Genomic DNA, 230686 nt, shown 5'->3' with positions numbered 1-230686 from the left:
CGCGCCGAAGCTCGATCGCGCGTCGGGGCTCGCTGGCCTCGGCGCATTGCGTGAAGCGTTAAAGGGTGACGCCGAGCGGCGCGAGCGCGAACAGGCGGCGGCGAAAGCGGCGCAGCGCGAAGCGGCCGCCGACGCTAATCTGTTCCGCCGCGAGATCGGCGAAGTCGCGCCGCTCGCGAGTGCACCGCGTGCGACGCTCACGCGCAATCCCCCGCCGCCGCTGCCGGTGCAGACGCTGCTCGACGAGGAAGCGGTGCTGCACGAAGCGATCTCCGACGAGTTCGATCCCGAGGTGCTGCTCGAAACCGACGAAACGCTGTCGTATTGCCGCCCCGGCGTGAGCCGCGACGTCGTGCGCAAGTTGCGGCGTGGCGACTGGATCGTGCAGGCGCAGATCGACCTGCACGGCATGCGGCGCGAGGAAGCACGCGAGGCGCTCGCCGAATTCATCCGCGAATCGGTGAAGCGCGGCATGCGCTGCGTGCGCGTGATCCACGGCAAGGGTCTGGGGTCGATCGGCAAGGAGCCCGTGCTGAAGGGCAAGGTGCGCGCGTGGCTCGTGCAGAAATCCGAGGTGATCGCGTTCTGTCAGGCCCGCCCGCATGATGGCGGCGCCGGCGCGGTCGTCGTGCTGTTGCAGCCGGGGGCGTTGCCGGCACATGGGGCAAACGTGAAGGACTGAGGTCGATTTCCGGGGCCGTCGTTCGTCGTTGCGTAGACGGCCAGCCTGGCCGTCGCGCGGTGGCCATCGGTGTCACGGCGCACTGTGCAACCGTCAAAGGTGATCGCAATGCCTCTGAAGCTTTATGCCCACCCGTTCTCGTCCTATTGCCAGAAGGCCCTGACCGCGCTGTACGAAAACGGCACGCCGTTCGAGATGCGCCTGCTCGCGCACGACGACCCGCAGGTCATGGCCGAATTCGCCGCGCTGTGGCCGATCAAGCGCTACCCCGTGCTCGTCGACGGCGAGCGCACGGTGGTCGAGGCGAGCATCATCATCGAATATCTGGGCCAGCACTATCCGGGGCCCGTCACGCTGTTGCCCGCCGATCCGCGCGCCGCGCTTGAAGTACGCAGCATGGACCGCTTCTTCGACAACTACATTTCGACGCCGCAGCAAAAGATCGTCTTCGATAGACTGCGCGCCGAAGCCGAGCGCGACACGCGCGGCGTCGCCGATGCGCGCGCGCTGCTCGACACCTCGTATGCATGGCTCGACCGACACATGGCCGGGCGCGAATGGGCCGCCGGCGACAGCTTCAGCCTCGCCGACTGCGGCGCCGCGCCGTTCCTCTTCTACGCCGACTGGACGCATCCCATCGACCCCGCGTTCGAACACGTGCGCGCGTACCGGCGGCGGCTGCTCGCGCGGCCGTCGTTCGCACGCGCGGTCGACGAAGCGCGGCCGTACCGGCCGCTGTTTCCGCTGGGCGCGCCGGACCGGGATTGAGCCACGAGCGGCGGTGGCTGGCGCTCTCAGGCAGACAACCCGGATTCCTGGCTGTAGACTTTCTGTCGTATTGCAAGCCCGCCTCGCCCTCCTTTCGGCTCACCACCCACAAGGCACACGATGGACCGTTTCGAAGCGATGGAGATCTTCACGCGTGTGGTTGAAGCGAACAGCTTCACCAAGGTTTCGGAATCGCTCGATCTGCCACGTGCGAAGGTCAGCCGCACGATCCAGGCGCTCGAGGAGCACGTCGGCGTGCGGCTCCTGAACCGCTCGACGCGCCAGGTCAGCGTCACCGAAGACGGCGCGTCGTTTTACGAGCGCTGCGTGCGCATTCTCGCCGACGTCGCCGATGCGGAGTCGTCGCTATCGAACAAACGCGAGAACCCGGCCGGCACGATACGCGTCGACACCTCCGGCACGCTCGCACGCTCGCTGCTGCTGCCCGCGCTCGACGACTTCTACGCCCAATACCCCGCGATCGACGTGCGTCTTGGTCTCGCGGATCGCAACATCGATCTGATTCAGGACGCCGTCGATTGCGTGATCCGGATGGGCACGCCGGAGGAATCCAGCCTCGTCGCGAGGCGCATCGGTCTTGCGCGCATCGTGACGTGCGCGTCGCCGGCGTATCTGAAGAAATACGGCACGCCAACCACGCTCGCCGAACTCGCCAATCATCGCGCCGTCAACTACGTGTCCGCACGCACCGGCAGGACCTTCCCGTTCGAATACGAGGTGGACGGCGAAATCGAGCGCGTAGCCATGAATAGCACGCTCGCGGTCAACGACGGCTCGGTGTACATCGGCGCGGCCGTGCTCGGACACGGCATCATCCAGCCGTCGCGATTCATGGTTGCGCATCTGATCGAGCAAGGGGCGCTCACGGAGATCCTCGGCAACTACACGAGCCCCGGCACGCCGCTGTCGATCCTGTATGCGCATCGCCGCAATCTGAGCTCGCGGCTGCGCGCGTTCATCGATTGGGTCAGCGAGCTCGCGCGCAATAATCCGGACTTGCGTTTGCCCGATACGGCGTAACGGCTGCAAAAAACAAAAACCCCATGCGCAACTCGACGCATGGGGCCTTTCTGAAGCGACGGCTTTAACGCTTACGCAATCCGCTCTTCATTCGCCGGATCGAACAGCACTGCTTTCGACGTATCGAACAGCAGCGTCGTATTCATCATCGGTTGCGGGTTCGACGCCGGATGCACACGGCTCACCACGCGCTTGCCGTTGATCTGCGCGAACACCAGCGTGTCCGGACCGGTCGGCTCGATCACGTCGACCTTCACTTCGACCGGCTGCAGCTTCGAGTCGTCTCCGTGCGCGCCGCGCTTGTCGGTGATGCGCTCCGGCCGCAGACCGAGAACCACGTTATTGCCGATGTGCGAGCGCACCTTCGCCGAATCGAACGGCAGCACCAGCACCTTGCGCGCGACGCCCGTATCGAGCTCGATGCCGACGCCCGAGCCCTGCTCGACCAGCTTGCCTTCGATGAAGTTCATCGGCGGCGCACCGATAAAGCCCGCGACGAACAGGTTCGACGGCGAGTCGTAGATTTCCTGCGGCGCGCCGAACTGCTGCACGATGCCGTCCTTCATCACCGCGATGCGGTCCCCGAGCGTCATCGCTTCGATCTGGTCGTGCGTCACGTAGACGATCGTCGTGCCGAGGCGCTGATGCAGCAGCTTGATTTCCGAACGCATCTCGATACGCAGCTTCGCGTCGAGGTTCGACAGCGGCTCGTCGAACAGGAACATCACCGGATCGCGCGCGAGCGCGCGGCCCATTGCGACGCGCTGACGCTGGCCGCCCGACAGCTGACCCGGCTTGCGGTCGAGCAGATGCTTGATCTGCAGCGTGTTCGAGACGCGCTCGACGATCTGCGTCTGCTCCTGCTTGGGCACCTTGCGGATGTTCAGGCCGAACGAGATGTTGTCGCGCACCGTCATCGACGGATAAAGCGCGTACGACTGGAACACCATCGCGATGTCGCGATCTTTCGGCGACAGGTTGTTGACCGTCTTGCCGTCGATCTGGATCTCGCCCTTGGTCACGGTTTCGAGACCGGCAATCATGTTGAGCAGCGTCGACTTACCGCAGCCCGAGCCGCCGACCAGAATCAGGAACTGGCCGTCTTCGATGTCGATGTTGACACCCTTCAGAACCGGCACCCCGTTCGGGTAGGTCTTGTACACGTCACGGATGGAAAGGCTTGCCATGCTGTGAATCCTCTTGTCTCTGGTACTGCTTGAAAACGTCTTTTCGGGTGACGGCGGCACGAGTTCCATGAACCGCCGTCGCTCTCGGATGGTTTAGCCCTTCACCGCGCCCGCGGTCAGGCCGCGCACGAAGTAACGTCCGGCGATGATGTAGACGAGCAGCGTCGGCAGCGCCGCGATGATCGCGCCGGCCATGTCCACGTTGTATTCCTTCACGCCGGTCGAGGTGTTCACGAGGTTGTTCAGGGCCACGGTGATCGGCATCGAATCGACGCCGGAGAACACGATACCGAACAGGAAGTCGTTCCAGATCTGCGTGAATTGCCAGATCAGACACACCATGAAGATCGGCAGCGACACCGGCAGCAGGATCTTCGTGAAGATCGTGAAGAAACCCGCGCCGTCGATACGCGCGGCCTTCACGAGTTCAGCCGGCACGCTCACGTAGAAGTTGCGGAAGAACATCGTCGTGAACGCGATACCGTAGATCACGTGCACGAGCACGAGGCCGGCCACCGTGTTCGAGAGACCCAGGATACCTTCGAGGCGCGCCATCGGCAGCAGGATCGCCTGGAACGGGATGAAGCAGCCGACCAGCAGCATCGTGAAGATCGGATCGGCGCCGCGGAAACGCCAGTGCGTGAGCACGTAGCCGTTGAACGCGCCGATGATCGACGAGATCAGCACGGCCGGAATCACCATGCGCACCGAGTTCATGAAGAACGGCTGCATGCCGTCGCAGCGCACGCCGGTACACGCGCCGCTCCATGCCTTGATCCACGGCGCGAAGCTCCAGCTCGTCGGCGGCGTCAGCAGGTTGCCGGTGCGCAGCTGGTCGATGTCCTTGAACGACGTCGACAGCATCACGTACAGCGGAAACAGGAAGTACAGGGCGAACAGGACCAGGGCCGCGTAAATGACGGCACGGCTAATCGTCATCTTAGGCTGCATTGCGCGTGCTCCTCGATTCCATATACATCAGCGGCACGAGCACGGCCACGACGGTGGCGAGCATCATGATCGACGATGCCGCGCCGACGCCGAGCTGCCCGCGATTGAACGAAAACGTGTACATGAAGATGGCCGGCAGCGACGACGAGGTGCCCGGACCGCCCGCGGTCAGCGCGACGACCAGGTCGAACGTCTTGATGGTGATGTGGCAAAGGATCAGCAGCACGGAGAAGAATACCGGCCGCATGCTCGGAATCACGATCTTGCGGTAGATGGTCGGCAGGTTCGCGCCGTCCATTTGCGCGGCCTTGAAGATTTCGCTGTCGACGCCGCGCAAACCGGCGAGGAACAGCGCCATGACGAAACCGGTGGATTGCCAGACCGCAGCGATCACGATACAGAAGATCGCCCTGTCCGGGTCGCCGAGCCAGTTGAACGAGAAGCTCGTCCAGCCCCAGTCGTGAAACACCTTTTCGATGCCGATGCTCGGCGTCAGAATCCATTGCCACGCGGTGCCGGTCACGATGAACGACAGCGCCATCGGATACAGGAACACGGCGCGCAGCGCGCCTTCGTTGCGGATCTGCTGATCGAGCAGGATCGCGAGCAGCAGTCCCAGCCCGATGCAGATACCGATGAACGGGATGCCGAACCAGCCGAGATTCGCGGCCGACGTCCAGAACACGTCGTTCTGGAACAGCTCGCGATAGCGGTCGAGACCCGCGAACTCCCAACGAGGCATCAGCCGCGAAGTAGACAGCGACAGATAGCCGGTGATGGCAATAAAGCCATACACGAAGATAAGGCTGATGACGACGCTGGGTGCGAGCACCAGCTTCGGAATATAGCGATCGGCAAGGGCCGCCATGGGCGACGTGCGGCGGGTAACGGTGGCCGTTTTCCCGTTTCCGCTGATGGAAGCAGTCACTACTCGACTCCTGCTGAAACTGTACCGTCCGGCTTCCCGTGCGCGCTTGGCGCCCGACCGCGACGGCCTGGGTGTGACTCCATGAAACCGGGGTGAGCCGCGTGGCGCCGGACACCGCTGCGAACCAAAGCAGTTCGTGGTCCGGCCCAACACGACCCGAAGGAAGCGCCCGGTGCTTCAGATGCAGGCCGCCGGGCGCAACACTTCTTTTTACGCTTACTTGGTCTTCGCTGCCTTCGCGAGAGCCTGAACCGCGGTCTTCGAATCTTCCTGCGAGTTCATGAACTTCGTGACGACGTCGGAGATCGCGCCTGCAGCGGCATCCGGCTGAGCCATGCCGTGAGCGAGCGACGGCACATAACCGCCGGCCTTGATCGCGATCTGCTCATCCGCGTACGACTTCTTCGCACAGTCGTCGAACTTGTCCATCGACACGCCGAGACGCACCGGGATCGAGCCCTTGTACAGGCTGAACTGCTCCTGGAAGTCCGGCGACATGATCGTCTTCGCGAGCGCGAGCTGGCCCGGCGTCGCGGCCTTCTGGCCCTTCTGCTGGAAGAACACGAACGAGTCGACGTTGAACGTGTAGGCCTTGTCCGTTTGCGGCACCACGGCGCAGATGTAGTCCGTGCCCGACTTCTTGCCGGCGTTGGTGAATTCACCCTTAGCCCAGTCGCCCATGAACTGCATGCCGGCCTTGCCGTTGATGACCATGGCCGTGGCGAGGTTCCAGTCACGGCCCGTGCGGCCCGCGTCGAAGTAGCCCTGGATCTTGCGGACCGTGTCGAACACCTGAACCATCTTCTCCGAGGTCAGCGTCTTCTCGTCGAGGTCGACGAGCGCCTTCCTGTAGAAGTCCGCGCCTTCCGACAGCACGACGTCTTCCCACAGCGTCAGGTCCTGCCACGGCTGGCCGCCCATCGCGATCGGCTGGATGCCCGCGGCCTTCATCTTGTCGGCCACCGCGAAGAACTCAGCCCACGTGGTCGGCACCTTGCCGCCTGCCTTGTCCAGCGCTGCCTTGTTGATGTACAGCCAGTTCACGCGATGCACCGAGAACGGCGCGCCGACGTAGTGGCCGTCCGCTTGCATGATCTTGTCGATTTGCGGCGGCAGGTTCTTCTTCCAGTCGCCCGCGACCGGGTCGATCGGCACCAGCACGCCCTGCGAAGCCCAGTCCTGGATGAGCGGACCCTTGATCTGCGCGGCGCTCGGTGCGTTGCCCGAGATCACCTGCGTCTTCAGCGCCGTCATGGCAGCCGCGCCAGCGCCGCCCGCAACCGCGAAGTCCTTCCACGTGTAACCCTGCTTCGTCATGTCGTCCTTGAGGACGCCGACGGCCTTGGATTCGCCGCCCGAAGTCCACCAGTGCAGCACTTCGACCGACTCGGCGGCCTGTACGGCCGACACGCCACACATCAGACCCGCAGCGCACAGAGCGCCCATGATCGCGCGAAATTTCATTGCTTATCTCCTCCAGACACCTGAACAAAAAACGAATGGCCCCTGATGTCGCCAGGGTGCTGTGGTTGGTTCAAACAGGCAAAACACTGGGCGATCGAGCACGGTCGGGCGCATGCGCGAGGGCATGTGCCGGCGGACCGATGTCCGGCCGCTGGACGCTCAAGAGGTGAGTGGTTCGGGATGCAACTGACTGTCTCCTCTTTTCATTTTTGCCTGCCCGCATCGCGCGGCAGACTCGAGGTACCTCGTACACCAATCCGACTCCAGCCCGACGTCGGCCACGGGCAACGACCCCGCAAGCCCGTCGACTCCCCGGCTTTCCGTAAGGTCCGCCGGCACCCTGCTGGAACGTACCGGAAGGCGTTGTCCATTAACGTGCCAGGAACGCCCGCCGATTCGCAAAGCGTGCATTCAGCCTCCACCGCGCACGCTTTTTTCATCGAATTAACGCTACCTCTTGATTTGGATTGTAGTTAAACTACAATTCAGTGTCAAAAAATATTTTATCGGACTACGGTCGCTCTCCCGGGTCGCTGCGCGTGCAGGGTCCGATCAGCGCGGCGGCCTTTCAGGACATCGACGGAGACTCATGCAAACCGATTCAAGCTTCACCTTCGTTCTCTTCGGCGGAACCGGCGACCTGTCGATGCGCAAGATCCTGCCCGCGCTGTTCGAAGCGCACCGCGCGGGCGGCATGCTCGCCGAGCGCGGCAAGATCGTCGCGGTGGCGCGGCATATCGCGGATCGCGGCGAGTACCTGCAGTGGGTCGACGAGCACGTCAAGCCGCACGTGTCGAAGAACGGTGTCGAAGAAGCCGCATGGACGAGCTTCCTCGCACGCATCGAGTTCGTGAAGATCGACCTCGGCAATCCGGACGACTTCGCGCAGCTGCGCGACGCGCTTCAGGATCTGCCCGGCATCCGCGTGTTCTATCTGGCGACGGGTCCGTCGCTGTTCGTGCCGATCTGCCGTGCGCTCGCCGCCGTAGGCCTGAACGACAACGCGCGCATCGTGCTCGAGAAGCCGCTCGGCTACGACCTGAAGTCGTCGAATGCCATCAATGACGCGGTCGGTGAAATCTTCGCGGAAGAGCAGATCTACCGGATCGACCATTACCTCGGCAAGGAGCCGGTGCAGAACCTGCTCGCGCTGCGTTTCGGCAATGCGCTGTTCGAGCCGTTGTGGCGCCGCGAGTGGGTCGAGAGCATCCAGATCACGATCGCCGAGGAGCTCGGTGTCGAAGCGCGCGGCGATTTCTACGACAATACCGGCGCGCTGCGCGACATGGTGCAGAACCACCTGCTACAGTTGCTGTCGATCGTCGCGATGGAACCGCCCCACTCGATGGATTCCGACTCGGTGCGCGACGAAAAGCTGCGCGTGCTACGCGCACTCAAACCGATCGATCCTCAGGAAATCGGCAAGGTCGCGGTGCGCGGCCAGTATCATTCGGGCGTGATCCGCGGCAACGCGGTGCCGGCCTACGCGACCGAGCACGGCGTGAAGCCGGATAGCCTGACCGAGACCTTCGTCGCGCTGAAGGTCGAGATCGAGAACTGGCGCTGGGCCGGCGTGCCGTTTTTCCTGCGCACGGGCAAGCGGCTCGCCGATCGCGTCGCCGAAATCGTCGTGAACTTTCGTGCGGTGCCGCATTCGGCGCTCGGCGCATCGGCGCTGCGCGCGGGCGCGAATCGCCTCGTGATCCGTCTGCAGCCGAACGAGACGATTCGTCTGTACTGTCTCGCGAAGCAGCCCGGCGAGGGCATGAACCTCGCGAGCGTGTACCTCGATCTTGCGTTCGACCGGTTCTTCCGCGAAGGCCAGATGGAGGCGTATCAGCGGCTGCTGCTCGACGTGATCCACGGGCGCCTCGCGCTGTTCGTGCGGCGCGACGAACAGGAAGCCGCATGGCGCTGGGTCGAGCCCATCCTGAACGAATGGAAGGCATCGGCCAAGCTGCCCAAGCCGTACGCGGCGGGCACGTGGGGACCGGCCGCGGCGAGCGCGATGCTCGCGCAGCATGGCACCTGCTGGTTCGAAGAAGAGAATTGAATTTGAAGAGTTGACGGACGGCGCCGTGCGCGATGAACATTCCAGCGCGCGCCGCCACCGGCAGACCTAACAAGAAAGCAGCACGGAGGAGAAGTGATCGAGCTTCACGTTTTCGACGACCAGCGCGCCCAATCAGACGCGCTGGCGAAAGCGGTGGGCGACGCGTTACATGCGACGCTTGCCGCACCGGCGGCCACCACCGGCACGTCGACGCCGCCCGCGCGCCCAGCCATGCTAGCCGTGTCCGGCGGCAGCAGCCCGCGTCCGTTCCTGCAAACGCTGTCGACGCAAAGGTTCGACTGGCCCCGCATCGCGATCACGCTGGTCGACGACCGCTGGGTGCCGGAGACCGATAGCGCGAGCAACGCCCAGCTCGCCCGCGCCACGTTGCTGCAGAACGCCGCGAAAGATGCGACCTTCTGGCCGCTCGTCGACACCGCGCAGGATCTGCACTCGCACGTCGCCGCGCTGAACGCCGACGCGCGCTTTGCCGCGGCGCCCGATGTCGCGGTGCTGGGCATGGGCGAGGACGGCCACACCGCTTCGATCTTCGCCGACGCGCCTGAATGGGATCACGCGATTACCACGACCGAGCGCTTCGTCGCCGTGCATCCGGGCGCCGCGCCGCACGCGCGCGTGAGCTGGTCGCTGTCCGCGCTGAAGGACGTGAAGCACCTGTTTCTGCTGATCGCAGGACCGCGCAAGATGGACGTGCTCAACGCCGCGTCCGCTGCGCTACAAAAAAATGCCATCTCGCAGTTGGCAAACGACAAGGGAGTGAGACTCGATGTCTACTGGTGTGCAAACTAAAGCTGTGCCGGGCGCGGACCAGCACGCCGATGGACCGAGGCTGCTGGCCGACATCGGCGGCACCAATGCGCGCTTCGCGCTCGAGACGGGCCCCGGCGAGATCGGCTCGGTGCAGGTCTACCCTTGCGAGGACTACCCGGGCGTCGCCGACGTCATCAAGAAGTATCTGAAGGACATGAAGATCGGCCGCGTCAATCACGCGGCAATCGCCATTGCGAACCCGGTCGACGGCGACCAGGTCAGCATGACCAATCACGACTGGACCTTTTCGATCGAAGCGACGCGCCGCGCGCTCGGCTTCGACACGCTGCTCGTCGTCAACGACTTCACCGCGCTCGCGATGGCGCTGCCCGGCCTCACCGACGCGCAGCGCGTGCAGGTGGGCGGCGGCCAACGCCGGCCGAACAGCGTGATCGGCCTGCTCGGGCCCGGCACCGGCATGGGCGTGTCGGGCCTGATCCCCGCCGACGACCGCTGGATCGCGCTCGGCAGCGAAGGCGGCCACGCCACGTTTGCACCCGCCGACGAGCGTGAAGACATCGTGTTGCACTACGCGCGCAAGAAGTGGTCGCACGTGTCGTTCGAACGGGTGGCCGCGGGTCCGGGTATCGAGGTGATCTATCGCGCACTCGCGGGCCGCGACAAGAAGCGCGTGGCAGCCAGCGTCGACACGGCCGAGGTCGTCAAGCGCGCGCTCGCTGGCGAGCCGCTCGCGGCCGAATCGGTCGACGTGTTCTGCGGCATTCTCGGCACCTTCGCCGGCAATATTGCGGTGACGCTCGGCGCGCTCGGCGGCATCTATATCGGCGGCGGCGTCGTGCCGCGTCTCGGCGAGTTCTTCGCGCGCTCGTCGTTCCGCAAGCGCTTCGAGGCGAAGGGCCGCTTCGAGGCGTATCTGCAGAACGTGCCGACTTATGTGATTACCGCCGAATATCCGGCGTTCCTCGGCGTGTCGGCGATTCTTGCCGAGCAGCTATCAAATCGCGCGGGCGGCAGCTCGTCGGCGGTGTTCGAGCGGATTCGCCAGATGCGCGACGCGCTGACGCCGGCCGAGCGCCGCGTCGCCGATCTCGCGCTCAATCATCCGCGCTCGATCATCAACGATCCGATCGTCGACATCGCGCGCAAGGCCGACGTCAGTCAGCCGACCGTGATCCGCTTCTGCCGCTCGCTCGGCTGCCAGGGGCTGTCGGATTTCAAGCTGAAGCTCGCGACCGGTTTGACCGGCACGATTCCGGTCAGCCACAGCCAGGTTCATCTCGGCGACACCGCGACCGACTTCGGCGCGAAGGTGCTCGACAACACCGTGTCGGCGATCCTGCAGTTGCGCGAGCATCTGAACTTCGAACACGTGGAACGCGCAATCGACTTGCTGAACGGCGCGCGGCGCATCGAGTTCTACGGGCTCGGCAATTCGAACATCGTCGCGCAGGACGCGCACTACAAGTTCTTCCGCTTCGGCATCCCAACGATCGCCTACGGCGATCTGTACATGCAGGCGGCGTCGGCGGCGCTGCTCGGCAAGGGCGACGTGATCGTGGCGGTGTCGAAGTCGGGGCGCGCGCCCGAGCTGCTGCGCGTGCTAGACGTCGCGATGCAGGCCGGCGCGCAGGTGATCGCGATCACTTCGAGCAACACGCCGCTCGCGAAACGCGCGACCGTCGCGCTGGAAACCGATCACATCGAGATTCGCGAGTCGCAGCTGTCGATGATCTCGCGCATCCTGCATCTCGTGATGATCGACATTCTCGCGGTCGGCGTGGCGATTCGCCGCGCGGTGCCAAGCGACGAAGTCGCCGAGACGGTCGAGAAAGCGCGCGAAGGCGCCGAGGATGACGCCACGGCCGTGCTCGACTGGCTGAGTCACGGAGCGGCTTCGTCGGCGCGCGACTGAGGCTGGGTTCGCGGCCGCGCTGAGCCGCTTGCGGTGAACGAACCCGCGGCGTGTGCATCGTCCCCGATGCGCACGCCGCGGGTTTCTCTGTTTGGGGGACACGAAAAGCGATCGATAATAGGCGCTCTATCGCCTGATCCAGACCGCGTTCCCATGATCATCCGCCCGCATGTCCACTGGTTCCGCATGCTGCTCGCGTGGCACGGTTCGGTGCTGCCGCAGTTGCTGCCGCGCCTCTCGCTGATCTTCCTCATTTCGATCATTGCGCTCGCCGCGCACGATCACCTGCTGCCCGTCAGCCTGAACCTGAACACGATCGCGCCGTTCTCGCTGGTCGGCATCGCGCTCGCGGTGTTTCTCGGCTTTCGCAACAACGCGAGCTACGACCGCTGGTGGGAAGCGCGCAAGCTGTGGGGGCAGTTGCTCAATGAGTCGCGCTCGCTGACGCGCCAGGTGCTGACGCTGCCCTCGCGCGAGTTGCCCAAAGAAGATGCCGCCGCGTTTCTGGCGGTACTGGGCGCGCTACCGCATGCGCTGCGTCATCAGTTGCGCAGGAGCGATCCGCGCGACGACCTTGCCGCGCGGCTACCCGGCGCACTGTTCGAACGTGTGATGGCATCGCGCTACAAGCCGGCCGCGCTGATGCTGTGCCTCGGCGAATGGGTGCAGCGCGCGGCACGCGCGGGGGCGATCGATCCGATGGCGGTGCTCGCGTTCGACCACAATCTGAGCGGACTGTCGGATGTGATCGGCGGCTGCGAGCGCATCGCATCGACGCCGCTGCCGTTCGCGTATTCGGTGCTGATCCACCGCACCGTGTACTTCTTCTGCGCGTCGCTGCCGTTCGGACTCGTCAATAGCATCGGCATTTTCACGCCGGTTTTCGCGGTGTTCGTCGCTTACACGTTCATGGCGCACGAAGCGATCGCGTCGCAGCTCGAAGAACCATTCGGCACCGACGAGAACGACCTTGCGCTCAACACGATGTCCGCGATGATCGAGGATGCGATCCGCGATCTGCGCGGCGAGCCGGCGCTCGAGCCGCCGCAGCCGCGCGGCGATCGCTATCAGCTGGATTGAATGCGCGCGCGATTGCGCCCGTCGGCGGCCGTCAGTGATTGCCGACCGTTTCGGATAGCCGCTTGATGGTCGCGACACGCGCGCCGATGATGTCGATGCGACCACGCTCGTCGATGAGCGGTGTCGATGCCGTCAGATATGCGCTCCACGCGCGTTGCGCATGCACGAGCGTGGGCCGCGACGGCGCCGGCATTTTCGAATCGAGCACACGGTAGTAACGGTTCAGATCGAACATCGCGTGTTCGCAGCGCGCATCGGCATTGCACGCGCGCGGCCGGCGCGGCGCCGGGCCGCTCGCATTGGCGAGCGCGCCGCGCAGTACAAGCGCGCGGTCACGCACCGGCTGCAACTGCATGTCGGCTTCGGCGAGCACGTACATCGAGCCTTGGGTCGTCGCGAAGACCGCGGCGAGCAACTGCTTCTCGGCATCGCGCGACGCGAGCCAGCTCGACTGGCTCTTTTGCCACGGCCCGCGCCGCGCGGGCGGCAGTTTCGCGAGCAACTGCTGGTACGCGCTATCAACCGCGGCCATCCAGCCCATGCGCGCATTGTCCATGCACTGCACCTGCCCCGTCGTCGTCGACATGTCGGCGCGCGCGAGACAGGCGCGCATCGACGCGTCGATCGGATCGGCGGCGGCCACCTCGGCATGCGCCGCCGGACTCACGGCGCCGCCGAGCACCACGGTGCCGGCCGCCAGCGCGAAGACCAGCACGCCGGCGCCGCGCCGCCAACGCCCGATAGCGTGCAAGCCCGGCAGAAACTTCACCCGCAGCATCGTCAAATACGCACGCAATCGACGAAGTATTCGATGCGTCCGTTGACCATTTCGCCGACGAGCCCGTGGATGTCCGTATGGAAGCCCGGGAAACGCTCGTTGAACTCGCGCGCGAACCGCAGATAGTTGACGATGGTCTTGTTGAAACGCTCGCCCGGAATCAGCAGCGGAATACCCGGCGGATACGGCGTCAACAGGATCGACGTGACGCGGCCTTCGAGCTCGTCGATCGGTACCCGGTCGATCTCGCGATGCGCGAGCTTCGCAAACGCGTCGGACGGCTTCATCGCCGGCTCCATGCTCGACAGGTACATCTCGGTCGTCAGACGCGCGATGTCGTTCGCACGATATACGCTGTGGATCTGCTGGCACAGATCGCGCAAACCGACCCGCTCGTACATCGGATGATGCTGAACGAACTCGGGCAGCACGCGCCACAGCGGCTGGTTGTTGTCGTAGTCGTCCTTGAACTGCTGCAGCTCGGTCACCATCGAGTTCCAGCGGCCCTTCGTGATGCCGATCGTGAACATGATGAAGAACGAGTACAGCCCCGTCTTCTCGACGATGATGCCGTGCTCGGCCAGGTACTTCGTGACGATCGCGGCCGGAATGCCGGTTTCGCCGAAGCCGCCATCCATGTCGAGACCCGGCGTGACGATCGTCGCCTTGATCGGGTCGAGCATGTTGAAGCCTTCGGCGAGCGGGCCGAAGCCGTGCCATGCGTCGTCAGGACGCAGCATCCAGTCCTCGCGCGAGCCGATGCCTTCCTCGGCGAACTGGTCGGGGCCCCACACCTTGAAGAACCAGTCGTCGCCATATTCGGTGTCGACCTTGGTCATCGCGCGGCGGAAGTCGAGTGCTTCAGCGATCGACTCCTCGACGAGCGCGGTGCCGCCCGGCGCTTCCATCATCGCCGCGGCCACGTCGCACGACGCGATGATCGCGTACTGCGGGCTCGTCGACGTATGCATCAGATACGCCTCGTTGAAGCGGTGCTTGTCGAAGCGGCTGTTCTTCGAATCCTGCACAACGATCTGCGACGCCTGCGAGATGCCGGCGAGCAGCTTATGCGTGGAGTGCGTCGCGTACACCATCGCGCCGATGCGCGGACGGCCCGCGCCGATCGCGTGCATGTCCTGATAGAACTCGTGGAATTCGGCATGCGGCAGCCACGCTTCGTCGAAGTGCAGCGTGTCGAGCCACTCGCCCAACATCTCCTTGATCATCTCGACGTTGTAGATGACGCCGTCGTACGTGCTTTGCGTGATCGTCAGAATGCGCGGCTTCAGGCTCGGGTTCTTCGCGAGCGCTTCGCGGGCGAACGGGTTCGCCTCGATCTTCTTGCGGATGTTTTCCGGCTCGAACTCGCTGCGCGGAATCGGGCCGATGATGCCGAAGTTGTTGCGAGTCGGCGTCAGGAACACGGGAATCGCGCCGGTCATCGTGATCGCGTGCAGGATCGACTTGTGGCAGTTGCGGTCGACCAGCACGATGTCGCCGGGCGCGACCGTGCCGTGCCAGACGATCTTGTTCGACGTCGAGGTGCCGTTGGTCACGAAGAACACGTGGTCGGCGCTGAAGATGCGCGCGGCGTTGCGCTCCGAGGCCGCAACCGGACCCGTGTGGTCGAGCAGCTGGCCGAGTTCGTCGACCGCGTTGCAAACGTCGGCGCGCAGCATGTTCTCGCCGAAGAACTGGTGGAACATCTGGCCGAGCGGGCTCTTCAGGAACGCGACGCCGCCGGAGTGACCCGGGCAGTGCCACGAGTACGAACCCTCTTCCGCGTACTGCACGAGCTCCTTGAAGAACGGCGGCGCCAGCGAGTCGAGATACACCTTCGCCTCGCGGATGATATGGCGTGCGACGAACTCCGGCGTGTCCTCGAACATGTGGATGAAGCCGTGCAGCTCGCGCAGGATGTCGTTGGGCAGATGGCGCGAGGTGCGCGTCTCGCCGTACAGGAAGATCGGAATATCGGCGTTGCGGCGGCGCACTTCGGTCACGAACGCGCGCAGCGCGACGATCGCGGCGGCGAGTTCGGGCGTCTCGCCTTCGACGACCACGTTTTCGACGTACGGCAGCAGCTCGTCGTCGTCAATCGAGAGGATGAAGCACGACGCGCGGCTCGACTGCTGAGCGAACGACGTCAGATCGCCGTAGCTCGTCAACCCGAGCACTTCCGCGCCTTCTTTCTCGATGGCTTCGGCTAAAGCCCGGATGCCGGAACCCGAGATGTTCTCGGAGCGGAAATCTTCGTCGATGATGACGACGGGAAAACGGAACTTCATGGGCGATTCTCCAAAAAGAAAACGACCGCTGCGTTACGTAAAAATCGCAGCGGTCACCCGAATAACTGGTGGGTCAAGACGCTGCCGACGTCACGTTTTCGGCAACGTGACGCCGTGCTGACCTTGATATTTGCCGCCGCGATCCGCGTACGACGTTTCACAGATCTCGTCGCTTTCGAAAAACAGCACCTGGGCGACGCCTTCGTTCGCGTAAATTTTCGCAGGCAAAGGTGTCGTATTCGAGAACTCGAGCGTGACGTGGCCTTCCCATTCCGGCTCGAACGGCGTCACGTTGACGATGATCCCGCAGCGCGCGTACGTCGATTTACCGAGACACACGGTCAGCACGCTGCGCGGAATGCGAAAGTATTCGACCGTGCGCGCAAGCGCGAATGAGTTCGGCGGAATGATGCAGACGTCGCCCTTGAAATCGACAAACGACTTCTCGTCGAAGTTCTTCGGATCGACGATCGTCGAGTTGATGTTGGTGAAGATCTTGAATTCGTCGGCGCAGCGGATGTCGTAGCCGTAGCTCGACGTTCCGAAGCTGACAATCTTCCGGCCGTCTTCGGAGACGCGAACCTGATCGGGCGCAAACGGCTCGATCATCTTGTGCGACTCGGCCATGCGCCGGATCCACTTGTCAGATTTGATGGTCATAGGTGAACGCTGCTCGACGTGAATATCAGGTGTGACGAAAGATAGATGAAAACGGCCGGTCGGCGCGCCGGCGCCCGGCGCCCAGCCGGCGAAGGCCGCTTATTTTACGCGATCACGGAAATGCTGCCGCCAATGGCGCGGAGCGCGCCCGGCGAGGGGTGTCCGCCGACTGGCGCGACGCCGTGGCGCGGGGTGCCACGCAGCGGTGGCCTCGCGGCCGAAGCGCGCTCGCCGCTCACTGCTGGCGAATCACGCCGCAGGCGATCGCCGTGCCCGCGCCATGCTGCGGGTACGCGTACGGGTCGGTCGCGTCGCGGTGCAGCAGCACCGCGCGCTGCAACACCGAGCGGATGCCGTCGAGCGACACGTCCGGCGCGACGATGAAGCCGGTGGCCACGCCGTTCGCGTCCGCATGGATGTTGCCGAGATCGCCCTCGACGCGCGCGCCTGCCTTGAGCCGCTCTGCAGCCGGCGAAAACACCGGACCGGCGCTGGAGCCGTCGGCGGCATTGCAGTCGCCGCGCTCGTGCACCTGCAGCGCGTGATCGCTATTAGGCGGCAAGCCCGTGAGATTGTAGGTGACCTGCACGCCGTCCGAGCGCTCGATAAAGGTCACGAGGCCGTGCACCTGATTGCCCACAGTGGGCAGCAATTGCGCGTCTGCGCGCTTTTCCTGTGGTCTCAGGAATATGCCACAGCCGCTCAACAGCACACAGCCGGCAGTTAGGACGATGAACGCATGCACCACGTGCCCGTCGATTCGTTTTCCCATGCGATCCTCTTGCCGGCCTGGCGGCCGCCCCTGCGGCCGCCAGGCCGGACTCTTGAAGTCGACATGATACCCCGAGAGCACGTGAAAATAGGGGCTGAGATCGCGTCTAATCCCTTGCCAGAACGGCCGCTCAGGTGTTCTGCACGACGATGTTCGGAAACTTCGAGCTCATGTCGCGCGCCCGCTCGGCGATATGCACCGCGATCTTGCGCGCGATCGTGCGATAGATCTCCGCGATGCGCCCGTTCGGGTCCGCAACGACCGTCGGGTTGCCCGAATCGGCCTGTTCACGAATCGTGATGTCGAGCGGCAGGCTGCCCAGCACGTCGACGCCATATTCCTTGCCCATCCGCTCGCCGCCGCCGGCGCCGAAGATGTGCTCCTCGTGGCCGCAATTCGAGCAGATGTGCAGGCCCATGTTCTCGACGATGCCGAGGATCGGAATGCCGACCTTCTCGAACATCTTGAGGCCCTTCTTCGCGTCGAGCAGCGCGATGTCCTGCGGCGTCGTGACGATCACCGCGCCCGTGACCGGCACGCGCTGGGCGAGCGTCAGCTGGATGTCGCCCGTGCCGGGCGGCATGTCGACGATCAGGTAGTCGAGCTCGTGCCAATTGGTCTGGCGCAGCAGCTGCTCGAGCGCCGAGGTCGCCATCGGGCCGCGCCACACCATCGGGTTGTCTGCCTCGATCAGGAAGCCGATCGAGTTGGCCTGCACGCCGTGGCCGGTCATCGGGTTCATCGATTTCTCGTCGGGCGATTCGGGCCGGCCCTCGATGCCGAGCATGGTCGGCAACGACGGGCCGTAGATGTCGGCGTCGAGAATGCCGACCGACGCGCCCTCGCTCGCCAGCGCCAGCGCGAGATTCACCGCGGTTGTGCTCTTGCCGACGCCGCCCTTGCCCGAGGCAACCGCGACGATGTTCTTCACGCCGGGCAGCAACTTCACGCCGCGCTGCACGGTGTGGGCGGCGATCTGCTGCGAAACCTCGACACGCACGTTCGCGACACCGGGCACCTGGCGCAGCGCGTCGGTGAACTGCTGGCGAATCGCGTCGAACTGGCTTTTCGCCGGGTAGCCGAGCGTCACCTGAAGGCTGACCGCGTCGCCCTCCACAACCACGTTGCGGATGTTCTTCGCGGCCGCGTACGGTGCGCCGGTGTTGGGGTCAGCGACGACCGCGATGGCGGTGTCGACCAATGCCCGATCGATACTCATTGATACTCCGTGGGGAAGAGGTGCGGCGCGGCGAGATGGACGGATCGGCCACGCGGCGGAATTGCAAGAAATTGTTATGCAGGATTGCGCAAATCGGACGTGCCGGGCACCCTTCGGGGCACGCGGGAAGCCGTAGGGTCGCATACCTAGGTGTTTCAGGCGTTATTGTAGTGTCTGACGGCAGACGGTGCCCGAAGACCCTTCTTCGCTGTAGGACCGCGCGGAGCAAGGCGCAGGAGTGCTCACCGAGCATTCTGGGTGGTCGCTGCATTGTCGTCACGTTCGCTGCATAGACTGATCGCTACCCGCTGATTTATTCGGACTAGAAAGGAAACGAAGATGAATGCAAAAATCATGACTCGCATCGCCGTATTCACCGTTGCCGGCTCGCTGGTGGCGGGTTGCGCAACCCAACAGGGCACCAATACGGCAGTCGGTACCGGCGTGGGCGCCGGCACCGGCGCGGCAATCGGCGCGATCTTCGGCGGCGGCAAGGGCGCGGCGATCGGCGCGGCCACCGGCGCGGTGGTCGGCGGTGTCACCGGCTATAACTGGGACAATATTCGCAACCGCATGTCGGGCGCGACCAAGGGCACCGGCACGCAGATCACCGAGCAGCCGGACGGCTCGCTCAAGATGAACATCCCAAGCTCGGTCACGTTCGACACCAGCAGCTACGCGATCAAGCCGTCGTTCGCACCGGTGCTCGACCAGCTCGCGCAAACGTTGCAGCAGAATCCGGAGGTCGTCGTTTCCGTCGTAGGGCACACGGACAGCACCGGCTCGCTGCAATACAACCAGACGCTGTCGGTCAACCGCGCGGAAAGCGTGACCGGCTATCTGACGCAACGCGGCATCGCGCCGCAGCGCCTGTCGGCCACCGGCATGGGCCCGAACCAGCCGATCGCCGACAACAACACCGAAGCCGGCCGTGCGGCGAACCGCCGCGTCGAAATCTACCTGCGCGCCACCGCCCAGCACGCGACGCAATAAGGGCAAGTCCCGAGCAGAAGGCGCCGCCGGCCTATTCAGCCGCAAACGCCAGGCCGGCGTCCGGAACAGGCCGTCGGATCGGTTTGCCGACGGAACGAAAAAAATTTCGAACTCCGCGGAAAATCCGTGGTCTCTCTTTACGGTACGTGGCTGGCGAAGCCGTCACGTCACCATTCTCCTCTTGTCGTTGTTGCTCCGGGGTTTATCGACCCCGGTTTTTTTTTGCCCGCACGGTTTTGCACGCCGCTTCGGGCAGCGTCGCGGTTCGCCACCGCAGCCTCCCCGCCGCCCGTCCAGCCCGCCACGCCCGGCCCGCGTGAGGCGTACGCCCTGCTAAAATCATCGTTTCGTCCCACCGCAGGCACCCCCGATCCTTATGTCAGCACCCGCCACCGATCTCCCAGCAGGCGCGCCGTCCGGCCGCCGCCAGATTCTCGTCACGTCGGCCCTTCCGTATGCGAACGGGCAGATTCATATCGGCCATCTGGTCGAATATATCCAGACGGACATCTGGGTCCGGGCGCTGCGAATGCACGGCCACGAGGTCTACTACGTCGGCGCCGACGACACGCACGGCACGCCGGTCATGCTGCGCGCGGAAAAAGAAGGCCTGACGCCGAAACAGCTGATCGATCGCGTGTGGCTGGAACACAAGCGCGACTTCGACAGCTTCGGCATTTCGTTCGACAACTACTACTCGACCGATTCCGACGAAAACCGAGTGCTCAGCGAAAACGTCTACCTCGCGTTGAAGGAGGCGGGGCTGATCGACGCGCGCGAGATCGAACAGGCGTATGACCCGGTCAAGGAAATGTTCCTGCCGGACCGCTTCATCAAGGGCGAATGCCCGAAATGTGGCGCGAAAGATCAATACGGCGACAGCTGCGAAGTCTGCGGCTCGACCTACCTGCCCACCGAACTCGTCAATCCGTACTCGGTCGTCTCGGGAGCAACCCCGATTCGCAAGACTTCGACGCACTACTTCTTCCGCCTGTCCGATCCGCGTTGCGAGAACTTCCTGCGCGCCTGGGTCGGCGGCCTCGCGCAGCCCGAAGCGACCAACAAGATGCGCGAGTGGCTCGGCGACGCCGGCGAAGCCAGGCTCGCCGACTGGGACATCTCGCGCGACGCGCCGTACTTCGGTTTCGAGATTCCTGGGGCGCCCGGCAAGTATTTCTACGTGTGGCTCGACGCGCCGGTCGGCTATTACGCGAGCTTCAAAAACCTCGCCGAAAAGCGCGGCCTCGACTTCGACGCGTGGGTCCGCAAGGGTTCGACCACCGAGCAGTACCACTTCATCGGCAAGGACATCCTGTATTTCCACACGCTGTTCTGGCCCGCGATGCTCGAGTTCTCGGGCCATCGCACGCCGACCAACGTTTTCGCGCACGGCTTCCTGACCGTCGACGGCGCGAAGATGTCGAAGTCGCGCGGCACCTTCATCACCGCGCAAAGCGTGATCGACACCGGCCTGAACCCGGAATGGCTGCGCTACTACTTCGCCGCCAAGCTGAACAGCACGATGGAAGACCTCGACCTGAACCTCGACGACTTCCAGGCGCGCGTGAACAGCGATCTGGTCGGCAAGTACGTGAACATCGCGAGCCGCGCGGCCGGCTTCCTGATCAAGCGCTTCGACGGCCGCGTGCAGGACAGCGCGATGCATCATCCGCTGCTCGGCACGCTGCGCGCCGCTATTCCCCAGATCGCCGCGCACTACGAGGCGCGCGAGTACAGCCGCGCGCTGCGTCAGACCATGGAGCTCGCCGACTCGGTCAACGCCTACGTCGATAGCGCGAAGCCGTGGGATCAGGCGAAAGACCCCGCCAACGCGGTCGCGCTGCACGAGACCTGCAGCGTCAGCATCGAGGCGTTCCGTCTGCTGTCGCTCGCACTGAAGCCGGTGCTGCCGAAGCTCGCCGAAGCGGTCGAGGCTTTCCTCGGCATCGAGCCGCTCGTGTGGGCCGACGCCACCGTGCCCCTCAGCTCGGCGCGCCCGATCAACGCGTACAAGCATCTGATGACGCGCGTCGATCCGAAGCAGATCGAAGCGCTGCTCGCGGCCAATCGCGACTCGCTGCAGGCCACGCCGGAAGCCGCCGCGGCGGACGCGAAAGGTGCCGCGAAGGCAACCGCAAAGGCCCACGCAAAAGCGGCCGCCGCGGCGGAAAAGGATGACACGTCCGGCATCATCTCGATCGACGACTTCGCAAAGGTCGATCTGCGCATCGCGAAGATCGTCGACTGCAAGGCGGTGGAAGGCTCGGACAAGCTGCTGCAACTGACGCTCGACGTCGGCGAAGAGACCACCCGCAATGTGTTCTCGGGCATCAAGTCCGCGTATCAGCCGGAGCAGCTGATCGGCAAGCTCACCGTGATGGTGGCGAACCTCGCACCGCGCAAGATGAAGTTCGGCATGTCCGAGGGGATGGTGCTGGCCGCGTCGGCGGCGGACGAGAAGGCCGAACCGGGCCTCTACGTGCTCGAGCCACATAGCGGCGCGAAGCCCGGCATGCGCGTGAAGTGACGCGCGGCGCTGGCGGCCGACTCGCCCCACCTCGCCGCAAACAGGCATGAGAAAACGGCACGCTTCCCGAAGCGTGCCGTTTTTTTTACGCCGTCTGCATCACCACGCGATCCGATCGAAGCGCCGCGTGTAGAGCACGTCCGCACCATAGAACGTGCCGCCATACACGACCAGCGACCAGTACCGTGACAGATTGATCGTCGCCTTGATCGCGTTGCTCGCCGATTGCAGCCCCTGCTCGTAGCCGATCACGAGCCACTCGTTGATCGCCTTCGACACCATCACGACTTGCGGATCGGTCAGGCCGACGTCGCTGCGGCCGATCGAAAACTCGTCGAGCCCGACGGTCTGCGCGATCCGCTTGCCCGTCGCGCTGCCGAGCAGCGCGAGGGCCGTCGTCATCGTGCTCTGCTGGCCGAGGTTATTGCCCTGGTCGGTGCCGTGACCGAACAGCAGCCAGGACAGCTTTTCGTTGTCCGGCGCGCTCGGTTCCGACACGAGCCGCGCGACCGGCGCCTGCAGCGTGCCCGTCACCTGCACGCCCGCCTCGATCTGCTGGTTGCGGCGCATCGCGAGAATGTTGATGCCCGGATTCGTGACCGGACCGTTGAACGTGAAGAAACCATTCTCGATCGCGAGCTTGCGGCCGAACGCGGTGTAGGTCGAACCCGGCGTGACGCGCACGTTGCCGACCGCGCGCAGCGGTGTGTTCGGCGCGCTCGTCGCGGTGATCGTGCCAGCGAGACCGAGATCGGCGCCCTGCCCGCGGAAGCGGAAGTTGTTGCCGAGGTCGATCTCGATGTTGGCGCGCGGCGCGAACGGGCTCGCTGGCCGCTGTTCGCCTTCAGTCGGCCGCGGTCGGCCGCCCGAGCGGGTGCCGTCCGGGCGGATGATCACGACGTCGTCGCCGAGACTCGGCGCCGCCTGCTCGGGCATATCGAACAGCGCGCTGTCGACCACGAACCTGCCGTTGATCTCAGGGCCGCGCTCCACGCCGCCGTTCGTGATGTTGGCGCTGCCCGACAGCGACAGATGGCGGTCCGGCGACGCGAACACATCGAGCTTGTCCGCGACGATGCTCGCGGTCAGATCGGGCTCCGAACTGTCGAGGCGCACGCGGCCGGTCGCGCGCAGCGTGCCGCTCGCCCCGTGGAACTCGACCTGCTGGAGGTCCACCATATTCTGCGACAGCGCGATGCGCACGACGCCGTCCTTCAGTTGCACGCCCTGGCTCACGACCGTAGCGGACAGATCATCGCCGGTCAGCGAGCCGGTCACGTTCGGCTTCGCGACCGTGCCGCCGAGCGCGAGCTTCAGCGCAAGATGCCCGTCGAGCAGATAGCTCGGGCCGAGCAGGCCGCCCGTCGTGCGCAGCGACGGCACGTTCGCGTTCACGTTGCCCGACAGCGCGCTTTGCGGATCGACGCTCAGCATGCCGTCGCGCATCACGAGCAGCGTGTGCGCATCGGCATCGATCACGCCGACGCGGCTCGCCTGCGCGTGCACGGTCGCGTCGAGCCGGTTGCCGCCGGAGAATTCGGCGCGCGCGCGGATGGCGCCGATCCCCATCGACGCGAGCCCGCGGCCGATCTCGACCGTCACGTCGCCGCTGCGCCGCCGCAGCTCGATATGGCCGCTCGCCGTCGCGCCGAGCGAAAAGTCCCAGTCGCCGTCGAATACGAGGTCGGTGCGCACGACAGGCGACTCGCCAGTGATCTGTCGTCGCAGCTCCTGCAAGTGCGCGAGCGACACGTCGGTGAGGCTGCCGGCCGACTGGATGCGGCCGCGATCGAACGCGAACGACTTCAGGGTCAGCACCGAGCCTTCGATCGTCAGGCGCGTCGCGCCGAGCGTCAGGTGCCCTGGCCCGGCGCTGAGCGCGAGCGGCGATTCAAGATTGAGCGCCGGCGTGCCGCGATTCTGCAGACGCGTGACGGTGCCGTCCCAGCGCGTGCCGTCGCGCGTGTCGGTCAGCTTGCCGTTGGCGGCGAGCGTCAGATCCAGCGGACGGTCCTGCAGCTTGCCGGTCGCGGCGGCTTCGAGCGTATGGTGCGCGCGCGTGCCGGACAGGCGGGCGCTCAGCGTGCTCAGATCGACGCCGCCCGCGCTGACATCTCGCGCGTCGGTCGTGAACGCGAGCGCGCCGTTCGCGCCGTCGCGCAACTCGGCATGGCCTTGCGCGTGACCGATGCGGTTACTCGCGAACACGACGCTGTCCGCCTTGTAGTTCAGCGTGACGTTCGGATGCGCGAACGAGCCGGTGACGTCGCCGTCGGCTTCGACCGCGCCGGCGAGACCGAAGCCGAGCCGATCGAGCTGCGGGGCGTCGATGCCAAAGCGCAGCCGGTCGCCAGCCGCACCGAAGCTGCCTTGCAGATTCACCTGGTTGCCCGCCACCGAAAGATTCGCGTGGCTCGGCAGGATTCGCGAGCCGGCTAGCTGGATCGTGCCGCCGCCCGTGAGCGGCAGATCGTCGTAGACGCTCGGGCCGAGCGTGAATTCGGCGCGCGTCGTGAAGACCGGGGCGAGCACGCCGGCCGCCGCGAGCGTGGCGGTCACGCGCGCCTCGATCCTGCGCGCGGGTGCCGCCGCGGGCTTCGCGCGCTGCGCGCCGCTCGCGGCGGGCGCACCGGACGGGGTGGCCGGTGCACGCGCGGGCATCTGTGAAGTCAGCGACAGCGGGTCGAAATCGGTCAGCTGCGCCTTCAGGCTGTAGGTCGAGTTCGCGTCGTGCTTCAGCGCGCCCGACAGATCGATGCGGCCGCGGCCCGACGTAACGCGCACGTCATTGAAGCTGATGCGCGCCGGGTCGAACGTGATCTTGCCCTGCGCGCGCAGCGCGGCGGCGGGGTCGGCGAGATCGAGCGTCAGGGTCTGGATGTCGTCGTTCAGGCGGACCCCGATCGGGCCGGACAGTTGCGTCGGCCGCACGGTCGCCTGCAGCGCGTTCAGGTCGAGCCGCGCGACCTTCAGATCGAACTGGCCGTGCCGGCCGCTCAGCGTACCGCCACCGGTGAGCGTCGCGTTGCGCACGAGCCGCACGTTCAGGTTCGAGACGCTCTGCGCGCGGGCGTCCAGGCGCACGTCGGCGTTCGCATCGATCAGCGGCAGCAGTTTCTGGTCGATCGCGCCGGGTTTCGCGTTGACGATCGAGACGTGGCCCGCGACGGCAAAGCCTGCGGCGGGTTTGGCCGGCTCGTGGTGGGCGCCGAAGCCGTGGTGCGGGTGGCTGGCGGCGGAAGGTTCGGCCGCGCTGGTCGCGCCGGGAGCCGCCGCGCCCTGCTCCACCGGCTGCAACTCAGCACGCACGGCCAGATCGGCGAGCGGCGCGCCGGGCGCGAAAGCCTGCGGATTTACGTGGTCGAAGCTCAGCGTCGCGCGTTGCAGCGGCACGGGGGCGAACGGCGCCGCCTCGACCCGCGCGTGGCCGGCGAGCTTCATGCTGCTCGCATCGAGTTCGGCGACCAGCTGTTCGAGCGTGCCGCTCAGGTGGCCTGCCACCTGCACCGCTTCGTCGTTGACCTTGCCCGAATAGCCGACCTCGCCGGTGAGCGGAAACGGCCGCACGCCATCGAGTTTCGCCGCTGCCGTCAGCGCCCCGAACGGCGTATCGAGCCGATCGACGGCCGCCTCGTGATGACGCCCGTCGCTGCGTCCATGGAACGCAAAACGCGACAGCTCCGTCGTCGACGCGCCCTGGTGCAGCAGCAGTCGCTCGACCTGCACGTCGCGGATCTCCAGCTGCATCGGCAGTTGCAGATCCTGCGGCAGCTTCAGCGGCTCGCTGCTGCTCGACGACGGGCCGATTCGCGCCTCGATCGTGCCGACGTGCAGATAGTCGATCGTGAAACGCCACGGCTCGCGCGCGAGCGCCCAGCTGCCCGCGACGCTGTCGATACGGATGTCGGTGCCGCTGCCGTCGAGGCTGCGCCAGCGCACGTCGCGCAGTTGGACGCCGCGCGCGAGCGTGCCGCCGTCGAGCGTGCCGGCGAGCCGGCCGCCGAGCAGATTCACTGCCGCGTGCCACGCGTATGCGGTGCCGCGCTCGGTCGTCAGCGCGCCGTACAGCAGCCCGAGCGCGAGCGCCGCGAGCAGCACCAGCATGGTCAGCGTGCCCGCGACCGCTTTCAGCAGCAGCCAGCCCCAACGCCGCTTCGGCGGCGGCGTGTCGGGCGGCGGCTGCCCGTCCGGCGGCTCAGGCGGCGTGGGGCCGGCTGGCTGCGCGGAGGGCGGGTCGGTGACGTCGGTGGTCATGCGTGAATGCGGTGGCGTATAAGGTGGCGAAAGAGTTAGCTGAATGTTGTCAAAACGTCAGAACGCGATGCCGAGCGTGATATACGGCCGCACGCTGTTATTGCGAATCCCGTAAGCGAGATCGAGATTGACCGGGCCAACCGGGCTGCGCCAGCGCGCGCCGACGCCGACGCCCGGAAAGAAGACTTTTTCGCCCCAGGTATCTGTCGCGGTGCCGATGTCGAAGAACGTGGCCATGCCCCAGTTGTGCGAGAACCAGTGCTGGTATTCGACTGCGCTCGTCACCAGGTATTTGGTCGGCAGGATCGAGCCGGCGACGTCGTTGCCGATGCTCTGGAAGCCGTAGCCGCGCACCGAGTTCGAACCGCCCGCGCGGAACAGCAGCGACGCCGGAATGCCGCTCGAGCTGCCGCTCGTGAATACGCCGCCGAGCTCGGCGCGGATCAGCACGATGTCGTCGACGCCGATCGGGAAATACTGCTGGCCGCGCGCGTAGCCGCGGATGAACGACTGGTCGGCGAGCACTCCCTTGACCGCGAAGCCGGCCTCGACGTGGATCAGGTTGCCGCGGCGCGGGAACAGCGGGTCGTCGGTGTCGCGCCGCGTCCACGACCATCCCGGCACCAGCGCGTGCGCGCGGGTCGGCGGAGCCGCGTTCTGGTCGAGCTGGTCGTCGTAGAACAACAGCGAGTAGCTGTAGTCGAGAAACTGCGACGTGCGCGAGCGCTGCACGCCGCCGCGGATGCTGTAGATGCGCGTGTCGGAGACGTCGGTGGTCGTGTACGACGCAAGCACGCTATTGGTCCACCCGTGCTGACCCGGCGGCATCGACAGCTGGACCTGCCCGTATTGCTGCGTCTGGTCGGCGCGTCCCTCGACGGTGAACGGCCACGCCGCGCCGAACGTGTTCAGATACGTGTAGCCGCCCTGCACGAGCGGGCCGTTGTCGGTCGAATAGCCGACGCCGCCGCGGAAGCTGTGATACGGAAACTCCGACACTTTCACGTGCACCGGCGTGTTGAGTGGCTTGGTCGGGTCGTTGTCGAGGTCGATGGCGACGCTCGCGAAGTACGGCGTGTTCTGCAATTGCCGCTGCAGCTCGGCGACGGTGCGGGTGTCGTAGATGTCGCCCGGCGAGATCGGATTGACGTTATGGACGATGCGCTCCGGATAGCGCTTCGTGCCCTGCACGTCGAGTTCGCCCATCGTGAAGGTCGGCCCGCTGTCATAGATCACCGATAACTTCGCCGTGTGCGTGCGCGGATCGATCAGCGCCTCGGAATGGTAGATCTTCGCGGCGAGGTAGCGGCGCGATTGCAGTTCGCGCAACGACGCGTTCTTCGCGTCGTCCCAGCCGCCTTGCGAGAACGGCTGGCCCTCGTGCAGCGAGAACGCGAAGCGCGTGGCGTTTTCGCGCGACGGGTCCTCGGTCAGCACCGCGCCGCGAAATGACAGATCGACCGACGTGACTTTGGTCTGCGGGCCCGGCTCGACGCGCACGGTGACCTGCCGCACGTCGGCGACGGTGCGCACGTCGGTGCTGACGAGCGGCGCGAAATAGCCCTGCGTCGCGGCGAGATCGCGCACCTGTTGCGGCGTCGCGGTGATCAGGAACGAAAACTGGTCCTCGGTGACGTCGGGGCGCTTCGCGAAACGCGAGATATCGAGGTGCTGTTCGAGCAACCTGCGCAGCGCGCGCGGCTCGGCGACCACCTCGACCTTGTAGCTCGGCGCCGTGCGCGCCGCGTGGGTCTCGCCCGCGGCCAGCAGCATCAGAAGGACGAGGCCGAAGGCGAAGGACACGCGCAGCCAGCGCCGCGCGAGCGCCGCGCGCTCACGCGCGGGCACGCTCGCCTGGCCGGTCTGGCCGCGCCACGCACGCGGCCTGTCGATCGTACCTCCCGCCAAACAGGACCTCCGGCCTCAGTGGGTGAATTCTCGTACCCCGCCGCACTGCGCGATCGAGGCATGCTATTTGACCACAATGCGACCCTCACCGGCCTCTCTCGTGCCCCCCGGCCGGGCTCCGCGCTCCATCTGACAAATAGGTGGCACACGGCGTTTTTCGACCGCGCGCGGCGCATGCGGTAAAATCGCGGACGACGGCACCCTCCTTGCGGCGCCGCTCAGCGGCCAGACCAAGAGCCGCCACCCTACCCACCACGGACGTCGAGCCATGTATCAATCGGACATCACCCAGTTCCTGAACCAGCTCAAGCAACAGAAGCCCAATCTGGAGGCCGAGCAACGCAAAGGCCGCGCGCTGCTGTGGGACAAACAGCCGATCGATCTGGAAGAGCGCGCCGAGCAGAAGGCCTCGCGCGTGGAACAGACGCCTTACTCGTACTACCAGAACTTCTGAGCGCCCCAGTCACGCCGACGATGAGTCACGCTGACGAGGCACACGGCCCGGTTCACGGCCCAGCGCCGGCACCCGCCGACACCGCGCTCGCCACGCCCGCCACCGATTCGACGCCCGACACGGTCGACGGCGTCGCTTTCGCGCGTCTGTACGGCGAGCCGCTGTTCAAGCTGCCGAACGACCTGTACATCCCGCCGGACGCGCTCGAGGTGTTCCTCGAGACCTTCGAGGGGCCGCTCGACCTGCTGCTGTATCTGATCCGCAAGCAGAACTTCAACGTGCTCGACATCCCAATGGCGGATGTCACAACGCAATATCTCGGCTACGTCGAGCAACTGCGCAAGACCAATCTCGAACTCGCGTCCGAGTACCTGCTGATGGCCGCGATGCTGATCGAGATCAAATCGCGCATGCTGCTGCCGGTCAAGAAGGCCGACACCGGCGAGGAAGCCGAAGACCCGCGCGCCGAACTGGTGCGCCGCCTGCTCGAATACGAGCAGATGAAGCTCGCCGCGCAGCGCATCGACCAGTTGCCCCAGCTCGGACGCGACTTCCTGCGCGCCGAGGTCTACATCGAGCAGAGCATCACCCCGCGTTTCCCGGACGTGAACAGTGAAGACCTGCGCGCCGCGTGGGCCGACGTGATCAAGCGCGCAAAGCTGGTCCAGCATCACAAGATTTCGCGCGAAGAACTGTCGGTGCGCGAACACATGAGCCTGATCCTGCGGCAGTTGCAGAACGCGCGCTTCATCGAGTTTTCCGATCTGTTCGACACGAGCCGTGGCGTGCCGGTCGTGGTCGTGAACTTCATCGCCGTGCTCGAACTATGCCGTGAATCGCTCGTCGAAATCACGCAGGCCGAGCCGTTCGCGCCGATTTACGTGCGGCTGGCGTATCTGCCAGCCTGAGTGAGCGTCGCGTGAGGTCCGCGCGTCGGCCGCACTGCGGGAAACTCGCGAAAAACCGTCACTGCAAAGCCTGGCGGGCGTCAGCGGGTGATCCGCGGCGAGTGCGCGGTGCGCCGCTCTGGAGCGCGGCCGCGTTTCGGTGCACCCGCTGCGCAAATCCACTACAATCCGCGCTCCGAACCCGTCATTACCGGTAAGGCAGCGGCCCGCGCGATTTCGCCAGGTCTTGCGCCAACCGGATCGCGCGCCGCGCGAGCCATTCCCTGTCCGATCATGAAAGTCATCAGCTCGATCCATGAATTGCGCGACCAGTTGCGCGGCCAGAATCGCACGGCCTTTGTGCCGACGATGGGCAACCTGCACGAAGGCCATCTGTCGCTGATGCGCCTCGCGCGCCAGCACGGTGACCCGGTGGTGGCGAGCATCTTCGTCAACCGGCTGCAGTTCGGCCCGAACGAGGATTTCGACAAATATCCGCGCACGCTCGAAGCCGACATCGAAAAGCTGCAAAAAGAAAATGTCTACGTGCTGTTCGCGCCGACGGAAAAGGATCTGTATCCGGAGCCGCAGGAATACCGGGTGCATCCGCCGCACAATATTGGCGACATTCTCGAGGGCGAGTTCCGTCCGGGTTTCTTCCACGGCGTCTGTACCGTGGTGATGAAGCTGATGTCGTGCGTGCAGCCGCGCGTCGCGGTGTTCGGCAAGAAGGATTACCAGCAGCTGATGATCATGCGCCAGATGTGCCACCAGTTCGCGCTGCAGACCGACATCGTCGCCGCCGAAACAGTGCGCGATACCGACGGCCTCGCGCTCAGCTCGCGCAATCGCTATCTGTCGGACGCCGAGCGCGCCGAGGCGCCGATGCTGGCCGCTGAGCTCAATCGCGTGCGCGATGCGGTGCTCGCGGGCGAGCGCGACTTCGCGAAGCTCGAACAGGCGGCGAAGGCGACGCTCGCGGCGCGCGGCTGGAATCCCGACTACATCGCGATCCGCAAGCGCTCGAACCTGATCGCTCCGGGCGCGCAGGACGCCAACGCACCGCTCGTCGTGCTGGCCGCCGCGAAGCTCGGCGCGACCCGGCTCATCGACAACCTCGAAATCTGACGCCGCAACTCTCGGCGCCACAGTCGTCACACAGGATTGGTCATGCAACGCAACATGCTGAAGTCGAAGATTCACCGCGTCGCGGTCACGCACTGCGAGCTCCACTACGAGGGCTCTTGCGCGATCGACGAAGACCTGCTCGAAGCAGCGAACATCGTTGAAAACGAGCGCATCGACATCTGGAACATCAACAACGGCGAGCGCTTCTCGACCTACGCGATCAAGGGCGAGCGCGGCAGCGGGATGATTTCGCTGAACGGCTCGGCCGCGCGGCGCGCGCAGCTCGGCGACCTGGTCATCATCGCGGCGTTCGCGGTGGTCGACGAGGCGGAGCTGAAGGCGGGCTGGAAGCCGGACCTCGTGTTCGTCGATGAAAACAACAAGATCAAGGGCAGCCGCGATCACGTGCCCACCCAGGCCTGGAGCTGAGCGGGGCTCAGCTTGTCGCCTGATTGATGGCGGGTAGGTAGCCTGCTCCCGCCTCAGTTCTTCCCTACCGCGCCGTTCGTCCACTCGACGATCGGCTGCCATTGCTCCAGATCCTTTTCCACACGGCTTTTCGCGACGTCCCACAGCGTCAGGCCGTGCGCCGCGAGCTGCACGTAGTTCTGCGTGTCGCGCAGAAAGCCGAGCACCGGCAGCTTCAGCCCCTCGACGAAGCGATGCAGCTGCTCGGCCGAGCGGGTGCGCGCATCGACGCGCATGCCGACCACGCCGATTTCGATCGTGCCCTTCCTGACCGCCTTTTCCTTTGCGAGCCGCTCGAGAAAATCCTGGGTCGCGAGAATATCGAACATCGACGGCTGCAGCGGCACGATCACCTTGTCGGCGAGATCGAGCGCGATGCTCATGCGATTACCGTGCAGGCCGGCCGGCGTGTCGATGACCGCGTGCTCGAGCCCCTTCGGCGGCTTGCCCGGCGTGTCGGGATTGACTTCCCAAGTTTCGATCGGCGGCAGCGTCGCGGGCCGTAATTCGAGCCACGCGTGCGCGGAGTGCTGCTTGTCGAGGTCGGCCAGCGCGACCCATTCGCCCTCCGCGGCGAAATAGCCGGCCAGATTGGTCGATAGCGTGCTCTTGCCCACGCCGCCCTTCGGATTCGCCACCACGATCACCGACATGAAATCTCCCGGAAAGAAGGCTGGACGCCGCCAGCCGGTTTGCCGCGCTATTGCTTTGCACCCGCCGATCCGTTGTGACCGGCGCCGGTGGACTCCAACCGCTGTCGTTCGAAGTCGGGTTCCAGGTACACCCACCGGTCCAGCCGTTGATAATATCGACAAATCCAGCGCGGCCGAAACCCCCGCATCGCGAATCGGCCGCTGCAACCCGCCGTTTTTTTCGACAAGGACCTGAATCACATGAGTAAACTGCGCCCGGAATACACCGTCGAACGCCTGCAGGAGCGCCAGAAGGGCAAGCTTCCGGACCTGCTGGGCCTGCGCGTGCTGACCGTGGACCAGGGCACGCTGACCGCCGAATTGACCGTGCGCGAGGAACTGCTCGCACCGAACGGCTTCCTGCATGCGGCCACCGTGATCGGCCTCGCCGACACCGCGTGCGGCTATGCATGCATCGCGCATCTGCCGGAAAACGCGCGCAACTTCACGACGATCGAGCTGAAGAGCAACTTCCTCGGCACCGCGACCGAGGGCACGATCCGCGCGGTCGCAAAGGCCGTGCACCTCGGGCGCAGCACGCAGGTCTGGGACGCAACGGTCACAGCTCCAGACGGCAAGGCGATCGCGCTGTTCCGTTGCACGCAGATGGTGTTGTACTAAGCGCACCGCCCGCGGCGCAATTGCGTTCAACCCGATGAGCAGGACCGCCGCAAAGCGTCACCCCACCGCCGCGAACAGCCTGTGTATATCGACGTGCCCGGCGAGCGTATCGGCCAGTCGCTCCAGCGACGCCTCGCGCAACGCCGGATAGTCGACCGCCTCGGCATCGCTCAAGCCCGCCCACGCGAGCAGCGCCGCGCAGGCGGCCGGCGTGTCGAACAGTCCATGCACGTAGGTCGCGAGAATCTGGCCATCGGCGGACAACGCGCCGTCGGGACGCCCACAGTCCGCGCTCCCGTCGCCCTCGGCGGCACGGTCGAGCCGCAGCGCCGGCGTGTCCAATGCCGGCCCGCGCGTTTCGCCCATATGGATCTCGTAGCCGGCGACGTCCGGCGCGCCGGGCAGCGCGAGGCGCCCGGTCACGTTCTTCAGCGTCTTGTCGCGCGTGAGCACGGTCGCATAATCGAGCCAGCCGAAGCCCGCGAAGGTGCCCGGCGCGCCCTCGACGCCATGCGGATCCGCAATTTCGCGGCCGAGCATCTGCATGCCGCCGCATATGCCGATCACGCGGCCGCCGTAGCGCAGATGTCCAGCGAGCACGTCGCCCCAACCCTGCGCGCGCAGAAAGGCGAGGTCGGCCGGCACGTTCTTCGAACCCGGCAGGATGATCAGGTCGGCGGCCGGTGGCGGGGTACCCGCGCGCACATAGTGAAAATCGACCTGCGGATGCGCGCGCAATGCGTCGAAATCGGTGTGATTGCTGATGTGCGGCAGCACCGGCACAACGACGCGCAGCAGACGCTGGGCCGCGCCGCTCGCCGCCGAGCGCAACTCGGGCGGCAGCATGTCCTCGGCGTCGAGTGTCAGGCCGTGCAGATACGGCACGACGCCGAGCACCGGCTTGCCGGTCTTCGCCTCGAGCCAGTCGAGTCCAGGCTGCAGCAGGCCGATGTCGCCGCGAAAGCGGTTGATGATGAAGCCGCGCACCCGCGCCTGCTCGCTGCCGGACAAACACGCGAGGGTGCCCGTCAGGTGCGCGAACACACCGCCGCGATCGATGTCGGCCACCAGCACGACCGGGCAATCGACCGCCTCCGCGAAACCCATGTTCGCGATGTCGCGCTCGCGCAGATTGATCTCGGCCGGACTGCCCGCGCCTTCGACGAAAATCGTGTCGTACGCCGCGCGCAGCCGCGCGTAGGACTCCAGCACGGCCTCGAACGCAACAGGCTTGTAGTCGTGATACGCGCGCGCGTCGAGATTCATGCGCGCCTTGCCGTGGATGATCACCTGCGCGCCGCGATCGCTGGTCGGCTTCAGCAGCACCGGGTTCAGGTCGGTGTGCGCGTCGATGCCCGCGGCCACCGCCTGCAATGCCTGGGCACGGCCGATCTCGCCGCCGTCGACGGTCACCGCGCTGTTCAACGCCATGTTCTGCGGCTTGAACGGCGCGACCCGCGCACCCGCGCGCCGCGCGAGACGGCACAGGCCAGCGACCAGCGTGCTCTTGCCCGCATCGGACGTGGTGCCCTGGATCATCAGCGTACCGCGGGGCACGGGCAAGGCGTCGGGGGGAGTCGGCGTTCGGGTCACGGGAAGGCGGTCGGATAGGTAAAAGCGGCGATATCTGAAAGCCGCGTGCGCGGCACATGCGGCGCGTGGCTTGCGGCTGCGCAATCGAGCGGCATTATCCCACCGCGCCGGTACAATCACACGATGACTCCCCGCGACCTCACCTTCGTCCTCGGCGGCGCCCGCTCGGGCAAGAGCGCGCACGCCGAGCGGCTCGCCAGCGACAGCGCCCTCCCCGTCACTTACATCGCCACCGCCCGCGTCACCGACGACGCCGAATTCACCGCGCGCATCGCGCATCACCGCGAGCGGCGGCCCGCGCATTGGGGGCTCGTCGAAGCCGACGACGATCTCGCGGGCGCGCTCGCGCGACACGACGCGCCGGGCCAGTGTCTGCTGATCGACTGCCTGACGCTGTGGCTCGCGAACCTGCTGTGTCCCGCCCACGGCGCCGCACCGCCGCTGCCGCACTACTACGCGCAGGCCGCGGCGCTCGAAGCGGCGCTCGCCGGCGCGCGCGGCAAGATCATCGTCGTCAGCAACGAGATCGGCCTCGGCGTCGTGCCGCTCGGCGAAGCCACGCGGCTTTACGTCGACGAACTCGGGCGCCTCAATCAGCGCGTTGCCGCGTTGAGCAGCGAGGCCACGCTGATGGTCGCGGGTCTGCCTGTCGCGCTGAAAAGCGCGAGCCGTGCGTGATGCCGCCGCTGACGATGCCGCTGATCGCGGCGCTCGCGACCGCGGGCGTCGCCGTCGATCGCTGGTTCGGTGAGCCGGGCCGCGCGCATCCGCTCGTCGGCTTCGGCAACTGGGCTGCGCGCATCGAGGCGCGCTTGAACCACGACCGGCGTCTACGGCTCAAAGGCCTGTTCGCGTGGGCGCTCGCGGTGTTGCCGCCGGTGTTGATCGCGTGGGGGCTCGTCGCCGTGTTGCCGTTTTTCGCGGCCTGCGCGCTGCACGTCGCGCTGCTGTGGTTCGCGCTCGGCGCGCGCAGCCTGCGCGATCACATCGCGCCGATCGCGCGGGCGCTCGGCCAACACGATCTCGCCACCGCGCGTCAGTTGACCGCGCAGATCGTCTCGCGCGACACCGCGCAGTCCGACGAGGCCGCGCTCGCGCGCGCAGCGGTCGAATCGGCACTCGAAAACGGCAACGACGCGATCTTCGGCACGCTGTTCTGGTTCGCGCTCGCGGGCGGGCCGGGCGCGCTCGGCTTTCGCCTCGCCAACACGCTCGACGCGATGTGGGGTTATCGCACGCCGCGCTATCTGCGCTTCGGCTGGGCCGCCGCGCGCATCGACGACGCGCTGAACTGGATTCCCGCGCGCCTGACCGCTATGAGTTATGCGCTGCTCGGCGACACCCTGACCGCGTGGCGCTGCTGGCGCGAGCAGGCGCCGCGCTGGGACAGCCCGAACGCGGGCCCGGTGATGGCGGCCGGCGCCGGCAGCCTGAACGTGCTGATCGGCGGAGCGGCGGTGTATCACGGCACGCTCGAACAGCGGCCGACACTAGGCTTCGGGCATCCCGCCGAAGCGCGTCATGTGGGCGCCGCGTTGATGCTGGTCGAGCGCACGGTGATTCTCTGGCTGGCCGTGCTGATCGTGCTGGCATTGTTGAGCGTGCCGGTTCATGGCTGAGCGCCACGACGCGCGTAGGGATGAGCGTATGACCGACCGGATACAGGTTCGCGATAACGCCGCAAGCGGCCCGATCGCGCACGGCGGCAACCTGCACGAAGCGGCGACGCGCTATGCCATTCCGTACGCGCAGTGGCTCGATCTGTCGACCGGCATCAATCCGCACGGCTATCCGGTGCCGCCGCTCCCCGCCGACGCCTGGCGCCGTCTGCCCGACGAGGGCGACGGCTTCGCCGAACGCGCCGCGCGCTACTACGGCGCGCCCGATGCCGCGCACGTGCTGCCGGTCGCTGGCAGCCAGGCGGCGATTCGCGCGCTGCCCCTGCTGCTGCCGCCCGCGACGGTCGGCATCGCGCCGCTCACCTACGGCGAGTACGCGCCCTCGTTCGCGCGTGCCGGACACGAGGTCGCGCCCCTCGACGTGCAGCTCGACACGCTGCCCGTCACGCTCACGCATGTCGCGATCGCCAATCCCAACAATCCGACCGCCGCGCATATCGACGCCGCCAGGCTGCTGCACTGGCACGCGCAACTGCGCGAGCGCGGCGGTACGCTGCTCGTCGACGAAGCGTTCGCCGATACCCTGCCGGCCGCGCGGGTCGCGTCGCTGGCGGCGCATACGCATCTGGACGGGCTCGTTGTGTTGCGCTCGCCGGGCAAGTTTTTCGGGCTGGCGGGGGTGCGCGCGGGTTTCGTGCTGGGCGCGCCGGCCTTGCTCGCCGCGCTGCGCGACAGGTTGGGCGCGTGGACCGTCAGTGGTCCCGCGCGTCATGCAGTGAGCGCCGCGCTCGCCGATACCGAGTGGCAAACCCGGATGCGTGAGAGGCTCATCAGCGAGAGCGCGCGGCTTGCCGCGCTATTGCATGCGCACGGTTTCGCGACACGCGGCACGCCGCTGTTCGCGTGGACCGACGACGCGCGCGCTGCCGCGTTGCACGAAGCGCTCGCGCAGCGTGGCGTGTGGACCCGGCTTTTTCCGCCATCGCTCGATGTGCCGTCGGCCAGCGTGCGCTTCGGGCTGCCGGGTGATGAAGCCGAGTGGATCCGCTTCGAACAGCAGCTGCAACAGGCGGTTCGCGCGATCGACGCCGCGCGCACGCGCTAACGCACGGTTCTTCACATCCAATCCGCTCAACGCTTGCCGACCCGCCCTCGCCCGATGATCCGCTTTGCCACGCCCGCGCGCCGCTTCATCCTCTGGTTCGGCGCCGCATCGCTCGCTCTGCACTCGCTAAGCGGATTCGCCGCGATCACCGTCACCGATGACAGCGGCGCGAGCGTCACGCTCGCCGCGCCCGCGCAGCGCGTGATCAGCCTCGCGCCGCATGTCACCGAATTGCTGTACGCCGCGGGCGGCGGCCCGAAGATGGTCGGCGCGGTGTCGTACAGCGACTATCCGCCCGAAGCGAAGCAACTCCCGCGGGTCGGCGACAACAAGGCGCTCGACCTCGAACGCATCGTTGCGCTGAAACCCGATCTGATCGTGGTGTGGCGGCATGGCAATGCACAGCGCCAGCTCGATCGCTTGCGCGAGCTTCACGTGCCGCTCTTTTTCAGCGAGCCGCGCCGCCTCGACGACGTCGCCGTGTCGCTGACGAGACTCGGCCGGCTGCTCGGCACGTCGGCGAGCGCGGACGCGGCGGCGGCCGCCTATCGCGACGACATCACCCGTCTACGCGCGCAGTACGCGAGCCGTCCATCCGTCAGCGTGTTTTACCAGGTATGGGACCGGCCGCTGATGACGCTCAACGGCGAGCACATGATCAGCGACGCGATCGCGCTGTGCGGCGGCCGCAACGTGTTCGCGGGCTTGCAGCCGCTCGTGCCGACGGTCTCGACCGAAGCGGTGCTCGCCGCGAATCCGGAAGCGATCGTCACCGCCGCGCCCGGTGCGACGCGGCCCGACACGACGCTGCCGCAACTCGATACGTGGCGCGCGTGGCCGGGTCTCGCGGCAGTCGCCAACAACAACCTGTTTGCAATCGACGGCGATCTGATCAACCGCCCCGCGCCGCGCATCGCGCAAGGCGCGCGGCAACTGTGCGAAGACCTCGAACTCGCGCGTTCGCGCAGAAAGCAGCCCGCGCCGTAACATCCAGTGTCTCGCGCGCAAAGAAACGATCAGTTCTCCGTATGACCCGACTGATCACGCGTTCCATCGCACGAGTGACCACTGCAATGTTTCGTCGTTACGCCGCAACCAGACGATCCCCGTCATATCGAGCGACCACTGCAGGCAACGCGCGAGCGGCACCTCCAGCACCCATGACGCGATTGCGCGCATCACGCCCGCGTGCGTGACCACATATGCGGGCGACAGCTCGCGCGTCTGCGCGAATGCATCGAACCACGCTCGCACCCGCGCGACGAATTGCGCGACGCTCTCGCCGCCATGCGCGCGCGCATGTTCGAAATTGGCGGCCCAGTCGTCGAGCAACGCGCGATCGATCGCATCCCAGCGCTGCGCTTCCCAGGCACCGAAATCCATCTCCTTCAGACGCTCGTCGTGGCTGACCACGCAGCCGAAGTCGTTCGCGATCTCGGCCGCGAGCGCGGCGCAACGCGTGAGCGGACTCGTGATCAGCACACGCGGCGCCGGCACCTGCAAGTTCGCGAACTTCACCGCCAACGCATTCGACGATACCTCGGCGCTCTCCGCCAACGCGACATCACTATGGCCGTAACAGACACCCGCCTCGAGAGCGACAGCGGGATGTCGAATCAGGACGATATCCATGCAAGCCCCACCAGATAGATGCTCAATTCGAAGATCTGTTGCGCGAAGCCGAGGCAGTCACCGGTATAGCCGCCAATGCGTCTGACGAAATAACGGCCGATCGCGAAGCGCAGCGCGAACAGCACGACACACGTGAGCGCGGCGAAACGCCAGTCGGGCGCGCCGGGGCCGTTCGGCCACAGCAGCCACGGCAGCCCGAACAGCGCGGCGCACAGCAGCGCCTGCCCGCTCAGACGCTGCGCGACCGGCCGGGCCTTGCCTGCGGCGCGCACGTAATCGAGCGTGGCCAGGTAGCTGATCGCGCAGGCACGGCTCGCGCCATGCGCGGCAATCATCAGACTTGCGGCGCGCAGCGGCGGCAACGCCGCGAGCGTTTGCCACTTGATCGCCAGGGCGATCACGAGCGCGATGGCGCCGAAGGCACCGATGCGCGAGTCGTGCATGATGCGCAGCGCATCATCGCGGGTATATGCGCCACCGAACGCATCGATGCAATCGGCAAGACCGTCCTCGTGAAATGCGCCCGTCACGATGAGCGATGCGGCCATCGACAGCAACACCGCGACGCCTGGCGGCAACACGCGCAGCGCGGCCAGATAGACGAGCGCGCTGAAGCCGCCCACCAACACGCCGACGAGCGGAAAATAGCGCGCCGCCGCGTTCAGGTAATGCGGCTCGAAGCCGACCCAGCGCGGCACCGGCACGCGCGTGAAGTAACCGAGCGCGGTGAAGAAGTAGCGCAGTTCCGCGAGCGGGTTCATCGACGTGGCGGGTGCGCGTTCACAGCGATACGGGCCGGGGTTCGCATTCTCGCGAAGCGTGTGCTCATGTGCATCACGCTTCGCGATCCGCGACGCCCGCCGAATCGAAGCTCGCCATCTCGTTGACGAAAGCCACCGCCGCGCGCAGCAGCGGCACCGCGAGCGCGGCGCCCGTACCCTCGCCGAGCCGCATGTCGAGCGACAGCAGCGGCTGCGCACCGAAATGATCGAGCATGCGCCGATGCCCCGCCTCGTTCGACGCATGCGCGAACACACAGTACTCACGCACCTCGGGCGAGAACGCATCGGCGACCAGCAGCGCGGACGTCGCGATGAAGCCATCGACGAGGATCGTCATGCGCGCTTCGGCGGCCGCCAGATACGCGCCCGCCATCATCGCGATCTCGAAGCCGCCAAAGGTCGCGAGTACGTCGAGCGGCGCGCGTGCGTCGGCATGGCGTGCGAGCGCCGACGCGAGCACGTTGCGCTTCCTCGCGAGCCCGGCGTCGTCGAGACCGGTGCCGCGGCCGACGCAGTCGTCGATCGGCACGCCGCACAGGCGGCTCATCAGGCACGCGGCCGCCGACGTGTTCGCGATGCCCATCTCGCCGAAGCCGATCACGTTCGTGCCGAGCGCCGCGTGATGACGCACGCGCGCAGCGCCCGCCTGCATGGCGGCGAGCGCTTCGGCATGCGTCATTGCGGCTTCGTGCGCGAAGTTGCGCGTGCCGCCTCCGACCGGAATGTCGACGAGCCCGTCAGTCGACGGCAGGGGCGTCGCGATACCCGCGTTGACCACTTCGAGTTCGAGACCCGCGACGCGGCTCAGCGCGTTGATCGCCGCTCCGCCTGCGAGGAAGTTCGCGACCATCTGTGCGGTCACTGATTGCGGATATGGGCTCACGCCTTCGGCGGCGATGCCGTGATCGCCCGCGAAAACGATCATCGCGGGACGCTCGACGGTAGGACGCGTGGTGTGCTGGATCAAACCCATCTGCAGCGCGAGGGTTTCGAGCCGGCCGAGGCTGCCGGGCGGTTTAGTGCGCGTATCGATGATCCGTTGCAGTTCGGCTCGCAGAGTTTGATCGAGCGGAGCGACCGCGGGCAAACCGGCCGGGAGTGGGAAGCGAGTCATAGGTGTGATCGAAACAGGAAATAAGAGTCAATAATCAGCCTGACTATATGTCATGACCGGCAGGCGATTCGTGACGCGGGCGCGGCGCGGGAATCAGCGCCTCGTGCTCGCCATCGCGAATCAGGATCAGCGGATAGCCGAACGCGCGGCTCGTCAGCGCGGGCGTCAGCACCTCGCGCGCCGGACCCGCATACGCGCCGCCCGCGCCGTCGAGCAGCAATGCGTGCGTCGCGAAGCGGCGCGCGAGATTCAGATCGTGACATGAGAACAGCACACTACGGCGTGGTTCGCGCGTCCATGCCGTGAGTGCTTCGAGGCAGTCGATCTGATGATGCAGGTCGAGATGGGACAACGGTTCGTCGAGCAACAACAGCGGCGCGTCCTGGCACAGCACGGCCGCGAGCGCGACGCGCTGACGCTCGCCGCCCGATAGCGACAGCACGTCGCGCGCGGCGAAGTCCGCGAGACCGAGTCGTTCGAGCGCCGCTTGCGCGGCCGCGCGATCCTCGTCACGCTCCCAGCCCCAGCCGCCCAGATGCGGGAAGCGGTTCAGCAGCACGATGTCGAGCACACTCGCGCTGAACGCATCGGCCGCGCTTTGCGGCATCAGCGCGCGACGCCGTGCGAGCGGGAGCGGTTGCCAGTCGGCCACGCGCGCGCCATCGAGTTCGACATGGCCCGAGGCCGGCTGCAACAGGCCTGCCAGCGTCGACAGCAAGGTCGTCTTGCCCGCGCCGTTCGGCCCGGCGATACACCAGATTTCGCCCGCGTAGAACGTGTGCGTGAACGCGTCGAGCAAGGTGCGCGCACCGGCGCGCAACGTCAGGCGTTGCGCGCTCAGCACGGAAGAGGTGGCGCTGTCGTGGGCTCGCATCATCGGCGGCGCCTGAGCAGCATCCATAGAAAGACCGGCACGCCGACCAGCGACGTAATCACGCCGACCGGCAATTGCGCGGGCGCGATCGCGGTACGCGCGATCAGATCCGCGCCCATCACTGCGACACCGCCGCCGAGCGCGGCCGCCGGCAGCAGCATGCGCTGATCGTTGCCGAACGCGAGCCGTAGCACGTGCGGCACGACGAGACCGACGAAGCCGATCGTGCCCGCGGTCGTCACCGCCGCGGCCGCGGCGAGCGAGGCAACCAGATACACGCGCAAACGCAGCGGCATCACCGCGACGCCTAATGCCTGTGCGGCCGCGTCGCCACGCAGCAGCACGTTCAGACGTGGTGCGGCCGGCACGATCGCGAGCAACACGAGCGCGAGCGCGATCAGCGCGGTCCACGGTAGCGCCCCGCCGTTGAGGTCGCCGGTGAGCCAGAACAACATGCCGCGCAGACGGCTGTCGGGCGCGAGATTGAGCAGCAGCGTGATCAACGCGCCCCACCCCGCCGCGATCACCACGCCGGTCAACAGCAAACGCGGCGATGTGTCCTGCGGCTCGCCGCGCCATAGTTCGCGACGCGCAAGACCGAGCACCAGCAGGATCGACACGAGCGCACCCGCGAACGCGCTCGCATCGACGATCCACCATGCGCCGCCCGCGATCATCGCGACGAGCGCAAAGCTTGCCGCGCCGCCCGACACGCCGAGCACATACGGCTCGGCCAGCGGATTGCGCAGCAGCACCTGCAGCAGCGCGCCGGCGAGCGCGAGCAACGCGCCGCACGCGAAGCCCGCGAGCGCGCGCGGCAAGCGCAACGTACGTACGATTTCGCCGGCGAGATCGTCGGTGCCCGCGCCGCCAAACGTGTGCGCAGGCACGAGCGCCGCCAGCACGCGCGATGGCGCGAGCGGCACGCTGCCGAGCACGAGGGACGCGCCGAGCACCGCTACGGCGACGAGCGCGAGCCCGAGCCAGATCGCCGCTGCGCGTTTCGCGTTCATCGGGCGCGGCGTCTCTATCGCGACAGGGGACAGCATGGGACGACATTCCTTTGGATAGCGTGCGCGGCCTGCATTCTCGCAGGCCGACGCGTCACGAGGCGCCCCTTTGTTTAACGTTTTCGTGGGGGGACGTCCCTTATGTCTGGCCGGTATCCGGGCTACGACACGTCAATCCCGCCTTCCCACGCGTGACGCGCAGTGGCACACTCGCATGTTGAACTTCGAACCTGCGACCAGGACCGACCTGCATGAGCACAGCACATGCCCTCGCTTACCGTTGCGGAGCAGCACAGGTTCGCGCATCTGTTTTGGTACCGCGCGCCCTGCTTCCCGTTTAACTGCCCGCACCGACAAGCGCGCGGGCACCAGAGTGCGGGAAGTTTAGGAGCGGCCTCGCGGGGCGTCAAGAAAGGTCAGGCGGTACGCAATCCGTTCTGTTGAATGCAGATTATTGTCCGATAGATGTCCGGTTTTTTATCTTATGGTCGACAACATGAGACGGAGCGAACGCGTACGAAGCGATGCTGTTACGTCTCGAAACGAGACAATTGTCGGAACCTGTAATATTCCGCGCTAAAATGCGATGTCTTTAGAGGACGCAGCACATGCTCACCGAACTCGAATCACTCTCCCAGAATATCGGCAAGCTGATTGCGATCAGCCAGCGCCACCACGAAGCGCGGCTCGCGCTCGAAGAGCAACTCGCGCAAACGCGTGCCGAAGTAGAAGCAACGCACGCGGAGCTCGCGCAATTGCGCGAAGAGCGCAATGCACTGCAGGCGGAACGCGACGCTCTGTCCGCCAAGATCGACGACGCTCAGGTGCGCCTGAATGCGATTCTCGAGAAATTGCCGCGCGCACGCGCGAGCAGCGAACCGGATAACCAGCTCGATCTGCTCGAGTCCGCCCAGCCCGAACACGAGGAAGCGGAAAGCGACGTAAGCCGCCACGGAGAAAACGCATGACCACCAAGCAGATCGAAGTATCGATTCTCGACGTACCTTATCGTCTCGCCTGCTCGCCGGAAACGGAAGGCGCGCTGCTCGAAGCGGTCGCGCGCGTCGACGCCGAGATGAAGAAGATCCGCAGCGGCAGCAACATGCGCGGCACGGATCGCATTGCCGTGATGGCTGCACTGTCACTGGCATCGGAACTGCTTAAGCTGCAAAGCAGCGTGCGACACGGAGAAGCATTTCCCGCTGAAGAAATCCGGCGTACAATGCAGCAAATGAACGAACAGCTAGGTACTGTGATTCAACAGTACAGCTTGCAGTAAGCAGTAGCAGGCCGGTGTCGAACCGGTCGCGTGTTCAAAGGTTGGTGTGTTGTAGCTTTACTAGTTTGCTTCCCTGCCTGGTTCGCCAAGGTCATATATTCCTTGAACCAATGCCATGTGCACGGTTGCGGAAATTTGTAGCACGGGCGTGCGCGTCACTCTGTCTGATGTACCCGAAGTGTTGCTAACTGCGACCAATTCTGAACCCTCGGTTCAGGATGCCGGCCTAGCGGCTAAGGCGGGGACCTTATCTGGAACGGCACCGGACTTCGGTTCGGTGCCGTTTTTTCTTTGGCAGCCGTTTTTCGTTTGAGGGCCTTTTTCAAGGGCTTTTCTGCACGCGCCTGCCCCTCCCGTGCCTCGTTCAACCTCACACGCTCACTCTGATTCATGCGCTACTGGCTGATGAAGTCCGAACCGGACGAGGCAAGCATCGACGATCTCGCCAACGCACCGCATCGCACCTTGCCGTGGACCGGCGTGCGCAACTATCAGGCGCGCAACTTCATGCGCGACGTGATGCAGATCGGCGACGGCGTGCTCTTCTATCATTCGAGCTGTCCGGAGCCCGGCATTGCGGGCATCGCGGAAGTGTCGTCGACCGCTTATCCAGACCCGACCCAGTTCGATAAGAAGAGTCCGTACTACGACGCGAAGTCGTCGCCGGAAACGCCGCGCTGGTTACTCGTCGACGTCGTGTTCAAAAAGAAAATTCCGCTGATTTCGCTTGCTGCCTTGCGCGAGCATGCCGAGTTGGAGGATATGCGCGTGCTAGCCAAAGGCAACCGTCTGTCAATCACGCCCGTGACGGAAGCCGAATGGCGCTTCATCACTAAACAGCTGGTTTAACGGCGAACGCGCGGCGCGGCACATGTCGTGAGCGCGCTCAGGCCATCATTTCCGGTGCGGCGGCGATGCGCTAATTGGGGAACCAAGCCTCGGTCACGCGCGCCTAATCGGTTGCCGAAACGCGATCGCTCGGCCTAACTGCTCGACGGCATCCATACCCTTTCGCCAGCGCATCTGTCAAACATCGCGTCAGCGCGCGGCGCGCGCGTCGAACGTGCACCACCTGTTCAAACAAGGAGTCCAGCCATGACGAAAAAAACCGCACGGGCCCTCGCACTCGCGTTCGCCTTTGGCGCGCCTGTCGCACTTGCACTGAACCCGGTTCTCGCTCGCGCGCAAAGCATGATGCCGCAGCCTGCGGGCGTGCTGTCGCTGAATGCGCAGGCGAGCGCGGAAGTCCCGCAGGACGAAGTCGAAATCACGCTGTTTTACGAGCAGGAAGCGAGCGAGCCGTCGTCGCTGACGTCGACACTGAACGAACGCGCCGATGCGGCGTTGCAGAAAGCGCGCGGCGTCGCCGGCGTGACGGCACGCTCGGGCGCGTTCTCGATCTTCCCATCGACCGACCGCGACGGACGCATCTCGACGTGGCGCGGCCGTACGGAAGTCGTGCTCGAATCGCGCGACTTCGCGGCTGCATCGAAGCTTGCCGGACAAATGGCATCGATCATGCAAGTCGGCAACGTACGCTTCTCGCTGTCACCGGAAGCGCAGCGCGCCGCGGAACAAAGGCTCAGCGGCGAAGCGATCAAGTCGTTTCGCGAGCAGGCCGCGTCGTCCTCGCAGGCATTCGGCTTTAGCGGCTATTCGATCCGCGAGGTCAACGTGAGTCACAGCGGCGTGATGCCGCGTCCGATGATGATGATGAGCGCGCGCGCGATGGGTGCCGACGCCAAGGGCGCGCCGATGCCAATCGAAGGCGGCACGTCGACCGTGACGGTCAACGTGTCGGGGTCGGTGCAGATGAAGTGATGCGCAAGCGCAAATAGAAACGCCACGGCATCCCACGATGCCGTGGCGTTTTTTTATGCAGCGCTTGCTGCGCTACCCGAGCGTGCGTGGCTCAGTTCGCACCAACCGCCTGCGCCGGCTCGCGACGCCCCCGGCGATACGCCCACACCATCAGGCCGATGCCCGCGAGGATCATCGGCAGCGACAGCCACTGGCCCATTGACAGCCCCATCGCCAGCAGGCCCAGGAAATCGTCCGGCTCGCGCGCGAATTCGACCGTGAAGCGTGCGAGGCCGTAGCCGATCAGGAACATCGCGGAAATCGCGCCGAGCGGCTTCGGCTTGCGCGAGAAGAAGATCAGCACGAAGAACAGCGCCACGCCTTCGAGCGCGATTTCGTACAGTTCCGACGGATGCCGCGGCAGCATGTGATATTGCGCGAACACTTCGTTCAGATGCCATTGCGCGGCCAGTTGCGGATGCGCGGTGAGCCACGCGGCGTCGTCGGGTGCGGCGCCCGGGAACAGCATCGCCCACGGCGCGGACGGATCGGTCACGCGACCCCACAGCTCGCCGTTGATAAAGTTGCCGAGACGCCCGGCCGCGAGGCCCGTGGGCACCATCGGCGCGACGAAGTCGGTGACTTGCAGCCACGAGCGCTTGCGCTGATACGCGAACAGGATCATCGCGAGCGTCACGCCGAGAAAGCCGCCGTGAAACGACATGCCGCCCTCCCACACCTTGACGATGTCGAGCGGATGCGCGAAATAGAAGCTCGCCTTGTAGAACAGCACATAGCCGAGCCGTCCGCCGAGGATCGTGCCCAGCACGCCGTAGAACAGCATGTCGTCGATATCCTTCGCGGTCCAGCCTTGCGCGGCGACATACGGCAGACGCAGCCGCAGCCGTGCGACGACGATCGCCGCGACGAACGCCACGAGGTACATCAGGCCATACCAGCGCACGGCGAGCGGCCCTAGATGAATGGCGACCGGGTCGAAATTGGGGTGAATGAGCATCGTGTAATTATGGGCAGTTCAGGTTCGGAAGCAGTTTTTACAGGGAATCAGAAGCGCGATCTATACACGCGACGCGACGCTCGCCGCATGCGCGCGCACGATATCGATAAAGCCCGCCAGCACCGGACTGACTTCGTCGGTACGCCAGACGAGGCCGGTCTCGATCGCGGGCACCGACTCCGACAGGGGCCGGTAGACGACACCCGTGCGGCGCAGGTTACGCAACGATTGCGGCACCAGTGCGACGCCCATGCCGGCCGACACGAGACTGACGATGGTCTGCATCTGGATCGCCTCCTGGCCGATCCGCGGCGCGAGGCCCGCGACGCCGTAGCAATCCATAATGATGTCATAAAAGCCTGGCGCGAGACGTCTTGGGAAGATCACGAGCGGCGCATCGGCGAGATCGCGCAGGCTGACGGGGGTGTCGAGCCATTCGGCGGCGGGGCTGTCGCAGGTGTTCACGCCGCCCTGCACCCGCTGAGCCATTTCCGTCGACATCGCGATCACGAGCGGCTCGCGCGCGATCGGCAACCACGATAGTTGCGCCGCGTGCCGCGACGGCAGCGGCGCGATCACGAGACCCGCGTCGATACGCCCGGCCACCAGCTCCTCGACCTGCACGTCGCTGGTCGCCTCGGTCAACTCGAGCCGCACGCGCGGATGCCGCACGCCGAAATCGCGCAGCAGGAGCGGCAGCAGGCCGTAATCCGCGGTCGACACGAACGCCAGCGACAGCACGCCCGCCTCGCCGCGCGCGAGGCTCTGCGCAAGCGGCCTCAGCCCTTCGGCGGCCGCGAGCAGCCGCTGCACCTCGGGCAGCAGATCGGCGCCGACCGCCGTCAGCTCGACCGAGCGCTTGGTGCGCGCGAACAGCTCGACGCCAAGCGTCTCCTCCAACGCGCGGATGGCCTGCGACAGCGGCGGCTGCGTCATCGACAGACGCGCGGCCGCGCGCCCGAAGTGCTTCTCCTCGGCGACGGTGACAAAGTAGCGCAACTGGCGCAGGTCGGGGATCGTTGGCAGCATGATTAATACATTTTACGACCTGAACAGCGCGGAATAATACACGCGACACACTCCAGGCAAAACCGCCTGTTCGCGAGGCGCGACGGCACTACACTGAACGAATGCGCGCACAAGCCGCAGCGCGCATCCGTCAGAACCGACAGACCGGGAGATCCCCATGGCCTACAACCGTCGTTCGAAGAACATCACGCAAGGCATCGCGCGTTCACCGAATCGCTCGATGTACTACGCGCTCGGCTACCAGAAGGAGGATTTCGACAAACCCATGATCGGCGTCGCCAACGGCCACTCGACGATCACGCCGTGCAACGCCGGTCTGCAGCGTCTAGCCGACGCGGCCGTCACCGCGATCAAGCGCGCCGACGCGAACCCGCAGACCTTCGGCACGCCGACGATCTCGGACGGGATGTCGATGGGCACCGAGGGCATGAAGTACTCGCTCGTGTCGCGCGAAGTGATCGCCGACTGCATCGAGACCTGCGTGCAGGGTCAATGGATGGACGGGGTGGTCGTGATCGGCGGCTGCGACAAGAACATGCCGGGCGGCATGATCGGCCTCGCGCGCATGAACGTGCCGGGCATCTACGTGTACGGCGGCACGATCCGTCCGGGCAACTGGAAGGGCACCGATCTGACGATCGTGTCGTCGTTCGAAGCGGTCGGCGAATTCACGGCCGGCCGCATGTCGCAGGAGGACTTCGAGGGTATCGAGAAGAACGCGTGTCCGTCGACCGGTTCGTGCGGCGGCATGTACACGGCCAACACGATGAGCTCGTCGTTCGAGGCGCTCGGCATGTCGCTGCTGTATTCGTCGACGATGGCGAACCCCGATCAGGAGAAGGTCGACTCGGCCGCGGAGTCGGCGCGCGTGCTCGTCGAAGCGGTCAAGAAGGATCTGAAGCCGCGCGACATCATCACGAAGCGGTCGATCGAAAACGCGGTCGCCGTGATCATGGCGACCGGCGGCTCGACCAACGCGGTGCTCCACTATCTGGCGATCGCGCACGCGGCCGAGGTCGAATGGACGATCGAGGACTTCGAGCGCATGCGCAAGAAAGTGCCGGTGATCTGCAACCTGAAGCCGTCGGGCCAGTATGTCGCCACCGATCTGCACAAGGCGGGCGGCATCCCGCAGGTGCTGAAGATCCTGCTCGACGCCGGGCTTCTGCACGGCGATTGCATCACGATCACCGGCAGAACGATCGCCGAGGAACTGAAAGACGTGCCCGGCAAACCGCGCAGCGACCAGCAGGTGATCTTCCCGATCGACAAGGCGCTCTACGCGGAGGGCCATCTTGCGATTCTGAAGGGCAATCTCGCCGAACACGGTGCGGTCGCCAAGATCTCGGGGCTGAAGAACCCGGTCATCACGGGCCCGGCCCGCGTGTTCGACGACGAGCAGAGCGCGCTCGAAGCGATCCTCGCCGACAGGATCGTCGCCGGCGACGTCGTCGTGCTGCGCTACCTGGGCCCGAAGGGCGGCCCCGGCATGCCGGAGATGCTCGCGCCGACCTCGGCGATCATCGGCAAGGGACTCGGCGAATCGGTCGGGCTCATCACCGACGGCCGCTTCTCGGGCGGCACCTGGGGTATGGTGGTCGGACACGTCGCGCCGGAAGCGTTCGTCGGTGGCACGATCGCGCTCGTGCAGGAAGGCGATTCGATCACGATCGACGCGCACCGGCTGCTGCTGCAACTGAACATCGACGACGCCGAGCTGCAGCGCCGCCGCGCCGTGTGGCAGGCTCCGAAGCCGCGCTACACACGCGGCGTGATGGCGAAGTATTTCGCGCTCGCGCAGCCGGCGAATCGGGGGGCGGTGACGGGCTGATCACGGTCACAGTGGCAAACCCGCCGCCACGCTACGCAGAAACGCAAAGGGGCGCCCGGAAAACCGTGCGCCCCTTTGCTCTTATAATGCGTGCACCACGAGCCGGGCATCTGCACTGGCGGAGACCATAATGAAATCGATGTCGTACGCAGCCGTAGCAGCCATTGTTGCGCTCGCCGCCACATTGAGCGCAGCCAGTCCCGCCGCCCATGCCGAAGCAGCCGGCCTCGCGCTTGCACAGCAGAAGAACTGCATGAGCTGCCACTCGGTCACGCGCCCGTTCATGGGACCCTCGCTGCACGATGTCGCAGCCCGCTATGCAGGACGTGAGGACGCCGCGACCTACCTGAAGCACAAGATCCTCGATGGCAGCACCGGCGTATGGGGAACCGTGCCGATGCCGGCGAACACTCAGCTCACGCCGGATCAGGCGGCCACGCTGGCGGCCTGGGTGTTGACGCTCAAATAACGGACGTCTTGTGTCGCCGATGAAGGCCGCGCCTCGCGCCATCAACGTGAGCGCCGCGCGACCTCTTCTTCCACCGCTTCACGCACCCAGTCTGTCATCTCGGCTTCGAGCGTTTGCGCGACTTCGCGCGTGATCTGACTCACGAGCAGACTCGTGTGTTGCTGCACCGCATCGCGGCAGCGCGCCTCGATGATGCCGCGCCCCTCTCCCGTCAGAAAACGCTGGAAACGTCCGTGCAGACGTTGGGCGATCGCATCGGCATCGAGTGCGGGCTCGGCGGGAGCGGCTTCGTGCGTGCCTTCATGACCGAGATCCGGCGGCACCGTCGCGCCGGCTTCGAGCGGTATGAAGGGCTCGGTACGGTCGAACACACCGGGCGAGACTTCCATTTCTTCATGCCCGCCCTCATGCCCATGTCGCGGGTGAATGCCGTGATGCGGACGCGTGTACCTTCTCGCGTGCGTGTGATCGGCCACGTGCGCCCGATAAAGCCCGGTCTGCGCGACAGGCTCATACCCGGCCGCCTGCGCGGGCTCAGGCGTCAACGTCGGTTCGGTCTGATGCGCGGGCGGCGGCACGACCGCGGGCTCCGTATGGAAAGCGGGCTCGCGCGGCGCCGCGGGTGCGGGCTCGGCGCCTGGCTGGGGGGCGGGCGCGGCGGCATCGCCCGATGCCTCGCGCGCGCGGCCCGGCACGAGGATCTCGTTCAGGACCGGAATTGAATCATCTTGGGGGTCGGACACGTGCGCTCTCCGTGTTTGAGTCGAAGCCAGGGCAGGCAGTGTGCGCGTGGCGTTCCCCGATCGCCGTCGACCGTCGTCGGCCCCGACGCGCAGCGAAACGAAGCTAGCCGCCCTGCTTGTAGTTGGTCAAAGGATAGCCGCGATCGCGATAGAAGCGATAGCGCTCGCGGCCCGCAGCGAGTTCCTCGGGTGCGTTACCGACCACTTCGAGCAATCTTTCGAAGCGCGCGAACTGCGCCGGCACCGTCGCGCCGAGATTGAGCAGCACCTGATGATGCGGCACGTCGTCGAGATTCGTGGCCAGCACGACAGGCGTGTCGGCCGCAAGCGACGTGCCCGCCATGCAGTGCGGCACGAACTCGAGCGGCGCGAAGGTCCACAGCATTTCGTCGAAGGCGCGCAGGCGCGCGGGCTCGGCCAGCACCACGAGCGGCTGGCCCGCCAGATACGCCTTGCGCGCGAGGCGGCATGCATACGACAGCGAATCGCCGACGTTCGAGTGAAAGTCGATTTTCGTCATCGGCCGCTCCGCCACGCTTGCCGCGCGCGGTGCGCGCGCTTACTGCACTGCGTCATTGCCCGGCGCGATCGATCAGGAACTGCGTGAGCAGCGGCACCGGACGGCCGGTCGCGCCCTTCGCCGCGCCGCTCTTCCACGCGGTGCCCGCGATGTCGAGATGCGCCCACGGGTACGAATCCGTGAAGCGCGACAGGAAGCACGCGGCCGTCACGCTGCCCGCGGGACGTCCGCCGATGTTCGCGACGTCCGCGAAGTTAGACTTCAGCTGATCCTGGTACTCGTCGTCGAGCGGCAGGCGCCATGCCGGGTCGGCAGCTTCACGCGACGCGTCGAGCAGCTCGCCCGCGAGCGCGTCGTCCTTCGAGAACAGGCCGCTGTTGTGGTGGCCGAGCGCGATGATGCAGGCGCCCGTCAGCGTGGCGATGTCGATCACCGCCGCCGGCTTGAAGCGCTCGGCGTAGGTCAAAGCGTCGCACAGGATGAGGCGGCCCTCGGCGTCGGTGTTCAGCACCTCGATCGTGATGCCCTTCATGCTGGTGACGATGTCGCCCGGCTTGGTGGCCGTGCCCGACGGCATGTTCTCGACGGCCGGGATGATGCCGACCACGTTGATCTTCAGGCCCATCTCGGCGACCGCGCGCAGCGTGCCGAGCACCGAGCCCGCGCCGCACATGTCGTACTTCATTTCGTCCATGCTCTCGCCCGGCTTCAGCGAGATGCCGCCCGTGTCGAACGTGACGCCCTTGCCGACCAGCACGACCGGCGCGGCCTTCGCGGCGCCGCCCTGGTACTGCAGCACGATGAACTGCGCCGGTTCGACCGCGCCCGCCGTGACCGACAGGTACGAGCCCATCTTCAGCGCTTCGCACTGCTTCTCGCCGAGCACCTCGACCTTCAGCTTCCAGTCTTTCGCGAGCTTCTTCGCGGTGTTCGCGAGATAGGTCGGCGTGCAGACGTTGCTCGGCAGATTGCCGAGCTCGCGCGTCAGGTCCATGCCGTTCGCAAGCGCGGCACCCTGCTTCGCGGCCAGCCTGGCGACCTTCTCGTCGCCGCTGTTGACGCTGAACACGATGCGCTTGAGCGCGCGCGGCGTGTTGTCCGGCTTGCTCTTCATCTCCGTGAAGCGGTACGTCAGCTCGCGCAGCGCGAGGATCGCGGCGCGTACGCACCAGTCGGCCGTGCGCTCGAGCACCGGCAGTTGTGCGAGCGTGAACGTGACCTGCACGACCTTCGTGCCGAGCAGCGCGCGCCAGGCGGCGCGGACCGCCTCGCCGTAAGCTTTCTGGCTGAAAGCGTCCTGTTTGCCGAGCCCGACTAGCAGCACGCGCGACGCGCCGATGCCCTGGACTTCATGCAGGAACAGCGTGGTGCCGGCTTTGCCGTCCATGTCGCCCGCCTTGATGATGCGCGTGAGCAGGCCCTTGGTGGCCGTGTCGATCTCCAGTGCGGCGCCCGACAGCGTTTGCGACTCGAACACGCCGATCACGATGCAGTCGGATTTTCCGGTCAGGAAACCGTTCGTCGAGCCTTTGGTCCAATCACAGGCTTTTATGCTAAAGTCCATCGCGCTTGTCCTCGGATAAAATCTGGGCTTAGGATGAAAGCCGCAATTATCCGCTATTTTTCCCGCGGCGGCTGCACCGGAGGCGTGACGGGACCGAACCCCCGCGTCACCGTGAGCGCCCCCTCTCGTCATCAATAATGATCTTCGAACGCTCCCTCCAGCGCGAACTCGCGTACACGGCTGGCGCCGTGTTCATGGTTCTCCTCACGCTCGTGCTGACGACGATGATGATCCGCATCGTCGGCTTCGCGGCATCGGGTGAGATCGATCCGCGCGACGTGCTGGTCCTGATCGGCCTCACCGTGATCGGCTACCTGGCCATCATGCTCGTCGCGACCCTGTTCGTGTCGATCCTGTTCGTGCTCACGCGCTGGTACAAGGACTCCGAGATGGTCGTGTGGCTGTCCTCGGGCGTGAGCCTCACGCAATTCATCAAGCCGATCGGCATTTTCGCCACGCCGATCATCATCCTGATCATGTTCTTCGTGTTCGTCGGCTGGCCGTGGTCGAACCAGCAGAGCAAGCTGATCCGCGCGCGCTTCCAGCAGCGCGACGAAGTCTCGCTGCTCGCGCCGGGGCAGTTCCGCGAATCGCCGACCACCCATCGCGTGTTCTTCATCGAGAAGATGTCGCCCGACCAGGGGCATGTCGAGAACGTGTTCGTGACGAGCACCGAAGGCGGCAAGGTCAACGTCGTCGTGTCGAAGAACGGCCACATCGAGACCCACAAGAACGGCGACCGCTTCGTCGTGCTGGAAAATGGCCGCCGCTACGACGGCGAGCCGGGCCACCCCGATTTCCGCATCATGGAGTTCGAGCGCTACGGCGTGAAGATCCAGAGCCAGCCGGTCGTCAATACGCCGACCACCACCGGCCTGCCGACGCTCACGCTGCTGCGCAATCCGACCAACGAGAACCTCGCCGAATTCGCGTGGCGCGCCGGTCTTCCGCTGATCGCGATCAACCTGATGCTGCTCGCGATTCCGCTCGCGCACCAGAATCCGCGGCGCAGCCGCACGATCAACCTCGTGATGGCCGTGCTGATCTACCTCACCTATTCGAATCTGCTGAACGTCGTGCAGGCGTGGATCGAGCAGGGCAAGATGTCGTTCGGCGTCGGGCTCGTGATCCTGCACGTGATCGTGCTCGGGATCGTCGCGTTCATCTTCTGGTTGCGCGTGCGCAACCGGCCGCTATTTACGCGTGCCATGTTCAGCCGTTCGCAGGGAGCCTGACCGATGCGCATTTATGAAAGGTATTTCGCGCGTCAGATTTATCTCACGTTCGTTTTCATCCTGTTCGCGTTTTCAGGTCTGTTCTTCTTTTTCGACCTGATCAATGAACTGAACTCGGTCGGCCACGGCAACTACAAATTCCAGTACGCGGTGCTGCGCGTCGCGCTGCAAACGCCGTCGCGTTTCTACGAAATCATTCCGGTGGCGGCGCTGATCAGCGCGATCTACGTGTTCGCGCAGATGGCAGCGAACTCCGAGTACACGATCTTCCGCGTGTCAGGCCTCGCGACGAACCAGTCGCTGCGCTCGCTGCTGAAGATCGGCATCCCGCTCGTGATCGTCACGTATCTGATCGGCGAAGTGGTCGGCCCGTACACGGATCAGCTGTCCGAGCGCGTGCGGCTCGAGGCGCTCGGCTCATCGGTGTCGACCAACTTCCAGTCGGGCGTGTGGGTCAAGGACACGCTGACCTCGCGCGCCGACGGCGAGCAGGTCACGCGCTTCGTCAACGTCGGCGAACTGAGGCCCGACGCGACGATCAGCAACGTGCGCATCTACGAGTTCGATTCGAAGTTCCGCCTGTCGAACGTGCGCATCGCGCAGAGCGGCCGCTATCAGCCGCCGGGCCACTGGCTGCTGACCGGCGTGACCGACACGCAACTGCTCGACGTGACTCCCGCTCCCGGCACCCCGGCCGATGCGCTCAATCCCGTGTATCGCGCGAACCAGGTCACGCTGCCCGAGTATTCGCTGCGCTCCGAGCTGACGCCGCAGATTCTGTCGGTGCTGCTGGTGTCACCGGACCGGATGTCGATGTTCAATCTGTTCCGCTATATCCAGCATCTGACCGAGAATCATCAGGACACGCAGCGCTATGAAATCGCGCTGTGGCGCAAGGTGCTCTATCCGTTCGCGGTGTTCGTGATGCTGGTGCTGTCGCTGCCGTTCGCGTATCTGCATACGCGCGCGGGCGTGGTCGGCGTGAAGGTGTTCGGCGGCATCATGCTCGGCATGAGCTTCCAGCTGTTCAACACGCTGTTCTCGCATATCGGCACGCTCAATACGTGGCCCGCGCCGTTGACGGCGGCGACGCCGGGGCTCGTGTACCTGGTGCTCGGGCTCGTCGGGTTGAAGTGGGTCGACCGGCACTGACGCCAGTGCTTTGAGGGGCATCGTCAGGAGCTGACGCGATGGCTATGCACGGACTGATTCTATTTGGCCACGGCGCGCGCGATGCGCGCTGGCGGGAGCCGTTCGAGCGGCTCGCCGACAAGCTGCGCGCCGCACGCGCGGCGACGGGCGACGCTCAGGCGGTCTCACTCGCGTTTCTCGAACTGATGGAACCCAACCTGCCGACGGCCGTCGCGCAACTCGTCACGCAAGGTTGCGATGCGATTACCGTGGTGCCGGTGTTCTTCGGGCAAGGCGGACATATCCGCAAGGACTTGCCCGCGATCGTCGATCAATGCCGCGCCGCGCATCCCGGTGTCGAGATTCGCTGCGCGGTGGCAGTGGGTGAGGATGATTCAGTGCTGGATGCGCTCGCGCAGTATTGCTTGCGGCAAGTCTGATTTTTGTCGTTTCCTTGCCCGGGTTCGCCGCTCTCAGGCCGCGACCCGCATCCCGTTCGCCGAGTGTTCCGCCTCCTCGACTTGCCGCGCCGCGAACGCCTCCCCGATCATCAGTAAACTCGGCTGTGACGCATCGACCCAGCGCTGCGCTGCGCCCGCCGCAAGATCTTCCAGCGTCAGCGTCAGCATCCGTTCGCGCGGCGTGCTGCACGCCTCGACGATCGCAACGGGCATGCTCGCGGGCTTGCCGGCATCGATCATTTGCCGCGCGATCTCGACGCCGCTATCGCGGCCCATGTAGAACACGAGTGAATCGGCATTGACCTGTTCGCGGATCTCGTCGGAGCCCGGCGCGCGGCTGAACGTCGCAAGCGCGACGCTACGCGACACGCCGCGCAGCGTCAGCGAGCGCTTTAGCGTGGCCGCGCTCGCCAGCGCGGCGGTGATGCCCGGCACGACTTCATACTCGATGCCAGCGGCTTCCAGCGCGCGCATCTCTTCGTCGGCGCGGCCGAACAGCATCGGATCGCCGCCCTTCAAACGCACGACCACGTCGTGCTCCAAAGCCGCATCGACGATCTGCTTGTTGATGAACTGCTGGGCCGTCGACAACTGGCCGCAGCGCTTGCCGACCGCAATGCGCTTCGCGCGCGCGGGCGCGTAGTCGAGCATCGCCGGCTCGATCAGCGCGTCGTGCAGCACGACGTCGGCGGCGCCGAGCAGCCGCGCGCCGCGTACCGTAATCAGGTCCGCGGCACCCGGTCCCGCGCCGATCAGATAAACCTTGCCCATTTGCATCAACCTGTTGCTCTGCTCAGGCGGAAAACGCGCGGATCATGCCGGCCGCGACGGTGTGGTTCGTCGCCTCGTCGATCAGCACGAACGCGCCCGTGCCCTGATGCGAGTCGTACGCGTCGCACACGAGCGGCTTCTGCAACGTCAGCGCGACACGACCGATGTCGTTCATCGCCAGTTCCTTGCGATCGGTCGCCTGCGACAGCGTATGCACGTCGAGCACTTCCTTGATCGCGCCGATCTTCGCGAACACCGTGCTGGTGGTCTGCTTCAGCAGATACTTGCGCTGCGTCGACAGCGGCGTGTCGTCGAACCAGCACAGATCCGCTTCAAGCTTCTTCGCAGGTTCCGGCGCCGCTTCGCGCAGCACGAAGGTGTCGCCGCGCGACACGTCGACGTCTTCCGCGAGACGTATCGTCACCGTCTGACCGGCAAACGCGCGGTCCACCTGGGCGGTGCCGCCGACCACCGGCGCGATGATCTCGGCGACGGTCGCCTCGCGATGGGCCGGCAGCACGACGATCGTGTCGCCGAGCTTCACTTCGCCCGATTCCACACGGCCCATGTAGCCGCGGAAATCGTCGGCCTGGCTGCCGTCCTGGCGCGCGACCCACTGCACCGGGAAGCGCAGCGCCTCGCCGCTCGCGGTTTCGACCGGCAGCGCTTCGAGCACGTCGAGCAGCGGCTCGCCCGCGTACCACGGCATGCGCTCGCTGGCCGTGACGATGTTGTCGCCCTTCAGCGCCGACACCGGCACGAAGCGCACGTCCTGCAGACCGAGGTGACGCGCGAGCTCGACATACGCGTCGCGGATTTCGTTGAAGCGCGCTTCGCTGTAGTCGACGAGGTCCATCTTGTTGATCGCGACGATCACATGCTGCAGACCGAGCAGCTTGACGATCGCGCTATGACGCTTGGTTTGCGGCAGCAGTTGTGCAACGCCGTTCTCGAACGTCACGCGCGTCGCGTCAACGAGAATGATCGCCGCATGCGCGGTCGATGCACCCGTCACCATGTTGCGCGTGTACTGCTCGTGGCCCGGCGTATCGGCGATGATGAACTTGCGCTTGGCGGTCGCGAAGTAGCGGTACGCGACGTCGATCGTGATGCCCTGCTCGCGCTCGGCTTCGAGGCCGTCGGTCAGCAGCGACAGATCGATTTCGTCGCCGACGGTGCGCTTGTTCTTCGCGCGCGACAGCGCCGAGAGCTGGTCGGAAAGCACGGCCTTGCTGTCGTACAACAGACGGCCGATCAGCGTGCTCTTGCCGTCGTCGACGCTGCCCGCGGTGATGAAACGCAGCACGCCGAGGTCTTCGGGTTGGTGAATACTGCTCATGATTGCATGTCCCTTGTCTCGTGTGCCTGCTTAGAAATAACCTTGCTTCTTGCGCTGCTCCATCGCCGCCTCGGACACCTGATCGTCCATCCGCGTCGCACCGCGTTCCGTGATTTCGGTGACGGCCGTTTCGGCGATGATCTTCTCGACGTCGTCCGCGTCGCTTTCGACCGGGCACGTGCAGCTGATGTCGCCGACCGTGCGGAAACGCACGAGCGCCTGTTCGCTCGTCTCGCCTTCGCGCATCGGCGTGAGCGGCGTAACCGGCACGAGCAGGCCATTGCGGCGCACGATCTCGCGCTGGTGCGCATAGTAGATCGACGGCAGTTCGAGCTGTTCACGCGCGATGTACTGCCACACGTCGAGTTCGGTCCAGTTCGAGATCGGGAACACGCGCATGTGCTCGCCGTTGTGCAGACGCGCGTTGTAGATGCTCCACAGTTCCGGGCGCTGCGCCTTCGGGTCCCATTGGCCGAACTCGTCGCGGAACGAGAAGATGCGCTCTTTCGCGCGGGCCTTTTCTTCGTCGCGACGCGCGCCGCCGATCATCGCGGTGTAGCCGTATTGCTCGATCGTCTCCAGCAGCGTGACCGCTTGCGCGGCATTGCGCGAATCCGTTTCGCGGCGCAGACGCACGGTGCCGCGCTTGATCGAATCCTCGACATGCCCGACCACCAGTTGCGCGCCGATCTCTTGCGCGCGACGATCGCGGAAGTCGATCACTTCGTCGTAGTTATGGCCGGTGTCGATATGCACGAGCGGGAACGGCAGCTGCGTCTTGCGGTTTGCGCCGAGGCCGAACGCCTTCAGTGCGAGCGCGAGCACCACGACGGAATCCTTGCCGCCCGAAAACAGCAGTGCTGGCTTGCTGCACTCGGCGACCAGTTCGCGCAGGATGTGAATCGACTCGGCTTCGAGCCAATCGAGGTGATCCATCCGGCTGACCGTGTTGGCAAGCGGAGCGTTGACAGCGGAATCGAGCGTGGTGCTCATATCGGGTCCTTCGTTGATTCGCCCGGCAAGTGCGGGTGCACGGGCGGAAGTATTCAGATCGTTATCGGCGGCGGTCGACCGCGGCCTCGGTGCGCGGCGCTCAGGCCGACGCATTTTCGCTGCGCTCGACCGCTATCGGGGTGATCGCCGTGATATGCAAGCCGCATTCTTTCGTATCGCGCGACTCCCACCACCAGCGCCCCGCCCGGCTGTCCTCGCCGGGGCGGATCGCACGCGTACACGGCTCGCAGCCGATGCTCGGATAACCGCGCGCATGCAGCGGATTGACCGGCACGTCGAACGCCTTAAGATAATCCCAGACTTCGGCTTCGGTCCAGTCCGCGAGCGGGTTGAACTTGGCGATGCCGCGCGCGCCGTCGTGCTCTTCCTCGTGCAGTTCGGCACGCGTCACCGACTGCTCGCGACGCTGCCCGGTCACCCAGGCGCTGACATCCGCGAGCGCGCGATTGAGCGGCTCGACCTTGCGGATCTCGCAGCAGCGCTTACGCAGCTCGACGCTTTCATAGAATGCGTTCAGGCCGTGCTCACTCACATACTGTTCGACCGCGGCTGCCTGCGGATGAAACTGCTCGATGTCGTAGCCGTAGCGCTCCTTCACGCGGTCGAGCATGCCGAGCGTTTCAGCATGCAGACGGCCCGTGTTCAGCGAGAAGATGCCGATCTTCACGCTGCGCGACAGGATCGCGTGCGTGAGCAGCATGTCTTCGGCCGCGAGGCTGCTCGCGAGCTTCACATTCGCGTGGCGCGTGGCGATCGAATCGAGCAGCGCATCAAGACGCTCGACCTTCGCCGCAAGCTCCGGGCTCAACGATTGCGCGGTGCTCATGCCGGAACCTTGTCGGCGCCAGCCTGCGCCGCGCGGCGGCGAAACAGCGGCGATGGGTTATCGACGGCGCCCTGGTATTGCACGCTGAACTCGTCGAACGCCTTCAGCGCGTCGTTGATGTCCTTGTCGGCGCGCAGTGCGTAGGCGTCGAACCCGCAGCGGAACATGAAGTTGATCTGGTCGCGCAGCACGTCGCCGATCGCGCGCAGCTCGCCCTTGTAGCCATAGCGCTCACGCAGCAGACGGCCGATGCTGAAGCCGCGGCCGTCGCGGAACACCGGGAAGTCCACGGCGATCAGCGCAAGCTTGTCGAAGTCACCGACGATATCCGCCGGTTCGCTATCCGGCGCGAGCCACACGCCAATCTCTGCCGCGCCGCGCGCGGCGACGAGCGCGTCGCGCTCGGCTTGCCACAGCGCCAGCGGCACGATCACCTTGCCGGCCGGCAGTTCGCTCACCGCCGGCAAAGCGCCGTCTTCCGCGGGGCGCACGACGCTCCAGTCGTCGTTGACGATCTCGCGGTTCTTGATGATAGAAGCCATCTGTTCAGTATCCTTTTCGCGGTTACGCGTGAGCCGGTTGACGCGCGGCGTACACGCGCTCCTTGAACGGCGTGATGCCGATGCGGTTGTACGTATCGATGAAACGCTCGCCTTCCTGGCGGTTTTCCACGAACGTATCGATCACCTTCGACATCACATCCGGCATTTCCTCGGCCGAGAACGACGGGCCGATCACGCGGCCAAGGTGAGCGCCGGTCGCGCCCGTGCCCTGCTCGCCGCCGAGCGTCACCTGGTACCACTCCGAGCCGTCCTTGTCGACGCCCAGAATGCCGATGTTGCCGACGTGATGATGACCGCACGCGTTGATGCAGCCCGAGATGTTCAGCGACACGTCGCCGAGGTCGTACACGTAGTCGAGATCGTTGAAGCGTTCCTGGATCGCGAGCGCGATCGGAATCGACTTCGCGTTCGCGAGCGAGCAGAAGTCGCCGCCCGGGCACGAGATGATGTCGGTCAACAAGCCGATGTTCGGCGTCGCGAAGCCTTGCGCCTTGGCCTTTTCCCACAGCGCGAACAGGTCGCGCTTCTTCACGTCGGCGAGAATCAGGTTCTGTTCGTGCGACACGCGGACCTTGCCGAACGAATACTCGTCGGCCCAGTCGGCGACGGCGTCCATCTGCACGTCGGTCGCGTCGCCCGGCGCGACCGTGGTCGGCTTCAGCGACAGCGTGACCGACGCGTAGCCCGCGACCTTGTGCGGACGCACGTTACGCTCGACCCAGCGTGCGAATGCGCGATTTTCCAGCAGATGCTTTTCGAACGACGTATCGGTGTCCGGCAGCTTGTCGTAAGCGGGCGGCGCGAAGTACTGCGCCACGCGATCCACTTCGGCCTGCGTGAGAGTCGACGGGCCATCCTTCAGGTGCTGCCACTCTTCTTCAACCTGCGCGGAGAACTTCTCCGGCGACAGCGCCTTCACCAGAATCTTGATACGCGCCTTGTACATGTTGTCGCGGCGGCCGTAGCGGTTGTACACACGCAGCACGGCTTCGCAGTAGGTCAGCAGATGCTGCCACGGCAGATCGCGGCGGATGATCGCGCCGACGATCGGCGTACGTCCCAGACCGCCGCCCGCCAGAATGTCGACCACCAGTTCGCCCTGCGCGTTCTTCTTCAGATACACGCCCATGTCGTGGATCTGCACGGCCGCGCGATCTTCCTTCGAGCCCGACACGGCGATCTTGAACTTGCGCGGCAGCCACGCGAATTCCGGGTGGAACGTCGACCATTGACGCAGGATTTCGGCCCATGCGCGCGGATCGACCACTTCGTCGGGCGCGACGCCGGCGAATTGATCCGCCGTGATGTTGCGGATGCAGTTGCCCGAGGTCTGAATGCCGTGCATCTGCACGGCGGCGAGCTTGCGCAGGATTTCCGGCGTTTCTTCGAGCTTGATCCAGTTGTACTGGATGTTCGAGCGCGTCGAGAAATGGCCGTAGCCGCGGTCGTGTTCGCGCGCGATCTGCGCGAGCACGCGCATCTGGTCGCTGCGCAGGTTGCCGTACGGAATCGCGATGCGGTGCATGTACGCGTGGCGCTGGTAGTACAGGCCGTTCTGCAGACGCAGCGGACGGAACTCCTCTTCGCTCAATTCGCCCGACAAGCGGCGGCGAACCTGATCGGCGTACTGCGCGACCCGTTCATCGACGATGGTCTGGTCGTACTGATCGTATTGGTACATTCGGGGACCCCAATTTTTTTCGAAACTTGCGTGTCACGCGGCGGTCCGGCGTCCCGGTTTCCGCCGCGGCTCGAATATCCGCGTTTGTCGGCTATCGCAAGCGAGCGGTTAGACCCACCGCTCATTTGCTTATAACAAATACAGATATCCATATTGAAAAAGATGGACAGATCGTAATAAACTCGCCTTATATTTCAAACGACTAAAAAATTCTTTTTATATGCGGGGAGGTTATATATGAACCTGCACCAATTCCGCTTCGTTCGCGAGGCTGTGCGCCAGAATTTCAACCTCACCGAAGCCGCCAAGGCACTGTTTACAAGCCAGCCGGGCGTCTCGAAGGCGATCATCGAGCTGGAGGACGAGCTCGGCGTCGAAATCTTCACCCGCCACGGCAAGCGCGTGCGCTCGCTGACCGAGCCGGGCCGCATCATATTGCAATCGATCGAAAAAATCCTGCAGGAAGTGGAAAGCCTGAAGCGGGTCGGCAAGGACTACGCGGCGCAGGATCAGGGCAACCTGACGATCGCCGCGACCCACACGCAGGCGCGCTACTCGCTGCCCGCGGCGATCGCCGAGTTCAAGAAGCGCTTCCCGAAGGTCCACCTTTCGATTCTGCAAGGCAGCCCGACCCAGGTCGCCGAAATGGTGCTGCACGACCAGGCCGACCTCGCGATCGCGACCGAAGCGATCTCTAACTACAAGGACCTGGTGTCGCTGCCCTGCTTCCAGTGGCACCACGTCGCGGTGATGCAGCCGGATCATCCGCTGCTCGAGCGCAAGCTGCTGTCGCTCGACGATCTGACCCAGTACCCGCTGATCACCTACGACAACGCGTTCGCCGGCCGCACCAAAATCAACGAGGCGTTCCGCCTGCGCGGAGTGCATCCGGACATCGTGCTCGAGGCGATCGACGCCGACGTGATCAAAACCTACGTCGAACTGGGCCTCGGCGTCGGCATCATGGCCGACATCGCGTTCAACGCCGAGCGCGACCGCCATTTGCGCGCGATGCCGGTCGGCCATCTGTTCGGCAGCAACGTGACACGGGTCGCGCTGAAACAGGGCGCATATCTGCGCAGCTACGTGTACACGCTCGTCGAGCTGCTGTCGCCGAGCCTGAACCGCAAGCTGATCGAGCAGGCGCTGAAGGGTGAACACGAAACCTACGAACTTTGAACGGCACCTGAACCGCTTCTCGCCACGGAGACCTTCCGATGAAGTCGCATAACAATAAGCTACGAAACACGCGGCGCGCCCTCACGACCGCGATCGGCGCGCTCTTCGTCGCCAGCGCCGCGCACGCCGACCTGAAGGTCGGCATCGATCTGTCGAACACCGGTCCTGCCGCCGTGATCGGCATCACGAGCAAGAATGCGATGCTGATGTGGCCGCAGGCGATCGCCGGCCAGAAAGCCGACTACCTCTTCCTCGACGACGCGTCCGACCCCGGCAACGCCGTGCGCAACATCCGCAAGTTGATCAACGAGGACCACGTCGACGTGATCGTCGGCCCAAACATCACGCCGGCTGCGATGGCCGCGCTCGATCCGGTCGCCGAAAGCCAGACGCCGATGATTACGCTGATCGGCTCGGCAAGCGTCGTCGAGCCGCAGGAAGGCAAGAAGATCTGGGCCTACAAGATGGCGCAGACCGATAGCGCGATGGCCGACGTGATGACGCGCTACATGTCCAACCATAACGTGAAGACGGTCGGCTTCATCGGTTTCGCGGATGGCTACGGCGAAAGCTGGCTCAACGAGTTCAGCAGGTTCGCGGCGCTGCGCCATATCCAGCTCGTCGCGACCGAGCGCTACAACCGCACCGACGCGAGCGTGACCGGCCAGATCCTGAAGCTGATGGCCGCGAAGCCCGACGCGATCCTGATCGCGGGCGCGGGCACGCCGACGGTGCTGCCGCAGCGCACGCTGATCGAGCGCGGTTACAAGGGGCCGATCTATCAGACGCACGGCATCGCGACGCCGGAGTTCATCAAGCTCGGCGGCAAGGACGTGGAAGGCACGCTGTTCCCGACCCAACCAGTCGTCGTCGCGCGCACGCTGCCGGCCGATCATCCGTCGAAGAAGGCGGCGCTCGCGTTCGTCGACGCGTACGAGGCGAAGTACGGCCCGGGCAGCGTGACGCAGTTCGCGGGCGATGCGGCCGGCGTGTCTCCGCGCCTGCAGGATGCCGTTGCACGCGCGTTGAAGACCGCGCAGCCGGGCACGCCGGCGTTTCGCGTCGCGTTGCGCGACGAGCTCGAGCACGCGCATGAGCTGGTGGTGCCGAACGGGGTCGTCAATACGAGCCCGAAGGATCACGTCGGCCTCGATCAGCGGGCAAGCGTGATGGGCACCATCAAGGATGGCAAGTTCGTTTATCTGAGCCAGTAATTCTGGCATCGGCACCTCATCCGCGCCAGCGAACGCCTACACTGCAGTGGTCCGCTTCACCGTGGAGGCATGATGACCACCGCTTCGATTTCAGGGAACGCCCGCACCGGCATCGTCACCGTTGCCAGCGCTCATTCGGGCGACGCGACCGCCGGGCGTCTTCAAACATTACTTCTGGAGCGAGGGCTGACGCTTTTCGCGTGCATCGATTTCAGCGGCGACGCCGAGCGCGCGGGACTTGTGATGCCGTTCAGCCGACTCGTGATCTTCGGCAATCCCAAAGCCGGTACACCGTTGATGCAACTCGCGCCGACGGCCGCGCTCGATCTGCCTCTCAAGGTGCTCGTCTGGGAGGACGCGAACGGCCGCGCGTGGCTATCGTTCAACTCGACCGACTATCTTCGTCAGCGGCATGGTCTGCCGGACGATCTGATGAAGCCGGTGAGCGGTGTGGCCGCCCTCGTGGAGGCGGCCGCGCGGTAACACGCTGCCCCGCGCCTGAACACCGTCGAAATCTTTGCCGTCCCCCGACTCAGGTATGCTGGGCCCTTTGCAATCGCTTCCGTTCAAGGGGAGACCATGCGGCGCGTTGTATTCAATCAGAAAGGTGGCGTGGGCAAATCGACCATTGTCTGCAACCTGGCGGCCATCAGCGCGAGCGAAGGGCTGCGCACGCTGGTGATCGACCTCGATGCCCAGGCGAATTCGACCCAGTACCTGCTCGGCCCGCAGGCACGCGAGGTCAACCCCACCGCCGCCGGCTTCTTCGAAACTGCGCTCGACTTCAGCTTCAAACCCGTCGAAGCCACCTCGTTCATCCATCCGACACGCTTCGAGAATCTCGACCTGATGCCCGCGCATCCCGACCTCGACACGCTGCACGGCAAACTCGAATCGCGCTACAAGATCTACAAGCTGCGCGACGCCCTGAACGAACTCGACATGTATGACGCGATCTACATCGACACCCCGCCCGCGCTGAACTTCTACACGCGCTCCGCGCTGATCGCCGTCGAGCGTTGCCTGATTCCGTTCGACTGCGACGACTTTTCGCGCCGCGCGCTTTACACGCTGCTCGAAAACGTGAAGGAGATCCAGCAGGATCACAACGATGCGCTGGAGGTGGAAGGCATCGTCATCAACCAGTTCCAGCCTCGCGCGAGCCTGCCGCAGAAGCTCGTCGACGAACTGATCGCCGAAGGGTTGCCGGTGCTCGGGTCGCGGTTGTCGTCGTCCGTGAAGATCCGCGAGTCGCATCAGCTAGCGACACCCGTCATTCATCTCGATCCGGGACACAAGCTTGCGCAGGAGTATCGGGCGTTGCATCGGGAGCTGAGCGACGAGGCGTGAGCAGCGTCGGTCCCCCACCGCGCAACGCCACCAAAATTGTTAAAGTAGTGCTCTCATCAACCCGCAGCCGGCAGTTCCCATCATGCGCACCACCCGAGCCATCCACGCCGTCGAGCGCCTGAAAACGCGCACCGGCAACCCGCGCTTTGCCGCGATCAGTCTGTCCGGTGGCCTGTTCTATCTGGTCGACAAATCGAGCGGGGTCGACAAGAAGGTGTCCGACCCGCTGACGCTCGACGACTTCGTCAAATTCGTCGACGCCTACGGCCCGCAGAAACCGCGCAAGGCCAGCAAGCTGGATATCGCGTTCGAAGCGCAGATCAAGAAAAGCAAGGGCGGCTGACGCTTCGGCAGCTTCGCCGACTTTGCGCTTGATTTCAACGCTTCACGCCCCTTCGATCTCGACCCACCGCCCATCCGCCGCACTGCTTTTCAGCACCGCTTCGATAAACCGCAAACCGTCGACGCCATCGTCCACGGTCGTCAACAACAGACTCTCCGCCGGCGGCGCGCGACCATCGTTTAACGCATCGATCTGCAACGCCGCGTCCTTGTACAACTGCGCGAACGCTTCCAGATAGCCTTCAGGATGCCCGGCCGGCACGCGCGTCGCATGCGCGGCAATCGGACTTGCCACACGCCCGCGCGTCAAGCGCTCCGCAGCACCGCCCAACGGCGTGAACCACAAGACGTTCGGCTCTTCCTGATCGAACGCGAGCCCCGCCTTCGTGCCATACACGCGCAAGCGCAGCGCGTTCTCCGCGCCGCTCGCCACCTGACTCGCCCACAACATGCCGCGCGCGCCGTTCGCATAACGCAGCATCGCCTGCACGTGATCGTCGATGCGGCGCCCCGGCACGAACGTGTGCAACTCCGCCGACAGCGCCCGCGGCATCATCCCCGTCACGAAAGCGGCCAGCTGATACGCATGCGTGCCGATATCGCCGAGGCACCCGGCCGGCCCCGCCAACGCCGGATCGGTACGCCATCCCGCCTGCTTGTTCGCGCCGCCTGTTTCGACCGGCTCCGCAAGCCAGTCCTGCGCGTACTCGACCTGCACGACGCGTAGCTCGCCCAACTCGCCCCGTTCGACCAGCTCGCGCGCGTGCCTTACAAGCGGGTAGCCAGAATACGTATGCGTCAACGCAAAGAGCCGCTTCTTCGACCGCGCGAGCCGGGCGAGCGCTTCCCCTTCCGTGAGCGAAACCGCGAGCGGCTTGTCGCAGATCACGTGAATGCCCGCTTCGAGAAACGCCGTCGCGACCGGCGCATGGAGATGATTCGGCGTGACGATCGCGACCGCATCGATGCCGTCGCCGCACGCGGCCTCGGCACGCGCCATCTCGCGCCAGTCCGCGTAGCTGCGCGCGATGCCCGCTTCGACGGCGCTCGCCCGCGCGCGCTCGGGATCGGACGACAACGCGCCCGCCACCAGTTCGAAACGATCGTCGAGCCGCGCGGCGATCCGGTGTACCGCGCCGATGAACGCGCCCTGCCCGCCGCCGACCATGCCCAGTCTGAGCCGTCTTCGCTGCATCGATTGCGCTCCCATGAGTTGCGCCGTCTATCGCTGTACGTCGTTCAGATACCCAGCACGCTCTTCAGTTGCGCGGCATCGACTCCACTGCCCGCGAAGTCATCGAACGCATGCTCGGCCACGCAAATGATGTGACGCCGGATGAACTCGGCGCCTTCGCGCGCGCCGTCGTGCGGATGCTTCAGCGCACATTCCCATTCGAGCACGGCCCAGCCCGGAAAATCGAACTGCGCCATCTTCGAGAAGATCGCGCCGAAGTCGATCTGCCCATCGCCGAGCGAGCGAAAGCGCCCCGCGCGTTCAACCCAGCCGCTATAGCCGCCGTACACGCCCTGCTTGCCGGTCGGCCGAAACTCCGCGTCCTTCACATGAAACGCCTTGATGCGGTCGTGATAGATATCAATGAACGCGAGATAGTCGAGCTGCTGCAGCACGAAATGGCTCGGGTCGTACAGGATGTTCGCACGCGGATGCTGTTTGACCGCCGCGAGAAAGCGCTCGAACGTCACGCCGTCGTGCAGGTCTTCGCCCGGATGCAGTTCGTAGCAGATGTCGACGCCGGCCGCGTCGAACGCATCGAGAATCGGCGTCCAGCGGCGCGCGAGTTCGTCGAACGCGGCTTCGACGAGACCGGCCGGCCGCTGCGGCCACGGGTACAGATACGGCCACGCGAGCGCCCCCGAAAACGACACGTGCGTGCCCAGGCCCAGACGACGCGACGCCTGCGCCGCGAGCTTCATCTGCTCGATGGCCCAGCCGGTGCGCGCCGCCGGATTGCCGCGCACGTGCGGCGCGGCGAAGCCGTCGAATAGCGTGTCGTAAGCCGGATGCACGGCGACCAGTTGCCCCTGCAGATGCGTCGATAGTTCGGTGATCGCGACGCCCGCGTTGTCGGCGGTCTCGCGCAGTTCGTCGCAATACGCGTCGCTCGCGGCCGCTTTCTCGAGATCGATCAGGCGCGGGTCGCACGGTACCTGGATGCCCTTGAAACCGAGACCCGCGGCCCAGCCCGCGAGATGCGCGAGGTTGTCGAACGGCACGTCGTCGCCCATGAACTGCGCGAGAAAAATCGCCGGCCCTTTGATGGTTTTCATCGTACGTTCCTCGAACTGTGCGCGCGGGCCGCGCCCGCGCGCTAGACGATGCACACGGCGCCGCTCAGAACGGCGAGTCCGGGAAATAGAACTGCTGCGCGTTCTCCTTCGTGATCAGCACCGACGGAATGATCGTCGTGGGCGGCAGCTTGTCGCCTTTGAGCCGCGCTTCGGCCGTCAGCTTGATCGCGTCATAGATGAATTTCGGCGAGTACGACACGTCGGCCCTGATCATCGGCGCGCCGTCCATCACGTTCTTCACCATGCCCTTCGAGCCCGCGCCGCCGAACACGATCTTGATGTCATTGCGCTTGGCCTGATCGATCGCCTTCAGCACGCCGACCGCCATGTCGTCGTCGGCCGCCCAGACGGCGTCGATGTGCTTGAAGCGCGTCAGATAGTCCTGCATCACCTTGAACGCGTCGTCACGATTCCAGTTCGCATACTTCGCGTCGAGAATCTTGATGTCCGGATAGTTTTTCATCACGCCGGTGAAGGCGGTCCAGCGCTCGTTGTCGAGCGTGGTCGGAATGCCGCGCAGCGCGACGACGTTGCCCTTGCCGTCGAGCGCCTTCGCCAGATACTCGGCGGGAATCTTGCCGAACGCGGTGTTGTCGCCCGCTACATAGGCATCCTGTGCGCTCGTGTTCGTCAGACCCCGGTCGACCACCGTCACATACACGCCCTTTCGCTTCACCTGCTCGACCGGCTGCGTCAGCGTCGCCGATTCGTACGGGAAGATCACGAGCGCGTTGATCTTGTTGACCGTCACGAGATCCTGCAACTGGTTGGCCTGCTCGGGCGCGTTGGCCGCGGTCTTCACGATCACTTTCAGATCGGGATGCGCCTTCTCCATATCTTCCTTCGCCTTGTTCGCCCACCAGACGATGCCGCCGGTGAAGCCGTGATCGGCCGTCGGAATCGCGACGCCCAGCGTCACCTTGTCGTCGGCGCGCGCCGCGCCGATCGTGCCCAGTATCCCCAACGCCAGCATGCCGGCGCCGATCGCTCGAATGACTTGCTTCATGGTGTGTGTCTCCAATCATGAGGCGTTCGCTCGCCCCGATTTTCCGGACCTGCCGTTGGTTTACCGCGCCTGCATTGCTACGCTTGCATTGCTACGTTTTCTTCACTGCGCTCGCGCCGCCCGGCAGTGCGCCGCTAACGCCGCCCACGCTGCACGAACGCGACGAAAATAATCACGACGCCCTGCACCGCCGCGTTCAGATACACGCTGATGATGCTGGTCAGGTTCAGGATGTTCGCGATCACCGACAGCAGGATCGCGCCGATGACTGTGCCGATCACGCGTCCTTCGCCGCCCTTGAGCGCCGTGCCGCCCACGACCACCGACGCGATCGCTTCGAGCTCCCACAAGAGGCCCGTGGTCGGCGTCGCGGACCCGAGGCGCGGCACGTAGAGCACCGTGGCCACGCCCACGCAAATCCCGAGCAGCACATAGGTGACGATCTTCACCGTATCGACGCGAATCGCCGCATAACGCGCGACCTGTTCGTTCGAGCCGATCGCCTGCACGTGCCGGCCGAACGCGGTGCGATTGAGGATCAGCGCGCCGCCCGCCGCGACCACGAGAAACACCCAGATCGGCACCGGTACGCCGAACAGGCTCGCGTAATAGACGGGACCATAGAGATCGGATAACGAATCATTGAGCGTCAGCGCACCGCCATCGGCAAGCCATGTGAGCACCGCCCGAAAAATGCCGAGCGTGCCGAGCGTGACGATGAACGGCTCGATGCGCCCTTTGGTGATCAGCAGGCCATGCGCGCAGCCGAACAACGCGCCGAGCACGAACGCCGCCACGATCCCGATCGTCACGATCACGAGCGGCGCAAACGCATGACCGCCCGCGCCCGCGGCGAGCCTGTTCATCAGCCAGATCATGATGCCCGCGATCAGCGCGGCCATCGAGCCGACCGACAGATCGATGCCGCCCGAGATGATCACGAAGGTCATGCCGACCGCGATGATGCCGATGAACGACGTTCGCGTGAGCACGTTCATGAGGTTGTCGAGGGTCGCGAAGTCGCGGTTGAGCAGCGTGCCGACGATGCACAGCAGAATCAGCCCGGCGAGCGGCCCGAGTGTGTAGAGCCGCTGCGCGACGCGCAGCGCGCGGCGTGATTGCACGGCTTCAGTGGGTGCCGGTCGCATGAGCGATCAACTCCTCTTCGGTCAGATGTTCGAGCGTCAGCGTCGCTTGCAGGCGTCCCGCGCGCATCACGGCAACGCGATGGCACAAGCCGATCAGCTCGACCAGTTCGGATGAAATGACGATCACCGCGCGGCCCTGCGCGGCGAGACGATGAATCAGGAAGTAGATGTCGCGCTTCGCGCCGACGTCGACGCCGCGCGTCGGCTCGTCGAGCACGATCACGTTCGGGTCCGGCTGCAGGAACTTCGCGAGCGCGAGCTTCTGCTGGTTGCCACCCGACAGCATGCGCGCACGGCTCGACAGGTCGCCGCTACGGATGCCGAACTCGCCGACGGCCTTCTGCAAGGCGGCGCGTCCCGCTTTCATGTCGAGCAGCGGATGCGCGTAGCGTTCGAGAGTCATCAGCGTGACGTTGTCCTGCAGGCTCAGGTCGACGTGCAGGCCCTTGCCCTTACGGTCCTCGCTCAGATACGTGAGACCGTGGCGCATCGCGTCGCGCGGACTCTTCAGATCGACGGGCCGGCCCGCGATTTCAATGCTGCCGCCGGTGCGTTTGCGCAAGCCGATGATCGCCTCGAACGCCTCGGTGCGGCCCGCGCCGACGAGGCCCGCGAAGCCGAGCACCTCGCCCGCGCGCACCTCGAAGCTCAGATCCTCGACCCAGTCGGGCACCGTCAGCCCGCTGACACGCAGTGCAAGCGGGGCGTCGGCGGAAACCGTGAGCTTGTCGGGAAACATATCGGACACGTCGCGCCCGACCATCAGGTTCGCCATCTGCTGACGCGCGAGCCCCGCGGTCTCGCCACGCGCGACGAAGCGGCCGTCGCGCATCACGATCACTTCATCGGTGATGCGCTCCACTTCGTCGAGCTTGTGCGAGATGTAGACGATCGTCACGCCGTCGGCCTTGAGCTTCAGCATCAGGGCGAAGAGGCGTTCGGTCTCGGCGGGCGTCAGCGTCGCGGTCGGTTCGTCCATGATCAACAGACGCGCGCGGCGCGACAGCGCCTTCGCGATCTCGACCATCTGCTTTTCCGCCACGATCAGCTCGCTCACCTTCGTGTCCGGCGCGCGCTCGAGCCCGACCTGCGCGAGATAGCGTGCGGCCTCGCTGCGCATCGAGGCATCGTCGACGAACCAGCCGCGCCGCTTCTCGTGGCCGAGGTACATGTTCTGCGCGATCGTCAGAGGCTCGGCGAGGTTGAACTCCTGGTGGATCAGCACGATGCCCTGCGCCTCGGCCTCGCGCGAACCGGTGAAGCGCTGCGCGTGACCGTCGACCAGGACGTTGCCCGACGTTGCCGTTTCGTAACCCGCGAGGATTTTCATCAGCGTCGACTTGCCCGCGCCGTTCTCGCCGAGCAGACCGTAGATGCGGCCAGGCGCCAGCTCGAAGCTCACGCCGTGCAGCACGCGCACGGGCCCGAAGTCTTTGCGGATGTCGTCGAAGCGGATCGCGAGGCTCATGGCTCAAGCACTCCCACGAATCACGAGACGATGCGGCAGCAACACGCCCGGCACGTTGGCCTGGGGATTTGCGAGGCGCTGCAGCAACAGACGCGCGGCGGTTTCCCCGAGTTCGCGCATCGGCTGCGCGATGGTCGTGAGCGGAGGATCGATCTGCGCGGCGAGCGAGATGTCGTCGAAGCCGGCCACGGCGACGTCGTCGGGCACGCGCTTGCCGACGCTGCGCAAGCCGTGGATCACGCCGATCGCTAGCGTGTCCGACACCGCGAAGATCGCGCTCGGCGCATCCGGCCGCTGCATCAACCGGGCCGCGGCCGATGCGCCCGCTTCGTAATCGAGGCTGTTCAGATTCATGCGCCAGTGCGGATCGGGCGCGATGCCCGCGTCGCTCATGGCGTCGAGGTAGCCCTGCTGACGCTGGCGCGCATACAGATAGCCGACATCGGAATTGATGAGCCCAATGCGCCGGTGGCCACGCGCGAGCAGATGACGCACCGCGTCGCCCGCCGCGCGGTAGTTGTCGATGCCGACGTACGGCACGCCCATTTGCGGATCGAACTCGCAGCACGCGACCCAAGGCAGCGCCTGCGACGCTTCCCCTAGCGCCTGCTGGATCGTCGCCGGGTCGAGGCAGATCGCGCCGTCCGCGCGGCGACGGCGCAGCATGTCGAAATAGCTGCGCTCGCGCCCCGGGTCCGCGCCGGTGTCGCACAGCAGCATGAAATACCCGTGCTGACGCGCGACGCTGTCGATGCCGCGCACGATCTCCGCGTAAAACGGATTGCCGAAGTCCGGCACCATCGTCAGCAGCAGGCGGCTTTCGGCAGTGCGCAGATTGCGCGCGAGCTCGTTCACGCGATAGCCGCTCGCGTCGATCGCGGCCAGCACCTTGTCGCGCGTGGCGGGCCGCACGTTCTCGTGGCCGTTCAGCACGCGCGACACCGTCGCGACCGACACGCCCGCCTGCTCGGCCACGCCGGCAATCGAGGGCCCGTCGGCCGCGCGCGGCGACCGCTTCTGCGACTGAGGTTGAGGTTGATTGCCTGCGCCGGACAGCGCGGCCGGCGACGATCGGGACGGCGTTCGGGACACGCGACCTCGCAGCGAAAATGTAATCGATTACATTTTTTGGCGATGGAGAGGCGAATCGCAAGGACGGATCGCTAGGGATTAACACGGGGGCGGCCCGGCCTGGCGCTTGCCCGCGAGCGTCCGGAGCGAGTCGGCCATTTGGTACAATCCCGCCGTTCCCCTGACGCGGCTTGCAATGCGAACGCCTTGCCCGAAGCCGCGGCCGCCGACGTTCCGCCGGGGCCGGGTCAGGGCAAAAGTCAGCGGCAGCCGCCGCCCGCTCGCCAAACCAAAACCGCCGAATCCACCATGAACATCGAGCAAGCGCGTTTCAACATGATCGAACAGCAGATCCGCCCCTGGGAAGTGCTCGACCAGGACGTGCTGAATCTGCTGTCGATCGTCAAACGTGAGAATTTCGTCCCCGCCGCTTACCGCGATCTCGCGTTCGTCGACTTCGAAGTGCCGCTGCCGGCCGGCCAGCACATGCTGGCGCCGCGCGTCGAGGCACGCGTGCTGCAGGAACTGGCGGTGAAGAAGCACGAAAGCGTGCTCGAAATCGGCGCTGGCTCGGGTTACATGGCGGCGCTGCTCGCGCATCGCGCGCAACACGTGCTGACGGTCGACATCGAACCGGAGCTGGCCGAGTTCGCGAAGAGCAACCTGATCGCCAACGGCGTGCTGAACGCCGAAGTCGCAACCGGCGACGCCGCGCGCGGCTGGAGCGGCGCGGCGCCGTACGACGTGATCTGCGTGTCGGGCGGTCTGCCGGTGCTGCCGCAGGACATCCTCGAACAGCTGAAGGTCGGCGGCCGTCTCGCGGCGTTCGTCGGCACCGCGCCGGTGATGAAGGCGCAAATCATCACGCGCATCGACGAGAAGCAATACCGTATCGCCGACGTGTTTGAAACCTATGTCGAGCCGCTGACTAATGCGGTACAGCCGGCGCGGTTCAAGTTCTAAGCCGCCTCCCGAAACGCGTTATCGATCCGGACGGCGCACTTGCCGCCGTCCACCGAACTGGATGTCCCGCTGATGCAAAACCTGACCGCTCCCGCACTCGCCGAATGGCTCGCCGATACCTCGCGCCCCGCACCCGTGCTGCTCGACGTGCGCGAGCCTTGGGAACTGCAAACGGCGTCGATGGCCGGCATCGTGTCGATTCCGATGCGCGAGATTCCGGCGCGCAGCGAAGAGCTCGACGACGACGCGCAGATCGTCTGCATCTGCCATCATGGCGCGCGCAGCGCGCAAGTCGCGATGTTCCTCGAATCGCGCGGACACACCAACGTGTTCAATCTGCAAGGCGGAATCGACGCCTGGTCGCGTCAGGTCGATCCTTCGGTTCCGACTTACTGAGATTCACCGCGAAGGTAGCGCATTGAAGCGGCGCAAGGGCTGACGGTCCTTGCGCCGTTTGTCGTTGTGCCGCGCCAGAATCGGTGGCAAAGACCCCGCAAGATCTTTGGCTTGTGGGGTCTTTGTTTTCCTGACCCATCATTCAGCCAAATATTTTCAGAGTATGCCCACATGGACGATGGAGTTTCGCGCATAGACTTTGAAGCCTCATAGTTACAGGGCATTTGATATGAGTCGCATATTGGCCAACGCTACGACCTACAGCGGCAAACGCTTTCCCAATGCGAAAGGTCATACAGAGTGCGTTGAGTTCATCCGGCAAACCTTAACCGCACCTCATACAGCGGTGTGGCGCGAGGGCATGAAAATCGTAAGGGTGGCGCCAGGTCAAACAGACCCGGTCCCTACGGGAACCGCCATTGCCACGTTTGTGGGCGGCCGGTATCCGCAACACGGAAGTACTCGCAAACACGCTGCTATCTATCTCGGACAGGACGCCAGTGGTATTCAGGTCATGGATCAGTGGAACAGCCAGAATCAGGTACGCCGGCGAACAATTTATTGGCACCCGCGTTCCGGGGGCTTGAGCAACGATGGGAATGCTTTCCCGGTGATCGAATGGTGAAATCGAATCTCTTGGTGGCGGCGGTGATCGCGTCACTTGGTCTCGTCCTCACGAATCAGGCTTGCGCAACAGAATTGACGTGCTTGCCATCAATTTCAGTCAATGAGTCATTGAGTCAACCGATATCCCAAGAATGGCCCCCCCAGATGGATACGTCACCTCGCTTTTTGCAGGGGGTAACTTTCTTCGATGATGATCCTAAAAAGAACGCAAGCATTGTCCCGACAAGCGACACAGCATTGTCGGGTCACGAGCGACTAGCCCGGTGGCGCTTTCGATCAAGCGGTGTCCCGATCTGGCTCGGGTGTCGATATGAAGGCACCAGCATTGTGCTTGCAAGGCAACTACCCGCTTCCTACAAAGAGTGCCGGCTTGTTTATGGCCCTGGTGGAGTCGTCAAGAAGATTAGCTGCGACTAATCGGTTAGTCCGGCTCCAGTCCTGCGTGATCTGTTCTGCCGACAGGCCGAACGCCGCGGCGATCACGACGCGCCGCATCTCGTGCGCGAAGGCCTCGGAGCCGCCATGCGGATGCGCGGCGGCCACCGTATAAAGCCGCCTGATGCTGGGTCAACGACTTTCTGATACAGAACATCATTTACTCAATGAAGGTACTGACCGATTTCAATTCGAACGAGCACCGGAAGGCGCTAGCGTTGCTTGAAGTAAGCTACTCACGGGGGAAAGGGAAGCCGTTGAAAAACATCGCGGTTGTTCAGGCGACACTAGGCGCTGAATTGTTTATAGAGTTTGATTCCCTTGAAGTAGAACCAAAACCATCTGTTTAGGACGCTGGGAGAACGGAAAGCCGACCCTCGCGAGTCGGCTTTTTTGTGCCTGCTTTTCCCGGCTCTCTGTTCGTGCAGCGACGTGCCAATCGTTGAGGAGTGCAACGCCCGCACACAATGGCCGCCACGCTGCTCGCCCCCTACGCCGTCTCCCACAACACCTCCGCCACGGTCCTCAAAAATCTCCTCGATCTGCGCTTCATCGACAATCAACGGCGGCGAGAACGCGAGAATATCGCTCGTATAGGGCGTCGGCACGCCCTTCTCGAAACAGCGCATGAACAAGTCGTACGCGAGAGTGAGATTCGCCGCGTGGTAGCGCATTGAAGCGAAGCAAGGACTGACGGTCCTTGCTCCGTTCGTCTTTTCGGCTCCCACATCAGCGGGAACGGTTGCGAAAACTCCACAAAATCAAGGCTCGCAAAAGTCGCCGCGATTTTGGGCCGTCGCCCATATGCGGACAACCTCGAGCACGGTATCTATCTGGATGCTGCCATTCCGGGCAGCAACTTCAAATAGATCGTTGAAATACCTATGTCCCGGTCCTTATTCGAGATGCACTCCGTGGAGCTTTTCTGTCAGAGGCCGCTGGGTGCCTGTTACGTAATCTGCGACGAACGGCACTACAAGGCGTGCCTCGGAAAGGCCGCAGACCTGCAGAAGGCCAGGGCGGAGACCCTGGAATTTCTGGGTATTGCCGAACTGAATCAAAGGAAGTGGAAGGAGGACCTGACGCTGGTCAGGCGTCTCATTGATCGTAAGTTGCTTGCGTTTCATGGTGTGCGAAACTGGAACCCGAACACCGATGGCTGGTGGATCATCAATGCACTTCTCAACGATGTGCGCAAGGGCGCCCGGCTTGCCATCAAAGGCCCTCGCGCTGACCTGTTTCCACCTCCCCACTGCACGCCGGTGAGGAATCTCCCGGCGAGGGAAGTCGATCTCCCGAACGGAGAATCCTTGCTGGCCAGCCGGTATGTTCCGATCACCTGGCAAACCCCGTTAATCGCCGCGCGCGCAGTCACCGATGGTAACGACCTCGCCGACGATCGGAACACATCAACGCTGCTCGGCCATGCGCAGCCGTTCGACTATCAGCATGATTTGCCGAACGGCGACGCGATGGAATTGGCTGGTAGCGAAGGAAGGCCGCGCAACAATTTCGCGCAGAACAAACAGACCAATGACGTTGCCAGAATTCTGCGCCTGACTCCCGATCAGGCCCAGCAGCTTCATCACGAGCTTCGCAATCAGCCTCCAATGGGATTTCACGAAATCATGGAACGGGCCAAAGACATGTTCAATCTGTGGTGACACCAGACAGTTTGAGGAGAACTTTTAATGATTAACGATCAAAGAGAAATCGAGCGTCGCTTGTCGGTACTTCAAGGCGTGGAATGGAGCGGCGTCAGTCGTGCAGCGGATATGCTTACCTTGGGTTTTGGTCCGAAGCACGAGGAGAAGGACTTTTATGGTGTACCCAGGCAGGTCAGCGCGTGGGCTCTGCATATTCAGTGCGTCTGGACGCTCAGTGAGGCGGGCAAAGTCATCGCAACTGAAGAATCTCTCGAGGGTTCCGACGAGGAGGCCAACGCATTCGCACTGCGTCTGCGGCAATTGCTAGCGCGAAACGTACCCATCATCGTCGAGAGCATATCGGTCAACTCCGACTGCGGCCTGATCGTTTCCTTGTCGCAAACGTTCCGTTTGATCGTAGCGCCGGACGTAACATCGGATCGCGAGGACTGGCGGTTCTTCGAGTCCAAACGCGACGCGAAACATCTGGTGATTGAGGGCGGAACTGTCGCTCCTGAATCGTTCGATTGAAGCGCAAAATCCGACCCTCGAGAGTCGGCTCTTTTGTGCGCGTCTTTCCCAGCTGTTTGTTCGTAAGGCCTGACCGCGCCACAAAGCACCCGATAGCCATGCCCCATCCACTACACGACCTGCTCGACAAACTCGACGATGCCAAAATTCACTATTCGCTAAGCCGCCAACGACGAGGCAGCGTGCTTGTTTCCGTCACCGTCGTTGGCCAGCGCATCGAAATCGACGTGTTCGGCGATGGGCACATGGAAGTGTCCCGTTTTGTTGGGCACGAAGATATCGAAGGCGGCGCGGAATTGATCGACTCGATCATTGCCCTTGGCTAAGCTCGCGCGCCCTTCGCGAGCCGCCCCTACGCCGTCTCCCTCAACACCTCCGCCACCGTCCCAAAGATCTCCTCGATCTGCGCTTCATCGACAATCAACGGCGGCGAGAACGCGAGAATATCGCCGGTATAGCGCGTGAGCACGCCCTTCTCGTAGCAGCGCACGAACACGTCATAAGCACGCGCCCCGGGTGCGCCATCGCGCGACGCCAATTCGACACCGCCCACGAGCCCCAGATTGCGCACGTCAATCACATACGGCTCGCCGCGCAGCTTGTGAATCGCGCGTTCAAACACCGGCGCCATCCGCGCGGCGCGTTCGAACAGCTGCTCGCGTTCGTACAGATCGATAGTCGCGCAAGCGGCAGCCGCCGCGATCGGATGCCCCGAATACGTATACCCGTGAAACAGCTCGATGCCGCCCGGCGCGCCATCCACGATCGTGTCGTGAATCTTCGCGCTCGCCGCGACCGCACCCATCGGCGCCGCGGCGTTGTTGGTGCCCTTGGCCATCGTCAGCAGATCGGGCGTAACGCCGAAGTACTGCGCAGCGAACGGCGCACCGAGCCGTCCCCAGCCGGTGATCACTTCGTCGAAGATCAGCAGGATGCCGTATTTGTCGCAGATCTCGCGCAGACGCTGCAGATAGCCCTGCGGTGGGATCAAAACACCTGTCGAGCCCGCCACCGGCTCGACGATCACCGCGGCAATCGTCGACCCATCGTGCAGCGCGACGAGCCGCTCGAGTTCGTCGGCCAGATGCGCGCCCCACACGGGCTGCCCCTTCGAAAACGCCGCCTCCTTCAGATTGAGCGTATGCGGCAAATGATCGACCGCCGGCAGCAACCCACCTGAAAACGCCTTGCGATTCGGCGCGATACCACCGACCGAAATCCCGCCGAAGCCGACGCCGTGATAGCCGCGCTCGCGTCCGATCAGCCGGGTCCGCTGCCCTTCGCCTTTCGCGCGGTAATAGGCAAGCGCGATCTTCAGCGCGGTATCGACCGCTTCGGAACCCGAGTTCGCAAAAAAGATGTGCTTCAGATCGCCAGGCGTATGACGCGCGATTTTAGTCGCGGCCTCGAAGGCCTTCGGATGCCCCATCTGGAAGGTGGGCGCGAAATCCATTTCCGCGGCCTGCGCCTGCACCGCCGCGACGATCTCGTCGCGGCAATGGCCCGCGTTCACGCACCACAAGCCCGCCGTGCCGTCCAGAACGCGGCGGCCATCGTGGGTCGTGTAGTACATCCCCTTCGCGCTCGCGAGCAGCCGGGGTGCGCTCTTGAACTGACGGTTCGCGGTAAAGGGCATCCAGAAAGCCGACATATCGGGTGGGCTGACGGTGGCGGTTTCGCTCATGTCGGGTCTCCTCGTTCTGCATCCGTGGTCTTTCAGTGTAGGCAGAGCACACGCCATGCACAAAGACGCGGCGCACTTATGCCGTTCATGCACCGCTGAAGCACCGGGTGCGCCCACGGCGATTCGCTGGCGGCGAAGTACGCTTCGTGGCGGCGCGACGCGCACCCGAACGAGGCGCGGCGCGCGCGACTGCACCAGTTTCGCGCCGCGGCATCGATGGAGCGGCGCGCTCGGCCCCTCGCCGATAACCGCGCCGCAGCAGGCATCAAGTGCCAGGCGCGTCGAATGCGTCACATGGCATGTGCCTTGCAGTAGACGAGCGGCAAGTCGTGCGAGCTCAGCCTGGCTGGCTGAAATTGACGCTCATAAACAGTGACCACCAATGGCAAGGGGAAAACACATGAAACGTCGCAGTCTGTTGAAGTTCGGCTCCATGTCGGGCGCGCTCGCGCTCGCGGGCCGCGTCCCGTTCGCGCACGCGCAATCCGATAGCGGTCCGATCAAGGTGGGGATCCTGCATTCGCTGTCCGGCACGATGGCAATCTCCGAGACGTCGCTGAAGGACACCGCGTTGATGACGATCGCCGACATCAACAAGAACGGCGGTGTGATGGGCCGCAAGCTCGAGCCGGTGATCGTCGACCCCGCGTCGAACTGGCCGCTGTTCGCCGAGAAGGCGCGCCAGCTTCTGACGCAGGACAAGTGCGCGGTCGTGTTCGGCTGCTGGACCTCGGTGTCGCGCAAATCGGTGCTGCCGGTGTTCGAGGAGCTGAACGGTCTGCTGTTCTATCCAGTGCAGTACGAAGGCGAGGAGATGTCGCGCAACGTGTTCTACACCGGCGCCGCACCGAACCAGCAGGCGATTCCCGCGACCGAATACCTGATGAGCGCCGAAGGCGGCGGCGCGAAGCGCTTCTTCCTGCTCGGCACCGACTATGTGTATCCGCGCACGACCAACAAGATCCTGCGCGCCTTCCTCAAATCGAAGGGCGTACAGGAAGCCGATATTCAGGAGGTCTACACACCGTTCGGCCACAGCGACTATCAGACCATCGTCGCGAACATCAAGACCTTCTCGCAAGGCGGCAAGACCGCGGTGATCTCGACTGTGAATGGCGATTCGAACGTGCCGTTCTACAAGGAGCTCGGCAACCAGGGGCTGAAGGCGTCGGACGTGCCGGTCGTCGCGTTCTCGGTCGGCGAGGAGGAGCTGCGCGGTATCGATACGAAGCCGCTCGTCGGCAATCTCGCGGCCTGGAACTACTTCATGTCGGTGCGCAACCCGACCAACGAGAAGTTCAAGAAGCAATGGGCCACGTGGGTCAAGGACAACAACCTGCCGGGCGGCTCGAAGCGCGTGACCAACGATCCGATGGAAGCGACCTTCGTCGGCATTCACATGTGGAAACAGGCGGTCGAGAAAGCGAAGAGCACCGAAGTCGACAAGGTGCGCGTCGCGATGGTCGGGCAGACTTTCGCGGCGCCGTCGGGCTTCACGCTGGAGATGGACGGCAACCACCATCTGCACAAGCCGGTGATGATCGGCGAGGTGCGCGCGGATGGCCAGTTCAACGTCGTGTGGCGCACCAAGGGACCGATTCGCGCGCAGCCGTGGAGCCCGTTCATCGCCGGCAATGCGGGCAAACCGGATGTGGTCAGCTCGATTCCCGCGTTCCTGCGGCGCACGCGAGTCGCTTGACGGGTCGGCTTGAGCATCGGGGCGGCTCGCGACGGCAGTGTGGCGCGCGGTTCGCCGCGCCCGCCAATGCGCGGCCACGTCACGCTGAAGGTCCGGCGACGTCTCACGCGGCACCGTCGCCCACCTGATCGGCTCATCGATTCAACCCTGCGCAAAAGGCCATCATGGCGTTTTCATTTCCGACTTCCGTACGGCGACGCGGCGCGGCGCTGCTGCTGCTGCCGCTCGCGATACTTCTCGCCGCCGCGCCGTCCGCCGCGTTCGCGCTGACTCAGGCCGACGTTGCGCCGCTCGCCGGCGACGACTTCGAGGCGAAGTCCGCCGCGATCGACAAACTGATCGCCACGCACGACTCCGCGTCGCTGGCCGTGCTCAAGGCACTCGCCGACGACAGCGCGCTCGCCACCGACGCGGGCGCGGTTCTGCTGCAGGACGGCGACGCCACACGCGATGCCGTCACCGGCCAGCCGGTCACCGCGAGCGACGCCCAGCCGGTCACGCTGAACAACCTGCTGCGCTCGAAAGTAGCGGGCGCGCTGTCGGGCCTGCGACTCGCCTCGCCCGACGAGGCGACGCGCGCAGCCGCCGTCGATGCGCTGCTGCAAAACCCCGATCCGTCCATCAAGCCGCTCGTCGACGCCGCGCGCGCGAAGGAGACCGATCCCGCACTGAAGAAACGTCTCGACACGCTGTGGGCGATGAGCGCCTTGCACGACCCGGATCCGGCGAAGCGCCTCGAAGCGGTGCAACTGGTCGCCGCGCGTCACGACCTGGAGATGAACGAGCTCCTGCGCCCGCTAGTCGCGAAGAAAGCCGACGGCACATTTGCCGAAAGCGACGAGCGCGTGCGCGCAGCCGCGCAAAGCGGCATCGATGAACTCGATGCGATCCAGCGCCGCAGCCAGATCGCGGGCACGCTGTTCGCGGGGCTGTCGCTCGGCAGCGTGCTGTTGCTCGCCGCGCTCGGCCTCGCGATCACGTACGGGCTGATCGGCGTGATCAACATGGCGCATGGCGAATTCCTGATGATCGGCGCGTATGCGACCTATGTCGTGCAGAACCTGTTTCAGCGCTTCGCGCCTAACCTGTTCGACTGGTATCCGCTTCTCGCGATACCGGCCGCGTTCGTCGCGGCGGCGCTGGTCGGCATCGTGCTCGAACGGCTGGTGCTGAAGCACCTGTACGGCCGCCCGCTCGAAACGCTGCTGACCACCTTCGGCGTGAGCCTGATCCTGATTCAGGCGACCCGCATGCTGTTCGGCGCACAGAACGTCCAGGTCGTCAATCCCGCGTGGATGAGCGGCGGCGTGACCGTGCTGCCTAACCTGATCCTGCCGTACAACCGGCTCGCGATTCTCGCGTTCTCGCTGATCGTCGTCGCGATCGCGTGGGCCGTGCTCACGCGCACGCGGCTGGGTCTCTTTGTTCGCGCGGTCACGCAGAACCGCCGCATGGCCGCCTGCGTCGGCGTGAAAACCGCGCGAGTAGATTCGTATGCGTTCGCGTTCGGCGCGGGCATCGCCGGGCTTGGGGGCTGCGCGCTGTCGCAGATCGGCAATGTCGGGCCCGATCTCGGCCAGAGCTACATCATCGATTCGTTCATGGCGGTCGTGCTTGGGGGCGTCGGCCAGCTTGCGGGCACCGTGCTCGGCGGCTTCGGTCTCGGGCTCGTCAGCAAGGCGATCGAACCGTTCTGGGGCGCGGTGCTCGCGAAGATCGCGGTGCTCGTGCTGATCGTGCTGTTCATCCAGAAGCGTCCGCAGGGCATGTTCGCCTTGAAGGGCCGTAGCGCGGAGGCTTGAGATGGCATCGGCTACTTCATCGGCAAGCCCCACTTCCGCTTCGTCGGCTGGCGTCGGTGCCGCTGGCGCCGGCGGCGCGCGCGAGTCCAACACCGGCTTCGCGCTCGGCCTGCCGCCGCGTCCCGCGTTGCTGTCGCGTCGCGCGTGGCTCGCGCTGATCGCGCTGATCATCGTGTTCGGCCTCGGCGTGCCGTTCGCGGCTCTCGTGATTCCCGAGACAAGCGCATTTCATCTGTCCGCGTACGCGATGACGCTGACCGGCAAGTTCATGTGTTACGCGATCGCGGCGCTCGCACTCGATCTCGTGTGGGGCTACTGCGGCATCCTGAGTCTGGGTCATGCCTTGTTCTTCGCGCTCGGCGGCTACGCGATCGGCATGTACCTGATGCGCGCGATCGGTCACGACGGCAAGTACGGCAGCGATCTGCCCGACTTCATGGTGTTTCTCGACTGGCACCAGTTGCCGTGGTACTGGCACGGCACGCAAAATCTCGGCTACGCGCTGCTGCTCGTCGTGCTGGTGCCGGCCGTGGTCGCGTGGGTGTTCGGCTTCTTCACGTTCCGCTCGCGCGTGAAGGGCGTCTATCTGTCGATCATCACGCAGGCGATGACCTTCGCCGCGATGCTGCTGTTCTATCGCAACGAAACCGGCTTCGGCGGCAATAACGGTTTCACCGACTTCAAGCGCATCGCCGGCTTTCCGATCACGCATCAGGGCACGCGCGCCGCGTTGCTGCTGATCACTTTCGCGGTGCTGATCGCCGCGTTCATCGGCGCGCGCGCGATCGTCACGTCGAAGCTCGGCCGCGTCGTGACCGCGGTGCGCGACGGCGAAACGCGGCTGATGTTCCTCGGCTACAGTCCGCTCGCGTACAAGCTGTTCGTGTGGACGGTGTCGGCGGTGCTGTGCGGCATCGCGGGCGCGCTCTATGTGCCGCAGGTCGGCATCATCAATCCAGGCGAGATGTCGCCGGGCAACTCGATCGAAATGGCGATCTGGGTGGCGGTCGGCGGACGCGGCACGCTGATCGGGCCGATCATCGGCGCGTTCGCGGTGAACGGCGCGAAGAGCTTTTTCACGGCGAACTTCCCGGAATACTGGCTGTTCTTTCTCGGCCTGATCTTCGTGCTGGTACCGCTGTTGCTGCCCAACGGCATCATGGGTCTGGCCGATCTGCTCACGCGCAAGAGGAACCGCTGATGAACGAAAACCCGATGGTTCCCGATCTGGACCTGCCCGAAGCGCCGGGGCAACGGTCGTTGAGCGGCGTCGCGAGCATGGGGCACGCGGTCGTCCCCGGCGAGATCGACGTCTCGCATGGCACGATTCTCTACCTCGAAGACGTGACGGTCAGCTTCGACGGCTTTCGCGCCTTGAACGCGCTGACGCTCGCGATCGACGTGGGCGAATTGCGCTGCATCATCGGCCCGAACGGGGCGGGCAAGACGACGATGATGGACGTGATCACCGGCAAGACCGAGCCCGATCACGGCAAGGTGTTTCTCGGCCAGTCGATCGATCTCACGCGGATGAACGAACCCGCGATCGCGCGCGCCGGGATCGGCCGCAAGTTTCAGAAGCCGACCGTATTCGAGCAGCATCCCGTGTGGGAAAACCTCGAACTCGCGATGAAGACCGACAAGGGCTGGTGGGCGTCGCTGCGCGCGCGGCTCGATCGCGACGCGCAGGCGCGCATCGAGGAAACGCTGGCGCTGATCGGGCTGGAGAGCGAAGCGCGACGGCTCGCCGGCGAGCTGTCGCACGGCCAGAAGCAACGCCTCGAAATCGGCATGCTGCTGATGCAGCAACCGGCGCTGCTGCTGCTCGACGAACCCGCGGCCGGCATGACCGACGACGAAACGATGCAGCTCGCGCAATTGCTCAATCACCTGCGCGGCACCTGCTCGATGATGGTCGTCGAGCACGACATGGAGTTCGTCGCGGCGCTCGCGGGCGACACGGGCAAGGTGACGGTGATGGCCGAAGGACGCGTGCTCGCGCACGGCACGCTCGACGACGTGAAGCGCGATGAGACGGTGATCGAGTCTTATCTGGGCCGCTGAGCGCGGCAGCGCGTCGTCAACCCGACAGGATGACTGAACAATGCTCGAAGTAGACCGACTGAACCAATACTACGGCGGCAGCCATATTCTGCGCGACGTGAAGCTGACCGTGCCCGACGGCAAGCTGACGGTGCTGCTCGGGCGCAACGGCGTCGGCAAGACCACGCTATTGCGCTGCCTGATGGGCGTCGTGCCCGCGAAAAGCGGAGCGATCGCATGGCGTGGCGCACCGCTGACGAAGCTGCCGACCTATGCGCGCGTCGCGCAGGGGCTCGCCTACGTGCCGCAGGGCCGCGATATTTTTCCGCGGCTGACTGTCGAGGAAAATCTGCTGGTGGGCGCGGCGAGCCGAAAGGCGCCGAAAAAAATCCCCGAGCGCATCTACGAACTGTTTCCGGTGCTGAAGGACATGCGCAGCCGGCGCGGCGGCGATCTGTCCGGCGGTCAGCAGCAACAGCTCGCGATCGGCCGGGCGCTGATGAGCGAGCCGCAACTGCTGATCCTCGACGAGCCGACCGAAGGCATCCAGCCGTCGATCATTCAGGACATCGGCCGCACGCTGCGGCAGCTCGTCGAGGAAATGGGCATGACCGTGCTGCTCGTCGAGCAGTACTACGACTTCGCGAAAGCGATCGCCGATCACTACTGGGTGATGAGCCGCGGCGAAATCGTCGCCGGTGGCGAGGGAGCGAACATGGATGCGGACGGCGTAAGGGGGTTGATAGCCGTGTAAGCTCGCTCAAGTTATCCGCCGCGCAACCGTTACACAGGCTAGGCAGCGCCGCAACGGTTCGATCAGGTGGACATCATGGACGACAAAAAGCAGGTCAGACGCGAGTTCTACAGAAACCCAGCCTCGTATTGCAGGGTGATGAACGTCGTGTCGGCGGTCACCTTCGGCTTATTCCACGTAGAGAGCGGCGGTACGGTCGGCATGCTGTCGGTGCGCTGGGAAAAGCTCGGCAACGAACTCGCGCCCCAATTGCACGCGTACTACGACAGCTGGCACGTGCTCGCGTCGTTTCCCGACGTGCTCGCGAGAATGGCCGAGACGACCGGTCCGTCATGCTCACCGGAAGCCTTCTGTCAGCTATTGCTCGACTGCGGCTTCATCAATCGCGCGGAGCGCGGCGTGGACGATCACGCCGAGCCGACACTCGTACGTTAGCCGCAACCCGACCGGGATTGTCGGCACAACATCAATTCAGTAAGGAGAAAAGCATGTCCGTGATGGTTCACGTCGAATATCAGTACTCCCAACATGGCAAGAGAGCGGTCCTGACAGGCAGCGAGTCGCTGACCGTCGAGGAAAACACCCCGCGCGCGATCCTTTCGTTGCTGCGGCTATTGCATCCGCAGTGGGAGGGCATCAAGGTGCTGTCGGTGAACGAGGCCTCGCCTGAAGGGACCGCGTCGTAGCCGACATCGCGCAGGTTGCGCGCGTCGACACGCGTGCTATCCTCGCTCGACCACGCCGATCCCCCATCCATCCGCATGTCGCTCCACGAAAACCACGCCACGCTCGCCACCGCGCACACGCCGTGGCGCGCGCGTCTCGAACTCGGTTTCGTCGGCGGTGACGGGCGCACGACGCTCGCGCACCGGCTTCACGATGGCCCGCTGCGCGTGCAACGGCCGCTCTATCCGGAAGGCCCGGCGATCTGCCATGCGGTGATCGTCCATCCGCCCGGCGGCGTCGCGGGTGGCGATCAACTCGACATCGACATCACGCTCGCCGCGCACACGCATGCGGTGCTCACGACGCCGGGCGCAACCAAGTGGTACAAGTCGAATGGCCGCGCGGCACGGCAGCGCATCGCGCTGCAGGTCGGCGAGCGTGCGAAGCTCGACTGGCTGCCGCAGAACAACATCGTGTTCGATCACGCGAATGCGCAACTCGATTTTTCGCTGACGCTCGCCGCCGGCGCGAGCGCGATCGGCTGGGACGCAACGCAGCTCGGACGGCAGGCGGCAGGCGAACGCTGGTCGGCGGGTAGCTTGCGCATGGTGTCGCGCATCGTCGGCGCAAATGGCGAGCTGCTGTGGTTTGAACGCGCGAGCCTGACCGCCGACGATCCGCTGCGCGACGCGCCGCAGGGGCTCGCCGGCTTTCCGGCCTACGGCACGCTGTGGGCCGTCGGCGCCGCGTGCGACGACGCGCTCGCCGAATCGCTGAGCGCGCAGTTGCCGTTCGACGAAACGTTGCGCGCGGCTGCGTCGTGTGTGACGCGCGGCGTGCTGCTCGTGCGCGCGGTGTCGCGGTCGATGGAAACGCTGCAGCACGCGCTCACGCGCTACTGGCTGCAATTGCGGCCGGTCGTGCATGGCGTCGCGGCGGTGCCGTTGCGGATCTGGTCGACCTGAGCGCGCCATTCCCCCTCTCGTCTTGATCACACACTTCGCGCACCACTTCGGCGCACGCGCAGGCCCCAACGATGGGCGCGAGTCAGCGTTGCGTGCCGACAAGTCACACCACGTCGCGATGGCACATAGCTTGCATCGGATTCGCCACTTCGCGGCCGGCCACGAGGAAGCCGGCGACAACCCGACATCAACGACACCACCACCACCGCTCACGCCCCATGAACCGCACTCTTTCCCGCCCCGCGCGCCGCGCCTTGCTGGCCGCATTGCTCGCCCTGCCCATCATCGCCGACCTCGCGTTTCATGCGGGTGCCGCGCACGCCGACACGCTCGACAACATTACGAAGGCCGGTGTGCTGAAGGTCGCCGTGCCCGAGGACTATCCGCCGTTCGGCTCGGTCGGCCCCGACATGAAGCCGCAAGGCTACGACATCGACACGGCCACGCTGCTTGCAAAAGCCATGAACGTGAAGCTCGAACTCGTGCCGGTCAACAGCGCGAACCGCATTCCGTATCTGCAGACCGGCAAGGTCGATCTGGTGATCTCGTCGCTCGGCAAAACGCCCGAGCGCGAGAAGGTGATCGACTTCTCGACCGCCTACGCGCCGTACTACCAGGGCGTGTTCGGTCCCGCCGACATCAAGGTGAGCGGTCCGGCCGATCTCACCGGCAAGACCGTCGGTGCGACGCGCGGGGCGCTCGAGGAAATCGGCCTCACGCAGATGGCGCCGAACGCGACGATCAAACGCTTCGAAGACAACAACGCGACGATCGCCGCTTTCCTGTCCGGACAGGTGCAACTGATCGCGGCCGGCAACATCGTCGCGGCCGCGATCCTCGCGAAGAATCCGCCGCGCCGTCCGGAGCCGAAGTTCGTGATCAAGAACTCGCCGTGCTTCGTCGGCATGAACAAGAACGAACCGCGCCTGCAACAGAAGGTCGATGCCGCGATCGCGCAGGCCAGACAGGACGGCACTCTCGGTGCGATGTCGAAGAAGTGGTTCGGTGCGCCGCTGCCCGCCGATCTGTAATCCTGCCAGCGCGGTTGTAAGCGCGCCGTTAGCCGGACTTGATACCGTGACCTGCTGATGGCGCGACGCGAGGACCCCGTCACCACGACGCGACGCAACGCAACGATCACGCCACCACGACACAACAACGCCGAGACTCACACCCGATGAAGCTGACACCTCGCGAGAAGGACAAGCTGCTGATCTTCACCGCCGCCCTGCTCGCCGAACGGCGCCGCGCGCGCGGCCTCAAGCTCAACTATCCGGAGGCGGTCGCCTTCATCACCGCCGCGCTGATGGAAGCCGCGCGCGACGGCAAGAGCGTCGCCGAGGTCATGCACTACGGCACCACGCTGCTCACGCGCGCCGACGTGATGGAGGGCGTGCCCGAGATGATCCCCGACATCCAGGTCGAAGCGACATTCCCCGATGGAACGAAGCTCGTGACCGTCCATCATCCGATTCCCTGAACTCCTCAGCGTCAAGGCAGGCTCCATGATTCCCGGCGAACTCCTCATCGACGACGGTGAGCACGAACTGAACGCGGGTCGCGCGACGGTCACGGTGATCGTGTCGAATACCGGCGACCGTCCCGTGCAGATCGGCTCGCATTACCATTTCTACGAAGTGAACGACGCGCTGTCGTTCGATCGCGAAGCGGCGCGCGGCTTTCGCCTGAACATTGCGGCGGGCACCGCGGTGCGTTTCGAGCCCGGCCAGGAGCGCACGGTCGAACTCGTCGCGCTCTCTGGTGACCGCATCGTCTATGGTTTCAACGGCAAGGTGATGGGCAAGCTGTAATGCGACGCCCACGCCCTGGCGTTTCGAGCGCTCCGCTCCGCCTTGTTCATTCCGGACCCACACCATGACACTACGCATTGGCCGCCGCGCATACGCGGAGATGTTCGGCCCCACCACCGGCGATCGCGTGCGCCTCGCCGACACCGAGCTTCTGATCGAGATCGAACGCGACTTCACGACCTACGGCGAAGAGGTCAAGTTCGGCGGCGGCAAGGTGATTCGCGACGGCATGGGCCAGTCGCAGCGCGTGCGTGCCGATGTCGTCGATACCGTCGTGACGAACGCGGTGATCCTCGACCATTGGGGCATCGTGAAAGCCGACATCGGCATCAAGGACGGCCGCATCGCCGCGATCGGCAAAGCCGGCAATCCCGACATCCAGCCGAACGTGACGATCGCGATTGGCGCCGCCACCGAAGTCATCGCGGGCGAAGGACTGATCGTGACCGCGGGCGGCATCGATACGCACATCCACTTCATCAGCCCGCAGCAGATCGAGGAAGCGCTCGCGAGCGGCGTGACGACGATGCTCGGCGGCGGCACCGGCCCCGCGACCGGCACGAATGCGACGACCTGCACGCCGGGGCCGTGGCATCTCGAACGCATGCTGCAAGCGGCCGACGGTTATCCGATGAACCTAGGCTTTCTCGGCAAGGGCAACGTGAGCCAGCCGGCCCCGCTCACCGAACAGATCGCCGCGGGCGCGATCGGTTTGAAGCTGCACGAAGACTGGGGCACGACGCCCGCGGCGATCGACAACTGTCTGTCCGTCGCCGACGATACCGACACGCAGGTCGCGATCCATACGGATACGCTGAACGAAGCGGGCTTCGTCGAAACGACGGTGGCCGCGTTCAAGGGCCGCACGATCCACACGTATCACACCGAAGGCGCGGGCGGCGGCCACGCACCCGACATCATCAAGGTGTGCGGCGAAGCGAACGTGCTGCCGTCGTCGACGAATCCGACGCGGCCATACACCGTGAACACGCTCGAAGAGCATCTCGACATGCTGATGGTGTGCCATCACCTCGATCCGTCGATTGCCGAAGACATCGCGTTCGCCGAATCGAGGATTCGTCGCGAGACTATCGCGGCCGAGGACATCCTGCACGATCTCGGCGCGCTGTCGATGCTTTCTTCGGATTCTCAGGCGATGGGCCGCGTCGGCGAAGTGATCATTCGCACGTGGCAGACCGCGCACAAGATGAAAGTGCAACGCGGCGCGCTGCCCGAGGACAACGCGCGCCACGACAATTTCCGCGCGAAGCGCTATGTGGCGAAGTACACGATCAATCCGGCGATCACGCATGGCATCGCGCATGAAGTCGGTTCGATCGAACCGGGCAAGTGGGCCGACCTCGTATTCTGGGAACCGGCGTTTTTCGGCATCAAGCCGTCGCTGATCCTGAAGGGCGGCATGATCGCGATGGCGCAGATGGGCGATCCGAATGCGTCGATTCCGACGCCGCAGCCCGTGCACTATCGCGAGATGTTCGCGACGCGCGGCGGCGCGTTGGGCCGCACATCGCTGACCTTCGTGTCGCAGCTCGCCGCCGATGCGGGCGTCGCCGAGCGCTATGGTTTGAGCAAGCGCGTCGTCGCGGTGAAGAACTGCCGCAACGTAACGAAGGCCGACATGATTCACAACGCGTGGCGTCCGAGCATCAGCGTCGATCCGGAAACCTACCAGGTGATCGCCGACGGCCAGTTGCTGACCTGTGATCCAGCCACCGTGCTGCCGATGGCGCAACGCTATTTCCTGTTCTGACCATGCGTACCCTGAACAAACTTCTCGCACCGCATCTGAAGATTGCGCCCGTACTCGTCAAGCGCGCGCCGACGTTGACGCTCGCATTCGATGAACGTCGCAAGAGCCGTCTGGCCGCGACGCTCGATAACGGCGAGGAAGTCGCATTGCTGTTGCCGCGCGGCACCGTGCTGCGCGATGGCGACGTGCTCGTCGCTGATGACGGCGCTCTCGTGCGTGTCGTTGCTGCTCATGAAGCCGTGCTTTACGTGCGCGCTGCGGATGCGTTGACACTGACGCGGGCTGCGTATCACCTCGGCAATCGTCATACGCCGGTCGAAGTGGGCGCCGATTATCTGAAGCTCGAATACGATCCGGTGCTCGCCGACATGCTTACGCGCATCGGCGCTACGGTCGAACAGGTGTCGCTGCCTTTCCAGCCCGAAGCCGGTGCGTACGGCGGCGGGCACAAGCATGGGCACGACGAGACGTTCGCCGAGGACTATGCGCTCGCGCAGCAGGTGTTTGACGAGCATCATGGGCATGAGCATGAACACGCGCATGGCCATGAAGGCTCTTCGCACTCGCACGATCACGGCCATGATCACGTGCACGACGAATCGTGCGGACATGGGCACCATTCTCATCATCATGCGCATCGCTGAACTTACCGCGCTGCTGCATCTCGCGTCGCCGGCGCTGCCGATCGGCGCGTTCAGCTATTCGCAGGGTCTCGAAGCGGCGATCGAAGCGCAGCTCATCACCGACGCCGACTCCGCGCGCAGATGGATCGAACGCGGCCTGACCGACGTGCTCGCGCGCGGCGAGTTGCCGTTCCTCGCGCAGCAGATCGAACGCTGGCGCGCACATGACGCCGTCGAACTCGCCGACGCCAACGCCGAATTTCTCGCGAGTCGCGAGTCCGCCGAACTGCGCCGCGAAACGGAGCAGATGGGCTGGTCGCTGCGGCAGCTATGCGTGTCGCTCGAATGGGGAGACGCGGCCAGACGCGCGACGCTCGCGTCTCTCACGCCGCTTGCGCAACCGACCGCGTTCGCGTTCGCCGCCTATGCGCACGATGCTCCCGTCGATGCCGCGCTCGCCGCCTATGCGTTCAGCTGGGTCGAGAACCAGGCCGCCGCCGCATTGAAGGCGGTACCGCTCGGCCAGCTCGCGGGGCAGCGCATCATCGTCGCGCTGCGCGAGCCGATCGACGCAGCCGTCGCGCGTGCGCTCGCGACTTCGCCTGACGACCTCAACACGTTCGCGCCGCAGCTCGGCATTCTGTCGGCGCGCCACGAGTCGCAGTATTCGCGGCTCTTCCGCTCGTAATACGATCACACGATCCATCATGAACGCATCTCATCATCCTGCTTCCCCTGCCCAGACCCGCACGAAGAAGCTGCCCCCGCTGCGCGTGGGCGTCGGCGGCCCAGTCGGCTCGGGCAAGACCACGCTGCTCGAAATGCTCTGCAAGGCGATGCGCGACCAGTACGACCTCGTCGCGATCACGAACGACATCTACACGAAAGAGGACCAGCGTCTGCTGACGGTGGCGGGCGCGCTGCCGGCCGAGCGGATCATGGGCGTCGAGACGGGCGGCTGCCCGCACACGGCGATCCGCGAGGACGCGTCCATCAACCTCGAAGCGGTCGACCGTATGCTCACGCGTTTTCCGGACGCGGACATCGTGTTCATCGAATCGGGCGGCGACAACCTCGCGGCGACCTTCAGCCCGGAGCTGTCGGATCTGACGATTTATGTGATCGATGTTGCGGGCGGTGAGAAGATTCCGCGTAAGGGTGGGCCCGGAATCACGAAGTCGGATCTGCTCGTGATCAACAAGACGGATCTCGCGCCGCTGGTGGGCGCGAACCTCGATGTGATGGCATCGGATGCGAAGAAAATGCGAGGTGAGCGGCCGTTTGTGATGTGTAATTTGAAGGCGCTCGAGGGGCTCGACGAGGTGGTGAAGTTTATTGAAAAGAAGGGGTTGTTGAAGGTGTGAGGGGTGGTTTTTTCGAACGCCTGTGGTCGCGAAAATGGTGTGCGTCGGATCGTGGTCTTCATCGTGACATTCGAAATCGATCCGGCTTTGCAGAAACTCGTGGGTCACGAGCCTTCACCAATAATTTGCTGATCTATTGGCTTGAATTTGCGTTTGGCGCTTCCACTCGGACATCGTTAAACACCTGAATCCGCCCGCCATCAATCTCCTTATACTGCCCAATTTTTACCTCGAACCCCTGCACCGCAGATGCTTCTCCGACCGCCTTCAGATACGCTTCGTCAGCGGCGACTGGATTTAATGCAAACACTTGCGCACCGAGCGGCGTCACTCGGTAGTTCTGGAGCGTCAGCTTTTTGGCTGCATCCTGTCCGGTCACCACAATAGCCCGCTCCTTCGTAAGCAAAGGCCTGACGAAACCGTCCGGAACCAAACTCGGTATAGATGCAGAGAGACCCATGCCGCCCGCCATGTTGATGAGCCCGAGTTCTTCAAGGAACATCAGATATTCGAATCTGATGCTCCCCTGCATGTCGCCTAGAACGCCGTATTTGAAGATAAAACCCTCTTGGAATATGAAGGGGCAAATTTGCTCGATTGCATGTGCCTCTTCTTGCGACAGATTTTTTACGAAGTCGAGAGTGGGCAGAGAACACGAGCCTGGTGCCTTGACCTCACCGGCGAGAATCTTTCCCCACAGTGACTGAAGCTCATCCGACGACACCCGAGCGGCACCATCACGCCAATTCCTCAGCCAGTCTGCATCTACGGGCTTGTCTATTACCGGCGTATCATCGTTACGCAGCAAGGCCTCTGCGTGTAGAACCGACTTCGCAACGTTGACCTCATCCAATACGGCCTGAGCGCCCCTCGCCTGAGAGGCCGCAGCAATCAGCTGAGTCATGTTCAACTGCGGCTCAGCCCGTCCGTCCACGACCTCTGTGTTCTGCTCAAGCAGCAGAACCCGCTGCCCCTCTCGATGGACTTTTTTTGTGCCTGCGCGAATCTCTGCGGCGTCATGCTCTGCTTGCGCAAGCAGAAGTATTTCCTCCGTTCGATTGGACAAGTCCGCGCGCGCGGCGCGACGGGCCTGCCACGGCTTGACGAATGAACCGATACCCTTGTCGACCAAAGAATCCCACATTTTGATGACAAGGTTCTCACCCGGAAAATCCATGGTCTGCGCTCTCTCAGATCAAATATGGCACTTATATTAGTCGAACCCTTTGCCGACGTAGGAGCCGTGTTGGTTGATGTGGCAACTTCCGTGGTAACTCCTTAAAACCACCACGGCAACACGTCCGCGGCATAAGGCATCGCGGCACTCGGTTCGATTCCCAGATTCCAGCCCTAGGCGCCACATACTCCCAACCGATTGCAGCCGTTCACCACGAAGCCCCGCCAGATAAAGCTGAGCGGGGCTTTTGTCTGGTATGGCCTCAAAGAGTTCGTCACCGGTAACAACCCCCGTCAGGCGGTTCTTTCCGGGGGGCGTAATCATTCCGACGCCATGCGGGCAGAAAACACCCCCCGCAGCCGATGTCATTTCGACTACAACTGGACGATAGGGAATGGGCCCCAAGTGGAACAGCGCCGCCAGATGATGGAAGCGTGAGCGGCGCATGTCGTGAGCCATTGATACGCCGCCGACTCAACCCCACACAGCTAAATTTCTATGAAATTTAATTAGCACCCATTTCATCCGAAATCATTTCAAGCTCGCTTGCCCTATCGAACACGGAACGCAGCATAAAATCGAGGCTTGTTGCCCTAGTCGTGCCGAACGCACCTGATACGTGTTCCGCGAGGAATTTGTAGTTATCATCCCTCCACGTAATCCATTCATGCTGAATTTTGTCTAAATATGCCTTATCTTCGGGTGCAAGTTTTTTAACAGCATTCGAATAAGCAACATTTAATCGTTTTTTTTGAAATGCAATTTCGGCAGTGACGCAATCTGACTGACCACCGGCACTGGATACCGTCTTACTACATTGCACGAATTGCTGTGAATAATTCCGCTCTTCCGCGTTGGCGGTGGATGATAAAAAAATTACCAGAATAATTCCAATTTTCAAGTATCTCATATATCAGATGCACCCTATGATGATGGGAAATGATTAATGGAACGCAATTAATTCCATCAATAGCACGCTGGAAACGTCGGCGGATGCACGCAATCAATCTCCGCCTTTGTGTATCGAGCGCAATATATCCCGGAGGCTGTTCGTTGACGGCATGAATGCGCGATTGGCAGATGATTCATAATGCGATAGTGTTCCATCTGATACTCTTCCGGCGGCTTGAGCACGCCCACATCCGATGCACACACCGGGATGGCATGAGCTAACGTGGAGTGCTCTTTGAAACACTCTTGCCTTTCTAATAAAGAGCACTCCAACTGGTTTACTTTGTGCTCGGCGCGTACTTTTGACCGTCAAAAAAGTACCGCTTACGAACACTCTCCTCAGCAGTTCCAGAAACGATGGCAATGCCAACAAAACCACCGCGTGACTTCCCGGCAATCGCCACACTATAGCCACCAGTTGAAAGCATGAGTGACGGATTGCCTGTTGACGGCTTTTCCACTAGCCATATGGGACCTAGCGCCGCGCCCCATCCACAAGCCTTACTAGTCGTGACAAACCATGTAGAGACCGAACTATTCGATGACAGCGGAATTTTTTTTCCTTGCACCTTGCAATTTAGCGACCCATAAGGTCTAAAGGAGATGTCCGATTCGATGGTTGAGCGAATTACTCGTGGGACTGGCCCAAGGTCTTGACTCTCCACAGATGCGAGAGGTTCGGAAGCGTATACAAAACCGGTTGCGCAGACTGCCGCTAGAATTAATAATATTGCTTTCATGCCTGTTCTCAGTCCGCCACATTAGAACAAATGCTATTCAAGATAAGATCAAATACTGGCATAACTTTAGATTCCGATATTTCTTTTCCACCGTATGCCAGACTTGGGCCATCATGGTGATACGCGTATGTCATCACAAAGACATTCCTGCCAGTGGCCCCGCCAGCGGTTGCAAGTCGCTTATTTTCCAAATAGTGCCTCACCATCGCATCAGCACCTTGTTCTGCATCGAAACGCTGACTATTTGTATTGATTCCGTACGAGCCTGCTGTTTGGTCGACAAATTGACCCAACCCTGAAGCGGAAGTCGTGCCTGCGGCAGCATCAGGATTAAAGCCGGACTCGTGACGAGTCATTGCCATGACCATCGCAATATCTTCCCTGCTCAGGTGATACTGACGGCCTTTTTGAACTATATAATTTATAACTTTAATTTGGGCGTCTTTTGACGCATCGCCACCCCTTCGGCTGTTACCGGCTATTCGACCCGGCGAAGTGTCAATTGGTAGTCGATAATGACTCCAACTCACAATTTGACTGTCTTTATATGCCGGCGCCGGGTGAGACACCCAAATTGCCTCATAGTTGATGCAATCGCATGATTGTGTATTGATAAAATTCCCAGCGAGCGCAATGGGATTGATGTGATACACATCGGAACCCGGGAAGCCGGAGACGCCAGCGGCAACCTCGTCCCACCACACAAGCTTCGCGATACGCTTTTTCTCCTCTTCATGCTCCGGCTTCGGCCCGGTGCGGTGCTCGATTGCGCTGACCAGTTTCTGCCACTTTGCCGGGTTGGCCCATTCGCTCTCGTGCTTTGGAATCAGACGAGATGCCCTGAACGCGGCCCACGGAAATCCGGAACCTTGGGGGCTTAGTCCCGCACTGCAAAGCTCGTCCGCCGCATGAGCACCGTCACCGCTCGGATAAAGGACGCCGTAGATTGAACTCATGAGCGGACTCAGCCTGGCAATGGACCCCGCACCGGGCACATCGCTGCCGAGCGCATAGTCCACATAGTCGCCAGCGGTCGCGAAAATGGTATGCGTCGGATCGTGGTCCTCGTCGTGACACTCGAAATCGATCCAGCTTTGCGAATACTCACGGGTGACGCGCCCCCCGGCAAAGCTCTGCTCACGCACCCACCCTGAGATCGGATTGCGTTGCACATCTGCGGCGTCCACTTTCCACCAGCGCCACTTGTACCCGTCGTCGCCGGCGTCTTTTTCGATGAACAGGTAACCGGGATCGTGCGGCAGTGTGGCAAACGCGCAAACCTGGGTCACATCGGTCTGTTCCGGATCCCGTGCGGGTTGCCCATGATCACGGTACAGGGTCGTTCCACGTTCCAGGCGCAGAATCGTCGGGTCTGCGGACAGGCCAAGCTGACTCCATTGGGTCGCGTTCACGCCGTTGCTGTTGACCCAGGTGCGGCCGGCCTTGATGAACTGCTTGATGTTCTCATCACAGAACACCTCGACGTGCGCCATCCTCGTTCCAGCCGTGCACTGGTCCAGCGAGTCATAGCGCCCAAGGTGGCCGATCAGGTCGCCCGCCTTGACGGGAATTCCCCCGCCTGTTCCCTGCGGATCACCCGGGCTGCACGTCCGGTCCGTTGTGACGACTACCCGGTCGAAGATCGAATCCGGGATGATCTCCTTCGCGACCGGTCCGCCGTTCTGCGCGCCCAGATAAATCCAGCCGGTAATGGCCACAGGGGGCGTGACATAGCCACCCGCCTCAGGCGGATACAGCGTTGCTCCATTCAGGTCCGTCAACTGGCCCCACGTACCCCCTGGCTCCTTCTTCCTGTTGCCGATGGTTACGCTCGCGCCCTGAGGCACGATGCCAATGATCTGGCCGTTGGGCGCCTGTCGCACACGCAGGCCAATCTGTCCATCGGCAGTCTGTCCGGCACGCGGTGAGGGCCGGTCCTGCGCGTAGTCCGTGATCGTCCACTGCCGCGGCCAGTACGCCGGTTTCTGCCGCTTCGGGAAATTGCTGTCATAGTCCGCGTTGGACATCAGATGCATGTACAGGCTGTAGAACCTCAGCTTCGTGCCACGCGGAAACTCCATCTCGTGGCGCACGAGGGCGAAGCCCGTACTGTAGGGCGCCTGAAACGGCCTGTTACCGCCGTCCACTGCCAGTTCGCTGAGCGGGTAGTCCCGGTTCGCGCGCCAGGCAATCAGCACGCCGTCCGCGATGCAGCGCAAGCCGGCTTCAAGGTCCAGTGATTGCCCGGCACCTGCTTCCGTAACGTGAATTCCGCCGTGCCACATGCCCTTGCGGCTGACGAGATACGAACCGGACGGCTCGCTTGCCGCGAGCAGCCGGTAGATGTCGTGCTCATCGGTGAATGGGGCTGACGCCCCGGGATTGCCTTGCGCCTTGTGCAGAAAGGGAAACGCAAATGCCAGTTGCGTGAGGCGTGTCGCGGGCGCTTGCGGTGTCTGGGGTGTATTCGGTGCGGGATTGCTTGTCATTGATCCGGTGCGCTCCTGGATGAATAGGGCCGCACTACTATGACGGACAGACTAGCAGCGTCAATTAGCCAAACTCTGAATTTATGCAAACGATTGTCGAGCGTTTTTGCAGGCAAGCTGCAGCATACTCGGTCGTGCTTTACACGTATTCAGGCGCGCCGATGTTCGCTCGTGAAATGCAGACGCGCAAGCAGGACCCGTAATTCGGGTATCCCTGCCGTGTACTCGCGCTTCAGAACGATCGACTCACCATGGACCCAGTGGCTCACCGCGACTGGTTCACGGAAGAAGCGCGACGCCCCCCACCCAGCCCTACTCCGGCAACAACGCCGCCAACACATCCACCGTCCTCGCCGTCGCCCCGCGATGTCTTGCCGCGAACGCGGCAGCCGCACCCCCCATCGCAAGCCGCCGTGCCTTGTCGCCAAACAGCTCGCGCAGCGCGCGCGCCAGATCGGCCGGGTCCTGCACCTGCACGGCGGCACCCGCCGCGACCGCATCGGCGGTGGCTTGTGTGAAGTTGAACACGTGCGGTCCGATCAGCACTGGCACCCCGACCGCACACGCTTCAATCAGATTCTGTCCGCCGAGCGGCAACAGACTGCCGCCGATAAACGCAAGATCCGACGCCGCATAGTAAGCGCCCAACTCGCCCATCGAATCGCCGAGCAACACGTTCACGTCGTGCGGTAACGGCGACACGCTGCCTGCGCCACTCGCCGCCGACGCGACCTTCGCATCAGGCGCCCAGTTCGATCGACGTTCGAGCCGCAACCCCGCCTTCTCGACGAGCATCGCAACTTCATTGAAGCGTTGCGGATGACGCGGCACCAGAATCAGCAGCGCATCGTCGACGCCAAGCGCCGCGAACGCTTCGAGGACGAGCGCCTCTTCGCCCTCGCGCGTGCTCGCCGCCACCCACACGGGCCGCGCGCCGATCGCCGCACGCCACGCATGGCCGCGCGCCGCCAGTTCGGGCGGCGTACTCATGTCGAACTTCAGATTGCCAAGCACCGCGACGTTGCGCGCGCCGAGCGCGGTCAACCTCTCGGCATCGGACGGACTCTGCGCGAGCACGCGCGCGAAGCCGCCGAACACATCCTTCGTTGCGCCACCGAACTTTGCCGCCCGCTTATACGAACGCGCCGACATCCGCGCGTTGGTCAGCACGAGCGGCACATCGGCGCGCCGGCACTCGTCGATCAGAGTCGGCCACACTTCGGTTTCCATCACGAGACCGAGCGACGGCCGCCACGCGCGCAAAAAGCGCCGCACCGCGTGCGGCATGTCATACGGTAGATAACTGCGCAGCACACGCTCGCCGAAAATCTCGATACCGGTCGCGCGGCCGCTCGGCGTCATGTGCGTGAGCAGAATCCGCGCGTCGGGGCGCGCCTTCATCAACGCATCGATCAGCGGCTGCGCGGCGCGCGTCTCGCCGACCGACACCGCATGCACCCACATCAACGGCGCGCCGTCTTCGGGCAAGCGACCGCGCGAGTAACCGAAGCGCTCGCCGATATGCTCGCGATAGCCGCGCTCCTTGCGCGAACGAATCAAAAGACGCAGCACGGCAAGCGGCGCGATGAGCCACCAGAGCGCGCGATAGATCGCTCTTAGCATCGGCGCTCCGCGTGGTTCGCCTGCCTCGGCAAGCTGAGGGCACGCATGCGCGCGATGCTGGCCGGCACTGGCCCGGCGTTCGGATCAACCGCCGCGCTCAAACCAGCGCCCTGCCCTTCAGGCGCTCGAGAATACCGAGCGGCGCGCATTCCGGTTGCGCCATCGCCTTGACCGGCAGGAAGAAAGTCTGCTCCAGCATGAACTGACCGGACATCACCGCGTGCGAGGTCTGGTCGGAGAAGCACACCCACACGCTGCCCGGCGGAAACGGCATGGTCTCCTGCGGGCTCGTCTTCTGATAGTCGAGGTCGGCCTTCATGCCGTCGTGCAGACTGAGCATCAGGTGGTCGTACTCGCTGCGCAGCGACTTCGTCACATGCAGCAGATTCAGCAGCCACGCGGTGCCCGGCATCTGTGGCTTGATGCGCGGCAGGAACCGTTGCGCCATGTCCTCGAACGGCTCGCCGACGCGCCACACGCGCGGTACGCCATTCGGGTTCACGTTGGTGAACACGCGCAGGATGCGCTCGCCGTAGTTCGGCCGCGACGGAAACGCGTCGACATGCAGACGGCTATCGTCCTTGCGCCACGAGGTTTCGCGGGTCTCGACCTGATGCAGCCGCAGGCTCGTCGGCGCGACACGCAGCTTGCCGTGGTATTCGGGAAAGAGCCCGTCGACGAGCGTGCGCGCATTCGCCTGATAACGCGCGATCAACGCGCGCACCGCCGACTGCGTGACCGCATCGCCGGCCACGCCATGCAACGCGCCGCCATTCGGCTCGAGGCTGATGTTCTTGCGGTTCGGATCGGCGAGCGCGGGGTCGAGCAGCGCCTGCTCGCCGCCGTCGATCGCGAAGCGCAGGTTCGGGAAGTACAGCACCTTGCCGCGCTCGACGCCGGCGAGCAGCGTCTCGCGCGGCACGGACAGGTTGGAGCCGTGCCAGTCGGCGTTCGCTACTTCGATGATCTGGGTTTCGTTCATGGTCGCCCTTGGGAACGGAGGGTGCGCAAGGCGAAGCGCACCGGCGGGTTACAGCAGGTGCTGAGACTGCCGGCCCCGGTTACAGCAGGCCGAATGCGGCCAGCGCCGACTTGACCTGCTGCAAAGTGGGCGGCTGCCCGGCCGCGCCGAGATTGACGACGTTCGGCGACCAGTAGCCGCCGGTGCGCCACGCGGTGGAGAAATTGTACAACTCGACCGTGGGCCGCTTCAGTGCCGCGGCGATGTGAACCAGACCTGTATCAACCCCGACCGTCGCGGCCGCGCCGTCGATCAGCCCGACCACGGCCGGCAGCGACAGCTTCGGCGGCACGATCGCGGCCGCGCCGAACTCCTTCGCGAGCCGCTCGCTGGTCGCGCGCTCGGCGTCGCTGCCCCATGGCAGGACGATCGACGCGCCACGCCGCACGAGCGATTGCCCGAGTTCGATCCACGCGGCATCGGGCCACTGCTTGTCGGCGCGCGAAGTCGCGTGCACGAACACCACGTAGGGCACCGGCAGGTTCAGATTCGACTGCGACAGCGCCAGCGCGGCGCGCCCCGTGTCGAGACCGAAGTCGATGTCGTCGGTGGGTTGCGGCGGCGGATCATTCAGCGCAGCGGCCACCAGTTGCCGCGTGCGTTCGACCACATGCGTGCGCGGCGCGATCGGCACGCGCCGCCCGTAGAAAAAGCGCACCGGCCATTCGTAGCCGGCACCGTCGGTGCGGTTGCCGAGGCCGACGAGCGGACCGCGCGCCATGCTCGCGACCCACGCCGTCTTGATGAGCCCCTGACAGTCGATCACCAGATCGTAGTGCTCGGCGGCGAGCGCGCGACGAAACGCGCCGATCTCGCGCCAGTTGTCGACGGACAGGATGCGCTTGCGCCAGCGCCGCAGCGACACGGGAATCGCGCGCCGCACGCCGGTCACGAGTTCCACGAGCCCGACGAAGCTTTCCTCGACGAGCCAGTCGATCTGCGCATCGGGATGGCGGCGCCGGATGTCGGCGATTGCGGGCATGTTGTGAACGACGTCGCCCAGCGACGACACCCTCACGATCAGTATCTTTTGCGCGCTCAAGAGTGGGGAAACCGGCTATCCGGCTCGAAGATGCGTTAAGAGGACCGCAATTCTAGCGCGTCATCTGTGAAACGCATGAAAAACGCGGCGCGGTAAGGCAACCCGCGCCGCGTTCGACGGTGGTGACGCTTCGACCCGTCTGAACGAGGTTCGAAGCGCGCCGCCGCATCAGCCGTCAGAACGGCAGTTTCGCATCGGCCTTCTCGGCGAGAATCACGCGGCGGAAGTCTTCCTGGATGCGCTTGAGCGCCGCGTCGTCGTCGGCTTCGAAACGCATCACGACGACGGGCGTCGTGTTCGACGAACGCGCGAGGCCAAAGCCGTCCGGATACTCGACGCGCAGGCCGTCGATCTTGACGACGTTATCCGCGCCGGTGAACTTCGCGTTCTGCTGCAAACGCGCGATCAGCTCGAAGTTCTCGCCTTCTTCGAGCTTCAGTTGCAGCTCGGGCGTGGAGTGCGAGTTCGGCAGCGAGTTCAGCAGCTTGCTCGGGTCTGCGACACGCGTGAGGATTTCAAGCAGACGCGCGCCGGTGTACAGGCCGTCGTCGAAACCGTACCAGCGGTCCTTGAAGAACACGTGGCCGCTCATTTCGCCGGCGAGCGGGGCACCGGTTTCGCGCAGCTTCGCCTTCACGAGCGAGTGGCCGGTCTTCCACATCAGCGGCTCGCCGCCCTTGTCCTTGACCCACTTCGCGAGATTGCGCGTGCACTTCACGTCGTAAATGATCTGCGCGCCCTTGTTGCGCGACAGCACTTCTTCGGCGAACAGCATCAGCTGACGGTCCGGGTAGATGATCTGGCCATCTTTGGTGACGACGCCGAGGCGGTCGCCGTCGCCGTCGAACGCGAAGCCGATTTCCGCATCCGTTTCCTTCAGCGCGCGAATCACGTCCTGGAGGTTCTCCGGGTGCGCCGGATCCGGGTGGTGATTCGGGAAGTTGCCGTCGACTTCGGTGAACAGTTCGACGAGTTCGCAGCCGAGCTTCCTGAACAGCTTCGGCGCGAGCGCACCGGCCACGCCGTTGCCGGTATCGACTACGATCTTGATCGGGCGCGCGAGCTTCACGTCGCTCGTGATGCGCTCCAGATACGCGTCGGCGATGTCGTACTCCGTGTACGAGCCGCTGCCCTGCGTGAAGTTTTCGTCGACGATGCGCTGATGCAGCGCGAGAATCTGCTCGCCGTAAATGGCCGCGCCGCGCAGCACCATCTTGAAGCCGTTGTAGTCCGGCGGATTGTGGCTACCGGTCACGACGATGCAGGAATCGACGCGGCGCTCGCCGCCCGCGAGTTTCAACGGCACGCTCGCCGCGAAGTATCCAACCGGCGTGGGCACCATGCCCACGTTGACCACATCGACGCCGGCCGCACGCAGACCCTCGGACAGCGCCTCGATCAGCTCGGGACCCGACAGGCGCCCGTCGCGCGCGACCACGACCGCGTCGCCGCCCTGCGCGCGCACTTCGCTGCCGAACGCGCGACCGATGGAACGCGCGGCGTCGGCGTCAAGCGTCTTGCCAATGACGCCACGAATGTCATACGCCTTGAAAATGGATTTGGAGATCATGTTGGCTCACTTGCGTGCAATGGAAAATTTTGACCTGGGCATCGACGATAACCGGTAAAAATCGCGTAAAAAATCGCACAAAAAAACCGCGGTAATGCTCGCGTTAAAAATGCGTGGTATACGCCTCGATGCGCCCTTGCCGGAAGCGGTCCGGTTCCAACTTATAATTGCGTTCTTCTGACCAGCCTGAGTACCGCCATTCTAATGCTTAGACGCCCTCCTTTAGCAAAGTTGCCGAGGCCGCCGGCCGGGCGGGCAAACGCGCATGGCACCGCATACCTGGCCGCGCGAGGCGGCCTGTGCGACGCGCAGCGGCGAACGGCCAACGGATGCTGACGCTCAAGCGCTTCGCCAATCCGGACGTCTCGCGCGCGTTGACGAACATCGTCTGGCTGGGGCTCGAGCGGCTCACGCAGATCGCCGTCGCGATCGTGATCAGCGGCATGCTCGCGCGCTACTTCGGGCCCGATACATTCGGCAAATGGCAGTACGCAAACACGCTGCTGCTGGTGCTCTCGCCCATCACGTGGGTCTGCGGCGCGGAAATCCTCGTACCGACCATCGTCAACCGGCTGCCCGAACAACTCGGCACCGTGCTCGGCAGCGCCTTTGCGCTGCGCTTTTCCGTATCGGCCGTGGCGCTGCTGCTCACGTGGCTCGGGATTGCACTGCATCTGTTCGAGCCGCTCGTCGGCGCGATGCTCGCGGGCCTCGCGGTGACGATGCTGTTTCGCGAGCCGTTCGTCGGTGTGATCAACGCGTGGCTACAGAGCATGACCTACAGCAAGCCGCAATTGCTCACGAGCATGAGCACCGCGGTGATCAAGGCCGGCCTCGTCTATCTGCTGGTGCGCGCGATGGCCACGCCCGCGCGCTTCGGCTGGCTGTGGGCGCTCGAATCGGCGGCGATCGGCGCGGTGCTGTTGCTCTACTTCATGCGTCACCATGGCGGCAAGCTCGGCTGGCATCTCGACCGAACGCTCTTCAGGCATTTCGCGAGTGCGGGCACCGTGTTCTGGCTCGGACTCATCTGTATGTACCTGTTCCTGAAACTGGACCGGCTGATGCTCGAACGCGCAATTTCGTTCGCCGACCTCGGACGCTATTCGGCCGCCCAGCAGTTGAACGAGAACTGGATCACGCTTGCGCTGATGCTCGCGCAAACCATCGCGCCGGCCTTCGTCTATCGTGTCCAGGGCATCGCGCAACTGCGCCGTAACATGTGGCGGCTCACCGCGCTGACCGCCGTGCTGATGTTGGGCGGCGCGCTGGTGCTCGATCTGCTTGCGGGCTTCATCATCCGCCACGTGTTCGGGCCGGATTTCGAAGGCGCGATCGACATCTTCCGCTGGGCCGTGTGGCTCTCCGTGCCGGCCGGTATCGAGGCGATCGGCAATCTGGTCGTCCTCAAGTATCAGGCCAAATTCGTGTTGCTCGCGAAGTGGCTGCTCGCGCTCGCCGTCGCGTTCGCGGTCAATCTGCTCGCGATCCCGCGACTCGGCGCATATGGCGCGCTCGTGGGTCTCGCGGCCGGTTATCTGGCGGCCGCGTCGGTCAATCTTTATTACATCCGTTTCAAATTGCGCCCATGACGAATCTATCCGCCACCGCGCAAACCACGCTCGACGACGTCGCGGTGCTGATGCCTGCCTACAACGGCCAGGCCGACGTCGATTCTACGCTCGCGTCGTTCGAGGAAAGTGCGCTGGTGCACGTACTGATCGTCGATGACGGCAGCACGCCGCCGATCGTCGCGCCCACGCTGCCGAACCTGAAGATCGAAGTGCTGCGCATGGCGCAGAACAGCGGCATCGAGCGCGCACTGCAAACCGGCATCGACGCGCTCGCGCAGCGCGGCTTTCGCTATGCGGCGCGGATCGACGCGGGAGATCGCGCGGTGCCGCGGCGGCTCGCGAAGCAGCGCGCATTCTTGCAAGCGCATCCTCATGTGGCGGGCCTCGGCATGTGGACCCAGGTCGTCACCCGTGCGGGCGAACCGCTTTTCATGCTGAGCCCGCCGGCCGAGCCGAACGCGATCCGGCGCCAGCGCTTTTTCCGCTCATGCCTCGCGCATCCGTCGATGATGCTGCGTATCGATGCCGTGCGCACGGTGGGCAACTATCGCGCCGAGTATCGTTCGGCGGAAGACCTCGATCTGTTCGTACGTCTGATGGAACGCTACGACTGCGCGAATCTGCCGGAACTCGGCCTGTATTACGAGCTGAACGAAGGCGGTATCAGCGCGACGAAGCGACGCCAGCAGATCGGCTCGACGCTGCGTTTGCAGTTGCGCTACTTCAACGTGGCCAATCCCTACGACTGGTTGGGCCTCGCGAAGAATCTGCTACATCTGATCCTGCCTTATCGCGCCTTGCAGCGGGTCAAGCGCGCGCTGCTCACGCCGCGCGCGAGCCGCTGAGTTGCGCTGCGTGTGTGCGCTGTCGCTGCATTCATATCTCGTCCACACTTCATTCAACGTCCTGCCCTTCTTCGCATGAAGCCCTCTTTCAAGTCGACGCCCGCGCTGCGCGTTACACTCGTCTGCAACACAGCCTGGGCAATCTATACGTATCGGCAAGGGCTGATCCGCATGCTGGTCGGTCGCGGCGTCGACGTGACGGTGCTCGCGCCGCGCGATCGCACGTTCGAGCTGCTCGCCGCGATGGGCTGCCGCTGCATCGAGCTGCCGGTCGCGTCGAAGGGCACGAGTCCGGGCGAGGATCTGCGCACGCTCGTCGCGCTCTACCGGCAGTACAGAACCATCCGTCCGCACGTCGTGTTTCACTACACGATCAAGCCGAACATCTACGGCTCGATCGCGGCGAAGCTGGCTGGCGTGCAGTCGGTTGCCGTTACGACGGGACTCGGCTACGTGTTCATCCAGCACAGCCGCGCCGCGCAGATCGCCAAAAGGCTGTATCGTTTCGCGTTCCGCTTTCCGCGCGAAGTGTGGTTCCTGAATCGCGACGATCAGACCGCGTTCATCGACGGCAAGCTGCTCGCGCATCCCGAGCGCGCGCGGCTGTTGCACGGCGAGGGCGTCGATCTCGAGCAGTTCGGGTTCACGCCGCTGCGCGAGCGCGCGGAGTTTCGTTTCGTGCTGATCGGGCGGTTGCTGTGGGACAAAGGCGTCGGCGAATATGTCGAGGCCGCGCGGCAGTTGCGCGCGCGCTTTCCGCAGGCACGCTTCCAGCTGCTCGGGCCGGTCGGCGTCGACAATCCGAGCGCGATCACGCGCGACGAAGTCGCCGCGTGGGAACAGGAAGGCGTGATCGAGTATCTGGGCGAAGCGCACGACGTGCGGCCGTTCATCGCCGATGCCGATTGCGTGGTGCTGCCGTCGTATCGCGAAGGCGTGCCGCGCACGCTGATGGAAGCGTCGGCGATGGGCCGGCCGATCGTCGCGACCGACGTGCCCGGCTGCCGCGAAGTGGTGGCCGACGGCGTCAATGGTTTGTTGTGTGAAGCGCGCAATGCGGCGAGCCTCGCCGCGAGCCTCGCGCGCATGCTCGACATGAGCATCGCAGAGCGGCGCGCGATGGCGGAACGCGGCCGACAGAAAGTCGCGACCGAATTCGACGAACGCATGGTCGTCGAAACCTATAAAGACCTGGTGCAAAAAATCACGGGAGTTTTACTTTAACGGAGCAACAGCATGACCACGAAGGGCACGATTCTGGTTACGGGCGGCGCGGGTTTCATCGGCTCGCACACCTGCGTCGAACTGCTGAACGGCGGCTACGACGTCGTGGTGATCGACAACCTCGTGAACAGCAAGCGCGAATCGCTGCGGCGGGTCGAGAAAATCACCGGCCGTGCACTCACCTTCTACGACAACGATGCGCGCGACGCCGCGGCACTGCAGCGGATTTTCGACGCGCATCCGATCACCGGTGCGATCCACTTCGCGGCGCTGAAGGCGGTGGGCGAATCGGTCGCGAAGCCGATCGAGTACTACGCCAACAACGTCGGCAGCCTGCTGACGCTGCTCGGCGTGATGCGCGACCGCAATGTCAGGCAGTTCGTGTTCAGCTCATCGGCAACGGTGTACGGCGTGCCGAAAAGCTCGCCGATCGACGAATCGTTCCCGCTCTCGGCGACCAATCCGTATGGCCAGTCGAAGCTGATCGCCGAGCAGGTCCTGCGCGATCTCGAAGTGTCGGACCCGTCGTGGCGCATCGCGACACTGCGCTACTTCAATCCGGTCGGCGCGCATGAGAGCGGTCTGATCGGCGAAGATCCGGCCGGCATTCCGAACAATCTGATGCCGTACGTCGCGCAGGTCGCGGTCGGCAAGCTCGCCAGGCTGCGCGTGTTCGGCGGCGACTATGAGACGCCCGACGGCACCGGCGTGCGCGACTACATCCACGTGGTCGATCTCGCGCGCGGGCATCTCGCCGCGCTCGACGCGCTCGTCAGGCGCGATGCGAGCTTCGTCGTCAATCTCGGCACGGGTCAAGGCTATAGCGTGCTCGACGTGGTGCGCTCGTTCGAGCAGGCATCGGGCAGGCCGGTGCCATATGAGATCGTCGCGCGCCGCCCTGGCGACATCGCGCAGTGTTTCGCGGATCCGGGCGCGGCCGAGAAAATCATCGGTTGGCGCGCGCAGTTCGGCATCGAACGGATGTGTGCGGACCATTGGCGCTGGCAGTCGATGAATCCGCAGGGGTTTGCTTAAGGTAGCAGCGAAGCTGCGACCGGCCCGACGCATCCGTGAGATGCGTCGGGCCGGCCATCCATGACCCAGCCGTTGCCGACAGCATCACTTCACGGATTCGCGCGGATAAAAATACAGGCCGGCAACGTTCACCGCGCCGGTCATACCATCCTTCGGCACCGCCGACACCAGAAAACGCCTGTGGGCGCTTTGGACCACATCCGCAGCGCAACGCGCCGATCGAGCGAACACAAGCTGCCAGTTCTGCGCGATGCAAAACGGCAAGCTGCCCTGGCGCTTCGCATAGGCCTCCACGCCGACCAGCGTAGACCAAAGCTGCTCCCAATTCGCGGAGCCGTCGAGATCGAGGACGACGGGAGTGCCGCTGGCGCCTAGCTTGCCGATCGCAACGTAAGCTGCGGGAATCTGCGGATCGTTATATTGGGAAATGTTTTCAGGAGGTTGATGAATCCTGATCGCAGTGAAAGCAGCGACAGCCACGCATACGATGACTGCGGCCGGCACGGTCGCGACCACCATGTTGTCGAGCAAGCGCTTCACCAGCAGCGTCAGCGCAAGAGCCGGTACTGCGTAGTAGAAGATACCGACGTAGGTCAACGACAAGTCGTCGACTCCGAAAACGGAATAAAAGAGGAAGGCGAGCGTCGCACTGGCCAGCGCCAATGCCAAGGCCCGCTCCGGCGCGACACGGCCTTCGCCGTCCCGCGCGGGATTGTTGGTCGCGAGGATCGCGCATGCTGCGGCACCGAAGAGAATCCCAAAGATTCCGTTACTCCAGAAAAGACCGACAAAGCGCACGGCATCCCCTGGACGATTCGGCTTATGAGCGTGCCCAAAGGCAGCATAGTCAGCAAGCGGTCCGGGAAAATGAAGGGCTGTCTGAATGGCGAGGGGGAGCAGAAAGAGCGCCACGATCGCCAACGCGACAGCGATCGTGCGAATATTCTCCGCGAGATAGTCGCGACCTAACAGCCAGGTGCCTTTGACTTTCGACCTACCGTGGACCCCGGTATTGGCGACGAGCGCGCACACCAGCATGATCGCGGTCATGCCGAGAAAGGACGCGTGGCCATTCAGAAGGAATCCAAGGCTTACGGCAAGCAGCAGCAGTCCGTCGCTACGCCCCATGATCAATGCGGCGATGGACACCGTGAATGCCGCGAAGGCGAAGTAATAAAGATGCGGAAACCACGGACCCGCAAATGCCTGGTAGTTGATGTACGCGGTGACGCCGACAAATAGCGCCGTCGTCGTCACGGCACCCGCGAGCGAGCCAAGCATCCTGCGCAAAAGCGCCCCGATCGCCACGATCCAGAAAGCGGAAAGCAGCACGACAGCATAGATCTGGCCAGAAAACGGCGATGCGACCCAGTGCGTCAGATCGAAAAACGCGACCTCTCCCGCGGCGAGCACGTAGAGAAACGCAGGGCCAGGATGATTGAAGCCGACGCGCGAATAATGGCCGACGAGCAGCTTTAGATGCCTGGCATCGGCTATCAGCACGGAGTTCGCCGCAAAATCTCCGACTTCATGCAACGGCACGGACCCAAAGGTCTGTCCAAACATGATGATGAAAAGCGCGACGCAAATCGTCGCGATGAAGAACGCCGCCGACCCTTTCAGCATGAAGTACCCGTTTTCGTTTCTTATCCAACGCGTTGCCGCGATTGGACGCTGTCCTCAGTCCGGAAAACAGGATTCTAAGTGAGCCGTCGGTGCGGCATGCACCGGCTCCGGCACATTTTTCGGCGCTCAAGCCAACGCAGGCGACGTCCCTTCGAGACGAAACACTGAAATCGCATCCTTCAGGATGATGGCCTGCTCCTCCAGCGACTTCGCGGCTGCCGCCGCCTGCTCGACGAGCGCTGCGTTGTGCTGCGTGACCTCGTCGATCTGCGACACCGCCTTGTTGACCTGCTCGATGCCGTCGCTCTGCTCGAGCGCCGACGCCTCGATCTCGCTCATCACGCCGGTCACGCGCTCGACCGCTTTCATCGCTTCCTGAATCGTCTTCTGCGCATCCGACACCAGCGACGCGCCCTCCTCGACCTTCGCGGCCGATTCGCCGATCAGCTCCTTGATCTCCTTGGCCGCCGCGCCCGAGCGCTGCGCGAGGCTGCGCACTTCCGAGGCGACCACCGCGAAGCCGCGCCCCTGCTCGCCCGCGCGCGCCGCCTCGACGGCCGCGTTCAGCGCGAGGATGTTGGTCTGGAACGCGATCCCTTCGATCATGCCGATGATCTCGGTCACCTTGCGCGACGAATCGCTGATGCCGTCCATCGTCTCCGTCACGCGCGACACTACCTTGCCGCCTCGCGTGACCGTATCGAGCGCGCCGTGCGCGAGGCGATTCGCCTGCTTCGCGTTGTCGGCGTTCTGCTTCACGGTCGCCGACAACTGCTCCATGCTCGCCGCGGTCTGCTGCAGCGCGGCCGCCTGCTGCTCGGTGCGCGCCGACAGATCGGCATTGCCCGACGCGATCTCGTTCGCGCCCTGGGTAATCGCGGTCGTGCTGCCGCGCACCTTGCCGACCGTTTCGACAAGGCCGTCGCGCATCCGCGTCAGCGCGCCGAGCAGCTGGCCCATCTCGTTGCGTGATTTCACCTTGATCGCGCCGCTCAGGTCGCCGGCGGCGATGCGCTCGAAGTGCTTGACCGTCGCGTTGACCGGCTTGATCAACGCCGACGACAACGCGACGCGCGCCCCCACGGCGATCACGAGCGCGATCACCGCGATCGCGCCGAACAGCGCCGTCGCAAGCTGGAAGCGTTGCGCGCCGGTCGCGGTCTGCTGATGCTGATTGTCCATCTGCGCTTTTTCGAGCGCGTCGATCGCTTTCGAGTAGGACGCGTAGAGGCTGTTCGCGGTATCGCCCTGGATATTGCGGAACGTGTTGAAGTCGTAATCGGTCAATGCCTTGAATTCCGGCTCGATCGCCTTGTCGACGAGCGCCGTGCGCGCGTCGCCGACGCTCTGCGCGAGCTTGCGCTCGGCCTCACTCTCGAACGGGCCGGCCATGTAGTTGCGGAAGTCGTTGTTCGAATCGACCAGCACCTTGTGCGCGCCCGGCAGCAGATCGTCGGTCTGCTTGCCGATGCTGAACAGCGTCTGATAGGTGCCCAATGCAAGCTGCACCTGCAGAAGTTTCTCGGAACTCGCCTTCAGATGCGACAGCGCTGCGGCACTGCGCTGCGTGTCGTCGAGGCTGCCGTTGGCGAGCTTCAGCGCGCCGTAACCGACAGCGATCACCGTCAGAAGGAAAGCGACAAATACGCTGATCACGAGCGTCAGTCCGCCGCGAATTGTGATGTTATTTAGCATTGGGTCTCCGGAACCTCTTTGTCACGCGCGACTTACACTTCGTCGCATCCTGGTTTACGGTCGCGACGGGCGCGCGCCGCATAGGGGGAATCCATGAGAAGCGAGCGCCCACGGGCCTTTGCGGGCGGCTTCGGTCTCGCTATCTGGGATTTGCGCTCTCGCGCATGAAAGCCTGGGACCTCTGGCGCGCACCGGACGCCGCGCGTTTCGTTTGTATAATTCCGCGTCTTCGCTCAGGCCCACTTTCATGCTCAGTTTTGCGCTCGGCTTTCTCGTCTCCCTGCTGATCACGCTGTTGATCGTGCGCTATGCGCATCTGCATGAAAAATTCTCGACCGATAGCGATCTGGCCGGCGTGCAGAAATTCCATGTGCGTCCGGTGCCGCGCATCGGCGGGACCGGGATTCTGGTCGGGCTGATCGTCTCCGCGGTGCAATTGCATCGCGCGTATCCGGCTGTGTCGGGCGGCATTCTCGGGCTGATCGCGTGCGGCATGCCCGCGTTCGGCTCCGGGCTCGTCGAAGATCTCACCAAGCGGGTGTCGCCGCTCGCGCGCCTCGTGTGCACGATGGCGGCCGCAGCGCTCGCCTGGTTCTTTCTCGACATCGCGGTCACGCGCATCAGCGTGCCGCCGCTCGACTTTCTGCTGTCGTATGCGCCGATCTCGTTCGTGGTCACGGTGCTCGCGGTCGCGGCGCTCGCCAACGCGATCAATATCATCGACGGCTTCAACGGCCTCGCGTCGATGGTCGCGTTCATGATGTTCGCGTCGCTCGCGTATGTCGCGTTCCAGGTGCACGACCCGGTCGTGCTGTCCGCGTCGTTCATGATGATGGGCGCGGTGCTCGGCTTCTTCATCTGGAACTTCCCGGCCGGGCTGATTTTTCTCGGCGACGGCGGCGCGTACTTCATCGGCTTCATGCTCGCCGAGCTGTCGATCCTGCTCGTGATGCGCAATCGCGACGTGTCCGCGTGGTATCCGGTGCTGCTCTTCATGTACCCGATCTTCGAGACCTGCTTCTCGATCTACCGCAAGAAGTTCATTCGCGGCATGTCGCCGGGCATTCCCGATGGCGTGCATCTGCATATGCTGGTCTACAAGCGGCTGATGCGCTGGGCGGTCGGCGCGCGCACCGCGCGCGAACTGACGCGCCGCAACTCGTTGACCTCACCGTATCTGTGGCTGCTGTGCCTGATCGCGGTCGTGCCGGCGACGCTGTTCTGGCGGCACACGCTGCATCTGTTCTGCTTCGTTGTCGTGTTCGCGGCGACTTATGTGTGGCTTTACGTGAGCATCGTGCGGTTCAAGTCGCCGAGATGGATGGTGGTGAGGAAGACGAAGCGGTGAAGTGCGAGCGGAGACGAGAAAAGGCGCCCAAGGGCAAGCCGATCGCTCGACCTCGAAAAACAGTCCGAACGAGCGACCCGCCTCGAAATAGCCTTAGCGGCTTCGAGATCGGCTCATTTTTTGAAGAGAATTGACCAAAAACTCGAAATCCCGCTAATTCGCGCCGCCGTCGCTTATCCTGAGATCTTCTACATCGGCGCCAGCCTGATTGAAAGTCTCGCGGACGACTTGTTCGACACGGTCGAGAATCCGCTTTGGCACATGGCTATACTGCTTGCGCCTGTTCTCCGACAGGACCCCCTTGTTCGAATAAATCATCCGGATGAGCGCTGACAAATCCTTGTTTGGGAGGTCGAGTTCGGCGTCCAACTGCTGGTATGCCCTGTCGTATCCGCTCAGCCAGGCGAGCTCTACCGGTATCTCATCCTCGACCGCCAATCGAATCATCCGATGCAGAAACGCGACCTCCGCCGTCGCATCAATGAACCGATACGCACGGCCACCGGGCGAGTGAACCACGACGGGCGCCACCTCTCCTCGTTGGTACCGCCACAGCTGCGTGACCGGTCGAGAGAAGCCACTCAATACGCCCACATACTCTGGAATGTTTTTCAGAATGACAGCCGAGACGGGTACTAACGCGCCGCCGGTCAGAGGTGAAGAAGGCGCCAGCACGTGCTGGATGAGAAAGCGGTGCAACCGACCATTCCCGTCGAGGAACGGATGTAAGTACACGAAGCCAAATGCAGCGCAAGCGGTCTTTACGAGCGCATCCCGGCATCGAGTGGCGTCGTTCACGAACGCTTCCCACCCACTCATTGCGCGGCGCAGGTCCTTCGGTGACGGCGGAAAAAAGGTGACGCGGCCAGCGCCATCCTCGAGCCAGCTTTGCGAGGTTCTGTAAGAGGCCTCCTGGCTATAAACATCCCGCACGATTGCGTTTTGCAGACCGACAAGCCACTCTTCGCTAACGGGTGCTGTCTCTCCGACCCGACGAAGTAACTGCACGAACCGTTCCTGTTTGTCGGAGCTCGGTGTCTCGCGCTCAATAGCGTAACTACTTCGGGTTTCCGAAAGATAGAGGTAATTGACCGCCCGCTCGTAGAGAACCGGGTCTGTCAGCGTCTCAAGTGTTCGCTTCGCCTGCTCCATCAGTTCCGCGAGACTGGGCGACTCGGGTACGCCGGCACGCCGAACGACCGGGCAAAAGTCTGCGTTACCTAGTGCGTTATTGCGAACGCGAAACTTCTGGTTGTTTGTCGGCTTCGCCGCCGTGACGTAGACATCCGGGGGAAACAGGTCGACGTAGCCCGCGTTCAGCGTCGCAGTAAATGAAAGCGTTTGTCCGGTGAGCCATTCCCAGAGGAAGCAGGCGCGGCGGATAGTGGCTCGATTGGGCGCGGATTGCAAAGCTTCGACGAGTTCATCGGCCGAAATGTGCTCGAACACCGCGTCGATAACTTCAAGGTTCACCCCTTCGTGCCGCAGGGCAAACTCGAGATGCCCAACCGGAGAGTCCTCGATGGCAACGTTTCTCGGAAATAGCACCTGATTGGGCGCATCGACACGCCGATTCACGGACGCGCTAATGATGGCTGGCATCTGAAGAGGGCGAACGTCCAGCGAAAAGTGCCTAATGAGATGTTCGTATCCAATGGCCGACATTGTGCTGACTCGAAATCCGTTAACTCCGATCGAAATATAACAACAAATCCGCAATCAAAGGCGACTGTTATCGAAATCCGTCAAAGTTTGAGTTCCTCCTTGAATCGATCGTTTATGCCCGTCTGGCAAACCGCCTTCGGCGCAGGGGCACCTTCACGTCCGCGCTATGGGCGACATCTTGCCGTCCGTGGATAAAACGGCCACAAAAAAGCCCCTGCAAGTCATTGACCGGCAGGAGCCGTTTTTGTTGTAAATCAGAGGGACGGTTTCACACGGTTAAACGGCGAGGTTGGTCCCCGTGTGCTCTTTCGTGCTTCGGGATGGTTCCAATCACTCCCGGCGGACCTACGACACCCGCGTCGCCGGCGCAACACTCCGCAGCGTCGTCGCCGTCGCCGGCTCATACTCCGGCACCCAGCGCCGCAGATCGCGCCGCACTTCATCGTCGGTCGGCACGCGATGCTGCATCAGCCACGGCAGCAGATTGTCGATCAGACTATCCGGCACCTCGCGCGCCTGCGCGATGCGCAGCTTCGGGTGCGGTGTGCGGGTGGTCGTTTCGTCGTCCGCGAGCAGTTCCTCGTAGAGCTTCTCGCCGGGCCGCAGGCCCGTGAACACGACGCGAATCTGCTCTTCGGTGAAGCCGTACAGACGGATCAGATCGTGCGCGAGATCTGCGATACGTACCGGCTTGCCCATATCGAGAATGAAGATCTCGCCGCCGCGCCCCATGCTCGACGCCTGCAACACGAGCTGCGACGCCTCGGGAATCGTCATGAAGAAACGCGTGATCTCCGGATGCGTCACGGTCACCGGCCCGCCGCGCGCGATCTGCTCCTGGAACTTCGGAATCACGCTGCCCGCGCTGCCGAGCACGTTGCCGAAGCGCACAGTTTCGAACTGCGTGCGCCGCGCGCCCTGCTGCTGCAACGCCGAGCACGCCATCTCCGCGAGCCGCTTGCTCGCGCCCATCACGTTGGTCGGGTTGACGGCCTTGTCGGTCGAAATCAGCACGAAATGCGCGACGTCGTGGCGGATCGCCGCGCGCGCCACGCGGTACGTGCCGAGCACGTTGTTGCGCACCGCCTGCCACGTGTTGACCTCTTCCATCAACGGCACGTGCTTGTAGGCCGCCGCATGAAAGACGATGTGCGGACAGTAGCGCGCCATCACCTGATCGAGCAGCAGCGAGTCCTTCACGTCGCCGATGATCGGCACCACCGATACTTCGGGATACTTGTCGCGCAGCTCTTCGTTCAGCCGATAGATCGAGAACTCGGAGATGTCGAACGCGACCAGTTGCACCGGACCAAAACGCAGGATCTGCCGGCACAGCTCCGAGCCGATCGAGCCGCCCGCGCCCGTCACCATCACGACGCGGTTTTTCAGCAGCGCGGCGACGTGCTCGGTGTCGATCGTCACCGGGTCGCGGCCGAGCAGGTCTTCGAGATCGATCTGCCGCACGCGGGACAGGAACGCCTGGCCTTGCGTGAGCGGCGTGAGCGCGGGCAGCGTCATCGCTCGGACTCCGGCACGCACACACAGCGTGGCGATGCGCCGATGCGCTTCCACCGATGCCGACGGCACCGCGATGATCACATGCTCGACCTTCAGCTCGGCGCTGATCTGGTGCAGATCGCTGATCGCGCCAAGCACGCGATAGCCGTAGATTTCACGGCCCTGCTTGATCGGATCGTCGTCGAGCAGACCCACGAGACGCCATTGGCCCGAGCGCTTCAGCTCGCGCACGAGGTTCGCGCCGGCGTTGCCCGCGCCGAGCACGAGTACCGGCTTGCCCTGGCCCACGAGACCGCCGTAGCGATAGAACTCCTTGGCCGCGCGATACAGTGCGCGCGAGCCGCCCATCGCCAGGAACAGCAGCATCGGCGAGACGATCAGCACCGAACGCGGCACGACCGGTGCCGGCTGCAACAGCGCCGAGCCGATCACGACGAAGAGCGCGCCGACGCCGATCGCCTTTGCGATCCGCACGAGGTCGGGCAGGCTCGCGAACACCCACATGCCGCGATAGAGACCGTAGCTGCGAAACATCACTGCGTAGATCAGCAGCACCCAGACGAGTGCGTGCAGTCCGCTCGACCAGAACGGCGCGGGCACCGGCCCATTGAACCGGATCACATAGGCCAGCATCCAGGCCATCGCTACCGCGCACAGGTCGAACGCAAACGCGCTGAACGAAAGCCATCTGGCTTTGAAGCTTTTCATTGCGCAGAACCTCAGATTGGCCCGGAACCGGACACATGGCGCCGCCAACGGCGATCAATACACAGCCCCGCGACGACCAGCACGGCAGCCCATGCGACGACAACCAGCCATTGATACAGGAGAGCGAAATGAAGCGCCCAGATCGCAAGCATTATGCCCGCCGCCATGAACAAATACCAAATCCAGGCGGTCGACGCGTGCCCCAAACCCGACTGCACCAGTCTTTGATAGTAGTGTTCACGATGCGCCTGCCAAAATTTTTCGCCGCGCAGCAGGCGCTTAAGAAGCGTGACCGACGCATCGCCGATGAACGGCGCGAAGCACAGCGCCGGAAACCACACCGGCCACGCGCCTTCTCGCCAGCCCCAGTAGCCGAGCGCACCGGCCAGAAAACCGAGCGGGATCGAGCCGGCGTCACCGAGAAAGATGCGCGCCGGGTGAAAGTTGAACAGCAAAAAGCCTGCCGCCGCGCCCGTGACGATCAGGCTCGCCGTCGCGAGCGCCGGGTCCGCATGCGACGACAACGAGGCGGCCACCGCATAGCCGCCGAAGCCGAACAGCGCCATGCCGCCCGCAAGGCCGTCCGAGCCGTCCATGAAGTTGTAAAGATTGACGAGCCACACGAGTAAAACCGCCATACACGCGAGCGCCCACCATGGCACCTCGGCCGGATAGACCGCGATGAGCGCCGCCACCGCCGCCGCATGGCCGCCGAAGCGCACCCGCGCGGGCAGCCCGCGTCGATCGTCGATCTGCGATAGCGCGGCAAGCAGCGCGGCGGCGAGCGCGGGCAGCCACAGCGACGGCGCCGCCAGCGCGATCAGCACGACCGCGACCGGCACGATGCCCCAGCCGCCGACGCGCGGCGTCGGGCGCGTGTGCAGTGAGCGGTCGTTGGGGATGTCGGTGGCGAGCCGCCATGCGAGGCCGGTCCGCAGCAGCGTCCACAGGATCGCCGCGCATGCGGCGAGCGCGGCGACGCCCCACGGCAGTAGAGAGGCAATGGAAGAGGCGGAGTGTGAAGCGAGCGACATCGATGGGCTTAGCGGTTCAGGTCGGAGTCAAGGCAGGTTCAATCAGCGGTCAGTGCGTGGCGCGATACCAGGCCGTGGTCTCGAGCAGCCCATGCTCGACCGTATGGGGCGGATACCAGTTCAGATGTTCGCGGATATGCGAACTGTCGATCCGCAGCTCGCCGATCAGCCGGTCGATCTGCGCCGAGCGGCCGGTCAGGCGGCCGGCGAGGCGCAACACGCCGAGCGGCACCGGCACGAGCCGCGCGGGCACATGCAGCTGCGTGGCGAGCAGACGCGCAAGCTCCGGCACGCTGAGATCGCGGCCGTCGGTCACGTGAAAGGTTTCGCCGGCCGCGCGCGGGTCGGTCGCGCAATGCACGAGCGCGTCTGCGAGGTTGTCGACGAATACGAGGCTACGGCGCGCACTGACCGCCCCGAGCGGCAACGGGATGCCCGTCGCGACCGCGTTCATCAGCTGCAGGAAGTTCGCGCGCACACCCGGCCCGTAGACCAAAGGCGGCCGCACCACGACGACTTCGAGACCCGCCGCGCGGCCATAGTCGAACAGCGCGCGCTCGGCTTCCAGCTTCGAGATGCCATAGGCATCGCTCGGCGCGGGCTCATCCGTTTCAGCGATCGGCCGGCCAGCGCTCGCCTCGCCCATCGCCTTGATGCTGCTGACGAACACGAAGCGCCTTGCACCCGCGCGCCGCGCCGCCGCCGCGACGCGCAAGCTGCCCTCGACGTTGGTCGCGCGATACGCGGCGAGCGGGTCGGTCAGGGTCTCGTGCATCACGTGCACGCGCGCGGCCAGATGGATCACCGCATCGCAATTGAGTCCGACGGGCCAGCGCTGGTCGATGCCCGCGAAGTCCTCGGTATCGAGCAGCCATTCGCGCGCGCCCTCGGCGGCCGTCTGCGGCCGGCGCACCGCGCCAGTCACGCGATCGCCCCGCCGCAGCAACGCGCGGGACACGGCCTGGCCAACGAAGCCGTTGGCGCCGGTAATGAGGATCTGCAAACTCATTGCGCTGCTCCCCGGCGCATGATTTCGCCCATGCCATGCCGTGCGATCCATGCAGACAGACGATCGCCGTCGGGACTCGACGCGACCGCAAACGGCGGGAAAGGCGGATCAGACACGATACAATCGGGCATCGGCGGTGCTTTCTCAGGAAGTCTTGCTGGGAACGTATTGTATTCGGGCGACACCGCGCGCTCTATCACGCAGCACATGTGTCGGGCCGTGATAATAAAACGGACCGGTGCCTGCTGGTGCGCTGTTCGTACACTTCGTAACAACTCAAACATATTCGCGCATGTGGAATTCGTGGTATCGATCCAACGTGCTCGACAACAGCACATTCAGGCCCGCTCGCCGGCCGCGCGAACGGGCTCCGGCTCGCGCACCGGCAAGCCGCCTGAAAGCCGCGCAAGCGCGCGGCGCGTACCCATATGAATGCCCCGAGACCTGCTGGTCTCATCGCCGAGCCCACGCGCTGCGCGCAGTGGCTCTGCCTCGACGTGCTGGTCTGACGAAAAAACTGTTTGAGTGACTAGATGACTAGAGTTCCATCTATGAAAGTGTTGTTCGCCACCTACCCGATGGCTTTCCATACTCCCGGCGGCGGAGAAATCCAGTTGCTTGCGTATCACAAGCATCTGCCCGCGCATGGCGTCGACGTCACGCTGTTCGATCCGTGGAAGCCGCGTTTTCTTGAACACGACGTGGTGCATTTCTTCTCGTGCGTCGGTGGCTCGGTGCACTTCTGCAACTTCGTCAAGCAGTTGGGCTTGCCGCTCGTCGTGTCGTCGAGCCTGTGGGTGACGGAGGAAACGAAGCATTTCTATCCGATCGGCGAGATCCATCATCAGTTTTCTCTCGCGGACCGCGTGGTCGCGAACTCGGAGATCGAATGCGACACGCTCGCGCGCATCTTCGATCTGCCGCGCGAGAAGTTCGTGAGCGTGCTCAACGGGGTCGAGCAGAGCTTTTACGAGCCGGTGCCCGCCGATCTGTTCCGCCATGAATCCGGCATCGCGCAACGCTTTATCCTGAACGTCGGCAACATCGAGCCGCGCAAGAATCAGCTCGCGCTGATCCGGGCGATGAAGTCGTTCCCCGAACTGAAGCTCGTGCTGATCGGCCATCAGCGCGATCCCGAATACGCGAAGGCGTGCTTCGCCGAAGGCGGTGAGCAGGTCGTCTACGCGGGCACGCTCCCCCACGATTCGCCGTTGCTGCGCTCCGCCTACGCGGCCTGCGAAGCGTTCGTACTGCCTAGCACGCTGGAAACACCGGGGCTTGCCGCGCTCGAAGCGCATGCCGCAGGCGCGCGCATCGCCGTGACGAAAGTTGGCTCTACCGAAGAATATTTTGCGCGGCATGTCGCCTACCTGGATCCGTTCGACGTCGATAGCATTGCCGGATCGATTCACGCCGCGCTCGCGCAACCGCGCGGCAAGGCCGCGCTCCAGACGCAAGATCTGACCTGGCGGGCGGTCCTGTCGCCCTTGAAAGACCTCTACGATTCCCTGCTGACGAAATGACAAAACCCGTGACGAACCTCATGAAGAACTTCGAACTTCGTCCCCTCAATAACGTCGAGGCTTCCCCGCATTCCGGGTTCGCGTGGAACGCGACCAATTGCGATCCACAGTTCGAGCTGACGGGATGGGAAGATCTGTCGGGGCGCGCCGTGCGTATTTCGTTCGAGCTCGCGAAGGAAGACATGCCGGCTTCGCCGTGCCTGATCTACTTCGATGCGGGCGCGGGCATGTCGGAGCACGCGACGATCGGTCTCGTGGTCGACGCAACTGGCAAGGTAGATCAGGTCGTCGCGTTTCCGCCGCTCGTCGGTCCGTTGCGCCTCGATCCAATCGCGCGCTCGGGACTGTTTTCGATCAACGGCTTCAACGTCGAACTGATGGACGACGCTGACTGCCCGGCGGAGCTGCTCGAACGCGCACGCCGGATGGCGTCGTGGGGCGGCGGCGCACAGCCCGCGCCGCCCCCAACCGTCGGTCACACGTATCAGGAATGGATCGAGCGGCACGAGCCGCCCGCGTCGCATTACCCCGAACTGCGCGCGCGCTCGAAGACGTGGGCGCTGCAGCCGCTCATCAGCATCGTGATGCCGACCTACAACACGCCGGCCAGATGGCTGCGCATCGCGATCGATTCGGTCATCGATCAGGTCTACGAAAACTGGGAATTCTGTATCGCAGACGACTGTTCGACGAACCCCGAGGTCAAGCAGGTGCTCGACAGCTACGTCGCGAAGGATCCGCGCATCAAGGTCGCGTACCGCACGACGAACGGTCATATCAGCAACTCCAGCAATACGGCGCTCGAGCTTGCCGTCGGCGAATTCGTCGGTCTGCTCGACCACGACGACGAACTGCATCCGCTCGCGCTCTACTGCGTCGCCGAACTGATCAACGCGCATCCGGACGCGGCGCTGATCTACAGCGACGAAGACAAGATCTCGATCGACGGGGTCCGCTCGGACCCGTACTTCAAATGCGACTTCAACTACGATCTGTTCCTGAGCCAGAACATGATCTCGCATTTCGGTGTGTACAGGACCTCGATCATGAAGGAGGTCGGCGGCTTCAGAACCGGCTTCGAAGGCTCGCAGGACTACGACCTCGCGCTGCGCGTGATCGACCGCGCAGGTCATCACAGCGTTTATCACGTGCCGCGCGCGCTGTACCACTGGCGCATGATTCCCGAAAGCACGGCCTCCGGCCATGAAGCCAAGCCGTATGCGCATATCGCGGCGATGCGCGCGATCGACGAACACCTCGCGCGCAACCATATCAACGCGCACACCGAGCACGCGCCGGGCACCGACGCGTTCAACAAGGTCGTGTACGACCTGCCCGAGGTGCTGCCGTCGGTGGAGATCATCATTCCGACGCGCGATTCCGCGGGACTCGTCGAGCAATGCGTGGAATCGGTGCGGCAGAAATCGAGCTACCCGAACTTCCGCATCACGATCATCGACAACGGCTCGGTCAAGCAGGAAACGCACGACCTGTTCGCGCGCCTGCAACGAGACGAGCGGATCAAGGTCGTGCGCGACGACTCGCCGTTCAACTACTCGGCGCTGAACAACCGCGTCGCGCTCGCGAGCACGGCGGACTTCGTCTGCCTGATGAACAACGACATCGAAGTGATCAACGCCGACTGGCTCGAGGAAATGGTGTCGGTCGCGCTACAGGCGAACGTCGGCGCGGTCGGCGCGAAACTGCTGTATCCGGACGACACGATCCAGCATGGCGGCGTCGTGCTCGGCGTCGGCGGTATCGGGAGCCATGCGCACAAGCATTTCCCGAATTCGCACCCCGGCTACTTCGCGCGCGCGCGTCTGCGCAACGTGATGTGCGCGGTGACCGCCGCGTGCCTGCTGATCCGCCAGTCGATCTACAAGGAAGTGGGCGGCCTCGACGAACAGTTACACGTCGCTTACAACGACATCGATTTTTGCCTGCGCGTGCGGCAGGCGGGCTACCGCAATGTGTGGACGCCCTACGCGGAGCTTTATCATCACGAATCGGCATCACGCGGCGCCGAAGACACACCGGAAAAAATCAGCCGCTTCAACCAGGAATCCGAGTTGGTCAGACAGCGCTGGGAGCATCTGTTGATGAACGATCCCTGCTATTCACCCAATCTGACGCTGACTGCCGACGATTTTTCCTTTGCCTGGCCTTCAAGGATTGCCAATCTTGATTAATCTGGGAACCAAAAAAAACAAGACCGGATGGTTGGCCGAGTACCGCCACCCATCGCCAGGGGACCTGTTCTGCCTGCCGAGCGCGATCTACTTTCTGATGAAGTTCAGAGCCGATCTCGCGCGCTTCAATTCCAAGGTGCTGAACGACCGCGTCACGCTGTACTTCTGGTGGGAAATGTCGGCACGCGAAACGTATCCGGATTTCAACTGGGTACTGCGCCAGGAAGATCTGGAGTATTTGCGTCAACTCGATAACGACACGCTGATCGAGCGTCATCCGGACGCCGTCACGTACTGGCTCGGCTCGACCAAACCGAGCGTGCTCGATGCGAAGCATCTGAGCGAGACGCTGCACGAGCCCGTCACGGTGATCGAAGAAGCCGGCCTGCAATTGCCGAAGCTGCTGACCATGATCGTGCGCAATCGCGACGATCTTTCCCGGGCGTTCAACCTGAGCACGCTGACCGGCTATCTCAACATCCTCGACTGGTGGGAACAGTACGGCCAGGTCACGTGCCCGCGTATGACGTGGCGCACGCCGATCTCATGGCCCGGCCTGCTGGAACCGATCGATGCGCCCGACTCCAGCGCGATGCCGTTTCCGCGCTTCCTCGCGCTGGTCACGACCGAGCGGCCCGATCTGCGCAGCGCGTTCGACCTGAACAGCTTCACCTCGCGGCTCAACGCGCTCAGCTGGTGGGAAGACCACGGCCAGCGCGAGTATCCGCGCATCAAGTGGTCGCAGCCGCCGATCGGCGGCTTCATGCTCGAACCCGAAGCACCTCCCGCGGACGGCGGCCCTTACGTGCCGCGCTTCCTTTGCGAGATCTACAAGGACCGGCCGGACCTGCAGGCGACCTTCGATCTGCAATCGCTGCGGGGGCGGCTCAGCTGCCTGTCGTGGTGGATCGAACATGGCCAGCATCAGTACCGCTCGATCAAATGGGTGCCGCCCACCACGCCCGGCCTGATGTTCGAGCCCGAATGGGGCACGCATGCCGACTGGCTGCCGGTGCCGCGCTTCCTGCGGCTGCTGCACAGCGAGCGCCGGGACCTGCAGCAGCTCTGCTCGCTCGACAGCTTCACCGGGCGCCTCAAGTGTCTGTCGTGGTGGATCGAGCACGGGCAGCACCAGTATCCGGCGCTTCACTGGGGCGTCCCGGCGGTGCCCGACAACCTGTTCAGCATGGAAGCCGGCGAGCAAGGCGCGCTGCCGCTGCTGCCGCGCTTCCTGCTGCTGATCTGGAGCGAGCGGCCCGACCTGCAGGCGTCGTTCAATCTGGAGAGCTTCCGCGAGCGGCTCGGCTTCATTGCGTGGTGGGAGAAACACGGGCACGACGAGTACAACGCGATCAAATGGTCGCCGACTCATCTCGCCGAAGAACCCCCGATCCAATCGCCGCCGCCCACGACACCCACAACGGCCGCGCTGATGTTCGAGCCCGAATGGGGCACGCACACAGACTGGCTGCCGGTGCCGCGCTTTCTGCGGCTGCTGCACGGCGAGCGCCAGGATCTGCAGGAACTCGGCTCGCTCGGCAGCTTCACCGGACGGCTGAAGTGCCTGTCGTGGTGGATCGAGGCCGGACAGCACCAGTATCCGGCGCTTCACTGGGTCATGCCGGCGTTGCCCGACAGCCTGTTCAGCATGGAAGCTGGCGAACAAGGCGCGCTGCCGCTGCTGCCGCGCTTTTTGCTGCTGATCTGGAGCGAGCGGCCCGACCTGCAGGTGTCGTTCGATCTGAACAGCTTCAGCGCGCGGCTCGGCTTCATCTCGTGGTGGGACATGCACGGGCACGACGAGTACTGCGCGGTCAAATGGTCGCCGACTCATCTCGCCGAAGAACTCGCGAGAATCGACGACGAGCAGCCGGCCGACGATACACTGCTGCCGCGCTTCCTGACGATGATCGCGCGCGACCGCCCCGATCTGCGTAAAGCGTACAACCTGAACACCGCGCAAGGCCGCGATCAGCTCGTGCAATGGTGGAACGAGTGGGCGTCGACCGAATATCCGCTGGTCGGCTCGCTCAAGGTGCGCTGGGCCGAATCCGACTCCGCCGACGACGAAGCCGATGAGGACCCGCGCGAGCCTGCGCGCTATCACGCGCGCGTCGAAGGTGCCGGTTACGACTTCGGCGTCAACATCATCGGCTTCCCGCAAGGCGTGCTCGGCCTCGGCGAAGACGCGCGCATGGCCGCGCGCGTGCTGCAACTGTCGTCGACGCCGGTCACGCTTCTCAATGCGCCGATGGCCGGACCCGCGCGCCTCGAACATTCGGTCGATCATCTGATCGGCGAAGAGCTCAAGTACAACATCAGCCTGATCTGCCTGCCGGCACCGGAGATGGTGCGGCTCGCGCTGGAAGGCGGCCGCAAACTGATCGACGCGCCCACGCACAAGATCGGCGCATGGCCGTGGGAATTGCCCCACTGGCCGAACGCGTTCGGCAACGTGCATCAGATGGTCGATGAAATCTGGGCGCAGAGCCGCTTCGTGGCGAGCGTCTACAGCCGGCTCGGCAACACGCCGGTCTATCAGATGCCGATGGCGGTCGAGGTGCCCGCGCCAGTCGACCCGAAGCGCGAGCGTTTCGGCCTGCCGACCAACGAGTTCCTGTTCTACCTGATGTTCGACGGCAACTCGTGGCTGAGCCGCAAGAATCCGCTCGCAGGCGTACAGGCGTTCAAGCAGGCGTTCGGCAACCGCTCGCCGGGAGTCGGGCTCGTCATCAAGGCGATGAACGTGCGCGACGACGACCCGGTGTGGCGCGCCGTGCTCGACCTCGCCGCGGGCGACAGCCGCATCCACATCATGTCCGAGCGCCTGAGCCGTCAGGATTCGACCGACTTCATGACCTGCTGCGACGCCTACATTTCGCTGCACCGTAGCGAAGGCTTCGGCCGCGTGATCGCCGAGGCGATGGCGTTGGGGCAGCCGGTCGTCGTCACGAACTTCTCGGGCAACGTCGACTTCTGCGACCCCGACACCGCGTTCCTCGTGGACGGCGACCTCGTGCCGCTGCGGCCCGGCGACTACCTGTTCGCCGAGGGTCAGTACTGGTGCGATCCGGATGTGTCGATTGCGGCAGAACAGCTCAAACGTATGATCGACGATGCGCCACTCCGTGAGCGCATCGCACTGGCGGGGAAGACACGCATCGAGCGCGACTACTCAGTTGAAGCAGTCGCACGCGCGTATGCGCGACGCTTGACCGACATTGCAGAGGCGAAGACAAAATGACGCTGCGGGTATGTGCTCCGGACATTTTCTCGGGCGATGCGGTGGGCAACCACTGCATCGGTTTCGTACGCATGGCTGAACGTCTCGGCATGACGGCCGAGCTGTATGCAAGCGGTTTCGAGGAGGGAACAAATGGAGTGCGCCCGCTTGACGCGTTGTTTGACGAGGTCGCCCGCGACGATGTAGTCCTGCTCAGTTACTCGATCTTCGATCCGTACCTCGAACGGATCATCGCGCTCGACTGCAAAAAGATCTGCTACTTCCATGGGGTGACAGATCCGCAATTGCTGCGCGCGCTGGAACCGCGCACCGCGCAGTTGTGCGAGAAGGCGCTCGCGCAACTGCCTTTGCTTGCGGACTTCGACACGGTCGTCGCGAATTCGCGCAGCACCGCAGCGAGCCTCGCCGGCATCGTCGCGGCGGACGCGATCAAGGTCGTGCCACCGATCTTTCCGGATATGTACGTGTTCCAGCGCGAAGGACCGCGTAAGGGCCGCAAGCGCCACGAGCCGAACCTGCTGATGGTGGGGCGCGTGGTGCCGCACAAACGCATCGAGGACGGCATCGAGATTCTGTCGCTGCTGAAACAGCATGCCTTCGGCGCGACGCTGAGCATCGTCGGCAGCACACCGAACTACGATTATCTGAAGTTTCTGATCAATCACGCGCGGCGTCTCGGCGTGCTGGAACAGATCGACTTCAAGGGCATGCTCGACGACGCCGATCTGTTCGAGTGCTACGAATCGACCAACGCCCTTCTTGCGATGAGCCGCCACGAGGGCTTCTGCGTGCCGGTGCTCGAAGCGATGCACTACGGCAAGCCGGTGTTCGTACGCGGTGGCACGGCCGCTCAGGAGATTTGCCCGCCCGACTGCGTGTTCGACACCCATGCCGAACTCGCCGCGTGGATACCGGTGATCATGGAGCGCCTCGGCCAGAACCACGGCCGCAGTCCGATCGATGCGGCCTTCGTCAAGCACGCCGACGGCGTGCTGCAACGTGCCAGCGACGAGGTGTGGCGCGACATATTCATCGGCGCCGGTGTCGTCGTGACGAGCGCGCCCGCACGTTCGCGCGCGAGTGCGGCCGGCGTGTCCGCTACGAAAAGATAGTCAGCACCGGCGCTCGTTGACGCGTATCAACGCGTAGCGGTGCGATCCAACCCGATCGCGCCGCCTCCCCCTTCGCATCCCTACCTGCCGTTCCGGTCGAAGTCGATCGGTTGCCCGGTGTGCGGGTGCGGGGTGAACGAGAAATGCGCGCACGTACTTCTGCGAGAGCGTGCACAGCAAATTCATCAGCGCAATCTGCTCGGGCGGAAAGACCGGCACGCGATCGGCGGCGCCAATCGGCTTTTGCATGTAGCGCACGATGGCTCTTTCGAAATCGCTCACGCAATAGTCCAGCACCCGGTCTCCCTCGATCGGATAGGCGGCCACCTTCAGCTCGGGATGCAGCGACAGATACGTGCTGAACAGACGCTCGGCCACGATCGGCAGGAACGGTGCGTCGTCCGAATGGATCGTGGGCTCCAGCACACCACGCGGCCAGCTCGAGATGCGACTGTGCCGGGAGCGCAGCAGCCAGTCCGCCGGACATCCGATCTCGTGCGCCTTCACCATCAAGTCGAGAATGTCGGACCATTCCAGCCTGTCCTGCGCCAGAAACCGGTAAGCCGCCGCCGTCTCGGCCCAGCCGCCGCACTCTTCAGGGATACTTGCCAACGGACTTCCTGACAGTTGCTCGGCCAACAGGACTGCCCGCCGGTTCAGACGCTTTTCGCCCAGATCGATACTCCTGAATTCCATCGCCGCCCAGCTCTGCGTCGCTTGCGCCATTCGCTCGTCATGCAAAAAGCAGGAGTCAACGGCAAAGCGCGGAAGCCTACAACTCACTCAGATCGACTTGGGTGTAATGGAATGGGATTACCGGAGGTTTACCGGGCTTTCAGGTTGTAATTATTGGTTACACGCGGATTTGCGAGTGGGCGGTAAACTTTAATTATTTAATCTCACAAAAATACCAAGTGAAGCCTGTATTCTTCATTCATCCCCCGAAAAGCGGTGGTTCCACGGTCATTTCCTTTTTTGACCTGAATCTCGACCGCGATCAATTCATCAACTTCTTGTGGGGTGGTGTATTTTGGGACAAGACGCGAGCGCGATTCTTGGCCAGCGGAGTCGGCGGCGGCCATTATCCGTTCGGTATTCACCGAAGCCTCAAGATGCCGTTGGAATATTGCAGTATTTTGCGCAATCCGCTCAGTCGGCAGACCTCGCACTACTGGTACGCGCGTAATGGCAAGAACGGCGAGGTCGCGCGCGGGATGGCGGTCTCCGAATTTGAAGCGCTAGCGCAACGCGGTGAAGTCTCATTGAACGAGTGGGTGAGCGGTTCGTACGGCGGCAAGAACCTGTTCGTGCAAATGCTGAGCGGTCATGGCGACGTGCGACGTGAGAGCCTCGAAATCGCAATTGAGCACCTCCGGCAACATATCCCGACAGTTGGCCTGTGTGAAGACATGAGCGATTTTTTGCTTCGTCTATGCGGTAGAACGGGAATGCGTTTGCCGTTCTACATCCGCACGAATGTGACCGAGGGTGTGCCCAAAGAGCATTCACCGCTGTCCGAACAAGCTCGTCAGAAGTTTATCGAGGACAATCAACTAGACTATGAGTTGTACCAGCATGTGAGCGATGAGGTCGCGCGGGAAAGGGAGTCGTACGGCGATGTCTATACCCGGGCGATTGAGGTTGTTCGTGCGATCCAGGCGCGGATCGACGTGCTCGAGAATCCCTATATTCACGGGTCGACGTCGACAGTTTTCGGATTCAGCGAAAACGATTTGCGCACGGTGCGCGAGGTTGCCACCTCGTCGGATCTGTCCGCGATCGATGCGTATATTGAACTCGCTCAGTCTCGTCGACGCGAATGTGCTGACCTGTTCGACGGTTTCGTCGACGTCGTGAGGGACGACATGGTGCTAGGCTGGGCGGTGAACCTGAGCGACCCGGAGAAACGCGTGCCGATCGAGATATGGGTGCAGGGAAAACGGGTCGCGATGACGTTGACTGGCGAGCAGAGGCCAGATGTTGCCGCAGCGGGCTATCCAACTGATCATTGTGGCTTTGCTGTTCAACTGCCGGACGAGGCGCGGGAAGGGTTCAGCGTTACGATTGGCGGGTCTGCGCAAACGTTACAACGCGCAGGGACCTGGCAGCAAGGGTGGCATATGGTGTAAGGGGACGTCCTAGCCTGATCGTTTCGCCCGCGTTTGCCAGGCGGCACCTGCTGATACAACGGATGCCGCGAATCTTTATGCCAAACTTTATCTGCTGACAAAAAGCCATCCTGGCGACCGTCCCAACTCCAGGGCGATGTTCCACGACTTGTGAACGCCCGGATGGCCAGTGCCGCTCGTCGTTGACGCGCGGAACGTGCTCCGGCATAGTTCGGCGATGAATTTCGCATGACAGTCAACATGATAACGATCTATGAACCGCTGTATCGGGAGGGTCAACAGTTGTCGGAGCCGGCCTTTCGCCCTCTCACGATAGCTAACAACTCACTGCCGGCGTGGCGCGAGTTTAGGATTCTTGTCGACTTTTATCGGCGAGGCGATCATCGTCAGAGCCCGTTTTCAGGAATTTTTTCTCCCAAGTTCAGATTGAAATCCTTGATGGCCGGTTCGCAGTTCATTGAATTTGTACGTTGCAATAGAAATGCCACCGTTTGCATTCTCAATCCGTATCCGTCCACCGCGTATTTCTCGTTCAATGTCTGGATGCACGGTGAAGCGTTTCATCCGGGTTTGTGTGATCGCGCGCAAGCACTTCTCGATGCCAGCGGAATCGGGTGGAAGATTGTCGATGTACCACGGCACAACGCGAGTAACCTCTGTTACTCCAATTTTTGGGTGGGGACGCCCGAATTTTGGGATGCCTACGTCGGCGGCGTGCTGGAGCCGATCGCCCGATTTCTGGAAGAAAATCCGGATGATAATGCTGCAATCGACGTTCTCGAATCAACGACCCATTATACTGCTGCGCCATTTCTCCCTTTCATCATTGAACGTCTATTCACAACGTTTCTTTCCTTGAACCCGCAGATCCAGGTCGCGAGTCATCAAGCTCCATACGAGCACATTTTGGATTACTGTCAAACAGATTTTGAGCGAAGAATTGTCTGCGAGATGATGCCTATGGTTGACGCAGCGGATCTCTCTGGTAATTTTTCGCCAGAGTTAGTGAGCATTCAGAAATTGCTCAGCGGGTTATATCAAAGTTATGTAGCCGAGCATTTCGCCCACAACCCGCACCCTCACACGGGGAAGGTAATGGAGTCCCCAAAAAAGGGGGCGCCTTGACGTCGCTTACCATGCAATTGACTTCCGAAATTTGAAGAATCCACCAGTTGGGCCGTTTTCACCAAAGAGGGCAGCCCATACGACATGGGTAGCAGCTTCGTCGGCGTCAACCTCGGCATCAGGTCCGCCCATTCGCGTGCGTACCCAACCCGGGCACACTGCATTGACCTTAATATCGCCATACTTCGCAAGATCAGAAGCGACAATTCGGGTAAGGGCATTCAGTCCGGCCTTCGAAATCCTGTACGCGGCAGCGTTGGCATTCATATCCGCAAGGGCGCCCCATCCGGAAGAGACGTTCACAATTCGCCCGTAAGACTGGCGAATCATGTGCGGAGCAACCGCTTTGCAAGTCCGCCATGCGCCAATTGTATTAACATTGATTGATTCCAAAAGGGTTGCTTCGTCAATCTCGCGAAATCCCTTCGCTCCCTCGAGATAAACGCCTGCGCTGTTTAGCAGGATATCGACGCGACCGTATTCTTCAATAACGTGTTCGAAGAAAGCATCGACACTTTGGGAGTCGGAGACGTCGAGTTGCGAAGCATATACGGCAAGCTGCTCGGAACGAAACGCACCAGCAGCTCCTTCTCCGGCGTTGACATCACGCGAGCCGAGAACTGTCAAATAACCGAGTTCCGCCAGCTGCCTGGTTGCTGCTAGCCCCAGTCCCCTGTTCCCGCCGGTTACCACTGCAACTTTGTCCATTTTGACTCCATCAAACACATATCTTTAAGCTGTAGCGAGGCAAGAGAACACCCTGTCGGAACAACGCCTTTCCAGCTTTAAAAAAAACGATCGTCTCCGTGATGTCAATTGACCGCTTGCCAGCAATCGACGGCTGTGTGCCAGATTGGTCTAGCCGGTGTTCTGACCTTTGATCGAAGTCATTGTCTGATACTTCAGGTTGAAGAGTCCGCAATAGGCGGCGAACCACGGCATCAACACGCGCACATAGCCTTGCGAGTTGAACCGTCTCAATGAGCAGTAGATTGGGCGCCGGATGTGCCCGAATACTCGTCCTTCCTTTTTGGCGAGTGCCTTCACGCGAATCAGAAAATCGAGATTTTCCCCAAGAACGATCCGTTCGTTATAGCCTTGGCTGTCCTCATACAGTCGCCTCTGAACATAGCTTTTTCCGAAAGGCCGGCCCAAAAAGACCTTGATCAACTCGAGGATCCAGAATACCCATAACGCACTGGCTCGCGCGACGTCCGGCATGGTCCGGATCGTACCTGCGACACTATTCTTCGCATGCATCGTGTACGAAACGTCCGAGAGAAAGCTCGGCGAGACGCGGTTGTCCGCATCGAGGAAGATCAATGTGGTTCCCTTCGCGGCTCGTGCTCCCGAGTTGCGCGCATACGAAACACCTGGTTCGTATTCGTGCACCAGACGGACGTTCACCTTCCGCGCGTGACACGCAAAGTCCCAAACAACCTCGTTGGTGTTGTCCGAGGAATTGTTGTCGACCACGACGACCTCGAAGCTTTCCGTGCCGATTGTCTGTACCGAAAGATCGTGCAGCAGATTCTCGATATAGCCGCTTTCGTTGTGGCATGGAACGACGACTGAGAAGTCGAATGTGTCACTGTCCACTGGCCGAGACTGAGTCATAACGTGCATCCGGACCTCAACGTGCGCTGCGCTTGATCAACTCGACCAAGGGCATGAGGGGACGCGGAGTCAGATGGTACCGTGAGATTTCTTTTGACAGTGCATCACTTTGTGTTGGCGATCTCAGCGCGTCCCTGACGACCTCGAGAATAGCGCCTTCGTCGTGCGGATCGACAGTGCGTGCGCGCGTGCCCATGTGCTCGCTGGTCCACGGGCCCTTGGACAATACCAATGGGCGTCCGGCCAGCGCGGCTTCGAGAGCCGATGTTCCGGGCGGTTCCAGCGGAACCTCCAGGAACAGCGCGCAGCTTTGCACTGCCGAGCAGAGAATTTCTGAGGCCGGCGGCATCTGCGGAATAAAAAGAAAATGCTTCGGCGCTGCTGCACGGCATTCATCGAAATATTCCTTGTCGTTCGGATATCCAATAAAGACGACTGGAACGTCCAGGCTTTTCAATGCTTTTATCGCGGTCAGTTGATTCTTGGTTCGATTGAGTACACCTACCCACAGCACGTACTTATCAAGGTTATACATTCGCTTGAAGATGCCCGGATTCGATGCATTGAGGAATTTCGGGTTGACGGGAGCCGGAATGTGGAGAATCTGCTCCTCGTTGACGGGCGCGTATTGTCGAATATTTTCAATTTCAGATTGAGATTTGAAAATAATCTTGTCGGAAAGTTTGAAAAAATCAGCGACCAGTTGACGCTCTTCTGCGTTGGGCGGGCCGTTCCACCAAAGATTGGGCCACAGGAAAATCCTTTTTTGCTGCGACTTGGCCCTTTGCAGCATGGCAAGTCCATCCGCTTGCACGGAGAAGTGCAATACGGACGAATACGACGATAGCGGGCGGCTTGATGGCCCGTAAAGATCGGCATCGATGCCTGACATACGCAGGCCTTCGATCAGCGTCAGCAGTTCAGTTTCCCCGCCACCGGGGTTCAGAAAGGCACTGTAGTACGTGGTGATCAGAAGTCTTGGATTATCCATACGTGTGTACTTGCTCGAATGCCGTGAATCAGGTTGAGCTGTTTGCGCCGTAACGCCCGGGGCGTGGCCATGCAGTTGTACCGCGCGGTTGGGAAGCACTATACAGGATCCGCCAGTCATGCCGGCCACATGACTAGACGGGTGGCTTCCCGAGCAGGAGGCGGGTCACCGCGTAGGCCCCAATCCGCTGCTCATGTTGCTACAGGCTCCAGACGTGCCTGCATTAGTTGTAGTAAGGCGCTGTGTGGCGATCCGATAAGCGTGGAAACAGATTGGTATCGATGATTGGAATGCCGGCGGCGTGTAGGCGCGCGGTCAGATAATGCTCCGACAGAATCGCGCGGGCTTTTCGTTTGAAAAATGCGAAATTTTCGGCGTCAGGCTTCCTTGCGCTATGCCAGTGAAGCTGATACTCCGGAAATTTCGAATCTGAGTAACCAAAGAGCCAGCTACTGATATAGGCCTTCCAGTTATCCGAGATTTTTCCTGTGCCCCCCCAAAATGTACGATAATCCGATGCAAAAATTTCCTCTTCGGGCAACGGAAAGGTCAATTTCCCGAGATTTTCGCAAACGTTGTATGGCAAAAAGAATACGTTACTTCTGATCCAGCTCGTATAGCGAATGCCCATCAATTCCACACTGCGTGGAAAATCGTCGAGATAGCCAATGCATTCCTTCGTCAGATCGTGACCTTCAACGATTGAACGGTCAAAGAAGTCCATGTAGCTGACACCACCGTCACGATAGTTCCGACGGAAAAAAGTGTCGTTGGCAAACAGGATGAGATCATCGGCGTTCAGATCGAGCACTCGCTTCGCAAACTGATAGCCGTGATCCCAGCCGGTGAACTCCCCAAGCGTGTTGTCACCGGCGACCTCCCAGATGGGACGGTCCATATTCTCGAAAGGTTGATCGATCTTGTTGTCGATGATGATAATTTGTAACTTTGCGTTGGGCAGCATTCGCTCGACCATCTTGCGGATGTGCGAGATTCCCTCGTCAGCATAAGTGCGGCCGTATACAAGGAACAGCGCAATAACCCGTGTTGCACCAATGATCATATTAACTCACAGTCGTAAAAAGGCGATTTTGGCGCGTTGAAATAGAGACCAGCACGTACAGATTTTTATCAAATTGCAGACTACAGACTCTATCACGCACCGTTCTAGCGGGCGGTGCTTGCTGTCGGGGAACCAGCCGGGATGCACTTCCTGCAGACTGCTCCGCCGGCACCTGAGTGTACTGCGTGAAATTCTCGAACTCGGTTTGCGATTTGAAGAGCAGCTTGTGCGCAATACGTGTGATTCCCTGAATGCGTTCAACTTCGCTCTCGGGAATGGGGCTCAGCCCACCTCATTACACATAAGTCATTCATGTCCGACCCGGCGCGCAAACCTGATGCCACCGCGCACATCGTCGGCATCCTTCAATTCGCGCGCCCACATCCGCCCGGCCGAACACCGCCAATGTGGCTCCATGATGCCGGACCATTCCAGCCTGTCCTGCGCCAGAAACCGGTAAGCCGCCGCCGTCTCGGCCCAGCCGCCGCACGCTTCAGGGATACTTGCCAACGGACTTCCCGACAGTTGCTCGGCCAACAGGACTGCCCGCCGGTTCAGACGCTTGTCGCCCAGATCGATACTCCTGAATTCCATCGCCGCCCAGCTCTGCGTCGCTTGCGCCATTCGCTCGTCATGCAAAAAGCAGGAGTCAACGGCAAAGCGCGGAAGTCTACAACTCACTCAGATCGACTTGTGTGTAATGGAATGATGAAGACCGAGTTCGTTCGTCATCCGCATGATCTTCAGCGACAGATTCGACACGTGCTTGTTGAACAGCACGACGTCGAAGCGATGCAGGTGGCTCACGCCGACGTCCACCTCAGGGATCTGCTCCACCAGACGTTCGGCCACAGGAACAGCTTCTTGCCTTGATTCACCGTTTCGCGAATGATCGCTTCGCCGTCCGCATGAACGAAGAAGTGCATCACCGCGTCGTAAAAGCGTAGCGGCAGGCTGCGAATGCCGTAGATGTCGGCCTGTACGCCCGACTCGTCGAGAAGTTCGGCGACTTGCACGAGTTCCGACTCACCACCACCGCTCGTCATGAACGCAGTACTGTGAGTGGTCACGAGAATCTTGAAATGCATATTGCGAGTTCCGTCCCGAATCGTCCCTTATCGTGGGCGTCGCTGCCGTCCGCCGGACGGTGCGGAACGCATGCGTCCGCGCCACTTGCAAAACAGGCACGGACCGTTATCGACAGGGGCTTGATTTTACGCCAAATCGTAACGCAATCGACCGCTCCGGCAACGCGGCAAGCACGCCGCTCTGGGCTTTTGTAACTTTATGTAGCTGACGGAAGCGGTGGCCGTCCCCGCCCTTTCTCTCGCGCAATCGCAGCGTGAGCGCGCGATCCGCGGAAAGCGGAACGAGCGCTCGCCATCGGGCTCGCGGCTGTATCGATTGCTACGACGAATATTTTGTAAGTAACGGTAAATGCTGACTCATGTCGGAACATCAGGAGACATTCGGCGTGCAGAATACTGGCGGTGCGATAGACTGGCCACGCGGGGATAACGAAGCGCCAGTCAGCATGCCGTAGTCGGTGCGCTCTTCAGTGGTGGCTTCCGCCTATTCCTTCAAGCAGGAGGGACAAGATGTCGGCATCGCCCGAACTTCTGGATTCACTTGCCGCGCAGCATCCCGCGATTGCAGAACTGATCGCTGAACGGGACAAGTATCGCGACGCGCTTCAGGTCAACATTCCGCACTTTTCGAATCTCGGCGACGTGCCCCCTGGCCACTACTATTCGCCGATCCCATCGATCTCCGACATCAAGCAGGACGAAGCACGCCTGTTCGGCAACATCTCGCGCACGCTGCCCGGCATCGAGTTCAACGAAGAGGCGCAGGTGCGGCTCGTCGGTGAGTTCGCGGACAAGTACTACGGCGAGATGCCGTTCGAGCCGCACAAGAAAGACGGCCTGCGCTTCTACTTCGAAAATGTAATGTTCTCGTATGGCGACGCGACGTCGCTGTACTGCATGATTCGCCACCTGCGGCCGCGCCGCATCGTCGAGATCGGCTCGGGCTTCTCGTCCGCCGTTTCGCTCGACACCAACGACCTGTTCTTCGACGGACGGATCCGGTGCACCTTCGTCGAGCCGAACAACGAACGCCTGCTGTCGTTGCTGACCGAGAAGGACAAGGTCACCTCGAAGATCGTGAAGTCGCTCGCCCAGGACGTCGACCTGTCGGTCTTCGCGGAGCTCGAAGCGAACGACATCCTGTTCGTCGACTCGTCGCACGTGAGCAAGATCGGCAGCGACGTCAACCGCATCGTCTTCGAAATACTGCCGATCCTCGCACCGGGCGTGCACGTGCACTTTCACGACGTGTTCCTGCCGCTTGAATACCCGCCGCAGTGGATCTATGAAGGCCGCGCGTGGAACGAAGCCTATCTGTTGCGCGCCTTCCTTCAGTACAACAGCGCTTTCGAAGTTGTCCTGATGAATACGTTCATGGGCCACTTCCACGCCGACCTGATGAACGCGCGGATGCCGCTCTTCATGCGCAACCCCGGCGCGAGCTTCTGGATCCGCAAGAAACGCTAGGCGCCCCCGGCCAGACCTTTTCATGTTTCGAGGAGATTCGTAGATGAGTTCGACGAACGCGCTCGCGATCGATCTGCTGGCGCGCAAGGGTAATGCGCTGCTCGCGATGATCACGCACGACCTGAGCCTCGACGACGTTGATGAGGCCTTCCGTCTGGCCAGCGGTAAAAGTTCGGACTCCATCAAGGTGCCGATGCATACCTGATGGTGTAAGCGGTCTCGCGCAATGCGGTGAACATTGGTCATAACTGGAAGCTGTGCCATCCAACACGAGGAGGCAACATGGCGAAGGAAGACAGTGCTCCGAGCATCAGTGAGTTTCGAGATAAGCGGCGTTGCCGTCTGCTGAAAGGACTGAACGTCAAGGACAGCGTCGGTGTAGAAATCGGCCCGCTGTGCTGGCCTCTCGTGCGACGCAGCGATGGCGGCGAGATCATTTACGTCGACCATACGGACACGCCGCACCTGCGTGAGAAGTACAAGGACGATCCTAGTCTCGACGTCAATGAGATCGTCGATGTCGACGCGGTGTGGGGGCGCAATACGCTGCACGAAGCGATCAAGGGCCGCTATGTCGACTACGTGGTGGCGTCTCATGTCGTTGAGCATGTTCCCGACCTCGTGACGTGGCTAAGAGAACTGGCCACGGTCCTCAAGCGGACCGGCGAAGTACGGCTCGCCGTGCCCGACCGGCGCTACACCTTCGATTATTTACGCCGCGAAAGCCGGCTGCCCGAAGTATTGGCCAGCTATATTGCCCGGGCCCGGATACCGCAGACCTACTCGCTGCTGGATCACTGCCTGTCCGCCGCCCACATCTCGACGCAGGAAGCATGGCAAAAGCGGATCGACCCGCAGTCGGTCAAGCGGCTCCATACATGGCAGGGCGCGCTGCATGTCGCACGGGACGGATTCATAAACGGCACCTATCACGACGTTCACTGCTGGGTTTTCACACCGCGCTCGTTTGCGAAACTGATGGCCGACCTATGCGAAATGGAGATGATCGATTTCGCGTGTGAAGAATTCAACGACACGCTGCACAACGATATCGAGTTTTCTGTAGTGATGAGGCGCTCGCGCGATCGCGAATATATTGCCGACAGCTGGCGGCGAATGGAGCGGCAGGCCAGCAGCGACGCAACGCCGGCCGTGCCGTTCTGGCGCACGCACCGCAAGCTCGAGGAGCTATGCTCCGGACCGGACGCCGGTAAGAGCACGCCGCGCGTGAGCGGGCAACCCAGCGAACTGGACGCGGACGAAGCGGTCGAATTGCCGCCGGATTTCAATGAACAGGAATATCTCGACGCCAATACGGACGTGGCGGCGGCGGGACTGAATGCGGGTGAGCATTACCTGCGGTATGGGTGGCGAGAGGGGCGGGCGTTGCGCCCGGCTCCCGAGGCTCAGACCGCCCCTGCTCCGGTTGCCATCGAAACGAGGTAACGATCGCGACGGTTGAAACGCGCGAAGACCTAATGGCTGGGCGGGCTTTCAGGAATTTGGACCGCCCAGTTCGGCGCGACGTTTAGCGTATGCCCTCTGTCGTTCGGCGTAATGCTCCACATTGGCCATTCCGACGCGGGAAATCGCGTGGCGCTAGCCAGCAGGATGACGACGACGAATCCACCTGCCAACACGCGCGACGGCTTCGAAGTCGGGGTCGCGATCGACAGTAGCGCGGCCCAGAAAAAGAACAGCAAGGCGGGATAGATATACCGGGCGCCGAAGCCGTACCACTCCATATGTAGCGAGTATGGATTCGATCGCGCGGCGCCAAGCAACCAGATAATGCCAGCCATCGCCGCAAGCAGCAGACAGGCGAAAACCGCTCGCGATCTCGCCACGACGAACACCAACACTATCGCCAGGATCAAGCCGGCGATGAGCGGAACGCTATCCGGCGACGGCAGGAGACTGCAAAACAACTCGCGGATCATCCGGGTGCCATAACGCCACACATACGGCGCCGGGCCAAAATCGAGCGGCGGCGAGGCGTTCGTTGCAACCGCATAAACCTGCCCCGCCACGCCCGCGGTGTAAGCGACCAGAAATCCAGTCTGACGATGCGAAAACTTCCCGCGACGCGACGCGTAGATACAAGCCAGCACGGTCGGGCCGAACGTGATGATGCCAAAGGGGCCTGTCAACGCAATGACGGCAGCCGCGAACGCCCGGACGCTATACCAGGATTTCGGCGGATTGAACAGGTTTTCCCACAGCAGAACGATGAGCGTCGGAAATAGTATCCATTGAATGTTCGTAACATTCAGCAGGGTCTCGCCCGTCTGCGGGACCAGCAGAGGTGCGAGGGCGAGAAGTGCGGCGATGGGACGCGAGAAGATTCGAAACGCGTAGGCCATGTAGGCGCTCGACCCGGCCGTGATCAACGCACACGCCCACATGAAAAAATACGGGGCCTCGTCGATTGGCGTCGTTTTCATCTGCAGCCATGCGACGAGACGCGGAACGAAATGCCAATAGCCAGAATAGGCCTGCACGAAGGACCGGATACCAAGTTCGTGCGCTTGCGCGATAAAGATCGTGGCGTCTTCGGCCCACAGAAAGCCGTGCTCGATGCGCTGAGGTGCCCGATACCACATGAGCAGCAACGCGCATAAGAACATGAGCAATGGGAAGAGGCAGGTCTTTTCTCGTCGCATACCAGTAATTCAATATTTTTTAGACAAAAAGATCAGCAGAAATCTACAGCCGACTCGAACATCGAGTCGACCGTGATTACCGCGAGCCGGCCGGTGCGACTTCGCCACGAGCATTGCCGGGCTTATCAGGTCCGCGGCCCTTTTGCACACGTTTGAAGCTGCTGCTGCGTCCCTGCGGCGTCACTGCGCCGTAGCAAGCGGTAACCAGCGAAATTGAACGCTTCCACGGGCGCGTAGGCCTGGCTCGCGAGCAGGCAATTCGCGCTTGCCTCGAAAGTCCAAAGCGGCTGATGCACGAGAATGTAATCCGGGCTGTACTTCGTGAGCCAGGAGTAAAGATCCTTCCGAGCAATGTAGTCCGCGTTATAGCGATTGGTCAGACCGAGAATGTCGATGATGTACCGGTCGGAGTACCAGCCCACGGTTCCGATCTCGACGCTTGCAACTACCGCATTACCCGGCGTGTTGGCTTTTATCCATTCACCAATATTCTTGTATGCGTCCATCGGGCCGCGCTGGATGTTCGAGAGACCAAAGCTGTGGTAAACGAAGCCGCTCGTGACAAGAAAAAACGCAAGGAACAGTGTCAGGAAAACAGAACTCTCCCGAGACCGCTCGTACGAGAAGTTGAGCACCTTCCACGCGCCGACGCCAACGAACAACAAGTCGAAGAAGAAGAATGGCGCGTAGTACCAGTGGTAATTCGGAATGTGCAGAAATACATAAAACGAACCGAGCAGCACAAGATAGAAAATGACGAGCCACACGATCCTTTTACCGAGACTCGACAGCACGCCGACGAGACCGACCGGCAGCATGAACGCGAGCAGCCGGAAATCCCCCCCGAAGAAAGCGTCCTTCATGTACTGCACGTGGAGAAAAATCAGTCCCTCGCCCCAGTATCCTGATTTGCCCTGTCCGAGCTTCGCATTACCGGTAGCCGGAAGAAACGCGCCGTAGTAGTAGTAGTTGAATATGAAATTGGCCGCGAGCAAAATGACCGGCGCAACGACATACTTGACTTGAGGTAGTTTTCTGTTCCTGATGAAGTAATCGACGACCACGACCAGGCCAAGGAACACACCTTCACTGCGCGTGATGAACAGCAGGCCGAGCACCACACCCAGACCGAAAAATTGCTCCCTGCGATAGAGTACCAACGCGAGCGCGGAGAGGAACAGAAACAGCGAAGTCTCCATCCCAAAGGTGTCGTAGAAATAATTGAAGGAAACAACGATCAGCGCACATAGCGTCTGTTCGTATTTCCCGCTCGCCAGCAGATGCGCTCCCGTGATTGCCGCCGCGCACAGGAACACGAACGACAAAAAGATCGTCGTATATTGCAAATTCCCGGTCACAAGGTTGGCAACGATCAGCAAGTAGGAATACAACGGCGACGTCAGGCCGTTGAAACGATCGCCCACATTGTAGGTCAGGCCATCTCTGTCAAACAGATTGCGCAGATACCGCAGATAGATCAGCGAATCGTCCAGTTGAAAGTTGCGCGTTTGCCATGCAAGGTAGCCGCCCACGGTAATGGTGACCACCAATAGAAGCGCATTCCCCGAAAGGTACTGTCTGAGTTGTTGTATTTTCATTGGCCAATATTTTTTTATTATGCGCCCCGAAGTAGCGCAACTTCTAAAACTCAATGCATTGCCCGCATCAGGCAAAAACGAACTTCTTGTCGAGCCGGTATTTGACGATGTAACCAATCACGAGTCCAATCACGCCACCCGTAAAGCGGGCCGGCTCGGAGTGATAGATCGCGTCCGCGCCAAATTCGAAGCCCCAAAAAATCACGGTAGTTGCGAGTCCCATCACCGTGTACAGCAGAAAACTCTGTATGCCGTGCGACAGATCGCGATGGCGGTATCGAAAGATCCAGAGCTTGTCGAGTACGAACTTCACCACCAGTCCACCGCCCGTTCCGACGACCACGGACAGCGGCACGCTGAATGCTCCCGAATAGGTGATCAGCGAGAGTTTCTGAAGACCGATATTCGCGGCGATCGAAATCGCCGCGAATATCGCATAAAAAATCACGAGGCGCGACGCGCTCATGGAAGTTGCCGGGGAGTTCACGAAAGGCACACCAAGTCAGGAAGGTCAAACGAACGTTCGCCGCGCCATGCGCTCGCTGGGCGGCGACGGTTGCCGTCGAGCACGACAGAACTGTCGCAATGCGTGCGATGCATCACAACGAGAGCCGCTTGAACACGCGGCCAGGAATGGAGCGAATGATCAGCATGATGCCCCACCAGAACCACGGGGTATAAATGACGTCCCTGCCCTTTTCCACCGCGCGCAAGATATCGCCCGCGACCTTGTCCGTCGTAGCAACAAGAGGTCCCGGCAAAGGAAGACCCGCTGTCATGGGCGTAGCGACAAAGCCCGGCTTGATCGTCAGCACATGCGCGCCCGCTTTGAACAGGCGCGCCCTCAGGCCCTCGCAATACGCGGAGAGCGCTGCTTTTGCGCTGCCATACAGATAGTTCGACTGGCGGCCGCGATCGCCGGCCACCGACGAAATGATCGCAATCGTGCCGCGCCGTTGCTGCTCGATTACGTTCGCGAAACGCGTCAGCAACGCGATAATCGAGACCGCATTGGTGTTGAACTCGCGGACCGCGACGTCGGCATCGTTCTGGCAATCCTGTTGATTCGGCAGCGTACCGGGAGCCACCAGCACGATGTCGAGCGCGCCGAACTCGGCCGCACAGCGCTGCATCATGGCGGCATGTTCGCCAAGCTGATCGATGTCCAACTGCTGGCACAGCACGTCTTGCGCGCCACGTGCCTTGAGATCGTCAGCAACCTGCTGGAGGCGCTCCATGTTGCGCGCGACGAGAAAGAACCGCGCGCCCTGTTTAGCCCATTGCCGTGCACAGGCAATGGCGATCGCCGAAGTGGCGCCTACGATAACGATGTTTTTCATAGTCGTGTGGTTCGTTCCCAAAAGCGTGACATCAAGGCAGGATCACGCAGCGCTTCGACCTGCTCCCACTGCGGATAGGCAGCGCGAAAATCTTCGCCCGACATATGCGCGTCCTTGGCGGGATATAAACGGCCGCCGCTCTCGCGCACGATCGCATCCAGCCGGTCGAAAAGCTTGCGATTCGATTCCTCGCGCTGGGGGAAGTCGAGCGCGAGCGACGTGCCTTCGAGCGGAAAAGACAGCAAGCCCGGCGATTTGATGGCGCCGCAGCGCTTCAGCACGGCAAGTATCGACCCCGTGCCGCTGCGGGCAATCGCGTCGAGAATGGCCCGCGTTGCCTCGCGTGCAACGGGCGCCGGCATCACGCATTGATATTGCTGAAAGCCCGAGCGGCCATAGATGCGATTCCATTCAAGCAGGCTGTCGAGCGGATAGAAGTACGAGTCGTAGCTGACCGTCGAGCGAACCGATTCCGCGCGTTGCCGCCTGTAGTACAACTCGTTGAAGGCGCGCAAGGTCAGCCGGTTGAAAACGGGGATCGGCGACGTGAACGGCACCGTACGCGTCTTGCGGCGCCCGACATCGAGCCCTCCATCGGAAGCGTGATCGCCGACCATGAAAATGCCTCTGCCCAACGCGGCATCGCGGCTCTGACAGTCCACCCACGCCACGCTGTACTCATGCAGTTCGTCGAGCCGTTCGGACAGCGCGAAAAACTCGTCGAGGTTGGCAAAGCGGATGCTGGTCACATCGAGCATGCTCGACTTGATCGGCATCAACTGGATTTCAGCCCACGTGATCAGCCCTGTCATACCAAGGCCGCCAATCGTTGCGGCGAAGAACTCGGGGTGCAATTCCGGCGTACATTCGAACTGCGTGCCGTCGCTTCGCAGTAAGCAGAAGCGCCGCACATGCCGGCCGAACGTGCCGCGTACATGGTGATTCTTGCCGTGCACGTCGTTGGCGATCGCGCCGCCCAACGTCGCGTACTTCGTCCCCGGCGTCACGGGCAACATCCATCCACGTGGAATCGCCACGTCGAGAATCTGCTCCAGTGTCATGCCTGGTTCAGCGCGCAATACGCCGTTTTGCCAGTCGGCCAGAATCATCCGGTCCAGCGGCAGTGTCTGGACCACGTGGCCTGACGACGCGAGGCAACTGTCGCCGTAACTGCGCCCATTTCCAAAAGCAAGGGTCGTGCGCTCCGCGCCGGCGACACTTCGCCATACCGCCGCGGCCGTATCACGCCAGGTGATCGGATGGGCATCTTGCAGCACGTACGGATAGCGCCCCCACGACTGAACTTTGGGCATGGCTAGATCGCCAACCAGAACACGGCGCCGCAGAGTGCCATGGTCAGCCAGCTGCTCCGGTCTTTTGCCGCGAATACGATCGGGTCGTCGTGCATCAAGCCGCGATGCGCGATGACCCACGTACGGCTCACCCAGTACAGCAGCAGAGGACAGGCCAGCCAGATGTACTGCGGATGCCGATAGAGGCTCGCCGTATTGGCGTCCTGAATATAAAGCGCGAGCACCAGCACAGAAAGATAGCCCGAGGCCGCGCCCAGTGACGAAATCAACGACAGATCGCTCGCGACATAGCCGCGGCCGCGTGACTTCACGAGGCCGCGCTCCTTCAACGCGTGCAGCTCCGCATACCGCTTGACAAGCGCGAGGCTGAGAAAAATGAACATCGAAAACGCGAGCAGCCAGAACGTGAGCCGCGCATCGATCGCGGCGCTTCCGGCGATGATCCGTGTCGTGTAGAGCAACGCCAGCGCGACCACGTCGACCATGACTCGCCGCTTCAGATAGAGCGAATAGGCCAGCGTGAGTACGTAATATCCGAGCAAAACCAGGGCGAACATATGAGGCAGGCAGAGCCACGCGATCGCGCCGCCCACGGCCAGCAGAATGGGAAAGAGCGCCGCACCCCAAACGAGCGGCAACGCGCCCGAAGCAAGCGGGCGTTTGCGCTTTCTCGGATGATGCCGATCGTCCTCGAGATCAAGCAGATCGTTCAACAGGTAGACGCTCGACGCACAGACACCGAAAGCAAGGAAAGCGAGGAGCGCTGACATGACAAGCGCGGCGTCCGACAGTTGATGCGCCGCGAGCAGCGGAACGAAAATCAGCAGATTTTTCAGCCACTGATGCAGTCGCAGCGACTTTGCCCACGTCTTCGGCCACGCGGACCGTTGGTCAATGACGCGCTCGACGTTGCCCTGCTTGCGGGCCGCGCGCTCGACGCCACTCGACGGATTGATGACATAGGCACGCTCAGCCGCGGCCCAGACTGCGACATCGTCGTGCGAATTGCCCGCGTAGTCGAAGCCTTTCTCCCCGAACTCGGCCACGAGCCTGTCGCGCTTGCGATGCGCGGACAAATTGATGTCGCTGTGCGTGGCGAACGTTTTGTCGAATAGCCCAAGATGATCGGCAATCGCATTCGCGTAGCGTTCATGGCTAGCGGTCGCCAGCACGAGCGAACGCCCGGCGGCCCGCTCCTCCTTCAGCCACTCGATGACCGTGGCGTCATAGGGCAGAACGGTGACGTCGATATTGGTCGCTTCGGCCAACCGGGCTTTGAGTCCGGCTTTGCCCTCGCGCAGGAGCCAGAGAAGCGGCTCGTAGAACCGATGGGGAGCGGATCGGGTGAAAGCAAAACCGCATTCAATCAGGACGTCCGAGCGAATGAGTGTTCCATCAAGGTCGACAACGAGGGGTTTGCTACTCATTCAGTGGGCCGCCGCAAGGCAGAAAAGAGTGTGGAAAGGTACTGCGATGTCGTGGAAATTCGTTCCGGCGCCGTAGCGGGTCAAGTCGAATCACGAGGATCGAAATATCCTGACCACGTAAAGCGGCGTCACGCTACCATTTCGCGCCCTTCCCCACAACCCGCTCCAGATTTATTTGTCAACTTATTGCCGATTGAGTTAGCGACCGTAAGCCCGCGAAATTAATTGTAACGAAGCAGAATAATCAGCGTACCGGGCTCAACTGCGCAGATACTACCAACATCTCGCATATAGGCCGAATTTGCCCAAACAAACGCGAATTAAACACTTTCGCGAGCTTCCCGGCGAAATGGAGAAAAAGAAAATAGCGACTCAGGAAGACAATACACGTTCATACAGCGATTTATATGCGCTTCCCAACGCTGGCCCCGAAAACAACCGCTCATACCGTTCCCGCGCCGCCGCCCCCATCCTGCCCGCCAGCGCTTCATCCAGCGCGAGCCGGTTGATCGCGGCAACCAGCGGCTGCGGCGCCTCGGGCGGCACGACAAACCCCGTCACGCCGTCCTCGTTCACGTACGAGGTCCCGGATCCCACCTCGCAGCACACCATCGGTTTGCCGAACATCGCCGCTTCGACCAGCACCATCCCGAACGCTTCGGAGCGCAGATGTGAGGGCAGCACCATCGCGCGGCAACCCTTCAGCAAGGCGACCTTTTCCTCATGCGTGACCTGCCCGGCAAACACGACGTTGCTCGCGCCATGCTCCCGCGCCAGCGCGGCGAGCCGCTCGCGCTCCGGTCCCGAGCCTGCAACGACGATTTTCGCCTGCACATGCCGCGCGGCCTCGACGAGCGTATGCAGCCCCTTGTAGTAGCGCAACACGCCGAGCGCCAGAAAATATGGCTCGCCTGGCGCGAGACCGAGCCGGCTCTCGAGATTGCGCTGCGCGTCGGCCGACTGCGGCTCGTCGCGATAATCGATGATGCCCAGCGGAATCGTCTTCAGGCGCTCCTTCGACACGCAGGCGGCGAGCGCCTCGCTGGTCCGCGCATAGGCCGGCGAAGTCGCGACCACCGCGGACATGCTGCGCAGCGTACGCCGCATCAGCGGTCCATAGACGGCACCCAGCAGCTTCTGCCGCACGATGTCGGAGTGATACGTCATCACCGTCGGCTTTTTCGTGCGTCCGAGCAGATGCAAGACGTCGGCGAACGGCCACGGAAAGTGGAAATGCACGACGTCGGCCCAGTCGGCCATCTCGCGATACCTGATCACCGAACACGGACCGCCGAGATCGCACGATGCCGGCGCCGCCCACGATTTCTCGCGGATCACCTGCCCTTCGGGATAGTCGACGACCGTCGGGGTCGGGCTCGGCGACAAGGTGAGAATGCGTGGTTCGACGCCGCGTTCGCGCGTCGACAGCGCAATCTGGCGGATCGCTTCCTGCAGGCCGCCAGGCGGGTCCGGGAAGTACGTGCGGTACACATGAACGACTCTCACGTGCGCACCTCCGCGCCGTGCTGCTGCGCGCTGCTGCCGCCCGCTTGAGGGTAGTGGAACGTGATCGCCAGCATCTTGTCGAGTCGTGCCTCCCACGTATTGTCGCCAACCGCCGCGCGGGCTTCATCCGCGCTCAGCTTGCCGCGCGCCAACTGTTTTTCGATCGCCGCGATAAACGCGTCGGTATCGCCGCCCACTTCGAGCCCCGCGCGCGGCTCCTTCGCGAAATCGAGCGGCGTCGACACGACCGGCAGACCGGCCGCGAGATATTCGTAGAACTTCATCGGAAACATCGAGTGCGTGTACTCGTTGATCAAGGTCGGCAGCACGCCGACCCGCATGCCGCGCAGATACTGCGGCAGCACGCGATACGGCCGGTAGCCGAGCAGATGCACGTTCGGCAGACGCTTGAGCTGCGCGAGCAGATCGCTGCGCTGCCCCTCGCGCTCCTCGCCGATGATCACCCATTGCCACTGCGGCCGCGCCTGCGCGGTTTGCAGCAGTAGCGGCAGGTCGACCTTGAAGTCCGACAGCACGCCGTGATACACGAGCCGCGGCTCGTCGATTGCGGCGAGCTCGGCGGGCACCGGCCCGTCGGCGCGCGCCGCGCCGAAGTGTGCTTCATCGACGACGTTGCCGAAGAAATGGGTATTGCGGTTGAACGGCAGGCACACGTCCTTCAGCGACTGCGCGGTCGTAAACACCGCCTCGCAGCGCCCGAGCAGATCCTGCTGCGCGTTGCGGAACGCGTCAACGTCGACGCCCGGAATCGCCGCGATATCGTCGACGCAGTGGTAGACGAGCGGCCCACGCGGCAGCGTCGCGATCGCATCGAGCATGTACGGGTGGTACGTCCACACGACCGGCTTGTCGTAGCGATGCGACCTCGCGAAGCGGTTCACCGAAAAGCGCAGCAGCGCCTGGTTCAGCGCGCGCACGAACGGCAGATGATGCCCCGCCGGCACCATCAGCGGCGACAGCACCCAGATGTTGTCGGCGCGGCGCGGCGGTCCGAGCACGAGCGACTGCACGCCGCGCCACAGGCGTCGCCACAGCCGCGACCAGTCGCGCCCGCTGCCCACTTTCGGCGAACGGAAGCCGACGCTTTCCACATACAGGATTCGCCAGCCGCGTGCGGCGAGAATGCTCGCCGTGTGCTGCTTGTTGGTCCAGTAGGGCTCGTCCCAGTCGGCGGTCGAAAACAGCACGCAGTCTTGCGCGGGAAGCACGGGGTTCTTGCAGTCAGCCAACGAACACCTCGACCGGTCGGCCGCGCAGGCTGTCGACGATGCGCCGCGACGCCAGTCCGTCGCCGTACGGATTCGCACGATCGCGCAACGCGGCGCGCCGCGCGGGATCGTCGAGCCAACCGATCACCGCGCTTTCGATGCTCGCCGCGCTCTGGCCCGCGAGCGTCGCGAAACCGGCGTCGATACCTTCGCGGCGCTCGGTGTGATTGCGCATCACGACGACCGGCACGCCGAAGGTCGGCGCCTCTTCCTGGATGCCGCCCGAATCGCTGACCACGACGGCGCTGCCGCTGATCAGATAGAGGCTCGTCGGATAGTCGACCGGTTCGATCAGCGCGAGGTTCGGGATGCCATCGAGCTCGCGATGCACGGGCTCGCGCACGGCCGGGTTCAGATGCACCGGGAACACCCAGCGGTAATCGCTATAGCGTTGGCACAGATCGCGCAGCACGCGGCAAATGTCCTGCAGCACGTCGCCGAAATTCTCGCGACGGTGGCACGTGACCAGCACGTGCTGCTGCTGCGCGCCCTGCCATGCGGGCAGCGGACTCGCCGGCGGCGTGACGCTCCAGCTAGCCCGCACTTCGTCGATCGCATCGACGACCGTGTTGCCGGTCACGACGATCTTCTCCGCCGCGACGCCTTCGCTGAGCAAACTGTCGCGAGCGCGCGAGGTCGGCGCGAAATGCAGCGTCGCGATGCGGCCGAGCAGACTGCGGTTCGCTTCTTCGGGAAACGGACTTGCCAGGTCGCCGGTGCGCAGCCCCGCCTCGACATGGCCGACGCGGATGCCGCGGTGGAACGCGGCGAAGCCCGCGCAGAACGCGGTCGTCGTATCGCCCTGCACGATCACCCAGTCGGGACGCGTTTCGTCGAGCGCGCGATCGATCGCGGCGATCAGGCGCGACGCCAGCGCGTTCAGCGATTGCCCGGCGTGCATCGTTTCGAGCGTGATGTCCGGTTCGATGCCGAAGAATTCGAGCGCCTGCGCGGCCATGTCCTTGTGCTGTCCGCTCGCGCAGACGATCGTGTCGAACTCGCTGCGCAGCGCTCGCACGAGCGGCGCAAGCTTGATGACCTCGGGCCGCGTGCCCATCACCACCATGACTTTCATTGCAGTGCTTTCCCCGCCTCGACCTTGGTATGAGCGCCCCGGAACTCGACGCCGAGCGAGAGCGGCGTCGTGTCGGCAAATGGCGTGACGACGCGCCATGCGCCGTCGTGTTCGACGATCTGCGCAAGCGACCGGAAGCGCAGGAAATCGAGCGCGGCTTCCTCGTGCAGGAATAGCGGCCGTTGCGCCTTGCCACGGATGTAGGCGATGAACTGCTCATGCGCGTCGATGCGCGCCGCCTCGTCGGACCAGCCGTATGCGTATCGCTCGGAGAACGGATGGTCGAGATAGCCGAACAGCGTGTTGGTCGCATACGCGTAGTCGAAGGCCTGCTTGAAGACCGCGAGCGGATCGCCGTCTTTCAGCATGCAGTCGCCGTGCAGCATGCACTGCTGGCTATGGCCGACGAAACCCGCCGGCAACCCCGCCAACGCGCCGCCACGCGCGCTCAGGAACTCCGGATCGTTGCGGATGATGCCGCCGATGCAGCCCGCGTAGCCCGCATCGACGAGGCCGCGCATCGCGTACGGCGGCGACTGGTGAAACGGCGAGACCGCGTAGCGCACCGGCACGCCGGTCGCGCGTTCGAGCAGCTCGGCCGATTGCACGCCTTCCGCGATCGCGGTGTCGTAACTGCCGCCCCAGTTCGGCGAGTGCGTGGCCGTGTGCGACAGCACCGCACCCTGCTGCCGGTCGGCAAGCAGCTCGCGCAGGATGTCGTGCTGGCCGCCGCGTTGCAGGTTCTGCGTGTGCACGGCGAGCGTGAACGGTACACCGAGACGCCGGTACGCCTGCCACAGCGGACGCGCCGATTCGACGTCCTCGTCGCAGTCGAGCCGCGACGTGATCGCCGCGTCGTAGCCCCAAGGCAGTTCGCTCAGCACCGGCTGACACGGCAGCGCATCGGGCCGGTAGCCCGACAGAAACTGCTCGACGAGGCGCCATTCGAACGAATCGCACGGGCCGACCGGCCGGTTGAACCACAACACGCCCGATGCGCCGGCTTCCCACAGCGCCGCGTAGGCGAACTGCCGCTCGCCGTTCACGACGACCGAAGCCAGTTCCGCTTCGGCGGGCACTTCAGCCGCTTGCGCGAGCGCCCAGATCGAGCCATCGGCGCGAATCGCGCCGTAGCCGAGATTGTTCCATTCGTCGGTGAAATCGAAGCGCTCGAACGGGCGATGCCACGCCGCGCCGCCGAGCGTCTGTGCGCGCGCGCCGTAACGCACCGCCGCCGCGCTTTCGCGGGCTTCGAAGGAAGGCGCCGAGGCACTGCGGCTCGCCTCCGCGAGTTCAGGCGGCAACGCCGAGGGCCGGTAGCGCAGATAGTTCGCGAGCGCGATCGGCATATGGCCGAACACGATCAGCTTGCGCGGCCGCGTCTCTACGAACGCGATCAGGTCCGCGCTCCATGCATCGGGCGCGTCGACGGCGACCACGACGTCGGGCGCGATCTCGTGCAGCATGTTGCGCGTGATCGCCTGTGCCTGCGTGACGCTGACCGAGCGACGCAGCGCCGCCAGCACGTACTGGCCGGCATCGGCGCGCGCGTCGGGAAACGCGACGCCGATCATGCGCTCACCACGTGACGGAATTTGGCCCGGCTGCCCACCCGCACGAAGTCGTCGTGACCGACGTAGGCGATCGTGAACGCATCCTGCCAGAAGTGGCGCAGCTTCGCGGTCGTGTCGTCGGCATTCGCGTGCGGTTCGAGCACGATGCGCAAAGTTGGCGGCGTCGTGCGCAGATCGATCTGGAATTCCTGGATTCCGCCGACGCGGTGATCGAGCATGTCCTGGATGTGGTGCGTCGGATGCGCGACGCCGTTGATCGGCACGACGTCATGAATCCGGCCGACCACGTCGGTCAGGAAGAAGCCCTTCTGCGTTTCCTGCACGCGCGCGAGGTCGCCGGTCGTGTAGCGGATCAACGGCATCAGCCTGTTGCGGAAACCGGTGAACACGAGCTCATGCGCGCCGTCGGGATTGTCCGGTGCGACGCGGCTTTCCGGCCAGCCTTCCGATTCGAGGATCTGGAAGCCGCCTTCGTGACCGTCGAGCTCGTAGGCCATCACGCCGAGCTCGGCGAGGCCGTAGCGGTCGATCACGCGGCAGCGCAACGCCTTGGCGATCATCTCGCGCGCATGCGGCTCGAGCAGCTCGCCGCTCGACTCGAACACCTGGAACGCCTTGCCGCCGCCGTACTTGCGCTGCACGTAGCAGGCGAGCGCGTACATGGTCGACGGATGCGAGTGGGCGAGATACGGCCGGCGACGCTTCAGCGTGCGCCACATTTCCTCGAGGCCCTGATCGTCGATACGGTCGAAGAAGATGTTGCTGCGATTCATCGCGAAGCATTTGAAGTCTTCGCGCGACGGCCATTCGGGCATGACCTGATCGGGGAAACGGCACGCGAAGTGCAGCTCCGAGCGATGGCGCAGCTTGCCGATCCGCTCGCGACAATAGTTGGTGACCGCCGACGAATAGTCCGCGCCTTCCTGGTCGTAGTAGATCGTCGTGGAGAGCCCGGTCGAGCCGCCGGTCTTGCACGCGTGGTGCTGGCCCGCCACGAGCGGTCCCGACAGCAGACGCGGTCCCTGCTCGCGGATGATGTCCTTGGTCAGATAGGGCAGCTCTTCCAGATAGCGCGGGTCGTCCTTGACCTTCGCGGGGTCGAACTGCTTCGACTGGAACAGGTCGCGATAGTAAGGCACGTTCGCGCCGGCGAATTCGAGCGTGGCCACGAGCCGTTCGAGTGCGATGCGGCGGCGATGCGGCATCGGCAGCGAATAATGTTCGCGCAGCTCGCGGATTTTCGGGCGCACATTGCGCTTTTCGGCGTTCTCCGCAATCGGATACGCGATATAGCCGCCCGCGAAACCCTTCAGAGTGCGAAACGGCTGACGCACGAGCAGGGATTCGGAGTAGCGCAGAAATGGGTGGTTAGCTCGCATCAAATTCGAACCTTGTTACGCCTCGGGGTCTGCCACGAGGGTTTTGCTGAACTGCGGGACTGGCCTGGCGCTCGCACGGCGCACGCCGCGGGTCGGCGCGCAGGCCGGAGGCAGCGCGCCACGCGCCGCGCCGGCCGCGCGCTTGCGTGCTCAGTGCGGCAACTGCGCGGCGTGGCTGACGAGAGGCTCGTCGGATTCTTCCGGCGGCAGCACGGGTTCGTCGGCGACCATCCTGCCGTGCTCCATCGAGATCTTGCGGTTGCATACGCGCGCAACCAGCGACGGATCGTGCGACGCCACCACCAGCAGCGACGCCTTGCCGACGAGGCCTTCCAGACGCTCGGCCGCCTTCACGCTGAACTCGGCGTCACCGACGCTCAGCCATTCGTCCATGATCAGGATGTCGGCTTCGACGCTCGTCGAGATCGCGAATGCGAGGCGCAGCATCATCCCGCTCGAATAGGTGCGCACCGGCAGATTCAGGTAGTCGCCGAGCTCGCTGAAGTCGGCGATCTCGTCGATCTTGCTGCGGATGCGCGCGGGCTTCAGCCCGTCGAGAATGCCGCGCAGATAGATGTTTTCGAAGCCGGTCGCGTCGGGGTCGAGGCCCATCGACACGTCGAGCAGCGACGCGATCTTGCCCTGCACCTTCAGTTCGCCGCGCACCGGCGCATAGACGCCCGACAGCGTGCGCAGGAGCGTCGTCTTGCCCGAGCCGTTGTGGCCGATCAGGCCGATGCGCTCGCCTTCGCTGAAGGTGAAGCTCAGGTCGTCGATCGCGCGGACGACCGCATGGCGACCCGCGTCCTGGCCGATCCGGCCGCCCGTCGTGAGATTGAGCACCGCCTTTTTCAGCGAGCGATGCGAGTTCTCGTAAATCGGAAATTCGACGGAGATGTTACGAGCGACTATCGATGAAGAACTCACCATATCAAAGCCAGTAAGGAACGCGATTACGGAAACGCTTCATCAGGATCTGCGCGAACGCAAAGCCGACGATCAGCAGGCCAATCGACCACGCCCACGTCTCCCAGTGGGTCGGGCGGCCGGTGAGCGGTGCGCGCACCGTTTCGATCAGGTGATAGAGCGGGTTGTATTCGGCGACCCATGCGCGGTCTTTCAGGATTTCCGGCGACCACATGACCGGCGTGAAGAAGAACACGACCTGGATCAGGTTCGTGACGATCGGCGGAATGTCGCGAAAGCGCGCACACAGCACGCCGAGCGTGACGCCAAGCCACACGCCGTGCAGCAGCAGGATCACGAGTGCGAACGGCACCAGCACGATTTCCCAGCCCGGCCAGTGACCGAACAGGAGCAGCAGCACGACGACGACCGGCAGGCTATGCAGCAGGATCACGAAGTTGCGCCACGCGATGCGGCACACGTGCACGGTGAGCGGCAACCTGATCTGCTTGATCAGATAGGCCGAGCCGATAAAGGCCATGCAGCCCTCGTTGGCAACCGACGCCAGATACGCCCACACGACGAGACCGACCGCGAGATACGGAAGATAGTCTGCGATGTCCTGGTGCAGCAGCGTCGAATACAACGCGCCGAGCACGACCACCATGATGATCGTGCTGAGCGTGAACCAGAACGGCCCGAGCACCGAACGGCGATAACGCTGCCGGATGTCGTGCCAGCCGAGCGTGCCCCAGACCCGCACCGCCTTCATGCCGACCAGCAGGTCGTCGTGCTCGTTGTGACGTGTCAGGTCTTCCGTGTCGTTGGTAAAACTGATATCCATCTCAAGTACGTCCGTAAATGTCTTCGAAGCGAACGATGTCATCTTCGCCCAGATATTCGCCGCTTTGCACTTCGATCATCACGAGTTCGACGACGCCCGGATTTTCGAGGCGATGTTTGTGGCCCGCCGGGATGTAGGTCGACTCGTTGGTCGACACGAAGAACTCCCTCTCGCCGTTGACGACCTTGGCCATGCCGCTCACCACGACCCAATGCTCGTTGCGGTGATGATGCATCTGCAGGCTCAGGCTCGCGCCCGGCTTCACCTCGATGCGCTTGATCTTGAAGCGCGGCCCCTCTTCGAGCACCGAGTACGTGCCCCACGGCCGATGCACGGTGCGATGCACCTTGTACGTCTCGTGGCCGCGCGACTTCAGCTCCGTGAAAATCTGCTTCACGTCCTGCGCGCGATCCTTGTGCGCGACGAGCAGCGCGTCGGGCGTGTCTATCACGATCAGGTTGTCCACGCCGACCGCGCCGATCAGGCGCCCGCCGCTGCGCAGATATGAGTTCTTCACGTCGACGAGCAGCGCCTCGCCTTCGACGCGGTTGCCGCTCGCATCGGCCGGCGACAGATCCGAGAGCGCGGTCCACGACCCGACGTCGGTCCAGCCGAGGTCGCAGCACACGACCGCCGCGTGCTCGCACTTCTCCATCACCGCGTAGTCGAACGACAGCTCCGGCACCGCGCCGAAGCTGCCCGGCTCGAGACGCACCTGCGCGCCGGTCTTGCCCGCGGCGGACGGCGACTTGTCCATGCATTCGGCCGCGGCATCGAGAATGTCCGGACAGTGCTCGCGCATTTCCTTCAGGATCGTGCCCGCGGTGAAGCAGAACATGCCCGAGTTCCACACGAACTTGCCCGACGCCAGATACTCGCGGGCCTTCTCCAGCGACGGCTTCTCGACGAAGCGCACGACCCGCTCTCCATCGGCTTCGATATAGCCGTAGCCGGTTTCGGGCGTGTCCGGATGCATGCCGAAGGTGACCACATTGCCGGCCTGCGCAAGCGTCTGCGCACGCGCGACCGCTGCCGCGAACGCGGTTTGATCCGCAATCAGATGATCGGCGGCGAGCACCAGCATCACCGTGTCTTCGCCGTGCGCCTTCGCCGTGTGCAAGGCCGCCGTGGCGACCGCCGCGGCCGTGTTGCGGCCGAACGGTTCGAGAATGAACGAAGTCGCGATGTTCTTGCGATTCACCTCGCGGAAATCGTCTTCGGTCTTGAAGAACAACTCACGGTTGGTGACCGTCAGCACTTCCTTCACGCCGGGCAACGCGACCGCGCGCAGGAACGCTTTCTGCAGCAGGCTTTCGCCGTCCGCAAGACGAATGAAAGGTTTCGGGTGCAACTCGCGCGAGACCGGCCAGAGCCGCGATCCCGCTCCGCCGCAAAGAATGATCGGTAACAAACTCACAGCTCCCTCTCAGTACCGTAGTTATTACCCGGCCGTACTGGCTAGTGCACGGTTGGCGTACACGTTTGCAATTCACTGCGCATGGACCGCTGAATCGGCGCCTGGCACGCCTTCACGTCGTGCACCATTCTAACGCCGCCCCCTTTCACCATTGTCAGGGAACGTTGGCGCTCGCGCACCCACGCGTTGAAAACCTGACTCAGGCGCGCGCCGCCGGCGATTTTGGAAAACCGTCTGTCAAACACAGCTTAAGCGCGTCGCGCCAATGCGGCGCGGCGAGCCCGAACACGCGCGCCAGCTTCTCGTTCGACATTCTGGAATTGGCTGGGCGCCTGGCCGGCGTCGGGTAGTCCGCGGCGGGAATCGGCAGCGTGTTCGGCCTGTTCGGCAAATCCGAAAGCTCGAAGATCGCCGACGCGAAGCCGTGCCACGACGTCGAGTCGCCCGCGCACAGGTGATAGATGCCCGAGCGCTCGCTCCACCACTTCGCGCCGTCTTCGGCGGCGAAGGACTGCGCACACAGATGCGCGGTCAGCGTCGCGATCGTGTTGCACCAGGTGGGCGCGCCGAACTGGTCGGCCACCACCTTCAGCTCGGGGCGATCGGCGCCGAGACGTAGCATCGTCAGCAGAAAGTTCTTGCCGCGCGTGCCGTACACCCAACTCGTGCGCAACACGAGGTGATTGACGCCGGTTGCCGCGATCGCCTGCTCGCCCGCGAGCTTGCTGCGGCCGTAGACGTTCTGCGGATCGGTCGGATCGTCTTCGACGTACGCGCCTTCTTTCGTGCCGTTGAACACGTAGTCGGTCGAATAGTGGATCAGCGTGGCCCCGAGCTTTTTCGCTTCCTCGGCGAGCACGCCCGGCGCTTCGCCGTTGATGCGCATCGCGAGATCGCGCTCTTCTTCGGCCTTATCGACCGCGGTATAAGCGGCCGGATTGACGATCAGCGCGGGACGCACCTCGCGCACCACCGCGCGAATCTGCTCGAGGTTCGACAGATCGAGCCGCGAGCGGTCGACCGCAACCACGTTGCCGAGCCCTTGCAGCGTGCGCGCGAGCTCGTAGCCGACCTGGCCATTTACGCCGGTGACGAGGATGGTCCGTTTCGCGTCGTGTGCGCTCATGCGATCCCCTTAGGCGAAGACTTCGGCGTCGGCAAGACGCTTGCCCGCCGCATCCTTGGCTGCGAGCAGCGGCTCGAAGTCGACCGGCCATTCGATGCCGATCGCCGGATCGTTCCACACGATGCTGCGCTCGTGCTCCGGAAACCAGTAATCCGTGGTCTTGTAGAGGAACTGCGCAGACTCCGACAGCACGACGAAGCCGTGTGCGAAACCGGGCGGCACCCACAGCTGCCGATGGTTCTCGACCGACAGCGTCACGCCGACCCACTTGCCGAAGTTCGGCGAACTCTTGCGGATGTCGACGGCGACGTCGAACACCTCCCCCTCGACCACACGCACGAGCTTGCCCTGCGCATGCTGGATCTGATAGTGCAGACCGCGCAGCACGCCCCTGGCCGAGCGCGAGTGATTGTCCTGCACGAACTCGACGCCCGCCTCGACCTTCTCGGCGAATTCGAGCGCGTTGAAGCTTTCGAAGAAGAAGCCGCGCGCATCGCCGAACACCTTCGGCTCGATGATCTTGACTTCGGGCAGCGCGGTTGCCGTTACCTGGATGGCCATGCGACTTGATCCGTGAGAATGTTTTGCAGGTATTGCCCGTAGGCATTCTTGGCGAGCGGTTTGGCGAGCGCGAGCAGCTGCTCGCCGTCGATCCACTGACGCCGGTACGCAATTTCTTCCGGACACGCGACCACCAGACCCTGGCGCTTCTGCAGCGTCGCGATGAAGGTCGCGGCTTCGATCAGCGAATCGTGCGTGCCGGTGTCGAGCCACGCATAGCCGCGGCCCATGATCTCGACGTTGAGCGCCGCGTTCGCGAGGTAGCGCGAGTTCACGTCGGTGATTTCGAGCTCGCCGCGCGGCGATGGCTTGATGTCGGCCGCGATGTCGCAGACTTGGTTGTCGTAGAAGTACAGACCCGTGACCGCGTAGTTCGAACGCGGCTTGACGGGCTTTTCCTCGATCGACAAGGCGCGGAACTGCTGGTCGAATTCGACCACGCCGTAGCGCTCCGGATCCTGCACGTGATAGGCGAACACGGTGGCGCCTTCGGTCTGATCATTGGCGTGTTCGAGCTGCTTCGCGAGATCGTGTCCGTAGAAGATGTTGTCGCCGAGAATCAGCGCCGACGGATCGTTGTTCACGAACTCGCGACCGATGATGAACGCCTGCGCGAGCCCATCCGGCGACGGCTGCACCGCGTACTGGATGTTCATGCCCCACTGGCTGCCGTCGCCGAGCATCGCCTCGAAGCGCGGTGTGTCCTGCGGCGTGGAGATGATCAGCACGTCGCGAATGCCGGCCACCATCAGCGTGGACAGCGGGTAGTAGATCATCGGCTTGTCGTACACCGGCAGCAGCTGCTTGGAGACGACATGCGTGATCGGATACAGGCGGGTGCCCGAGCCGCCCGCGAGAATAATGCCTTTGCGCGCCATTGCCGTGCCTTTACGCGCGCTGCGCGTAGTTGGTCTCGACCCACTTCCGGTATTCGCCCGAAGCGACTTCGTCGACCCATTGCTGATTGTCGAGATACCACTGGACCGTTTTGGCGAGACCCGTCTCGAACGTTTCCGCCGGCTTCCAGCCGAGTTCACGCTCGAGCTTGCGGGCGTCGATCGCGTAACGGCGGTCGTGGCCGGGACGATCCTTCACGTAGGTGATCTGGTCACGGTACGAACCGGCGGCCTTCGGACGCTGCTGGTCGAGCAGCTCGCACAGCGTGTGCACGACCTCGAGATTCTTCTTCTCGTTCCAGCCCCCGACGTTGTACGTCTCGCCCGGCGTGCCGCGCGCGAGCACTTCACGGATCGCGCTGCAGTGGTCGCCGACATACAGCCAGTCGCGCACGTTCTGCCCGTCGCCATACACCGGCAGCGGCTTGCCGCCGAGCGCGTTGGCGATCATCAGCGGGATCAGCTTTTCGGGGAACTGGTACGGGCCGTAGTTGTTCGAGCAGTTGGTGGTCAACACCGGCAGGCCATACGTGTGATGGTAGGCGCGCACGAGGTGATCCGAACCCGCCTTGGTCGCCGAATAGGGGCTATTCGGCGCATAGGGCGTCGTTTCGGAGAACTGCGGATCGGTTGCGGACAGCGAGCCGAACACTTCGTCGGTCGACACGTGCAGGAAGCGGAACGCGGCGCGCTCCGCTTCGCCGAGCGTGTTCCAGTAGCTGCGCGTGGCTTCGAGCAGCGTGAAGGTGCCGACCACGTTGGTTTGCACGAAATCGGCCGGACCGTGAATCGAGCGATCCACATGGCTCTCGGCCGCGAAGTGCAGCACGGCGCGCGGCTTGTGTTCGGCCAGCAGCGCGTCGAGCGCGGCGCGATCGCAGATGTCGACGCGCGCGAAAATGTGTTTGGGATTGCCTTGTAGCGACTTCAGCGTGCCCAGGTTGCCAGCGTAGGTCAGCTTGTCTACGTTGAGCACGGCTTCGTCAGACGCATCGAGCCAGTCGAGCACGAAATTGGCGCCAATAAAGCCGGCACCGCCTGTTACCAGGATCATGTAATTCCCTTGTCGATGTTAGTGACAGGCAGCGAAGAGCGTGCGGCCTGTTTACCCCGTATGGTGGTGTCCGTTTCTCTAGCCGCCCGTCGCGTCCGCGCGGAGAGCGGACACTCAGACGCCGATTTTATGAAGCCCTAATTATAAAGCCGCCCCGCGCAAAAACTAGAACCCTAACAACTTGAAACAGCTTGACAGAATTGGTTGCCGTTGATTGGCGAAAAGGAGCTTTTCGGTGCGGTTACAGGTATTTTGACGCTTGTAATGAGGTCCGCCGTATAGTGAGCAGCGCGGCACGGAAAGAGCGGGAAATGAAGCAGAAGAACGGCGAAAGCCTCGTGAAGGGATGCACCTTTCACGAGGCTTCAAAGCTGACCGTAAAGTGGTTGCTTGCGCGAGCGCGCTCAGGCCGCGAGCATCCAGCGCAGCGTGTCGATGAAGGGAATCGACTCGACCGCCGGCACCAGCGAATGCAATTTCGCAGGCGAACCGGCGAGCATCTTGACGTCTGTTTGCCGGACAAAGGCGGGATTGACCTGGACTTCGATATCGTGTCCGGTCTGCTCGCTCGCGCTCGTGAGGATTTCACGCAACGAATAAGGCGTGCCGGTGCAGACGTTGACGATTTCGGCCGCGACGTCGGATTCGAGCAGCGCCTCGTACGCGCTCGCCACATAACGCACGTCCGAGAAGTCGCGCGCGATATCGATATTGCCAAGCTCGATCGACGCCGCGCGCCGCGCGAAATGGCTCACGATCTTCGGCACGAGGAAGTTCACCGCCTGGCCGCGGCCGGTGTAGTTGAACGGCCGCACGATCAGGATCGGCAGGCGATCGAACCATGTGCGCACCAGCGTTTCCATCGCCGCCTTGCTGGCCGCGTAATGATTGACCGGCGTGACCGGGAAGCTTTCGTCGATCGCGGCGCTGCTGACGTTGCCGTACACGTTCGCACTGCTTGCGATCAGCAACTTGCGCGGCACATGACCGACCGCGACGCAGGCTTCGAGCAGGTTCAGCGTGCCAATCACGTTGACGCGATAGAAGTCGAGCGGATCGTTGTGACCCACGAAGCTGATTGCGGCCAGATGCACGATGTAATCGGGCCGCACGGTTTCGAGCACGCGTCGCCATGCGTCCGGCGACGTGATATCGAGCTTGACGCGGGTCGGCGTGTCCGGCTCGTCGCGGCCGGACACTGCTTCGATCACGGTATGGCCGCGCCCGATAAGCTTCTCGACCAGATAGCGGCCGGTAAAACCATTCGCACCGGTGACGAGCGTGCGAAATGGTTGCTTCGCCCCGGAAGACGACATGCTTGCTTCGTTCACGAGAGAGTCATCCTGTTGTTGTATTGCAACATCGCGCGCGATCCATGCGTGGTTGCCGCTTTGCCGTGCTGCTGTTGCGGCGGTGTTCCGGCCACGTCCCGCAATGTGATCGCGCGATATCCGAACCCCAGACGGGCTATTATGTCACGCTAAATTGCTGCGCTGCCCAGCGCGGCACGCACCTTGTAACACCGCGCGTATCGAATCGCTTTGATTTCCTCGATGACTCCGTCCAACGCTTCCAGCACGTCCGCCCCTCTCATTCCACTTGCTTTCGGCGATCTGCAAGGCTGCCGCGGACCGTTTCAGCAATTGCTCGCCAAAGCCGCGCCGCCGGACGGCACACCGCTGTGGTTCGCCGGCGATCTGATCAACCGCGGCCCTGACTCGCTCGATACTTTGCGCGACGTGATCGCGCTCGGCGAGCGCGCGGTGCCGGTGCTTGGCAATCACGATCTGCATCTGCTGTCGGTGTCGGCGGGGATTCGCAAGTCGAAGAAAGGCGACACCATTGAAGACATCCTCGCCGCGCCCGACGCCGCCGATCTGATCGAGTGGATCCGTCACCGGCCGCTCGCGCATTTCGACAACGGCATGCTGATGGTGCATGCGGGTGTGCTGCCGCAATGGGATGTGACGCTGACGCTCGAACTCGCCGACGAGTTGCAACGCGCGCTACGTGCGCCGAGCTGGAAAGAAACGCTTGCAGGCTTGTACGGCAACGAGCCGAACCGCTGGAACCCGGGCCTGAAGGGTATCGAGCGTCTGCGCGTCACGTGCAGCGCATTGACGCGCATGCGATTTTGCACCGTCGATGGCGTGATGGATTTCACGAGCAGCGGCACGCTCGCGTCCACGCCGAGCGGCTGCGTGCCGTGGTTCGATGTGCCGTCGCGCAAAACCGCCGACGTGACCGTCGTGTTTGGTCATTGGGCCGCGCTCGGTCTGCTGTTGCGCGACAACCTGATCGGCTTGGACTCGGGCTGCGTGTGGGGGGAGAAGCTGTCGGCGGTACGGCTCGCGCGCGATCCGGCGCAGCGGACGTTGACGCAGGTCGATTGCGATTCGTGCGGCGTGCCGCGCGGAGGAAACTGAACAGAAGACGGTGACGCCGCCCGACGGCGACGCCCCTCAGGCCGAACGTCCCGGTTGATCCACCGGCTCGATTAGCGGTTCCGCCGCAGCAGCAGCGTCGCCCGGCGACGCAGCGTCCGCAACGTCACCCTCTTGCGCGACCGTCCCCGCGACGGCCTTGCCAGCCTGCATGTCACGCAGCGCACCCGCCACCACGTCCTGCGCCTGCGCCGCGAGCGCACGCCGGTCCGCGCCCGCCGCGAGCGGCGCGCCGACGTACACGTGGGCGGTCAGCGGAGCGCCACGCAGCAGCATGTCGAGCGAATCGGACAACGACACGTCGTCGATATACGCGGGTGCCGTCGACTGCCGGCCCTGCGCGTCCTCGTACATGATGCACACCGGCTGCACCGGCGCGCCGGCCGACACCGCCGCCTGGAACATGTTCGCGTGAAACGGCAGCAGCTCGAGCCCGTTCGAGGTCGTGCCTTCGGGGAACACGCACATCAGCTCACCCGCGCTCAGCCGATCGGCGAGCTCGTGCATGATCCGCTTCGCGTCGCTGCGCTTCTCGCGCTGGATGAACACCGTGTCGAGCTGCTGCGCGAGCCAGCCGACCACCGGCCATTGGCGGATCTCCGCTTTCGACACGAACGGCGTCGGCCGCCACGCGTTGATCACGTAGATGTCGATCCACGAGATGTGATTGGCGACGACGAGCGCGCCGCGATCGAGCCGCACCGCGTCGTTATGCACGACGAGGCGCATGCCGCACAGACGCAGCATTTTCAGCGACCACGCCCGATTGAGCGTGTGACGCCGCTCGGCGCTCGCGTTCGGAAAGCGCGTCGCGACGGTCCACATGCCGTGCAGAAGATGCGTGATGAGACGGACCTTGCGTAACGCGAGCTTCATGACCGGAGCTTTCCTCGACTAAACCGAAACGATACCGTTCAGCGCCGCTCGTACGCGAGCTGCCCCGACACGATGGTCGCGCGCACCTGCGCCGGCAGTTCGTAGCCGAGGAACGGCGTGTTGTGCCCCTGACTCTTCAGCGCGCGCGGCTCGACGTGCCAGTGCGCGTGACGATCGAACACGCACAGGTCGGCCACCGCGCCGAGCGCGACGCGGCCAGCCGCTTCGAGACCCAGCACCTGCGCCGGCCCTGCCGTGATGCGATTGAGCGCGGTCGCGAGCGGCACGCCGGCTTCGTCGGCCCACTTCACCGTCAGCGAAAGGAACAGCTCGAGGCCGGTTGCACCCGGCGTCGCTTCGGCGAACGGCAGCAGCTTTTCGTCGTCGTCGACCGGCGTATGCGCCGAACAGATCGCATCGATCGTGCCGTCGAGCAGGCCCGCGCGGATCGCGTCGCGATCGCGCTGCTGGCGCAGCGGCGGGTCGAGCCGGAACTGCGCGTCGAAATAGCCGATGTCGAGGTCGATCAGATGCACGTGGTTCACGGTGACGTCACACGACACCGGCAGTCCTTCGGCTTTCGCCGCGCGCACGAGCGCCACGCCCGCCGCCGACGACACATGCGAAACGTGCACGCGCGCGCCCGTCACGCGCACGAGTTCGAAGATCGTATGCAGCGCGATCGTTTCCGCCGCCACCGGCACGCCCGACAGACCGAGCCGCGACGCCAGCGCGCCACTCGCGGCGACGCCGCCCTTGCCGAGGTACGCATCGACGGGACGCAGCCACGTCGTAAAGCCGTAGGTCTTCGCGTATTGCAGCGCGCGCATCATCACCTGGGTGTCGACGATCGGCGTGTCGGCCTGCGAAAAGCCGACGCAGCCCGCCTCGGTCAGCTCGACCATCTCGGTGATGACTTGTCCTTTGAGACCGACCGTCAGCGCGCCGAGCGGATACACGTGCGCCTGGTTCAGATTGCGCGCGCGGAACCTCAGCATCTCGACGAGACCCGGTTCGTCGAGCGTCGGATCGGTGTCCGGCGGACACACGAGGCTCGTCACACCGCCCGCGACCGCCGCGGCCATTTCCGATTTGAGCGTCGCCTTGTGCTCGTAGCCCGGCTCGCGCAGACGCGCGCACAGGTCGACGAGACCCGGCGCGATCGACAGGCCGCGCGCGTCGATCTTGCGCTCCGCCTGGAAGCCGGCCGGCGCGTTGCCGAGGGCGGCGATCTTGCCCGCCTCGATAAAAATGTCCTGCTGCTGTTCGGTGCCCGCCGCCGGATCGATCAGCGTGCCGCCTTGAATATGAATCTTCATGCGCTGCCTTTGTTAAACCTGTGGTTCAGCCCGTGCTTCGGCTTCCTGATCAGTCGTTATTGCCCGCGACGATCCCCATCACCGCCATGCGCACCGCGATGCCGAACGTCACCTGGTTCAGGATCACCGATTGCGGGCCGTCCGCGACCTGCGAGTCGATCTCGACGCCGCGATTCATCGGGCCGGGGTGCATCACGATCGCATCGGGGGCGGCGAGCGCGAGACGCTCGGGGGTGAGCCCCCAGCTCTTGAAGTACTCCTGCGACGACGGCAGCAGCGCGCCGCTCATGCGCTCGTTCTGCAGGCGCAGCATGATGATCACGTCGACGTCCTTGAGACCTTCGTCGAGGTTGTGGAACACGCGCACGCCCATCTGTTCGAGGCCGCCCGGCAGCAGCGTGCGCGGACCGATCGCACGCACTTCGGGCACGCCGAGCGTGGTCAGCGCATGAATGTCCGAGCGCGCGACGCGCGAATGCAGGATGTCGCCGACGATCGCCACGCGCAGCTTCGTGAAGTCCTTCTTGTAGTGGCGGATCGTGTACATGTCGAGCAGACCCTGGGTCGGGTGCGCGTGACGGCCGTCGCCGGCATTGATCACGTGCACGTGCGGCGCGCAGTGCTGCGCGATCAGGAACGGCGCGCCGCTCGACGCATGTCGCACGACGAACAGATCCGCGTGCATCGCCGACAGGTTGTTGATCGTGTCGAGCAGCGATTCACCCTTGCTCGTCGATGACGCGTTGATGTTCAGGTTCAGGACGTCGGCCGACAGCCGCGTGGCCGCGATCTCGAACGTGGTACGCGTGCGCGTCGAGTTTTCGAAGAACAGGTTGAACACCGACTTGCCGCGCAGGAGCGGCACCTTCTTCACTTCACGATCGGTCACGCTGACGAACTGGTCAGCGGTCTCGAGAATGTGATTGACGATGGCCTTCGGCAGCCCCTCGATCGACAACAGATGTTTGAGCTCGCCGTTCTTCGTGAGCTGCGGGTTGCCCTTCAGGAAGCCATAGCGGAAGCGCTCGGATGCGCTGGTGGAGGAATCCTGCGGAGCCTGGGTGGCGGTGTTCATGGTGTACCTGCTTCAAATACGGGCTGCGACGTGATCGAGGTCGGCGCGTCGCGCGCGCGAGTTTCAATCGGCGCGTGCTTCAGTGTGAAAAGAAAACCGCTGGCCGCCCGCGCCGTCGTCTTCATGGGCCAGCACGAGCGTCGCGTCGGCCGGCACGTCGACCACGCCGCCAACGAAGCGCGCCGCCACCGGCAACTCGCGTCCGCCCCGATCGGCGAGCACCGCGAGTTCGACCGATGCCGGCCGGCCATAGTCGTAGAGCTCGTTCACCGCCGCGCGAATCGTGCGGCCGGTGTACAGCACGTCGTCGACCAGCACGATGCGGCGGCCTTCGACCGGGAACGGCAGCGAGGTCGGGCTCGCCTGCGCGTGCAGCCCTTTCTTCGCGTAGTCGTCGCGATGCAGCGCGACGTTCACTACGCCGAAGCTCGCCAGCTTGAGGTCGCGCGCGAGCCGCTCGGCGAGCCATGCGCCGCCGCTATGGATACCGACCAGCACCGCCGCTTGCGCACCGTCTTGCACGGCGGCAAGCTGCTCGCCGTACGCCGCGCGAATCTGGTCGAGCAACGCGCGATACAACGCTTCGGCGTCAATGGAACTCATGATCGTCGGAAAGTCCGTCAAGGTATTGCTGGAGGATGATGCTCGCGGCTTCGGCATCGAGCATGTCGGCGCGGGCGTTGCCGGCGCGGATTTCCGCCTCGGCCTCGACCGACGAGTAGCGCTCGTCGACCCACGTGACCGGCAGATTGAAGCGGCCGTTCAGCTGGTTGCCGAAGCGCTTTGCGAGCTGCGTACGTTCGTGCGGCGTGCCGTCGGGGTACATCGGCAGCCCGACGACCAGCGCATCGGGTTTCCATTCGGCGATCAGCTTGCCGAGCGCTTCGAAGCGGTACTCCTTGCTGCGGTTCTGCACGACGACGAGCGGCCGCGCGCGGCGCGTGAGCGAATTGCCGACCGCCACACCGATGCGTTTCTCGCCGTAGTCGAACGCAAGCAGCGTGGCCTCACGTCCGGCCGGCAGATTCATGCGCGGCCCCTCATGCGTGCCCGGCCTCGCCCGACAGCATCGACAGCGAGACACCGAGCAGCGCGAGCGCCGCTTCGAGGCGATCTTCAGCGGGTACGTCGAAGACGATCTTCGGATCGGCCTCGACCGTTAGCCAGCCGTTCTTCGAGATTTCGTCCTCGAGCTGACCGGCACCCCAACCGGCGTGGCCGAGCGTCAGCAGAAAGCGTTCCGGACCGGTGCCGCTCGCGACGGCTTCGAGCACGTCTTTCGATGTGGTCATTTCGAGCCCGCCCGGCACGGACATCGAGGACGTGTACGCGCTGCCGTCTTTCGGATCGTGCAGCACGAAGCCGCGCTCGGTTTGCACCGGGCCGCCGAAATACACGGGAACATGGAGAAGCGGTTCGATCTCGAGTTTCAGATCGATGCGATTGAAGAGCGCTTGCAGGTCAATATCGGTCGGCCGGTTGATCACGAGGCCGAGCGCGCCGCGCTCGCTGTGATCGCAAAGGTAGACCACCGTTCCTGAAAACGTCGGATCGACCATGTTCGGCATGGCGATCAGGAACTGGTTGGTCAGATTGATGCGATCGGTACTCTTGGACATAGTTCGGATTCTAGCAAAGACGATGCGGGATGGCGGGCTGCTTTGAGCACTGCAGCGCGTTGGGTTGCGTGTGACGTGCCGCGCCATCGACGCCGGATCAAGTTGCACTTTATCACGCGCGCGACTCGCGCCATGCCGTGATCAGGCGCCGAAACACCGCGTAGAACGGCGCGTTCGGTGCGCGTCGCGCGGTGGCGGGATTGTGTCTTGTCAGATTGGATTTCAGCGGATTCGGCACGCGTGGGTCGAGGCGTTGCGGATGCAAATCGTGCGCCACGTCGCGCGTTCGATCCGGCGCGGGTGGCGCTTCACGCGCCGCCCTGCTCGATCGCGCGCGTGAGCGCGGCGAGCGCCGTCTGGGTGAGGTTGCCGCCGGCCGGCGCGACCCCGGCGGCAACCTTGTGCAGCGTCGCGCGCAAGGCCTCGGCGGCCTGCTCGAGCGTATCGGCCGGCGGCGCGCCGACGATCACGTGGGCGCGCACCGCCGGGGTCGCGACGCCCGCATGCGCGCGACGCCGCCATGCGAGACCGAGCGCATCGGCGAGCAGCGCCACGTGACCGAGGCCGAGCGCGCAGGCAGCCGAGCCGAGCCGGTAGGCGGCGTCACCCGCCTGCAGCGCTTCGCTCGGGTCGGCTTTTTCCGGCTGATCGGCCGCGCGGGCATGCGCGGCGAGCGCCTCGATCGACGCGTCGGCGGTCTGCAGGAAGTCTTCGTAGGCGTTCGCGTTGACGCTCAGCACGCCGAGATCGCGCGTGTGCGGCAGCGACTGCGCTGCGAGCGCGCCCGCCTCCCACAGGGCTTCCGACGACTGCGTGCCCGCAACGTGCCAGTCGACGGTCAAGCCGAAATCGTGAAGCACCTCGACCTGATCGGCGTCTTGCGCGGCCGCGCCGAACAGCGCGTAGTCGCGCCACAGCAGCGCGAGCGTCGCACGCACCAGCGAACGCGGCGCGCGCTCGATGCCACGCGCATGGTCGGCGAGCGCGAGGTTGCAGCGCGCGTAGAAACGCCGCGCGTCGATATCGCGGATCGCGTGACCGCGCGCGCGCAGCGCCTTCGCGCAAGCGCGCGCGAGCCGCCAGAAATCATAGGGATCGGGGCCGGCGAGTTCGGTGAATACGGCGTCGAGCTCGTCGAGCGCGGCGTTCGTGACCGCGAGCGCCACCGCGCTGCCCGTATCGGCCTGCGAGCGCAGCACCGGCAGCAAGGCACGCTCGTAGCGGGCTCGCAGATGCGCTAGCCGATCGGCCGATTGCGCGTGCAGCGACGCCGGTGGCACCGGCCGCGCGCACAACGCGAGGTCTTCGAATGCGACGGCGGAGCCCGGCGTGTGTTCGGCGAGTTGCGAGCACAGCTCGACGTAGTGGTTGAAGAGTGTCGGCGAACAACTTAGCTCGCGAAGATTGTGACGTTCGAGCGCCGCCCGGAAATCGTTCAGCGCCGCGCCGAACACCGGCCGCGCGTTTTCCGCTTCGGCCGGCTCGCCGCTCGCGAGCGGCGAGAGCCGCACCAGCGCGTCGGCGAAACGCTGCGCGCTCAGCCAGCCCGCCGTGCGCAGCGCGTGCGACGCGCGCAGCAGCGCGGCACCGCTCTCGTCGCGCTGCTCGAACGCGAGCGACGCCTCGGCGAGCGCCAGTTCCGCGGGGCGGATCGCGCCGCCGCGCGGGTTCGGCAGTGCATCGAAGGAAACGGGTGCAGCGGATCGAAGAGTCATGGGCAGGCGACACGAAGCTGACGGGGCCGTCGCTTCGCGGCGCGTGCTGAGTGATCGGCCAACGCGCGAACCGGCGACAGGACAATGACAGACTACCGTTGCGACACGACGCGCCCGGCGATGTTCCGCGCCGGCGCGCTCGGACAGGCGCCGGGCGTGCCGGACGCTTCAAGCGATTGCAGCAGTTGCGCGGCGGATGACGCCGCTGACTTTCACGGTCGAAGTTCGGGCCCGAACCCCTGGACCCGGTTTTCGGGCCGAAGCTTCCGGCATGTCGCGCGAACCCCTGAAACCGCGGTGCCGGAACGATCGATCAAGCCAGGCAAACAACCCTACCGGCCGACGCCGGCAGCTTGCCAGGCTTCAGATCTGGACCATTTCGAAGTCTTCCTTGCGGGCTCCGCACTCCGGACACGTCCAGTTGATGGGAACGTCTTCCCAGCGCGTGCCCGGCGCAATGCCTTCCTCCGGCAAGCCGGCTTCTTCGTCGTAAATCCAGCCGCAAATCAGGCACATCCAGCTTTGATATTCCATTCTTGTGTCGCGTCGTTGAGTCCGTGGAAACGGGAGCCATGATGGTACCGTGTTGGCGCCCCCATGCCTAGCAATCGAAAACGCGCAATCGTAGCGTGCATCGGCCTTCGACAGGGCGCCCGCGCGCCCGACTGGCGCCGCTTGCGGCGTCATGCCGCGTGGCGGTGGCGATAAATCGGCGGCGCGGTAGAAGGCACCCTCGTGCAAGCTCGCCGAGATAGCGCAGCCACCTCAAAGCAATCCCGCGCCGGCCCAGTCCCCCGCGGGCCACCCCTGTCGCGCGAAAAACCGCCCTCGCCGCGGTTTAGGCCGCATAATTGAGCCAATTGCGCACCGTGCGCCGAAATCCTGCTTTCTTTATCAATTTCATGCCCAGCGACACGCCTCCGATCGTCCTCACCTTCGGCCTCTCCGATCCCACCGGCGGCTCCGGCCTGCAGGCGGACCTGATGACACTTGCCAGCATGGGCTGCCACGGCGTTTCCGTGCTCACGGGTTATACCGTGCGCGACTCGGCGAGCTGCGACGAAGTCACCGGGCTCGACCCGGACACCGTCGCAACGCAGGCGCGCATGCTGCTGGAGGACATGCCGGTCGCCGCGTTCAAGGTCGGCGCGTGCACGCGTGCCGAAGTGGTGAGCGCGATCGCCGAAGTGGTCGCCGACTACGACGACATCCCGCTGATCCTCGCTCCCGACTTCACGCTCGACGACGAACACGTGCTCGCCGCCGACGAACTGCGCGAAGCGATCGCCGATCTGCTCGCGCCACAAACCACGCTGCTGGTCGCCGACTCGTCCACGCTGCTCGCGCTCGCGCAGCCCGACGGCGACGCGGAGGCGCCGAGCCTCGACGCGGCGATCTCGCATCTGCTGTCGCAGGGCTGCGAGTACATTCTGTCGACCGAAACCGGTACGCATCGGCTCGTCAACACCCTGTTCAGCGAGGACGGCCAGTTACGTCAGGACATGTGGGACCGCGCGCCCCATCGGCTGATGGGCTTGACCGATACGCTCGGTGCGGCGATCGCCGCGCTGCTCGCCAACGGCCAGGAACCCGCCGAAGCGGTGCGCGAAAGCCAGGAATATCTGTTTCAGGCGATGCGCAATGCGTTCCGGCCCGGCATGGGTTCATACATGCCCGACCGCTTCTTCTGGGCGCGCAGCAGCGACGACGACGAAACCCCGCCGGCGCCAGGCCAGGGCGCGGCGCCGGGTGAAGCGCGGCACTGACCTCGCCCTTCGTCGGTGTTGACCAGGAACCCGCCTTAGAGCGGGTTTCTCATTCAATGTCTTTTTCGCAATATTGCGAATTTTCATTCAATTTATCTGGAAATTGATAACGCAGATCAGCTCGCCTCTCGATGCTGCGGCGCTCAGTCCATATTTCGTACTTTCGCAAATCTCTTTCGCATAGCAGCATGAAGCTTGCCCGGCCCACGTAACCGCACGGCTAATTGCGTAATTAAACGTTACAACGTCATTGACGGCGGACGTCTAGACTTTACGCATCACGACCAGTCATATGTCCCCACATGTCTTTCCCGACATTTTTCATCCATCCACCGAAATGCGGCGGTTCGACCGTTATTTCGTGTTTCGACTTGAATAAAGGTAATGACCAGTTCATTAGCTTTGTGTGGGATCAGGATGGGTGGGGACACTGTCGCGCAAAGCTGCTCGAGACGCAGGTCGGCGGCGGCCATCTACCGTATGGCATTCATCGGATCATCAAACATCCGGTGAACTACTGCACGATCCTGCGAGATCCGCTCTCACGCCAGATCTCGCACTACCTGTATGCGGCGAACGGCAAGAACGGCCAGATCACACGCGGCGTCAGCGTGTCTACACCGGAGGCTATGGCGCTGCAAGTGCCGAAAGGCAAAGCTCACATAAGCGAAGCAACAAGACAAAGGTTTATTGACGACAATAGCCTTGATTACGAGCTGTTCCGCGATGCGAATCGAATGATCGAATCCTATGCGAAAGAAACGGGCGACGTCTTTTCGAATGCGCTCGAATTGGTCCGCGTGATTCAGTCCGAAATAGATCAGCTTGAAAATCCGCACGTCTATAGCGCAACGGTTTTCGGCATCGACGGCTCATTCCTCGCGCGCGTGCAAGAGGTGATCCGCCGCTTCGATCTCGCGCCGATCAACACCTATCTGGAGTTCGCGCAAAGCCGGCAGCGTCCACGGGCCGATGTAGCGGGCGCCGGCTACCCGAGCTTACAGAGCGGATTTTCGATCTCACTGCCAGACGGCATCCCGGACGGCTTTCGCGCTACGGCCGCGAATTCCACCGAAAGCCTACACAACGCCGGCACGTGGCGCCAAGGCTGGCACTGCGAATGAGCCGGAAGATTCAGGAGAACCCATACATGAAAGAGCCGCCCCATTTCGTGCAACGCTTCCACGGCAAGATCGCGGTGCAGGATCGCATCCGCATGTTCGGCCAGAAGCCGGCCACGATCTGGCTAACCGGCCTGTCCGGCGCCGGCAAATCGACGCTCGCGTTCGCGCTCGAGGAGCAGCTGATCGCGCTCGGTCGCGCCTGCTATGTGCTCGACGGCGACAATATCCGCCACGGTCTGGCGAGCGACCTCGGCTTCGAGCGCCCCGACCGCCGCGAAAACATCCGCCGCGTCGCGCACGTCGCCCAGTTGATGAACGACGCGGGCCTGATCGTGATTACCGCGTTGATTTCGCCGATACGCGAAGACCGCGCGATGGCGCGCGAGATCATTGGACCCGACAAGTTCGTCGAGACCTATGTATCTGCCCCGCTCGCCACCTGTGTGAGCCGCGATCCAAAAGGTCTTTACGCGAAAGCAAGGTCTGGCGAGATCAGCTCGTTCACCGGCGTGTCGGCGCCCTATGAAGCGCCGACCGATCCCGACCTGCACGTCGACACGGGAACGCAGAGCCCTGCGGAAAGCGTCGCGCAGATCTTCCACTACCTGCGCGAAAAGTGTCTGGAAACGTCCGCTCACCGTACCGCTCGCACGGTACGCGCCTGATCCGGAGCACGGGCGTCCAGAAGCGCCCGCCGGCGTCCGCGTCAACACCGGCCCCAAAAGAAAAAACCCGCTGATGCGGGTTTTTTCTTTTGGGAAGCACGCCTCGCGGCGCACTCCCCACATGGACTTCCAACCGGGCCTCGTCGGTGATCCAGCCGCGATGGTTTGACCACCCGGCCGGACCACGAGGCCCGAGCGGAATTACATGTCCATGCCCATGCCGCCCATGCCGCCGGGCATGCCGCCAGGCATCGGTGCGTCTTCCTTCGGCAGTTCGCAGACAGCTGCGTCGGTCGTCAGCAGCAGGCCAGCGACCGAAGCTGCGTTTTGCAGCGCCGTGCGCGTGACCTTCGTCGGGTCCACGACACCTGCGTCAACCAGGTCGACGTACTCGCCGGTTGCTGCGTTGTAGCCGAAGTTGCCCTTGCCAGCAGCAACCGCTGCCACCACGACGCTCGCTTCTTCGCCGCCGTTGGTGACGATCTGGCGCAGCGGCTCTTCCATTGCGCGCAGCACGATCTTGATACCTGCGTCCTGATCGGCGTTAGCGCCCTTCAGGCCAGCGATTGCCGTACGTGCACGGATCAGCGCGACGCCGCCACCAGCAACGATGCCTTCTTCCACAGCTGCGCGCGTTGCGTGCAGTGCGTCTTCGACACGTGCCTTCTTTTCCTTCATTTCGACTTCGGTCGCAGCACCGACCTTGATCACTGCCACGCCGCCAGCCAGCTTGGCGACGCGCTCTTGCAGCTTTTCACGGTCGTAGTCCGAGGTCGCTTCTTCGATCTGCTTGCGCACTTGCTTGACGCGAGCTTCGATGTTCGCTGCTTCGCCAGCGCCGTCGATGATCGTGGTGTTTTCCTTGCCCACTTCGATGCGCTTCGCCTGGCCCAGTTCAGCCAGCGTTGCCTTCTCGAGCGTGAGGCCGGTTTCTTCAGCGATGACCTGGCCGCCGGTCAGGATCGCGATGTCTTCCAGCATCGCCTTACGACGATCGCCGAAGCCCGGAGCCTTGACAGCAACAGTCTTCAGGATGCCGCGGATGTTGTTGACGACCAGCGTTGCGAGCGCTTCGCCTTCGACGTCTTCCGCGATGATCAGCAGCGGACGGCCAGCCTTCGCGACTTGCTCGAGCACCGGCAGCAGATCACGGATGTTCGACACCTTCTTGTCGTGCAGCAGCACGAACGGGTTGTCGAGCACGGCGACTTGCTTGTCCGGGTTGTTGATGAAGTACGGCGACAGGTAGCCGCGGTCGAATTGCATACCTTCGACAACGTCCAGCTCGTCTTGCAGCGACTTGCCGTCTTCGACGGTGATGACGCCTTCCTTGCCGACCTTGTCCATTGCTTCAGCGATACGGTCGCCGATCGACGAATCGCTGTTCGCCGAGATCGCGCCAACCTGTGCGATTTCCTTGTTGGTCGTGCACGGCTTGCTGATCTTGCGCAGTTCTTCGATTGCAGCTGCAACAGCCTTGTCGATACCGCGCTTCAGGTCCATCGGGTTCATGCCCGATGCGACGTACTTCATGCCTTCGCGGACGATCGATTGCGCGAGAACCGTAGCGGTCGTCGTGCCGTCGCCTGCGTTGTCGCTGGTCTTGGAAGCGACTTCCTTGACCATTTGCGCGCCCATGTTCTGGAGCTTGTCTTTCAGTTCGATCTCTTTAGCGACCGACACACCGTCCTTGGTGACCGTCGGGCCGCCGAAGCTGCGCTCGAGGACCACGTTGCGGCCCTTCGGACCGAGCGTGACCTTCACGGCGTTGGCGAGAATGTTCACGCCTTCGACCATCTTGGCACGGGCGGAATCACCGAATACGACGTCTTTAGCTGCCATCTTCTAACTCCTTGAATTCTTTGGATATAACCGGGGAAGTAGCGACGTTGCGCTTACTTCTGCACCACGGCCATGATGTCTTCTTCGCGCATCACGAGCAGTTCGTTGCCGTCGACCTTGACGGTCTGGCCTGCGTACTTGCCGAACAGGACGCGGTCGCCGACCTTCACGTCGAGCGCAATGGCTGCGCCCTTGTCGTCGCGCTTGCCCGGGCCGACTGCGAGGATTTCGCCTTGATCCGGCTTTTCCGCTGCGGCTTCGGGGATCACGATGCCCGACGCGGTCTTGGTTTCTTGATCCAGACGTTTGACGATCACGCGATCATGCAAAGGACGAAGGTTCATACATACTCCTCTCTGATTGAGACTGAAGAACGCTGAGAAAAACCCGGCTGGCCGAGCCAACCGGCGATGTTGTTAGCACTCTCGTGCAGCGAGTGCTAATTATATGGACGGGTAGTGACAAATTCAAGAAGTGGGGAACGCGGCCGTCGTTCACTGACCCTTGAACGTGATTCGCTCAGGCTTGAGCCGGCCCCGTGAGGAACCTCTGCCGCTCGGCATTTTCTCTAAGAAAACAATAATTTACCGACGCATCAAACTGAGATTCGGCCCTTCACGAATGGTAAGGCGGCCCGTCACGAGGCAGCGACTTCGGCGCAGAGCGCCCACTCGAAACGTCAAACCCAGGGAAATCCCCGTAAGCATGGGCCGTGACAATAGTCAGCCTTCAGGCAAGTCGCCCCGCGTATGTCCGGGCCATTGACGCGGTCGCTTCTGGTGGGATGATGAAATTCATAGCGACTGCAAGGACAACACTTGCACAACTGTAAGGCTATAACTGATTGCGAAAGATTTGAGATTTTTCCACCCTGAAGATCAGTGAAAAATGTGTCCAGCTGACCAGTCGGTAATTGCGCTCCTCCAGATAGCGAAATATGGCGGAATCTATGACTTCCCTTATTGAAGTCAGCATAGATTCCACAATAATGATCTTTGGTTTATACCTGCTGATATCGATCGACCGCAAGGCTTCGTAATCGTGACCTTCCACGTCGATGGAGAGCAGATCGATCTCCTGACCGGCGTATGGGCTGTGCTCAAGAACGTCGTTCAATGTGGTGGTTTCAACCGTCCGCACGGAGATAGGCTTCTGGACTTCCGCTGCTGCCACTATGGGATCCAGGGTCGAAGTCAGCCCATAATTTGAGAAGTTATAAACTTCCTTGAGCTGTTTCTCACTGGAAATGGCTGCACATACATTGACATCATCAGACCGCGCAAGAGAAAACGCTTCAATTTTTACCGGATCCATGTCTATGTTGATGCCGCGCCAACCACGCTTATAAAGTGCATGTGTGTTCGAGAACTTGACAGGGTGGTATGCCCCTACGTCTACATAAATCCCCTTATTGCACCGGGGACTGATTATCTCGCGCAACACTGCGTCTTCTCCAAACTGCGAATAGTACAAACGCGGGCCACGCGTTATCCACGTCTTACGGACGAGCCAAAGGAAGTGTCCGAAAGTCTTGAAGGTCACCATAGTCGCTCCGCGAATCAGTTACATGCTCGAATAGCCGTTCAGATTTACCTCTGCAGATTACTCGACGGTTAGCAGACCACTCAGCGAAAGTCATAAAACTGTGTATCTTTGGCCGAAACCGTTGAGTGAAGCAAAAAGCATGCGGTTCGACACACAGAACGCCGTGCAAAGCGCGCCGATAGCGGGCATTCGCACTTGCGTTCCCTACGTAAACAGACCCCAGGGATTGTCCCGATCTCCAACGCAACTTCGCGAATTGTGTCCTGATTGCACTGCACGATGGCGTTTTCGCGCGCTATGCGACGCATCGCGTGCTCAGCGCACGGTGCTACGCTCGTCAAAGCAACATTTGCGGCGTGCCCGTCCGGGGTGCAATGGCACAGGACCAGCAAGCACGAACGACAAGCTCGAACACGACGCGCAACAAGCAAAAAACGAAAGCACTACACTAAATCAAACACAAAAAGGCGAGACATCGCTGCGGGAGTGACTGCGATGGCATTTAAAACATATACCGTACTGACACTGTTGGTGGCGAGCAGTGCCGCGTTCGCGTGGCGACCTGTCACCTATCCGATCCGAAGTCAGAGCCCCTACGAGCGGAGCATCGACAACGCGATGTGCTACGCGGAAGCGGCCCGCGTGAGCAAGGTCGACATCCGTCGCGAGCCGCAAATCCCGCCGCGCCCTGCGCCGGCGGCGAAAGGGGCGTCGACGGGCGCGCCGCCGAAGCCGCCTCTGCCGCAAAGTTCCTTCTCCGCCACACCACTGCCGTATGGCGCAAGCACGTCGGAGGCCGTGAGCGAGCCGATGGCCGGCGTCGGCAGTGCGCGTAGCCCGATCACCGTACCGGCAGATGCGTCGGCAGCCGCGACCAATACGGCCGCAGGCGCGAGCGCGGAACCCGGCGCGTCGGGCGCACCGGACGCATCGTTGCAGGCCAACGCGGCATCGGACGTCAAGCTGCCGCCGCTGCCCGCGCCCGAGCCGCCGATGACGCGCTACTGGGCCGCCTACGCGGCATGCATGCAGGCGCGCGGGTACGTCGTCCAGTAAGTCCGGTCGACGCCGCTTGCGAGCGTCGTCGCATTCATTCTTTTTGATGGCGCCGGCCTTTGGCGCCAGTGGAGCGAGACGGCCATGCCGCGCGACACGACCTCCGACCAGCCATTCTTCCATCACTGCGCATACTGCGGCGTGCCGTTGTCCGGCCGCTTTTCGCCGTGTCCCGCGTGCCATGCGCTGCCGATCGATTCGTTAGATATGGCCGACAATCGCGGCGAGCGCACCGCACGATCCCGAGTGCTCGCCGCACCGCGCGCACAGCTCGAATCGCTGCCAGCGAGCGCGGGTTTGCCAGAGGACCGTGCGTCACGGCGCTCCGCACAAACGAAGCTGAGCCCCTACGAGTTGATCGACGAGGCGACCTTCGTGCCGGGCGGACGTCGGCGCAAGCGTCCCATGGCGCTCGCCGCGGCGGCGCTCGCGACGCTCGGCGTCGTGTATGCCGGCTTCATTCTTCTCAACGATGACGATGCGAGCGTCGACACGCCGGTCACGGTCTTCGGCACGGTGCACTCGGACAACACCGCGCAAAACACTGCGCAGAACGCGGCGCGGAATGCGGCGCGGTCTGTTGCCGCGGCTCCCAAAGCCGCGGCGCCGAGACCCGCGGCGGTCGTCGCGCAACCACCGCGTCCCGTTGTCGTCGCGCGGCAGCAACCGGAGCCCGTGCACGCGGCTCCTGTCGCGCCGCCACCACCGCCTGTCGTTGCAACCTCGCACACGGTCGCGCCACCGCCTGTCATTGCGACCGCACACACCATTGCGCCACCGCCCGCCATTGCTACCGCGCGCACCTTAGCGACACCGCCCGTCATTCCGACCTCACCCACCGTTGCGCCACCGCCGGTCATTGCGACCGCACACACCGCAGCGCCCCAACCCATCATTGCGACCGCACACACCGCACCGCCACAGCCCGTCAATGCGACCGCGCACGCCGTAGCGCCAACGACGCCACCGAGTGCAGCCATCTCCGCGCCCACCCCGCGCGGCACGGCAGTCGTGTCGACCAACTCCAACATCAACACCGACACGACGACCGCCCCGCTCACGCAAGCCGACAAGCTGCGCGCCGACGCAGAGCGGAATCTGAAAGCCGCGCACGGCTATCTGCAACGGGGCAATCTGTCGGCGACCAAAGCGCGTCTCGCCGCGGTAATCACGGCGCAACCCGACAATCGCGACGCGCGCCGCATGCGCGCCGAAGTGAGCACGCTAGAACAGCAACGGGACGCATTGCTCAGTCTCGCGCGCGGCTGCGGCAATGTCCGACATTGGGACTGCGCATCGCACAACGCCAACGAGGCGTTGCAGATCGATTCGAGCAGCAAGGCCGCGCGACGGCTGGTCGCGCTCGCGTCGCACGAGTCCGCATGGCAGACCATGGAAGCGTCGAAGGAAATGCCGGGCGATGCACGGCAGACCATGGAGCCGTCGAAGGAAATGGCGGGAGATATCCGCGCCCTGCTGGCACATCACTAAGGGCTGCGAGGCATCCAGCTTGACAACGTAAGCGACGACGATGCCGTCCCCGACGCGACGTGCCGGGCGGGCAGCAACGTCAACCGGCGATGCTGTCGTAGCCGTAACAGGCGCCCTGGTACCCCGAGCCGGGGAATGCGGCTTCCTGCGGCACGTCGATGATCAGCACGCGCTTGTTGGCCGACAACATACGCAGGTCTGCGCGCGCCTTGCAGTGGGTGCCCTTGCCGCCGTTGCCAGAATCCAGGCATTCAGCGACGAATGCGGTCGGGGTAACTAACGACCGGGGAGATTTCCTCACAATGATCCAGTGCAAGACCATCCGCTATCGACCCACGGAGACGCGAATGATGATCGCGACTCACGCGCGCCTGCAACTTGCGCTGCGGACGCGCGCAAGCTCCGCCGCGGCCACACCCAACCAGTTCGGCGCGCTCGTGCCACGTCCTGCGCGGACGCCACGTCCCCACCACCCGGATATCACCCAATGAAAATATTGCATCTGCTTCCCAGTGTCGATCCTCGCGGCGGCGGCCCGGTTGAAGGGGTGCATCGCAGTAGCATAGCCATGCAGAAGGCCGGACACGACATCGAGGTGGCGACCTGTGACGATCCCGGTGACGGCTACCTCGCGACCTTTCCGTTTCGGGTCCACGCACTAGGCCCCAGCCGCGGCCATTATGGCTACTGCAAGCGGCTCGTACCGTGGCTCGCCGCCAACGCGAAACGCTTCGACGCGGTCATCGTGCATGGCTTGTGGCAATACCACGGCTTTGCCGCATGGCGGGCCTTGCACGACAGCGGCGTGCCCTACTACGTCTACGCGCACGGCATGCTCGACCCGTGGTTCAAAGAAGCCTATCCGCTCAAGCATCTGAAGAAATGGCTGTACTGGCCGTGGGCCGAATACCGCGTGCTGCGCGACGCCCGCGCGGTCATCTTCACGACCGAGGAAGAACGCACACGCGCGCGTCAGTCGTTCTGGCTGTACCGCGCGAAAGAACGGATCGTGCCGTTCGGCACGACAGTGCCGCTCGTCGATCCGGCGGTGGTGCGCGAGGCGTTCCTGCAAGCGGTCCCCGAGTTGCGCGGCAAACGCATCGTGCTGTTTCTAGGCCGCGTCCATGCGAAGAAAGGCTGCGATCTGCTGATCGACGCGTTTGCGCGCGTCGCCGGTCGCGATCCGGCGCTGCATCTTGTGATTGCCGGTCCCGACGAAACCGGCTGGTTCCCGACACTGCGCGCGCGGGCTGAGGCAGCCGGCATCGCGCAGCGCCTCAGCTTGCCGGGCATGTTGCAGGGCGACCTCAAGTGGGGCGCGTTTCACGCGAGCGACGTGTTCGTTCTGCCCTCGCACCAGGAGAATTTCGGCGTGGCGGTTGCCGAGGCGCTCGGTTGCGGACTGCCGGTGCTGATTTCCGACAAGGTCAACGTATGGCGCGAGATTGAAGCAGACGGCGCTGGACTGGTAGCCGCCGACACCGTGGACGGCACCGAACAGAATCTGCTGCGCTGGATCGAACTCTCGCCCCCGGCACGTGAGGCGATGCGTACGCAAGCCGCACTCACCTACAGTTCACGCTTCAGGATCGACGCCATGGTGAGTGCGCTGACCGCGCTGCTGGACACGCATGGCAGCCGTAGCGACGCGCGCGAACAGCAGATCGCGGCGCTGCGCGAAACCGCGCAGCAAAGCCGCTAGCTTTTTCAGGTTCCGTTCCTGACGTCTCACTGAGCCTGCGGGCCGATTCCTCCCGCCGCGATCGACAGCGTCTCGACCTGGGACGGCACGTCGATCGACGCGGCCGGGCGGTTGGCGGCGTCGATCTCCGTTTTGCCGACCGCGTCCGGTACATCGAGCCGCCGCACCAGATGACCGGCCAGACGCAACGCCAGCGCGGTAATCGTGATGGTCGGGAAATTGGCGCCAACGGTCGGAAACACCGAGCTGCCGCCGACATACAGATTGCTGATCCCGTGCACTTTGCAATCAGCGTCGACCACGCCCTCGCGCGGCGATTCGTGCATGCGCGTGGTGCCCATGTGATGCCACGTGCCCTCCACCTGTGCCGGCCATGGCCGGCCTTCAAGCGGCGCGTCGAGTTCGACGTCCGCGAATTTGGCCATCTGCAATTCCTGCGCGAACAGCATGAAGGTTTTGTCAAAGGTTCGCTTGACCTGTTCGCCCAGGCGCCAGTCCACCTTGACGCGCGGCATGCCGAAGTGGTCGCGCTTGTCGGCCGATAACGTGACGCGGCTATCGGGATCAGGCACAGCTTCGACGATGGCCTGCAACGTCACGTGGGTGATCAGCGCCGGCGATTGCAACAGCCGCGCGAGGGCATATCCGACGGTTTGCAGCGGGTGCGCGATCATCGTCGCGACGTCCGCCTTCAGGCTGCGGCCCGGCTGGTCCTTCTTCATCAGGGCTTCCTTGCAGTGGATCAGCGCCTCGGAAGCCGCGCTGCTTTCGCCGTACCACTTCGAGTAGAGCCACACGCGTGAATTCAGCAGCTTCTCGCGCTCCATCCATTCCTTCTTCGGTGCGAACTGCGAGGAGATCTTCGTGCCGTGCGCCGACACCGCGGCGTTCTGGTAGTGATACTTGACGTCGTACAGCTTGTTGCGCGGGACGCCCTCACGAAAACGTACCTTGCCCGCCATCATCCGCGGGTGATCCATGAAGTAGCGGCCAACCAGATCGTTCGCATTGCCGAGCCCCGTGGCGTGGACGCCGTTCGATGCAAGCAGCAGGCGCGCATTCTCGATGCCGCCAGTGGCCAGCACGAAAATCCGCGCTTGCACCGAGATCCGTCGGCCGCTGATCGTGCCCACTTGCACGCGGTTGATCGTCGTGCCCTGCGCATCGGCGTCGATGCTGAGCACGTTCGCGTACAGGAAGACGCGCACTCGCTTCGAGTTCGCCAGCTCGCCGCGATACGTCTTGCCAAAGCGCATCGGCGGGCTGAACTGCGCGACCGTGTCACGCATGTCGCCGGTGCCGAGCGGCATGCGACGCACGTCCGGGCGGCCGATCTCGCGCTCCCAATAAGCAGGGTCGAAGTTGTTCGGACCGAGCTTCAACCACTCGTGGGTGCGCTCGTAGTACGGCGCCAGTTCGTCGAGGCCGAACGGCCAGCCGCTGTGCGCGATCCAGTCGCGCTTCTCGAAGTCCCAGGGATCGAGCGGCCGGCACCAGCCGCCCCAGCAGTTGCTGCTGCCGCCCAGGAAGCGGCTGCGCGAACCGTCCGCGAAGGTATAGGGCAAGCCTACGTTATCGCCGCGAGAGAGATCGCGGGTTTCATCGTCGGGGCCGAAACCGCCGCTCTCGAGCAGGCAGGTTTCAACGCCTGCGCGTGACAATTCCAGCGACAGCGTGATGCCAGCGACTCCGGCCCCGATGATGCAGACCGTCGTTGTAATCACAGTATTTTGTTCAACACTTCGAGTATCGATAAACATCCGCTGCTCCCCATTTTGTCATGTATTCCGAGCACATCACTGACCCCGTCCGCGTCGTCGGCGTCGCCAGACGGGCTTCGATCAGTTCACGGCGCGAGCCCAACTTCCAGTGCCCCCCCGGTTCCGACGCCCGCTTCACGCGAACGCCATGGAGTCCGATTTATAGTTCTATGCAATGCTGATCAAGTCCACGTTTCGTGGCTGTCATTCGTTGTAGTGTGGTCAAGCAACGGTGAAAGTAAAAACGTGATGAAGCAACTGACACTGGCGATGGCTGTCGATCAATGCGCAGAATGCGGGGTGCAGCGCAAACCTACTCCAGTGGAAACAAAACGCTTCCGTATGAAGCGGCACGGATTTCCGCCATACACACCCTCCGCTTCCAGTGAGCGATGCACGACCGACAACGGCGTCACTACCGCCGAACGGCCGATTGTCACGCCCATTTGCACGACGCACTTCGACGTGATCCACACACCATCCTCGATGACGATCGGCGCGACGCGCAGATCCATCGTCGTGCTCATGTCATGCGACCCGGCTGTGAGGAACGTACCCTGCGAAATGCATACGTTCGACCCGATGCGAATCGGCGCCTGGTTATAGATCCAGACATCGACGCCGAACCAGCACTTGTCACCGACCTCGAGATTCCACGGCGCCTTCACGCGCAACGGATGCACGAACCTGCAACCGGCGCCTATCTTTGCGCCGAACAGACGCAACAAGCCGACCCGCACGAACGACAGCGGCAGCAGCTTGTTGTTGATCACGCACGCTTCAAGGACGAACCAGACGAGCTCGACTAGAACGCTGCGGCGGGCCTGATAGTTTCCCTTTCCCGCCAGACTCAGATCGATCACGCGTCCATCCTCGCGCGCCGCTTCGGCGGGTGGCACACATTCACGCTGCTGATCGTCGGCAACGTTATCCATCACATACTCCCCAGGCACGAGCCGTGGTATCCATATGCAGGCATGCGAAGCCACCTGCTCGTATTTTGCTGCATCGCCCTCCGAAGCTTTGCGCGGTGGCCGCGCAGGCAAGCGTTTTGGCGGCTGCGCATGTCAAGGTTGGCGCACGATAAATTTTTTTCGAACGCATTTCCCGGGGGACCAAGATGACAAATTCGATCCGACACGCTGCTGGATGGCTGTTTGTCGCCGTCACTACATGCGCGCTGCCGGCGTTCGCGCAATACAACGCGGCACCCGCTGCACCGGACGCGGCGGCGGTCAACGATGATGGCGCCGGGCTGCCTGCTCCCGCCGACCGGCGCGCAACAAATCGCCCCAACGAACAACAGCTGCTCGGCGCACCGGCTGAGTACGGAGGTGGCGATACGCCGCAGGGCGATACCGACGAGGCGCAGCGCGCCGCCCTGCCCGACGAACAACGCATGACGGGCACGGATCGCGACGCTCGCGCACAACGCGCGCGCGGCAACGCACAACGCAAGACGGCGGCGGCCGCCAATGGGCAGATACGCGTAGCAGGTCAGCCTGGGCCCGGGCGCCCGACCGCAGCCGAGGGCCAGCTCCTTCAGGGCGCCCCGAAAAACATTTACGCCGATCCATATGGCGCAGGCAAGCCCGCCATCTATCGCTCGCCCTGGTAAGTTCTCCTTCATCGAATGGCCGCATGCCGGATCAATCCGGCGCGGCTTCCTCCGCAGTCGCTGCATTGACTCCATGGCCTCCGCCCGCTGAAGAGAGCGGATCGAGATAGGCCGCCCCCGTCGTCCCGCGCGTCACATCCGTCTGAAGGAACACGGCCGCGAGACGTTCCTCGAAGTTGCGAATGATCGACTCCGGCGATAGCGCGCGCTCAGCGTAGTTGCGCGCGGCGTTGCCGAGCTCGGCACGGCGTCCCGCATCGCTCGCCAGCACGCTGATCGCCGCCGCCAGCGAGTTGGCGCGATCCGGCGGCACCACCACACCGCACGACTCCACCGCTTCATGCAATGCCGTGCCACTGTGCGCCATCGCCACCGTCGCGCGGCCGCTCGCGAACATGCCGGTGAGTTTGGACGGCATCACCAGATCCGCCGCGTCGGCGCGTTGCGGCAGCACATGAATGTCGGCGAGATTAAGCAGTTCGTTCAGGCGCTCGGCCGGTTGCAGCGGAATGAAAAGGCAGTTCACCAGTCCCGCGCAACGCAACAGCAAACTCTCTTTCGCAGCGCCATTACCGCAGAACACGAACGTGATGTCGCTGCGAGCCGCGAGCAGTGCGGCCGCTTCGGCGAGTGTTTCGATGCCCTGCTTCGCGCCCATGTTTCCCGAGTACAGCACCACGATCTGGTTGTCCGGAATGCCGAGCTGCTGCCGGTAGTCGCTTGCGCGCGCAAGCGGATAGATGCTCGACACGTCCACCCAGTTCGGCAGGCACAGTACGCGCGCAGGCGGCACGCCCTTGGTGGTCGCGCGCGCGCTCATCTGCCGCGTGATCGACGAGACCCCATCGAAGCGCCGCAGGAGCGTGCTTTCGAACCAGCGTGCGACACGCGCCGCACGCGAGCTTTTCAGCAGCCCCAGATCAAAGGCCGCATCCACCTCATAGTCCTGGATATGCAACCATGTCACGGCGCCTGTGACGCGGGCGAGCGCCAGTGCCGCCGGTGCGCACATCAAGGTGGGCGCGATCAGCATCACGGCATCGGGGCGCCACAGCACATGGCGCGCGAGCAGCGGCAGCGAACTTGCTGCGAAGCTTGCCAGATGCAGCATCCGCTTGACGCCGCTCGGCTGTGAGGGCACCCACAGCGGCGCGCGCCACACCGTCACACCGTCACGCATCTCGCGCCGATAGCGCCATGACGCGTAGTCCGCCGACACGCGCCACTCGGGATAGTAGGGCGGCGCGCATATGACCCGCACTTCGTGTCCTCGGCTGGCGAGCAGCACAGCCATTTCCGCCGTGTACTTACCTGTCCCCGTCAATTCCGGTGCGTAGTTGAGGCCGTAGATCAGGATCTTCATCGTGGCTGCCAGAACGTATAGGGTTGAGTGTGGGAAGCACTTCTGCGAATCAACGGCTCAACAGCGATGTGCTGTGCCGTTCGCGTTCGCGAACGCTTCAACTACCTTGAGCATTGCGCACCGCGGCCGGTCATGACTCCTTCGCCGCAGCTTTTAGCGGCCGCCGCTCGGGCGTCTAAGCTTGCAGCGCGGCGGCGGTCGAACCGGCATCGGACTCGAGGAACTCCCGATACGTGGCCGCAATACCGTCCTCCAGACCGATCGTCGCGCGCCAGCCCATCTGTGTGAGCCGCGAGACGTCAAGCAGCTTGCGAGGCGTACCGTCGGGCTTCGACGAATCGAACACGAGCTCGCCCTCGAAGCCGACCACCTTGCAGATGCTTTCGGCCAGCTCGCGGATCGTCAGGTCCTCACCCACGCCCACATTGAACAGACCGTCCATCACGTTATGTTCGAGCACGAACAGCGTAGCCGCGGCGAGGTCGTCGACGTGCAGGAACTCGCGGCGCGGTGTGCCTGAGCCCCACACCGTCAACGTCGGCGCGTCGCTCAGGCGGGCTTCATGCGCTTTACGCAGCAGCGCCGGCAGCACGTGACTGCTGTTCAGATCGTAGTTGTCGTTCGGGCCGTACAGATTGGTCGGCATCAACGAGACGTAATGCGTGCCGTACTCGCGGTTGTACGCTTCGCACAGCTTGAGGCCGGCGATCTTCGCGATCGCGTAGGCATCGTTGGTCGGCTCGAGCGGCGAACCCAGCAGATACTCCTCGCGGATCGGCTGCGGACATTGCTTCGGATAGATGCACGACGAGCCGAAGAACACCAGCCGTTCGACCCCCGCACGATACGCGGCGTGGATCACGTTGGTTTCAATCGTCAGATTCTCATAGATAAACTCGCCCGGCCGCGACGCGTTCGCGAGAATGCCGCCGACACGCGCGGCCGCGAGCAGCACCACGTCGATCTGTTCGGTTTCGAAGAAGCGGTTCACGGCCGCCTGATCCGTCAGATCCAGCTCCGCTCGCGGGCGCGTGATGACGTTCTGGTAGCCATTGGCCACCAAGCGCCGGACCAGCGCCGAGCCGACCATGCCGCGATGGCCCGCAACGAAGATGCGTGAGTGTATGTTCATCGCCGTTACTCGTGATGTTCCAACGCCGTGAATCCGGCCAGCGTAACGAGCGCGTCACGCCGGGCAATCTGATAGTCCGCGCGCACCATTTCCTTGACGAGCGATGCAAACGACGTCACCGGTTGCCAGCCGAGCTGTGCATGCGCCTTGGACGGATCGCCCAGCAGCGTTTCGACCTCGGCGGGCCGGAAGTAGCGTGGATCGACGCGCACGATCACGTCGCCCGGCGACAGCCTGATCTCCCGTCCTTCCACCTTCTCGACGATGCCCACCTCCTCCGTACCCGTGCCTTCGAAGCGCACGGTGACGCCCAGTTCGGCGGCCGCATGCTGAACGAACTGGCGCACGCTGTACTGCACTCCGGTGGCGATCACGTAATCCTCAGGCTTATCCTGTTGCAGCATGCGCCACTGCATCTCCACGTAATCGCGCGCGTGACCCCAATCTCGCAGCGACGAGAGATTGCCGAGATACAGCGTCTTCTGCATGCCCACCGCGATGCGCGCGATGGCACGCGTGATCTTGCGCGTGACGAATGTCTCGCCGCGTACCGGCGATTCGTGATTGAACAGAATCCCGTTGCACGCATACAGCCCGTAGGCTTCGCGATAATTGACCGTGGTCCAGTACGCGAACAGCTTGGCGACCGCATACGGGCTGCGCGGATAGAACGGGGTCGTCTCGGACTGCGGCACCTGCTGCACGAGCCCGTACAGCTCCGAGGTGGACGCCTGATAGAAGCGCGTCTTGTTCTGCAAGCCGAGAATCCGCATTGCTTCGAGAATCCGCAACGCGCCGAGACCATCCGCGTTAGCCGTGTATTCCGGCTCCTCGAACGACACCGCGACGTGGCTCTGCGCCGCGAGGTTGTAGATTTCGTCGGGCTCGACGCGCTGGATCACGCGCAAAATGCTGGTGGAGTCGGTCAGGTCGGCGTGGTGCAGAAACAGATGCTGCTCCGGCTCATGCGGATCGCGGTACAGATGATCGATCCGATCTGTGTTGAACAGCGACGACCTGCGTTTGATGCCGTGCACGTCGTAACCCTTGGCGAGCAGCAACTCAGCCAGGTACGAACCGTCCTGCCCAGTGATACCGGTAATCAACGCGACCTTGCGTGTCATAGAACCTTCTCCTTTTACAGTTTGTGAATTCCCAAAACCCTTGCCGGCATACAGGCGCGATTGCACGGCCCGCGCGCGGGCCGCGCCTTCAACCGGCGATGCTGTCGTATCCGTAGTAGCCGCCCTGGTACCCCGAGCCGAGGAACGCGGCTTCCTGCGGCACGTCGGTGAGCAGCACGCCGCGCAGCCCGACACCGCCGTTGCGCAGGCGCTTGGTGGTTTCGATGATCTCGTGCAGAGGCTGACGGCCATGCCGCACGACGAGCAGCGTCGTCGCGGCGAATTTGCCGATCAGCGTCGAGTCGGTCACGGCAAGCACCGGCGGTGTGTCGATGATCACGACGTCGTATTGCGGCTTCAGCACCTCGAGCATCGCTTCGAAGCGTTTGCTCATCAGCAGCTCGGCCGGGTGCGTGGGCAGCGTGCCTTTCGCGAGCACGTCGAGCCCGGGCAGCACGTCGCGCTGGATCATCGCGTTGAGATCGCCGCCGCAGAGCACGTCGGACAGTCCCGGCCGATGGCTGACGCCGAAATGCGAATGCACGTCCCCGCGCCGCATGTCGGCGTCGATGATCAGCACGCGCTTGTTGGCCGACGCCACCAGCGTCGCCAGATTCACCGAGAGAAACGACTTGCCCGCATCAGGCCGCGAGCCCGTGATCATCACGACGTTGTTGGCCGCGTAATCGAGCGACAGCTGCAGCGAGGTGCGCAGATTGCGCACCCCTTCCACCGCGATATCCTCGGGTGCCTGCTGCGCGAGCACATGCTGCCCGCGCTGGCGCAGCGACACCTTTTCCTGCAGGCGCAATTGCGTCTGGCTGCGCGGCACCACCGCGAACACCGGCACGCCGAGCATCCCCTCGAGCTCGTCCGGCCGCTCGACGCCGCCGCGCATCGCGCGCTTCAGGAAGATCAGCAGCAAGCCGAGCGCAAGGCCGCCGCCGAGCGCGATCAGGATCACGAGCATGCGCTCCGGCCGCACGGGATCGTCGGGGGCTTCGGCGAAGTCCACGAGGCGCACGCCGCCCACCTGTCCCGCCTGCGCCACCCGCAGTCGCTGCACGCTGTCGAGCAGATTCGTGTACAGCTCGGTGCTGACGTGCACGTCGCGCTGCAGCCGCAGCGCGGTCTGCTCGGTGTCCGGCATCGTCGAGACGCTGTGGTTCATCGTGCTCTGCGCGCCCTGCAACGCGGCGATCTGCGCATCGAGCGCCGCGACCATCGGATGGCTCGGCGTGAATTTCTGCAACAGCTCCGCGCGCTGCTGCTGCAGATCCATCAGCTTCGTCTTGTTGTCGACGATCTGTTGCAGCAGCAGCTTGCTCTCTTCGCCGAGATCGACGGTGCCATGCGTATTGCGGAACCTGCCGTAGCGCTCTTCCGCGTCGTCGAGCGACTTGCGCGCATCCGGCAGTTGCTGTTCGAGGAACGCGAGCGTGTGATCGGACTCGGTCGAACGGCTCGCGAGGTCCTGGCGCAGGAACTCGCGCGCCACGTTGTTGACGATCGCGGCAGTCAGCGCGGCGTCGGCGCCTTCGAGGCTCACGCGGATCACGCCGGAACCCTCCGCCGTTTCCTGCACGACCATCGTCTTCGCCAGATGCTCGACCGTGCCGAGCGTCGACGCGCGCGTCAGCTTGAAACGCGAGCCGGGCGGGCCGACCAGCCGGTCGACGTGCAGCGTGATCGGGCCGACGGCGGTATCGGTTTGCACGGTCTCGCCGACGCGCCCCGACAGGATCGCGCTGCCGTGAGGATCGCGCAGCATGAAGGTGTTGTCGGCGCCCGCAACCAGCGTGAAGGTCTCGCCATACAGGTCCTTCGACATGTCGAAGCGCGATACCGCGATGCTCTCGCTGCCCCACGCGAACCCGGACAGATTGATGAACGACGGCAGCCGGAACCACCAGCGCCCGTTCACGAGTCCCGCGATCTTGCTGCCGAGCACCGGCAGATAACGCGGCTTCGCCGTGATGTCGAGGTGCAGCGCGCGGACCGTTTCCTCGATGACGAGACGCGACTTCAGTAGCTCGATCTGCGCCGCCGTCGATGGCTTCGAATCGTACGCACCGGAAAACGGCGCCGCCGCGTCCCGGCCGTTCGCATTGACATTCGCCGCCGCGTTCACCGTCCTGTCCTCGACGTGAAACAGCACGTCCGAACGATAGACCGGCGGCGCGAGGAACGCGTACGCGCAACCGAACACGAGCGCGATCAGCGTCACCGTCAGGATCGTGCGCCGACCGCGCACGATCGTACGAACGTAGTCCGACAGGTGCACCTGCCCTGGCTCATACACTCCGGCGTAACGGTTTTCGTAATTGATCGCCATGTTTTCACCCAACAAGGCCTGCCGGTTCAGATATCGCGTCACGCGCGCGTCACTTCGACACCACGACTCCCGTCACCGCCGCGTTGATCGCCGGCAACAGCAGGTTCAGCACACGGTTGAAGCGAACGAGACCGCCCTGCCCGACGTACACGATGTCCTTCGGCTGCAGCTCGAACTGGTTTGCGAGCAGCATCGCCACCGGCGTGGTCGCATCGAGGTGATAGATCTGCGGCGAGTCGCCGGTCGAATCGCGGATCACGAACAACTGCTGTCCCGCGGCCGTGTTCGAGTCGAAGCTGCCGCCATCGGAGATCGCCTGCGACAGCGTCAGCGAACCGTCGCGCAACGGCAGCACCGTGGCCGGCTTGTTGACTTCGCCCATCACGTAGACGCCGCTGTCCTCGCGCGCATTCACGCGCACGGTATCGCCCGGTTGCAGATAGATGTCCGACGGATTGCGGCCGCGCTTGACGAGGTCGTCGATGTTCAGCGTATAGGTCGTGCCATTGCGGATCAGTTGGACCCGGCTGCGATCGGCGGTCGTGGTGAAGCCCCCGCTCAGACCGATCGCGTTCGTCAGCGACATCGGAATATCGTTGATCGACTGCGTGCCCGGCGTGCGCACTTCGCCGTCGATATACACCGTCGCGTTACGGAACGACGCGACGCGCACCGTCACCTCAGGCTTCTGGTAGACCTTGCTCAGACGCTTGAACAGCTCGCGCTGAATCGTCGCGGCATCCTGGCCCGCGACATGCAGGGTGCCCGCATACGGAAACTGGATGTCGCCCTTCTCGTCGATCAGGAAGCCCGGTATTGCATCGGAGTTACGCGAGTTCGCCGGCGGCTGGCCGAGCGCGGCCGCCAGTTCCGGGTGATCCCACACGACGATCTGCAGCACGTCGCCGGGACCGACCCTGTACGCGGCCGGCTTGCCGAACAGCGCCGTCGTCTCCGACGACAGCACCGAGTTCTTCTGGTCGGCATTGAGCTTCTTGACCAACTCCAGGTTGATATCAGTAATCGGAATCTGCTTCTGCGCGGAGGCTTCGGTACTGAATTCGCCGCCCGTGTCCTGAATTGTGGCCGGCGTGATCATCCGTTGTCCCGGTACGATCGAGCATCCGGAAAGCAGTGCTGCAGTAGCGAAAACCACAAGAATTCCTGTGCGAAAACCGAGCGAGCTCACGATCCTTTCTCCTTTGCCCCGAGGCGTTGTTATTGACTTTCTAGTAAGCATTTCGATGCACTAGTCCCGCGACAATCGTCGCGCCGATGATCCGCATATCGAGTGCGAACGACCAATGACCCAGGTAATACAGATCATGCTCGACGCGACGCTCCATCTTCTCGATGCGGTCAGTCTCGCCACGAAAGCCGTTTATCTGTGCCCACCCCGTGATGCCCGGCTTGATTCGATAGCGATTGATGTAGCCGGCGACCACTTTCTGATAGAGGTCGTCGTGCTCGAGTGCATGGGGACGCGGTCCAACGACCGACATGTCGCCACGCAACACGTTGAAAAATTGCGGCAGCTCGTCGAGGCTCGTGCGGCGCAGAAACGCGCCGACTTTCGTCACGCGCTTGTCGTTGCGCGTCGCCTGACTGAGCGTGCCTTTGGCTTCCGAATGCAGACGCATCGAGCGGAACTTGTAGATCGTGAAGACACGTCCGTCCGCGCCCTTGCGCTCCTGCCTGAACAGCACCGGCCCGCGCGAGGACAGCTTCACCGCGATCGCGATGGCCAGCATCACCGGCGCGAGACTGATCAGCGCGGTAGCCGCGAACAGGCGGTCGAAGATGTCCTTCCTCAGCATCGAACTGGCGGACAGCGGCGACGCGACCAGATTGATCGCCGGCACGCCGAGCAGCTCGATCACCCCGCAGCCCTCGAACAGAGCGTGGCTGCGCACGTCCGGCACGAAGCGGATATTCACCAGATCGTCGCGAAACTCGGCGATCAACGCGCAGATCAGCGGCTCCTCGGACAGCGAGAGCATCAGCCAGAGCTCGTGCACGTCGTTCGTGCGGATGTACTCGGCGAGCGCATCGACGGTGTCGAACACCGGCACGCGCGGGCTCGTCACCGGCGACACGTCCGGTCGTGTGTTGTACACGGCCGTCGCGCGAAACCCGGCTCCGGGCGCGGCTTCGATGCGGCGGATGATGGCGTCGCATTGCGAGCCGCTGCCGACGATCGCTACCTGATGCAGGTTCATGCCCGCGCCGCGAGCGCGCGCCAGCACCGCGTGCGTGATCACCCGGTTCGCGATCAGAAGGCTACCGGACATCGCGGTCCAGTACGAGAACCACAGCCGCGACACGAAGTCACTGCGATGCAGCGAATACATCAGCACGAGCGCGCAGCTCTGCACCATCAACCACGCGAGCGAGACCTGACCGGCGAGCGCCAGCTTGGAGCGGCCGCGCCATGATTCGTACACGCCGAACGCCGGAAAGACGGCCAGCGCGAACGCGGCGGAAAACATCACGAGCGCCCAGTAGAACCCGGATTGCGCGAGATGCTCAATGCGGGCTTGCGACGCCGCCGTCGCACCCGCCAATATCAACGCGACATCGAAAACTCGCGCGAGCAAATCCTGAAACTGGCGCATTTTGCTTGCCTCTGCGTTGCCGTTCCGTCCACAAATGAAGCCCGGCGTGCTGCTTAGGAGCAGCGGCCGTAGGTGTCGTTGAACCTCACAATGTCGTCTTCACCCAGATAGGTGCCTGACTGGATTTCAATGATTTCGAGCGGCACCTTCCCCGGGTTTTCGAGCCGGTGGCGGGTGCCGAGCGGGATATAGGTCGATTCGTTTTCGCTCAGCAGGAACTGTTCTTCACCACGAGTGACGAGTGCCGTGCCACGCACGACCACCCAATGCTCCGCGCGGTGGTGATGCAGCTGCAGCGAAAGCTGTGCGCCCGGCGTCACGACGATGCGCTTGACCTGGAAACGCTCGCCGTGGTCGATCGAATCGTAGAAACCCCAAGGGCGGCGCACCTTGCGATGCGCGTCGGCCTCCGGCGCGTGCTGCGCCTTGATGCGCGCCACCAGACCCTTGACGTCCTGCACGTGCGCGCGGTCGGCCACCAGCACCGCGTCGGCGGTCTCGACCACCACCACGTTGCTGGTGCCGACGCAAGCGACCAGCCGTCCTTCCGAATGCGCGTAGCACGATTGCGCGCCTTCAAAGGTGACACGTCCACGCCCGGCATTGCCGTCTTCGTCCTTCTCCAGCGCGGCCCATACCGCGTCCCACGAACCGAGATCCGACCAACCCGCGTCGAGTCGCACAACGACGCCGGCGGGTATCGCAACCGGCGCCCCGCGCTGTGTGCCGTCGGTGCTGTCGCTGCTGTTCATGCTGCTGGCCGCACCCAGACCCGTGCGATTGGTCAGGTGCTCCATCACCGCGTAATCGATCGAGTCCGCGGGCGCGCTCAGAAACGCGTCCAGCGACGGACGGAATACCGCGCCGTCGCGCCGGCCGCCTGCGAATGCCTGCTCGCAGGCCGCATGCATGTGCGGTTGCAGCCGCGCGAGCGTGTCGAGCCAAACGCTCGCGCGCACGATAAAGATGCCGCTGTTCCACCAGTACGTACCGGCCGCCACGTACTGCGCAGCGATTTCCTGCGCCGGCTTCTCGACGAAGGTGTCTATCGCATGCGCGCCGCCGGCCAACGCAGCGCCGATCCGGATATAGCCGAAGCCCGTGTCGGGGCGCGTGGGTGGCACGCCGAGCGTCGCCACCGCGCCTTGTTCCGCGTGGCGCGCCGCGCACTCAAGCGCGCGCTGCAACGCCGGCACGTCGGCGATCGCATGATCGGCCGGCATCACGACGAGAATGGCGTCGCCGCCGTCCGCACAAGCGAGTGACGCGGCCAGCGTCAGCGCGGGCGCCGTGTCGCGGCGTGCCGGTTCAACGATAAGACGTGCCTCAACACCATTTTCATGAAGCTGCTCGGCAATCACGAAGCGATGCTCTTCGCCGCACACGATGATCGGCGCAGCGTCCACGCTCCAGCCTGACGGGAAGCCGTCCATGCGTCGCGCGGTCGCCTGCAGCAGTGAATCGGAGCCGACCACGTCGATCAACTGCTTCGGGAAGTTTCCGCGCGACACGGGCCACAGCCGTGTCCCCGAGCCCCCAGCAAGAATGACTGGGACAATGTGCGCACAACGCGCGCCATCCAGATTGGCAGATGCGTCGCGCACCGGTCCATGCGTCAACATATTCGGATTCCTTTTGTTCTTCCAAAATCCACGAATCCCTGCTCCTGGCGCCCCCACTCCTCGCGCGGGCGCCAGGCCGGTCCCACGTCTGTTATTCGCCGACCATGCGCCGGCTTTGAATCCTGAACTCGGTGGGAGAAATCCTCATCCGCTTGCGGAATACTTTCGCCAGGCGGTCACCGTTACCCATGCCAGTGCGGCGAGCAATCTTGTCGACCGGCAATTCCGATTCGGTCAACAGGCTGCAAGTCACCGCGAGACGCTCGTGCAGTAGAAAGCTGGAAGGCGTGATGCCCATTTCCATCTTGAAGCGACGCAGAAAGTTGCGCTCGCTCATCGCCGCGAATTGCGCGGCGTCGGCGATCGAAATGGCTTGCTGGCAGTTCTCCTGCAGCCAGCGCGCTGCGGCGCGCACCTTGTCGCCCGGGCTCAAGCCGCCGTCTTCGCCGAGCAGCGGCGTCAGGTTCGAACACGAATCGGCGAGCAGGCGTTCGGCTACCCCGCGCGCAATTGCGCCGCCGAGATCGCGCTTGATCATCGCGAGCGCGCTTCTCATCGATTCCAGGCGGTCGCCTCCATCGGCGCCCTGCACTGGATGAACGCCATTCGTCTGCTGACGGATGTCGCCGTTGTGCTTGCTGTCGGACCCGTAAGCCGTCTCGAGCAACGCGCGTCCTTCCGCAATCGGCCGGATCATGCCGGTGTTGGAGCGAATGCGGCGCAGCCACGCGATCAGCCGCTCGTCGGCGGCGGCAGCGCCGGCGCCCTTGCCGCCCGCGATAAACAACGCATCGAAGCCGCCGTAATGCCGCGCGTCGAGTCCGTCTGTCCAGACCCGCAGCGCCGATGAAGACAGCACCATGCCGCCATCGGCGGACAGGAAAGAGACTTCGTACAACCAACCACCGGAGCCGGACGAAGCCAGTTCATTCGCTGCCTGGAACACCTCGGCGACGACTCCCGCGCCCTGGAGCGAGCAATCGTTGAACATAAGTATCGCGATGCGACGCATACCCTTGTTCGGAGCATGCACCCAGCGCAACATGGCAGATTCGAGACTCGCGCACGTCATAGTCATCCTCTTTACGGAAAGCGGAGCTACCTTTCATCGATGGCGGCCGCATTGAGGCCAACTCTGTACAACGAATCAGCGCGACGGCCATTCCAGCATTTAACCGCCATGACCGATATTGCAGACACGGTGGCGCATCGATGCCGTGGCCCGGCAGGGAGATTCGGAAGATCTGTCCCGACGGCACCGGCTTATCAATGAGTTAATGGCCGACTCCACATGAATGAATAGCCAGTTCGCAAATCCTAAAGCAAATAGAAAATCGACTGCGTACGCCAGCGCACACTACGGAGCCACTCGAAAAAGATGGTCTTACCGTTTGATTGACCCGTTGCCGCACGGATTTGAAGTGATTTTTTGCCCTCGAACCGGAAGAGCGAGTGCAAGCTGCTTCTCTGCACCAGCACTCGCTGACTGGCCGCTCGCCGGATTTGTCCCGCGGATACCAAGCCGGGGCACAATTATAGAATCCAGCGTCCAATATAAACACCTCAGTGGGCGTCAGAAATATTTAATCGGTTGTTATTGGATAAAACGGATATAAACGGCGCGATTAATGTTTCAATTGTGAAACACGGATACAGAACAACTTTATTCCGCACCGCAATAGGTGGGTCAATGGCGCAGTGCGTCGACCGAAGGACGGGTCAATTCCGCCAGTGGATTGCGGAAATACACTATGCAGTTTGCGCAACAAATTGCCGTACGGGCGAACGCAGTCCGTTCTGACCTGGTGATCCAGCGCAATGCCGATCAAGCCCGGTAAACACGACTGGTTGCGACCAGGACATGCTCGTCGCCCGCACCGCTGTACGTGGTCCCCCGCCCTGCCGATATGCGTCCAGGATGCCGTGACCACACCCGAGGTCTACGTGGTGCACTAGTGGCGCGATATGCCGATGGTCCGGCGCAACATGATGGGATCGGCGTCGGATGCCGCACATAGAATCGCCGCTCGTACGGCTTAGCATGCCTGAAAATGCGCTGGAGTTGCACAGATGAACGACCTTGCATGCGAAGAGGCGCTATACGACAGCCTCGGCCTGCGCCGTTTCGTTGGCATTGACCTTGGCAGCGAAACGGTCCGGGACGCCACCAGGCTGCTCGTGCAGAGCCCATCAAGGGGCACAACATGAACTGGCATGCGCGCTTTTATAGCTGTAGTGACCGATCTCGGAGGTCTACGCATGTCCTGGTCGCAACCAGCTGTGTTTACCGGCCTTGATCCGCATTGCCCTAATACTGGCTGCAATGATCGGGGCGCTCCTCTTTGCGACGATCGGCGTGGTGTTGCTCGCGTTGCTGCTGGCACACGTGTCGGACCGGCTCATGCGGAACGACGAGCATCATCAGGATCCCTAATGCGCCGAACCACACCTCGGGCATCGCGCGGGGACACATTGCGCGCCTGACTAGCGCCCCACCTGCTGGAGAACCCATGCTGACCCGGAGCGATCTACTTAACGTAGTGCGTCTGACGCCTTTGATCGCGATCGATCTGATCGTCAGCGACGCCGACGGACGCATTCTGCTCGGCCATCGCCGCAACCGCCCTGCGCGCGACAGCTGGTTCGTGCCGGGCGGCCGCATTCAAAAACATGAAACACTCGACGCCGCCTTCGCGCGCATCACCGACGCCGAATTGGGCCTCGAGAATCTGACGCGCTCGGCCGCGCGGTTCGAAGGCGTATTCGAACATCACTACAGCGACAACTTCGCGGCCGAGCCGCACGTGTCGACGCATTACATCGTGCTTGCCTATGCGTTGCCGCTGACGAGCGCGGCACCGATCGGACGGCTCGACCAGCACAGCGCGTATCTCTGGCTCGCACCAACCGAACTGCTTGCACGCGCCGACGTCCACGAGAACACCAAGGCGTACTTCCGCTAAAGCGACTCCGCCCACGTGCCGCGCGATTCCGCTGAAGTATGATCGAGCCCACTGTCAGGGGTTCGAAACACCAAGCGATCATCGGTCTGCGACGCTGGAAGTCGTTCTCGCGCAGGCGTCGCAGATCTACACGCTCAATCCGGATACCGCACCGTTCATCAGGCGCGGCCTTGCCCGCGCTCTTCGGTCTGGCTATGCTGGCGGGTGCGTTGGCCGCCTGCCCCCTGCGAGCATCGTGGCGACACAATTGCGGCCAAGCCGCGCGAGGCCGCATGAACCACCGCGAGCGTCGCCAGCACAACAAGCGCCACCCACCAGAACCATCGATCAAGGGCTTCTCTTCATGTCCACCACCGGTCTGTTCTTCACCGCCGCGGGCGTCGGCCTCGCCATAGCCGCGCCAGTCGGCCCGATGGGCATGCTGTGCATCCGCCGCACGCTGACGGGCGGCCCGCGCGCGGGACTCGCGATCGGCTTCGGCATCGCAAGCGGCGACGCCGTCTACGGGCTCATCGCGGCGCTCGGCCTCGTCGGCATTTCGCAGTTCATGCTCGCGTACGACCGCCCGCTGCATCTGCTCGCGGGCCTGTTCCTGCTGTATCTCGGCCTGCGCGCGCTGCTTCAGAAACCGCCCGCTGAAGCCGCTGACGGCAACGGCAATGGCAAGCTCGCGCAGATCGGCCGCGCCGGCGCGCTGCGTGCTTATGCGAGCGCGCTGCTGCTGACGCTGACCAATCCGCAGACCGTAATCATGTTCGCCGCGCTGTTCACGACGCTCGCGCCGCGCGGCGCGTTCTCGCCAGCCATCGCGCTGACGACGGTCGGCGGCGTGTTCGCCGGCTCGATCACATGGTGGTGTTGCCTCGTGACGATGGTGTCGCTCGCGCGTCATGCGATCGGCAGCAGGCTGCGCGTGGCGATCGATCGCGTGGTCGGCATCACGCTCGCGGCGTTCGGCGTCGTCGAGATCCGCCGCGCGCTCTGAGCCCGTGCCGCACGCAGGCGCGGCAGTTTTGCGACAATAGCGCCTTTTGCCGCACAGGCGGCGGGGGCGACGCCACCACGCAGCGCATCGCACGCCGCCCCACCAACCCTCCCCGGCGCGTACGCCGGCCTGGCCGCCCAACCCTTCACCTGCGCTGCGTCAGCTGTCCGTTCAATGGCTCTACCCCATATCGATCTGCTGTACTCCGTCTCCGGCCTGTTCGTCGGCTTTCTGGTCGGGCTCACGGGCGTCGGCGGCGGCTCGCTGATGACGCCGATCCTCGTCCTGCTGTTCAAGGTGCACCCTGCCACAGCGGTCGGCACCGACCTGCTGTACGCGGCCGCCACCAAAGCGACCGGCACACTGGTGCACGGCCTGAAGGGCTCGGTCGACTGGCAGGTCACACTGCGCCTCGCGGCCGGCAGCGTGCCCGCGGCGACCATCACGCTGATCCTGCTGCATCGCTTTGGGATGGACACGCCGGGCGCGAGCCGGCTGATCCAGGTCGTGCTCGGCGCGGCGCTGCTGATTACCGCGATCGCTCTGGTGTTCCGTCCGCAGCTCGCGGCGCTCGGCGCGCGCAAGCAACGCGTGCCGAGCCAGGCACGCACGCTCGCGCTGACGATGCTGACCGGCGCGATCCTCGGCGTGCTGGTGTCGTTGACGTCGGTGGGCGCGGGCGCGATCGGCGTGACGGTGTTGTTGCTGCTGTACCCGATGCTGCCGACGACGCGTATCGTCGGCTCCGACATTGCACACGCGGTGCCGCTTACCTTGCTCGCGGGCGCCGGACACTGGCTGCTCGGCTCGATCGACTGGTCGATGCTGCTGTCGCTGCTGATGGGATCGCTGCCGGGCATCGCGATCGGCAGCTATCTGTCGTCGCGCGCGCCGGACGCACTGCTGCGCAATCTGCTCGCGGCGACGCTGACGCTGGTCGGCGTGCGGCTGGTGTTGTCGTGACGCGCAGAAGACAGCGTTGCTCTAATTGAAAAGCCGGAAAGTCAGATCCGCCTCGAACTGCCGGATCCACTTACCGTTCCGGTCACGATACGACTGTGACCAGCCCCCGCGCCGCACGGTCACGACCCGCTCGTGCGCAGGCTCACCCGGTACCGCACTCGCAGTGATGTCGAAATGCGCCGGCGCGAAGCCGTGTCGCGCGCAGACCAGTTCGAACGCCGCGCGATCGCCGATCGGCAGATCGATATAGCGAAACAGCATGGTTTCCATGACCGTGGCTCTCCGTTTCCCGCTCATCACAGTACGCCTCGCGATGCGTCGGGAATGTGTCGCAGCGCACGAATTCGCGGCTGCCGCGCTCACATGAGCACCTGAACGTGCGGCAAGCCGCATTGTTGCGGCCCCGCAAACCTCGCGAAGAACCAGGCTCCAAACACCCACGGCATAAAAAAAGCTCCGGCGAGCATGCCGGAGCTTCGGGGTTGATAGATCTCGCGACGCGATGCAAGCGCGGCGTCAAACCGTCTGCGCGACGCCGATGACGGCGCCCATGCACCACGCCAACGCGCACAACCGCGCGACGCGGCCCTGGCGGCGCCGCGCGTGCACGCGCATCGCTTACTCCTGCACCACCGACAGCTTGTTCGTCACCGACGTCACGCCCTCGACACCCTTGGCGGCATCGCCGGCCATACCGATCTGCCCCTCGGTGGGCACCGAGCCAGTCAGCGTCACGGCGCCGCCGCGCGCACGCACGGCGATGTGCGACACGTCGAGACCCTGGGTCTTGGTGAGCGCGGCGCGCACCTTACGGCCAAGCTCGTGATTCGCGTGCTTGCCGGCCTTGACGGACGCTGCCGCCGACGCCGTATCCGTTGCGTTAGTCTGGGCGTAGACGTTGCATGCCACCACCATCGCCACAACCGAACCCAGTGTTTTCAGACCGACCATCTTCATAGCTCTCTTCTCCTTGGTTTCACATTGGACCGCATGTGCAAGCGGCTTCGTTACGACTACGGGCGGCCAGCGTGGCGCGAATGCGCGCGTTACCAACGGCCGGCTACGGCTGTGACACGATGTGCAAGAGGCGAGAGAGGCTCATTGCCAGCGACCGTCCGTCATGGGTCCGTCGGGAACGACGGCGCGCGACGCGGCACGGCAGCCCGCATACCGCAAAGTCGGCCGACGCACCCGGTTCTAGTCCGTCCTGCCGGGATCGCGCCGCAAACGTTGGATCGCGGTAGCGATGCACAATTTAATCTAGCCGGGACGGAAGCGCAAAGGGTTTAGCGTGCGGCGTGGCGCGCCGACAGCGGGTGCTTCATGCGTGCCGGATAAGGGCGGGCGTGTGCCGTGGCCGCGCGCAATTCGCGCCGGCGTCGTGCCGGCATTCACCATTTGTTACGCGTTTTCGGGGTGACGGGCGGCCCCGCGTTTCGCGGCCGCGCGAATCTCAGGTACCATCGGCGCGACGCGTACCGGCGCGCCGCCAATCCCCTTATGCCGCCGAGCCGCATTCGAGCCCTATCGACCGTCGCTTTCAGATGATCCGATGAAGCCTGACACCGGCCGCACCCGCCCTCCCCGTCTCGTTGCCCGTTTCGTCGCGATCTCGTGGCGCGATCTGGCGGTCTCGTTCGGCCCGCTCGCGCTGCTCGTGATCGTCGCGATCTGGGCCGCCGTGCGGCTGATCCAGCCCGCGCCGCCGAATACGCTGACGATCAGCGCCGGCCCCGTCGGCAGCACGTTCTGGAATGCCGCGCAGAAGTACAAGGCGATCCTCGCGCGCAACCGCATCACGCTGAACGTGCTGGCCTCGCAGGGCTCGCAGGAAAATCTGAAGCGGCTGTCGAACCCGGACGCGAACGTCGATGTCGGCTTCGTGCAGAGCGGCATCGCACGTGTCGCGACGGACAAGACCCCAAACCTGATGTCGCTCGGCAGCGTCGCTTATGTGCCGCTCGCGATCTTCTATCGTGGCGCACCCGTCGACTGGTTGTCGGGATTCAAGGGCCAACGCCTCGCGATCGGCCCGGAGGGCAGCGGCACGCACGAGCTCGCGCTCGCACTGCTGAAGGCCAACGGCATCGTGCCGGGCGGTCCGACCCAACTACTGCCGCTGACGGGCGACGAAGCCGCCGACGCGTTGATCGACGGCAAGATCGACGCGACCTTCCTTGCCGGCGACTCGGCGCAGCCGGCCGTGATGGGCAAGCTCTACCGCACGCAGAATGTGCGTTTCTACGATTTCACCCAGGCCGACGCGTATACGCGCCGCTTCCCGTACCTGACACAGCTGAAGGTGCCGATGGGCGCCTTCGACCTCGGCAAGAACCTGCCTGCGAACTCGATCAGCATCGTCGCGCCGACCGCCGAGCTGATCGCGCGCGATTCGCTGCATCCGGCGCTGTCGGATCTGCTGATCGAAGCCGCGCGCGAGGTGCATGGCGGCGCGACCACCATGCAGCGCGCCGGCGAATTTCCCGCGCCAATTGCACACGACTTCCCGCTTTCCGACGACGCCGCGCGCTACTACAAGTCTGGCAAGAGCTTCCTGTACCGGACGCTGCCGTTCTGGATCGCGAGTCTCGCGGACCGCCTGCTGGTGATCGTCGTGCCGCTGATCGTGCTGCTGGTGCCGGCGCTGCGCGTCGTGCCGGGGTTATACGCGTGGCGCGTCAAGTCGCGCATCTATCGCTGGTACGGCTCGCTGATCGCGATCGAGCGCAGCGCGCTCGGCGAACATTCGGCGGACGAGCGAGCGTCGCTGCTCGACCGGCTCGACAGGATCGAGGACTCGGTCAACGGCATGAAGATGCCGCTCGCCTACGCGGACCAGTTCTACGTGCTGCGCGAGCACATCGGTTTCGTGCGGCGGCGGCTTGCGGAAAACCGCAATACGCAGAGTGAACTGGACGAGGCCCAGGAGCAGGCAACCGATAAAGTCAAGGATTGAACGCTCCGACGAAACCGCCGAAACCCGCGCTCAGCGCGCGGCCACCAGGGGATATTGACCGGTGCAAGCCGGGGCCGCACCGCGTAAGATCATGACAGTTTTGACGAGATAACGGACGCACGCTCCGCGTCGTCCGACACAGGCAATCCGGGAGACATCTATGACCGTTGGCATCGACGCCCAACAGCCGCTGTGGTTTTACGATTTCGTCTCGCCGTTCACCTACCTGTTGCTCGAGCAACACGACAAATGGCCCGGCTTCGACTTCAAGTTCACGCCGGTCGTGCTGAACGATCTGTATCACCACTGGGGCCAGCGCTCCGCGTACAGCGTGCCCGCCAAGCGCACGTTCATGTACCGGCATGCGCTGTTTCGCGCGGAGCAACTCGGCATTCCGTACAAAATGCCGCCCGCCCATCCCTTCGATTCGACGAAACCGCTGCTGCTCGCGACCGCCGCGAACGGCGACGTGCAGTTCGTGCGCGAGATATTCCGCTTCATCTGGCGCGAGGGGCGCGACCCGTCGAGCGACGAAGCGTTCGCCGAGCTGTGCGAACGCGTCGGCACGCCGGACGGCGTCGAGCAGATCCAGAACGAAGCCGTGAAGGCGCAACTGCAACGCAATACCGCCGATGCGATCGAGCTCGGCGTCTATGGCGTGCCGACGTTTCGTCTGAACGATCAGCTGTTCTGGGGCGAGGACGCGCTGCCGATGGTGCTGTACTGCGCACGCACGCCGAACTGGCTCGAATCGCGCGAGGTGAAGCGCATCACTTCGCTGCCGTGGGGGCTGGCGGACAAGCCGGCATGACCCGGCTGCGGCAGCGGGCCGTGCCTTGATTGCGGCTTCGGCCCGAAAGATCATGGACGACACCGCCGCCTCACTCGATATCTGGCTCGTGCGCGTGCTGCGCACGCTGCTCGTCGAGCGCAGCGTCACGCAGACCGCCGTGCGGCTGAACCAGACCCAGCCCGCGATCAGCACCGCGCTGCGCAAGCTGCGCGAAACGCTCGGCGATCCGATTCTGGTGCGCGGCAAGTCGGGGATGGTGCCGACCGAATACGGCGAGTCGCTGCTCGCGGCTGCGCAGCGCGTTCTGCGCGATGTCGATTTCGTCGCGACGCCGCACGGCGATTTCGACCCGGGCCGCTCGCGCCGGACCTTCCGCGTCGCCGCGCCCGACTATCTGAACGACTTCTTCATGCCGACCGTGATCGCGCGGTTTCGTGAAGCCGCGCCGCATGCGCGGCTCGAGATCGAATCGCTGGGGCCGCGGCTCGATCATTCGGCCGCGCTCGACGCCGGCGAACTCGATCTCGTGATCGGCAACTGGCCGAAGCCCGACCCGCGCTTCGAGCGCAGCGACCTGTTCGCCGATACCGTCGTGTGCATGATGCGCGCGGACCATCCCCTGACACGCGAGCCGCTCACGCGCGAAGCCTATCTGGCCGCGCCGCATCTCGCGCCGACGCCCTATAGCGGCGCGCGCGGCGGCGCCATCGATACCGGCTTCGCGCGGGCCAGGGCGAGCCGGCGCATCGTCGCGACGCTGCCCTACTTCGGGCTCGTCGCGCAGACGCTCCTGCAATCGGACCTGATCTTCACGACGACGCGCCGCTTTGCCATGCACTACGCGAGCATGTTGCCGCTCGCGGTCGTCGATGTGCCGATCGCGTTTCCGCGCATCCGGTGCTATCAGCTGTGGCATCCGCAGCCGGATCGGCCGGGCGACATCGGCTGGCTGAGAACGTTGATGGCCGAGGTATCGGATGAGCTGGTCGCGCGCAAACCGCCTCGCGCGAAGGGGCAACAGCGGCGGCGCACTGGCAGTCGCGCCGTAGGGCCTAAACCGTGATCGGCTCCGTTTCGCGCGCAAGACATGCCTGCCGTGTCCTCAACCGCAGCAGTTGCGCGCACACCGCAATCGCGATCGCCGCGGGCGACTTGTCGACGACGCCCTCGACGCCGATCGGACAGGTCATCTGCGCGAGCCGCTCCAGTTCCACACCGCGCGCGAGCAGACGCCGCTCGAACTTCACGCGCTTCGTCTTCGAGCCGATCATGCCGAAGTAGCTGAAATCGCGCCGTCGCATGATGCGCGCGGCGAGAGAAAAATCGAGCGCATGGTTGTGCGTCATCACCAGAAACCACGCGCCGGGCGGCGCCGCGTCGACGATCGCGTCGGGCGTATCGGTCGGTTCGACCTGCACGTTGGGCGGCGTTTCATCGGGGAATAGCTCATCGCGTTCGTCGACCCACTGGACCACGCACGGCAGGCTGCCGAGCAGATGCACGAGCGCATGGCCGACGTGTCCCGCACCGAACAGCACGATATGCATCGGTAAGGCATCGTTGGTGACGCTCGTCCCGCCCGGAAAATTATTCAGGCGTACTTCCATATTGCGCTCCCACTTGTTCGCCCCCCGCCATTACGCCTGCCGCGCGGCCGCGGTCGTTGAGCGCACCGCGCCGACCGCCCTGAGGATTTCCTCGCTGGTCGCGGGCGCATTGAGCGGCGGATTGACCTTGTGGCCGCCCACCGCCGACACCGCGTCGCGCACCGCAAAAAACACCGAGAACGGCAGCAGCAGCGGCGGCTCGCCGGTCGCTTTCGAACGATGAATGCTGTCCTCCGCGTTGCGGTTCCTGAACAGCCTGACGTTAAAAACCGGCGGCACGTCGTTGACTGTTGGGATCTTGTACGTCGACGGCGCGTGCGTCATCAGCTTGCCGCCCTCGTTCCACCACAGCTCTTCAGTAGTGAGCCAGCCCATGCCCTGAATGAACGCGCCTTCCACCTGGCCGACGTCGAGCGCCGGATTCAGCGATGCGCCGACGTCGTGCAGCGCATCGGCACGCAGCACGCGCATTTCGCCGGTCAGCGTGTCGATCACGACTTCCGACACCGCCGCGCCATACGAGTAGTAATAGAACGGCCGGCCCTGCAGCTTCGATTGATCCCAGTAGAGCTTCGGCGTCGCATAGAAACCGTCCGACCACAGCTGGATACGCGCGAGATACGCCTTCGCGATCACCTCGCCGAACGGTACGACCACGTCGCCGATCACCACACGGTCGTGCGCGAAGCGCACGTCCTGCGCGTTGACATGGCCCGCGCCGAAGCGCTCGGCCGCGAACGCAGCGAGCCGCTCGCGCAGCTGGCGCGCTGCGTCCTGCGCGGCTTTGCCGTTCAGATCGGATCCGGTCGATGCGGCCGTCGCCGACGTATTGGCGACCTTGCTGGTATCGGTCGCGCTCACGCGGATGCGGTTGAAGCCGACGCCGAGTTCATGCGCGACGACCTGCGCGACCTTCGTGTTCAGCCCCTGGCCCATTTCGGTACCGCCGTGGTTCACGAGGACCGAGCCATCGGTGTAGATGTGCACCAACGCGCCGGCCTGGTTGAAGTGCGTGACATTGAAGGCGATACCGAACTTGACCGGTGTCAGCGCAATGCCCTTCTTCAGGATCTCGTTGTTCGCGTTGAACTCGTCGATCTCCTTGCGGCGCGCGCGATAGTCGCTGGTCGCTTCGAGTTCGTCGATCAGCTCGTGAATCACGTTGTCTTCAATCACCTGGCCATAGGGCGTCTGGTTGCGATCGGTCTTGCCGTACAGATTGCGGCGGCGCACGTCGAGCGCATCCATGCCGCACGAGCGCGCGACGTTGTCGAGGATGTACTCGATCGCGAACGCGCCCTGCGGGCCGCCGAAGCCGCGAAACGCCGTGTTCGACTGGGTGTTGGTCTTGCCGCAGAAGCCGTCGATCGATACGTCCGACAGCCAGTACGCGTTGTCGAAGTGGCACAGCGCGCGCGTCATCACCGGGCCCGACAGGTCAGCCGAAAAGCCGCAGCGCGAGGTCATGTCGACCGCGACGCCTTCGATCACGCCCTCGTCGTCGTAACCGACTTCGTACGTGTAGTGGAAATCGTGACGCTTGCCCGTCACCATCATGTCGTCGTCGCGATCCGGGCGCAGCTTGACCGGGCACAGCAGCTTCCATGCAGCAAGCGCCGCGCAGCAGGCGAACAGCGCCGACTGCGATTCCTTGCCGCCGAAGCCGCCGCCCATGCGCCGGCATTCGATCAATACGTTGTGCGAGGCGACGCCCAACGTGTGCGCGACGAGGTGCTGCATTTCGGTCGGGTGCTGCGTCGAGCAGTAGACGTGCATGCCGTCGTCGTCCTTCGGCACCGCGTACGAAATCTGTCCTTCCAGATAGAACTGCTCCTGGCCGCCAAGCAGCATATCACCGGCCTCGCGATGCGCGGCCCGTGCGATCCTGGTGCCGGCGTCGCCGCGCGCGAGTTTCATCGGCGGCAGCACGAACTGGTTCGCGGCGCGCGCCTGCTGCGCGGTGAGCACCGCCGGCAGCTCTTCATAGACCACGTCGGCGCGCCGCGCGCCGAGACGCGCCGCATCGTGCGACGTCGCGACCACCATGAACATCGGCTGGCCGACGTATTGCACGACGCCGTCGGCAAGGATCGGATCGTCGCCGTGAACGATCGGGCCGACGTCGTTGACGCCGGGAATATCGTCGGCGGTGAAGACCGCGACAACGCCGGGCGTCGCGCGCACCCTGTCGAGCCCGATCGACACGATCTTCGCGTGCGCCTTCGACGACAGACCGAGCGCTGCATGCAGCGTGCCGGCCAGCTCGGGGATATCGTCGGTGTAGGTCGCGCGGCCGCTCACGTGCAGATGCGCGGACTCGTGCGGACGCGATACATGGACCTGGGTGAAGTCGTCGAGATCCTGAACCTCTTTCAGGAACGGTTCGGCTTGCTGGTTCATTGTTGTGTTCTCCGTATCCTTCGGGGACTCGCGGCGCTCAAGCGCTCGCGCCGGCGGGCGCGACCGCGCGCACGTCGAGCGCGCTCTTTGGCAGCGGCTCGTGCGTGCGTGTTTCGAGCCAGAAGCGGTACAGCGTGTTCTTCGCCGCTTCGAGGCGGTACTCGCTGGTCGCGCGCATGTCGGTGAGCGGCGCATAGTCGTCGCCGAGCGCGAGCATCGCGGCCTGCACGGTCGCCTCGTGCCATTCGGCGTCGCGCAGCGCCGCTTCGGCACCGAGCGCGCGCTTCGGCGTCGCGGCCATGCCGCCGAACGCGATGCGCGGCTCGCGAATCACGTCGCCGTCGGCGATGAACGAGAACGCCGCGCAGACGGCCGAGATATCCGAATCGAAGCGCTTCGACAGCTTGTAGGTGCGAAAGCGCAGGTTCGCTCGCGCACCGCCGCGCGTGGGCACCTTCAGTCCGACGACGAACTCGTGCCCGGCCATGTCCTTCTTCTGATACGCGAGATACAGGTCTTCGAGCGGCATCTCGCGCTCGATGTCACCGCCGCGCACGATCACGCGCGCGCCGAGCGCGATCAGTCCCGGCATCGAATCGCCGATCGGCGAGCCGTTCGCGATGTTGCCGCCGAGCGTGCCGGCGTTGCGGATCGGCAGCGACGCGAAGCGCTGCCACATTTCGGTGAGTTCCGGGTACTGCTTCGCGATCCCGGCATAAGCTTTTTCGACGCTGACGCCCGCGCCGATTTCGATCCAGTCATCATTCGCTTCAAGCTTCTGCAACTCGGCGATCTGCCCGACGTAGACCACGTTGCCGAGCTCGCGCATCTGCTTGTTGACCCACAGGCCGATGTCGGTGCTGCCTGCGAGCAGGCGCGCGGCCGGCTCGTCCTGCTTCAGCTGCGCGAGAGCCGCGAGCGTGCGCGGCGCGGCGAAGCGCTGGCCCGCGTGCTCATAGTGGAACGTGTCGCGGCGCGCCAGCGTCGCGAGCGTGTCGGCGAGTGCCTTCACGTTGACCGGCGCTTGCGGCGCGGGCGCATCGAACATGCGCTCGGCCGCGTCGACGATCGGCCGGTAGCCGGTGCAGCGGCACAGGTTGCCGGTCAGCGCATTGCTGATCGCCTCGCGCGACGGCACCGTGCGGTTCGCGCAGCTATGCTCGTGGCCGTGCTTCTCGTAGAGCGCCCACATCGACATGACGAAGCCCGGCGTGCAGAAACCGCACTGCGAGCCGTGGCAGTCCACCATGGCCTGCTGCACCGGATGCAGCGAGCCGTCCGGTTGGCGCAGGTCTTCGACAGTGAAGAGCGCGCGGCCGTCGAGGGTCGGCACGAACTGGATGCAGGCGTTGACCGCCTTGAAGTCGACACCACCCGCCGCATTGCGCTCGCCGATCACGACGGTGCAGGCGCCGCAGTCGCCCTCGGCGCAGCCTTCCTTGGTGCCGGTGCAATGCGCGTCCTCGCGCAGATACTGCAGCACCGTGCGGGTGACGGGCACGTCGCGGATTTCGCGAATCGCGTTGCGGTGATAGAAGCGAATCGGCTCAGTCATGTCTCGTTGCTCTCGTCGGATCGGTGGTCACGCGGACACGCCGCGTTGATGGTTTGAAAGCTATCACCGTCAATAAACGCAACCCATAGCTCGAATCGCATGGGGGACATATTCTTCGCGCGATATCGAGATGAATTTGCGCGCAGTGGCGCTTATGTTGATTAAGTGCTTTTGCCGCCTTTTCACGGTTTTTGCAGTTCAATGGACACACCCGATATTGACACGCCGCCGCGCCACGCCAAAAAATCGCGCGCCCGTCGGAGCGAAACCGAAGCTTTATCGAGTCCCATCCCGCCATTTATTCGATCGAATTTTTAAGCAATGCCAGCAAAGGAATCGGTTCCATGGGAGAATCACGCCTCCCCGCCGATTTCAAGTCTCGTTTTCCCGATGTCCACCGATTCCGCGTCCGCCCGCAGCGAATTTGCGACGACCCTGCAGATCATTCCGGTCGTCTTTTTCACCTTTCTTTGCTACCTGACGATCGGCATTCCGCTCGCGGTGCTGCCCGGCTACGTGCACGCCGACCTCGGCTACAGTGCGGTGCTGGCCGGCGCGGCGATCAGCGTGCAGTACCTCGCGACGCTCGCGTCGCGGCCGCTCGCGGGCCGCTCGGCCGATACGCTCGGGCCGAAGCGCACGGTGTCGATCGGTCTGCTCGGCTGCGGCGCGAGCGGCGTGCTGTTGCTGCTCGCGGCGCTGACCGATCGCTGGCCGGTGCTGAGCCTCGTCCTGCTCGTGTGCAGCCGCCTCGTGCTCGGCTTCGGCGAAAGTTTGTGCGGCACCGGCGCGATCCTGTGGGGGATCGGCCGGGTCGGCACGTCCAACAACGCGCGGGTGATTTCGTGGAACGGCATCGCAACCTACGGCGCACTCGCGATCGGCGCGCCGCTCGGCGTGGCGATCTCGCACTCGATCGGCTTTCCCGCGCTCGGCATTCTGGTGATCGCGCTCGCGGCGCTCGGTTACTACCTCGCGCGTCTGATCGCGGCGGTGCCGGTCGTGCACGGCGAGCGGATGTCGTATCGCAGCGTGTTCACGCGCGTGCTGCCGCACGGCATGGGTCTCGCGCTCGGCTCGGCAGGCTTCGGTTCGATCGCGACCTTCATCACGCTGTTCTATGCGGCGAAGCACTGGCCCAATGCGGCGCTGTCGCTGACGCTGTTCGGCACGCTGTTCATCGGCGCGCGCCTTCTTTTCGCGAACACGATCAAGACTTACGGCGGCTTTCGTGTCGCGATCGCGTCGTTCTCGTTCGAATGCGCGGGTCTGTTGATGCTGTGGCTCGCGCCCGAGCCGCATATCGCGCTGGCGGGCGCCGCGCTGACCGGCTTCGGCTTCGCGCTGGTGTTTCCAGCGCTCGGCGTCGAGGCGGTCGGGCTCGTGCCGCCGGCGAGCCGGGGCGCGGCGTTGTCCGCGTACTCGGTGTTTCTGGATCTGTCGCTCGCCATTACCGGGCCGTTGGCGGGGTATATCGCCGGCGAATTCGGTTATGGCTCGGTGTTCCTGTTTGCCGCGATTGCGGCAGCCGCGGCGGTCGTGCTGTCTACCGTGCTGTATCTGCGCCACGCGAAGGTCGGCAACCTGTCCGCGGCGCAGTGACTTGTCGTTGGTCGGCGCGCGTAGTCAGCAGGCCCTGGCGCGGGGCCTGCTTCGCTGTCTCTCATGCGTCCTTCGACGTGCCGTCTGGCGCCTGTGGCATCGCACCCAGGCCCAGCACCTTCGCGCGCAGCCGGTCGACGGCGACCTCGCGGACCTTGCGAACGATGCGCCGGATCTGCTCCACTGCAAGAGGCACTTCGGCGAGCCGGCCGCGCAACGTGAGCATGACGAAGTGGTGCTCGTGCCAGGTCTCACGATTGGACCAACGTTCCTTGTAGATGGAAAAGTACGGCCGGAAGTCGAAATCGCGGCCGCTTGCGTGCGCCCATCGCACGATGCGGTCGATGAGAAGGTTGCCGACAGAGAACGCGGCATACGCTTCGTCGTAGGTGGTGATGTAGTACTCGATGGTGCGCGGCCCGACGATATTGACCGCTGCCGCCACGGGTGAGCCGTTCAGTTTCACGAAGAAAACCAGCGGTGTTGCCACGAGATCGATCCGTCCCGCGAGGTCGATAAAGAAATCGCGCAATTGATCGTCCATCAGATACGCCGTGTGGAGCCCGCGAGCGAGTGCCCAGCGGCGCTTGTTCGCAAAGAGCCACGTCAGCACCTCGCGGGCGTCGTCGGCACTTTGGCACCAGCCATACTCCACTTCACCACGCTCGGCGAGGCGCTTCGCACGACGGCGCAGGGGCCCACGCAGCGACTCGGTCCTCGTGGCGAGAAAGGCGTCGTAGGTTGCGAAACTGGAGAGCGCGATCGAGTAGCCGTCCAGGCGGCGCCAGCGTGCCGGTATCGCGCCCATCACCCACGACTGAGGTATATGGGCCAGTGCCGCAGCGAGCGGGGCCTCGCGGTCGAGCATACGCAGCTCCAGCACGTCGGCTTCGACGCGGCGCAACGCGTCGAGCGCGGCGGCGTAGAGGCGTGCATCGGCAGGATCGGCAAGGAGCGGGCCGCCGTACTCCTCGTCGTTTCCGCAGCCGAGCGTGCGTGCGACGCGACATCCGCCACGGCGCGCGATCATCAGCGGCCAGAGGGCGACGAGCGCCGCGCCGTCCGACACTAGCACGACGCTGACCGTGTCGCCACGCGCGAATGCGTGATCAGCCGCAACTTCGGCGAACGTGAAATCGAGGCCAGGCCGGTATGCGGCGTCGAGTGTCTCCCACGCCGGACGCAGGCGCGCGAACTCCGCCGGCGAGCGGCACACGCGGACTTCGCGAGAGAATGTGCCTGTGCCGGGACGGGCGGCAATGTGACGACTCAAACCAGCTTCGATCGGCGTGTTTCTCATTATTTGTCTCCTCGGTCCGATGCGACGCGTGGCTGCACCTCAGGCGCCCCCACGTCTAGCTCGAACCCCTCCGGCCATACACGACGCATTCATGAACATCGCCGGCCGCATCATCTGCTGGCGAAGACTTCAGCGTCCGTTCTGTTAGCGTTTTTTGGGTTAAGAGGTTGCTTCTGAAGCAGTTCCGCGTTGCGTTGCGCCTCAATCAGTTCGAGCTCGCCTGCATCAATCTGGCCGGTTTCGACATCGCGGGACCCGACGATAACCTCGGAGAGTGCCTCCAGGAGCCCCTGCTCACCAAATCGGCGCCGAACATCCGCCACCGCGATTTCGATTCGCGCGCGTCTATGTTCATAGATTTGCCTTGCCACATTCAACACGGAGACGAACGATGCAATGTCGTGCTCGACGAAAACGATGGATTTAAATGCGGTCGCCAGATTCGCATCCGGCAACGCGGTCGAGACGACCAATCGTCCCGTAGCGACATACTCAATCACTTTGAATGGAAATAGGCCGCCGCCCAAAGCCTCGATCGACTGATGAGGATTCAGCAGGACGTCGCAACTCGCCATCAGTTCATAGACCGTATCCTGGTCGACGTATCCGTGAAAGAAAAAATTAGGACGGCGAGCGCTAAGCGCTTCGAACTCTTCGGCAAGTGGTCCTCTTCCCGACACATGGAAGACGAAGTTATCTCCGAGACGCTCGACCAGCTCCGGCAACCAATCAGCGCCCTTCTCGGGATGGAGCGTGCCGAAATAGCCAACCACGACCTTGTGCCTTCGTTCCTCAGAGAACGCTGGCCGCTTGATGCAGGCTTCGATAAGCCCCGCCGACACGACGCCGGGGCACAGTTGAGCATCGCAGCCACTGCGGCGGCGCTCCCGCTTCAGAAGCGAACGGTTGACGGCCAGGCAAAGATCGGGCTCCGGCAGTAAATAGCGCGAGGCGAGAAAATCGACCCAGGTCTTCGGATGCCATTTGCGCCGCGCCATCGACGCGTCTTCGTACTCGAATACGAAAGGTACGTTGAAGCGCCGCTTCAGCGCGCGCGCGAGCAGTGCTTCGAACGCGTACCCGTTGTATGCCCAGATGAGCGTGGGTTCCCCCTCCTGCGCGATTTCCCTTGCTACCGCACCCACCTCGAACAGGTTCAGGAGCTTGCCGATTGGCCGCACCGGATACTGCCGCAAAACGATCTCACGTACTGAGGCGTCCCCAACGCGACAGGTATACTCTTCACGCTTCTGCCAGACCTCCTTGGCGTGCAACGTGTTCACTAGCACGATTTTTCGCTCCAGTCGCGCGAGGAGCGACAGGAAAAAACCTATCTTGGTTTTCGCCGCGGGGTTGCCGTATTCTGAACCGTGCTCGACGCTGTACGGGGCGATGATGACAAACATCGGCGATTCTCCTCAATAGACGATTTCGATAACTATCGTAAAGCGGATTCACATTCCGCTAGTCGATGTTTTCCTGGCAGTTCGAAGCGACTCGGCGCCAGGGAAAGCTGCCTGCCAACTAGCACACCTGCAACCGGCGGAAAAATGTGAACCCCGCGGCTCGGCTATTTCAGATCAACTTCTCGTCAATATCTCTCCTCAATAATCTGCAATATAGACATGCGCTTCGTTTTGTCCGAATTTGTCGCAGACGCCGCAGGACGGGATGAATAGCGTCGTCAGAGTGACAAGTATCAGCACCCTGCCGCGTGCGCGCACATGTGCGACTGACCGAACCGGCTACCGCGTGTCATGGATGCCTCATTCGTTTGCCGTTCGCCCACTACCGCGACGCAAGCGGTTCGCTCGCGCGCGGCGGCTCGTTTGCTGCTGAGAAGGCAATATTGACGACGACGACCATCGCGAGTTCGATGCCGACGACTGCGGCTATCGGTGCCGCGATGCCGAGACTCGGCACGAGCACTCGAGCCATCACCAGGGCGACCGCGCTGACAATGCAAAAGCGCAGCGATACGCCAATATGGCGATTCGTCGCAATGAGCGCGATAAGCTTGACCTGATAAACAGCGGTCAATGCGGTTGCGGCGAGAAGCGGCAACAGCACTTGCGGCTCGTAACTGAGTCCGCCGCGCCCCCAAAAAGCGATGATAGGTCGTCCCGCCAGCGCGATCCCGGTGAGGCAGAGCACGGACAGCGCGATCAGCGCCTGTTCGGTCCGTACCCTGAGGCGCTCTGCGACCTCGGTTTGACCAAGTCCGTACAACATCGAAAATCGCGGCCAGATTGAATGGCCAACCACGTTGATCAGTTGCGTCACCGTGCGCGACAGAGTCCGGTAGGTGGAGAAGACCACAAGCGCCGGCGCGCCGAGCACGTTCCCGACGAGCAGAGTCAGGCCCTGAACACCGAGGGCTGAGCCGAGCGTAAAGCCAAGATAGGCGAAGCCTAGAGGCAAAAGTGCTCGTATCTCTGTGAACGACGCCCCGGCAAAGCTAATGCCGAGTTGCGGCACGAGTCTGTGCGCGTAGAGCGTGAGCGCCGTCTGACAGATGAGGCGCGTGACAAACATGGCCAACGCTACGCCGAAGAAATTCGCGCCAAAAGCGAGCGCAGCAAGTCCCGCAGCCCATTCGCCGAGCCTGATCGAAGACTGGAGGAACGTGCCGTATGCGTAGCGGTCGATAATCCTGAAGCATGCGTCATACAGACTCGAGTATGTGCTCAGCAGCGCGCTTGCAATGAGCAGCACCAACGCGCCCCCGGCCTCCTTGTCGGCTGGAGAGAAGAAGACGCACCCAAGGGCGGTGAGGATGACGCCGGCGAGCGCGAACAGGGTGACGCCGAGCAGCGCGCTTCGAAACGTCACCTTGGCTGCATCGAGGTCTCCTCTGGCCCAAGCTATGCAGGTCTTGGTCATCGCAACTGCGCTGAGGCCAATGTCGGACATCTGGAAATAGGCCGGAATCGCAGCGATCATCAACCATCGGCCATAGCGCTCCGCGCCCCAGAAATGCAGGAAGAAAGGCAGCGACGCGAGCTGTATGACTGCAGTGACGACCTGATTGTAGGAGTTCGCCGCGACACCGGAAAGAATAGGCATGCGTGCGAGCGAAAACCTGAGTCCTTGGAGAAGGCGAAATGTCTTCATATGGCTTCGGCGAACTTGGAACCCCAGGCAGACATGACGATGTCCGCAGTCTTTATCGTACGACCCAGGCTTGCCTACGGGTGGCCATAGTACGATGTATAGCTTTTACTGTGAGGCGGTATGTCGTTGAAAAGAATTCCGCTTGGCACCATGCCAGCTACGCGCAACCGGCCTACCGATTCACTGATGTCCTCAAGCGACTCCTTGCCGTGGCGCACCACCATCAGGATCGTACCGGCGTGCTTGCAAACGAGCATCGCATCGGTCACGGCAAGAATGGGAGGCGTATCGATGATCACCCTGTCGTACCGCAGCGAGAGCTGCTCTATCAAGGCAGCAAAGCGCGCCGAGTGCAGCAGATCGGCAGGTTTGGAAGGATAGGAGCCGCAGGGCAGCAAGTCCACATCGGGGGCGACGTTGCGGATCAACGCGTCTTCCACGGCGACGTCACCTTCGAGAACTTCGGCAAGTCCCGGGCTTGCGTGTGCACCAAAGAAGCGGTGAACATCTCCACGGCGCATGTCGGCGTCGACAATGGCGACGCGCTTACCGTCCGTCGCCATCACAGCGGCAAGGTTGGAAGCAAGGAATGACTTGCCCACTTCCGAATGCGGGCCCGTCAGCGCGATAACGGGATTGGTTGTCGATACGTCTGCAAATTGCAGCATCGTCCGCAGATTGCGTATGCCTTCGACGGCCATGTCTTTAGGAGCACGTACCGCAAGAAGCGGGGGGCCGCCTTGCGTGCGTCGGGCGTCCTTCTGCAACTGGGCTTGCATGTTGCTGCGCATCACGACGGCTGACACCGGCACGCCCGTCACTGTCACGATGTCGTAGCTGCTTTCTGTTCCGCTTGAGTTAGCTTGTCGCGCGAACGCGCATATCGTGCCGAGCAGCAGGCCGAACACAGCGGAAAGGGCCAGCACGAGCGGTACCTTCGGCTTCGCCGGCCGATCGGGCGGCAGTGCGTAATCCACGACACGTACGTTCAATGCCTGCGCAGCCTTGGCGACCCGCAACTCCTGAGCACGATTCAACAGATTCGTATACAGGCCCGTATTGACGCGCACTTCCCTTTGCAGACGCATCAAGGTTTGCTCGAGAGCAGGCAGCCCCGCCACTTGCCGGCTCAATGCGTCCCGGCGATGTTGAAGGTCGGCGATCTGCGCGTCGATCGACGCGACTGCGGGATGCGCACCGTTGAAGCGCTGCGCCAGATCCGAGCTCTGCTGCTTCAAGTCCGTGAGTTTGGTGTCGAGGTCGACCGCCTGCTGTAGCAGAAGGCGGCTCTCCTCATCGAGATTGACCGCGCCATGCTCTTCGCGGAATGCGTTGTAGCGCTGCTCCGCGTCGTCCACTTCGGCGCGCAGACGCGGCAGTTGCTGGTCGAAGAGCGCAAGCGAGCGCTCAGCATCTGATTCCTTGCGTGCGTTGTTTTGATTGACGTACTCACGTGCGACAGTATTGACCGTGTCAGTCGTTTTCTGGGGCTCGGGGCCCTCTAGCGCAATGCCTATCATGCCGGATTGCTTCACTCGCTCCGCGACGGTCAGCTTGTTCTGGAAGTCGGTGATAGTTTCAAGCAAGGGCGAGCGCGTCAGCGTAAATTCGGTACCCGGGCTCGAAACGAGCCTGTCAATCAGGAGCGTCACCGGACCCTTTGTCGTAGTCCCCGTAACTACTGTACCTACCACGCCGTTCGCGACCACGTCACCCTTCGGGTCGGTGAGTTCAAATCGGCCATCGTCCATAGCGGTGACAACGAAGCGCTTGTCGTAGAACGCTGACGGAATATCGAAACGCGAAACGTCGATACGTTCGCCACCCCACGCAAAGCTCCTGAGACCAGGGAGCGACGTGCCCGGCTGGCCGTCGTCCGCAAAACGTGCGATCAATCCGCCCAGCAACGGAAAACGTCGGGGCTTCGCTTCGATGTCGAGATGCAGCTTACGCACCGCCTCGCCGATCACGAGCCGTGCGCCGAGCACCTCCATCTCCGTGTCCGAAGTAGTCCTGACATTGAAGATCGCGGCGAGCTGATTGAACGCAGGGTCGGTGTTGGGGTTTTGATTGTCGACCTGGATCAGCGCGTCAGCGCGATAGGTGGGCGGTGCCAGTAACGCGTAAAGCGCACCGAGCGCGAAGACCGCGAGCGCGACGGACATGATGAGCCGCCAGTGCACTTTCAGCACACCGGTATAGTCGGACAGACGAAGCTGTCCCGCGTCCTTGTTGCCTCGGTAAAGCAAAGTAGGATCGAAGGCCATTGGATTTCTTCTCCGCTGCAAGGTATTGCGGCAACTCTACAAGTGCGCGTGCCCGTTGACGGTACTTAACCGCACATATCAAATGTGGTTGCCTTTGCATGGTATCGGGAAAGAATTTTTGCTACGCCAGCAGGGCTGAAAATTATCCTGTGTGGTCGTACCATTTGGGCGTGCACCACTCGCTCGACGGCGACGCGGCCGTCGCACTCGTGCGCCGGATGCGCCGATTTTTCCTGTCGGCAAATTACCCGCATCTTCAATCGATGCTGTTCGAAGGGTCGTCAAACAATAGCGTATATGACTGCTTCGTGTCGCACCGTTCGTAATCGAACACTACCTGGAATGAATTGCCTGTCAGAGGGTGTGAGAAAACACCGTACCCGAGTTGGGAACGATCCGGCGCTTGAGCGTTCGCACTATCGAATACATCGTACTCATGCGTTCGACACTGAGACGCTGCCTGAGCGTACCGCCAAATCCTTGCAGAAATCTGTATGTGCCAGCGCTCGCGAACCCGTCAAAATCGAACGTCAGTTTGCGTTCCAGCGCCCGCTGAATCGCCGTCCAGATCAGCAAGCTGATCGCACCACAATGCGCCTCCGCTGTGCGCGATGACAGCAGGTAGTACATCGCATTCTGGTCCCAGACGAGACCGATGGCGGCGACGAGCCGGCCTCCTGGGCCGTACGCGCCTAGCAGTTGCCCGGCATTTCGTTCAACGAACGCGCTGACGAGTTCGAACATCAAGCTGCTTCCGTAGGCGTTCGTGCGCGCGCGTTCGGACAGATTCGCTTCATAGAACTCCATGAATTCACCTGGCGTGGCGACCGGCGCGACGGTCAGCTTCTTGCCCGCGGTGCGGATGACGTTACGCGTTTTGCCATGCAGCCGCGCCCAGGCCTCGTCGGCCGTGCCCTCTGGCGAGATCTGAAACGTATAGTGCGCGGATACCGTGAAACCGCGCAGTGAAAAAGCAAGCGCATCGTCGACACGCGAGTCGAACAACTGGTAGAAGCAGTCGAAATGCGGCAACTGTTCGATGAGTTCCGAGGTGACCACCTGGCGATGGTGCTGCTCACGGGCGGGATCAAGGCCCATGGGTTTGATGACAGGGCCGAGCGTGCGCGTGAGCGGCGGCAGTCGAGAAATCTCCCATCCGCCCATGCGAGTGGAGTAGTAAGGCAACTGTCCCAGCAACTGGTTACCGCGCTGAACCTTGGCCATGCTCCAATGGCCACCGGTCGCAATATCGAGCCACCATGGTTCACGAAAGATCGATTGCCCGGTGGACCCGCCAAGCAGTCGTACCGGCGCGGCCGCGGACTTTACTATGCTGGCCTGAAGGCCATTGGGGACATTTTCGTCAGCGAATATTTTCAAGTTTGGCCTCGACGATTAGATCTTGGAGTTCCGTCGCAACAACGGGCCGGTGATGCGAAACCTTACATACCAATCTGAACAACAACGAATTCGCGGATCGCAGGATGCCAGTAGCCGTTCACCCGGGTCTCCATCCGGTCACGTCTCCAGCGTATCCAGCCTCCGTACAAACATGCGAGTCCGGCCGCACCAAAAGCTGCAGAAAATGCAGTCGTCGGGAAATCTACGCCGACAGTTGGAAACTCCAAACTATTAAAATGCCTCCGCCAACCTGGCGACTTTCGCAGAAAGCATCACTACTTCATTTCAAAGCTCACGAATAAATCAATCTGCTCGCCCTCCGACGATCATTCGAAGGTCGGCGACTTCGCGATCCGGACGGCAAGCGCCGGTACGAGATATCGCCCCCCTGGCACGGCGGCGGCAATGTGCAACGCACCATCTTCGATACGGTTCAGCAAGCCGCGCAGTTTCAGGGCACGCTTTTCGACGCCATGCCACGACATCATCGCAAAGAGGAGTGTGAGCGTGAGCGAAATCGGAAAATGTATGTACCAGGTGAGCGCGGCCGGGCCAAGCAACGCGGCCACGGTTTGCTGTATCGGGAAACCGTAAAGAAAGATGCCGTATGAGTAGTCACCGCTTGCGACAAAACGATGGCGTCTCGGCTCCGTGAGTCCGAGAAAGACTGTCAGATAGGTGGCGGGCAGCGCTGCGAAGTAATCCGCGCCGCGAACGGATAGGCAAATCACCGCGACGACGCCAGATAGCACACCGAGCCATGAACTCCAGACGATCCGGTCACGAAACTGGTATGCGCAAACGCCATAGAAGAAACAGAGGACAAGCATCGGTCCGTGTACGGTCACTGCAGGCACACCACCGTGGCGGTTCGCAAGCGCAACGAGCAACACGTTCGCACCAATCGACGCGGCGAGCAGAAGGTGCGGTCGTTGCGCCATGCCGGCATACGAGGCGATAGTCAATGCGACATAACAGGCTAGTTCGTACGGTAACGTCCACAATTGCTGATTGATTGCATCGGGCCACGGATTGCTGGCGAACATGCCAGGCAGCGCGAAATGGACGTCTCCGAGCATGTTCAGGAAGTACGCCCTGAACCCGGGATCAGTGAAATACTGATGAAGTGGAAGCGTTGTAAAGAACGGGCCGATCAGCAATGCGGCGATCAGCGTGTCTACTGCTAATGCGGGGAGCAACCGCAGTACCCGCAGCCCGCAGAAGGACACGATCGTGCGGCACCGTTCGAAGCTGCCTGCGACCAGGAAGCCGCTCAGAGCGAAGAACATTGGCAAAATTAGCGCGAGTGGTGCTCGTGCTGGCCCGGACCATACCGCTAGAGTGATCTTGTGACCATAACAGACGTTAATGGTGTGGCTCGCGACCACCAAGACAGCGAGCACGAGACGCATGTAGTCGAAACCGGACGGCCTGTTTTTCGCATCGGCAAGCCGCGATCCGAGTGTCGTCGCAAGTGAGGACATCACTCCGTACTCCCTGGGGATGGGTCTTTTGCAGCGGGGACGGGTAGGCTGACGGTAAATGGCATTAACAGATATTGGATCAGACCGTTAGGCTCATTAGTGTAGTCAAGACCGACCTCCGGCCATTCGCCTTTCTTCGGGAAATGTGCGGTTCCAAACAAAACGTCCCATAGAGTCACGACCGCAGCGAAATTGCGGTTGTAATGGCGCAACTCGACTGAATGATGAATTCGATGAAATCGATTGTCCGCAAACAGATAGGAAAGCGGGCCAAAGCTGATGCGTGTGTCCGCGTGCTCAAAGGTGCCCTGAATGAGTATCACCATGCCAACCACTGACCACAGAAAAGGGGGATGGAAGTCGATGAGTAGCGCCATTGGAAGCGTAACAACGAGAGGGCGGAGCAACTCCTCCGATACATGCATATTGGAGTTCCATACATTCATCTCGCGAATCGAATGGTGGACCTGATGGAACCGCCATAGAAAGCCGAAGGTATGCTGCGCGCGATGGAACCAGTAGTACAGGAAATCGCCCATTACTATGGCCGCGGCGAAAGCAAGGGCGATGCCGGCGGCGCGCCAGACAGGCTGTGGCGAATTCAATACGCCGTCGAGCGATATTGAGAAAAGCGGCCGGATATGCAGTGCGGCGATTAGAGACTGATATCCTTCGAAGAAAATCCCACCGATAAACAGATAACAGATGTGAAACATAATTCCGCGCGCCCGTGATGCAAACGACACCTTGCCCAACGGTAGCATTATCTCGATTGCAACGCAGAGAATAGCGGCAACCGCAGTGCGCTCTCCCGCACGCAAGGTATGGGCAAAATAAGTTAACACATCGAGCATTTGCATGTTCTTCCCCGGTTTGAGATGTGAAGGTCTGTAAATGCTTCGCCGCGCAACGCTGTCATTACGATGAGGATAGCGGCGCACGCGTGATCTCGGAGGCGCATCACACCGTCGGTTTCGGCCATCATGCAGCGGGTAGTGCCAAGTTTTAAATGCAGTACGAATCATTTCCATCAGATTAAATATCTGTGCTTACCCTGCCATGCATGTTCCCCATTTATAGGCTGTCAGGAACTTTGAGTTAGACCTGGTATCCCGGCGAAAAAAAATGCAGGCCATACCCGACGGAGGTATCGAATGAAGAGTGGTACTTTGCCGCTCCATACCTGATCTTGATGAACAAGGACGCACCGCAGCGCCGCTACGAGCTGCCCGAGATGTTCAACGCGCTGCGCTGAATCGAACGCGCGGGTGCACACCGTGGCGTTTGTTGCCCAATGACTTCCCGCCGAGGGAAATGGTTTACCAGCAGACCTTGGGGCGGTTGCTTGCCGTGCATGTCACGCCGGCCAACGAACCGGAACGTGCGCAGGTCGGAGAACCTGCGCGTCAGGGCGTGCTCCTTCGGAGAAAACGAGTGTGCAAATCCCGTTTTACTCCAGTCGGGCTTACTGCCGCGGCCCTCCCACATAGCGTCTAAACACAGTCGTATGCTCACCCGCTATTTTGAGTGGGCGACTGGTCCGTTGATTCAGGGGGCTGCGCCAAAGCAAAGACCAAACCCATCAACAGCGGATTCTTGGATCGGTGCGTGCGGTGGCACTCAATTCCAGATCATTTTTTCGTGAACACTTGCCGACATTGTCCATACAGGATCGGACAAAAACTTGAAAAGAATTCCGCCAGGTCAGTTGGCGGCAAATTTGATTCTGGACCAGGCTTAATTACGGAGCTGCACGATGGGTGTGAATCCAGTGCGGGCCGCAACGGCCCCCCCGGCGGAGCTGACGCGCTCAAATGATGACGCGAATGGGAAAGGTGTGCTGACCATCGAGTTGGCGCTATTCCTAACGCTTTCGGCTCTGATCTGGCTGGGGCTGTGGGCCGGTTGGCGCGCGGTGCCTTTCGTTCGTCCGGGTTCCGACTTGATTTACGCAGCCAAGTTCGAACAGTTAATCCGCCAAGATCTGTTCGAGCCCGGCGACAAAACGCGCGTGCTGGTCTTCGGCAATAGCAGGACGATGGCTGGTTTTCGCCCCGCGCTGTTCGATTCCCTGATGGGGCCGCAGGTGCGCAGCGTTAATTTGGCACTTCCGGGTGATGCTCGCTTCTTGCCTGTGCTCAAGGCGGCGCTGGCGGGGGGCAACCGGCCGACCCACGTCGTGCTGACTGAGCCGTGGGATGCGCTGCAGCAGCCGCCCAGTTTGTTCGCGCGCCTGACTAATGATGCGGCATTGGTCAACGATATCGCCCCGTTCCGCCAATTCCTGCGCAATCTGGCGCTGTTCGTCTTTCAGTCGCATCTCAATTTGACCGCCGAATACCGCCATGCCCGCGGCGAGGTCGACCAGATGTTGCGCGATCGCGGCTGGTACTTCATCAAGTCGCAGAGTCATTACCCCGATGATCAGCTGCCGGCCGGCTACCGGTTGGCGACCGACTCGCCGAACGAACTCTATCGGCGCCGACTGGTCGACAGCTCGCTGGTGCACGACGAATTATTTGCGCTGGCGCGACAGTATGACTTCAGGATCGTTTACGTGCCGGTGAACATGCGCATGGGCGAGTTTGCGCCCCCCCCACCGGCCGACGCCCGGCGAGTGAAAGTGATCAGCCGCGATCCGTATGTAGTGGGCATTGGGCCTGATTGCTATGTCTATCCGGCGCCCAGTTTCGCCGATCCAGTCCACCTCAACCCGGCCGGTTCGGTGCTTTACACAAAAGATCTCGCGCAGCTAGTCCGAGCAACCGGAGCTTTTGACTGATGCTATTCAATTCCTTCGAGTTTCTCGCATTTTTCGGCATCTTTCTGGCTTCCTTCTTCGTGCTGCCGCGCCGTACTCAACCAGTGTTGTTGCTGGTGGCCAGCTATATCTTCTACATGGGCTGGCGCCCTGCCTTCGCGCTGTTACTGGCCTTTACCACTATCGTCGATTACACCACCGCGCTGGTGATGAGCGGGTCCGAGCGGACGGTGGTGCGGCGCGCGGCAATGGTCACCGCGCTGACGATCAACCTGGGCATCCTTGCCACGGTCAAGTACCTCGATTTCGCGATATCAAACATGGTCGCCGCGGCCGGGTATTTCGGCTACAGCCTGCCGCAATATGCGCTGAACCTGGTGCTGCCGGTGGGCATCTCGTTTTACACCTTCCAGTCGATCGGCTACACGTTGGATGTCTATAACCGGGGCGTGGCCGCCGAACGCAACTTCCTTACTTATGCGCAATATGTCGCTTTCTTCCCCCAGCTGGTGGCGGGCCCGATAGAGCGGGCCGGGCACATGCTGCCCCAGTTCCGCAAGGTGCATCTGCCGCGCCGGGAAAACCTCTCGGGGCTGTGGCTGATTGGCTATGGCCTGTTCAAGAAAATGTGCATCGCCGACACGTTGGCGCCGGTGGTGGCTGGCATCTACGGTCACCCCAGCAGCTTCAACGGGTCCTATACGCTGCTCGCGACAGTTATGTTTGCTTTCCAGATCTACTGTGACTTCTCGGGCTATTCGGATATCGCCCGGGGCGTGGCGCGGCTGATGGATTTTGACCTTATGGTCAACTTCCGCCAGCCTTATTTCTCGACCAGTCTGACTGAGTTCTGGCGCCGCTGGCATATCTCGTTGTCGTCCTGGTTCCGCGATTATCTGTACATTCCGCTTGGCGGGTCACGTGGGGGCGAGGGACGGGCCATCCGCAACACTGTCATCGTCTTCGTCTTGAGCGGCGTGTGGCATGGCGCAGCGTGGAGCTTTATCATCTGGGGCGCGATGCATGGCGTGGGCCTTGCGGTCGAGCGATTCTGGCGCAATATCGTGGGCGAGGCCGAAGCGGAGCATGCGCGTTGGCGCTCGGTCCTGGGCTGGGTGTGGACGTCGGCGATCGTGCTGGCGGGCTGGGTGTTCTTTCGTGCCGGCAGCCTGGACAACGCAATGGCTCTCTTCGCCACCATGCGTCACTTTGGGCCGCTGGACTACGGCACGTTCAAAATGCTTAACCTGGCCAGCTTCGAAATGCTGCTTCTAGTGGTGAACCTGTTGATCTTGCTGGTGGTGGATTTCCACATCAGCAACCGGCTCGAACGGCTGCACCGCCTACGCGTGCGCCTATATCTGCCGGTTGTGGGGGGCGTCGCGCTGATGTACTACATTGTGTTATTCGGCGTGTTCGGCCGGGTGGATTTCATCTACTTCCAGTTCTGATCCCACCCGGTCCGGCGGCGTGGATTAGCGTGTCGCCGTATCCGCACCAGGAGAGTGTTCGCATGGAATCGTCCAGAGTTCCCTACCGCGACAGAACCGCTTAATACGACAGAACTATTTTACCTGCCAGTCATGGTTGACCGTACTCCGCCTGCGGACCAACGCGTCTCGCAGACGCTCCAACAAAACCGGACGGTCGCGAACGAAATGTCGCCGGCAACTCGAAATCTTCGATTTTAGGTATTCTATTTGAAAATAGAAACACATCGGCCTCTGGGAGACAGACGTTATCGGTCGACCGGAGGGAGAAATCGCCATTCCTAAAACCATCGCCTGACAGATTTACGCAGCCGCTTCTAATCATCAAATTGCTGCTCACAATGTTATATTTTGGTGCTCCGACATTGTCCATCAGAATTGTGCTGAGATGCGGATATTTCGCATATGCGAATCCCTGATAAGGAACCGCATTCAACGCCTTTCGAAACGGGCCGCCCGGATCGCGAACCCAGTCTGCCTGCCACGAAACGCCGCGGTCATCGATGCTTATTGGAGGTGCGCTATCGACAAACAGGTTTCCGACGACGACGTTGTCTCTCCCGCCTCCCACATACACGGCCTTCGGCACTTTATAGAAGACGTTCCTTTCAACGATCGTGCCACTCACCTGATCATCCAGGTAGACGCCTCGGGCGTCTTTCGATTGCTTGCCAATATTGTGAATATAATTGTCGCTTATGACGTTACCGCGCTGCGTCCAATCACGCCCGAGATATATCACGCCGGCATCACTGGTATCTTCCACAACATTGTAGATTTCATTGAATCTAACAATATTGTCATTGCCGCTGATCTTGATTGCCAGGTGCGGGGCATCGTGGATGATATTGTTTTCTGCAATATTACCAACTCCCCATAGGCTTATTGCTGGGCGATATGTATAGTTCCATCGATTGAAATCGTATATTTCGTTGTTTTTTACTACGGAGCCGCCCGGCGCTAGTGTTTTTCGATCGCCACCCCCAATATACACACCGCCATCTCCAACATCATGAATCCGGCAGTTTGAAATTTCGATTTCCTTGCCCACCGCATCGATTGCCCGCCCTCCAATGCCCCGGATTTCGGCGTGATTTACTCGCACATTCTGGGAGTCGCGAATGACGATTGCAGGACCCCGTGCCAGTTTGAAATTCAAGCCATCCAATTCGATGTGGCTCGCTCCCTCGACCCTGACCAGTGATTCCGCATCAGATATTTCGGTTTGCGACAGATCGCTCGATGGCGGCCAAAAGTAGATCCGTTGGTTCGTTGCGTCCAGGACCCATTCACCTGACGATGCTAGCTGCGACAGGACGTTTATTAGAAAAAAACGTTGCCCCGCACGAGTGGAGAAATTTGGAGTGCCACCCAATTCGAAATCATTCTGGCGGCCGTTCAGTGCGCTGACGGGTAGCACTTCCATCGCCCAGTCGTAGTACCAATAGCCGACAGCCCATGAATCTTTCCCCAGAATAGAGCCTGTCGGAAGAGGCTGCTCGGACACAAATTGTCGGCCAGTATCGCCTCTTACCGCTTCGATACGAGCAAAGCCAGTCTGTGGCCAGCGCGCCATCGGCATTCGCTTGTCGCCAAAATAAAGTTCAGTGTTTGCAACCGACGGCTCTTCGCCCCAGCCGTGGGGCTGCAAGCCGTGCAACACAGGCCCGTTGCGAGAAAAATCATAGACGCGAACCGCGGACCTCGAAGTGCCGGGCAACTCATTCGCTTCGCCGGCCCGGAGTGGCCGAAATCCGGTGAGCGCTTTGCCCCCGCTTATCCATACCGCCCCCGGATTCATTGCATAAATTCGCAGCGGCGCATTCGCCGAACCGGATGCGCCAGCGGGGAGCACAATCGGCTCGGAGACGCGGTAGACGCCGTCCGCAACGGCGATGGCGACGGGCGTAAGCGACGACTTATGCTTCTGCCGGTATTCAATTGCGCGCGTTATCGCCGATCCAATGTCCGCCAGCGGCCCGTCGGCACCGTTGCGCTCAAATGACAAACCAGATGCCCTATTACTTCCATCAGGCGCAACATAAAACGTAATGGCATTCGCGTGCCCAGAGCACAAAATCATCGCGGCGGTTGCGAGCAAGATGCTCAATAATTTCAATGCGTTCGGCACCCGTCCGTTGTACAACACGTCCTCCTGTTGCATCGAGTAAGTCACTTCACGTGGTTCCTGGAGTTGGCATGGTCGGCCGGGCGATTTTGCCTGGGATTTCATCGACCGGAGTTCCTCCAGAGTGATGTAGGGTGCTGCCCACGGTCGCCGATTCGGAAGCGCCTCTGCTTTGAAAGTGTGCGCGATAGAGAAGCAAAGCCAACGAAATCATTGCGACCTTTTCGTAGCTGAATATTCCGCCGTTAAATTGCATGGTAAGCAACAGGAACACAATTTCCGCGAAGTCCATCTTTAAAAAAAGGATTGCCAAAATCGCAAACCCACTTACACCATACAGTATAAACATATTGATAAGTGCATTATCGCTGGCAGTATGCAATCCCTGCGCCCCCACATCCTTTAAAACAAGCGGAACATAATCCATAGGAACGCCAAATATATACCCTCTGGAAAACACCTCCCCTACTACCTGTAGCGGATATACCAACCGAATGAGCCCCGACTCATCTGAGCCACCTAGCAACGCTTCGAATCTGCCACTCAGCAGTAGCGCCGAAGCCAACAGGAAGACAGCTCCAAAAATGATAAATCCGATGTTTTTCGACAAGTACCTCCAGTTGACAACGAATAGAAGTATGGCCAGCGAAATAATTCCAGAAACTGTTTGAGCCAACAATACGATGATCAACGCGATGAAGATAATGCAATTTCTTGCGGTCTTATTTCCGGAATTTATCTTCTGACTGGCAAACACAAGGCATAAGACAACAAATCCCAGATAGGAAGGCTCAGCATAGGTTGCGGCAGGTCGTATCAGCACGGAGATACCGCGCGACACGCCAAATTCCGACCAGCAGGAAGCCAATGTCCAGCAGTTTTCCAGATCAATTGTCCCGGGAAAAAGGCGATAAGACATAAAAAATCTTCCGCTGTGCAATGCAAATATATCGATCGCCTGGAGAGCCGTTATCAAAAGAAGGCCCGCGATGATGATCCAGATCGAGCGCCTTATCCGCTGATGCGTTTTGTTGCCAATCACCAATCTAACGTTCTTTAGTGAAATGATGACAAAAAATCCGAGCGCCTCTCTGAAAGACCGGTATAATGCATTGTCGGCAAGATCATTTACTGGCGAAAAAATAATTGGCAGGAGAATGAGCACCATGCCGATCAAGCCAAGAACCAGCGCAGGAACGGTCAGCCTTCTAATACCGCAGATCATCATCAAAAGAAAAAACGCACCCGCTATTGAAAGGTGAACGGTATATCCAACCTGCAATAGAAACACGCAAATGATCAACGGGACGATTTGCCAGTATTTCAAATCGATTTTTGTATCTATTGCCGGCATTCTTTTATCTCGAGAGCGTTTTGGGGGTGGCGATGCCGCCATTTCTCTATATCTATTTCCTGCCTGCGAAGCAAATGCCACGCAAAAGCCGCCCTTAGCATGCGTTGCATGGTTGGTCCTGATGCCATCTGGGACATTCAAGCACGAAGATGTCCCCAACGCGCCGCCAAAATATCGCCGGCTTCTCTCATTCCGGGTAACTCGCGACTGTTCGTCAGTTTTTCGACGCTATCAAATTCGTCTGCGAGCCGCGTCAGAACCGGATTCGGATGGGCGAAGCCAGATCCAGTCTTCTGGACACAGCGATCGACCGGAAGCTCATGCTCGCAAGTGATTCCTACGAAATTGAGCCTGATGCCGTTCGAGCAGTTTGTCTTGCCGCTTTTATGAGCCGGGGCGGGCGCGGACCACCCCGACGCTGGCCTTGCTACATCCCGCGAGGGCTGTACATGGCCGTCAATGCCAATGTGGCCAATTGTGCCTATGACGAGATCGAGTTCAGTGCGGTTTCGCACAAAGGCGACCCGCCATCCGTCTCAACATTCCGTTACTTCCCTTCCGAAAGCCCCCGCTCGAGCGCCGCGACACCCGCCGGCAGATCGACCTTGATGCCGAGATCGACCATCGTGCGGCCGAGCGCGTGCACGGTGCGAAACAGGTTGTGCTCGCGACACTGCTCGCCCATCTGTCCGATACGCACTATGGGTAGACCGAACGAGCCGGAGATTTCCACCTGATGCTGTCGCGAGATATGCGCGCAAACGTCGGCGGGACTCAGGCCGTCCGGCACCTCGATGCCGACCACCGAGTTGAGCCGGCAATGCTCGGGCGCATACAGTTGCAGGCCCATCGCGGTGACGCCCTGCTGCAACGCGAGCGAGCATTTCAGATGGCGCGCGAAGCGCTTCTCCAGCGTCTCCGCGCAGACGAGCCGCAGCGCCTCGTGCAGCGCGAGCACGCCCGACACCGGCGCCGTGTAGTGATAACCGGCGTTGTGCCAGAAGTTTTCCGCCAGCGACGCATCGAGACACCAGTGCGTATTGGGCGCCGTGCGGTCTTTGACGCGCGCCCACGCCGCGTCTGAAAACGCGATCAGCGACACCCCCGGAATCGACGACAAGCCCTTCTGGCCGCCGGTAATCACCGCATCGATGCCCCATCTGTCCATTTCGAGCGGCATCGTGCTCAGCGTGCAGACGGCATCGACGATCACGAGCGCGCCCGCTTCCTTCGCGAGCGCGGCGATGTCTTTCAGATGATGGTTCCACACGGTGTTCGACGTCTCGCCCTGCACGACCGTGACGACCTCGGGACGCTCGCGGCGCAGCGCCTCGGCCACCTGATCCAGACTCGCGACCGTGCGGTCCGCGACTTCGAGCACGCTCACGCGCGCGCCGACACGCCGGCCCATTTCGCCCATACGGTCGCTGAAGAAGCCGTTCTTGATGCACAGCATGCGCGTGCCTTCCCACGCGAGATTGGAGATCGCCATCTCCATCGCACCCGATCCCGGTCCCGCGACGCCGAGCACCCACTTCGACTGCGTCTGGAACACATAGCGCGCCATCGTCTTCACCTGGTTCACCACCTTCGCCATCGTGCCGCCCAGATGGTTGATCACGATCGCATTGGCCTTCGCGACCGCGGCGGGAATCGGCACGGGGCCGGCGCCCATCATCAGGAGCGGTTCTTCGGGAAGGATCGCGTCGAGCGATTCGACAACCGGACAGGGGACGGACGAAGCTACGGTAGTGGAGGTTGAAATCGGCATGGTCGGTGTGTGAATTTGGAGCACAAAGGAACGAACGGCCTCGCGGCAGGCACGCCGTTCGAGGCCGTTCGTCCGATCATTCACCGAACCGCGCGATTGCGCAAGTTTTTTGGCCAGGCTAGCCGGCCGTCACTTCGGGCGCCAGACGAGCCGCCACACGGACGCACCCCCTGACGGTGCAGGTAGTGCAACGATCTCCCGAACGTCCGACAGTTACTCTTTCATCGCGAAGTCGCCTAACATCGTGAAGAAGAAAATCTGCTGTTGGCCGATTTCTTGCGGCAGGTTTGCACGTGCTTTGTTCGGAGCCTGATATGCGCACGATCCTGTTCAGCAGTCGTCAGTACGACAACGACACATTTACCGAGGCCAATGCCGCGCACGGCTACGAACTGCATTTCCAGGAATCCCTGCTCGACAGCGACACCGCGATCCTCGCGCATGGCTACGAGGTGGTCTGCCCGTTCGTCAACGACAATGTCGACGCCACGACGCTCGAGCGGCTTCATGCGGGCGGCACGCGCATGATCGCGCTGCGCTCGGCGGGCTTCAATCACGTCGACCTCGCGGCGGCCGAGCGGCTCGGCATGCCGGTCGCGCGTGTGCCGGCCTACTCGCCGTACGCGGTCGCCGAACATGCGGTCGGGCTGATCCTCGCGCTGAACCGGCGCCTGCCGCGCGCGGTCGCGCGCACACGCGAAGGCGACTTCTCGCTGCATGGGCTGCTCGGCTTCGACCTGCATGGCAAGACAGTCGGCGTGATCGGCACGGGCATCATCGGCCGGGTGTTCGCGCGCATCATGGCGGGCTTCGGCATGCAGGTGCTCGCCTACGATCCAGGCACGCCCTCCGACGAACTGCTCGCGCTCGGCGCACGCTACGTGCCGCTCGATACGTTGCTCGCGCAAGCGGACATCGTCAGTCTGCATTGTCCGCTGCTGCCCGACACCTATCACCTGATCGACAGCGCCGCGCTGGCGAAGATGAAGCGCGGCGCGATGCTGATCAACACCGGGCGCGGCGGGCTCGTCGAGGCGAACGCGCTGATCGGCGCGTTGAAAGAAGGCCGGCTCGGCCATCTGGGGCTCGACGTCTACGAGGAAGAAGGCGGCATCTTCTTCGAGGATCACTCGAATCTGCCGCTCCAGGACGACGTGCTCGCGCGTCTCCTGATGTTCCCGAACGTGATCGTCACCGCGCACCAGGCGTTCTTCACACACGAGGCGATGACCGAGATCGCGCAGACCACGCTCGCGAACATCGCGGCGTGGCAGGCGGGCACGCCGCGCAACATCGTGCATGCGGCGGAGTAGAGGGGACACCCGTGTCGTACGCGATTTGCCGCGGGCGGCGCAAGCTAGACGCCGCCCTCGCCGCCCGGCTGGATTGCGCGAATCGCGGTGCGGGCATCATCGGCCGCGCCGCACAGTTCGCGCAGCAAGACCGCCTCGCGCTCGTGCACTTCGACCGGACACCAGCGCGCGCCCGCCGCGCACAGATAGCGCGCGCGATGCTGGCCGTTGCGAAACGCGACCACCCCCTCGCGCTCGATGCCGACCCAGCCGAGCAGTCCCGGCGCGCGACGCGTGGAGATCGTCACGTACGGCATCTGCGGAATGCGTGGGCTGTCGGGATCGAGAAACTCGCGAATGCCGCGGACCTTGCCCCCGTGCCACTCGGCGACGGGCTTAAGCACATAATCGGTGTTGTCACGATCCGCGCACACGAGCAGCTTGCGCAGATCGACGAGCACGACCTGATGACGTGTGCCGTCGGTGACAAATACGCGCTTCAGGCGCACATGGTCGTACCACGAATGCTCCTCCAACGGCACGATCCAGACCGTTTCGGTGGAGACCGGCGCGCCGGCCGGTGATGAATTGGGCAAAGGCAAGGACAAAGGCAGGCTCGGCAAGCTGGCGACAGGACGCCAGCGCATAAATAGAGCGCTAACGCTACGAGCCGGATGTGAAAGAAACATGACAGCCCACCGGATTAATTACGCTGCATGAACGTGCTGCAACGCTGCCCGATCAACAGCCAATCACCGCCCTTCAGATTCCCTTCAGGTACATAACGATGATAGCCAACGAATATTTCAATGACCATGTGCGCATCGAGTCGAATGACGACAATGGGGTGGCCACGATCGTTCTCGACCGGCCCGCACGGCGCAACGCAGTCGATCGCCAGGTGGCCGATGCGTTGAGCGCCGCGTTCAGCCGCTTCGAGGCGAAACCCGCGTGGCGCGCGGCCGTGCTGTTCGGCGCAGGCGGCACGTTTTGCGCGGGCGCGGACCTGAGCGCGCTCGCCGACGACACGCGCCGCAACGAGCTGCACGCGGACGGCAGCGGCCCGGGTCCGATGGGACCGACGCGGATGCACTTCAGCAAGCCGGTGATTGCCGCGATCGCCGGCCATGCGGTCGCGGGTGGGCTCGAGCTTGCCGCCATGTGCGATTTGCGCGTCGTCGAGGAAGACGCGCTGCTCGGCGTGTTCTGCCGACGCGTCGGTATTCCGCTGATCGACGGCGGCACAATCCGGCTGCCGCGTTTGATCGGCCTGTCGCGCGCGCTCGATCTGATCCTGACCGGCCGCGCGGTCGATGCGGGCGAGGCGCTCGCGTTCGGACTCGCCAACCGCGTGGTGCCGAAAGGCCAAGCGCGCGCGGCCGCCGAGCAACTGGCCGCAGAGCTCGCCGCGTTTCCGCAGGCGGCGCTGCTCGCCGACCGCCGCTCCGCGCTCGAGAACAGCACGCTCGACGATCTCGCCGAAGCGTTGCGGCGTGAAGGCTCAGGCGGCTACGCGGCCGTCCTCGCCGAGGGCCTGGCGGGCGCGGCGCGCTTCGCGTCCGGCGCGGGCCGGCATGGTGAAACGTTCGATGTGAATCAAGTAGCGCCGCGCGATGCTTGAGGTGCCTGCAAGCGCACGTTGCACCGTTACCCGAAGCGAAAGAGAGGAACTGCGATGGCTACGATCTACCGGGAAATCGCCGTGGAAACCCCCGCGGCCAATGCATGGGCGGCGCTGCGCGATCCCGCCGACGTTGCCCGCGTGTTCGCGGGCGTACTGATTGCGGCGCGCATGGAAGGCGACCTGCGCTGGGTCACTTTCGCCGACGGCACCGTGGTCGAGGAACGCGTGATTGCCGTCGACGATGCCCACATGCGGCTCGCCTACTCGGTGGGCGGCGGACGCTTCGAGCACCATCACGCGACGCTGCAGGTCATGGCCGACACGCCCGCACGTTGCCGCGTGATCTGGATCGCCGACTTCAAGCCCGACGAGCGCAGCGCCGTGGTCGAAGTGCTGACGGATGCGGGCTGCGCGGCTCTCGGGCGCAACCTCGCGCGGTGCTGAATGCCGCCCTGGCGGCTCAGGCGCCCCGCCGCCTCTTTTCACAAAAAACAACACCTTTCCTGACAGTCGGCAAGCCAGATTTGGCTTAGGTAGAATCCCCTGCTGGTTTCTCCCTACCCGGCGACAGCATTCCCGCCTCGGGAACGCCCCCCGGCGCCCGCTTTTCGCGCCGCATCACACGTCACACCCCATCATCGCCATGCCTTTGCCTCTGCTTGCCCTTGCCGTTGCCGCGTTTGGAATCGGTACCACTGAGTTCGTCATCATGGGGCTCTTGCCCGACGTCGCGCGGGATCTGTCCGTGTCGATTCCGGCGGCCGGCATGCTGGTATCCGCGTATGCGCTCGGCGTCACGTTCGGCGCGCCGATCGTTGCGATCGCCGTCGCCAACATGCCGCGCAAGAAGGCGCTGATGAGCCTGATCGGCGTGTTCATCGTCGGCAATCTGCTGTGCGCGATCGCGCCGGGCTACGCGGTGCTGATGGCCGCACGCATCGTCACCGCGCTCTGCCACGGCGCGTTCTTCGGCATCGGCTCGGTGGTCGCGGCGGGGCTCGTCGCGCCGAATCGCCGCGCGCAGGCGATCGCGCTGATGTTTACCGGTCTCACGCTCGCCAACGTGCTCGGCGTGCCGCTCGGTACCGCGCTCGGCCAGGCGGTGGGCTGGCGCGCGACGTTCTGGGCCGTGACCGGCATCGGCGTGCTGGCGGCGGCCGCACTCGCGATGTGCCTGCCCGCGAAGATCGAGATGCACAGGGCGAGCCTCGTGCGCGAATTCAGCGTGCTGAAGAACCCACAGGTGCTGATGGTGCTCGGCATCAGCGTGCTGGCGT

The 230686-nt window shown here is 63.2% G+C and carries 205 protein-coding genes, 1 other RNA gene, 3 pseudogenes and 1 riboswitch (2 of these 210 running past the window's edge); of the genes and pseudogenes, 92 read left to right on the top strand and 117 right to left on the bottom strand.

Annotated features, from left to right (window positions below):
• The 3 genes from L0U81_RS03920 to L0U81_RS03910 all read left to right on the top strand — a co-directional run.
• Nucleotides 1-682, top strand: the 3' portion of a protein-coding gene (locus L0U81_RS03920) for a Smr/MutS family protein (protein WP_233800273.1). The gene continues 86 nt to the left of window position 1, outside the view; only the last 682 of its 768 coding nucleotides appear in the window; its start codon lies beyond the left edge, outside the window; it ends in the stop codon at nt 680-682.
• A gap of 108 nt (nt 683-790) precedes the next feature.
• Complete coding sequence (locus tag L0U81_RS03915; protein WP_233800272.1) at nt 791-1450, top strand: glutathione S-transferase family protein; 660 nt, start codon at nt 791-793, stop codon at nt 1448-1450.
• 120 nt (nt 1451-1570) lie between these two features.
• Entirely contained in the window at nt 1571-2491 is a 921-nt protein-coding gene (locus tag L0U81_RS03910; protein WP_233800271.1) for a LysR family transcriptional regulator, read from the top strand.
• 71 nt (nt 2492-2562) lie between these two features.
• Here L0U81_RS03910 and L0U81_RS03905 read toward each other — a convergent pair whose 3' ends face one another.
• The 4 genes from L0U81_RS03905 to L0U81_RS03890 all read right to left on the bottom strand — a co-directional run bounded on the left by L0U81_RS03905 (nt 2563) and on the right by L0U81_RS03890 (nt 7021).
• Nucleotides 2563-3678 carry an ABC transporter ATP-binding protein gene (locus tag L0U81_RS03905; protein WP_233800270.1) on the bottom strand — a complete coding sequence of 372 codons (1116 nt, stop codon included), beginning with the start codon at nt 3676-3678 and terminating at the stop codon, nt 2563-2565.
• A gap of 93 nt (nt 3679-3771) precedes the next feature.
• The gene (locus tag L0U81_RS03900) at nt 3772-4629 is read right to left on the bottom strand and encodes a carbohydrate ABC transporter permease (RefSeq protein WP_233800269.1); all 858 of its coding nucleotides are present in this window, start codon (nt 4627-4629) and stop codon (nt 3772-3774) included.
• Nucleotides 4619-5557, bottom strand: coding sequence for a carbohydrate ABC transporter permease (locus L0U81_RS03895; RefSeq protein ID WP_233800268.1), 939 nt, complete (start codon nt 5555-5557; stop codon nt 4619-4621). The genes L0U81_RS03900 and L0U81_RS03895 overlap by 11 nt, the downstream gene beginning before the upstream one ends.
• Before the next feature lie 216 nt (nt 5558-5773).
• Nucleotides 5774-7021, bottom strand: coding sequence for an ABC transporter substrate-binding protein (locus L0U81_RS03890; protein ID WP_233800267.1), 1248 nt, complete (start codon nt 7019-7021; stop codon nt 5774-5776).
• Nucleotides 7022-7610: 589 nt separating this feature from the next.
• Between L0U81_RS03890 and zwf the strand changes: the two genes are divergently transcribed.
• The 4 genes from zwf (at nt 7611) to L0U81_RS03870 (ending at nt 12858) form a co-directional block, all read left to right on the top strand.
• The gene (gene zwf / locus L0U81_RS03885; RefSeq protein WP_233800266.1) at nt 7611-9074 is read left to right on the top strand and encodes a glucose-6-phosphate dehydrogenase; all 1464 of its coding nucleotides are present in this window, start codon (nt 7611-7613) and stop codon (nt 9072-9074) included.
• Nucleotides 9075-9167: 93 nt separating this feature from the next.
• Complete coding sequence (gene pgl, locus L0U81_RS03880; RefSeq protein ID WP_233800265.1) at nt 9168-9884, top strand: 6-phosphogluconolactonase; 717 nt, start codon at nt 9168-9170, stop codon at nt 9882-9884.
• Nucleotides 9862-11778, top strand: a complete 1917-nt coding sequence (locus L0U81_RS03875) for a bifunctional transcriptional regulator/glucokinase (RefSeq protein WP_233800264.1) — start codon at nt 9862-9864, stop codon at nt 11776-11778. Before pgl ends, L0U81_RS03875 begins: the two co-directional genes overlap by 23 nt.
• Before the next feature lie 153 nt (nt 11779-11931).
• Nucleotides 11932-12858: a bestrophin family protein gene (locus L0U81_RS03870; RefSeq protein ID WP_233800263.1), complete on the top strand. Its 927-nt coding sequence runs from the start codon at nt 11932-11934 to the stop codon at nt 12856-12858.
• 31 nt (nt 12859-12889) lie between these two features.
• On the opposite strand, the gene L0U81_RS03865 is transcribed toward L0U81_RS03870, so the two are convergent.
• From L0U81_RS03865 to apbC, 5 genes are all read right to left on the bottom strand, one after another.
• A complete protein-coding gene (locus L0U81_RS03865; RefSeq protein ID WP_233804203.1) occupies nt 12890-13636 on the bottom strand; it encodes a lysozyme inhibitor LprI family protein in 747 nt (248 codons plus the stop codon).
• A 2-nt stretch (nt 13637-13638) separates the two neighbouring features.
• Nucleotides 13639-15924, bottom strand: a complete 2286-nt coding sequence (locus L0U81_RS03860) for an arginine/lysine/ornithine decarboxylase (protein WP_233800262.1) — start codon at nt 15922-15924, stop codon at nt 13639-13641.
• A gap of 90 nt (nt 15925-16014) precedes the next feature.
• Nucleotides 16015-16584, bottom strand: coding sequence for a dCTP deaminase (dcd, locus tag L0U81_RS03855; protein WP_233800261.1), 570 nt, complete (start codon nt 16582-16584; stop codon nt 16015-16017).
• A 235-nt stretch (nt 16585-16819) separates the two neighbouring features.
• A complete protein-coding gene (locus tag L0U81_RS03850; protein WP_233800260.1) occupies nt 16820-17356 on the bottom strand; it encodes a superoxide dismutase family protein in 537 nt (178 codons plus the stop codon).
• A gap of 130 nt (nt 17357-17486) precedes the next feature.
• The gene (gene apbC / locus L0U81_RS03845) at nt 17487-18575 is read right to left on the bottom strand and encodes an iron-sulfur cluster carrier protein ApbC (protein WP_233800259.1); all 1089 of its coding nucleotides are present in this window, start codon (nt 18573-18575) and stop codon (nt 17487-17489) included.
• A 339-nt stretch (nt 18576-18914) separates the two neighbouring features.
• Between apbC and L0U81_RS03840 the strand changes: the two genes are divergently transcribed.
• Together L0U81_RS03840 and metG are read left to right on the top strand one after the other, a co-directional pair.
• Complete coding sequence (locus L0U81_RS03840; protein ID WP_233800258.1) at nt 18915-19568, top strand: OmpA family protein; 654 nt, start codon at nt 18915-18917, stop codon at nt 19566-19568.
• Nucleotides 19569-19944: 376 nt separating this feature from the next.
• Nucleotides 19945-22095 carry a methionine--tRNA ligase gene (metG, locus tag L0U81_RS03835; protein ID WP_233800257.1) on the top strand — a complete coding sequence of 717 codons (2151 nt, stop codon included), beginning with the start codon at nt 19945-19947 and terminating at the stop codon, nt 22093-22095.
• A 99-nt stretch (nt 22096-22194) separates the two neighbouring features.
• Here metG and L0U81_RS03830 read toward each other — a convergent pair whose 3' ends face one another.
• Nucleotides 22195-26349 (bottom strand): translocation/assembly module TamB domain-containing protein, encoded by a 4155-nt coding sequence (locus L0U81_RS03830; RefSeq protein WP_233800256.1) that lies wholly within the window; start codon nt 26347-26349, stop codon nt 22195-22197.
• 57 nt (nt 26350-26406) lie between these two features.
• Nucleotides 26407-28257 carry an autotransporter assembly complex protein TamA gene (locus tag L0U81_RS03825; protein ID WP_233800255.1) on the bottom strand — a complete coding sequence of 617 codons (1851 nt, stop codon included), beginning with the start codon at nt 28255-28257 and terminating at the stop codon, nt 26407-26409.
• A gap of 268 nt (nt 28258-28525) precedes the next feature.
• Here L0U81_RS03825 and L0U81_RS03820 point away from each other — a divergent pair, with 268 nt between their 5' ends.
• The 4 genes from L0U81_RS03820 (at nt 28526) to panD (ending at nt 31155) form a co-directional block, all read left to right on the top strand.
• Nucleotides 28526-28711, top strand: coding sequence for a DUF3460 family protein (locus L0U81_RS03820; RefSeq protein ID WP_233800254.1), 186 nt, complete (start codon nt 28526-28528; stop codon nt 28709-28711).
• A 20-nt stretch (nt 28712-28731) separates the two neighbouring features.
• A complete protein-coding gene (locus L0U81_RS03815) occupies nt 28732-29619 on the top strand; it encodes a segregation and condensation protein A (protein WP_233800253.1) in 888 nt (295 codons plus the stop codon).
• Between the two features lie 273 nt (nt 29620-29892).
• Entirely contained in the window at nt 29893-30726 is an 834-nt protein-coding gene (gene panC / locus L0U81_RS03810) for a pantoate--beta-alanine ligase (protein WP_233800252.1), read from the top strand.
• 42 nt (nt 30727-30768) lie between these two features.
• Nucleotides 30769-31155: an aspartate 1-decarboxylase gene (panD, locus tag L0U81_RS03805; protein WP_018431692.1), complete on the top strand. Its 387-nt coding sequence runs from the start codon at nt 30769-30771 to the stop codon at nt 31153-31155.
• Nucleotides 31156-31208: 53 nt separating this feature from the next.
• On the opposite strand, the gene L0U81_RS03800 is transcribed toward panD, so the two are convergent.
• Nucleotides 31209-31847: a ParA family protein gene (locus L0U81_RS03800; RefSeq protein WP_233800251.1), complete on the bottom strand. Its 639-nt coding sequence runs from the start codon at nt 31845-31847 to the stop codon at nt 31209-31211.
• Between the two features lie 240 nt (nt 31848-32087).
• On the opposite strand from L0U81_RS03800, the gene L0U81_RS03795 reads away from it, so the two are divergent.
• Nucleotides 32088-32507: a PaaI family thioesterase gene (locus L0U81_RS03795; RefSeq protein ID WP_233800250.1), complete on the top strand. Its 420-nt coding sequence runs from the start codon at nt 32088-32090 to the stop codon at nt 32505-32507.
• Nucleotides 32508-32564: 57 nt separating this feature from the next.
• On the opposite strand, the gene L0U81_RS03790 is transcribed toward L0U81_RS03795, so the two are convergent.
• On the bottom strand, nt 32565-34046 hold the full coding sequence (locus L0U81_RS03790) for a cobyric acid synthase (protein ID WP_233804201.1): 1482 nt from the start codon (nt 34044-34046) through the stop codon (nt 32565-32567).
• Between the two features lie 177 nt (nt 34047-34223).
• Here L0U81_RS03790 and cobU point away from each other — a divergent pair, with 177 nt between their 5' ends.
• The 4 genes from cobU to L0U81_RS03770 are packed head-to-tail and all read left to right on the top strand — an operon-like array spanning nt 34224 to nt 37811.
• On the top strand, nt 34224-34778 hold the full coding sequence (gene cobU, locus L0U81_RS03785) for a bifunctional adenosylcobinamide kinase/adenosylcobinamide-phosphate guanylyltransferase (RefSeq protein WP_233800249.1): 555 nt from the start codon (nt 34224-34226) through the stop codon (nt 34776-34778).
• Nucleotides 34778-35719, top strand: coding sequence for an adenosylcobinamide-phosphate synthase CbiB (gene cbiB, locus L0U81_RS03780; protein WP_233804199.1), 942 nt, complete (start codon nt 34778-34780; stop codon nt 35717-35719). Before cobU ends, cbiB begins: the two co-directional genes overlap by 1 nt.
• A gap of 28 nt (nt 35720-35747) precedes the next feature.
• Nucleotides 35748-36824 (top strand): threonine-phosphate decarboxylase CobD, encoded by a 1077-nt coding sequence (gene cobD / locus L0U81_RS03775; protein ID WP_233800248.1) that lies wholly within the window; start codon nt 35748-35750, stop codon nt 36822-36824.
• Nucleotides 36825-36878: 54 nt separating this feature from the next.
• Nucleotides 36879-37811, top strand: coding sequence for a cobalamin-binding protein (locus tag L0U81_RS03770; protein ID WP_233800247.1), 933 nt, complete (start codon nt 36879-36881; stop codon nt 37809-37811).
• Between the two features lie 54 nt (nt 37812-37865).
• Here L0U81_RS03770 and cobC read toward each other — a convergent pair whose 3' ends face one another.
• The 5 genes from cobC to L0U81_RS03745 form a co-directional block, all read right to left on the bottom strand.
• Complete coding sequence (gene cobC, locus L0U81_RS03765; RefSeq protein ID WP_233800246.1) at nt 37866-38456, bottom strand: alpha-ribazole phosphatase; 591 nt, start codon at nt 38454-38456, stop codon at nt 37866-37868.
• Nucleotides 38441-39217 (bottom strand): adenosylcobinamide-GDP ribazoletransferase, encoded by a 777-nt coding sequence (locus L0U81_RS03760; protein ID WP_233800245.1) that lies wholly within the window; start codon nt 39215-39217, stop codon nt 38441-38443. The genes cobC and L0U81_RS03760 overlap by 16 nt, the downstream gene beginning before the upstream one ends.
• A gap of 73 nt (nt 39218-39290) precedes the next feature.
• On the bottom strand, nt 39291-40352 hold the full coding sequence (cobT, locus tag L0U81_RS03755) for a nicotinate-nucleotide--dimethylbenzimidazole phosphoribosyltransferase (protein ID WP_233800244.1): 1062 nt from the start codon (nt 40350-40352) through the stop codon (nt 39291-39293).
• Nucleotides 40353-40395: 43 nt separating this feature from the next.
• Complete coding sequence (locus L0U81_RS03750) at nt 40396-41229, bottom strand: ABC transporter ATP-binding protein (protein WP_233800243.1); 834 nt, start codon at nt 41227-41229, stop codon at nt 40396-40398.
• Nucleotides 41226-42275 carry a FecCD family ABC transporter permease gene (locus tag L0U81_RS03745; RefSeq protein WP_233800242.1) on the bottom strand — a complete coding sequence of 350 codons (1050 nt, stop codon included), beginning with the start codon at nt 42273-42275 and terminating at the stop codon, nt 41226-41228. Before L0U81_RS03745 ends, L0U81_RS03750 begins: the two co-directional genes overlap by 4 nt.
• A 91-nt stretch (nt 42276-42366) precedes the next feature.
• Nucleotides 42367-42624: riboswitch (cobalamin riboswitch) on the bottom strand.
• A gap of 220 nt (nt 42625-42844) precedes the next feature.
• Here L0U81_RS03745 and L0U81_RS03740 point away from each other — a divergent pair.
• The 5 genes from L0U81_RS03740 to L0U81_RS03720 all read left to right on the top strand — a co-directional run bounded on the left by L0U81_RS03740 (nt 42845) and on the right by L0U81_RS03720 (nt 45336).
• On the top strand, nt 42845-43204 hold the full coding sequence (locus L0U81_RS03740) for an ATPase (RefSeq protein ID WP_233800241.1): 360 nt from the start codon (nt 42845-42847) through the stop codon (nt 43202-43204).
• Complete coding sequence (locus tag L0U81_RS03735) at nt 43201-43515, top strand: cell division protein ZapA (protein WP_233800240.1); 315 nt, start codon at nt 43201-43203, stop codon at nt 43513-43515. The genes L0U81_RS03740 and L0U81_RS03735 overlap by 4 nt, the downstream gene beginning before the upstream one ends.
• Nucleotides 43516-43582: 67 nt before the next feature.
• A non-coding RNA gene (gene ssrS, locus L0U81_RS03730) (6S RNA) lies at nt 43583-43764 on the top strand.
• A gap of 141 nt (nt 43765-43905) precedes the next feature.
• Entirely contained in the window at nt 43906-44364 is a 459-nt protein-coding gene (locus tag L0U81_RS03725; protein WP_008923398.1) for an EVE domain-containing protein, read from the top strand.
• A 246-nt stretch (nt 44365-44610) separates the two neighbouring features.
• Entirely contained in the window at nt 44611-45336 is a 726-nt protein-coding gene (locus L0U81_RS03720) for an SIMPL domain-containing protein (protein WP_233800239.1), read from the top strand.
• A 91-nt stretch (nt 45337-45427) separates the two neighbouring features.
• On the opposite strand, the gene lgt is transcribed toward L0U81_RS03720, so the two are convergent.
• Both lgt and L0U81_RS03710 read right to left on the bottom strand, forming a co-directional pair.
• Entirely contained in the window at nt 45428-46333 is a 906-nt protein-coding gene (gene lgt, locus L0U81_RS03715) for a prolipoprotein diacylglyceryl transferase (RefSeq protein WP_233800238.1), read from the bottom strand.
• A gap of 60 nt (nt 46334-46393) precedes the next feature.
• The gene (locus L0U81_RS03710; protein ID WP_233800237.1) at nt 46394-47362 is read right to left on the bottom strand and encodes a LysR family transcriptional regulator; all 969 of its coding nucleotides are present in this window, start codon (nt 47360-47362) and stop codon (nt 46394-46396) included.
• 157 nt (nt 47363-47519) lie between these two features.
• On the opposite strand from L0U81_RS03710, the gene ilvD reads away from it, so the two are divergent.
• Complete coding sequence (gene ilvD / locus L0U81_RS03705; protein ID WP_233800236.1) at nt 47520-49193, top strand: dihydroxy-acid dehydratase; 1674 nt, start codon at nt 47520-47522, stop codon at nt 49191-49193.
• Between the two features lie 130 nt (nt 49194-49323).
• Nucleotides 49324-49662, top strand: coding sequence for a c-type cytochrome (locus tag L0U81_RS03700; protein WP_233800235.1), 339 nt, complete (start codon nt 49324-49326; stop codon nt 49660-49662).
• A gap of 41 nt (nt 49663-49703) precedes the next feature.
• On the opposite strand, the gene L0U81_RS03695 is transcribed toward L0U81_RS03700, so the two are convergent.
• The 3 genes from L0U81_RS03695 to L0U81_RS03685 all read right to left on the bottom strand — a co-directional run bounded on the left by L0U81_RS03695 (nt 49704) and on the right by L0U81_RS03685 (nt 52489).
• Entirely contained in the window at nt 49704-50405 is a 702-nt protein-coding gene (locus L0U81_RS03695) for a DUF2486 family protein (RefSeq protein WP_233800234.1), read from the bottom strand.
• A gap of 103 nt (nt 50406-50508) precedes the next feature.
• Nucleotides 50509-50925 (bottom strand): DNA polymerase III subunit chi, encoded by a 417-nt coding sequence (locus L0U81_RS03690; protein WP_233800233.1) that lies wholly within the window; start codon nt 50923-50925, stop codon nt 50509-50511.
• A 52-nt stretch (nt 50926-50977) separates the two neighbouring features.
• Nucleotides 50978-52489, bottom strand: a complete 1512-nt coding sequence (locus tag L0U81_RS03685) for a leucyl aminopeptidase (RefSeq protein WP_233800232.1) — start codon at nt 52487-52489, stop codon at nt 50978-50980.
• A 137-nt stretch (nt 52490-52626) separates the two neighbouring features.
• On the opposite strand from L0U81_RS03685, the gene lptF reads away from it, so the two are divergent.
• The 3 genes from lptF to L0U81_RS03670 are packed head-to-tail and all read left to right on the top strand — an operon-like array spanning nt 52627 to nt 55295.
• Nucleotides 52627-53724 carry an LPS export ABC transporter permease LptF gene (lptF, locus tag L0U81_RS03680; protein WP_233800231.1) on the top strand — a complete coding sequence of 366 codons (1098 nt, stop codon included), beginning with the start codon at nt 52627-52629 and terminating at the stop codon, nt 53722-53724.
• Nucleotides 53725-53727: 3 nt separating this feature from the next.
• Nucleotides 53728-54876 carry an LPS export ABC transporter permease LptG gene (gene lptG, locus L0U81_RS03675; RefSeq protein WP_233800230.1) on the top strand — a complete coding sequence of 383 codons (1149 nt, stop codon included), beginning with the start codon at nt 53728-53730 and terminating at the stop codon, nt 54874-54876.
• A 38-nt stretch (nt 54877-54914) separates the two neighbouring features.
• Nucleotides 54915-55295, top strand: coding sequence for a sirohydrochlorin chelatase (locus tag L0U81_RS03670; protein ID WP_233800229.1), 381 nt, complete (start codon nt 54915-54917; stop codon nt 55293-55295).
• 33 nt (nt 55296-55328) lie between these two features.
• Here L0U81_RS03670 and cobA read toward each other — a convergent pair whose 3' ends face one another.
• From cobA to L0U81_RS03640, 6 genes are all read right to left on the bottom strand, one after another.
• Nucleotides 55329-56087 (bottom strand): uroporphyrinogen-III C-methyltransferase, encoded by a 759-nt coding sequence (gene cobA, locus L0U81_RS03665; RefSeq protein ID WP_233804197.1) that lies wholly within the window; start codon nt 56085-56087, stop codon nt 55329-55331.
• 22 nt (nt 56088-56109) lie between these two features.
• On the bottom strand, nt 56110-57426 hold the full coding sequence (locus L0U81_RS03660) for a sulfate adenylyltransferase subunit 1 (RefSeq protein ID WP_233800228.1): 1317 nt from the start codon (nt 57424-57426) through the stop codon (nt 56110-56112).
• Between the two features lie 30 nt (nt 57427-57456).
• A complete protein-coding gene (gene cysD, locus L0U81_RS03655; RefSeq protein ID WP_233800227.1) occupies nt 57457-58419 on the bottom strand; it encodes a sulfate adenylyltransferase subunit CysD in 963 nt (320 codons plus the stop codon).
• Nucleotides 58420-58519: 100 nt separating this feature from the next.
• On the bottom strand, nt 58520-59266 hold the full coding sequence (locus tag L0U81_RS03650) for a phosphoadenylyl-sulfate reductase (protein ID WP_233800226.1): 747 nt from the start codon (nt 59264-59266) through the stop codon (nt 58520-58522).
• Nucleotides 59263-59808: a DUF934 domain-containing protein gene (locus L0U81_RS03645; protein ID WP_233800225.1), complete on the bottom strand. Its 546-nt coding sequence runs from the start codon at nt 59806-59808 to the stop codon at nt 59263-59265. The genes L0U81_RS03650 and L0U81_RS03645 overlap by 4 nt, the downstream gene beginning before the upstream one ends.
• Before the next feature lie 22 nt (nt 59809-59830).
• Nucleotides 59831-61510 (bottom strand): nitrite/sulfite reductase, encoded by a 1680-nt coding sequence (locus L0U81_RS03640; protein ID WP_233800224.1) that lies wholly within the window; start codon nt 61508-61510, stop codon nt 59831-59833.
• A gap of 237 nt (nt 61511-61747) precedes the next feature.
• Here L0U81_RS03640 and L0U81_RS03635 point away from each other — a divergent pair, with 237 nt between their 5' ends.
• The 5 genes from L0U81_RS03635 to L0U81_RS03615 all read left to right on the top strand — a co-directional run bounded on the left by L0U81_RS03635 (nt 61748) and on the right by L0U81_RS03615 (nt 65596).
• Nucleotides 61748-62689 (top strand): CysB family HTH-type transcriptional regulator, encoded by a 942-nt coding sequence (locus L0U81_RS03635; protein WP_233800223.1) that lies wholly within the window; start codon nt 61748-61750, stop codon nt 62687-62689.
• A gap of 38 nt (nt 62690-62727) precedes the next feature.
• Nucleotides 62728-63903 (top strand): ABC transporter substrate-binding protein, encoded by a 1176-nt coding sequence (locus tag L0U81_RS03630; RefSeq protein ID WP_233800222.1) that lies wholly within the window; start codon nt 62728-62730, stop codon nt 63901-63903.
• A 69-nt stretch (nt 63904-63972) separates the two neighbouring features.
• Nucleotides 63973-64386, top strand: coding sequence for a DUF302 domain-containing protein (locus tag L0U81_RS03625; RefSeq protein ID WP_233800221.1), 414 nt, complete (start codon nt 63973-63975; stop codon nt 64384-64386).
• A gap of 96 nt (nt 64387-64482) precedes the next feature.
• Complete coding sequence (locus L0U81_RS03620; RefSeq protein ID WP_233800220.1) at nt 64483-65253, top strand: ParA family protein; 771 nt, start codon at nt 64483-64485, stop codon at nt 65251-65253.
• Nucleotides 65254-65335: 82 nt separating this feature from the next.
• A complete protein-coding gene (locus L0U81_RS03615; RefSeq protein ID WP_008921314.1) occupies nt 65336-65596 on the top strand; it encodes a hypothetical protein in 261 nt (86 codons plus the stop codon).
• Between the two features lie 42 nt (nt 65597-65638).
• Here the strand turns inward: L0U81_RS03615 and L0U81_RS03610 are convergent, their stop codons facing one another.
• The 6 genes from L0U81_RS03610 to L0U81_RS03585 form a co-directional block, all read right to left on the bottom strand.
• Entirely contained in the window at nt 65639-66790 is a 1152-nt protein-coding gene (locus tag L0U81_RS03610) for a Gfo/Idh/MocA family protein (RefSeq protein ID WP_233800219.1), read from the bottom strand.
• 44 nt (nt 66791-66834) lie between these two features.
• A complete protein-coding gene (locus tag L0U81_RS03605) occupies nt 66835-67884 on the bottom strand; it encodes a sugar phosphate isomerase/epimerase family protein (RefSeq protein ID WP_233800218.1) in 1050 nt (349 codons plus the stop codon).
• Between the two features lie 64 nt (nt 67885-67948).
• Nucleotides 67949-68911: a substrate-binding domain-containing protein gene (locus L0U81_RS03600; protein WP_233800217.1), complete on the bottom strand. Its 963-nt coding sequence runs from the start codon at nt 68909-68911 to the stop codon at nt 67949-67951.
• Nucleotides 68912-69045: 134 nt separating this feature from the next.
• Nucleotides 69046-70059 carry an ABC transporter permease gene (locus tag L0U81_RS03595; protein WP_233800216.1) on the bottom strand — a complete coding sequence of 338 codons (1014 nt, stop codon included), beginning with the start codon at nt 70057-70059 and terminating at the stop codon, nt 69046-69048.
• Entirely contained in the window at nt 70040-71527 is a 1488-nt protein-coding gene (locus tag L0U81_RS03590) for a sugar ABC transporter ATP-binding protein (RefSeq protein ID WP_233800215.1), read from the bottom strand. The genes L0U81_RS03595 and L0U81_RS03590 overlap by 20 nt, the downstream gene beginning before the upstream one ends.
• A 3-nt stretch (nt 71528-71530) precedes the next feature.
• Entirely contained in the window at nt 71531-72619 is a 1089-nt protein-coding gene (locus L0U81_RS03585) for a LacI family DNA-binding transcriptional regulator (RefSeq protein WP_233800214.1), read from the bottom strand.
• Between the two features lie 288 nt (nt 72620-72907).
• Here L0U81_RS03585 and L0U81_RS03580 point away from each other — a divergent pair, with 288 nt between their 5' ends.
• From L0U81_RS03580 to L0U81_RS33785, 4 genes are all read left to right on the top strand, one after another.
• A complete protein-coding gene (locus L0U81_RS03580; RefSeq protein ID WP_233800213.1) occupies nt 72908-73561 on the top strand; it encodes a protein-L-isoaspartate O-methyltransferase family protein in 654 nt (217 codons plus the stop codon).
• A gap of 72 nt (nt 73562-73633) precedes the next feature.
• Nucleotides 73634-73957, top strand: a complete 324-nt coding sequence (locus L0U81_RS03575) for a rhodanese-like domain-containing protein (RefSeq protein ID WP_013088667.1) — start codon at nt 73634-73636, stop codon at nt 73955-73957.
• A 229-nt stretch (nt 73958-74186) separates the two neighbouring features.
• Nucleotides 74187-74582: a BPSL0067 family protein gene (locus L0U81_RS03570; protein ID WP_233800212.1), complete on the top strand. Its 396-nt coding sequence runs from the start codon at nt 74187-74189 to the stop codon at nt 74580-74582.
• Nucleotides 74576-75001, top strand: coding sequence for an STY0301 family protein (locus L0U81_RS33785; protein ID WP_442793382.1), 426 nt, complete (start codon nt 74576-74578; stop codon nt 74999-75001). Before L0U81_RS03570 ends, L0U81_RS33785 begins: the two co-directional genes overlap by 7 nt.
• 508 nt (nt 75002-75509) lie before the next feature.
• Here L0U81_RS33785 and L0U81_RS33780 read toward each other — a convergent pair.
• Nucleotides 75510-75663, bottom strand: a pseudogene (locus tag L0U81_RS33780) (aspartate aminotransferase family protein); the annotation flags it as partial.
• Nucleotides 75664-75903: 240 nt separating this feature from the next.
• Between L0U81_RS33780 and L0U81_RS03560 the strand changes: the two are divergent.
• The 3 genes from L0U81_RS03560 to L0U81_RS03550 are packed head-to-tail and all read left to right on the top strand — an operon-like array spanning nt 75904 to nt 77522.
• Complete coding sequence (locus L0U81_RS03560) at nt 75904-76683, top strand: hypothetical protein (RefSeq protein WP_233800210.1); 780 nt, start codon at nt 75904-75906, stop codon at nt 76681-76683.
• A 27-nt stretch (nt 76684-76710) separates the two neighbouring features.
• Nucleotides 76711-77196: a hypothetical protein gene (locus L0U81_RS03555; protein ID WP_233800209.1), complete on the top strand. Its 486-nt coding sequence runs from the start codon at nt 76711-76713 to the stop codon at nt 77194-77196.
• Entirely contained in the window at nt 77193-77522 is a 330-nt protein-coding gene (locus tag L0U81_RS03550) for a hypothetical protein (protein WP_233800208.1), read from the top strand. The genes L0U81_RS03555 and L0U81_RS03550 overlap by 4 nt, the downstream gene beginning before the upstream one ends.
• A 26-nt stretch (nt 77523-77548) precedes the next feature.
• Here the strand turns inward: L0U81_RS03550 and L0U81_RS03545 are convergent, their stop codons facing one another.
• Entirely contained in the window at nt 77549-78880 is a 1332-nt protein-coding gene (locus tag L0U81_RS03545; RefSeq protein WP_233800207.1) for an aspartate aminotransferase family protein, read from the bottom strand.
• Between the two features lie 400 nt (nt 78881-79280).
• Here L0U81_RS03545 and urtA point away from each other — a divergent pair, with 400 nt between their 5' ends.
• From urtA to ureG, 15 genes are all read left to right on the top strand, one after another.
• Nucleotides 79281-80579: an urea ABC transporter substrate-binding protein gene (gene urtA, locus L0U81_RS03540; RefSeq protein ID WP_233800206.1), complete on the top strand. Its 1299-nt coding sequence runs from the start codon at nt 79281-79283 to the stop codon at nt 80577-80579.
• Nucleotides 80580-80743: 164 nt separating this feature from the next.
• On the top strand, nt 80744-82381 hold the full coding sequence (urtB, locus tag L0U81_RS03535) for an urea ABC transporter permease subunit UrtB (RefSeq protein WP_233800205.1): 1638 nt from the start codon (nt 80744-80746) through the stop codon (nt 82379-82381).
• A 1-nt stretch (nt 82382) separates the two neighbouring features.
• The gene (gene urtC, locus L0U81_RS03530; RefSeq protein ID WP_233800204.1) at nt 82383-83582 is read left to right on the top strand and encodes an urea ABC transporter permease subunit UrtC; all 1200 of its coding nucleotides are present in this window, start codon (nt 82383-82385) and stop codon (nt 83580-83582) included.
• Nucleotides 83582-84445, top strand: coding sequence for an urea ABC transporter ATP-binding protein UrtD (gene urtD, locus L0U81_RS03525; protein WP_233800203.1), 864 nt, complete (start codon nt 83582-83584; stop codon nt 84443-84445). The genes urtC and urtD overlap by 1 nt, the downstream gene beginning before the upstream one ends.
• Nucleotides 84446-84485: 40 nt before the next feature.
• A complete protein-coding gene (gene urtE / locus L0U81_RS03520) occupies nt 84486-85178 on the top strand; it encodes an urea ABC transporter ATP-binding subunit UrtE (RefSeq protein ID WP_233800202.1) in 693 nt (230 codons plus the stop codon).
• A gap of 75 nt (nt 85179-85253) precedes the next feature.
• Complete coding sequence (locus L0U81_RS03515; protein WP_233800201.1) at nt 85254-85613, top strand: hypothetical protein; 360 nt, start codon at nt 85254-85256, stop codon at nt 85611-85613.
• A gap of 53 nt (nt 85614-85666) precedes the next feature.
• Nucleotides 85667-85864, top strand: a complete 198-nt coding sequence (locus tag L0U81_RS03510) for a hypothetical protein (protein WP_233800200.1) — start codon at nt 85667-85669, stop codon at nt 85862-85864.
• Nucleotides 85865-85939: 75 nt separating this feature from the next.
• Entirely contained in the window at nt 85940-86809 is an 870-nt protein-coding gene (locus L0U81_RS03505; RefSeq protein WP_233800199.1) for an urease accessory protein UreD, read from the top strand.
• Between the two features lie 218 nt (nt 86810-87027).
• The gene (locus tag L0U81_RS03500) at nt 87028-87840 is read left to right on the top strand and encodes a transporter substrate-binding domain-containing protein (RefSeq protein WP_233800198.1); all 813 of its coding nucleotides are present in this window, start codon (nt 87028-87030) and stop codon (nt 87838-87840) included.
• Nucleotides 87841-87986: 146 nt separating this feature from the next.
• Nucleotides 87987-88289, top strand: a complete 303-nt coding sequence (ureA, locus tag L0U81_RS03495) for an urease subunit gamma (RefSeq protein ID WP_008923043.1) — start codon at nt 87987-87989, stop codon at nt 88287-88289.
• A gap of 25 nt (nt 88290-88314) precedes the next feature.
• Complete coding sequence (locus tag L0U81_RS03490) at nt 88315-88620, top strand: urease subunit beta (protein ID WP_233800197.1); 306 nt, start codon at nt 88315-88317, stop codon at nt 88618-88620.
• A 64-nt stretch (nt 88621-88684) separates the two neighbouring features.
• Complete coding sequence (gene ureC, locus L0U81_RS03485; protein WP_233800196.1) at nt 88685-90391, top strand: urease subunit alpha; 1707 nt, start codon at nt 88685-88687, stop codon at nt 90389-90391.
• Between the two features lie 2 nt (nt 90392-90393).
• Nucleotides 90394-91035: an urease accessory protein UreE gene (gene ureE, locus L0U81_RS03480; RefSeq protein WP_233800195.1), complete on the top strand. Its 642-nt coding sequence runs from the start codon at nt 90394-90396 to the stop codon at nt 91033-91035.
• Nucleotides 91022-91702 carry an urease accessory protein UreF gene (locus L0U81_RS03475; RefSeq protein WP_233804195.1) on the top strand — a complete coding sequence of 227 codons (681 nt, stop codon included), beginning with the start codon at nt 91022-91024 and terminating at the stop codon, nt 91700-91702. Before ureE ends, L0U81_RS03475 begins: the two co-directional genes overlap by 14 nt.
• Nucleotides 91703-91721: 19 nt before the next feature.
• The gene (ureG, locus tag L0U81_RS03470; RefSeq protein ID WP_233800194.1) at nt 91722-92378 is read left to right on the top strand and encodes an urease accessory protein UreG; all 657 of its coding nucleotides are present in this window, start codon (nt 91722-91724) and stop codon (nt 92376-92378) included.
• A gap of 133 nt (nt 92379-92511) precedes the next feature.
• Here ureG and L0U81_RS03465 read toward each other — a convergent pair whose 3' ends face one another.
• The 8 genes from L0U81_RS03465 to L0U81_RS03430 all read right to left on the bottom strand — a co-directional run bounded on the left by L0U81_RS03465 (nt 92512) and on the right by L0U81_RS03430 (nt 102991).
• Nucleotides 92512-93555 carry a DUF2806 domain-containing protein gene (locus L0U81_RS03465; RefSeq protein WP_233800193.1) on the bottom strand — a complete coding sequence of 348 codons (1044 nt, stop codon included), beginning with the start codon at nt 93553-93555 and terminating at the stop codon, nt 92512-92514.
• 36 nt (nt 93556-93591) lie between these two features.
• Nucleotides 93592-94014 carry a hypothetical protein gene (locus tag L0U81_RS03460; protein ID WP_233800192.1) on the bottom strand — a complete coding sequence of 141 codons (423 nt, stop codon included), beginning with the start codon at nt 94012-94014 and terminating at the stop codon, nt 93592-93594.
• A gap of 46 nt (nt 94015-94060) precedes the next feature.
• On the bottom strand, nt 94061-94456 hold the full coding sequence (locus tag L0U81_RS03455) for a lysozyme inhibitor LprI family protein (protein WP_233800191.1): 396 nt from the start codon (nt 94454-94456) through the stop codon (nt 94061-94063).
• A gap of 798 nt (nt 94457-95254) precedes the next feature.
• Nucleotides 95255-97735: a transglycosylase SLT domain-containing protein gene (locus L0U81_RS03450; RefSeq protein WP_233800190.1), complete on the bottom strand. Its 2481-nt coding sequence runs from the start codon at nt 97733-97735 to the stop codon at nt 95255-95257.
• 312 nt (nt 97736-98047) lie between these two features.
• Nucleotides 98048-99358 carry a lipid IV(A) 3-deoxy-D-manno-octulosonic acid transferase gene (gene waaA / locus L0U81_RS03445; protein WP_233800189.1) on the bottom strand — a complete coding sequence of 437 codons (1311 nt, stop codon included), beginning with the start codon at nt 99356-99358 and terminating at the stop codon, nt 98048-98050.
• 97 nt (nt 99359-99455) lie between these two features.
• Nucleotides 99456-100340: a Kdo hydroxylase family protein gene (locus tag L0U81_RS03440; RefSeq protein WP_233800188.1), complete on the bottom strand. Its 885-nt coding sequence runs from the start codon at nt 100338-100340 to the stop codon at nt 99456-99458.
• A 79-nt stretch (nt 100341-100419) separates the two neighbouring features.
• On the bottom strand, nt 100420-101361 hold the full coding sequence (gene waaC / locus L0U81_RS03435) for a lipopolysaccharide heptosyltransferase I (RefSeq protein ID WP_233804193.1): 942 nt from the start codon (nt 101359-101361) through the stop codon (nt 100420-100422).
• Between the two features lie 235 nt (nt 101362-101596).
• Nucleotides 101597-102991: a phosphomannomutase/phosphoglucomutase gene (locus L0U81_RS03430; RefSeq protein WP_233800187.1), complete on the bottom strand. Its 1395-nt coding sequence runs from the start codon at nt 102989-102991 to the stop codon at nt 101597-101599.
• Nucleotides 102992-103320: 329 nt separating this feature from the next.
• Here L0U81_RS03430 and L0U81_RS03425 point away from each other — a divergent pair, with 329 nt between their 5' ends.
• The 4 genes from L0U81_RS03425 (at nt 103321) to galE (ending at nt 107669) form a co-directional block, all read left to right on the top strand.
• A complete protein-coding gene (locus L0U81_RS03425) occupies nt 103321-104583 on the top strand; it encodes an oligosaccharide flippase family protein (RefSeq protein WP_233800186.1) in 1263 nt (420 codons plus the stop codon).
• Nucleotides 104580-105410, top strand: a complete 831-nt coding sequence (locus L0U81_RS03420; RefSeq protein ID WP_233800185.1) for a glycosyltransferase — start codon at nt 104580-104582, stop codon at nt 105408-105410. Before L0U81_RS03425 ends, L0U81_RS03420 begins: the two co-directional genes overlap by 4 nt.
• 75 nt (nt 105411-105485) lie before the next feature.
• Complete coding sequence (locus tag L0U81_RS03415; RefSeq protein WP_233800184.1) at nt 105486-106634, top strand: glycosyltransferase family 4 protein; 1149 nt, start codon at nt 105486-105488, stop codon at nt 106632-106634.
• Between the two features lie 12 nt (nt 106635-106646).
• A complete protein-coding gene (gene galE, locus L0U81_RS03410; RefSeq protein ID WP_233800183.1) occupies nt 106647-107669 on the top strand; it encodes a UDP-glucose 4-epimerase GalE in 1023 nt (340 codons plus the stop codon).
• A gap of 84 nt (nt 107670-107753) precedes the next feature.
• Here the strand turns inward: galE and L0U81_RS03405 are convergent, their stop codons facing one another.
• On the bottom strand, nt 107754-109295 hold the full coding sequence (locus tag L0U81_RS03405; RefSeq protein WP_233800182.1) for a hypothetical protein: 1542 nt from the start codon (nt 109293-109295) through the stop codon (nt 107754-107756).
• A gap of 126 nt (nt 109296-109421) precedes the next feature.
• On the bottom strand, nt 109422-110990 hold the full coding sequence (locus L0U81_RS03400) for a methyl-accepting chemotaxis protein (protein WP_233800181.1): 1569 nt from the start codon (nt 110988-110990) through the stop codon (nt 109422-109424).
• Between the two features lie 247 nt (nt 110991-111237).
• Between L0U81_RS03400 and L0U81_RS03395 the strand changes: the two genes are divergently transcribed.
• Nucleotides 111238-112338 carry an MraY family glycosyltransferase gene (locus L0U81_RS03395; RefSeq protein WP_233800180.1) on the top strand — a complete coding sequence of 367 codons (1101 nt, stop codon included), beginning with the start codon at nt 111238-111240 and terminating at the stop codon, nt 112336-112338.
• A 153-nt stretch (nt 112339-112491) separates the two neighbouring features.
• Here the strand turns inward: L0U81_RS03395 and L0U81_RS03390 are convergent, their stop codons facing one another.
• The 4 genes from L0U81_RS03390 to L0U81_RS03375 all read right to left on the bottom strand — a co-directional run bounded on the left by L0U81_RS03390 (nt 112492) and on the right by L0U81_RS03375 (nt 118272).
• Nucleotides 112492-113940 carry a Fic family protein gene (locus L0U81_RS03390; protein WP_233800179.1) on the bottom strand — a complete coding sequence of 483 codons (1449 nt, stop codon included), beginning with the start codon at nt 113938-113940 and terminating at the stop codon, nt 112492-112494.
• A 408-nt stretch (nt 113941-114348) separates the two neighbouring features.
• Nucleotides 114349-116229, bottom strand: coding sequence for a polysaccharide biosynthesis protein (locus L0U81_RS03385; RefSeq protein WP_233800178.1), 1881 nt, complete (start codon nt 116227-116229; stop codon nt 114349-114351).
• Nucleotides 116230-116240: 11 nt separating this feature from the next.
• On the bottom strand, nt 116241-117263 hold the full coding sequence (locus L0U81_RS03380; protein WP_233800177.1) for an MraY family glycosyltransferase: 1023 nt from the start codon (nt 117261-117263) through the stop codon (nt 116241-116243).
• 49 nt (nt 117264-117312) lie between these two features.
• Nucleotides 117313-118272, bottom strand: coding sequence for a UDP-glucose 4-epimerase family protein (locus tag L0U81_RS03375; protein ID WP_233800176.1), 960 nt, complete (start codon nt 118270-118272; stop codon nt 117313-117315).
• Between the two features lie 551 nt (nt 118273-118823).
• Here L0U81_RS03375 and L0U81_RS03370 point away from each other — a divergent pair.
• The 4 genes from L0U81_RS03370 to L0U81_RS03355 are packed head-to-tail and all read left to right on the top strand — an operon-like array spanning nt 118824 to nt 126343.
• Nucleotides 118824-119795: a glycosyltransferase gene (locus L0U81_RS03370; RefSeq protein WP_233800175.1), complete on the top strand. Its 972-nt coding sequence runs from the start codon at nt 118824-118826 to the stop codon at nt 119793-119795.
• The gene (locus tag L0U81_RS03365) at nt 119792-121987 is read left to right on the top strand and encodes a glycosyltransferase family 2 protein (protein WP_267956393.1); all 2196 of its coding nucleotides are present in this window, start codon (nt 119792-119794) and stop codon (nt 121985-121987) included. Before L0U81_RS03370 ends, L0U81_RS03365 begins: the two co-directional genes overlap by 4 nt.
• The gene (locus L0U81_RS03360) at nt 121980-125231 is read left to right on the top strand and encodes a glycosyltransferase family 4 protein (protein ID WP_233800173.1); all 3252 of its coding nucleotides are present in this window, start codon (nt 121980-121982) and stop codon (nt 125229-125231) included. Before L0U81_RS03365 ends, L0U81_RS03360 begins: the two co-directional genes overlap by 8 nt.
• The gene (locus L0U81_RS03355; protein WP_233800172.1) at nt 125228-126343 is read left to right on the top strand and encodes a glycosyltransferase family 4 protein; all 1116 of its coding nucleotides are present in this window, start codon (nt 125228-125230) and stop codon (nt 126341-126343) included. Before L0U81_RS03360 ends, L0U81_RS03355 begins: the two co-directional genes overlap by 4 nt.
• Here the strand turns inward: L0U81_RS03355 and L0U81_RS03350 are convergent, their stop codons facing one another.
• A complete protein-coding gene (locus L0U81_RS03350; protein ID WP_233800171.1) occupies nt 126344-127069 on the bottom strand; it encodes an IS4/Tn5 family transposase DNA-binding protein in 726 nt (241 codons plus the stop codon).
• 188 nt (nt 127070-127257) lie between these two features.
• Between L0U81_RS03350 and L0U81_RS03345 the strand changes: the two genes are divergently transcribed.
• Nucleotides 127258-128472: a chondroitin 4-O-sulfotransferase gene (locus L0U81_RS03345; RefSeq protein WP_233800170.1), complete on the top strand. Its 1215-nt coding sequence runs from the start codon at nt 127258-127260 to the stop codon at nt 128470-128472.
• 228 nt (nt 128473-128700) lie between these two features.
• Nucleotides 128701-129597, top strand: a complete 897-nt coding sequence (locus L0U81_RS03340; RefSeq protein ID WP_233800169.1) for a hypothetical protein — start codon at nt 128701-128703, stop codon at nt 129595-129597.
• A gap of 6 nt (nt 129598-129603) precedes the next feature.
• Here the strand turns inward: L0U81_RS03340 and L0U81_RS03335 are convergent, their stop codons facing one another.
• The 7 genes from L0U81_RS03335 to L0U81_RS03310 all read right to left on the bottom strand — a co-directional run bounded on the left by L0U81_RS03335 (nt 129604) and on the right by L0U81_RS03310 (nt 134356).
• Nucleotides 129604-130305 carry an SDR family NAD(P)-dependent oxidoreductase gene (locus L0U81_RS03335; RefSeq protein ID WP_233800168.1) on the bottom strand — a complete coding sequence of 234 codons (702 nt, stop codon included), beginning with the start codon at nt 130303-130305 and terminating at the stop codon, nt 129604-129606.
• A 150-nt stretch (nt 130306-130455) separates the two neighbouring features.
• On the bottom strand, nt 130456-131214 hold the full coding sequence (locus L0U81_RS03330; RefSeq protein WP_233800167.1) for a glycosyltransferase: 759 nt from the start codon (nt 131212-131214) through the stop codon (nt 130456-130458).
• Nucleotides 131215-131230: 16 nt separating this feature from the next.
• Entirely contained in the window at nt 131231-132304 is a 1074-nt protein-coding gene (locus L0U81_RS33660; RefSeq protein WP_233800166.1) for a glycosyltransferase, read from the bottom strand.
• A 124-nt stretch (nt 132305-132428) separates the two neighbouring features.
• Nucleotides 132429-133268 (bottom strand): hypothetical protein, encoded by an 840-nt coding sequence (locus L0U81_RS03320; RefSeq protein WP_233800165.1) that lies wholly within the window; start codon nt 133266-133268, stop codon nt 132429-132431.
• Nucleotides 133269-133574: 306 nt separating this feature from the next.
• Nucleotides 133575-133892, bottom strand: a complete 318-nt coding sequence (locus L0U81_RS33490) for an IS4/Tn5 family transposase DNA-binding protein (RefSeq protein WP_267956392.1) — start codon at nt 133890-133892, stop codon at nt 133575-133577.
• Between the two features lie 57 nt (nt 133893-133949).
• Entirely contained in the window at nt 133950-134075 is a 126-nt protein-coding gene (locus tag L0U81_RS33485) for a hypothetical protein (protein ID WP_267956391.1), read from the bottom strand.
• Complete coding sequence (locus L0U81_RS03310; protein ID WP_233800164.1) at nt 134072-134356, bottom strand: hypothetical protein; 285 nt, start codon at nt 134354-134356, stop codon at nt 134072-134074. The genes L0U81_RS33485 and L0U81_RS03310 overlap by 4 nt, the downstream gene beginning before the upstream one ends.
• Nucleotides 134357-134866: 510 nt before the next feature.
• On the opposite strand from L0U81_RS03310, the gene L0U81_RS03305 reads away from it, so the two are divergent.
• The 3 genes from L0U81_RS03305 (at nt 134867) to L0U81_RS03295 (ending at nt 137269) form a co-directional block, all read left to right on the top strand.
• Nucleotides 134867-135823, top strand: coding sequence for a class I SAM-dependent methyltransferase (locus L0U81_RS03305; protein WP_233800163.1), 957 nt, complete (start codon nt 134867-134869; stop codon nt 135821-135823).
• 43 nt (nt 135824-135866) lie between these two features.
• Complete coding sequence (locus tag L0U81_RS03300; RefSeq protein WP_233800162.1) at nt 135867-136028, top strand: hypothetical protein; 162 nt, start codon at nt 135867-135869, stop codon at nt 136026-136028.
• Nucleotides 136029-136105: 77 nt separating this feature from the next.
• On the top strand, nt 136106-137269 hold the full coding sequence (locus L0U81_RS03295; RefSeq protein ID WP_233800161.1) for a class I SAM-dependent methyltransferase: 1164 nt from the start codon (nt 136106-136108) through the stop codon (nt 137267-137269).
• Between the two features lie 29 nt (nt 137270-137298).
• Here the strand turns inward: L0U81_RS03295 and L0U81_RS03290 are convergent, their stop codons facing one another.
• From L0U81_RS03290 to L0U81_RS03200, 19 genes are all read right to left on the bottom strand, one after another.
• The gene (locus tag L0U81_RS03290; protein ID WP_233800160.1) at nt 137299-138486 is read right to left on the bottom strand and encodes a hypothetical protein; all 1188 of its coding nucleotides are present in this window, start codon (nt 138484-138486) and stop codon (nt 137299-137301) included.
• Between the two features lie 125 nt (nt 138487-138611).
• Nucleotides 138612-140159, bottom strand: coding sequence for a hypothetical protein (locus L0U81_RS03285; protein WP_233800159.1), 1548 nt, complete (start codon nt 140157-140159; stop codon nt 138612-138614).
• A complete protein-coding gene (locus tag L0U81_RS03280) occupies nt 140152-140550 on the bottom strand; it encodes a GtrA family protein (RefSeq protein WP_233800158.1) in 399 nt (132 codons plus the stop codon). The genes L0U81_RS03285 and L0U81_RS03280 overlap by 8 nt, the downstream gene beginning before the upstream one ends.
• A gap of 133 nt (nt 140551-140683) precedes the next feature.
• The gene (locus tag L0U81_RS03275; RefSeq protein WP_233800157.1) at nt 140684-141424 is read right to left on the bottom strand and encodes an SDR family oxidoreductase; all 741 of its coding nucleotides are present in this window, start codon (nt 141422-141424) and stop codon (nt 140684-140686) included.
• Entirely contained in the window at nt 141421-142737 is a 1317-nt protein-coding gene (locus tag L0U81_RS03270) for an FAD-binding oxidoreductase (RefSeq protein WP_233800156.1), read from the bottom strand. The genes L0U81_RS03275 and L0U81_RS03270 overlap by 4 nt, the downstream gene beginning before the upstream one ends.
• Nucleotides 142738-142739: 2 nt before the next feature.
• Nucleotides 142740-144164 carry a UbiA family prenyltransferase gene (locus tag L0U81_RS03265; protein WP_233800155.1) on the bottom strand — a complete coding sequence of 475 codons (1425 nt, stop codon included), beginning with the start codon at nt 144162-144164 and terminating at the stop codon, nt 142740-142742.
• 372 nt (nt 144165-144536) lie between these two features.
• Complete coding sequence (locus L0U81_RS03260; protein ID WP_233800154.1) at nt 144537-145670, bottom strand: glycosyltransferase; 1134 nt, start codon at nt 145668-145670, stop codon at nt 144537-144539.
• On the bottom strand, nt 145667-146920 hold the full coding sequence (locus L0U81_RS03255) for a glycosyltransferase (protein WP_233800153.1): 1254 nt from the start codon (nt 146918-146920) through the stop codon (nt 145667-145669). Before L0U81_RS03255 ends, L0U81_RS03260 begins: the two co-directional genes overlap by 4 nt.
• Nucleotides 146913-148034 (bottom strand): non-hydrolyzing UDP-N-acetylglucosamine 2-epimerase, encoded by a 1122-nt coding sequence (gene wecB, locus L0U81_RS03250; protein WP_233800152.1) that lies wholly within the window; start codon nt 148032-148034, stop codon nt 146913-146915. The genes L0U81_RS03255 and wecB overlap by 8 nt, the downstream gene beginning before the upstream one ends.
• Nucleotides 148031-149608, bottom strand: a complete 1578-nt coding sequence (locus tag L0U81_RS03245) for a polysaccharide deacetylase (protein ID WP_233800151.1) — start codon at nt 149606-149608, stop codon at nt 148031-148033. The genes wecB and L0U81_RS03245 overlap by 4 nt, the downstream gene beginning before the upstream one ends.
• Nucleotides 149605-150987 (bottom strand): phenylacetate--CoA ligase family protein, encoded by a 1383-nt coding sequence (locus L0U81_RS03240; RefSeq protein WP_233800150.1) that lies wholly within the window; start codon nt 150985-150987, stop codon nt 149605-149607. The genes L0U81_RS03245 and L0U81_RS03240 overlap by 4 nt, the downstream gene beginning before the upstream one ends.
• Nucleotides 150988-151137: 150 nt before the next feature.
• On the bottom strand, nt 151138-151914 hold the full coding sequence (locus tag L0U81_RS03235; protein ID WP_233804192.1) for an ABC transporter ATP-binding protein: 777 nt from the start codon (nt 151912-151914) through the stop codon (nt 151138-151140).
• 4 nt (nt 151915-151918) lie between these two features.
• Nucleotides 151919-152737, bottom strand: coding sequence for an ABC transporter permease (locus tag L0U81_RS03230; RefSeq protein WP_233800149.1), 819 nt, complete (start codon nt 152735-152737; stop codon nt 151919-151921).
• Nucleotide 152738: 1 nt separating this feature from the next.
• Nucleotides 152739-154154, bottom strand: coding sequence for a mannose-1-phosphate guanylyltransferase/mannose-6-phosphate isomerase (locus L0U81_RS03225; RefSeq protein ID WP_233800148.1), 1416 nt, complete (start codon nt 154152-154154; stop codon nt 152739-152741).
• Nucleotides 154155-154353: 199 nt separating this feature from the next.
• Nucleotides 154354-155280: a dTDP-4-dehydrorhamnose reductase gene (gene rfbD, locus L0U81_RS03220; protein WP_233800147.1), complete on the bottom strand. Its 927-nt coding sequence runs from the start codon at nt 155278-155280 to the stop codon at nt 154354-154356.
• A gap of 9 nt (nt 155281-155289) precedes the next feature.
• Nucleotides 155290-155841, bottom strand: a complete 552-nt coding sequence (gene rfbC / locus L0U81_RS03215; RefSeq protein ID WP_233800146.1) for a dTDP-4-dehydrorhamnose 3,5-epimerase — start codon at nt 155839-155841, stop codon at nt 155290-155292.
• On the bottom strand, nt 155826-156719 hold the full coding sequence (gene rfbA / locus L0U81_RS03210) for a glucose-1-phosphate thymidylyltransferase RfbA (protein WP_233800145.1): 894 nt from the start codon (nt 156717-156719) through the stop codon (nt 155826-155828). The genes rfbC and rfbA overlap by 16 nt, the downstream gene beginning before the upstream one ends.
• Nucleotides 156720-156729: 10 nt before the next feature.
• Nucleotides 156730-157791 carry a dTDP-glucose 4,6-dehydratase gene (rfbB, locus tag L0U81_RS03205; RefSeq protein WP_233800144.1) on the bottom strand — a complete coding sequence of 354 codons (1062 nt, stop codon included), beginning with the start codon at nt 157789-157791 and terminating at the stop codon, nt 156730-156732.
• Nucleotides 157792-158195: 404 nt separating this feature from the next.
• Nucleotides 158196-159107 carry a GDP-mannose 4,6-dehydratase gene (locus tag L0U81_RS03200; RefSeq protein ID WP_233800143.1) on the bottom strand — a complete coding sequence of 304 codons (912 nt, stop codon included), beginning with the start codon at nt 159105-159107 and terminating at the stop codon, nt 158196-158198.
• Between the two features lie 237 nt (nt 159108-159344).
• Here L0U81_RS03200 and L0U81_RS03195 point away from each other — a divergent pair, with 237 nt between their 5' ends.
• Nucleotides 159345-160217 carry a symmetrical bis(5'-nucleosyl)-tetraphosphatase gene (locus L0U81_RS03195; RefSeq protein WP_233800142.1) on the top strand — a complete coding sequence of 291 codons (873 nt, stop codon included), beginning with the start codon at nt 159345-159347 and terminating at the stop codon, nt 160215-160217.
• Nucleotides 160218-160253: 36 nt separating this feature from the next.
• Here the strand turns inward: L0U81_RS03195 and L0U81_RS03190 are convergent, their stop codons facing one another.
• The 9 genes from L0U81_RS03190 to L0U81_RS03150 all read right to left on the bottom strand — a co-directional run bounded on the left by L0U81_RS03190 (nt 160254) and on the right by L0U81_RS03150 (nt 167373).
• Nucleotides 160254-161111, bottom strand: a complete 858-nt coding sequence (locus L0U81_RS03190) for a lysophospholipid acyltransferase family protein (RefSeq protein ID WP_233800141.1) — start codon at nt 161109-161111, stop codon at nt 160254-160256.
• A 38-nt stretch (nt 161112-161149) separates the two neighbouring features.
• Nucleotides 161150-162430, bottom strand: a complete 1281-nt coding sequence (locus tag L0U81_RS03185; RefSeq protein ID WP_233800140.1) for a dihydroorotase — start codon at nt 162428-162430, stop codon at nt 161150-161152.
• Nucleotides 162431-162479: 49 nt separating this feature from the next.
• Complete coding sequence (locus tag L0U81_RS03180; protein WP_233800139.1) at nt 162480-163505, bottom strand: aspartate carbamoyltransferase catalytic subunit; 1026 nt, start codon at nt 163503-163505, stop codon at nt 162480-162482.
• A gap of 63 nt (nt 163506-163568) precedes the next feature.
• A complete protein-coding gene (pyrR, locus tag L0U81_RS03175; RefSeq protein WP_233800138.1) occupies nt 163569-164108 on the bottom strand; it encodes a bifunctional pyr operon transcriptional regulator/uracil phosphoribosyltransferase PyrR in 540 nt (179 codons plus the stop codon).
• Entirely contained in the window at nt 164095-164535 is a 441-nt protein-coding gene (ruvX, locus tag L0U81_RS03170) for a Holliday junction resolvase RuvX (RefSeq protein ID WP_233800137.1), read from the bottom strand. The genes pyrR and ruvX overlap by 14 nt, the downstream gene beginning before the upstream one ends.
• Nucleotides 164536-164545: 10 nt before the next feature.
• On the bottom strand, nt 164546-165124 hold the full coding sequence (locus L0U81_RS03165) for a YqgE/AlgH family protein (protein WP_233800136.1): 579 nt from the start codon (nt 165122-165124) through the stop codon (nt 164546-164548).
• A gap of 112 nt (nt 165125-165236) precedes the next feature.
• Nucleotides 165237-165401, bottom strand: a complete 165-nt coding sequence (locus L0U81_RS03160; protein WP_233800135.1) for a hypothetical protein — start codon at nt 165399-165401, stop codon at nt 165237-165239.
• 31 nt (nt 165402-165432) lie between these two features.
• The gene (locus L0U81_RS03155; RefSeq protein ID WP_233800134.1) at nt 165433-166839 is read right to left on the bottom strand and encodes a hypothetical protein; all 1407 of its coding nucleotides are present in this window, start codon (nt 166837-166839) and stop codon (nt 165433-165435) included.
• A 363-nt stretch (nt 166840-167202) separates the two neighbouring features.
• Nucleotides 167203-167373 carry a rubredoxin gene (locus tag L0U81_RS03150; protein ID WP_007178992.1) on the bottom strand — a complete coding sequence of 57 codons (171 nt, stop codon included), beginning with the start codon at nt 167371-167373 and terminating at the stop codon, nt 167203-167205.
• A 368-nt stretch (nt 167374-167741) separates the two neighbouring features.
• Between L0U81_RS03150 and L0U81_RS03145 the strand changes: the two genes are divergently transcribed.
• The 3 genes from L0U81_RS03145 to cysC all read left to right on the top strand — a co-directional run bounded on the left by L0U81_RS03145 (nt 167742) and on the right by cysC (nt 170394).
• Complete coding sequence (locus L0U81_RS03145) at nt 167742-168605, top strand: hydroxymethylpyrimidine/phosphomethylpyrimidine kinase (RefSeq protein WP_233800133.1); 864 nt, start codon at nt 167742-167744, stop codon at nt 168603-168605.
• A gap of 302 nt (nt 168606-168907) precedes the next feature.
• The gene (locus L0U81_RS03140; protein ID WP_233800132.1) at nt 168908-169729 is read left to right on the top strand and encodes a hypothetical protein; all 822 of its coding nucleotides are present in this window, start codon (nt 168908-168910) and stop codon (nt 169727-169729) included.
• Nucleotides 169730-169755: 26 nt separating this feature from the next.
• Complete coding sequence (gene cysC, locus L0U81_RS03135) at nt 169756-170394, top strand: adenylyl-sulfate kinase (RefSeq protein WP_233800131.1); 639 nt, start codon at nt 169756-169758, stop codon at nt 170392-170394.
• 201 nt (nt 170395-170595) lie between these two features.
• On the opposite strand, the gene groL is transcribed toward cysC, so the two are convergent.
• The 3 genes from groL to L0U81_RS03120 form a co-directional block, all read right to left on the bottom strand.
• The gene (groL, locus tag L0U81_RS03130; RefSeq protein ID WP_233800130.1) at nt 170596-172236 is read right to left on the bottom strand and encodes a chaperonin GroEL; all 1641 of its coding nucleotides are present in this window, start codon (nt 172234-172236) and stop codon (nt 170596-170598) included.
• A 53-nt stretch (nt 172237-172289) separates the two neighbouring features.
• Nucleotides 172290-172580: a co-chaperone GroES gene (gene groES / locus L0U81_RS03125; RefSeq protein WP_008923887.1), complete on the bottom strand. Its 291-nt coding sequence runs from the start codon at nt 172578-172580 to the stop codon at nt 172290-172292.
• 490 nt (nt 172581-173070) lie between these two features.
• Entirely contained in the window at nt 173071-173781 is a 711-nt protein-coding gene (locus L0U81_RS03120) for an FkbM family methyltransferase (RefSeq protein WP_233800129.1), read from the bottom strand.
• A gap of 495 nt (nt 173782-174276) precedes the next feature.
• Between L0U81_RS03120 and L0U81_RS03115 the strand changes: the two genes are divergently transcribed.
• Together L0U81_RS03115 and L0U81_RS03110 are read left to right on the top strand one after the other, a co-directional pair.
• Entirely contained in the window at nt 174277-174837 is a 561-nt protein-coding gene (locus L0U81_RS03115; RefSeq protein WP_233800128.1) for a hypothetical protein, read from the top strand.
• 84 nt (nt 174838-174921) lie between these two features.
• Nucleotides 174922-176328 (top strand): hypothetical protein, encoded by a 1407-nt coding sequence (locus tag L0U81_RS03110; protein WP_233800127.1) that lies wholly within the window; start codon nt 174922-174924, stop codon nt 176326-176328.
• A gap of 79 nt (nt 176329-176407) precedes the next feature.
• Here L0U81_RS03110 and L0U81_RS03105 read toward each other — a convergent pair whose 3' ends face one another.
• Nucleotides 176408-176644, bottom strand: coding sequence for a hypothetical protein (locus L0U81_RS03105; protein WP_233800126.1), 237 nt, complete (start codon nt 176642-176644; stop codon nt 176408-176410).
• Nucleotides 176645-176815: 171 nt separating this feature from the next.
• Here L0U81_RS03105 and L0U81_RS03100 point away from each other — a divergent pair, with 171 nt between their 5' ends.
• Nucleotides 176816-178030: a glycosyltransferase gene (locus tag L0U81_RS03100; protein WP_233800125.1), complete on the top strand. Its 1215-nt coding sequence runs from the start codon at nt 176816-176818 to the stop codon at nt 178028-178030.
• 26 nt (nt 178031-178056) lie between these two features.
• On the opposite strand, the gene L0U81_RS03095 is transcribed toward L0U81_RS03100, so the two are convergent.
• Nucleotides 178057-179790 (bottom strand): FAD-dependent oxidoreductase, encoded by a 1734-nt coding sequence (locus tag L0U81_RS03095; protein WP_233800124.1) that lies wholly within the window; start codon nt 179788-179790, stop codon nt 178057-178059.
• Nucleotides 179791-180071: 281 nt separating this feature from the next.
• Nucleotides 180072-180725 carry a DapH/DapD/GlmU-related protein gene (locus L0U81_RS03090; RefSeq protein ID WP_233800123.1) on the bottom strand — a complete coding sequence of 218 codons (654 nt, stop codon included), beginning with the start codon at nt 180723-180725 and terminating at the stop codon, nt 180072-180074.
• 185 nt (nt 180726-180910) lie between these two features.
• Here L0U81_RS03090 and L0U81_RS03085 point away from each other — a divergent pair, with 185 nt between their 5' ends.
• Nucleotides 180911-181408, top strand: a complete 498-nt coding sequence (locus L0U81_RS03085; protein ID WP_233800122.1) for a hypothetical protein — start codon at nt 180911-180913, stop codon at nt 181406-181408.
• Nucleotides 181409-181439: 31 nt separating this feature from the next.
• Here L0U81_RS03085 and L0U81_RS03080 read toward each other — a convergent pair whose 3' ends face one another.
• The 8 genes from L0U81_RS03080 to L0U81_RS03045 form a co-directional block, all read right to left on the bottom strand.
• Entirely contained in the window at nt 181440-182771 is a 1332-nt protein-coding gene (locus tag L0U81_RS03080) for a glycosyltransferase WbuB (protein WP_233800121.1), read from the bottom strand.
• A 175-nt stretch (nt 182772-182946) separates the two neighbouring features.
• On the bottom strand, nt 182947-183903 hold the full coding sequence (locus L0U81_RS03075) for a GDP-L-fucose synthase family protein (RefSeq protein ID WP_233800120.1): 957 nt from the start codon (nt 183901-183903) through the stop codon (nt 182947-182949).
• Between the two features lie 5 nt (nt 183904-183908).
• The gene (gene gmd / locus L0U81_RS03070; RefSeq protein WP_233800119.1) at nt 183909-185027 is read right to left on the bottom strand and encodes a GDP-mannose 4,6-dehydratase; all 1119 of its coding nucleotides are present in this window, start codon (nt 185025-185027) and stop codon (nt 183909-183911) included.
• Nucleotides 185028-185115: 88 nt separating this feature from the next.
• Nucleotides 185116-187362, bottom strand: coding sequence for a polysaccharide biosynthesis tyrosine autokinase (locus L0U81_RS03065; protein WP_233800118.1), 2247 nt, complete (start codon nt 187360-187362; stop codon nt 185116-185118).
• Nucleotides 187363-187411: 49 nt separating this feature from the next.
• The gene (locus L0U81_RS03060; protein ID WP_233800117.1) at nt 187412-188551 is read right to left on the bottom strand and encodes a polysaccharide biosynthesis/export family protein; all 1140 of its coding nucleotides are present in this window, start codon (nt 188549-188551) and stop codon (nt 187412-187414) included.
• Nucleotides 188552-188591: 40 nt separating this feature from the next.
• On the bottom strand, nt 188592-189977 hold the full coding sequence (locus L0U81_RS03055; protein ID WP_233800116.1) for an undecaprenyl-phosphate glucose phosphotransferase: 1386 nt from the start codon (nt 189975-189977) through the stop codon (nt 188592-188594).
• A gap of 53 nt (nt 189978-190030) precedes the next feature.
• Entirely contained in the window at nt 190031-191599 is a 1569-nt protein-coding gene (locus L0U81_RS03050; RefSeq protein WP_233800115.1) for a sugar phosphate nucleotidyltransferase, read from the bottom strand.
• Nucleotides 191600-191690: 91 nt separating this feature from the next.
• The gene (locus L0U81_RS03045; protein ID WP_233804190.1) at nt 191691-192671 is read right to left on the bottom strand and encodes a helix-turn-helix domain-containing protein; all 981 of its coding nucleotides are present in this window, start codon (nt 192669-192671) and stop codon (nt 191691-191693) included.
• A 1004-nt stretch (nt 192672-193675) separates the two neighbouring features.
• Between L0U81_RS03045 and L0U81_RS03040 the strand changes: the two are divergent.
• The 4 genes and pseudogenes from L0U81_RS03040 to L0U81_RS03025 form a co-directional block, all read left to right on the top strand.
• A pseudogene (locus L0U81_RS03040) lies at nt 193676-193777 on the top strand (IS5/IS1182 family transposase); the annotation flags it as partial.
• A 332-nt stretch (nt 193778-194109) separates the two neighbouring features.
• Nucleotides 194110-194562 (top strand): GDP-mannose mannosyl hydrolase, encoded by a 453-nt coding sequence (locus tag L0U81_RS03035; protein ID WP_233800114.1) that lies wholly within the window; start codon nt 194110-194112, stop codon nt 194560-194562.
• A 343-nt stretch (nt 194563-194905) separates the two neighbouring features.
• A complete protein-coding gene (locus L0U81_RS03030) occupies nt 194906-195547 on the top strand; it encodes a LysE family translocator (RefSeq protein WP_233800113.1) in 642 nt (213 codons plus the stop codon).
• Between the two features lie 174 nt (nt 195548-195721).
• The gene (locus tag L0U81_RS03025) at nt 195722-196510 is read left to right on the top strand and encodes a sulfite exporter TauE/SafE family protein (RefSeq protein WP_233800112.1); all 789 of its coding nucleotides are present in this window, start codon (nt 195722-195724) and stop codon (nt 196508-196510) included.
• Nucleotides 196511-196531: 21 nt separating this feature from the next.
• Here the strand turns inward: L0U81_RS03025 and L0U81_RS03020 are convergent, their stop codons facing one another.
• Both L0U81_RS03020 and L0U81_RS03015 read right to left on the bottom strand, forming a co-directional pair.
• On the bottom strand, nt 196532-196780 hold the full coding sequence (locus tag L0U81_RS03020; RefSeq protein WP_233800111.1) for a hypothetical protein: 249 nt from the start codon (nt 196778-196780) through the stop codon (nt 196532-196534).
• Between the two features lie 348 nt (nt 196781-197128).
• Complete coding sequence (locus tag L0U81_RS03015) at nt 197129-197467, bottom strand: BON domain-containing protein (protein WP_233800110.1); 339 nt, start codon at nt 197465-197467, stop codon at nt 197129-197131.
• A gap of 595 nt (nt 197468-198062) precedes the next feature.
• Between L0U81_RS03015 and L0U81_RS03010 the strand changes: the two genes are divergently transcribed.
• From L0U81_RS03010 to L0U81_RS03000, 3 genes are all read left to right on the top strand, one after another.
• Nucleotides 198063-199466, top strand: a complete 1404-nt coding sequence (locus tag L0U81_RS03010; protein ID WP_233800109.1) for a TAXI family TRAP transporter solute-binding subunit — start codon at nt 198063-198065, stop codon at nt 199464-199466.
• Nucleotides 199467-199626: 160 nt separating this feature from the next.
• Complete coding sequence (locus L0U81_RS03005) at nt 199627-200277, top strand: 2-hydroxychromene-2-carboxylate isomerase (RefSeq protein WP_233800108.1); 651 nt, start codon at nt 199627-199629, stop codon at nt 200275-200277.
• 52 nt (nt 200278-200329) lie between these two features.
• A complete protein-coding gene (locus tag L0U81_RS03000) occupies nt 200330-201322 on the top strand; it encodes a LysR substrate-binding domain-containing protein (RefSeq protein ID WP_233800107.1) in 993 nt (330 codons plus the stop codon).
• On the opposite strand, the gene xdhC is transcribed toward L0U81_RS03000, so the two are convergent.
• Genes xdhC through xdhA form a run of 3 tightly spaced genes read right to left on the bottom strand, consistent with a single transcriptional unit; the run spans nt 201312 to nt 205821 of the window.
• Entirely contained in the window at nt 201312-201866 is a 555-nt protein-coding gene (gene xdhC, locus L0U81_RS02995) for a xanthine dehydrogenase accessory protein XdhC (RefSeq protein WP_233800106.1), read from the bottom strand. The genes L0U81_RS03000 and xdhC overlap by 11 nt on opposite strands.
• A 30-nt stretch (nt 201867-201896) precedes the next feature.
• Complete coding sequence (xdhB, locus tag L0U81_RS02990) at nt 201897-204266, bottom strand: xanthine dehydrogenase molybdopterin binding subunit (RefSeq protein WP_233800105.1); 2370 nt, start codon at nt 204264-204266, stop codon at nt 201897-201899.
• Between the two features lie 37 nt (nt 204267-204303).
• Nucleotides 204304-205821 (bottom strand): xanthine dehydrogenase small subunit, encoded by a 1518-nt coding sequence (gene xdhA / locus L0U81_RS02985; protein WP_233800104.1) that lies wholly within the window; start codon nt 205819-205821, stop codon nt 204304-204306.
• Nucleotides 205822-206211: 390 nt separating this feature from the next.
• Between xdhA and L0U81_RS02980 the strand changes: the two genes are divergently transcribed.
• Nucleotides 206212-207423, top strand: coding sequence for an MFS transporter (locus tag L0U81_RS02980; protein ID WP_233800103.1), 1212 nt, complete (start codon nt 206212-206214; stop codon nt 207421-207423).
• 61 nt (nt 207424-207484) lie between these two features.
• On the opposite strand, the gene L0U81_RS02975 is transcribed toward L0U81_RS02980, so the two are convergent.
• From L0U81_RS02975 to L0U81_RS02945, 7 genes are all read right to left on the bottom strand, one after another.
• On the bottom strand, nt 207485-208723 hold the full coding sequence (locus L0U81_RS02975; protein ID WP_233800102.1) for a GNAT family N-acetyltransferase: 1239 nt from the start codon (nt 208721-208723) through the stop codon (nt 207485-207487).
• 110 nt (nt 208724-208833) lie between these two features.
• Nucleotides 208834-210129, bottom strand: a complete 1296-nt coding sequence (locus tag L0U81_RS02970; RefSeq protein WP_233800101.1) for a glycosyltransferase — start codon at nt 210127-210129, stop codon at nt 208834-208836.
• 382 nt (nt 210130-210511) lie between these two features.
• Nucleotides 210512-211837, bottom strand: a complete 1326-nt coding sequence (locus tag L0U81_RS02965) for a lipopolysaccharide biosynthesis protein (RefSeq protein ID WP_233800100.1) — start codon at nt 211835-211837, stop codon at nt 210512-210514.
• A 74-nt stretch (nt 211838-211911) separates the two neighbouring features.
• Nucleotides 211912-214104 carry a polysaccharide biosynthesis tyrosine autokinase gene (locus tag L0U81_RS02960; protein ID WP_233800099.1) on the bottom strand — a complete coding sequence of 731 codons (2193 nt, stop codon included), beginning with the start codon at nt 214102-214104 and terminating at the stop codon, nt 211912-211914.
• Between the two features lie 354 nt (nt 214105-214458).
• On the bottom strand, nt 214459-215484 hold the full coding sequence (locus tag L0U81_RS02955; RefSeq protein WP_233800098.1) for a GNAT family N-acetyltransferase: 1026 nt from the start codon (nt 215482-215484) through the stop codon (nt 214459-214461).
• Nucleotides 215485-215831: 347 nt separating this feature from the next.
• Nucleotides 215832-216989 carry an acyltransferase family protein gene (locus L0U81_RS02950; RefSeq protein WP_233800097.1) on the bottom strand — a complete coding sequence of 386 codons (1158 nt, stop codon included), beginning with the start codon at nt 216987-216989 and terminating at the stop codon, nt 215832-215834.
• A complete protein-coding gene (locus tag L0U81_RS02945; RefSeq protein WP_233800096.1) occupies nt 216989-217849 on the bottom strand; it encodes a sterol desaturase family protein in 861 nt (286 codons plus the stop codon). Before L0U81_RS02945 ends, L0U81_RS02950 begins: the two co-directional genes overlap by 1 nt.
• A 323-nt stretch (nt 217850-218172) precedes the next feature.
• Here L0U81_RS02945 and L0U81_RS02940 point away from each other — a divergent pair.
• The 3 genes and pseudogenes from L0U81_RS02940 to L0U81_RS02930 form a co-directional block, all read left to right on the top strand.
• Nucleotides 218173-218318, top strand: a pseudogene (locus L0U81_RS02940) (IS5/IS1182 family transposase); the annotation flags it as partial.
• 427 nt (nt 218319-218745) lie between these two features.
• Nucleotides 218746-219771, top strand: coding sequence for a hypothetical protein (locus L0U81_RS02935; protein ID WP_233800095.1), 1026 nt, complete (start codon nt 218746-218748; stop codon nt 219769-219771).
• On the top strand, nt 219771-221201 hold the full coding sequence (locus L0U81_RS02930; protein ID WP_233800094.1) for an MBOAT family O-acyltransferase: 1431 nt from the start codon (nt 219771-219773) through the stop codon (nt 221199-221201). Before L0U81_RS02935 ends, L0U81_RS02930 begins: the two co-directional genes overlap by 1 nt.
• A 130-nt stretch (nt 221202-221331) precedes the next feature.
• On the opposite strand, the gene L0U81_RS33655 is transcribed toward L0U81_RS02930, so the two are convergent.
• The 3 genes from L0U81_RS33655 to L0U81_RS02915 all read right to left on the bottom strand — a co-directional run bounded on the left by L0U81_RS33655 (nt 221332) and on the right by L0U81_RS02915 (nt 226493).
• Nucleotides 221332-223416: a right-handed parallel beta-helix repeat-containing protein gene (locus L0U81_RS33655; protein ID WP_233800093.1), complete on the bottom strand. Its 2085-nt coding sequence runs from the start codon at nt 223414-223416 to the stop codon at nt 221332-221334.
• Nucleotide 223417: 1 nt separating this feature from the next.
• On the bottom strand, nt 223418-224863 hold the full coding sequence (locus L0U81_RS02920; RefSeq protein WP_233800092.1) for a hypothetical protein: 1446 nt from the start codon (nt 224861-224863) through the stop codon (nt 223418-223420).
• Between the two features lie 406 nt (nt 224864-225269).
• Nucleotides 225270-226493 carry a pyridoxal-phosphate-dependent aminotransferase family protein gene (locus L0U81_RS02915; protein ID WP_233800091.1) on the bottom strand — a complete coding sequence of 408 codons (1224 nt, stop codon included), beginning with the start codon at nt 226491-226493 and terminating at the stop codon, nt 225270-225272.
• A gap of 314 nt (nt 226494-226807) precedes the next feature.
• On the opposite strand from L0U81_RS02915, the gene L0U81_RS02910 reads away from it, so the two are divergent.
• Nucleotides 226808-227806: a 2-hydroxyacid dehydrogenase gene (locus L0U81_RS02910; protein ID WP_233800090.1), complete on the top strand. Its 999-nt coding sequence runs from the start codon at nt 226808-226810 to the stop codon at nt 227804-227806.
• Between the two features lie 44 nt (nt 227807-227850).
• Here L0U81_RS02910 and L0U81_RS02905 read toward each other — a convergent pair whose 3' ends face one another.
• Complete coding sequence (locus L0U81_RS02905) at nt 227851-228474, bottom strand: plasmid fertility inhibition factor family protein (protein ID WP_233800089.1); 624 nt, start codon at nt 228472-228474, stop codon at nt 227851-227853.
• A gap of 98 nt (nt 228475-228572) precedes the next feature.
• Here L0U81_RS02905 and L0U81_RS02900 point away from each other — a divergent pair, with 98 nt between their 5' ends.
• The 3 genes from L0U81_RS02900 to L0U81_RS02890 form a co-directional block, all read left to right on the top strand.
• Entirely contained in the window at nt 228573-229406 is an 834-nt protein-coding gene (locus L0U81_RS02900; protein ID WP_233800088.1) for a crotonase/enoyl-CoA hydratase family protein, read from the top strand.
• 54 nt (nt 229407-229460) lie between these two features.
• Nucleotides 229461-229853, top strand: coding sequence for an SRPBCC family protein (locus tag L0U81_RS02895; protein ID WP_233800087.1), 393 nt, complete (start codon nt 229461-229463; stop codon nt 229851-229853).
• A gap of 199 nt (nt 229854-230052) precedes the next feature.
• On the top strand, nt 230053-230686 hold the 5' portion of the coding sequence (locus L0U81_RS02890) for an MFS transporter (RefSeq protein ID WP_233800086.1). 524 nt of this gene lie beyond the right edge of the window; 634 of the gene's 1158 nt are visible here — the first part of the coding sequence; the start codon lies at nt 230053-230055; its stop codon lies beyond the right edge, outside the window.

The sequence above is a fragment of the Paraburkholderia sp. HP33-1 genome, from assembly GCF_021390595.1.
GTDB lineage: Bacteria > Pseudomonadota > Gammaproteobacteria > Burkholderiales > Burkholderiaceae > Paraburkholderia.
This window is presented reverse-complemented; position numbering and strand designations above follow the sequence as displayed.

Excerpts from the sequence above, each read along its gene's own strand:
- L0U81_RS03685 (WP_233800232.1), bottom strand. The coding sequence starts at position 52,489 with ATGGACTTTAGCATAAAAGCCTGTGATTGGACCAAAGGCTCGACGAAC.
- cobA (WP_233804197.1), bottom strand. The coding sequence starts at position 56,087 with ATGGGCAAGGTTTATCTGATCGGCGCGGGACCGGGTGCCGCGGACCTG.
- L0U81_RS03015 (WP_233800110.1), bottom strand. The coding sequence starts at position 197,467 with ATGAAGATGGTCGGTCTGAAAACACTGGGTTCGGTTGTGGCGATGGTG.
- L0U81_RS03580 (WP_233800213.1), top strand. The coding sequence starts at position 72,908 with ATGAACATCGAGCAAGCGCGTTTCAACATGATCGAACAGCAGATCCGC.
- L0U81_RS03010 (WP_233800109.1), top strand. The coding sequence starts at position 198,063 with ATGAAGCCTGACACCGGCCGCACCCGCCCTCCCCGTCTCGTTGCCCGT.
- dcd (WP_233800261.1), bottom strand. The coding sequence starts at position 16,584 with ATGACCATCAAATCTGACAAGTGGATCCGGCGCATGGCCGAGTCGCAC.
- L0U81_RS33785 (WP_442793382.1), top strand. The coding sequence starts at position 74,576 with ATGGTGAAATCGAATCTCTTGGTGGCGGCGGTGATCGCGTCACTTGGT.
- L0U81_RS03790 (WP_233804201.1), bottom strand. The coding sequence starts at position 34,046 with ATGATCCAGGGCACCACGTCCGATGCGGGCAAGAGCACGCTGGTCGCT.
- xdhA (WP_233800104.1), bottom strand. The coding sequence starts at position 205,821 with ATGACTGAGCCGATTCGCTTCTATCACCGCAACGCGATTCGCGAAATC.
- L0U81_RS03795 (WP_233800250.1), top strand. The coding sequence starts at position 32,088 with ATGAGTAAACTGCGCCCGGAATACACCGTCGAACGCCTGCAGGAGCGC.
- L0U81_RS03110 (WP_233800127.1), top strand. The coding sequence starts at position 174,922 with ATGCCGCGCGACACGACCTCCGACCAGCCATTCTTCCATCACTGCGCA.
- L0U81_RS03635 (WP_233800223.1), top strand. The coding sequence starts at position 61,748 with ATGAACCTGCACCAATTCCGCTTCGTTCGCGAGGCTGTGCGCCAGAAT.
- L0U81_RS03335 (WP_233800168.1), bottom strand. The coding sequence starts at position 130,305 with ATGGACAAAGTTGCAGTGGTAACCGGCGGGAACAGGGGACTGGGGCTA.
- L0U81_RS03575 (WP_013088667.1), top strand. The coding sequence starts at position 73,634 with ATGCAAAACCTGACCGCTCCCGCACTCGCCGAATGGCTCGCCGATACC.
- L0U81_RS03380 (WP_233800177.1), bottom strand. The coding sequence starts at position 117,263 with ATGTCGCTCGCTTCACACTCCGCCTCTTCCATTGCCTCTCTACTGCCG.
- L0U81_RS02895 (WP_233800087.1), top strand. The coding sequence starts at position 229,461 with ATGGCTACGATCTACCGGGAAATCGCCGTGGAAACCCCCGCGGCCAAT.
- L0U81_RS03395 (WP_233800180.1), top strand. The coding sequence starts at position 111,238 with ATGCTCAGTTTTGCGCTCGGCTTTCTCGTCTCCCTGCTGATCACGCTG.
- L0U81_RS03610 (WP_233800219.1), bottom strand. The coding sequence starts at position 66,790 with ATGCAGCGAAGACGGCTCAGACTGGGCATGGTCGGCGGCGGGCAGGGC.
- L0U81_RS03290 (WP_233800160.1), bottom strand. The coding sequence starts at position 138,486 with ATGCGACGAGAAAAGACCTGCCTCTTCCCATTGCTCATGTTCTTATGC.
- L0U81_RS03240 (WP_233800150.1), bottom strand. The coding sequence starts at position 150,987 with ATGCGAGCTAACCACCCATTTCTGCGCTACTCCGAATCCCTGCTCGTG.
- waaA (WP_233800189.1), bottom strand. The coding sequence starts at position 99,358 with ATGCTAAGAGCGATCTATCGCGCGCTCTGGTGGCTCATCGCGCCGCTT.
- panD (WP_018431692.1), top strand. The coding sequence starts at position 30,769 with ATGCAACGCAACATGCTGAAGTCGAAGATTCACCGCGTCGCGGTCACG.
- L0U81_RS03475 (WP_233804195.1), top strand. The coding sequence starts at position 91,022 with ATGCGCATCGCTGAACTTACCGCGCTGCTGCATCTCGCGTCGCCGGCG.
- L0U81_RS03030 (WP_233800113.1), top strand. The coding sequence starts at position 194,906 with ATGTCCACCACCGGTCTGTTCTTCACCGCCGCGGGCGTCGGCCTCGCC.
- L0U81_RS03045 (WP_233804190.1), bottom strand. The coding sequence starts at position 192,671 with ATGACGTGCGCGAGTCTCGAATCTGCCATGTTGCGCTGGGTGCATGCT.
- L0U81_RS03000 (WP_233800107.1), top strand. The coding sequence starts at position 200,330 with ATGGACGACACCGCCGCCTCACTCGATATCTGGCTCGTGCGCGTGCTG.
- L0U81_RS03150 (WP_007178992.1), bottom strand. The coding sequence starts at position 167,373 with ATGGAATATCAAAGCTGGATGTGCCTGATTTGCGGCTGGATTTACGAC.
- wecB (WP_233800152.1), bottom strand. The coding sequence starts at position 148,034 with ATGAAAGTCATGGTGGTGATGGGCACGCGGCCCGAGGTCATCAAGCTT.
- L0U81_RS03310 (WP_233800164.1), bottom strand. The coding sequence starts at position 134,356 with ATGCATTTCAAGATTCTCGTGACCACTCACAGTACTGCGTTCATGACG.
- L0U81_RS02930 (WP_233800094.1), top strand. The coding sequence starts at position 219,771 with ATGCTATTCAATTCCTTCGAGTTTCTCGCATTTTTCGGCATCTTTCTG.
- L0U81_RS03245 (WP_233800151.1), bottom strand. The coding sequence starts at position 149,608 with ATGATCGGCGTCGCGTTTCCCGACGCGCGCGCCGATGCCGGCCAGTAC.
- L0U81_RS03505 (WP_233800199.1), top strand. The coding sequence starts at position 85,940 with ATGTCGCTCCACGAAAACCACGCCACGCTCGCCACCGCGCACACGCCG.
- L0U81_RS03490 (WP_233800197.1), top strand. The coding sequence starts at position 88,315 with ATGATTCCCGGCGAACTCCTCATCGACGACGGTGAGCACGAACTGAAC.
- L0U81_RS03595 (WP_233800216.1), bottom strand. The coding sequence starts at position 70,059 with ATGCGACCGGCACCCACTGAAGCCGTGCAATCACGCCGCGCGCTGCGC.
- L0U81_RS03180 (WP_233800139.1), bottom strand. The coding sequence starts at position 163,505 with ATGAACACCGCCACCCAGGCTCCGCAGGATTCCTCCACCAGCGCATCC.
- L0U81_RS03670 (WP_233800229.1), top strand. The coding sequence starts at position 54,915 with ATGGCTATGCACGGACTGATTCTATTTGGCCACGGCGCGCGCGATGCG.
- L0U81_RS03300 (WP_233800162.1), top strand. The coding sequence starts at position 135,867 with ATGAGTTCGACGAACGCGCTCGCGATCGATCTGCTGGCGCGCAAGGGT.
- L0U81_RS03230 (WP_233800149.1), bottom strand. The coding sequence starts at position 152,737 with ATGGATATCAGTTTTACCAACGACACGGAAGACCTGACACGTCACAAC.
- groES (WP_008923887.1), bottom strand. The coding sequence starts at position 172,580 with ATGAACCTTCGTCCTTTGCATGATCGCGTGATCGTCAAACGTCTGGAT.
- L0U81_RS03050 (WP_233800115.1), bottom strand. The coding sequence starts at position 191,599 with ATGTTGACGCATGGACCGGTGCGCGACGCATCTGCCAATCTGGATGGC.
- urtE (WP_233800202.1), top strand. The coding sequence starts at position 84,486 with ATGCTCGAAGTAGACCGACTGAACCAATACTACGGCGGCAGCCATATT.
- L0U81_RS03815 (WP_233800253.1), top strand. The coding sequence starts at position 28,732 with ATGAGTCACGCTGACGAGGCACACGGCCCGGTTCACGGCCCAGCGCCG.
- ilvD (WP_233800236.1), top strand. The coding sequence starts at position 47,520 with ATGGCCTACAACCGTCGTTCGAAGAACATCACGCAAGGCATCGCGCGT.
- panC (WP_233800252.1), top strand. The coding sequence starts at position 29,893 with ATGAAAGTCATCAGCTCGATCCATGAATTGCGCGACCAGTTGCGCGGC.
- pyrR (WP_233800138.1), bottom strand. The coding sequence starts at position 164,108 with ATGAGTTCCATTGACGCCGAAGCGTTGTATCGCGCGTTGCTCGACCAG.
- L0U81_RS03165 (WP_233800136.1), bottom strand. The coding sequence starts at position 165,124 with ATGTCCAAGAGTACCGATCGCATCAATCTGACCAACCAGTTCCTGATC.
- L0U81_RS03465 (WP_233800193.1), bottom strand. The coding sequence starts at position 93,555 with ATGGATTTTCCGGGTGAGAACCTTGTCATCAAAATGTGGGATTCTTTG.
- L0U81_RS03155 (WP_233800134.1), bottom strand. The coding sequence starts at position 166,839 with ATGACTCTTCGATCCGCTGCACCCGTTTCCTTCGATGCACTGCCGAAC.
- L0U81_RS03545 (WP_233800207.1), bottom strand. The coding sequence starts at position 78,880 with ATGAGCGAAACCGCCACCGTCAGCCCACCCGATATGTCGGCTTTCTGG.
- ureC (WP_233800196.1), top strand. The coding sequence starts at position 88,685 with ATGACACTACGCATTGGCCGCCGCGCATACGCGGAGATGTTCGGCCCC.
- L0U81_RS03820 (WP_233800254.1), top strand. The coding sequence starts at position 28,526 with ATGTATCAATCGGACATCACCCAGTTCCTGAACCAGCTCAAGCAACAG.
- L0U81_RS03065 (WP_233800118.1), bottom strand. The coding sequence starts at position 187,362 with ATGGCGATCAATTACGAAAACCGTTACGCCGGAGTGTATGAGCCAGGG.
- L0U81_RS03700 (WP_233800235.1), top strand. The coding sequence starts at position 49,324 with ATGAAATCGATGTCGTACGCAGCCGTAGCAGCCATTGTTGCGCTCGCC.
- L0U81_RS03720 (WP_233800239.1), top strand. The coding sequence starts at position 44,611 with ATGACGAAAAAAACCGCACGGGCCCTCGCACTCGCGTTCGCCTTTGGC.
- L0U81_RS03275 (WP_233800157.1), bottom strand. The coding sequence starts at position 141,424 with ATGAAAAACATCGTTATCGTAGGCGCCACTTCGGCGATCGCCATTGCC.
- L0U81_RS02965 (WP_233800100.1), bottom strand. The coding sequence starts at position 211,837 with ATGAAGACATTTCGCCTTCTCCAAGGACTCAGGTTTTCGCTCGCACGC.
- L0U81_RS03145 (WP_233800133.1), top strand. The coding sequence starts at position 167,742 with ATGCCCAGCGACACGCCTCCGATCGTCCTCACCTTCGGCCTCTCCGAT.
- L0U81_RS03830 (WP_233800256.1), bottom strand. The coding sequence starts at position 26,349 with ATGACCACCGACGTCACCGACCCGCCCTCCGCGCAGCCAGCCGGCCCC.
- L0U81_RS03330 (WP_233800167.1), bottom strand. The coding sequence starts at position 131,214 with ATGACTCAGTCTCGGCCAGTGGACAGTGACACATTCGACTTCTCAGTC.
- zwf (WP_233800266.1), top strand. The coding sequence starts at position 7,611 with ATGCAAACCGATTCAAGCTTCACCTTCGTTCTCTTCGGCGGAACCGGC.
- L0U81_RS03510 (WP_233800200.1), top strand. The coding sequence starts at position 85,667 with ATGTCCGTGATGGTTCACGTCGAATATCAGTACTCCCAACATGGCAAG.
- L0U81_RS03725 (WP_008923398.1), top strand. The coding sequence starts at position 43,906 with ATGCGCTACTGGCTGATGAAGTCCGAACCGGACGAGGCAAGCATCGAC.
- L0U81_RS02905 (WP_233800089.1), bottom strand. The coding sequence starts at position 228,474 with ATGTTTCTTTCACATCCGGCTCGTAGCGTTAGCGCTCTATTTATGCGC.
- cobC (WP_233800246.1), bottom strand. The coding sequence starts at position 38,456 with ATGGATATCGTCCTGATTCGACATCCCGCTGTCGCTCTCGAGGCGGGT.
- L0U81_RS03100 (WP_233800125.1), top strand. The coding sequence starts at position 176,816 with ATGAAAATATTGCATCTGCTTCCCAGTGTCGATCCTCGCGGCGGCGGC.
- L0U81_RS03080 (WP_233800121.1), bottom strand. The coding sequence starts at position 182,771 with ATGAAGATCCTGATCTACGGCCTCAACTACGCACCGGAATTGACGGGG.
- L0U81_RS03430 (WP_233800187.1), bottom strand. The coding sequence starts at position 102,991 with ATGATCTCCAAATCCATTTTCAAGGCGTATGACATTCGTGGCGTCATT.
- L0U81_RS03915 (WP_233800272.1), top strand. The coding sequence starts at position 791 with ATGCCTCTGAAGCTTTATGCCCACCCGTTCTCGTCCTATTGCCAGAAG.
- L0U81_RS33490 (WP_267956392.1), bottom strand. The coding sequence starts at position 133,892 with ATGGCGCAAGCGACGCAGAGCTGGGCGGCGATGGAATTCAGGAGTATC.
- L0U81_RS03615 (WP_008921314.1), top strand. The coding sequence starts at position 65,336 with ATGCGCACCACCCGAGCCATCCACGCCGTCGAGCGCCTGAAAACGCGC.
- L0U81_RS03625 (WP_233800221.1), top strand. The coding sequence starts at position 63,973 with ATGATGACCACCGCTTCGATTTCAGGGAACGCCCGCACCGGCATCGTC.
- ureG (WP_233800194.1), top strand. The coding sequence starts at position 91,722 with ATGAACGCATCTCATCATCCTGCTTCCCCTGCCCAGACCCGCACGAAG.
- L0U81_RS03735 (WP_233800240.1), top strand. The coding sequence starts at position 43,201 with ATGACCACCAAGCAGATCGAAGTATCGATTCTCGACGTACCTTATCGT.
- L0U81_RS03555 (WP_233800209.1), top strand. The coding sequence starts at position 76,711 with ATGATTAACGATCAAAGAGAAATCGAGCGTCGCTTGTCGGTACTTCAA.
- L0U81_RS03840 (WP_233800258.1), top strand. The coding sequence starts at position 18,915 with ATGAATGCAAAAATCATGACTCGCATCGCCGTATTCACCGTTGCCGGC.
- L0U81_RS03305 (WP_233800163.1), top strand. The coding sequence starts at position 134,867 with ATGTCGGCATCGCCCGAACTTCTGGATTCACTTGCCGCGCAGCATCCC.
- cysD (WP_233800227.1), bottom strand. The coding sequence starts at position 58,419 with ATGAGCACCACGCTCGATTCCGCTGTCAACGCTCCGCTTGCCAACACG.
- L0U81_RS02980 (WP_233800103.1), top strand. The coding sequence starts at position 206,212 with ATGTCCACCGATTCCGCGTCCGCCCGCAGCGAATTTGCGACGACCCTG.
- L0U81_RS03800 (WP_233800251.1), bottom strand. The coding sequence starts at position 31,847 with ATGTCGGTGATCGTGGTGGCGAATCCGAAGGGCGGCGTGGGCAAGAGC.
- L0U81_RS03075 (WP_233800120.1), bottom strand. The coding sequence starts at position 183,903 with ATGAACATACACTCACGCATCTTCGTTGCGGGCCATCGCGGCATGGTC.
- cysC (WP_233800131.1), top strand. The coding sequence starts at position 169,756 with ATGAAAGAGCCGCCCCATTTCGTGCAACGCTTCCACGGCAAGATCGCG.
- L0U81_RS03600 (WP_233800217.1), bottom strand. The coding sequence starts at position 68,911 with ATGAAGCAAGTCATTCGAGCGATCGGCGCCGGCATGCTGGCGTTGGGG.
- L0U81_RS03910 (WP_233800271.1), top strand. The coding sequence starts at position 1,571 with ATGGACCGTTTCGAAGCGATGGAGATCTTCACGCGTGTGGTTGAAGCG.
- L0U81_RS03350 (WP_233800171.1), bottom strand. The coding sequence starts at position 127,069 with ATGGCGCAAGCGACGCAGAGCTGGGCGGCGATGGAATTCAGGAGTATC.
- L0U81_RS03295 (WP_233800161.1), top strand. The coding sequence starts at position 136,106 with ATGGCGAAGGAAGACAGTGCTCCGAGCATCAGTGAGTTTCGAGATAAG.
- L0U81_RS03415 (WP_233800184.1), top strand. The coding sequence starts at position 105,486 with ATGAAGCCCTCTTTCAAGTCGACGCCCGCGCTGCGCGTTACACTCGTC.
- lgt (WP_233800238.1), bottom strand. The coding sequence starts at position 46,333 with ATGCTCATTCACCCCAATTTCGACCCGGTCGCCATTCATCTAGGGCCG.
- L0U81_RS03875 (WP_233800264.1), top strand. The coding sequence starts at position 9,862 with ATGTCTACTGGTGTGCAAACTAAAGCTGTGCCGGGCGCGGACCAGCAC.
- L0U81_RS03630 (WP_233800222.1), top strand. The coding sequence starts at position 62,728 with ATGAAGTCGCATAACAATAAGCTACGAAACACGCGGCGCGCCCTCACG.
- L0U81_RS03500 (WP_233800198.1), top strand. The coding sequence starts at position 87,028 with ATGAACCGCACTCTTTCCCGCCCCGCGCGCCGCGCCTTGCTGGCCGCA.
- xdhB (WP_233800105.1), bottom strand. The coding sequence starts at position 204,266 with ATGAACCAGCAAGCCGAACCGTTCCTGAAAGAGGTTCAGGATCTCGAC.
- L0U81_RS03460 (WP_233800192.1), bottom strand. The coding sequence starts at position 94,014 with ATGGCTCACGACATGCGCCGCTCACGCTTCCATCATCTGGCGGCGCTG.
- L0U81_RS02915 (WP_233800091.1), bottom strand. The coding sequence starts at position 226,493 with ATGCCGATTTCAACCTCCACTACCGTAGCTTCGTCCGTCCCCTGTCCG.
- L0U81_RS02960 (WP_233800099.1), bottom strand. The coding sequence starts at position 214,104 with ATGGCCTTCGATCCTACTTTGCTTTACCGAGGCAACAAGGACGCGGGA.
- L0U81_RS03515 (WP_233800201.1), top strand. The coding sequence starts at position 85,254 with ATGGACGACAAAAAGCAGGTCAGACGCGAGTTCTACAGAAACCCAGCC.
- L0U81_RS03055 (WP_233800116.1), bottom strand. The coding sequence starts at position 189,977 with ATGCGCCAGTTTCAGGATTTGCTCGCGCGAGTTTTCGATGTCGCGTTG.
- rfbD (WP_233800147.1), bottom strand. The coding sequence starts at position 155,280 with ATGAGCGCACACGACGCGAAACGGACCATCCTCGTCACCGGCGTAAAT.
- L0U81_RS03340 (WP_233800169.1), top strand. The coding sequence starts at position 128,701 with ATGACAGTCAACATGATAACGATCTATGAACCGCTGTATCGGGAGGGT.
- L0U81_RS03760 (WP_233800245.1), bottom strand. The coding sequence starts at position 39,217 with ATGAACCCGCTCGCGGAACTGCGCTACTTCTTCACCGCGCTCGGTTAC.
- L0U81_RS03200 (WP_233800143.1), bottom strand. The coding sequence starts at position 159,107 with ATGTCGTCTTCCGGGGCGAAGCAACCATTTCGCACGCTCGTCACCGGT.
- L0U81_RS03690 (WP_233800233.1), bottom strand. The coding sequence starts at position 50,925 with ATGACGAAAATCGACTTTCACTCGAACGTCGGCGATTCGCTGTCGTAT.
- groL (WP_233800130.1), bottom strand. The coding sequence starts at position 172,236 with ATGGCAGCTAAAGACGTCGTATTCGGTGATTCCGCCCGTGCCAAGATG.
- L0U81_RS02935 (WP_233800095.1), top strand. The coding sequence starts at position 218,746 with ATGGGTGTGAATCCAGTGCGGGCCGCAACGGCCCCCCCGGCGGAGCTG.
- L0U81_RS03710 (WP_233800237.1), bottom strand. The coding sequence starts at position 47,362 with ATGCTGCCAACGATCCCCGACCTGCGCCAGTTGCGCTACTTTGTCACC.
- L0U81_RS03320 (WP_233800165.1), bottom strand. The coding sequence starts at position 133,268 with ATGATCATTGGTGCAACACGGGTTATTGCGCTGTTCCTTGTATACGGC.
- cobT (WP_233800244.1), bottom strand. The coding sequence starts at position 40,352 with ATGACTCGCTTCCCACTCCCGGCCGGTTTGCCCGCGGTCGCTCCGCTC.
- L0U81_RS03400 (WP_233800181.1), bottom strand. The coding sequence starts at position 110,990 with ATGCTAAATAACATCACAATTCGCGGCGGACTGACGCTCGTGATCAGC.
- L0U81_RS03185 (WP_233800140.1), bottom strand. The coding sequence starts at position 162,430 with ATGAAGATTCATATTCAAGGCGGCACGCTGATCGATCCGGCGGCGGGC.
- L0U81_RS03005 (WP_233800108.1), top strand. The coding sequence starts at position 199,627 with ATGACCGTTGGCATCGACGCCCAACAGCCGCTGTGGTTTTACGATTTC.
- L0U81_RS02950 (WP_233800097.1), bottom strand. The coding sequence starts at position 216,989 with ATGTCCTCACTTGCGACGACACTCGGATCGCGGCTTGCCGATGCGAAA.
- L0U81_RS03440 (WP_233800188.1), bottom strand. The coding sequence starts at position 100,340 with ATGAACGAAACCCAGATCATCGAAGTAGCGAACGCCGACTGGCACGGC.
- L0U81_RS03085 (WP_233800122.1), top strand. The coding sequence starts at position 180,911 with ATGACAAATTCGATCCGACACGCTGCTGGATGGCTGTTTGTCGCCGTC.
- L0U81_RS03425 (WP_233800186.1), top strand. The coding sequence starts at position 103,321 with ATGCTGACGCTCAAGCGCTTCGCCAATCCGGACGTCTCGCGCGCGTTG.
- rfbB (WP_233800144.1), bottom strand. The coding sequence starts at position 157,791 with ATGATCCTGGTAACAGGCGGTGCCGGCTTTATTGGCGCCAATTTCGTG.
- L0U81_RS03090 (WP_233800123.1), bottom strand. The coding sequence starts at position 180,725 with ATGGATAACGTTGCCGACGATCAGCAGCGTGAATGTGTGCCACCCGCC.
- rfbA (WP_233800145.1), bottom strand. The coding sequence starts at position 156,719 with ATGGCGCGCAAAGGCATTATTCTCGCGGGCGGCTCGGGCACCCGCCTG.
- xdhC (WP_233800106.1), bottom strand. The coding sequence starts at position 201,866 with ATGGAAGTACGCCTGAATAATTTTCCGGGCGGGACGAGCGTCACCAAC.
- L0U81_RS03905 (WP_233800270.1), bottom strand. The coding sequence starts at position 3,678 with ATGGCAAGCCTTTCCATCCGTGACGTGTACAAGACCTACCCGAACGGG.
- cbiB (WP_233804199.1), top strand. The coding sequence starts at position 34,778 with ATGCCGCCGCTGACGATGCCGCTGATCGCGGCGCTCGCGACCGCGGGC.
- lptF (WP_233800231.1), top strand. The coding sequence starts at position 52,627 with ATGATCTTCGAACGCTCCCTCCAGCGCGAACTCGCGTACACGGCTGGC.
- cobD (WP_233800248.1), top strand. The coding sequence starts at position 35,748 with ATGACCGACCGGATACAGGTTCGCGATAACGCCGCAAGCGGCCCGATC.
- cobU (WP_233800249.1), top strand. The coding sequence starts at position 34,224 with ATGACTCCCCGCGACCTCACCTTCGTCCTCGGCGGCGCCCGCTCGGGC.
- urtB (WP_233800205.1), top strand. The coding sequence starts at position 80,744 with ATGGCGTTTTCATTTCCGACTTCCGTACGGCGACGCGGCGCGGCGCTG.
- L0U81_RS03650 (WP_233800226.1), bottom strand. The coding sequence starts at position 59,266 with ATGAGCACCGCGCAATCGTTGAGCCCGGAGCTTGCGGCGAAGGTCGAG.
- galE (WP_233800183.1), top strand. The coding sequence starts at position 106,647 with ATGACCACGAAGGGCACGATTCTGGTTACGGGCGGCGCGGGTTTCATC.
- L0U81_RS03860 (WP_233800262.1), bottom strand. The coding sequence starts at position 15,924 with ATGAAGTTCCGTTTTCCCGTCGTCATCATCGACGAAGATTTCCGCTCC.
- L0U81_RS03570 (WP_233800212.1), top strand. The coding sequence starts at position 74,187 with ATGAGTCGCATATTGGCCAACGCTACGACCTACAGCGGCAAACGCTTT.
- L0U81_RS03640 (WP_233800224.1), bottom strand. The coding sequence starts at position 61,510 with ATGTACCAATACGATCAGTACGACCAGACCATCGTCGATGAACGGGTC.
- L0U81_RS02975 (WP_233800102.1), bottom strand. The coding sequence starts at position 208,723 with ATGAGAAACACGCCGATCGAAGCTGGTTTGAGTCGTCACATTGCCGCC.
- L0U81_RS03865 (WP_233804203.1), bottom strand. The coding sequence starts at position 13,636 with ATGCTGCGGGTGAAGTTTCTGCCGGGCTTGCACGCTATCGGGCGTTGG.
- L0U81_RS03850 (WP_233800260.1), bottom strand. The coding sequence starts at position 17,356 with ATGGGAAAACGAATCGACGGGCACGTGGTGCATGCGTTCATCGTCCTA.
- L0U81_RS03190 (WP_233800141.1), bottom strand. The coding sequence starts at position 161,111 with ATGAAGCTCGCGTTACGCAAGGTCCGTCTCATCACGCATCTTCTGCAC.
- L0U81_RS03095 (WP_233800124.1), bottom strand. The coding sequence starts at position 179,790 with ATGTTTATCGATACTCGAAGTGTTGAACAAAATACTGTGATTACAACG.
- L0U81_RS03870 (WP_233800263.1), top strand. The coding sequence starts at position 11,932 with ATGATCATCCGCCCGCATGTCCACTGGTTCCGCATGCTGCTCGCGTGG.
- L0U81_RS03365 (WP_267956393.1), top strand. The coding sequence starts at position 119,792 with ATGACAAAACCCGTGACGAACCTCATGAAGAACTTCGAACTTCGTCCC.
- L0U81_RS03280 (WP_233800158.1), bottom strand. The coding sequence starts at position 140,550 with ATGAGCGCGTCGCGCCTCGTGATTTTTTATGCGATATTCGCGGCGATT.
- L0U81_RS02945 (WP_233800096.1), bottom strand. The coding sequence starts at position 217,849 with ATGCAAATGCTCGATGTGTTAACTTATTTTGCCCATACCTTGCGTGCG.
- L0U81_RS03605 (WP_233800218.1), bottom strand. The coding sequence starts at position 67,884 with ATGAAAACCATCAAAGGGCCGGCGATTTTTCTCGCGCAGTTCATGGGC.
- ruvX (WP_233800137.1), bottom strand. The coding sequence starts at position 164,535 with ATGAATCTGCCGGCCGGACGTGAGGCCACGCTGCTTGCGTTCGACTAC.
- lptG (WP_233800230.1), top strand. The coding sequence starts at position 53,728 with ATGCGCATTTATGAAAGGTATTTCGCGCGTCAGATTTATCTCACGTTC.
- L0U81_RS03120 (WP_233800129.1), bottom strand. The coding sequence starts at position 173,781 with ATGGTGACCTTCAAGACTTTCGGACACTTCCTTTGGCTCGTCCGTAAG.
- L0U81_RS03770 (WP_233800247.1), top strand. The coding sequence starts at position 36,879 with ATGATCCGCTTTGCCACGCCCGCGCGCCGCTTCATCCTCTGGTTCGGC.
- L0U81_RS03025 (WP_233800112.1), top strand. The coding sequence starts at position 195,722 with ATGGCTCTACCCCATATCGATCTGCTGTACTCCGTCTCCGGCCTGTTC.
- waaC (WP_233804193.1), bottom strand. The coding sequence starts at position 101,361 with ATGCCCGCAATCGCCGACATCCGGCGCCGCCATCCCGATGCGCAGATC.
- ureE (WP_233800195.1), top strand. The coding sequence starts at position 90,394 with ATGCGTACCCTGAACAAACTTCTCGCACCGCATCTGAAGATTGCGCCC.
- urtD (WP_233800203.1), top strand. The coding sequence starts at position 83,582 with ATGAACGAAAACCCGATGGTTCCCGATCTGGACCTGCCCGAAGCGCCG.
- L0U81_RS03385 (WP_233800178.1), bottom strand. The coding sequence starts at position 116,229 with ATGAAAAGCTTCAAAGCCAGATGGCTTTCGTTCAGCGCGTTTGCGTTC.
- L0U81_RS03140 (WP_233800132.1), top strand. The coding sequence starts at position 168,908 with ATGTCTTTCCCGACATTTTTCATCCATCCACCGAAATGCGGCGGTTCG.
- L0U81_RS03115 (WP_233800128.1), top strand. The coding sequence starts at position 174,277 with ATGGCATTTAAAACATATACCGTACTGACACTGTTGGTGGCGAGCAGT.
- L0U81_RS03420 (WP_233800185.1), top strand. The coding sequence starts at position 104,580 with ATGACGAATCTATCCGCCACCGCGCAAACCACGCTCGACGACGTCGCG.
- L0U81_RS03370 (WP_233800175.1), top strand. The coding sequence starts at position 118,824 with ATGAAAGTGTTGTTCGCCACCTACCCGATGGCTTTCCATACTCCCGGC.
- L0U81_RS03560 (WP_233800210.1), top strand. The coding sequence starts at position 75,904 with ATGTCCCGGTCCTTATTCGAGATGCACTCCGTGGAGCTTTTCTGTCAG.
- urtA (WP_233800206.1), top strand. The coding sequence starts at position 79,281 with ATGAAACGTCGCAGTCTGTTGAAGTTCGGCTCCATGTCGGGCGCGCTC.
- L0U81_RS03620 (WP_233800220.1), top strand. The coding sequence starts at position 64,483 with ATGCGGCGCGTTGTATTCAATCAGAAAGGTGGCGTGGGCAAATCGACC.
- metG (WP_233800257.1), top strand. The coding sequence starts at position 19,945 with ATGTCAGCACCCGCCACCGATCTCCCAGCAGGCGCGCCGTCCGGCCGC.
- L0U81_RS03020 (WP_233800111.1), bottom strand. The coding sequence starts at position 196,780 with ATGGAAACCATGCTGTTTCGCTATATCGATCTGCCGATCGGCGATCGC.
- L0U81_RS03405 (WP_233800182.1), bottom strand. The coding sequence starts at position 109,295 with ATGCTGAAAGGGTCGGCGGCGTTCTTCATCGCGACGATTTGCGTCGCG.
- apbC (WP_233800259.1), bottom strand. The coding sequence starts at position 18,575 with ATGAGTATCGATCGGGCATTGGTCGACACCGCCATCGCGGTCGTCGCT.
- L0U81_RS03375 (WP_233800176.1), bottom strand. The coding sequence starts at position 118,272 with ATGAGTTTGCAGATCCTCATTACCGGCGCCAACGGCTTCGTTGGCCAG.
- ureA (WP_008923043.1), top strand. The coding sequence starts at position 87,987 with ATGAAGCTGACACCTCGCGAGAAGGACAAGCTGCTGATCTTCACCGCC.
- L0U81_RS03450 (WP_233800190.1), bottom strand. The coding sequence starts at position 97,735 with ATGACAAGCAATCCCGCACCGAATACACCCCAGACACCGCAAGCGCCC.
- L0U81_RS03750 (WP_233800243.1), bottom strand. The coding sequence starts at position 41,229 with ATGATGCGAGCCCACGACAGCGCCACCTCTTCCGTGCTGAGCGCGCAA.
- L0U81_RS03645 (WP_233800225.1), bottom strand. The coding sequence starts at position 59,808 with ATGGCTTCTATCATCAAGAACCGCGAGATCGTCAACGACGACTGGAGC.
- L0U81_RS03740 (WP_233800241.1), top strand. The coding sequence starts at position 42,845 with ATGCTCACCGAACTCGAATCACTCTCCCAGAATATCGGCAAGCTGATT.
- L0U81_RS02900 (WP_233800088.1), top strand. The coding sequence starts at position 228,573 with ATGATAGCCAACGAATATTTCAATGACCATGTGCGCATCGAGTCGAAT.
- L0U81_RS03270 (WP_233800156.1), bottom strand. The coding sequence starts at position 142,737 with ATGCCCAAAGTTCAGTCGTGGGGGCGCTATCCGTACGTGCTGCAAGAT.
- L0U81_RS03390 (WP_233800179.1), bottom strand. The coding sequence starts at position 113,940 with ATGCCAGCCATCATTAGCGCGTCCGTGAATCGGCGTGTCGATGCGCCC.
- L0U81_RS02910 (WP_233800090.1), top strand. The coding sequence starts at position 226,808 with ATGCGCACGATCCTGTTCAGCAGTCGTCAGTACGACAACGACACATTT.
- urtC (WP_233800204.1), top strand. The coding sequence starts at position 82,383 with ATGGCATCGGCTACTTCATCGGCAAGCCCCACTTCCGCTTCGTCGGCT.
- L0U81_RS03355 (WP_233800172.1), top strand. The coding sequence starts at position 125,228 with ATGACGCTGCGGGTATGTGCTCCGGACATTTTCTCGGGCGATGCGGTG.
- gmd (WP_233800119.1), bottom strand. The coding sequence starts at position 185,027 with ATGACACGCAAGGTCGCGTTGATTACCGGTATCACTGGGCAGGACGGT.
- L0U81_RS03890 (WP_233800267.1), bottom strand. The coding sequence starts at position 7,021 with ATGAAATTTCGCGCGATCATGGGCGCTCTGTGCGCTGCGGGTCTGATG.
- L0U81_RS03265 (WP_233800155.1), bottom strand. The coding sequence starts at position 144,164 with ATGAGTAGCAAACCCCTCGTTGTCGACCTTGATGGAACACTCATTCGC.
- L0U81_RS03590 (WP_233800215.1), bottom strand. The coding sequence starts at position 71,527 with ATGAGCCTCGCGATCCGCTTCGACGACATCCGCAAAGACTTCGGGCCC.
- L0U81_RS03660 (WP_233800228.1), bottom strand. The coding sequence starts at position 57,426 with ATGAGCAGTATTCACCAACCCGAAGACCTCGGCGTGCTGCGTTTCATC.
- rfbC (WP_233800146.1), bottom strand. The coding sequence starts at position 155,841 with ATGGCCATCCAGGTAACGGCAACCGCGCTGCCCGAAGTCAAGATCATC.
- L0U81_RS03745 (WP_233800242.1), bottom strand. The coding sequence starts at position 42,275 with ATGCTGTCCCCTGTCGCGATAGAGACGCCGCGCCCGATGAACGCGAAA.
- L0U81_RS03900 (WP_233800269.1), bottom strand. The coding sequence starts at position 4,629 with ATGCAGCCTAAGATGACGATTAGCCGTGCCGTCATTTACGCGGCCCTG.
- L0U81_RS02970 (WP_233800101.1), bottom strand. The coding sequence starts at position 210,129 with ATGTTTGTCATCATCGCCCCGTACAGCGTCGAGCACGGTTCAGAATAC.
- L0U81_RS03035 (WP_233800114.1), top strand. The coding sequence starts at position 194,110 with ATGCTGACCCGGAGCGATCTACTTAACGTAGTGCGTCTGACGCCTTTG.
- L0U81_RS03195 (WP_233800142.1), top strand. The coding sequence starts at position 159,345 with ATGACTCCGTCCAACGCTTCCAGCACGTCCGCCCCTCTCATTCCACTT.